Origin of the sequence: Pseudomonas sp. WS 5010, from assembly GCF_012985565.1 — a bacterium.
Lineage (GTDB): Bacteria > Pseudomonadota > Gammaproteobacteria > Pseudomonadales > Pseudomonadaceae > Aquipseudomonas.
Genome location: NZ_JAAQWQ010000005.1, coordinates 1 through 227,715, shown reverse-complemented (window position 1 = coordinate 227,715; position 227,715 = coordinate 1). Strand labels below are relative to the sequence as shown.

The following is a 227,715-nucleotide window of genomic DNA, read 5'->3' as shown; positions in this document are numbered from 1 at the left end:
CTCCATCGCTGCCTTGTTGCCGAGCCAGGCCACATCGACCTTGTTAAAACGCATGCCCTGGATCAGGCCGGCGTAATCGGAGGCGAAGGTGGCGTTGATGGTCAGGCCGGTCTTCTTGTGCATGTCGTCGAGAAACGGCTGCCAGATGCTCTTGAGGTTCTGCGAAGACTCGGTGGACATGATGCCGAAGTTGATGGCCTTGTCGGCGGCCTGGGCATTGCCCATGGCGACGCTGGCCAACAACACGGCAGACAGGAAAACATGACCGATACGGTTCAACATGCAGGCGACTCCTAGGGATCGTGAGTGGGGGTTCAAGCGCGGGCCAGGGCCAGGCGCTGGGGCAGTTCGGAACGGCGCGGCGGTTCGCAAAACATCAGGCTGGTGTCGACGTCGGCACCGTACAGGTCGTTGAGAAACTGGCTGCTCATCTCGCGGCCCTGCCCATCGAAATGAATGCGCCCGCCCTTGAGCGCCACGGCGCGCGGGCAATAACGCATGGCGTAATCGACTTGATGCAGGGTCACCACCACGGTCTTGCCGTCGCGGCGGTTGATATCGGCGAGGATCTCCATGACCTTGCGCGCCGACTCCGGATCCAGGGAGGCGATGGGTTCGTCGGCGAGGATCACGTCGGCACGCTGGGTCAACGCCCGGGCAATCGCCACCCGTTGTTGCTGGCCACCGGACAGGGTCGAGGCGCGCTGCTGGGCCAGGTCCGCCAGGCCGACGCGTGCCAGGGATTCCATGGCAAACTGCTTTTCCTCGGTATTGAACAACCCGAGGTTGCCGCGCCAGCGCGGGACCCGGCCCAGGCAACCGAGCAGCACGTTGTCGATCACACTCAGGCGATTGACCAGGTTGAACTGCTGGAAGATGTAGCCAATATCCGCGCGCAACCGCCGCACCTTGCCATTCAACCGCCCACTGGCCTGCACCTCCCGGCCCAGCACCTTGACGCTGCCGCCGTTGCCCTTGTCGCAACAGGCCAGCCCCGCGAGGTGGCGCAACAACGTGGACTTGCCGGAGCCGGACGCACCGATCAGGGCGACCATCTCGCCGCTGGCGATGGTGAGTTCGAGGTCGACCAACGCGGTTTTCTTCGCAAAGGTCTTGTTCAGGCGATCGACATGGATAGCGGGATTCATGGGCTTCTCTGTCTGGTTTGAACAGCCTTGCGGGGCTGTGTTTGAGTTCAAACGACAGTAGGCGCGGGAGGTGTCAGGGCTATGACTTGCACATGACGGCAGGGGGGCGGTTTGATGAAGGTTTTATGAAAGGTTGGAACAGCCGAAGGACAATTCCCATGCATATGAGGATCGCTCCCATGCTCCGTGTGGGGATGATCAAAACAGGACTTTCCCTACGGCTCATCATTTAACAGGCACACATCATGTTGGGCGAGCTGTACGCAGGAGGGCCCAGCCCTGCCGGGTCTCCATTCCTCGGTCGTCGCCCTTTTTCACGCAGCTATATGGCGGCTGTGCGCGGGGCACCTTCGGGTGCGCCGGGGTCCTGGAGTCCGGTCTTCCACACCTGCGTACAGTCGCCACCCATCATGTGGAAGTGATTGTGGCGGCTCCTTTAACTCCAGGAGCAACCGTATGAAAAAAGTCACGCCTAGCCCGGCCTACTCCCTGAACGACAGCAAACTCCACGAAGCGGCACAACGTGCGTTCAAGCAATACGCACTGCATTCGCAGCCGGTCTCAGCACCGAAGAGGCGTTGAGCAACGCCTGTGAAATGCTCGAGTCGGCGGCGGTCAGTGCGTACGACTGCACCGAGCATCTTGAAGGCTCGAGCCGTAAGCAGGTGATGGCGGTGGTGCAATTGATCGAGATCGCGCAGTTGTTAGTCGAGGCAGCGTTGCACCGGGAATACCCGGCGGCCTGACGGCCAAGTGAATCCCTGTGGGGGCTGGCTTGCTTGCGATGGCCATAGGTATCTACACAACTCTCTTCTCGGTCTGTGTACATATCCATTGCTGCGGTTACGGCCACTTAGGGTTCCGCCCTTACGGCGGGTCACTTTGGAAAAGAGCCGGAGTGCCGGCCCAGCCCAAAGTAACCAAAGGGCTCTTGCCCCACCACTCGGCACCTCGCCTAGGCTCGGTGTGCCTAAGATCAAAATCACAAGCAAAGCGAGGCGGCCTGACAGCCGACCTGATCATCGAGGCGTGCGCGGACTCCTGTGGGAGCTGGCTTGCCTGCGATGGCGGTGTATCAGTCGATAAATGTATTGGCTGATACACCGCCATCGCAGGCAAGCCAGCTCCTACAGGGGAATGTAGCTTCGCGCTCTGGCTTTGCTGTTGCTCTGCTGTTGCACTGCTTTTGATCTGGCTTTTGATCTTAGGCGCCCCGTCAAACCACGCTGGCCGCAGGCAGGTATTGCGCAGTGGGCACCCCGGCATGGATGCCGGGGTAGCCGCGACACGGCCAGGGATGGCCGATCGCGGCGGGCCCACGGAGCAATGCCTGACTGCGGGCATGCCGAGCCTAGGCGAGGCACCGAGTGGTGGGGCAAAAGCGCTTTGGTTACTTTCGCGCTCTTCGAAAGTGACCCGCCGTAAGGGCGGAACCAATAGCCGCCGTAACCGCAGCAACGGATATGTACTCACACCCAATAACCAAAAAGAGCAAGCCGTGTAGATACCTATGCTGCGATGCGGCGACCCGACAAGCCAGCTCCCACATTTGGATTGGATTTCAAGTCATAAAAAAAGGCGACCGTTTGAAGGTCGCCTTAGATCATTTTGCGTACTGCTTGCTCAACCCAGGCGGTACACCCTGCACATTCGTCTCTTCCCAGGGCCCGTTCGGGCTGATGGAGCGGCTCCAGCCGTTGCTCCAGCGGTAATAGGTGCGCTGGCGGTAGAAGGTGTCCGGTTGTTCGTCCAGCACGTACACCTGCATCTTGCCGTCCCAGTGGCTGGCAGCGCCGGGGGGTGGGGCGAAGGTCGGGGACTTGCTCGGCAAGGGCTTGGCGGGGGCGGTGACCGGGCCGGAAGGTTTGGTTACCGGTTGGGTCGAGGGGCCCGACGGTGGAATGGTCGGGCCCGTAGGGGCAGGAGGTGGCCGATGAACCGCGCAAGCGCTCAAGCCCAATACCAGGCTGAGCAGGGTGATACGAGCGATGGCGGTCATGGGGATTTCCTCGAAATTATTTATCCGGACTGTCGATGGTCAACTGCTGGGTCGCGGTGGTGCTGCTGGCCAGGGGTTGACTGCGGCCGATCCACTCGCCGGCAGTCGGTTGACCGGCCCGTGAGATGCGCGCAACCAGTTGGACTTCGGGAAAGTTGGACAGTTTCAACTGCGGCATCATCGCATCGGCATCGCCCAGTTCGACGGTCACCGGCAGGTCGGCCACGGTCACGCGCTTGGCGGCCAGTGGCGCCGGCGGGCCGGAAACGGCGCGGGCGAAGATGAATACGCTGTCAGTCGGCAGGGCGCGGGCTTTGACGTCGGCCGCCAGGTCCACGCGCACTTTCATCACGGCGGTCTTGGCCGTTGGCGCGACGGCAGCGCCGCCCTCTTTCAACTTCTCGGCCGCACGGTCGATGCCGCCTTGCAGTGCTGCGCGGGAGTTGTCTTTCTCCGGCAACAAGGCCAACAGACGATTCCAGTAGTCGATAGCTTCCTGGTAACGCTGCCCTTCAAAGGCGGCGATGCCCAGCAGGCCGAGACTGGTGACTTCTTTCGGATCGAGCTTCAGCGCTTCGTCGGTCAAGGCCTGAAGCTGCGGCGACCATTGTTTGTTGTTGGCAAAGTACTGCGCCTGGGCCCACTGCCCGAGCAATTCCGGCTGGCGGCCAGCCAGGGCCACGGCGCGCTCGAAGACCTTGGCCGCATCCGCCGAGCGGTCCTGGGCCATGTAGGCGCGCCCCAGGAAGTACAGGCCCTCGGCCGAATCCGGTTGCGCTGCCGCCGCCCGTTCCAGGCGCTGGGTCATGTCGGCAAGGGACACCGGCGGCTGGGCGAATTCGCGGGTCAGTTCAACCTTGTCGATGGCCCCGTAATGCAGGTACAGCCCCAGGCCCAACACCGGCACCAGCACCGAGGCCAGCAACGGCAGCGGCTTGCCCAGGCGCGATTCGCGGGGCTTTTCCACGCCTTCGGTATCGGCCAGCAATTCACGGGCGGCTTCGGCGCGGCCGGTATCGAGCTGCGCGGCGTTGAGCACGCCTTCGCTTTGTTGGGTTTGCAGTTCGGCGACACGTTCCTGATACAGCGCGACGTTCAGCGCGGTGCGGTCTTCTTCACGCTGGGCGCGACGTACGCGCAACACCGGGATCAGCAGGAAACTCAAGGCAACCAGGAGCAGCAGGCCAGCTGCGAGCCAGAAATCAATCATCAGTTTTTTTGTCCAGCAGTTGGTCGAGGCGTTGGCGCTCTTGGGCAGATAGCGCATCAGAACCATCGGTAGGCGCCGCACGGCGACGGCGGACGATCACGGCCATGACCACCAGGCCACCCAGCAACAGGGCAGCGGGGCCAAACCAGAGCAAGGCGGTCTTGCCGGTCAGCGCCGGCTTGTAGCGGACAAAATCACCGTAGCGATCGACCATGAAGTCGATGATCTGCTGGTTGTCCTTGCCCTCGCCCAACATGCGGAAGATTTCCTTGCGCAGGTCGGCGGCAATCGGCGCGTTGGAATCGGCGATGTCCTGGTTCTGGCACTTGGGGCAGCGCAGCTCCTTGGTCAGCTCGCGAAAACGCTCGCGGTCGCCATCGCGGGCAAATTCATAGGTGTCGATGGCGGCATGGGCCACGCCCACCAGGCCCAGGGCCAGTACTGCGGCGGTCAACCAGCGCTTCATGGCTTGGCCTCATCCACCAGGGCCTGGTACTTGGCCGCCAGTTGTTCGCGCCAGACCACTTCGTCGATCACCCCGACGAACTTGTCGCGGATCACGCCCTTGGCGTCGATAAAGAAGGTTTCCGGGGCACCGTAGACGCCGAGGTTCAAGCCAAGGTTGCCGTCTTCATCACGCACGTCCAACTGGTACGGGTTGTGGAACTCCGCGAGCCACTTCAGGGCCGCCGCATTGTCGTCCTTGTAGTTGATGCCGTAGATCACCACGCCGTTCTCGGCCAGCTTGTTGAGCACCGGATGTTCCACGCGGCACGAGATGCACCAGGTGGCCCACACGTTGACCAGGGCCGGCTTGCCGATCAGGTCGGCCTGGGTCAGGGTTTTATCGCCCTGCACCGTGGGCAGCGAGAACGCCGGGAACGGCTTGCCGATCATCGCCGACGGCAGCTCGGCCGGGTCCAGGTACAGGCCGCGATACAAAAACACCGCGACCAGCAGAAACAGCGCCAGCGGCAATACCATCAACCAACGCTTCATACCGCTGCTCCCTGCATGCCGAGGGCTTCACGCACCCGGCTCTTGACCTTGACCCGGTAACGCCGGTCCATCGCTGCCAGCAACCCGCCAAAACCGGTCAGCAGGCCGCCGAACCAGATCCAGCGCACAAACGGCTTGACGTGGACCCGCACGGCCCAGGCGCCCTCGCCCAGGGGTTCGCCCAGGGCCACATACAGGTCACGGGTGAACCCGGCGTCGATCCCGGCTTCGGTCATCATCGAGCTTTGTACGGTGTACAGGCGTTTTTCCGGGTGCAGCACGGAAACCTGCTTGCCGTTGCGCAGCACACGCACGGTGCCTTTGTCGGAGGTGAAATTCGGCCCTTCGAAGTGCTTGGCGCCTTCAAAGACGAACTGGTAGCCGGCCAGGTCCATGGACTCGCCAGGGGCCAGGCGCAGGTCGCGCTCGGCGCTGTTCTGGCTGGACAACACCACGCCCAGGGCGCACACGGCGATGCCGATGTGCGCGATCTGCATGCCCCAGTAGCTGCGGGTCAGGGTCGGCAGGCCCTTGATCAGGCCCTTGTGCCGGGTCTTGTCGAAGATATCGCGCACACCGGCCAGCAACACCCAGGCCGCGAGCATGAAGGTGGCGAGCACTGCCCAGTTGAAGTCGCCGTAGGCAATCCCGGCAATCACCGACAAGGCGGCACTGCCCAGCAGCACTGGGATCAACATGCCCAGCAGCCATTTGACCGGGGTGTCTTTCCAGCGCACCAGCACGCCAATGGCCATCACCACCATCAACAGGCCCATCAGCGGGATGAACAATGCGTTGAAGTACGGCGGGCCGACCGACAGCTTGGCGCCGGTCAGGGCATCGAGTACCAGCGGGTACAGGGTACCCAGCAGGATCATCGAGGCAGCAACGATCAACACCAGGTTGTTGCCCAGCAGCAGGGTTTCCCGCGACCACAGGTTGAAGCCCACGTGGCTCTTGACCACCGGTGCGCGCAGGGCGAACAGAGTCAGCGAGCCGCCCACCACGCAGAGCAGGAAGATCAGGATAAACACGCCGCGCTCAGGGTCGGCAGCGAATGCGTGCACCGAGGTCAGCACGCCGGAACGCACGAGGAACGTGCCCAGCAGGCTCAGGGAGAAGGCGGCAATGGCCAGCAACACGGTCCAGCTCTTGAACACGCCGCGTTTTTCGGTGACGGCCAGGGAGTGGATCAGTGCCGTGCCCACCAGCCAGGGCATGAAGGAGGCGTTTTCCACCGGGTCCCAGAACCACCAGCCGCCCCAGCCGAGTTCGTAATAGGCCCACCACGAGCCCAGGGTGATGCCGATGCCGAGGAAGGCCCAGGCGACGATGGTCCAGGGCCGCGACCAGCGCGCCCAGGCCGCGTCGAGGCGCCCGCCGAGCAAGGCGGCGATGGCAAAGGCGAAGGCCACGGAGAAGCCCACATAGCCCATGTAGAGCATCGGCGGGTGGACGATCAGGCCGATATCCTGCAGCAACGGGTTGAGGTCGCGACCGTCCATGGGAATCTGCGGCAGGATCCGCTCGAACGGGTTGGAGGTCATGATCAGGAACAGTAAAAAGCCGATGCTGATCATGCCCATCACCGCCAACACCCGCGCCAGCATGACTTGCGGCAACTGCCGGGAGAACACCGACACGGCAAAGGTCCAGCCGCCGAGGATCAGCGCCCACAGCAGCAGGGAGCCTTCGTGGGCACCCCACACGGCGCTGAACTTGTAGTACCAGGGCAAGGCGCTGTTGGAGTTACTGGCCACATAGGCGACGGAAAAGTCGTCGGTCATGAAGGCATAGGTCAGGCAACCGAAGGCGAACGCCAGGAACGCGAACTGGCCCCAGGCGGCGGGTTGCGCCAGGCTCATCCACAGCCGGTCGCCGCGCCAGGCGCCCAGCAGCGGCACGATGGCCTGGACGATGGCAAAGCACAGGGCGAGGATCATCGCCAACTGGCCCAACTCGGGAATAAACAATGTAGAGGTCATCGCTTAACCCTCCTTGGCTGGGGTTGGCGCGGATTGGCCGCTGTCTTTAAGGGCCTTGGTCACTTCCGGCGGCATGTATTTTTCATCGTGCTTGGCCAGCACTTCATCGGCTACCACCACGCCCTGGGCGTTGATCTTGCCCAGGGCCACGATGCCCTGCCCTTCGCGAAACAGGTCCGGGAGGATGCCGCGGTAGGAGATGGTCACGGATTTGTTGAAGTCGGTAACCACGAAAGTCACGTCCAGGGAGTCGCCGGAGCGCTTCAGGGAGCCGGCCTCGACCATGCCACCGGCGCGGATCCGCGTGTCTTGCGGCGCCTCGCCATTGGCGATCTGGGTCGGGGTATAGAACAGGTTGATGTTCTGCTGCAAGGCGCTCAAGGCCAGGCCCACGGCAATGCCGACGCCCACCAGGATGGCAAGGATGATCAACAGACGCTTTCTACGCAGCGGATTCACTTATCGGTCTCCCGGCGCAGACGACGCGCCTCTTGTTGCAGGTAACGCTTGCGGGCCAGGATCGGCGCAACGACGTTGAGGGCCAGGACGGCCAGGCTGATGCCATAGGCGGTCCAGACGTACAGGCCGTGGTGGCCCATGGCGAGAAAATCACTGAAAGAGGCGAAACTCATCCACGGGCTCCCAGGCTGTTTTGCACTTCGACCTTGACCCAACTGGTACGGGCCTCACGCTTGAGCACTTCGAGGCGCATGCGCATCAGCAGCACCGCGCCGAAGAAGCAGTAGAAGCCCAGGACCATCAGCAGCAGCGGCGCCCACATTTCCACGGGCATCGCCGGCTTTTCGGTGAGGGTGAAGGTGGCGCCCTGGTGCAGGGTGTTCCACCACTCCACCGAATACTTGATGATCGGGATATTGATCACGCCGACAATCGCCAGCACCGCGCAGGCCTTGGCCGCGCTGTCACGATTGCTGATCGCGTTGCCCAGGGCAATCAGCCCGAAGTACAGAAACAGCAGGATCAACATGGACGTTAGTCGCGCATCCCAGACCCACCACGAGCCCCAGGTCGGCTTGCCCCAGATCGCCCCGGTCAGCAGTGCAACCGCCGTCATCCACGCACCGATGGGCGCCGCGCATTGCAGGGCGACGTCGGCCAGCTTCATCTTCCACACCAGCCCGACAATGCCGCACACCGCCAGCATCACGTAGCAGGACTGGGCCAGCAGCGCGGCGGGCACGTGGATATAAATGATGCGAAAGCTGTTGCCCTGCTGGTAGTCGGGCGGAGCGAAGGCCAGGCCCCAGACCAGGCCGATACCGATCAGCAGGAAGGCGGCGACGGCGAGCCAAGGCAGCATTTTGCCGCTGATGCCATAGAACCACTTGGGCGAGCCGAGCTTGTGAAACCAGGTCCAGTTCATTGCTGTTTCCATCACGGTTGCTTCTTGTCGTTGCAAGAAGCTTAGGGTCTTTACTGACGCAGTGAAAACACCGGGTCAGACCTCATTATTCGCCGACGCTGATTTTCAGGCCGGCCGCTATAGCAAAGGGTGTCAGGGTTACCGCCAGGGCGGTCAGGCTGCCAAGCCACAAGAGGTAACCGGTCGCCGGCATTCCCATGAGCGCGGCCTGCAAGGCGCCGCTGCCCAGGATCAACACCGGGATATACAAAGGCAAAATCAGCAAGGCCAGCAACAGCCCCCCACGTTTCAGGCCCACGGTCAGTGCCGCACCCACCGCCCCCAGCAGGCTCAGCACCGGGGTGCCAAGCAACAACGAGGCCAGCAATACGGGCAGGCATTCGGAAGGCAGTCCCAACATCATCGCCAGCAGCGGCGCGAGCAGGACCAGCGCCAGGCCGGAGAAGGCCCAGTGTGCCAGTACCTTGGCCAGTACCAGAAGAGGCAGGGGGTGCGACGAAAGGACCCACTGTTCAAGGGAACCATCTTCGAAATCACTGCGAAACAGCCCGTCCAGCGAGAGCAGGACGGACAAAAGGGCCGCGACCCACACCAGTCCCGGAGACAAGGTTTGCAACAGTTTAGTCTCGGGGCCGACCGCCAAAGGGAACAACGCGATGACAATCGCGAAGAACACCAGCGGGTTGGCCAACTCAGCCGGGCGGCGACACAGCAAACGGGCTTCGCGGGCGACCAACAGGGCAAACACACTCATACCGACCACCGGCCCAGGTCCAGGTCGCGGTAACCGGCAGGCATACGGGTCAAGGTGTGGTGGGTGGTGAGGACCACCATGCCGCCTTGCTCGCAATGCCGGGCCAGGTGTTCTTCGAGTTGCGCTACGCCCTGTTTGTCGAGGGCCGTGAAGGGTTCGTCGAGGATCCACAGCGGCGGGCCCTCCAGGTACAGGCGGGCCAGGGCCACCCGGCGCTGCTGGCCGGCTGACAGGGTATGACAGGGGACGTCTTCGAAGCCCTTGAGGCCCACGGCGGCCAGGGCCTGCCAGATAGATGCGCGCGGGGCCGGATGATGCAGGGCGCTGAGCCAACTGAGGTTTTCTTCGGCCGTCAGCACATCCTTGATCCCGGCGGCGTGGCCGATCCACACCAGGTTGCGCGCCAGCTCCGTGCGTTGTTCGTGCAGCGGCTTGCCGTTGAGGCGCACCTGGCCTGCCGTCGGCTGCATCAACCCGGCCAGCAGGCGCAGCAAACTGGTCTTGCCGCTGCCGTTGGGCCCACTGATCTGCACCATATCGCCGCCCGCCAGACGCAGTTCGAGGTGTTCGAACAGCATCCGCAGGTCTCGCTCACAGGCAAGCGCAACGGCTTCAAGTAGTGGACTGGTCACAAGATCGCGGGCCTTTACGGTTCAAGTCGGCGGCGGAACGGCCGTTAAAGAGATGCACAATAACTGCATTGGCGGCCTGTTTTAGAGAGCTGGATCAATCAGTTGTGATGTTTTTGACACGCTCTTTGCAGACGGGCGGCATTATACATGCGATGCCCTACTCTAAAGAGGGCAATTTCCTTGAGACGGCGGCCACGATGACCGGTGACATCAACCTTCCAACCCTGCCCCCAGCCCCGGCCACCGGGCCCAGGCCTGCGCCTGCGGTGGGTGAACTGCTGAAACTGCTGGAGCCTCAGGCAGGGTTGATCGACGCCGGAAAAACCGTGAACGCCGAGGTGCTGGCGCTCAAGCAAGGCGGTGAAGCCTTTCAGCTATTGCTCAAGCTGACCCTCGAAGGTGGCCGGCAAACCCTGGTGCAGGCCGCCAGCAGCCAGCCGCTACCCCTGGGCAGCAACGTGGCGGTGAGCCAGACGGCGTCGGGCGACCTGGCGATCAGCCTGCAACAGGCGCTCAGCGCCAATGTCGCGGCCCTGACCCGTATCGACACCACTCAATTGCCGGTGGGCAGCTTGCTGCAAGCCAAGGTGCTGACTTCGCAGATGCTGCCTCAGGGGGCCGGGCAGCCGGCGCTGTACCGCTCGCTGGTGTCGGTGCTCAACAGCGCCCTGAGTGGCACCACCCTGACCCTGGAAAGCCCGCAGCCGCTACGCGTCGCCAGCTTGTTGAGTGCCGTGGTGCAAGGCGCGCAGACCCTGGATTTCGTGCCCCTGAGCGGGCTGCGCGATCAACTGGCGGTCAGCCAGCAACTGGCCGCCCAGCAAAGCCGCCAGGGCTCGCTGGAAGGCCTGTTCAATGCCTTGAAGAACCTGCCCGATGACACCTCGGCGCCGTTGCGCGCCGCCGTCGACCGCTTGCAGGCCGGGCTGCCGGATGTGGCGCAGGTCAGCAATCCCAAGGTGCTGGCACAACTGCTGTACAACAGCGGCGTATTCCTCGAAGCCAAGCTGCTGGCCGGGCAAAACCCGCAAGTGCCGCCGCTGGATATGAAGGGCAGCCTGCTGCGCCTGGTCAACGAATTGCTACCCGCCCTGCCCGCCAGCACCAACCTCAATGCAATCCTGGCCGCCAATACCCTGGCGCAGATGCTGCCCAGCTTTGTCCGCAGCCCGCTGGGCACCCTCGGCCAAGTGGGCGCCCGCACCGCGCCGGGCGGCTTCCCATTGCCAGAGCGCCTGCTGCAGCGCCTGGACGGTGAAAACAGCCTGGAAAACCTGTTGCGCCTGGCCGCCGGCGCCATCTCACGCTTGCAGAGCCATCAACTGTCGAGCCTGGAACAAAGCGGCACCACCGCCGATGGCCGCCTGCAAACCACCTGGCAACTGGAAATCCCCATGCGCACCTTGCAAGACATCGTGCCGCTGCAGGTCAAGTTCCAGCGCGAAGAACCGCCGCCGGACAAGGACGAGCCGGAGCGCAAGATCGAACGCGATGCGAAAAAGATGCTGTGGCGCGTGGAGCTGGCCTTCGACATGGAGCCCCTGGGCCCGTTGCAGGTCCAGGCGCAATTGAGCCAGGGCAAACTGTCCAGCCAGTTGTGGGCCACCCGCCCGTTCACCGCCAGCCTGATCGAAAGCCACCTGGGCAGCCTGCGCGAACGCCTGGTGTCATCGGGCCTCAACGTCGGCGACCTCGACTGCCACCTCGGCACCCCACCCCGTGGGCCGAAGACCGGGCTGGAACAACGCTGGGTGGATGAAACCGCATGAAGAACCCCAACCCACCGCGCCAGGCCATCGCCCTCAAATACGACGGCAAAGCCGCCCCCGCCCTGACCGCCAAAGGTGACGACGCCCTGGCCGAAGCCATCCTGAAATTGGCGCGGGAACATGAAGTCCCGATTTATGAAAATGCCGAACTGGTGAAATTACTGGCGCGCATGGAACTGGGCGACAGCATCCCCGAAGAGTTGTACCGCACCATCGCCGAGATTATTGCGTTTGCCTGGACGCTCAAAGGCAAGTTCCCGGCGGGGTATGACCCCAATGCCGAGCCGGTGGAGCGGGATGTGACGGCGCGCGGGGATGATTACTGACGTTTCAGGGATGCACACAGATCAAAAAATGTGGGAGCGGGCTTGCTCGCGAAAGCGGTGGGTTAGTCGGTACATGTATTGGCTGACACACCGCCATCGCGGGCAAGCCCGCTCCTACATGGGAACTGCGCCAGACGCTGGAAGTGGGGGCAACAAAAAACAAGTGTAGGAGCTGGCTTGCCAGCGATGGCGGTGGGTCAGTCGCTACAGCGTTGACTGATCCACCGCTTTCGCGAGCAAGCCCGCTCCCACATTTGAATCGGTACAGGCTCAGCTTTTGTGCAATTTGCTCATCAACTGTGCCTCGGCCTGGGTCAGGCCGCAGGATTGGGTCAGTTCGTCCACCGTGGCGCCCATGCCCACCAGCTTGGCCGCCTGGGCAAAGGATAGGTTGGCCGGGTCGCGCTGTTCCAGCGCCGACAGCTTGTCGGGCAACGGTGCAACGATCGAGCGCAGTTCGTGCACGTCCTCCCCTACCCGCACCGCGCTTTGCTGGTAGTTGTCCACGCGCTTGGCCATCTCGCGCAGGCGCTGGTCGCGCACGGCGTCGCGCTCGGCCTGTTGCAGGGCCGATTCGCGTTGCTGGCGCATATGGCGCAACAACACCACCACGGTCCCGACCCACAGCAGGGCCAGGACGATTACCGCTACCTCAAGCATCAATCAGATGTTCTCCAGGTCCGACCACTCTTCTTCACTCATCATCTTGTCCAGCTCAACCAGAATCAGCAGCTCGCCGTTCTTGTTGCACACGCCCTGGATAAACTTGGCCGACTCCTCGTTGCCGACATTCGGCGCCGTCTCGACTTCCGACTGGCGCAGGTAAACCACCTCGGCCACGCTGTCGACCATGATCCCGACCACTTGCTTGTCGGCCTCGATGATGACGATCCGCGTGTTGTCGTTGACTTCAGTCGGCATCAGGCCAAAGCGCTGGCGGGTGTCGATCACGGTCACGACGTTGCCGCGCAGGTTGATGATGCCCAGCACGTAGCTCGGCGCACCCGGCACTGGCGCGATTTCGGTGTAGCGCAGCACTTCCTGCACGCGCATCACGTTGATGCCGTAGGACTCGTTGTCCAGTTTGAAGGTCACCCATTGCAGAATCGGATCATCCAAACCCTGTGCGGACGCTGACGACTTGTTCATACCCCTGACCCCTTCAAATACCGTTGATAACGGCGTGTGTTCTTCTTTGGCAGCACCGTGGCGCTGCGCCTCTTATCAAGTACGTTTGTTACCTGGCAGATCTTTTACCGCACCGCTGGCAATCAGCTCCGCCAATTCGGCGACATCCAGCAGCGCGCACATGTGTTCGATCACGGTGCCCGCCAGCCATGGCCGCTGGCCACGGTGGCTGCGCCATTTGATTTCGTTGGGGTCCAGGCGCAGCGAACGGCTGACTTGATGCACCGCCAGCCCCCATTCGTAGCCCTGCACCGAGATCACGTATTGCAGGCCCTGGCGAAAATCATCGCGATAGCGGTCGGGCATCACCCAGCGCGCGGTATCCAGCACCTTGAGGTTGCCGGCCTGGCTCGGCAGGATCCCGAGGAACCACTCCGGCTGGCCGAACAACGGCGTCAATTCCTGGCCCTCCAGGGAGTAGATCGACCCCAGGCACACCAGCGGCACCGCCAGCGTCAACCCGGCCACATCGAACAGCAGGCATTCGAACGACTCGGCCGCCCACGCTGGCCGGCCATCGGTTTCCACCGGTGGCGGGGTAATGCTCGGCGGTCGATGCACTTCGGCCACCGGCGGCACCAGCGCCAAGGGTGCAGGCGCTTGCACGACCGGGGCAACGACCGGCACCACCAACGCATCACGGGCCTGCTCTTCGAGGACCGCCAGTTGAAACTCATCCAGGCTGGCTTCAGCCTCGACCACAGGCACCGCCAGCACTTCATCCAGCACCAGGATCGGCTCGGGCAGCAGCTCCTCGGTCGCATCCTGCAGCAGTGCATCCAGGTAGGACTGCAGCGCCAGTTGCGGCCGGGTCTTGATATCGACAGGACGACTCATCTGTATGCCCACGCGCACGCACCGTTGACCGTGTATTCAAAGGTTATCGGCCTGCCCGCACGCGGACTTGAATCAAAAGTCCGTGAGATCAGGCAAAACCCATCGCGGGCAAGGCACGCAATTAGAGAGTTGGTCATTTCATGCCACCTGCGCCACAAGTTGCTGAGCCAGCAGATGCTTGAGCAAGGCGCGGTACGCCAGCACGCCACGGCTCTTGCCATCGAATTGCGAGGGCGCCAAGCCGGCGCGGCTGGCGTCACGCAGGCGCGTGTCCACCGGGATATAGCCTTGCCAGATGGTTTCGGGGTAGGCATCGCGCAGTACGCGCAGGGTGCCGAGGGAGGCCTGGGTGCGACGGTCAAACAGGGTCGGCACGATGCTGAACGGCAACGCCTGTTTGCGCGAACGGTTGATCATGGTCAGGGTGCTGACCATGCGCTCCAGGCCCTTGACCGCCAGGTGCTCGGTTTGCACCGGGATCACCAGTTGCTGGCTGGCCGCCAGGGCATTGACCATCAGCACGCCGAGCAATGGCGGGCTGTCGATGATGGCGTAGTCGAAGTCCTGCCACAGTTGCGCCAGGCTCTTGGCGATCACCAGGCCCAGGCCACTCTGCCCCGGCGACTGGCGCTCGAGGGTGGCCAGGGCGGTGCTGGAGGGCAACAGGGAAATCTTCTCGTTGCTGGTGGGCAACAGCAGTTGCCCGGGCAAGCCTGTGGGGACGCTGCCCTTGTGCAAAAACAGGTCGAAGCAGCTGTGTTCCAGCGCATCCGGGTCGTAGCCGAAATAACTGGTCATCGAGCCGTGGGGATCCAGGTCGACAATGACCACGCGCTTGCCCGCCTCGGCCAGCAGGCCGGCTAAGGCGATGGAGGTGGTGGTCTTGCCGACCCCACCTTTTTGATTGGCAACTGCCCAGACTCTCATTCGGATTGTTCCTCCCGGCAGGCACTGGCTCGACCGAGAAATAGCACGAGGTTATAGAGCCGGTGACGGAGAATTGACGGCACTCCCGCGTTCCGGCGGCTTTACGGGCGTCGGTGCAGTTTGTGTGCCAGCCCGCTTCATTGCTGCATCAGGTTGTGCATTGGCCGCACCGGTGGCGGTCAGGCTGCGCCGCACATCGAGGTTGCGCGACACCACCAACACCACCCGCCGATTGCGCGCGCGGCCTTCGGCCGTCGCATTATTGGCCACCGGCTGGAATTCGCCATAGCCCACCGACGCCAGGCGCCCAGGGTTGACCCCCTGCATGGCCAGCATGCGCACGATGCTCGCCGAGCGTGCCGACGACAACTCCCAATTGGTGGGAAATTGCGCGGTATGGATCGGCTGGTCATCGGTAAAGCCTTCGACGTGGATCGGGTTGTCGAAGGGCTTCAAGATGGCCGCCACCTTGTCGATGATGCTGAAGGCAATATCGCTGGGCAGCGCGTCGGCACTGGCAAACAGCAGGCTGGAATTGAGCTCGATCTCCACCCACAGCTCGTTGCCGCGAATAGTCATCTGGTTGGAGCTGATCAGGTCGCCAAACGCCGCGCTGATATCGTCGGCGATGCTCTTGAGCGGGTCGCTGCCGCCACTGATGCCGGCGTCGGTCTCGTCGCTGTCCTTGACCAACGGTTTGGCCGGGGTGGTGGTCTTGGGCCGCTCGTCGCCAATGGGGATTGGCTTGAGCGCCCGGTCCGAGTCGGTAAATACCCCTACCAGGGCTTCGGAGATGACCTTGTACTTGCCTTCGTTGATCGAGGAAATGGAGTACATCACCACGAAAAAGGCGAACAGCAAGGTGATGAAGTCGGCGTAGGACACCAGCCAGCGTTCATGGTTGACGTGCTCTTCAGGCTCGCGGCGGCGACGGCTCACAGGCAATACCCCCCATCAATCCATGAAGCCCTGAAGCTTCAATTCGATGGACCGCGGGTTCTCGCCCTCGGCAATCGACAGGATGCCTTCGAGCAGCATTTCCCGGTAACGGGACTGGCGCATGGCAATGGATTTGAGCTTGCTGGCAATCGGTAGCAGCAACAGGTTGGCACTGGCCACGCCATAGATGGTGGCGACGAACGCCACAGCGATGCCGCTGCCCAATTGCGAAGGGTCGGCCAGGTTGCCCATCACGTGGATCAAGCCCATGACCGCACCGATGATGCCGATGGTCGGCGCGTAGCCGCCCATGCTTTCAAAGACTTTGGCCGCGTTGATATCACGGCTTTCCTGGGTGTAGAAGTCCACTTCAAGGATGCTGCGGATGGCTTCCGGCTCCGCGCCGTCGACCAGCAGTTGCAGGCCTTTGCGCGCGTAGCTGTCGGGCTCGGCATCGGCCACGCCTTCAAGGCCCAGCAAGCCTTCCTTGCGCGCGGTAAGGCTCCAGTTGACCACGCGGTCGATGCCGCCGGCCAAATCCACGCGCGGCGGGAAAATGATCCACACCAGGATCTGCATCGCCCGCTTGAACGAGCTCAGGGGCGATTGCAACAGCGCCGCGCCGACGGTGCCGCCGATCACGATCAACGCTGCCGGGCCGTTGGCCAGGGCGCCAAGATGGCCGCCTTCCAGGTAGTTGCCGCCAATAATGGCGACAAACGCCAGAAGAATCCCAACCAGGCTCAACACATCCATCAGTGACAGGCCTCCACCAGATGCTTGCCGATGTCATCCAGGCTGTAGACCGCGTCGGCCAGGTCGGCCTTGACGATGGCCATGGGCATGCCATAGATCACGCAGCTGGCTTCATCCTGGGCCCAGATCGAGCTGCCGCCCTGCTTGAGCAGGCGTGCGCCTTCGCGACCGTCGGCGCCCATGCCGGTGAGGACCACCGCCAGAACTTTGTCGCCGTAGGACTTGGCCGCCGAACCGAAGGTGATATCCACGCACGGCTTGTAGTTCAGACGCTCGTCACCCGGCAGGATTTTCACCGCGCCGCGACCGTCGACCATCATTTGCTTGCCACCTGGGGCCAGCAACGCCAGGCCCGGACGCAGGATGTCGCCGTCTTCGGCTTCCTTGACGCTGATGCGACACAGCTTGTCCAGGCGCTCGGCAAAGGCCTTGGTGAATGCGGCGGGCATGTGCTGGATGAGCACGATGGGCGCGGGGAAGTTGGCCGGCAACTGGGTCAAGACCCGCTGCAAGGCCACCGGGCCGCCGGTGGAGGTCCCGATCGCCACCAGTTTGTAGGCCTTGCGCTTGGGCGCAGGCGAGGCCGGACTCGGCGCCGCTGTACGCGCCGGGGCCACGGCAGGCCTTGCCACCGGGGCTGGGGCCGGGCGCCCGAAACTGCTGCTGGTCGGTGCCGGCGCCGCTACCGGGGCGGGAGCCACCGGCGCGCGGAAGCTGCTGCGGTTGCTGCGCGAGATGCTGTGCACCTTCTCGCAGAGCATCTGCTTGACCTTTTCCGGGTTGCGCGAGATGTCTTCGAAATTCTTCGGCAGGAAGTCCACGGCGCCAGCGTCCAGCGCGTCGAGGGTCACCCGGGCGCCTTCGTGGGTCAGCGACGAGAACATCAAGACCGGGGTCGGGCAACGCTGCATGATGTGGCGCACGGCGGTGATGCCATCCATCATCGGCATCTCGTAGTCCATGGTGATCACGTCCGGCTTCAATGCCAGGGCCTGATCAATCGCCTCTTTGCCGTTGGTGGCCGTTCCGACCACCTGGATGTTGGAATCCGCTGAAAGAATTTCCGAGACGCGGCGGCGGAAGAAACCCGAATCGTCCACCACCAGAACCTTGACTACCATAACCACTCCGTTAGGCCGGGCGAGGGACAACCGCCCTGCCCGGGCCGAATCAAATACGCCGTGCGGCGTAACGCTTGAGCATGCTCGGAACATCGAGAATCAGCGCGATCCGACCGTCACCGGTAATGGTCGCACCCGACATGCCTGGCGTTCCTTGCAGCATCTTGCCCAATGGCTTGATGACCACTTCTTCCTGGCCAACCAGTTGATCGACGACAAAGCCGATACGCTGGGTGCCCACGGACAGGATCACCACGTGGCCTTCGCGCTGCTCTTCATGAGCGGCGGACGCCACCAGCCAACGCTTGAGGTAGAACAGCGGCAGGGCCTTGTCCCGCACAATCACCACTTCCTGGCCATCGACCACATTGGTGCGCGACAGGTCGAGGTGGAAGATTTCGTTGACGTTGACCAGCGGGAAGGCGAACGCCTGGTTGCCCAGCATCACCATCAGGGTCGGCATGATCGCCAGGGTCAACGGCACCTTGATGACGATCTTCGAGCCCTGGCCCTTGGTCGAGTAGATATTGATCGAGCCGTTGAGCTGGCTGATCTTGGTCTTCACCACGTCCATGCCCACGCCACGGCCGGACACGTCGGAAATCTCGGTCTTGGTCGAGAAGCCCGGGGCAAAAATCAGGTTGTAGCACTCAGTGTCGGTGAGGCGGTCGGCGGCGTCCTTGTCCATGACGCCGCGCTTGACCGCGATACCGCGCAGGATATTGGAGTCCATGCCTTTGCCGTCATCGGTGATCGACAGCAGGATATGGTCGCCTTCCTGTTCGGCGGCCAGGATCACTTTGCCCAGGCGCGGCTTGCCGCTGGCTTCGCGCTCTTCGGGGGTTTCCACACCGTGGTCGACCGCGTTGCGCACCAAGTGGACCAGCGGGTCGGCCAGGGCCTCGACAAGGTTTTTGTCGAGGTCGGTTTCTTCGCCCACCAGTTCCAGGGCGATCTCTTTCTTCAACTGCCGGGCCAAGTCACGGACCAGGCGCGGGAAGCGCCCGAAAACCTTCTTGATCGGCTGCATGCGCGTCTTCATCACCGCGGTCTGCAGGTCGGCAGTGACCACGTCGAGGTTCGACACGGCCTTTTGCATGGCTTCGTCGCCGCTGTTCAGGCCCAGGCGCACCAGGCGGTTACGCACCAGCACCAGTTCGCCGACCATGTTCATGATGTCGTCCAGGCGCGCGGTATCGACCCGCACGGTGGTTTCGGCTTCACTGGCCGGGGCTTTCTCGGCAGCTGCCGGCGCGCGGGCTGGCGCCGGGGCGGCGGCACGGGCCGCAGCCGGTGCAGCAGCCTTGGCGGCAGCGGGTGCCGGCTTGGCCACCGCTGCGGTGGCGGTCGCGGTGGCTGCGGCGCCAGGCGCTACTTCGGAGAACTTGCCCTTGCCGTGCAATTCGTCGAGCAGGGATTCAAATTCATGGTCGGTGATCAGGCCATCCGCCGCCGGTGCCGCAGCAGCAGGCGTGGCAGCGGCAGGTGCAACCGCCGCAGCGACTGCCGGCAGGGCATCGGCGGCAAACGAGCCTTTGCCGTGCAACTGATCCAGCAGTGCTTCAAATTCGTCGTCGGTAATGTCGGTGCTGGCCGCTGGCGCTGCCGGCTCCACAGGCGCCGGTGTGGCTGCCACGGCGTCCGGGGCGAACTGGCCCTTGCCGTGCAACTGGTCGAGCAATGACTCGAACTCGGCGTCGGTGATGTCTTCGCTGGTCGGCACCATGGCCGGCGCAGCCGCTGCCGGTGCTTGTGCCTCGGCCTTGACGGCATTGAGGGAGTCCAGCAGTTGTTCGAATTCGCTGTCGGTAACGTCGGGTTCAGCCACCGGCTCAGGCGCCGCCTCAACCACCGGGGCGGCAGATACAGCGGCAGGCTCTGCCAGGCGCGCCAGGGCGGCCAGCAGTTCCGGGGTGGCAGCCGTAATCGGTGCGCGTTCGCGCACTTCATTGAACATGCCGTTGACCGCGTCCAAGGCTTCGAGGATCACGTCCATCAATTCCGAATCAACGTGACGCTCACCCTTGCGCAGGATGTCGAACACGTTTTCGGCGATGTGGCAGCACTCCACCAGCTCATGGAGCTGGAGGAAGCCGGCGCCCCCTTTTACAGTGTGAAAACCGCGAAAAATTGCATTGAGCAGGTTCGCATCATCCGGTCGGCTTTCCAGCTCGACCAGTTGCTCGGACAACTGCTCTAGAATTTCGCCGGCCTCTACAAGGAAATCCTGAAGGATTTCTTCATCGGCGCCGAAGCTCATATTGCGTGCTCCTTAGAAGCCTAAACTGGACAGCAAATCGTCTACGTCATCTTGACCTGACATAACGTCTTCACGTTTATCGGCATGAATCTGCGGACCTTCACCCTTGGCGAGGTGTTTTTGTGGATCTTTTTCCGAGAGGATCGCTTCGCGGTCGTGTTCGATGCCGGCAAAACGGTCGACCTGACCGGCCATCAGCACCAGTTTGAGCAGGTTGCTTTCCACTTCGGTGACCAGCAGGGTTACGCGCTTGATCACCTGGCCGGTCAGGTCCTGGTAGTCCTGGGCCAGCAGGATGTCATTGAGGTTGCTGGAAACCGTGCGGTTTTCCTGCTCGCTGCGTGACAGGAAACCCTCGACCCGGCGCGCCAGCTCGCGAAATTCTTCAGCACCCACTTCGCGCCGCATGAAGCGCCCCCAGTCAGCGCTCAACGCCTTGGCCTCATTGGCCATGCCGTTCACCAGGGGCGTGGCGTTTTCCACCAGGTCCATGGTGCGATTGGCTGCCGCCTCAGTCAGCCTGACCACGTAGGACAGGCGTTCGGTGGCATCGGTGATCTGCGAGATTTCCTCGGCCTGGGGCATGTGCGGGTCGATCTGGAAATTGACGATCGCACTGTGCAACTCACGGGTGAGCTTGCCCACTTCCTGATACAGGCCGCGGTCGCGGGTCTGGTTGAGCTCATGGATCAACTGCACTGCGTCGCCGAACTGGCCTTTTTCCAGGCTTTCGACGAGTTGGTGAGCATGTTTTTTCAGGGTCGACTCAAAGTCGGCCTGCGATGATTCTTTATGCTCCATAGCTCCCCCGTGGCAGCATCAATGACCGATGCGTTCGAAGATTTTTTCAATCTTCTCTTTCAAGGCCAGTGCAGTGAATGGCTTGACCACGTAGCCGTTGACCCCGGCCTGGGCGGCTTCGATGATCTGTTCACGCTTGGCTTCAGCGGTCACCATCAGCACAGGCAGGCTGCGCAGCTTTTCATCAGCGCGCACATGGCGCAGCAGATCGATACCGGTCATGCCAGGCATGTTCCAGTCGGTTACCAGAAAGTCGATGCTCCCGCTGTTGAGGATCGGAATCGCCGTAATGCCGTCATCCGCCTCGACCGTGTTAGTGAACCCAAGGTCACGCAACAGGTTTTTTATGATCCGCCGCATCGTTGAGAAGTCATCAACGATGAGGATTTTCATGTTCTTGTCCAATTCGACCTCCAAGCAGTCTTAAACGCGTCCAGCACCTGGGCGCGCCATATCATTCAACAGGCATTACACAAAAAGGACTGCTGGGGCACATCACGGGCCGCTCCCGCCGGGCTTGCGCCGTGGCGGTTATCGTTCGCACTGTCCCCACACTGCCTGTCAGCGCGCTCGCCACTCTCCCAAACGCCCCCGCAAGCGGGCCGCGCATTGGCTATGTAGCTGGCTGACCCGCGATTCGCTGACCCCCAGGACCTCACCGATTTCCTTGAGGTTCAGCTCTTCGTCGTAGTACAGCGCCAACACCAGCCGCTCACGTTCCGGCAGATTGGCAATCGCCTCTGCCAGGGCGCCCTGGAAGCGTTCATCTTCCAGGTCGCGTGAAGGCTCCTGGTGAGCGCTCGCGCCATCCTCGTGCAGCCCTTCATGTTCGCCGTCCTGCAGCAGGTCGTCGAAACTGAACAGGCGGCTGCCCAAGGTATCGTTCAAAATCCCGTAGTAATCGTCGAGACTCAATTGGAGTTCGGCCGCAACTTCGTGATCTTTAGCGTCGCGACCGGTTTTTGCTTCAATTGAGCGAATTGCGTCACTCACCATCCGGGTATTGCGGTGGACCGAACGCGGCGCCCAATCACCTTTACGCACTTCATCGAGCATCGCGCCACGGATACGGATACCCGCATACGTCTCGAAACTCGCACCCTTGCTCGCGTCGTACTTGGTCGACACTTCGAGCAGGCCGATCATCCCCGCCTGGATCAGGTCTTCGACCTGGACACTGGCGGGCAGGCGTGCCAGCAGGTGGTAGGCAATGCGCTTGACCAGGGGCGCATAGCGCTCGATCAATTCGCCCTGGCTGTCACGCGCTGATTTTTTGTAAAGGTTGTAGCCGCTGGCTGTCATAGCACCGGTCCCGCACTCGTCTGATGCACCAATCGCTCGACGAAAAACTCCAGATGCCCCCGGGGATTGGCGGGCAGTGGCCAGGTATCGACCTTCTGAGCAATTGCCTTGAACGCCAACGCGCATTTCGAACGAGGGAACGCTTCATAGACTGCACGCTGCTTTTGCACAGCCTTGCGCACACACTCGTCATAGGGAACTGCGCCGACGTATTGTAAGGCGACATCGAGGAAGCGATCCGTGACCTTGGTCAACTTGGCGAACAGGTTGCGCCCTTCTTGCGGGCTCTGGGCCATGTTGGCAAGCACGCGGAAGCGGTTCATGCCGTAGTCGCGGTTGAGCAGTTTGATCAGGGCGTAGGCGTCGGTGATCGAGGTGGGTTCGTCGCAGACCACCAGCAATACTTCTTGCGCGGCGCGCACGAAGCTGACCACGGACTCGCCGATCCCGGCGGCAGTGTCGATCACCAGCACGTCGAGGTTGTCGCCGATATCACTGAAGGCCTGGATCAGGCCGGCGTGCTGCGCCGGGCTCAGATGCACCATGCTCTGGGTGCCGGAGGCGGCCGGGACGATCCGAATCCCCCCAGGCCCCTGCAACAGCACGTCGCGCAGCTCACAGCGGCCTTCAATGACATCGGCCAGGGTATGTTTGGGCGTCAGTCCCAGCAGAACGTCAACGTTCGCCAGGCCCAGGTCGGCATCCAGCAGCATGACGCGGCGGCCAAGCTCTGCCAGGGCCAGGGACAAATTCACTGACACGTTAGTTTTCCCGACGCCACCTTTGCCGCCGGTCACCGCGATCACCTGTACGGGATGCATGCTGCCCATGTTCTTTCTTTACCTTGTCTTGCTTAGCCGCAGGCTACATAGGGTGGCCGCGGTAGCAGACCATCGATGTAGGTACATTGCACTGTGTTGCATGTTGCCGTTCAGCCGACCCGCTTGGCTGGGTTGTGATAGAGGTCGGCGAACATATCCGCCATCGCCTCTTCACTGGGTTCGTCCTGCATTTGCACACTGACCGCGCGGCTGACCAACTGATGACGGCGCGGCAGATGCAAGTCATCCGGGATCCGCGGCCCGTCGGTCAGGTAGGCGACCGGTAATTCATGGCTGATGGCAAGGCTCAACACTTCGCCCAGGCTTGCGGTTTCATCCAGCTTAGTCAGGATGCAACCGGCCAGCCCACAACGTTTGTAGCTGTGGTACGCAGCAGTCAGAACCTGTTTCTGGCTGGTTGTTGCAAGTACCAGGTAATTTTTCGACTTGATCCCGCGCCCGGCCAGGCTTTCCAGTTGCATGCGCAATGCCGGGTCGCTGGCTTGCAGGCCAGCGGTATCGATCAGCACCACGCGCTTGCGCAGCAGCGGGTCGAGGGCGTTGGCCAGGGACTGGCCCGGGTCGACGTGGGTCACCGGCACATTGAGGATCCGGCCCAGGGTCTTGAGCTGTTCCTGGGCACCGATGCGGTAGCTGTCCATGCTCACCAGCGCAATGTTATGGGCGCCGTACTTGAGGACATAACGGGCGGCCAGCTTGGCCAGGGTGGTGGTCTTGCCCATGCCGGCAGGGCCGACCATGGCAATCACGCCACCTTCTTCAAGGGGTTCGATTTCCGGGGTCTGGATCATGCGCGCCAGGTGCGCCAGCAACATGCGCCAGGCCTGGCGAGGCTCTTCTATGCCGGTGGTCAATTCCAGCAAGTCGCGCGACAACGGGCCGGACAGGCCGATGCGTTGCAGGCGGCGCCAGAGGTTGGCCTGTTGCGGCTTGCTGCCTTGCAACTGGTTCCAGGCCAGCGAGCCCAACTGCACTTCCAGCAGTTCACGCAGGCCATTGAGTTCAAAACGCATCGAGTCGAACACGCGCTGGTCGACCGCAGCGGCCGGTGCTGGCGCGGCGGGACGTGGCGGCTCGACAAAAGTCGGTTCGACGAGTGGCTCGGCCGCCGTCAGCGGCAGGCCGGCAAACAATTGGCGATTGGTGGTCGCATCGCTGTCGCCACGCATGCTCAGCTCGGCCTGGGCCGAGACAATACGCGAGGCGGTCTTGCGCAACTCGTCTTCGAGTTCCATGTTCGGCACGCGCGGCGCCAAGGCCTGGGGTTTGTAATCCAGGGCAGCCGTCAGCTCGACACCGCCGGCAATGCGACGGTTACCGATAATAGCCGCGTCGGCGCCCAGTTCATCACGAACCAGCTTCATGGCCTGACGCATATCGGCGGCGAAAAAACGCTTTACTTGCATAACCCACTACCTCAGCCGTTGGGCCCTACTGTCGCGACGATAGTCACTTGCTTATTGTCAGGAATTTCCTGGTAAGCCAAAACGTGCAAATTCGGTACTGCCAGGCGTCCAAACCGCGACAACATCGCCCGGACGGGGCCTGCCACCAGCAGAATCACCGGTTGGCCCTGCATTTCCTGGCGCTGTGCGGCGTCAATCAACGAACGCTGCAGCTTTTCAGCCATGCTTGGCTCCAGCAGGACGCCCTCTTCCTGGCCCTGCCCTGCCTTCTGGATACTATTGAGCAATATTTGTTCCAACCTTGGTTCCAAGGTGATCACAGGCAGCTCAGAGTCAAGCCCTACAATGCTTTGGACGATAGCGCGCGACAAACCGACGCGCACCGCAGCCACCAGCGCGGCAGTATCTTGACTCTTGGCGGCATTGTTGGCGATAGCCTCGGCAATGCTGCGAATGTCCCGCACCGGCACCTGTTCGGCCAACAGCGCTTGCAGCACCTTGAGCAGTTGCGACAGCGACAACACCCCCGGCACCAGCTCCTCGGCCAGCTTTGGCGAGGCCTTGGCCAGCAATTGCATGAGTTGCTGGACTTCTTCGTGGCCAATCAGCTCGTGGGAGTGCTTGTACAGAATCTGGTTGAGGTGGGTCGCCACCACCGTGCTGGCATCGACCACCGTATAGCCCAGGGACTGCGCCTGGCTGCGCTGGCTGACTTCGATCCACACCGCGTCCAGGCCAAAAGCCGGATCTTTGGCGGTTATGCCGCTGAGGGTGCCGAAGACCTGGCCGGGGTTGATCGCCAGTTCGCGGTCGGGGTAGATCTCGGCTTCGGCCAGGGTCACGCCCATCAGCGTCAGGCGGTAGGCACTGGGGGCCAGGTCGAGGTTGTCGCGGATATGTACGGTGGGCATCAAAAAGCCCAGGTCCTGGGACAGCTTCTTGCGCACGCCCTTGATCCGCGCCAGCAACTGGCCGCCCTGGTTGCGGTCCACCAGGGGGATCAGGCGGTAGCCGACTTCCAGGCCGATCATGTCGATGGGGGTCACGTCATCCCAGCCCAACTCCTTGGTTTCCTGGGCGCGGGCCGGCGACGGCAGCAGGTCTTGCTGGCGCTCCACCTCTTTCAAGGCCTGGACCTTGATGGTGTTCTGCTTTTTCCAGAACAGGTACGCCCCGCCGGCGGCCAGCGCGGCCATGGTCAGGAACGAGAAATGCGGCATGCCCGGCACAATGCCCATGATCGCCATGATGCCGGCCGCCACGGCCAGGGCCTTGGGTGAGGCGAACATCTGGCGGTTGATCTGCTTGCCCATGTCTTCGGAGCCGGACGCACGGGTGACCATGATCGCCGCCGCTGTCGATAACAACAGTGATGGCAATTGCGCCACCAAACCGTCACCAATGGTCAACAGGGCGTAAACCTTGCCCGCATCGCCAAAGGTCATGCCGTGCTGGAAGATACCGACCGCCATGCCGCCGATCAGGTTGATAAACAGGATCAGCAGGCCGGCGATGGCGTCGCCCCGCACGAACTTGCTGGCACCGTCCATGGAGCCATAGAACTCGGCTTCCTGGGCCACTTCCGAGCGGCGGGCCTTGGCCTGGTTCTGGTCGATCAGGCCGGCGTTGAGGTCGGCGTCGATCGCCATTTGCTTGCCGGGCATGGCGTCGAGGGTAAAACGCGCACTGACCTCGGAAATCCGCCCGGCGCCCTTGGTCACCACCACGAAGTTGATGATCATCAGGATCGCAAACACCACGATACCGACCACGTAGTTACCGCCGATCACCACCTCGCCGAAGGCCTGGATCACCTTGCCGGCGGCGGCGTGGCCGTCCTGGCCGTGCAGCATCACCACCCGCGTGGAGGCCACGTTAAGGGCCAGGCGCAGCAGCGTGGCAACCAGCAAAATGGTGGGGAAGACCGCAAAGTCCAAAGGCCGCAGCGCGTACACGCAAACCAGCAGCACGACGATAGACAGGGCAATGTTGAAGGTGAAGAACACGTCCAGCAGGAACGGCGGCATCGGCAACATCATCATTGCCAGCATGACCAACAGCAACAACGGCACACCCAGATTGCCTCGCGAGAGGTCCGTCAGAGTGCCACGGGCTGTGTTGAACATATTAGAGCGATCCACCGGTATTCCTCGTCACCTTGAAGCAAACTTTTGACGCCGAGAGGCGTCCTGAAGGCGGTATTGCAAGAAGCCTTCCAACTTTTGCTTCAGGGACGAGATCGTTCCCACGCAGGAGCGTGGGAACGATCATCAGAGTGGACGCACGTTTGATGCCTGCTTGCCTTTCGGACCCTCTACAACTTCATATTCCACCTTCTGGCCCTCCGCCAGCGACTTGAAGCCGTTGCTTTGAATGCTCGAGAAGTGCACAAACAGGTCCTCTCCTCCGGCGTCTTGCGTGATGAATCCAAAGCCCTTTGAATCGGTAAACCACTTCACCGTACCCGTTGCCATTGCCCTTCTCCCAAATCAGTGCCTGTTCCCGGTCTATCAAAGCGCGCTGCACGGGGGCTGACTACTGTCAAAGTTGACAGGTCGGAAGGGAGTTGGACGAACGGTAAGCACCTGTTCCGACGCCATCGCGGGCCAGCCCGGCTCCCACATTGGAATGCGATCAAATGTGGGAGCCGGGCTGGCCCGCGATGACGTCGAAAGAGGCAGCAGAAGACTCAAGAATCGCGCCGCAAATCCGGCGGAATCGGCAAGTCCTTGAGCGGATCCGGGCGTTTGCCCTTGCCCGCGCGGTATTGGCGAATCTGGTAGACATAGGCCAGCACCTGGGCCACCGCCAGGTACAACCCGGCCGGGATCTCGTGATCGAGATCGGTGGAATAGAAGATCGAACGCGCCAGCGCCGGCGATTCCAACAGCAGGATGTCGTTGGCCTGGGCGATTTCGCGGATTTTCAAGGCAGTGAAGTCGCTACCCTTGGCCAGCAACAGCGGCGCGCCGCCCTTCTCGGCGTCGTATTTGAGCGCCACGGCGTAGTGGGTCGGGTTGGTGATGACCACATCGGCATCCGGCACCGAAGCCATCATCTTGCGCTGGGACATGTCGCGTTGCAGTTGGCGGATACGCTGCTTCACTTCCGGCCGACCTTCCTGGTCCTTGTGCTCGTCGCGTACTTCCTGCTTGGTCATCAGCAGTTTCTTGTGGCTTTCCCACAGCTGGATCGGCGCATCCACTGCGGCAATCAGGATCAGGCCGCAGGCCATCCACAATGCGCTCCAGCCCACCAACTGCACGCTGTGGATGATCGCCAGCTCCAGCGGTTCATGGGCGATGCGCAGCAAGTCGTCGATATCTGACTTCAACACCACCAGCGCCACGAACAGGATGATAAAAAATTTCGCCAGGGCCTTGAGCAGCTCTACCACAGCCTTGGCGGAGAACATGCGCTTGATCCCCGCACCGGGGTTCATCCGACTGAATTTAGGCGCCAGGCTGCCGGCCGCAAACAGCCAGCCACCCAGGGAAATCGGCCCGATGATCGCCGCCAGGAGCAAGGTGATCAGCACCGGCTGCGCAGCGAGGATCGCGATCTTGCCCGAGTGCAGCAGGTAGATGCCCATGGCGCGCGGGTCCAGCAGCACATCCCGGGGCAGGGAGAAGTTGTGCTTCATGATCTCCATCAAGTCCTGGGCCAGCCCGCCGCCGTAAATCAGCAGGCCACCGGCACCGGCGAGCATCACCGCCAGGGTGTTGAGCTCTTTGGAGCGGGCAATCTCGCCCTTTTCCCGGGAGTCCTTTTTACGTTTCTCCGTGGGGTCTTCTGTCTTGTCCTGACCACTCTCGCTCTCGGCCATGGCTTAGCGCGCCCGTGCCAGATCACGTAAGAACTGCAAGGCGTCACTGGCCAGCGGTTGATACTGATTGAGAATGTCGGCCAGGCCGATCCAGAAAATCCCCAGGCCCAACACCAGGGTCAGCGGGAAACCAATGGCGAAGATATTCAACTGCGGCGCGGCGCGGGTCATCACGCCGAAGGCAATGTTGACCACCAGCAACGCGGTGATCGCCGGCAGTACCAGCAGCAACGCCGCGCCCAGCACCCAACTGAGGCGGCCGACCACTTCCCAGAAGTGATTGACGATCAGCCCCTCGCCCACCGGCAAGGTGGTGAAGCTTTCGGTGAGAATCTCAAACGCCACCAGATGGCCGTTCATGGCCAAAAACAGCAAGGTCACCAGCATGGTCAGGAACTGCCCGATCACCGCCACCGACACGCCGTTGGTGGGGTCGACCATGGACGCGAAGCCCATGCCCATCTGGATCGAGACGATTTGCCCGGCAATCACGAAGGCCTGGAAGAACAGGGTCAGGGAGAAGCCCATCAAGGCACCGATCAGGATCTGTTCGGCAATCAGCAGCAGCGCACTGAGGTCCAGGGCGTTGACCGGCGGCATCGCCGGCAGCGTCGGCACGATGACCACGGTAATCGCCACCGTGAAAAACAGCCGTACGCGCTTGGGCACCAGGGTCGTGCCGATCACCGGCATGGTCATCAGCAACGCGCCCACACGAAACAGCGGCAGGATGAACGCGGCCACCCAGGTGCTGATCTGGGTGTCGGTCAATGCCAGCAAGGACTGCATCAGGTCAGCCGATCAACTGCGGAATACTGCCGTACAGCTGCAGGATGTATTCCATGAAGGTCTGCACCAGCCAGGGGCCGGCCACGATCAGCGTGACCAGCATCACCAGCAAGCGCGGGAGGAAGCTCAGGGTCTGTTCGTTGATCTGCGTGGCAGCCTGGAACATCGCCACCAGCAAACCCACCAACAGGCTGGGCACCACCAGCACGGCGACCATCAGGGTGGTCAGCCACAATGCTTCACGAAACAGGTCGACGGCGACTTCCGGGGTCATGGCGCTATACCCCTCCGAAACTGCCGGCCAGGGTGCCGATAATCAGCGCCCAACCGTCCACCAGGACAAACAGCATGATCTTGAACGGCAACGAAATGATCAGCGGCGACAGCATCATCATACCCATGGCCATCAGCACACTGGCCACCACCAGGTCGATGATCAGGAACGGGATAAAGATCATGAACCCGATCTGGAACGCGGTCTTGAGCTCCGAGGTGACGAACGCCGGCACCAGGATCGTCAGCGGCGCCTGGTCCGGGCTGGCGATATCGGTGCGCTTGGACAGGCGTACAAACAGTTCCAGGTCACTGGAACGGGTCTGCGACAGCATAAAATCCTTGATCGGGCCCTGGGCCTTTTCCACCGCATCCTGGGCGGTCATTTTCTCCGCCAGGTAGGGTTGCAGGGCTTGCTGGTTCACCTTGTCGAACACCGGCGCCATGATAAACAGCGTCAGAAACAGCGCCATGCCGGTAAGGATCTGGTTCGACGGGGTCTGCTGCAGGCCCAGGGCCTGGCGCAGAATCGAGAACACGATAATGATCCGGGTGAAGCTGGTCATCAGCATGACGAACGCCGGGATAAAGCTCAGCGCGGTCATGATCAGCAGGATCTGCAGACTGACCGAATACTCCTGGGCCCCGGCCGCGTTAGTGCCCAGGGTGATCGCCGGGATCGACAACGGGTCGGCACCGAACGCCAGGGGCGCGGCCAGCAACAGCATGAGCGCCAATAGAACGCGCATTACTTCTTATCCTTCTGGTCCTTGCCCATCAGCTCCATCAGGCGCTGGGCGAACTCCGGTGTGGCGGCCTCGGTCTGGGCCACGCTCACCGGATGCTTGAGCACGTGCAACGGGGTAATCCGGCCAGGGGTGAGGCCGAGCAGGATCTGTTCCTCGCCCACCTGCACCAGCACCAGGCGATCACGCGGCCCCAGGGCCCGCGACCCCACCAGCTCAATGACCTGGGCATGGCCCGGGCCAATGCGCTGTACCCGGCGCAACAACCAGGCGAGGGCAAAGATCAATCCCACCACCAGCAACAGGCCGAGCACCAACTGAGTCAGCTGCCCAGTTACGCTGCCGCCGCCGGCCGGCGCGGCGACCTGGGCCACCGGTTCAGCCGCGAAGACGCCCAGCGGCAGCGCCCACAACAGTCCCAGCAAGCGGCGACTCATCTCAGCGCAGCTTCTTGATACGTTCGCTGGGGCTGATCACGTCAGTCAGGCGGATGCCGAACTTCTCGTTGACCACCACCACTTCGCCATGGGCGATCAGCGTGCCGTTGACCAGCACATCCAGCGGCTCGCCAGCCAGGCGATCAAGCTCGATCACCGAACCCTGGTTGAGTTGCAACAGGTTGCGGATGTTGATTTCGGTGCTGCCCACTTCCATGGAAATCGACACCGGGATATCGAGGATCACGTCCAGGTTGGGCCCATCGAGCGATACGGGCTCATGGTTCTTCGGCACGCTGCCAAACTCTTCCATGGGCAGGCGGTTACCCACCGGCGCAGTGGCGGCGTCGGCCGCCAGCAAGGCGTCGATATCGTCCTGGCCTGCATCGCCGGTCTCTTCCAGGGCAGCCGCCCATTCGTCAGCCAGGGCCTGGTCTTCGGCGGAAGTGTTTTCGTGTTCGGTAGCCATTACATGTCCTCGGCGCAGCAAAAATCATCAATTAGGGGATGCATCAGCGACGGTTGATCGGCTCAACCACTTGCAACGCCAGGTTCCCTTTGTGGGAGCCGAGCTTGACCTTGAACGACGGCACGCCATTGGCGCGCATGATCAATTCGTCCGGCAGTTCGACGGGAATCACATCCCCCGGCTGCATGTGCAAAATATCGCGCAGGCGCAACTGGCGGCGCGCCACGGTGGCACTCAGCGGCACATCGACATCCAGCAAGTCTTCGCGCAGGGCCTTGACCCAGCGTTCGTCCTGGTCGTCGAGGTCGGACTGGAAGCCGGCGTCGAGCATCTCGCGCACCGGCTCGATCATCGAGTACGGCATGGTCACGTGCAGGTCACCGCCGCCGCCATCGAGTTCGATATGGAAGGTGGAGACCACAATGGCTTCGCTGGGCCCGACGATGTTGGCCATGGCCGGGTTCACTTCCGAGTTGATGTACTCGAAATTGACTTCCATGATCGCCTGCCAGGCTTCCTTCAAGTCGATAAAGGCCTGCTCCAGCACCATGCGCACGACGCGCAACTCGGTGGGGGTGAACTCGCGGCCTTCGATCTTGGCGTGACGGCCGTCGCCGCCGAAGAAGTTGTCCACCAGCTTGAACACCAACTTGGCGTCGAGGATGAACAAGGCGGTGCCGCGCAACGGCTTGATCTTGACCAGGTTCAGGCTGGTAGGCACGTACAGCGAATGCACGTACTCGCCAAACTTCATCACCTGCACGCCGCCCACCGCCACGTCCGCCGAGCGGCGCAGCATGTTGAACATGCTGATCCGGGTGTAGCGGGCAAAACGCTCGTTGATCATCTCCAGGGTCGGCATGCGTCCACGGACGATGCGATCCTGGCTGGTCAGGTCATAACTTTTGACGCTGCCGGGCTCGGCAGCCATTTCGGTCTGTACCAGACCATCGTCGACACCATGCAACAGGGCGTCGATTTCATCCTGGGACAGCAGGTCTTGCACGGCCATGTCGTGATCCTACTGCAATACGAAATTAGTGAAGAGCGCCTGCTCGACCACGACTTTGCCCAGTTCTTTCTGGGCCACTTCCTGCACGCTGGCCGTGACTTTCTGGCGCAGCATTTCCTGGCCCACGGGGGTGGCCAGGCTATCGAAACTCTGCCCGGAGAACAGCATCACCAGGTTGTTGCGGATCACCGGCATATGCACCTTGAGCGCATCGAGGTCCGCCTGGTTGCGCGCCAGCAGGGAAATACTCACCTGCAGGTAGCGCTGGCGACCGTTCTGGTTGTAGTTGGCGACAAAGGCCGGGAGCATCTGCTCGAAAATTGCCGGTTGCTTGACGTTGCTGGCAGTCTCGGCCGCAGGTACCGGCTTGCTCTGGGCACTGTGCATAAAGTACCAGGTAGCCCCCACCGACACGCCGATGGCCAGTAACAAGGCCACGACAATCAGCAGGATCATCTTGAGCTTGCCCTTGCCTGCTGCAGGTGCTGTTGCTGCGTCGTCACTCTTCGCCATGCCAATAATCCGTCACTATTCGGGGTTTCATAGATCCACGGGAAGGCAAGAGCAAGTGTTATGCCAGAGTTGTCTGCGGTGAGGGGGAACGCGTCAATGTAGGAGCTGGCTTGCCTGCGATAGCGGTGTATCAGGCGCGAACTATGTCGCTGACACACCGCTATCGCAGGCAAGCCAGCTCCCACATTTTGATCGGCGCCAGTTTCAGGTCAGGCGTAGTAGTCCACGGCGCTGGAGCCGATGACGGACTGGGCTATCGGTGCCGCCACTTCGGTGACTTCGCCAGCCAGGCCCGTATCATGCCCGTCGCTGTGTCCGCCACTGCCGCTGACACCCCGCGCCTGGTTCTGCTGTTGTTCCTGGCCCTGGCCCTGCCAGCCACGGGACTGGTCGGACACGTTCACGTCGACCTGGCCCATGCCCTGCTGGGCGAACATCTCCCGCAGGCGCCCGGACTGGCTTTCCAGGGCCTCGCGCACGGCGGCATGGCCGCTCATGAAGTTCACCTGGGCCTGCTGATCGGCCGTCATGTTCACGCGGATATCCAGGCGCCCCAGCTCGGCAGGCTGCAATTGGATATCGGCAGACTTGAGGTTGGCGCTGGACAGGTACATGACCCGGTTCACCACTTCCTCGGTCCAGCCGCCCTGGTGCATGGCCAGTGGCTGGTTATTCAGTGGCAAGGCGTTGGCGGTCTTGGGCGTGGCAGCCTGGGTCAGGGCGGCCAGGCGATTGGCGAAGTCATCGACGCGGGTGTCGCTGCTCGCGCCCTTCAAGTCCTTGAGGCCGTCTTCGAGCAGGCCGCTAAAGGCCTTTTCGCCACCCTGGTCGGTGCTGTCCTTGGCCGCCTGCTGGTCGACCATGGCCGCCAGGCCGTTGCTGAAGTTCTGCGCGGCGGTAGGTTCGGCCTGGGTTGGCAGGTTCTTTTGCGTAGCCTGGCTGCTGGCGGACACATGACCGCCCTGCTCCATCGCCAGGCGCACAGCCGGCAATGAGTCCAGCGGGTCGGCTTCCGGGTCGAAGGCAGGTGCAACTTCTTCAGTGACCGGCGGCGTGGTCAGCAGCGGCGTGGCGACTTCCTCCACCACGGCGGTCTGAACCGCTACCGGTGCGGGTGTCACGGCCGCGATCAAGGCCGGATCGACCACCCCATCGACCGCTGGCGGCTGGGCTTGCGCCAGGTCCTTGTCGGTATTTTTATCGTCATCGCTGCTGGCTGGCGCGTCCGCCTTGGCGGGCGGCGTGGCAGGCAAAGTCTTGCCGCTATCGGCAACGGCTGGAGTGCCAGCGGCAGGCTTGTCGTTGCCGACATCCTTCTTCGCGCTGGTGTCGGTCGGCTTGTCGCGGCTGGGCTTGGGCGCCATATCCACAGCCTTGGCGGGTGGCGCCTTGGACTCCTTGGCGAACACCTGTGCAAAGCCTGGCGCTTTGGCCCGCGTGTCCGCGGCCGTTGCCTGCGCATTGGCGGGGGAAGCCTGCGGCTTGACCGCGGGAGCGGCCTGCAGGAGCGAGTTGGGGGCTAGAGGCATAAGTCAGGTCTCCGCTGCGCAGGGTCGAGGGCGCAGGCAGAAGATAGAGAGCAAAAGTCGGGCCAGCTTTTCCAACCAGCCCCGCCAACCCTAGAAGCGCTGGCGCTCCGACTCGTACAGCGGCTTGACCAACGCGAACTCGTGATCAATCTGGTCGACCAGATTGCCCAGGTCGCTAATCTCATTCTTGGCCGACTCGACCTCCAGGCGCTGGCACAGGCGCGCCAGGCGCACCGCACCGAGGTTGCCGCTGCTGCCTTTGAAGCTGTGGGCTATGCGCCCCAGCGCCTTGGCGTCATCGCGGGCCTTGCGCAAGGCTTCGACACGTTTTTGCGAGTCATCGAGGAAGGTGTCGAGCAAATGGGGATAGTCGCCCTCCATCACTTCCTGCAAACCCACCAACACTTCACGGTCCATATGTTTGTGCGTCACTTGTTCGCTCCTTGATCAAGAATCGGCGGATTATGCCAGAGCCACCCAGCAAAACTCCACGCACACACTGCGCCCGCCATCCGCCCAGCGTACATTGCTGCTCAGTTGCCGCACCAGGCTCAGCCCGCGCCCGGACAGGCGGTCGACATCCAGCGGTCGCGCCAGGACTTTTTCCACATCAAAGCCCGGGCCGCTGTCTTCGATACGCAGGCTCAGGCTCCCGCCCGCCTCGGTCGGCACCACGTCCAGGTGCACACGCACGTAGCCACTGCTCAACTGGTCGAGCCGCTCGTTGCGCTGGCGATAATAGCGGGCAAAGCCTTGCACATCGCGCTTGAGCTGGGAGTCCAGGCCCAGCACACCATGTTCCAGGGCATTGGAGTACAGCTCGGCCATCACGCTGTACAGCGCCCCGCTCTGGCCGCGCAGGCCGTGGATTTCCAGGAGTAACTGCAACAGGTACGGCAACGGGTTGTAACGCTTGAGGGTCTCGGCCCGAAACTCGAAACTCACCGACCAGTCCAGCGGGCACGACTGCCCGCTGTCGGTGTACAGCAGGGTCGCCGGGTACAGGGGCTGCTCGGCCAGCAAACGGATCTCGACCATGCTGATATCGTCCCGCACCTGGCCACGGAACGCGGCCAGCGCCTGCTCGATCTCGACAAACAGGCGCTCGGGCTCGCGGTTGGCAGAAAACACCTGCTGCAAACGCTCCACCCCAAACAATTGCTCGTTGGCATCAGCGGTATCGATCACGCCATCAGACAGCAGGAACACCCGGTCGCCCAAGGCCATCGGCCAGACCTCGGTGCGGTCATCAAAGGCCTCGGGGGCCAGCACGCCCAGCGGCAAATGCCGCGACACCAGCGGCGTTCGGCGCCCCGTGGCCACGTCATGCACATAGCCATCGGGCATGCCGCCGTTCCACACCTCCACCACCCGCCGCTGCACACTGAGGCACAGCAGCGTGGCGCAGCAGAACATGTCCACCGGCAGGATGCGCTTAAGCTTGGCGTTCATCTCCCGCAGGGTCTGCGCCAGGCCATAGCCCTTGGCGGTCATGCCATAGAACACCTCGGCCAGGGGCATCGCGCCGACGGCGGCCGGCAAGCCATGGCCGGTGAAATCGCCCAGCAACACATGCATATCGCCCGACGGCGTGTAGGCCGCCAGCAGCAGGTCGCCATTGAACAGCGCATAGGGCGATTGCAGGTAACGGATGTTGCGCGCGGCATTCAGGCAGCCGGAGTGGGCGACCTTGTCGAACACCGCCTTGGCCACCCGCTGCTCATGCAGCAGGTAGTCATGGTGCCGGGCGATCTGGTCGCGCTGCTCAAGTACGGTGGCCTGCAACCGGCGCAGGCGGTCCATGGCATTGATCTTCGCCGCCAGGATGATCCGGTTGTAGGGCTTGGCCAGGAAGTCATCGCCGCCGGCATCCAGGCAGCGTGCCAGGGCTTCACTCTCACGCAGGGACGTGAGGAAGATGATCGGCACCAGCGCCTCGCCGGCCAACTGCTTGATCTGCCGGGCCGCCTCGAAGCCATCCATCACCGGCATCAAGGCATCCATCAACACCAACTGCGGGCGCTCGCGGGCAAATACCTGCACCGCTTGTGCGCCGTCACTGGCGGTGAGCACTTGATGGCCCTGGCCGCGCACGATGGTCGAGAGCAACAAAAGATCGGTAGCGCTGTCTTCAGCGATCAGCACGGTCAGGGTTTCGGGAGCCTGGACGCTCAACTGATAGCAAACAGTTTGTCGAAGTTGGAGATCGCGAGGATCTTGCGCACGTCAGAGTTGCTGTTGATCACACGCACATCTGCCGCGTTACCCGCATGATCGCGCAGCAACAGGAGCATGCCCAGGGCCGAACTGTCGAGATAGGTGGCCTCTTTCAAGTCCACGATGTAGGTCTGGGGGACCTTGTAGAACCGCTCATAGGCATCACGAAAGGCCTGGTGACTGCCGAAATCGAACCGGCCCTTGATTGCGATCGTCAACTCCTTCCCATCCAGGGACACTTCTGACGCGACTGACATACGACTGCTTCCTTGTCGTGGGTAGGTGCAACAAGGTTTAGCAGGTGATCGCAGAGTGGGCAACAAACGCAATCAAATGGGCGGCGCGCTTGGGTGGTGCGGGCTTGGCCTGATGCTGATCAGTCAAGCGAACGCAATGCTCAACGCAGTGAAGATCAAATGTGTGTGGCTTGCCTGCGGTGGCGGTGGATCAGGTGCCAGAAGTAGTGACTGGACTGCCGCTATCGCGGGCAAGCCCGCTCCCACAGGGGATCTCACTGGGGAAGAGAATGTTGGCACCACCACAGATCAAGTGTGGGAGCGGGCTTGACTGACGGGCATTAGGGCAAGCCCTGGATAGCGGTTTATCAGAAACAAATGAGCGACTGATCCACCGCTAGCGCAGCATGAGCCTCTACACAACTCCTTGATGGTTCCTGGGGTTGTGTAAATACTCATAGCTATCGCAATTTTTGCCTGCCGGCGTGGCTAGTATTGATCCTGACGCGGCAGGCGCTGGGACAGTTCATCGAGCAGCTTTTGCTCGCGCTTGTCCTCCAGCGCCCGTGCTTCGTCGATGTAGCGCTGCACCAGCTTGCGCAGGCCTTCGACCCGGGCGTAGGCCTGTTGCCAGCCTTCGCGGGCCTTGTCCAGGTTGTTCTGGTGCCAGGCCAGGCTCTGGCGCTGCTGGCCGACGGCGCTTTCCAGCTGGTTGAGAAAGTGCTGGTAGTTCATCAGCCACTGCCCGGAAACCCCCTTGCTGCCGCGATCGATCCACTGCTGCTGGTATTCGCCCCGAAAGCGCTCCAGGTCGCCCAGCTTGCTCTCGGCCAGGCGTACCTGGCCCTGGAAATGCCCCAGGCGCTGGGCGGCGGTGCGTTCGGCGCTTTCGGCCATCTCCACCACGGGAGCAAGGCGCGCGGCGCGACTGGTTGCCATGGCCGATTAACCGCCAGGCGCAGGCGCGAACACCGAGGCCAGGTGCGCTTCGCTTTCGGCCATGCTGATGTTGTCGTTCAGGCCCTGGCGCAGGTAGGTCACCAACTGCGGTTGCAGGGCAATCGCCAGGTCGGTCTCGCGGTCGCCGCCGGCCACATAGGCGCCGACGCTGATCAGGTCGCGACTCTGCTGGTAGCGCGACCACAACTGCTTGAACTGCTGGGCGCGGGTCATATGCTCGGCGCTGACCACCGACGGCATGACCCGGCTGATGGAGGCCTCGATATCGATGGCCGGGTAATGCCCTTCCTCAGCCAGGCGCCGCGACAGCACGATGTGCCCGTCGAGCACGCCCCGCGCCGAGTCGGCAATCGGGTCCTGCTGGTCATCGCCTTCGGACAACACGGTGTAGAACGCCGTGATCGAGCCGCCACCGGCCTCGGCATTCCCCGCCCGCTCCACCAGCTTGGGCAGCTTGGCGAACACGGACGGCGGATAACCCTTGGTCGCCGGCGGCTCGCCAATGGCCAGGGCGATTTCCCGCTGGGCCTGGGCGAAACGCGTGAGCGAGTCCATCAGCAACAGGACATTCTTGCCCTTGTCGCGAAAATATTCGGCAATCCGCGTGCAGTACATGGCCGCGCGCAGACGCATCAGCGGCGCGTCGTCCGCCGGGGACGCCACCACCACCGAGCGCTTGAGGCCTTCTTCACCGAGGATATGCTCGATGAACTCCTTCACCTCACGGCCCCGCTCGCCGATCAACCCGACCACGATGATGTCGGCCTCGGTAAAGCGCGTCATCATGCCCAGCAGCACACTCTTGCCCACGCCGGTACCGGCGAACAGGCCCAGGCGCTGGCCGCGACCGACCGTCAATAAACCGTTGATACAGCGAATGCCCACGTCCAGCGGCTGGCTGATGGGGTTGCGCTTGAGCGGGTTGATGGTCGGGCCGTCCATCGGCACCCAGTCTTCAGCCTTCATCCCGCCCTTGCCGTCCAGCGCACGGCCGGCGCCGTCGAGCACCCGCCCGAGCATGCTCATGCCCATCGGCAGGCGCCCGGTATCGGCCAGCGGCACGACCCGCGCGCCCGGCGCGATGCCGGCGAGGCTGCCGACGGGCATCAGGAAAATCTTGTTGCCGGAAAAGCCCATGACTTCCGCTTCCACCTGTACCGGGTGGTAACTGTCATCGTTGATCACCAGGCAGCGGCTGCCCATGGCGGCGCGCAGGCCTTCGGCTTCGAGGGTCAGGCCGACCATGCGCAGCAGGCGGCCTTCAAGGATCGGCTGGCCGGGCAACTCGGTGGCTTCGATATAACCGCCCAGGCGCTTGGCGAAGCTGGTGCGGTCAAGGCGCATCAGGCGCGTCCAGGTCGGTGCTCAGGTCGGGCGCCGCTGGGTGCAGGGCCTGTTCGTGCAACTGGTCGAACAGCTTGGCCATGATCTGCGTGATGCGCGTCTCGACCGTAGCATCGATCCGGCTGTGCTCGGTCTCGACCCGGCAACCACCGGGCTGCAACGCGGCATCCTCGACAATCCGCCAGGTTTCCTCATGGCGCTCGCGCAGGGCTTTGACCTGCTCGAAATCCTGCGGGTTGATGTACAGCCGCACGTTGCCGACGCCCAGGGGCAGCAGCTTGAGGGCTTCGCGCATCACGCTTTCAATCTGGCTGGAGTCCAGCGCCAGTTCACGCTGGATAACCTGGCGAGTGATGTGTTCCACCAGGCCCACCATGGCTTTTTCCAATTGCGAGTCCTGCTCGGCAATCGGCGCAAACAGGCTGCCCATCAGGCGCTCCAGGCTGGCCAGTTTCACACTGAGGGCCGCGTCAGCTTCCTGGCGGACCTTGAGGGTGGTGCTGTGGAAACCTTCTTTCTCGCCAGTGGCAAAGCCTTCGTTGTAAGCCTCCTGGCGGATGCTTTCGAGCTCTTCGAGGGTCAGTGGCTGGACTTCGTCCAGGGGCACTTCTTCCATTTCCACCGGCACTTCTTCCACCGGCTCAGGCTCGGGCTCAGGCTTGTGCGGGTCGAAGCTGGGCAGCGACCAGACGTCGAACCCGCCGACGTCCCGGGCGCGAATCAGATCGCTGGGCGTCTCATCATTGTTCGACATGCGCTGGGCCTTAGATCATTTCTTCGCCGCCCTTCCCGCCGAGAACGATTTCTCCGGCTTCGGCCATACGGCGGGCAATGGTGAGGATTTCTTTCTGCGCGGTTTCCACGTCGCTGACGCGCACCGGGCCCTTGGCTTCGAGGTCGTCGCGCAACAGTTCGGAGGCACGCTTGGACATGTTCTTGAAGATCTTTTCCTTGACGCCCTCGTCCGACCCCTTGAGGGCCAGCACCAGCACATCGGAGGACACTTCGCGCAGCAACGCCTGGATGCCACGGTCGTCGACATCGGACAGGTTGTTGAACACAAACATCAGGTCTTCGATCTGCACCGACAGGGTGTCGTCGATCTCGCGGATCGAGTCCATCAACTGGCCTTCCACCGAACTGTCGAGGAAGTTCATGATGTCGGCCGCGCGCTTGATACCACCCAGGGTGGTGCGGGCCGCGTTGGAGTTGCCGGAGAACTGCTTCTCCAGGATCGTGTTCAGTTCTTTCAAGGCCGCCGGTTGCACGGTGTTCAACGACGAGACGCGCAGGATGATGTCCAGGCGCACCTTGTGGTCGAAATGGCCGAGTACTTCGCCGGCCTGGTCCGGGTCCAGGTAAGCCACGACAATCGCCTGGATCTGCGGGTGCTCGTAACGGATCACGTCCGCCACCGCCCGCGGCTCCATCCACTTGAGGCTGTCCAGGCCACTGGTGTTGCCGCCCAGCAAGATGCGGTCGATCAGGCCGTTGGCCTTGTCTTCGCCCAAGGCCGAGGTGAGCATCTTGCGGATATAGCTGTCGGAGCCGACGCCCAGGCTGGTCTGGTCGCCGACGATCTCGACGAACTCGCTCATCACCTGCTCGACTTGCTCGCGGTGCACGTTGCGCATCTGCGCCATGGCTACGCCGACCCGTTGCACTTCCTTGGGGCCCATATGGCGCAGCACTTGGGCCGCGTCGGTCTCACCCAGGGACAGCAACAGCACGGCGGCTTTGTCGACCCGGGTCAGCTTGGCAACAGAGGCTCGATTATCACTCATCTGCGTTGATCCACTCTTTCACGACCTGGGCCACACGACCCGGATCTTCTGCCACCAGACTTTTGATTGCATTCAACTGCGCGTCATACCCTTCGCTCGGGCTTGGCAGCAGAATGCTCTGCGGCCCGCCGAGGCTGACGCGGTCGTTGGCCAGTTCGCCATCCAGGCCGCCCATGCCACCCAACTCGACATCGCCGAACGGCGCCAACTGCTTCTTGCCGTGGCCGGTGATGTTGTTGAGCACAGGGCGCAGCACGCCAAACACCAGCACCAGGATGAACAACACCCCCAGCACTTGCTTGACGATGTCCCAGAACCAGGGTTGAGAGTAGAACGGAATATCGGCGATCACCTCGCCGCGCTCCAGGGAGAACGGCATGTTGATCACGCTGACGCTGTCGCCACGGCTGGCATCGAAGCCCACGGCATCCTGCACCAGGCGGGTGAAGCGCGCCAATTCATCGGCGGTCCACGGCGCGCGGGTAGTTTCGCCGTTGGCGGCGTTGATCTTGACCTGGTCGTCCACCACCACCGACACCGACAGGCGGTTCAAGCGCCCCTGCTGTTGCTTGGTGTGGCTGATGGAGCGGTCCAGCTCGAAGTTCTTGGTGGACTGCTGACGCTTGTCGGCCGGGTATGGCGCGAGCATCGGCTGGCCGGTGGCCGGATCCATGATTTGCTGGCCGTTGGCGTCCAGCAGTGGCTGGCCCGGCTGCACGGCGCTGGCGGTCGCGGCGGCGCCACCGGTGGTTTGCGGGGCACTGGCCGGGGCTGGCGGCTGATTGCTCAGGGCGCCGGGTACTCCTTGCGGCGGACCATTGGCGGCGGTGCGCTGCTCGCTGGTCGATTGCTCGCTGCGCAGGGCCGGCTGGTCAGGGTTGAACTGCTCGGAAGTCGACTCGACGGCGCTGAAGTCCACGTCGGCAGACACTTCAGCCTTGTAGCGGTCGTTGCCCAGCACCGGTTGCAGGATGTTGTGCACACGCTGGGTGAGCATGCTTTCCATGCGGCGGCTGTAGTCGAACTGCTTGCCGGCCATGGTCAGCGCGGAGTTTTCCGCCTGGTCGGAGAGCAGGTTGCCCTTCTGGTCGACCACGGTGATCTGCGACTTGCTCAACTCAGGCACGCTGGTCGCCACCAGATTGACGATGGCCAGGACCTGGCCCGGCTCCAGGGAGCGCCCGGCAAACAGCTCGACCAATACCGAGGCGCTGGGCTTGCGCTCGTCGCGCACGAATACCGAGCTTTTCGGGATGGCCAGGTGCACACGGGCACCCTTGACGTTATTCAGGCTGGCGATGGTGCGCGCCAGTTCGCCTTCCAGGCCGCGACGGTAGCGGGTGGCTTCCATGAACTGGCTGGTACCCAGGCCCTGGTCTTTATCGAGAATCTCAAAGCCGATGTTGCCATCGGTCGGCGCCACACCCGCGCCGGCCAGCTTCAGGCGGGCACGGGCGACGTCGTCGGCCTTGACCAGCAAGGCGCCGGAGTTGGGTTCGATGGTGTAGGCGATATCGGAGGCGGCCAGGGTTTCCATGACCTGCTTGGCATCCATCCCCGCCAGGCTGCCATAAAGCGGCCGGTAATCGGGCTGCTGGGACCACAACACCACGGCAAAACCAATCGCCACGCTGGCAGCCAGGCCGACCATCAGGCCCACCTGACGCAACATGGTCATTTCGGAGAGGTTTTCCAGGAACGACAGGCCAAACAGCGGCGGCTTGCCGTCTGTCTTGGCGGGTACGTTATCCACGACTGCTTCTGCCATGACTTAAATCTCGTCCTTAAACCGGCATCTGCATGATGTCTTGATAAGCCTGAACCAGCTTGTTACGCACCTGGGTCAGAGCCTGGAAGGAAACGCTGGCTTTTTGCGAAGCGATCATCACGTCGGTGAGATCCACGCCGCTCTTGCCGATTTCAAAGGCCGTCGACAATTGAGTGGACGCCTGCTGGGTGTCGCTGACTTTGTTGATGGCTTGGCCGAGCATGTCGGCAAAGCTGCTTTGGCCCAATTCCGGCACTTGCGCGACGGATTTCGGCTGGGACATGGCGTCCATTTGCATGGAACGCATATCCAACATCAACCGATTGAACTCAACACCTTGGCTCATGAACTTCTCTCTCCGACGACCCGCAATTTTTTGACACTACGCAGCGGTTAGTACGGGTAGTAGCAACAAGGGTGCCAGCTCCCTGGCAACTCGTAAGAAAAGCCAACAAACCTTGTCAGCCAATGTGTATCTCAGCTGGCGAAAAGGAACGCTTCCACATCCATCCCGGCATCGCGCATTTGCGCCAGCTTGTAGCGCAGGGTGCGCGGGCTGATGCCCAGGCGCTCGGCCGCCTCTTTGCGCCGGCCACGCTCGGCGCGCAGGGTGTCGATGATCATCTGGAATTCACGGCGCCGCAGGTCGTCGCCCAGGCCACCGGCAGCCTCGGCCGGGGCGCTTTCCAGCGGGGCTGGGGCCAGGCTCGGCATCGGCGCAGAACCGGCGCCGACGGCCAGGCAGAAGTCCTGGGGCTGGATCAGGCCGCCCTGCTGCAAAATCAGCGCGCGCTGGATCGCGTTGTCCAGTTCGCGCACGTTGCCAGGCCATGGGTAACTGATCAGGCAGGCCTGGGCCTCGGCCGACAGGCGCGCCTGGGCGTGCTTCATTTTATTGACGTGCTTGCTCAGCAGGCGCTCGGCCAGTGGCACGATGTCGGCCGGGCGCTCACGCAGCGGGCGCCAGGCCAGCGGGAACACCGAAAGCCGGTAGAACAGATCTTCACGAAAGCGCCCCGCCGCCACTTCGCCGGCAAGGTCGCGGTTGGTGGTGGCGACCACGCGGATATCCAGCTGGATCGGCTTGCGCGCCCCCACCCGCTCCACTTCGCGCTCTTGCAGCACGCGCAGCAGCTTGGCTTGCAGGCCCAGGGGCATTTCGGAGATTTCGTCGAGCAGGATGGTGCCGCCATCGGCCTGCTCGAACTTGCCGGCCTGGGCGGCAATGGCGCCGGTGAACGAGCCTTTTTCATGGCCGAACAAGGTGGCTTCGAGCATGTTGTCGGGGATTGCCGCGCAGTTGATCGCGATAAACGGCTGGCTGGCCCGATGGGATTGCTGGTGGATGTAGCGCGCCAACACTTCCTTGCCGGTACCCGACTCACCAGAGATCAGCACCGTGGAGTCACTGCGGGCGACCTTGGCCGCCAGCTCGAGCAATTGCGCACTGGCCGGCTCGAAGGCGATCGGGCCCTCGCCGTCTGCCGCGCCCACCACGCCAAGCGCATGGCGCGCCACCAGCTCGATCAGCGCCTTGGGCTCGAATGGCTTGACCAGGTAGTCCGCCGCACCCTGGCGCATGGCATCGACCGCGCGCTCTACCGCGCCGTGGGCGGTCATCAACAGCACCGGCAGTTGCGGTTGGCGTGCGCGCAGCAGGCCGAGCAACTGGTGGCCGTCCATGCCGGGCATATTGACGTCGCTGACCACCAGGCTGAAGGACTCTTGCTCCACCGCCGCCAAGGCTTCCTCGGCCGAACCGACCGCCCGATAGTCATGGCCCGCCAACAGCAGCGTGTCAGCCAGTGCTTCACGCAGGGCGCGATCGTCTTCAACCAGTAAAACCTTGATAGCCATTTATCCTTACTCCGCGCTTGCCGCGCCTGAAAACAGCGGCAGCGTTATCAATGCACAGGTGCCGCGCCCCACACGGGAGCGCAACTGCAATTCTCCCTGATGAGCACGGGCCACTGCCTTGACCACGGTCAGCCCCAGGCCGGTCCCGTTGGTCTTGGTGGTAAAGAAAGGTTCGCCCAGGCGTTGCAGCACCGCCGGATCAATCCCGCTGCCGCTGTCGCTGATGCACAGGCGCAGGGTTTGCCCGCGGCTGTACAGGTGCACTTTGAACCGCGCCCCCGGGCCGCTGGCCTGGCTGGCGTTTTCGATCAGGTTGAGCAGCGCGCCTACCAGGGTGTCGCGGTTGCACAGCAACTCGCCCCAATGGCTGTCGCACTGCCAGCGCACCGACGCTTCCTGGACATGGGTGGCGGCGGCGTCTTGCAGCGCCTGCAGCAAGGCGGCGGGCGTGACGCGGTCGGTCAGCGGCAACTCGCCCCGGGCGAAGACCAGCATGTCGCGCACCTGGTGCTCCAACTCATGCAGGCGCTCCTTGAGCCGCCCGGCAAACCGCTGATGGGTGGCGGCTGGCAATTGCTCATCAGTCAAATGACTGGCGTAGATCAAGGCGGCGGACAACGGCGTGCGAATCTGATGCGCCAGAGAAGCGACCATCCGCCCCAGGGACGACAGGCGTTCATGGCGCGCCAATTGGTCCTGCAGGTGCCGGGTTTCTGTCAGGTCGTTGAGCAGCACCAGTTGGCCGGGCTCGGCATCCAGGGAACGGGTGGCGATGGACAGGCGGCGCCCGTCCTTGAGGGAAATTTCGTGGCCGTCGTCTTCACGGGGGGCAAAGCAGCGGGTGATGACATGGCGCCACAGCTCGCCTTCCAGCGGCAGGCCCAGCAGGTCGCAGGCTGCCGGGTTGGCTTCGCGCACGCGGCCCTGGTCATCGATCACGATCACGCCACCGGGCAACAGGTCGAGGAGGTTTTGCAGGCGGTTGGCCAGGCGCTCTTTCTCGGCCAGCTCTTGCATGCGCTGGGCGCTGACCACCGCCAACTCGCCCTTGAGCTCCGAAACCCGGGCTTCCAGTAGGCTGTAGGAGTCCGTCAACTGGCTGGACATCTGGCTGAACAGCGAAAACGCCTGCTCAAGCCCTTGCCGGCTGATCTGCTCTACGGACGGGACAAGTCCCTGGGTGTCAGGGACTGAAGAAAGGTGGGCGGCGTGGGGCATCGTGCTCTCTCGCTTGGCTGACCGTCAGTTAAACGGAACGTTGCGAGTGCTATAGCAATACCCGTGCCTAAAAAAATATCCTTATTTTTCAACAGGTTGAAAAACAGGCGTCAATCATCCGCCTGTTCATCACCTTCACGCCGACTCATACCGTACTTGCGCATCTTCTCCACCAGGGTGGTGCGGCGGATGCGCAGGCGCTCGGCGGCACGGGCAACGATGCCATTGGCGTCGTCCAGGGCCTGCTGGATCAACCCTTGTTCGAGGCTGCCGAGGTAGTCCTTCAGGTCCAGGCCTTCGGGCGGCAACATGGCGGTGGCGCCGAAGTCCGGGGTGTGGCCGTTGATCGCGACGCGTTCTTCGAGGTCGCTGCGCAGGCTGTCCACCAGTTGCTCGTCTTCATCGTCGACGTAGCGGAATTTCTTCGGCAACTCGACCACACCGATCACCCCGTACGGATGCATGATCGCCATGCGCTCCACCAGGTTGGCCAGCTCGCGCACGTTGCCCGGCCAGCCGTGGCGGCACAGGGACATGATCGCGGCAGAGTTGAAACGGATCGAGCCGCGCTTTTCGTGTTCCATGCGCGAGATCAGTTCGTTCATCAGCAACGGGATGTCTTCCACGCGCTCGCGCAGCGGGGCCATCTCGATGGGGAATACGTTGAGGCGGTAGTACAGGTCTTCGCGGAAGCTGCCGACCTCGATCATGCTTTCGAGGTTCTTGTGGGTGGCCGCGATGATGCGCACGTCGACGCTCTGGGTCTTGTTGCTGCCCACACGCTCGAAAGTGCGCTCCTGCAATACGCGCAGCAGCTTGACCTGCATCGGCAGCGGCATATCGCCGATTTCGTCGAGGAATAGGGTGCCGCCGTTGGCCAGCTCAAAACGCCCGGCACGGCTGGTGATCGCCCCGGTGAAGGCGCCCTTCTCGTGGCCGAACAGTTCGCTTTCAAGCAGCTCCGCAGGGATCGCCCCACAGTTGACCGGCACGAAAGGTCCGTCGCGGCGCTTGGAGTGGTAATGCAGGTTACGCGCGACCACTTCCTTGCCGGTGCCGGACTCGCCGAGGATCAGCACGCTGGCATCGGTATCGGCCACTTGCTGCATCATCTGGCGCACGTGCTGGATCGCACGGCTGGTGCCGACGAGGCTGCGGAACAGATTGGGTTCGCGGTGACGTCCACGCTCGCGGGCCTGGTCGTACATCTCGCGATAGACCTGGGCACGGTGCAGGGAGTCGAGCAATTTGCTGTAGCTGGGGGGCATTTCCAGGGTGGAAAGCACACGGCGGCGCTGGTCTTCCGGTAAATCCACGGAAGAAATATCGCCCATCAGCAACACCGGAAGGAACTCATCCCAGGTTGAGAGTGTCTTTAACAGGCCAGGAACTGCGCCAGGAGCGTTTACCGTCCCGATCAGCACACAGATGACTTCACGGCTCGACGACAAAGAGCTGACCGCCTGCTGCCAATCGTGGCTACCGCAGGGCAAATTTTCTTCGCCAAGAAAATTCAAAATCACCGCCAAGTCGCGGCGACGGACGCTATCGTCATCAATCAGCAGAATTTTCGTTTCACGCCACATGCAATAGCAACTTCCCTAGTAAAACTCTAATGCCCTCGAATCGGGGCAATCTAGATAGCTGTAGGCGTTTTCTGCGCTACGGATACCTGACGTCTGAAAATAGCACTAGTTAAGTCAAAATTATGCGAGCAGTCAAATTTATGACGCGCTATGTTCGGATTAACTGAGCCAGATCAGCCGAACAGATGGTAAACCTTTGACGCATTTTTCGCTTGGTTGATCTGCGACATCTCTTCAAATATCGCCTGGCGCTCGCCGGTCGTCACTTCCAGCAACTGCTGGTAGACCGCTAACAGGCTTTCCAGCTTCTCCCGCAGCGCGTCCTCGTCCACCGGCGCCTCGCTGAGCACCTCGTCGATCCAGACACGGCAGCCCATGTCCAACTCGCTGATAGCATCCCAATTGCGCTCTGCCAGTGCGCCAACCAAAGCGTCGCGGGTTTCGTCAATCCGTTGCAGTGCGTGGCTCATGCTGTGTTCCTCAAGGCCGACGGCCTTATTGTGGCGCGATGGCATCCCAGCCTTGTTTCACGGTGATCATCAGGCGGGCAACTTCGTCGATAATTTCGGGATCGTTGCTGGAATTGGCTTGAACCAGACGTGTATTCATATATTCGTACAGACTGTCCAACTGCTGGATCGCGGCAGGATCGTCAGCCTTCTCTTCATCGAGCCCTTGACGCAACCCAGTGATGATGTCGATAGCCTTGGCAATCAGTACGCATTTTTGAGCCACGTCGCCACGGGCCATTGCCCCTTTGGCCTGAGCCATACGATCAAGGCCGCCCTCAAGCAGCATCTGGATCAGGCGGTGAGGGCTGGCCTCGGACACCTGAGCGTGGGAGTTAACCTTCTGATATTGGCGAAGGGCTTTCATCGGGTTCATGTTGCTACCTCGTTACACGCCATGGGCGAATAGGTTTGCTCTAACCAGTTTTTCGACCAGGACGTAAAAAACTTTAATCCAGCACTCGCCCCCCGAAGGAGCTGACGTACCCTTCTTGAGCACGTCAGCCAGCCCGGGATCAGCTCGATGATTTGGGATTATTCAGCGAGTTGAGAGTGGTCATGATGCTGGAGCTGCTGGCATTGATCTTGGCGATCATCGTGTCCATCGCCGTGTATTTGGACATGAGGCTCGTCTGCAAGCTCTCCATGCGCCGATCAAGGTCTGCCTGCTGGGTTGTCAGAGCCGTGAACTTGTTATTGAGATCCGTGACACGAGAGGCCAGCGTCCCAGTGGTACCGACGTAGGAATCGGTGACCTTGGTCATACGCGAAATCAAGCCATTGGTACCCGTGAAGAGCTTGGCAATATCAGCCGCCCCCTTAACCACTGCCTTATCCCACGACTTATCGTCCAGGCTTAACAAGCCGGTTTTCTGATCCGTGGTGATACCCATCTGGGAAAGACTGCTAATAGATCCCCCGCCCGAACCGTTGACCAATTCACTGCGCACGCTGGAAACAAGGTCGCGCATCGACGCATCACCGGTCAAGGCGCCAGCCGTGGTAGTCGCAGCATCGCCGGTGGCGGTAACCTTGGTCTGGGCATTGATACTCGTCATCAGGGCGTTGTACGCCGTGACAAAGGACTGCACCGAGGTCTTCAGCGTAGCCGTGTTGCTTTCAACGTTGATGGTGATTGGCTTGGTTTTGTCAGCCGCTACTAAGTCCAACGTCACACCACTGATAGCAGAAGTCACCTTGTTGCTCGTGGACTCCATGGCAATACCATCGATGGTGTACTTCGCGTTCTGCGCGACTGGCCCCTTGTCGTAACCAACTGCCAGGTCTGCGTTGCCACTCAATGTGATGTCGGTTCCAACGCCGGTATTGCTTGAGCCAATCACCAGGCGTGCGCCGTTGGAGTCACTCAACACGTTGGCACTGATACCTTGGGCAGACAGCTGGGTGTTGATCGACTCACGCACTTGTTGCAGGGTCGCGCCGCCTGGTATCAATACGTCGTAATTCTTGCCCGACTGAGTGATAGTCAGCGTCTGGTTTTCTTCAGTTGGGTTGGCTACTGCTGCCGCACCAGTGAATACCTTAGTGGTTGCCTTGGACGAAGTCGCCAAGTCATTTACCACAACCACGTATTTGCCACTGGAGGCTGCATCACCCAGTGTAACCTTGATGTTTTTATCTTCGGACGAGGTAGCCGCCAGCCCATTGAAGGCTGACACGTTGTTCAACTTGGCGATCGCCGCCCGATAGGCTTCCAGCGCACTCTTTACAGTGCCAACTGCCGACAACTGAGTTGTGGTAATTTTTTGCTGGTTGGTGATTTGGGATTGCTTTGGCGCTTTTTCCGCCCCCACCAACGCCTTGACGATAGCCTGCGTGTCGTAGCCCGAACCCGGGCCGGAAATCGTTGAACTAGCCATTTGCTTTTCTCCTTGTCCTGCGGCTGCCGCTTTATTGGCGGATGAACGCCCAGACAGCAATCAGAAACATGTTTCGTGCCAACTCAAGCCCGTGTATCAAACAACAGACTGCTGGCATCGCTCAGGTTCTGCGCCAGCTTCAGCGCGGTCTCCGATGGAATCTGGCGGATCACTTCGCCACTGTCGGTGGCGATCACCTTGACGACCACTTTACCGGTGGTGTCATCGATGGAAAAGTCCAGGTTACGCTGGGTAGCCTGCACAAACTCGCGAATATCGGTTACAGCTTTTTCTAATGCCACACGCTGCGGGGCCTCGGTGGAAGCCGAGTCATTCTCCGGCGCGGGCTTGACCGGCGTGACGGAAGCGCTAGGGGCCTGGGTTGTCCCAGCCGGGTAAGACGCGTTCAGCTTGATGCTCATGTCCATGTCATCACCTCAAAACTGAAAAAAACGAAAGGGCACGTAGACGCGCCCTTCCGTTAATCAACCGATACCGACTATTACTGAAGCAGCTTCAGAACAGCGGATGGCAGTTGGTTGGCCTGGGACAGGATCGCAGTCGAAGCCTGTTGCAGGGTTTGCTGCTTGGTCAGTTCAGCGGCTTCAGAAGCGAAGTCGGCGTCCTGTACACGGCTACGGGCAGCAGTGGAGTTTTCAGAGATGCTTTGCAGGTTGGCCACGGTGCTGTCGAAACGGTTTTGTACAGCACCCAGTTGCGAACGCTGGCTATCCACTTGCTGAATCGCGCCTTCCAGAGCCTGGATGGTTTGTTGAGCAGAGGTTGCGCTCAGAATGCTCAGGTCAGCAACAGTCGTGTCCATGGTGGTAGCTGCGGTCGGAGTTGCAGACGCTGCGGTCAGACCCAAGGTAGCCAAGCCAGTACCGGCGCTACCGTCAGCAACAGTGATGTCTTTGGTGGAGAACAGGTTCAGGGTGTTGTCAGCGTTTTTACTGGCAGTCACACCGGTACTGGCGCTGTTGATGGACGACACGATGTCAGCCATGGTCGAACCAGCAGTGAACTTCACTTCAGTACCGTTCAAGCTTACCGAAGTAGCGGTGCCCAGCTTGGCTTCAGTAGTACCGGCCGACAGACCCAACTTGGCCAGTGCGCCAGCACCACCATTTGTAGCTACGCCAGTACCGTTGCCCAGCTTGATAGCTTTGCCATCAGCGGAGCTCAGCAGCAAGCGGCCTTCCGAAGAAACAGTGGCGGTAACGCCAGTGCCAGGAACAATCGGCGGGCCAGCTACATCAGCGGCCGCAGTGTTGATCTTGCCAGCGATTGCAGCTAGGTCGTCACCAACAGCAAAGGCAACGTTTTTGCCATTGATATTAATCTCAGCTTTAGCGTCCAGCTTGCCAGGCACAGCCGGGGTAGTGGTAGTAGTACCTGCAACCACAGCTGGAGTAGTCATACCGCTGTTGGCAGTACCACCAGCTACAGTGATTGCCGCAGCAGAGGTCAGTTTCAGCTTGCCGGCATCGTCGCTTGCAACAACACCAATATCTGCGGTGTTGTTGATTGCAGTAATGGCTGCAGTCAACGTCATGCCAGCTGTCAGCGTTACCGCTTTAGAGTTGATGGTCAGTGTTTCACCACCAGCTGGGATGGTGCCCCACGCAGCGTTACCGGTAGAGGTGAACGGAGTAGTGGTAGTGACTGCTGGAGTACCACCTGGCAGCGTTACAGCATTAGCAGTAACGGAAGCCGATAGGGAGGTGGTTGCACCTTTTACATTTGCTTCGCTGTAAGTACCCTTCAGGCCCGCAGCGCTCAGGTCGCTCATACCAAACGAAATAGTCTGGTTGGCATCAGCACCGATCTGGAAGCCAACGTTCTGGAAGGAGCCATCCAGCAGTTTACGACCACCGAAAGTAGTGGTCTGAGCAATACGAGTCAGCTCACCGGATTTAGCCGTAAACTCTTGCTGCAAGGAAGCACGGTCAGCGTCGCTTTTATCACCGTTCGCGGACTGCAGAGCCAGTTCACGCAGACGTTGCAGAATGTTGGTGGATTCTTGCATCGCGCCTTCAGCGGTCTGGGCGATGGAAGTACCGTTGTTGGCGTTGGCGATGGCAACGGTCATGCCTTTGACTTGGGAAGTCAGACGGTTAGCGATCTGCATGCCAGCGGCGTCGTCTTTGGCGCTGTTGATTTTCAGGCCGGAAGACAGACGGGTCATCGAGGTGCCCAGGGCATCGCCGGCTTTGTTCAGGTTCCGCTGAACGGTCAACGATGTAATGTTGGTGTTTACTGATAAAGCCATGACGAAATCCTCGTGGGTTGGATACTGCGGCTTCCGGCCCTGGCAACCGCCGGGTGTGGCCTAGAGAACCTTCGTAATAGTTATCGTCGTGAATGCAGGTTGCTTGAGGATTTTTTTGATTTTTTTTGCTAGCCCTGTGCCACCCCTTGTATTTCAAGGCCTTATAGAGGCGTGAAACGCCAGCAATCACGGGTTACTGGCGCCAAAACTTCGCCTTCAAGACCGCCCCCCCTTGTAGGAGCGAGCTTGCTCGCGAAGGACGTTAACGATGACGCGTGCATTCAGAATGCACGCGGCGCCCTCAGGTTCTTCGCGAGCAAGCTCGCTCCTACAGGGGAGAGGCATAAAAAAACGCCCATGATCTTTCGACCCTGGGCGTTTTTTATCCAGCCTATCAAAGCATCACGGCCGATAGATAATCGCCGAGCCCCACGACAGGCCAACGCCAAACCCACTCAGGGCCACGCGCTTCCACTCGGCGTCCATCACGTGCTTTTCCAGCAGCAGCGGAATGCTCGATGACACGGTGTTACCGGTCTCGACCATATCCTTGATGAATTTCTCCACCGGTGCATCTTCAAAACGGCGGGCCACGGCGTCGACAATCGCCGCACTGCCCTGGTGGATGCAGAACGCGTCGATGTCATCGGCCACAAGGTCCGACTCTTTGAGCAGCTCGTGCAAATGCGCCGGCACTTTGAGCAATGCGAAGTTGAAGACCTGGCGGCCATTCATGAAGAACACCCCATCGCTGACCTTCAAGTGCGGTGCGCCGGAGCCGTCGGTGCCGAACTTGGCCTTGCCCAGCTGCCAGGGAGCGTCTTCGCCCATCCAGGTAGCGGTGGCGGCGTCGCCAAACAGCATGGTGGTGTTGCGATCTTCCGGGTCGACGATCTTCGAGTACGGGTCGGCGGTCACCAGCAGGCCGTTTTTCAGGCCGGCGGCTTCCATGAAGCCTTTCATCGCGTAGATGCCGTAGACGTAGCCGGAGCAGCCCAGGGAAATATCGAAGGCCGCGACGCGGGTTGGCAGGCCCAGCTTGTCCTGGACGATGGCGGCGGTGTGCGGCAGCCCTTCTTCGTCGCCGTTCTGGGTCACGACGATCAGCGCGTCAATCGACTCACGCTTGAGCCCGGGGTTGTTGGCAAACAAGGCATTGACTGCCTCGACGCACAAATCCGAGGTTTCCTGTGCAGCATCCTTGCGCGGCAGGAACGCCGAGCCGATCTTGCCAATGATGAACTCTTCATCCTTGGCGAATTTTGCACCCTGGGCGTAGTTGTCCAGCCCTTCTGCCGGCACGTAGCTGGCGATGCTTTTTATGCCAATCATTGTGGCTTCCCAATACAAAATAGCTGGAGAACACCCCTGAAAACCCTTCAGGAGCGCTGACAATAAAGGGGATAACCCCGCAAAAACCCGCCGAAACTACCGAAGCCAAAGCCTGCAAAGCGGTCTGGCCTTTTCACACGATACAGTGAAGATGCGCTTTATGACTCATAGGTCACTCATTTTTGTGCGCTTTGTTCAAAAGCCTGCGCTAGAAACGACGACGGCCCACCGTGTTTCCACGGTGGGCCGTCGGGGATTGCTCAAGCGTTTACATCTTGCTGAACAGGCTCAGCTGAGAGATTTTCACAAAGGCCAACTGCGAGGCCTCCAACATTGCCTTCTGAAAAGCCAGATCAATCGAGGCTCCAGCCATATCGGTGTCACCAATGACTGCGATGGTCGACTTGTTGGCCAGAACCATGCTGGTGTTCTCCGTTTCCTGAATTGCCAGCGAGTTCATCCGCGCGCCAATGGAGCCGCGCACACTATCGATCTGAACCTGCGAAGCCTTGATATTGGTAATGGCCGCGCTGACCACATCGGTCACCATGGCCTGGGCCAGCGGGTTGCCGTCGGACGGGGTTTCCAGGGCCTGGCGCAACTGGCTGAGGGTATCCAGCGCGTTTTGCGTCTTGTGGGTATTGGAACCCACGGCGAACTGGTCACCGATGTCTGGCGCGCCGGTGAGGTCGAACTTCACGCCCGCAGCGGTGATGCTGTCTGGTGTCGCGGGCACCGGCGGTGGCCCCGGCTGCGCTGGCGTGCCAGGTACCACAGTGCCGTTGGAGACCGGCTTGCTGTCGGCGGTGATCGGCTGGGCGTACACCTCGTAAGCAGTGGCCGAGGTGAATTTGATCACCGCGCCCTTGTTCGGGAACGTGCTGCTGTAGTCAGCCTGGCTGGTGACCGTGCCACCCGCCAACTGCGCCGAGGACTGGTTGCTCGGCGTGCGCGAGACACTGAAGCTGTCCGGCTTGCTTTGCAGGGTGAATTCGCGGTCCTTGTAGATCGCGTCCGCTTCGGCGCCGGGCTTGGCGTCGCCCAGGTTCTGGCCGATATCAAACGTCACGCCGCGCACGGTGACCGACGCACTGCCTTCCTTGGTCGCATCGAACTTGCCGTTGCCCGGGGTTTGCGACGTGATGTCGTTACCCGCCGCATCCGACACGGTGTATTCGGTGCTACTGATAAAGGTCAGCTTGTACGGCTGGCCGCCAGTGAAGCTGCTGTCGTAGGTCGACGGCGAGGTCACGATGCCGCCCGAGACCAGCACCTTGCCATCGTTGACACTACCGATGGCCTGGGTGCGACCAGCATTCACCGTGCCTTCGAGGATCGACTTGCCGGTGTCGTTGACCACCATCGACAAAGTGTCCGAGACCTTCAGGCTCAGGGGCGTTTCGTCACCCTGGTAGCTGTAGGTGCCGTCGCTGTTACGGGCGTAGGGCGGCGTATCGCTCTTGCCGCCGGCAAACAGGTAATGACCGGACGAGTCCTTGCTGTTGAGCAGGCTCAGCACCTGCTTCTCGATTTCACCGATTTCGGCGGCCACGGTCTTGCGCTCGGCATCGCTGATACCGCCACCGCCCTTACCCGCCACTTTCAGCGACAGTTCACTGGCACGCTGCAGCGCAGTGTCGAGAGCGTCAAGCACGCTTTCCTCGCTGTTGAGCGAGTTCTTCATGCTGCCGATATTGCCGGCGTACTGCCCCAACATGTCCTGCTGCTGTTGCAGCAGTAGCAAACGCGCCGCTCCTACAGGATCATCCGCCGCAGTTTGAATACGCACGCCGGAGTCGATCTGCTGCTGCGTCTTGATGACGTTGGAGAAGTTGTTGGTGTAACGCGCAGTCGTGGTATTGAAATACTGTTCGGTCGAGATACGCATCGTCTCAAACTCCCTTAAAGACTGTTGATCAGCGTGCTGAAGGTTTCTTGCGCAGCTTTAATGATCTGCGACGACGCGGTGTAGTACTGCTGGAAACGGATCATGTCGCCGGCCTCCTCGTCCAGGTTGACCTGGGACACAGAGCTGCGATTAGAGGTGGCGGCCGCAAGCATGGCGCTGGTCGCGCTGTTGTCGACGTTGGCCTGGCTGGCCTTGCCGCCCACGGACGAGACCAACTGGCTGTACGCGGTACTCATGCTCACGCCGGCGTTGCCATCGGTGGCGCCCACGGTCTTGCGGGTTTGCAGGTCGAGCAATTGCAGGGCGTTGCGGTTGTCGAGCTTGCCGCTGCTGTTGAACGACACGGTGTAGCTATCATCCGGCTTGGGTTCGCCACGGATCACTGTGTTGACCCCGAACGTCTTCGCATTACCGGCGCCGTCGACGTAGGGCACATTGATCGTCAGCTTGTTGTCCTGACCGGGCACGATGGTACCGGTGCCAATGGGCTGGCCCTGGGCATTATTGATCACATAGCTCTGGGTACCATCGGCGGCACGCTCGCCAAAGGTCATCTTGACCGGCATCGAGCTCTTGATTGCCGCTTCCAACTGCGCCGTGTCGGCACCGCCATGGATATCCAGGGGCAGCGTCAGGGTCGGCGGATCAAACACGCCAGTGCCGCTGTTGTTCTTGTTGCCCTCGGCCAGCAGCGGCGCAGAAAACGCCAGCTTGTTGGGGTCGGTCATCACCACCTTGAGGTCCATGGCGCCACCGGCGGTCGGGCTGACCTTGAACGTATCGCCAGCAGCCACCGGGCCCTTGCCATCCAGGGCCAGGGTGAAGCCGTCGATTTCCGGTGGCGCCTGGGTGATGTCGAAGGTGCCCATGGACTTACCGTCCGAACGCAGCACGGTGTAATTCTTGTCGTCACTGAAGGTCACCTTGTAGTCAAAGGTGCTCAGTTTGCTGGTGTCTTTGATCGTGACGTTCAGGTTGCCGGAGTTCGCACTGTTGCTGGAGCCGCCCACACTGCGCTGGCCGATGGCAAACACACTGTTGATGTCATTGAACAGCGCGGCGCCGAACTGCCCGTTGGCGTCCAGGCCCTGCCCCAGCTGGGTGTTGACCGCTTCACCGACAACCATGGCGGTACGCCCCAGGTCGTTGATGGCCGGCATCAGCACGTCCTGGCGATACCGCAGCAAGCCGCCAATGGAGCCACCGCTGACCACCGAACTGACGTCCATCGGTTGCCCACCGGTGGTCAACACCACCGAGTACTGGCTCTTGTCATCCTTGCTCGGCACCGCCGACAGCTTGTTCGACACGCCGTCCGCGACCAGGGTTTGCCCGGTGCCCAGGGAGACATTGAAGTGGCCGTCCGCCTCAGTGACCTTGACCCCCACCAGTTCGTTGAGCGAGCGCACCGCTTCGTTGCGCGCATCCAGCAGGTTCGCCGGCTCGCCGTTGCCCTGGCCCTTGGCCTGGGAAATCTGCTGGTTGAGGGCGGCAATCGAGGAGGTCAACTGGTTGACCTGGCCGGTGATGGTTTCCAGTTGGCTGTTGATGCCTTCTTTCTGTTTATTCAGTTCGGTCGCAATCGAGTTGAAGCGGTTGCCCAGGGTCTGGGCAATGGTCAAGACCAACTGGCGCGCGGAGTTGTCGCTAGGGTTTGCCGAGGACGTCTGCAACGCGGCGAAGAAACTGTTCAAGGCCGCACCGACCCCGGTGGACTTGTCGGACAGCAGCTTGTCCACCGAACCGATCTGGTCCAGGTAGGCCTTGGCGTCGAAGTTCAGCGATGTGGTGGTCTGCAACTGGGTGTCGAGGAACTGGTTATACACCCGGCGCACATCCGACAGCGTCGTGCCAGTGCCGACAAAGACCCCGCCGACCCCGGACATGCCATTGGCCGTCTGCATGGTCTGCTGACGCGAGTATCCAGGGGTCTTGGCGTTGGCAATGTTGTTACTCAAGGTCGCAAGCGATCCCTGAGCCGCATTGAGTCCTGACATCCCGATATTGAGCAAACCCATGGTTCAAACCTTATAAATGAGTGGATGCGCCAGCGGCAGCGTAGTTTTGGTAGCTGTTCATGGTTTTGGCGATCTGCGAAATCTTGCTGGCGTAGTCCGGATCCGTTGCATAACCGGCTTTTTGCAACTCGCGTACAAACTGTTCCGGGTTATCGGCCGACTTCAGAACTTCTTGATATCTATCATTGCTTTGCAACAGGGTCACGAGGTCGTGAAAGCTGTCCTGGTACGAGTCGTAGGAACGGAACTGCGCCGTTTCCTTGACCATCTCGCCATTGCGAAACTCGCTGGTGATCGCGCGCGCCTGGGCGCCCTGCCAGCTCTGCCCGGCCTTGATGCCAAACAGGTTGTGGCTGCTGCTGCCGTCTTGCTGGCGCATCACCGATTTGCCCCAACCGGTTTCCAGGGCGGCCTGGGCCACCAGGTAGCGTGGGTCGATGCCAATGCGCTCGGCCGCCTGCTTGGCCATGGGCAGCATGGTGGCGACAAATTCATCTTGGGAAGTGAAGGCTTTTTTCGCCGGGGCCAGCGGTGGCTGGGCCACGGCGCGGCCGTAGACCTGCATGCGCGAATCGCGGGCGGCAAAGGTGCGCGCGGCACCGTTGATCACACCATCTTCGGCCGCGCTGTTGCGCAGTGGCGCCGCCTTGGCAGCAGCCGGCGCCTCGACACCCGGCACGATACCGGCCAGCAGGCGATCAGTGAGCTTGCTCGGCAAGGCGATGCGCCGCTGATTCATCAGCGCCATGTCATTGCGCAGCGTGCCTTCATCGGCCCGTGGCGCCACTTCGACCCGCGCCGCCCACAGCGCGCGCTGGCCATTGGAACGGCCCAGCGGGCCATCCGCCAGGGTGCCGGCGGCAATCGGTGTGGGTACGTCGACTTTCTTCTCGATCGCGTCCGGGCCCTGCAAGGTCGAGGCCTGCCCTTCCACCGGCTTGTTCTTTTGCATCTGGCGCAGCAAAACGTCCGCCAGGCCGATACCGCCGCCCTCGCGGGACAGCGAGACCGCCAGTTGCTGGTCGTACATTTCCTGATACTGCTTGGCCGCCGGCGTGTTCAGCGGGTTGTCCTTGCCCAGGGCATCGGTGGCCGAGCGCATGGATTTGAGCATCTCGTTGAGAAACAGCGACTCGAATTCCTGCGCCACTTTGCGCATGTTGCCGTCGCTGTTCTTGTCGCCGAACTTGAGCTGGTTAAGCCGGTTCAGGTCGGAGTAAGACCCCGAGTCTGCCGTGCTGGCGATACCGCTCTTGCGCATGTCCATGGCCATGACCTCAAATCACGATCAGGTCGGCTTGCAAGGCGCCGGCCTGTTTCAGGGCTTCGAGGATCGCCATCAAGTCGCCGGGCGCCGCACCCACCTGGTTCACCGCACGTACGATTTCATCCAGGGTGGTACCGGGGCCGAACTTGAACATCGGCTTGGCTTCTTGCTGGGCATTGACCCGCGAACGCGGGACCACAGCAGTCTGGCCACCGGACAACGGCCCGGGCTGGCTGACAATCGGGTCTTCGGTGATGGTCACGGTCAGGCTGCCGTGGGTTACGGCCGCCGGCGACACCTTGACGTTCTGGCCGATCACGATGGTACCGGTGCGCGAGTTGATGATGACCTTGGCCACCGCCTGGCCCGGATCGACCTCAAGGTTTTCCAGGATCGACAGGTAGTCCACACGCTGGCTTGGGTCCAGCGGCGCGGTCACGCGGATCGAGCCGCCGTCGATGGCCTGGGCCACGCCAGGGCCGAGCATGTCGTTGATCTTGTCCACCACGCGCTTGGCGGTGGTGAAGTCTGAACGGTTGAGGTTCAGGGTCAGGCTGTTGCCCTGGTTGAAACCACTGGGCACGGTGCGCTCCACCGTGGCACCGCCAGGAATCCGCCCGGCCGACGGCACGTTGACGGTGATCTTCGAGCCGTCGCGGCCTTCTGCATCAAACCCGCCCACCACCAGGTTGCCCTGGGCGATGGCATAGACGTTGCCGTCGATACCTTTGAGCGGCGTCATCAGCAAGGTGCCGCCGCGCAGGCTTTTGGAGTTACCGATGGACGATACGGTGATGTCCACCACCTGCCCCGGCTTGGAGAACGCCGGCAGATCGGCACTGATCGACACCGCCGCGACGTTTTTCAACTGCACGTTGCCCGACCCTGGCGGCACCTTGATCCCGAACTGCGAGAGCATGTTGTTGAAGGTCTGCAGGGTGAACGGGGTCTGGGTGGTCTGGTCACCCGTGCCGTTGAGCCCCACCACCAGGCCATAGCCGATCAACTGGTTGGTGCGCACCCCGGAAATACTGGCGATGTCCTTCAGGCGTTCGGCCTGGGCAGCAACGCTCAGGGAGAGCAACAACACCGCTGCCATCAGCTGTTTGAGATTCAAAGTGATCACCTAGAAAGGGAACAGCGGGCTAAGGAAGAAACGGTCGAACCAACCCGGCTGACTGGCGTCGGCAAACGAACCCGTACCCGAATAGGTAATGCGCGCATCGGCAATCCGTGTGGACGGCACGGTGTTGTCGGTGGCGATATCGTCCGCGCGCACCATGCCGGCGATGCGCACCAGTTCGTCACCGGTGTTGAGGGTCATCCACTTCTCGCCGCGCACGGCAATGATGCCGTTGGGCAGCACATCGGCCACGGTCACCGTGATCGAGCCCACCAGGCTGTTGCCCTGCCCGGCCTTGCTGCTGCCGTTAGTGGCACGGTCGCCGCTGTAGCCCACGTCCAGGCTCAAGTCACCGCTGCCCAGGGGGTTGTTGGTGTTCAAGCCACCGCCAAACAGCGAGGTCAGGCCGATGCCGGTCTTGCTGTTCTTGGCCACCTGGGAGTTGGCGTTCTTGCTCGCCGTGGTGCGCTCGTTCAGGGTGATGGTGATGATGTCGCCCACACGGAACGCCTTGCGGTCGCTGTACAGGTTCTGTTCGAAACCGGCCTGGTAGATCGAGCCATTGTTGGCGGCAGCTGGCAGCGGCGTGCGCGGCAACACCGGCGCGTAGTACGGGTCATTGGGTTTTGGCGTCGGGGCGACACAGCCCGCGAGCACGGCAATCCCACTCAATGCCAGAACAGAAACAAAGCGACTCATGACCCTTCCCTCACGGTGTTGCAGGCGCCTTATGAGCGCCCCATAGACTGGATTACAGATTCTGCGTAACGAACGAAAGCATCTGGTCGGCGGTGGAGATCACCTTGGAGTTCATCTCGTAGGCACGCTGGGTGGTGATCATGTTGACCATCTCTTCCACGGTGCTGACGTTGGAGGTTTCCAGGGTGCTTTGCAGGGTGGTGCCAAACCCGTTGAGGCCCGGGGTGCCGACTTGCGGCGCGCCGCTGGCGGCGGTTTCCAGGAACAGGTTGTTACCGGTGGCTTGCAGGCCGGCCGGGTTGATGAAGTCGGCGGTCTGCAGGTTGCCGATCACTTGCGACGCCGGGTTGCCGGCAATGGTGACGGACACGGTGCCGTCGGCGCCGACCGTGAAGGTCTGGGCATCGTTGGGCACGACAATCGCCGGCTCCAGGGCAAAACCGTTGGCGGTCACGACCTGGCCGTTAGAGTCCAGGTGGAAAGTACCGTCACGGGTGTAGGACGTAGTGCCATCCGGTTGCAGGATCTGGAAGAAGCCACGGCCATTGATCGCCATGTCCAGCGGCTGCCCGGTCTGTTGCAGGTTGCCGGCGGTGAAGTTCTTCTGGGTGCCGACGATGGACACACCGGTACCCACTTGCAGGCCCGACGGCAATTCGCTGTCCTGGGTCGACTGTGCACCCGGCTGGCGCTTGATTTGATAGAGCAGGTCCTGGAACTCGGCGCGATCACGTTTAAAGCCCGTGGTCGAAACGTTCGCCAGGTTGTTGGAAATAACGGTCAGGTTGGTGTCCTGGGCGGACAGACCGGTTTTGGCAACCCATAGAGCCGGAAGCATGCTGTTCTCCTTCGTGCGCCTGTTTGTTGGCGCCGCGTTACAAAATTAGTAGTCAGTGGCGCTGCAATCAGCTCATCTGCATGACGCGAGTCATGGCCTGGTCGTCTTCTTTGGCGCTGTTCATCATTTTCACGTGCAATTCGAACTGCTTGGACAGGGCCAGCACCGCCGTCATTTCTTCGACGGCATTGACGTTGCTCGACTGCAGGAAGCCCGAGTTCACCTTGACGCTGGCATCGGCCACCGCCGGCTGGCCGTCCTTGGTATGGATCGCGCCATCCAGGCCCTTGGTCATGTTGGCCAGGTCCGGCTTGACCAGCTTGATGCGGTCCACTTCAGCCATCACCCGCGGGCCTTCGCCCATGGCGCGGATGCTGATGGTGCCGTCTTCGCCGACTTCGACCTTTTGCTCGGGCGGCACCGAAATCGGCCCGCCATTGCCCATGATCGGCATACCGTTGCCGGCCCGCAGCACGCCCAGTGCGTCGATATTCATGCTCGCGGTGCGCACGTAGGCTTCGCCGCCATCGGGGGTTTGCACGGCGATCCAGCCGTCACCGCCGACGGCAACGTCCAGGTCACGGCCGGTCTCGACCATCGAGCCAGGGGAAAAATCGGTGCCGGGGCGCTCGGTCAGGGCAAACGCCCGCGCCGGAAAGCTGTCACCAAACACCGGCATCGAGCGGGCCTGTTCCAGGTCACGCTGAAAACCGTTGGTGGAAATGTTCGCCAGGTTGTTGGCATGGGCCTTTTGCGCCAGTGCATTCTGGCTGGCGCCGGTCATTGCCACATAAAGGTACTTGTCCACGCTCATTCCTCTTACTGACGGACGTTTGCCGCCCACCGATGTACTGAGGAGTCTTTAGCAATTTGCGCACCAACTTTTTAAAAGTCAGGGAAAGGCAGGTGGGGCAAGGGGTTGGGGCGTATCAAGGATTATTGCAGGGGCAGGACGAGTCGGAAAAACGGCGGAGTTCTGCCGGTTGCGGCAAACACCGGTCTTGGCAGTGACACAGGTCCATTGTGGGAGCGGCGGTGCGACGATTCGACTTGCTCGCGAAGGCGGTGGATCAGTCGGTACCTGTATTGACTGATCCACCGCCTTCGCGAGCAAGTCGAATCGTCGCACCGCCGCTCCCACATTTTTATCCCGTTGTGTCAGGGGTTTATTTGTCGGCCTTGAGCACTGCGTAATCGCGCAATTTGTTGGCGATGGTGGTGTGGGACACGCCCAGGCGCTTACCCAGCAAGCGACTGCTGGGGTGCTCTGCATACAGGCTTTCCAACACCGCCTTTTCAAACCGCCCGACAATCTCTTCCAGGCCGCCCTCCAGGGAGAAATCGCCAAGCGGCTGGCGCACGCCGTAGTCCGGCAAGCGAATATGCTCAGCCTTGATCGTGCCGCCCTCGCACAACGACACCGCCTGGAACAGCACGTTTTCCAACTGCCGCACATTGCCCGGCCAATGGTAGTGACTGAGCCGCTCCATAGCCGCCAGCGCCAGCCTGGGCAGCGGGCAGCCGATCAGGCGGCTGGCCTGGTCGATAAAGTGCTCGACCAGCGGCGGCAGCCCGTCGAGGCATTCGCGCAGCGGCGGGATATGCAGCGACAACACATTGAGCCGGTGATACAGGTCCTGGCGAAACTCCCCTCGGGCACACAATTCCGACAAATCCACCTGGGTCGCGCAGATCACCCGCACATCCAGATAAACCTCTTCGTCACTGCCTACGCGCCGGAAGCAACCGTCCTGCAGAAAGCGCAGTAACTTCACCTGCAACCGCGCGCTCATTTCGCCCACGCCATCCAGAAACAACGTACCGCCCGCCGTCAACTCCAGCAGCCCCAGCTTGCCCTCCGCCCGCGCCCCTTCAAACGCACCAGGGCCGTAGCCGAACAGCTCGGTCTCGGCCATCGACTCCGGCAACCCCGCGCAATTGAGCGCCATCAACGGTGACTGCCCGCGCGGGCTGGCCAGGTGACAGGCGCGCGCCAGCAACTCCTTGCCGGTGCCGGTTTCGCCTTCTATTAATAGGGGGGCGTCGAGGGGCGCCATGCGCCGGGCTTCACGCACCACCGCAGCCATGACTTTGGAGCTCTGGAAAATACTGTCAAAGCCCCGCAGCTCCTGCTTGCGCACATTGTAGATACGCTCGCCGACGCGGTCGGCGCGGTGCAAGGTCAGCACGGCGCCGGCCATGGCTTCGCTGTCGTCATGCTCGGACGATTGCAGCGGGGCGATGTCGGCGAGGAACACGTCGCCCTTGACCTTGACCCGCAGGCCATTGATCCGCGACTTGCTCGCACGCACCAGCTCCGGCAGGTCGAAGTCCTCGGCGTAGCGCGACAAGGGAATGCCCGGCACCTCATCCACGCGCACCCCGAGCAGCTGCGCCGCCGCGCGGTTGGCCGCGACAATCGAGCCGCCCATGTCGATGGACAGCACCGGGAATTCCAACGCCCCCAGCAAGGCGTTGAGCTCCATATGCCGACGCTCGCTGGGCATCAGCCCTACCCGCTTGACGCCAAACACCCCGGCAATCGCCTCGAACTGCGGGCGCAGGGCCTGGAATTGCATATTCACCAGATTCGGGCAGTACAGGTAGATGGCATTGCCATGTTCGCCGCCGACCTCGCCCTTGGCCACGTTGACCCCGTACTCCACCAGCAGGTTGAGGATGTCCCGCAGGATGCCAATGCGGTTCTGGCAATGCACTTTGATACGCATGTAAAGGCCCGGTTTGTTGTAGGAGGGCTGATCGGGCTGCGTCTTTTTGTCGCCGGACGCAGATAGTCGTCAAGATTATGTGACAGACAGTGACCTTTTCAAACCCGAAAATCCCAATGCCGGGTGCATAACCACCCAACCGTAACGAATACTTTACGAAAACCGGTGAATTTTCCTACAGCCTTAACCTAGTGGCAGGTGGAATCCACCGCCAGGCGGAGTATCAATAAGCCCATAGCAGGACATAACAAGAACGAATGCCTAGCAGGAGAGCCGTATGAAGCAGACGCACTACGTGGCCCGCGAGCCCGATGCGCAAGGTTTTATCCACTACCCGCCCGAAGAACACGCGGTGTGGAACACCCTGATCACTCGCCAATTGAAAGTGATCGAGGGTCGCGCCTGCCAGGAATACCTGGACGGCATCGACAAGCTCGGCCTGCCCCATGACCGTATTCCGCAACTCGCCGAAATCAACAAAGTGCTGGCCGAAACCACTGGCTGGCAAGTGGCGCGGGTCCCGGCGCTGATCCCCTTCCAGACCTTCTTTGAATTGCTCGCCAACAAGCAGTTTCCGGTGGCGACCTTTATTCGTACCCGCGAAGAGCTGGATTACCTGCAAGAGCCGGATATTTTCCACGAGATTTTCGGACACTGTCCGCTGCTGACCAACCCCTGGTTCGCCGAATTCACCCACACCTACGGCAAGCTCGGCCTCGCGGCCACCAAGGAGCAACGGGTGTACCTGGCGCGCCTGTACTGGATGACCATCGAGTTCGGCCTGGTGGACACCCCCGAAGGCCGGCGCATCTATGGTGGCGGCATCCTGTCGTCGCCCAAGGAGACGGTGTACTGCCTCTCGGATGAGCCCAAGCACCAAGCCTTCGACCCCCTGGAAGCCATGCGCACGCCCTATCGCATCGACATCCTGCAGCCGCTGTATTTCGCCCTGCCCAACCTCAAGCGCCTGTTCGAAGTGGCGCAGGAAGACATCATGGGCATGGTCGAGCGCGGCATGCAGCTGGGTCTGCACGCGCCGCTGTTCCCACCCAAGCCCAAGGCGGCTTGAACTGATGCTTTAAAGGCCAGGTGAGCCTGTTCCCTGGCCGCGCGTTGCTTTAGGGTGACGCGACTGGCAACCGAATTCCACATACTCGATTTCAGGAACACCTTTATGACCACCTTGAACCAAGCCCATTGCGAAGCCTGCCGCGCCGACGCCCCGCAAGTCAGCGACGAAGAACTGCCGGTGCTGATCAAGCAGATCCCCGACTGGAACATCGAAGTGCGCGACGGCGTGATGCAGCTGGAAAAAGTATTCCTGTTCAAGAACTTCAAATTCGCCCTGGCCTTTACCAACGCCATGGGCGAAATCTCCGAGGCTGAAGGCCATCACCCAGGCCTGCTGACCGAATGGGGCAAAGTCACCGTGACCTGGTGGAGCCACTCGATCAAGGGCTTGCACCGCAATGACTTCATCATGGCCGCACGCACCGACGAAGTGGCCAAGGACGCCGAGGGCCGCAAGTGATGCATTTCGCCGCGATTGGCCGGGTGCCTGGTGATCCGATCCTGGGGCTGATGGAGTCCTATGCCAAGGACGCCAACCCGCAAAAATTCGACCTGGGCGTGGGCGTGTATAAGGATGCCCAGGGCCTGACTCCGATCCTGCAGGCGGTAAAACGCGCCGAGCAGCGCCTGGTCGAGCAGCAAACCACCAAGACGTACATCGGCGGGCATGGCGACCCGGCTTTCGGCCGCCTGATCAGCGAATTAGTGCTGGGCGCAGGTTCCGCGCTGCTCAAGGCACAACGCGCCGGCGCCACGCAAACCCCGGGTGGCACCGGCGCCCTGCGCCTGAGCGCCGACTTCATCGCCCACAGCCTGCCAGGCCGTGGCGTGTGGTTGAGCAACCCGACGTGGCCGATCCACGATACCATCTTCGCCAAGGCCGGGCTCAAGGTCAGCCACTACCCCTATGTGGGCAGTGATAACCGCCTGGACGTGCCGGCCATGCTCGCCACCCTGGCCACCGTGCCCGAGGGCGACGTGGTGCTGCTGCACGCCTGCTGCCACAACCCCACCGGTTTCGACCTGTCCCAGGACGACTGGCGCCAGGTGCTGCAGATCGTGCGCGAGCGCCAGTTGCTGCCGCTGATCGACTTCGCCTACCAGGGCTTTGGCGATGGTCTGGAGCAGGACGCATGGGCGGTACGCCTGTTTGCCGATGAACTGCCTGAGGTGCTGATCACCAGCTCCTGCTCGAAGAATTTCGGCTTGTACAGCGACCGCGTCGGCGCGCTGATCGTGTGTGCCAACGATGCCGAGAAACTGTTGGATGTGCGCAGCCAACTGGCGTTTATCGCGCGCAACCTGTGGTCGACACCACCGGATCACGGGGCCGCCGTGGTCGCGACTATCCTCGGTGACAGTGCGCTCAAGCAGCTGTGGAGCAGCGAAGTCGAAGGCATGCGCTCGCGTATCGCGCAATTGCGTTCGGGCCTAGTCGAAGCGCTGGCGCCCCACGGGCTGTCTGAGCGCTTTGCCCATGTCGGCGTGCAGCGCGGGATGTTTTCCTACACCGGCCTGAGTGCCGAGCAGGTGAAACAGCTGCGGGAAAAACACAGCGTGTACATGGTCAGTTCCGGGCGCGCCAACGTGGCCGGGATTGATGAAACGCGGCTGGGGTTGCTGGCCGAGGCCATTGCAGACGTGTGCCGCAACTGACGAAACCGAATCAAATGTGGGAGCGGGCTTGCTCGCGAATGCGGTGGGTCAGTGATGGATATGTTGACTGATACACCGCATTCGCGAGCAAGCCCGCTCCCACATTTTTGACCGAGGCGATCTTCAGCCCGCAACCATCTCGGCCTTGACCTGCGCCTCCCTGGCCTGGGCATCCGCCAACCGATACAACTCGATATGCCCATCCCAGTGCTCGATCAATGCCGTGCACGACTCCACCCAATCCCCGCAATTGAGGTAGTCCACCTCGCCCACCTTGCGAATCTCCGCATGGTGGATATGCCCGCACACTACGCCGTGCAACTCGCGCTTGGTCACTTCGTGGGCGATGGCTTCCTCGAAATCGCTGATAAAGCTCACCGCGGTCTTCACCTTGTGCTTGAGGTACGCCGACAGCGACCAGTAGCCATATCCATAACGCGCCCGCCAGTGGTTCAACCAGCGGTTGAGGGTCAGGGTGAATTCGTAGGCCGAATCGCCAAGAAACGCCAGCCAGCGGTGGTAGCGGGTGATCACGTCGAACTGGTCGCCGTGGATCACCAGCAAATGCCGGCCATCGGCGGTCACATGCACCGCTTCGTCCACCAGTTGGATATTGCCCAGGATCAGCTTTGAATAGCGGCGCAGGAACTCGTCGTGGTTGCCAGTGACGTAGATCACCTCGGTGCCGCGCTTGCTCATGGTCAGCAGGCGGCGGATCACGTTCGTATGGGCCTGGGGCCAATACATGCCGCCGCGCATTTTCCAGCCGTCGATGATATCGCCCACCAGGTACACCTTGTCGGCATGGTAGCCCTTGAGGAACTGCGACAGATGTTCGGCCTGGCAGTCCCGGGTGCCTAGGTGCACGTCGGAGATCCACAGGGTACGAACCCGTTGCTTGCGGCTGGGTTTGGCGATCTCGGCGCTGGTCATGGCATACCTCGAGGGTGTTTTCGCCAGCTTGCTCCCGGGCAATTAATAGCCCATGACAGTCTTGCGTCAGTCAGATGACAGCGCCCGCCGCCCGTCGGGCGGTGTAAACTGCCGGCCTGCCCGGGAGATTGCGATGAGACCGACCCTCACGCTGCGCCATTACACCCATGACCTGATTGCCCATAGCCATGACCACGCGCAACTGGTGTTCGGCCTGGCCGGCCGCCTGGATTTCGAGGTCGAAGGCATGGGCGGCGAGATTTGCCCACAAGGGGTGATGGTGCTGCCCTTCTCCACCCACCACAGCTGTGGCAGCCCCCGGGGCAGCCAATGCCTGGTGCTGGATGTGCCCGACGAACAGTGGATGGTGCAATCTTTGGGCGAGCACGCGGATGCCAGTCGCCGCCTGCTCGACCAACCGGCCCGGGTGACCCTGGATGCCCGCCAGGGCCAATTGGTCAACTGGCTGGCGAGCGGCGCCCTGGATGACCCACTGATCGCCCAGCAAGGCGCGGTGCTGTTATTGGCTACGCTCAATGGCCAGCCGCAGGCTCAAGCCGGCGCGCGACGCCTGCCCTATGGCGTATTCAACGCCCATATCGACCAGCATGCGGCCTACCCGCTGCAGGTCGCGGATCTGGCGCGGCTGGCGGATATGTCCGTCGCCCGCCTGCACGCACGCTTTATCGCCGAATGCGGGCTGACCCCCATGGACTACATCCGCAACCGCCGCCTGCACATGGCCCGTGGCTTGCTGCGCGACAGCCACCTGCCGATTGGCGAGATCGCCGCGCGGGTTGGCTACGGTTCGCAAAGTGCGTTTGCCGCAGCGATGTTGCGCGCGTTCGGCAGCTCGCCCGGGGCCCTGCGCCGGTTCGACAACGGGCGCTAGTCCTGCGATAAAACCGGCGATTCCCACGACAGACACCCAGGCGCCAGGCGCTCTAGACTGGATGCCTGCCTGCCCACTGCTTTAAGGATTGTCATGACCCCGCGCACTGCCCTCGGCGCCCTGCACATCGGTGCACTGATGTTTGGCCTTACTGGCGTCTTCGGCAAACTCGCCGCCGCCTCGCCGAGCATTATTGTGTTTGGCCGTGCCGCTTTCGCGGTGCTGGCCCTGGTGCTGTTCGCGCGTTTTGCCAGCAGCACACCGTGGCAAAAACTCTACAGCGCTGACCTGCGGCGCCTGCTGCTCAGCGGCCTGCTGCTGGCCGGGCACTGGGTGAGTTTCTTCATCGCGGTAAAAGTGGCGGGGGTGGCGATTGCGACGCTGGGATTCGCCACGTTCCCGGCGTTCACGGTGATCCTTGAAGGCCTGATCTTCCGCGAGCGGATCCGCGCCAATGAAATGGTACTGGTGGTGCTGGTCAGCGTCGGCCTGGTGCTGGTCACCCCGGACTTCGACCTGGCCAGCCAAGCTACCAGCGGCCTGGTCTGGGCCGTGGTCTCGGGCCTGCTGTTCTCGCTGCTCTCGTTGAACAACCGCGCCAGCGCCAGCATTCCCCCGGTGCAGGCAGCCCTGTGCCAAAACGTAGTGGTCGCCGTGTGCCTGCTGCCCGTCGCCGCTCCAGGCCTTGGCGAGGTACGTGCCCTGGACTGGTTGTGGATCGGTCTGCTGGGGGTGTTTTGTACCGGGCTGGCCCACAGTTTGTTTGTCGCCAGCCTCAAGGTGCTCAAGGCGCGCACCGCCGCGGTGGTGTTCGCCATGGAGCCGGTGTATGGCATCACCGTAGCCTGGCTGCTGTTCAGCGAAACCCCGACCCTGCGCATGTTGCTGGGCGGCGCGCTGATCATTGCCGCCATCGTCGTCTCGGGCTTGATGAGCCGCCCGGCCAAGGCCAAACAGCCGCCGGCCATGGCCTGATCTATACTTTTCCTATCCGCAACAGTCAGCTGTCGTTCAACGGATACAGACTCCTCGACGACAGCCGTGGTCCTTGAAGTTGCTGCATGCGAGTGGTCGCTCCCTTAATGCTATGCAGGAGTTTCACCATGGACATGTTCATCCCCCTGATCATTCAGATCATCAGTGGCGCAGTCGGCGGCAACATTGCCGGCCTGAGCAAGCAAGGCCTGGGCTCCGGGCTCAATACGGTGGTCGGTGGCGTCGGCGGCCTGGTGCTGGGGCAGATCGTCGCGGCGATCACTGGCATGCCAGCGGGTGGCGCGCTGGATGTTGCCGCCGTGGGCAGCAATATCGTCGGCGGCGGTGTCGGCGGCCTGGTGCTGACGTTTGTCGTCGGCTGGATCAAGAATAAAATGGCCGCCAAATAAACCACCCCACACTGCCGGCCATGCGCCGGCAGTGTGGCCTACGAAGTCCGGTCGTTGTGCCCCAGGTCCCGTTCTGGGGCGATCTGGTCGCGCACCCGCTGCTTGAGCACCTTGGCCTCGGGGAAACCGCCATCGGCCTTGCGCTCCCAGATCTGTACGCCGTCGCAGGTGATGCGAAACGCCCCGCCGGTCGCCGGCTCCAGGGCGACTTTGCCGAGGTCGTCGGCAAAGGTGCTCAGCAGTTCCTGGGCCAGCCACGCGGCGCGCAGCAGCCACTGACATTGGGTGCAATAGGTGATGACAATCTCGGGCTTGGATGCGGACATAAAATGAAGAACTCCTGAGATGACGAGACAGGTGGATCGGATGGCTATAATACCGGCCTTTGCCGCCCAGCCCCGAGATTGATGATGCGCCGCCTGTTGTCCTGCCTGTTGCTGTGCCTGCTCCCTGTCCTTGCCCAAGCCGTTGAAGCCCCACGCCCGAAAATCGGCCTGGTGCTTTCCGGCGGCGCCGCCCGTGGCCTGGCGCACATCGGCGTGCTCAAGGCCCTCGAAGAGCAAGGCATCCACATCGATGCGATTGCCGGCACCAGCATGGGCGCGGTGATTGGCGGGCTGTACGCGTCGGGCTACAAGATCGACGAACTGGAAAAACTGGCACTGAGCATCGACTGGCAATTAGCGCTGTCCGACGCCCCACCCAGGGAAGACGTGCCGTTCCGGCGCAAGCAGGATGACCGGGACTTCCTGATCAAGCAGAAACTGAGCTTTCGCGACGACGGCAGCCTGGGCCTGCCCCTGGGCGTGATCCAAGGCCAGAACCTGGCGCTGCTGCTGGAGAGCATGTTCGCCCACAGCAGCAATACCCGCGACTTCGACAAGCTGCCGATTCCCTTTCGCGCGGTGGCCACCGACATCACCAGCGGCGAGAAAGTGGTGTTTCGCAAGGGCCATCTGCCTCAGGTGATTCGCGCCAGCATGTCGATCCCCGCAGTGTTCGCCCCGGTAGAACTGGACGGCCGGCTGCTGGTGGATGGCGGCATGACCGATAACATCCCCCTGGATGTGGCGCGGGAGATGGGAGTCGATATCGCCATCGTGGTGGATATCGGCACGCCGTTGCGCAACCGCAAGCAACTGGCGACGGTGGTGGATGTGCTCAACCAGTCCATCACCCTGATGACCCGCCGCAACTCCGAGGAGCAACTCAAGGCCCTGCACCCAGGCGACGTGCTGATCCAGCCACCCTTGGCCGCATATGGCGTGACCGATTTTGGCCGCGCCAAGGACATGATCGACGCTGGCTACCGCGCCACCAGGGCCCTGGATACCCGCCTGGCACGCCTGCGCCCAACCGGGTCGGTGGACGCCGAACTGACCGCCGCCCGCACCCCAGGCCAGCGCAACCCGACAATTACCGCGATCAAGGTGGAGAACGACTCGAAAGTCGGCGACGACGTGATCCGCTACTACATCCGCCAACCCATTGGCGAGCCGCTGAACCTGGCCCGCCTGCAATCGGACATGGGCACCCTGTACGGCCTGGACTACTTCGAGCAGGTGCAATACCGCGTGGTGAAAAAAGGCCCGGACAACACCCTGGTCATCAGCGCGCGCGGCAAACGCAGCGGCACCGACTACCTGCGCCTGGGGCTCAACCTGTCCGATGACATGCGCGGCGACAGCGCGTTCAACCTCGGCGCCAGCTACCGCGTCAACGGCATCAACCGCCTTGGCGCCGAATGGCTCACCAGGGTGCAGATCGGCGATCGGCAGGAGCTGTACAGTGAGTTCTACCAGCCGATGGATACCGGCTCGCGTTACTTCGTCGCACCCTATATCAGCGCGCAGGCGCAGAACGTCGAACTGATCCTGGATAACGACCCGATCTCCGAATACCGTCTGGAGCGCTACGGGTTTGGCCTGAACGTTGGCCGGCAGATCGGCAACAGCGGCGAAATCCGCTTCGGCGTCGGCGAAGCCTGGGGCAAGGCCGATGTGCGCATCGGCGACCGCGACTTGCCCAGCGTGAGCTTCAACGAGGGTTTCTATGAACTGAAGTACTCCTTCGACTCCCTGGACAACGTGTACTTCCCCCATACCGGTGAAGATATTGGCCTGGCCTACCGCGAATTCGAACCGGGCCTGGGCTCCGACCAGCGCTACCGGCAATGGGAGTTCAAGCTGGACAAGGCCATGAGCCACGGCCCGGACACCCTGGTACTGGGCGGGCGCTACGGGCGCACCCTGGATGATTCCGACGTGGTGATTTCCAGCTTCCTGCTGGGCGGTGCGCGGCAGCTGTCAGGGTTCCGCCAGGATGCGATTTCCGGGCAGAACGTCAGCCTGATGCGCGCGGTCTACTACCGCCGCCTGACCCCACGCTCCTACTTGCCGTTGGACTTCCCGCTGTACCTGGGCGCCTCCCTGGAACGCGGGCGGGCGTGGAACAACGACAATGAGTTCGACAGTGGCTATATCAATGCCGCGAGCATCTTCCTCGGGTTTGATACACCGCTGGGGCCGTTGAACTTCAGCTATGGGTTTAATGATGACAATCAGAAGGCGGTGTATCTGAATCTTGGGCAGACGTTCTAACAACGACGCTGAACCAACATGAGGGGCAGGCTCGGGCTTGCTCGCGAAAGCAGTGGTTCAGTCACCGGATACATTGACTGACACACCTCTTTCGCGAGCAAGCCCGCTCCCACATTTTGATCAGCGGCGTAATCGGATCAGGTCTTTTCCAGGTTCGCCAGAATATGCCCATGCACACGCATGCACACCCGCATCTCTTCTTCATCGACCCCCACAAACAGCTCCTGGCGCAAAGCCGTGGCAATGGTCTCGATTTGATCGATCAACGGCCTTGCTGGATCACACAACACAATGCGCTTGGCACGCCGGTCTTCCAGCACAGCCTGGCGTTGCACCAGGCCCTGGCTCTCCAGGCTGTCGAGCAGGCGCGCCAATGTAGGCCCTTCCACCCCGACACTCTGGGCCAGCTCACGCTGGGTCGGTGCTTCTTCAAAGCGGGCCAGATGCAGCAGCACCAGCCAGCGCGCCTGGGACAACCCCAGCCCAGCCAGGCGGCGATCCAGTTCGGCGCGCCAGCCACGGGACATTTGCGCCAACTGCATGCCAAAACGGTGTTGATCGGTTAACGGCATAAAAAACTCATGGATTAGACTGAAAATAAAGTGTGGCTAATTATTAGTCAGCTAAGCATGACCTATGACAGTAGGCAAGGCTTGCAATGTACTGATTCGTTACATTGTCGTAATTGGCGCATCAAATCTCGAATTCCGACTGCAAAGCGGCCCGCACACAGTACAAAACACCCTCCGGCACTCGCCCGGTGAACAGCGGCCCGATGTCGGACACCGGTGGCAACTCGCCCTCGCCGTCGAGAAACGCATCCTGGATTTCACCCAGCAAATCTTCCGGCAGATCCAGGGCCTGCTCCAGGGACAATTGCTGTTTTCCAATGGACTCGGCCAGCAAGGTGTAGACGTTTTTTTCCGAACACTGCAACTGCCCGGCGATCTGGATCGGGGTCATGCCGGCGCGGGCCAGGCTGATCAGTTCGTGGCGGATATCGGCGATTTCCTTGGGTGCCTCGGCCTGGCCACCAAGGACTTCCAGGAAGGCCTGGCCATAACGCTCAAGCTTGCGCGCGCCGACGCCACTGACCCGGGCCATTTCGGCCATGGTGGTCGGTTGCTCGCGCAACATCTCCAGCAACGTGGAGTCGGGGAAGATGACGTAGGGCGGCACGCTGTGCTCTTGCGCCAGCTTGCGGCGCAAGGCACGCAGGGCTTCCCACTGTTCGCGCTCTTCGCCCCGCACCAGTTGGCTGGCCTGGCTGGTACTGCTGGATTTGGCAGTGGTCTGCGGCTTGAGGTCGCGGCGCAGCTCCAGGCTGACCTCGCCCTTGAGCAGTGGCCGGCAACTGTCGTTCAGGCGCAGGCCGCCGTAGCCTTCCAGGTCGATATCCACCAGGCCGCGTGCCACCATCTGGCGGAACAGCGAGCGCCATTCGCCTTCAGCCCGCGCCTTGCCTACGCCGTACACCGATAGGTGCTGATGGCCAAAGCTGCGGATTTTTTCGTTGTCCTTGCCCAGCAGTACATCCACCAGATGGCCGACGCCATAACGCTGGCCGGTCCGGAAGATCGCCGACAAGCCTTGGCGCGCCGGCTCGGTAGCATCCCAGGTCTGCACGCCGTCCACACAGTTGTCGCAATGCCCACAAGGCTGGGGCATGTCTTCGTCGAAATAGGCGAGCAAGGTCTGGCGACGGCAGCGGGTTTCTTCGCACAGCGACAGCATGGCGTCGAGCTTGTGCTGCTCCAGGCGCTTGTGGCGCTCATCGCCTTCGGAGTTCTGCAGCATCTGCTTGAGCATCACCACATCCTGCAGGCCGTAGACCATCCAGGCATCCGCCGGCAGGCCATCGCGACCGGCACGCCCGGTTTCCTGGTAGTACGCCTCAAGGGACTTTGGCAGGTCCATATGGGCCACGAAACGCACGTTGGATTTGTCGATGCCCATGCCAAACGCAATGGTCGCCACCATGATCAGGCCTTCCTCGTTAAGGAAGCGCTTCTGGTGATAGGCCCGCAACTCGTTGGGCAGGCCGGCATGGTAAGGCAGCGCGGGATAGCCCTGCTCACACAGGAACGCCGCCACTTCATCGACCTTCTTGCGCGACAGGCAGTAGACGATCCCGGCATCGCTGCGCCGCTCGGAGAGGAACGCCAGCAACTGCTTGCGTGGCTGTTCCTTGGGCACGATGCGGTAAAAGATGTTGGGACGGTCGAAGCTGGAGAGAAAACGCTCGGCGTTCTGCAGGTGCAGGCGCTCGACGATTTCCTCGCGGGTGCGCTTGTCGGCCGTGGCGGTCAGGGCGATGCGCGGCACATTGGGGAACAGTTCGGCCAGTTGCCCCAATTGCAGGTATTCACGGCGGAAATCGTGGCCCCACTGGGATACACAGTGGGCCTCATCGATGGCGAACAGGGAGATTTCCAGGCTCTGCAGGAATGCCAGCATCCGTGGCTGGACCAGACGCTCGGGCGCCAGGTAGAGCATCTTCACTTCGCCACGGCGGATCCGCGCCGCCAGGTCGCGTTGCTGTTCGGCACTCAGGGTAGAGTTCAACGCGGCGGCGGCGACGCCCAACTCTTCCAGGGTGGCCACTTGATCGTCCATCAGCGCGATCAACGGCGAGACCACTACCGCCAGCCCTTCACGCAACAATGCCGGCACCTGGAAGCACAACGACTTGCCGCCACCGGTAGGCATCAGGACCAGCGCATCACCGCCGCTGGCCACGCGCTCAATGATCGCACCCTGGCGGCCACGAAAGCTGTCGTAGCCGAAGATGTCCTTGAGGACGCGTTGAGCCTGTTCAAGCATGAAAAACTCCAAATTCCACCGAAATCCCTCTGTACAGGCTGGCTGAAAAAGCACGCCTGGCCGGGAAATAATCCGTAAGCGAACTTTTCCCGCAACCGCATCCGGCCTGCAGGGGCATCACAAAACGCGGCAGTATACCCGAGCGCTCCCCGGCAAAGGGCGCCACTGACGAATAGCGGCCCATCTGAAAACCTTGCAAATATGCCGTGCGGCTGGCCTGCACGCTCAAGAAGGCCTAGAATTCAGCATCGTTTATTCCCAAGGTAGTCTTTCAATGTCCTTCGCTGAGCAACTAAACCGCCTGCAAGCCTTCCTCGATGCCGATGAGCTGCATGACGAGGCGCTGGACTACGTGGCCGCCCACGGCTACCTGACTGCGCTGTCGATCTGCTCCGAACCTGTGCCTGATCGTGAATGGATCGACGCCCTGTTCGCCGAAGAGCCGCACTACAAGGATGAGGCCCAGCGCACCGAGATCGAAGAAACCCTGCTCCAGCTCAAGGCCCACATCTCACGCCAATTGGCGTCCGATGAGGAGTTCGAGCTGCCCTGCGACCTCGACCTCGGCGAAGAGCCCGACGACTCCGACCTGCGCGGCTGGTGCATTGGCTTCATGGAAGGTGTGTTCCTGCGTGAAGCGGCCTGGTTCGAAACCGCCGAGGAAGAAGTCAGCGAAATGCTGCTGCCGATCATGGTCGGTTCCGGTCTGTTCGACGACCAGCCTGAGTTCGCCGATATCGCCAGCGACGCCAACCTGATGGACGACATGATCGTACAGATCCCGGAAGCACTGACCGCCCTGTACCTGCTGTGCAACGCCCCCGACGAAAAACCGGCGATCCTCAAGCCTCGCCACCACTGAGTACCCCGCCCGTGGCGCCCATGGGCAACCGCTCCCCGATTGTGCGCTACGTGCTGCTGGCCATTGGCTGGTTGAGCGTCGCACTCGGGGTGATCGGGATCTTCCTGCCGGTCTTGCCGACCACCCCCTTCCTGCTCCTGGCTGCCGGCTGCTTTGCCCGCAGCTCCCCGCGTTTCTATGACTGGCTGGTGAATCACCCGCGCCTTGGCCCGTGGATTCGTGACTACCTGGACGGCAACGGCATTCCATTAAAAGGCAAGGTGTACGCCATCGGCCTGATGTGGCTGAGCATCGGCCTGTCCTGCTACCTGGTGCCATTGCCCTGGGCACGCGGGTTCATGTTGACCAGTGCGGTGCTGGTGACGATCTACATCCTGCGTCAGAAGACCCTACCTCCACGTTCGTAGGAACCGCCCCTACACGACCTTCGTCGACACTGACTAACCCCGGCCATCATGCGAGACTGTCGCCCCGGGCCTGGAATGCCCGGGTGTTCTTATGTCCGGAGTACTCATGACGCTGTCCAGCGGGCTGATCGCCGCCGTTGCCCTGGCCTACATGGCCATTATGTTTGCCATCGCCTTCTACGGTGACCGCCGCCGCGCGCCGCTGCCGCCACGGGTGCGCGCGTGGGTGTATAGCCTGTCGCTGGCGGTGTACTGCACCAGTTGGACCTTCTTCGGCGCTGTGGGCCAGGCTGCTGAACAGCTGTGGGCATTTTTACCGATCTACCTGGGCCCCGTCCTGCTTCTGGTGCTGGCGCCCTGGGTCCTGCAAAAGATGATTCTGATCAGCAAGCAGGAAAACATTACCTCCATCGCTGACTTTATCGCTGCGCGCTATGGCAAATCCCAGTCCCTGGCGGTGGTCGTGGCGCTGATCTGCCTGGTCGGCGTGCTGCCTTATATTGCCCTGCAACTCAAAGGCATCGTGCTGGGGGTCAACCTGCTGATTGGCGCCGGTGCCGATGCCACCGGCACGCGGGCCCAGGACACCGCCCTGATCGTGTCCCTGGTGCTGGCACTGTTCACCATCGTATTCGGTACCCGCAACCTCGACGCCACGGAGCACCACCGTGGCATGGTGCTGGCGATTGCCTTCGAATCCCTGGTCAAGCTGTTCGCATTTCTCGCCGTCGGTGCGTTTGTTACCTACGGCCTGTACGACGGTTTCAACGATCTGTTCAGCCAGGCCATGCTCGCGCCGAGGCTGGAGGAGTACTGGAAAGAGACCGTCAACTGGCCGTCGATGGTGGTGCAGACTGGCGTGGCGATGATGGCGATCATCTGCCTGCCCCGCCAGTTCCACGTCACCGTGGTGGAGAACATCGAGCCCCAGGACCTGCGCCTGGCCAAGTGGGTGTTCCCCGCGTACCTGGTGCTGGCTGCGCTGTTTGTGGTGCCGATTGCCCTGGGCGGCAAAATGCTGCTGCCCGGCTCGGTGCTGCCGGACTCCTACGTGATCAGCCTGCCCCTGGCCGAAGCCCATCCGGCCCTGGCGCTGCTGGCGTTTATTGGCGGCGCTTCGGCGGCGACCGGCATGGTCATCGTCGCGAGCGTGGCGCTGTCGACCATGGTTTCCAACGATATGTTGCTGCCCTGGCTGCTGCGCCGCACCAACGCCGAGCGCCCGTTCGAAGTCTTCCGCCACTGGATGCTCTCGGTACGCCGGGTCAGCATCGTGATTATCCTGCTGCTGGCCTATGTCAGTTATCGCCTGCTCGGTTCCACCGCCAGCCTGGCGACCATCGGCCAGATCGCCTTTGCTGCGGTGACCCAACTGGCACCGGCGATGCTCGGCGCACTGTACTGGAAGCAAGCCAACCGACGCGGCGTGTTTGCCGGCCTGGCGGCAGGCACCTTCCTGTGGTTCTACACCCTGGTGTTGCCGATTGCCGCCCATAGCCTGGGCTGGTCGCTGAATATCTTCCCGGGCCTGGCCTGGCTGCACGGTAACCCGCTGGGGCTGCCGATCACGCCACTGACCCAGGGTGTGGTGCTGTCTTTGGCCGGTAACTTCACCCTGTTTGCCTGGGTCTCGGTGCTGTCGCGTACACGGGTGTCGGAGCATTGGCAGGCCGGGCGCTTTATCGGCCAGGAAACCAGCCAGCGCGCCAGCGCCCGCTCCATGCTGTCGGTGCAGATCAATGACCTGTTGAGCCTGGCCGCGCGGTTTGTTGGCGAGGAACGCGCGCAGCAGAGCTTCATCCGCTTCGCCTATCGCCAAGGCAAAGGCTTTAACCCCAACCAGAACGCCGACAACGACTGGATTGCCCACACCGAACGACTGCTGGCTGGCGTGCTCGGCGCCTCATCCACACGGGCGGTGGTGAAAGCGGCCATTGAAGGCCGCGAAATGCAGCTAGAGGACGTAGTCCGTATCGCAGACGAAGCCTCCGAAGTGCTGCAGTTCAACCGGGCGCTGTTGCAAGGCGCCATCGAGAACATCACCCAGGGCATCAGTGTGGTGGATCAGTCCCTCAAGCTGGTGGCCTGGAACCGTCGCTATCTGGAACTGTTCAACTATCCCGACGGCCTGATCAGCGTCGGCCGGCCGATTGCCGACATTATTCGCTACAACGCCGAGCGCGGGCTGTGCGGCCCGGGTGAGGCCGAAGTCCACGTGGCGCGGCGCCTGCACTGGATGCGCCAGGGCCGGGCACATACGTCGGAACGGCTGTTTCCCAACGGCCGGGTGATCGAGTTGATCGGCAACCCGATGCCGGGCGGTGGGTTTGTCATGAGTTTTACTGACATTACTGCGTTCCGCGAGGCCGAGCAGGCTCTGACCGAGGCCAATGAAGGCCTGGAACAGCGGGTCACCGAGCGCACTCATGAGCTGTCGCAACTGAATGTGGCCCTGACCGATGCCAAGGGTGTGGCCGAGTCGGCCAACCAGTCGAAAACCCGCTTCCTCGCCGCCGTCAGTCACGACCTGATGCAACCGTTGAACGCGGCGCGACTGTTCTCGGCCGCCCTCTCCCACCAGAGCGAAGGCTTATCCGGTGAGGCCCGGCAACTGGTGCAGCACTTGGACAGTTCGCTGCGCTCGGCCGAAGACCTGATCAGCGACTTGCTGGATATCTCCCGCCTGGAAAACGGCAAGATCAACCCTCAGCGCCAGCCGTTTGCCTTGAGTGAACTGTTCGACGCCCTGGGCGCGGAGTTCAAGGTGCTGGCCCAGGAGCAAGGCTTGAGTTTCCGCCTGCGCGGCAGCCGCTTGCGCATCGACAGTGATATCAAGCTGCTGCGGCGAATCCTGCAGAATTTCCTGACCAACGCTTTTCGCTATGCCCACGGCCCGGTACTGCTGGGTGTACGACGGCGTCGCGGCGAACTGCGCTTGGAGGTGTGGGATCGTGGCCCAGGCATCCCGCTGGATAAACAGAAAGTCATCTTCGAAGAGTTCAAGCGCCTGGACAGCCACCAGACCCGTGCCGAAAAGGGCCTGGGGCTTGGCCTGGCCATTGCCGACGGGCTGTGCCGCGTGCTCGGTCACCGCTTGCGCGTGCGCTCATGGCCAGGCAAAGGCAGCGTGTTCAGCGTCAGTGTGCCGCTGGCCAAGGCACAGACCAGCTTGCAGGTGCAGGCCACACCGGACAAGGGCCTGCCACTGAGCGGCGCCCAGGTGCTGTGCGTGGACAACGAAGACAGCATCCTGATTGGCATGCGCAGCCTGTTGAGTCGTTGGGGCTGCCAGGTCTGGACCGCACGCGACCAGGCGCAATGCGCGGCGTTGCTGGCCGAGGGCATGCGCCCGCAATTGGCATTGGTGGATTACCACCTGGACCACGGCGAGACCGGCACGGAGTTGATGGGCTGGCTGCGCGCGCAACTGGCGGAGCCGATTCCTGGGGTGGTGATCAGCGCCGATGGCCGTCCGGAGATGGTGGCCGAGGTACATGCAGCGGGGTTGGATTACCTGGCCAAGCCGGTAAAACCGGCGGCATTGCGCGCACTGCTGAACCGGCATTTGCCGTTGTAACGTTCGGGTGCTGGCTTGCCGTAATACCGCTCAGTTAAGTGAACGAGCCCCCCTGTGGGAGCGGGCTTGTCGGATCGCCGCATCGCCGCGAAGACGTCGGCCCAGCAAACATTGATGTTGACTGACCCACTGCTTTCGCGAGCAAGCCCGCTCCCACATAGAGTTCTGTGTCTAGTCAGGTAGCTGGGCGACGCCATCTTCGTCAGTCATCGCTTTTTCCAGCAGATCGGCAGGCAAGCCTTTACTGGCCCGCGCGCCCAACAGCTTGAGTTGCTCCACCCGGCTGACCAGATTGCCGCGACCATCTGTGAGCTTGTTGCGCGCAGCACTGTAAGCCTTATCCAACTGCTGTAATCGATTGCCGACTTCATCCAGGTCCTGGATAAACAGCACGAACTTGTCGTACAGCCAGCCGGCGCGTTCGGCGATTTCCCGGGCGTTCTGGCTTTGCCGCTCCTGCTTCCACAGGCTGTCGATCACCCGCAGGGTCGCCAGCAAGGTGGTCGGGCTGACGATCACGATATGGCGATCGAAGGCCTCCTGGAACAGGTTCGGCTCGGCCTGCAAGGCGGCCGAAAACGCCGCCTCGATGGGTACGAACAACAACACGAAATCCAGGCTGTGCAGGCCTTCCAGGCGCTTATAGTCCTTGCCGGCCAAGCCTTTGACATGATTGCGCAACGACAGCACATGCTGCTTGAGGGCGGCCTGGCCGATCACCTCGTCATCGGCCGCCACGTACTGCTGATAGGCGGTCAGGCTGACCTTGGAGTCCACCACCACCTGCTTGTCGCCCGGCAACATGATTAGCACGTCCGGCTGGAAACGCTCGCCATCCGGGCCCTTGAGGCTGACCTGGGTCTGGTACTCACGGCCTTTCTCCAGGCCGGCATGTTCCAGCACGCGCTCCAGAATCAGTTCGCCCCAGTTGCCCTGGGTCTTCTGTCCCTTGAGGGCGCGGGTCAGGTTGGTGGCTTCGTCCGACAGGCGCAGGTTCAATTGCTGCAGGCGCTCCAGCTCCTTGCCCAGGGAAAAACGCTCGCGCGCTTCATTCTGATAGCTTTCTTCCACGCGCTTTTCGAACGACTGGATGCGTTCCTTCAACGGGTCAAGCAATTGCCCCAGACGCTGCTGGCTGGTTTCGGCAAACCGCTGCTCACGCTCATCGAAGATTTTCCCGGCCAGCTCGGCGAACTGCGCACGCAGTTCATCCCGCGAGCCTTGCAGATCGTTGAGGCGTTGTTGATGGCTGTCCTGCTGCTCGCGCAGTTCGGCGCGCAGGGAGGCCGACAAGGCATCCAGGCGGCGTAGCTCGCCTTCCTTGGCGGAGCGCTCGATGTTCCAGGCGTGGGCCGCATCCCGCGCGTTATCGCGATCGATTTGCAGCAACTCGACTTCCCGGCGTACCGCTGCCAGATCCGCCTGCTTGGCCGCATTGGCCTGGCTCAGGTCGCTGATCTCGTCGCGGCTGGCGTCCAGTTGCGCGGCCAGGCCTTCCTGGGCCAGTTGCGCAGTGGCCAGGCGCTCTTCCAGCAGCTCCCAACCGGTGCGGCGTGCGTTCAGGCGGCGCTGGATCTGCCAGCACAGGACCGATAGAGGCAACGCCGCAGCGGCGAGGCCCAGTGCCACACTGGTCCAGTCAAAAGCCATAGCCATTCCTGCCATTACGGTAAAAGAGGAAGGTTAACCAAGCAGGCGCTTCGTGGACAGCTCAGTCTTTGAGCTGACCCAATTCACGCTGGGCGCCCACGTCGCCGGCACGGGCGGCCTGGCGCAGGAGGTCATGGCCGATGCGGCGGTCCCGGGCATTGCCGCACTCGCGACACATCAACAGGCCCAGGCGGCTCTGTGCCACGACCACACCTTCACGAGCCGGCTGCTTGAGCAAACGTCCGGCGAAATGCTTGATATTGGGGTTATCGCCGATGCGCGGGCTATCCAGCAGCCACAAGGCGACCTTCAAGGAGAAACGCTTGGGCGGGGTAACACTAGCAGGGTTGTCGGTAACAGAAGGTGATACTGAGCGAAACTTCATAAAGCACTGTAGGGCAGAACGGAAGGCGCGCCACTCTACTCCTTTTTTCGTACGGGTAAAGCTGAAAAAACCCTGCACGCCCGTTCTAGAGCAAGCGCTCGGGACAATCCACAGAAGCTGTGGATAACTCAGTGGACAACCGTGCTTTAACTCGCGCAAAGGCCCATGGAATGGGGGCCGCGCTTAAACTGACGATTTTTTCACCAATAAAAAAAAGCCAGGTTTTTCATTGACTTAAATTTTCGATGCAGGCATTCGTGGGTCAATCGGGCCGCGCACCATCCTGGTGACACACTGCGCAACCAATGTGCACAACTACCTGCCTGGCGGTTATATCCCCACCCTCACACGGCGCAAAACGTTACGCCGGTGACACACTAGCCCGGACCGAGGCCTGGCCCCCAATAAAGTATTTTGGCTAACACACTTGCTTTACCTGTTTCAAGCCATTACTATCTGCGGCGTTAGTACCAAGCTGAAAGTCAATTCTGGTCGAACAAATCCCCGCGATGTAGCTTCCCTAAAGAGAAGTTCTGTCAATCTTGATGGGATCGACCACCTCGATGGTTTCCAGGTATCACTTGCGACGACACTGCCTTTGAACAATGCAAAGGGTGTCGCGAAGTTTCCATACTCTGACCGAACCAACCTGCAAATTGATCAGGATCTTCACCCTGGGCCCAGAACCTTTGCCCCTGTTGTGTTGCCTGCCCTCCTAAGTACCTACCTGCCAGCCCAAGCGCGCCAAACTATTTAGCGCTTCAAACTGGCTGCTTTGTTCCAGTCGGGTTCTTCGCATGATCAATGGTGATCAGCGTCACTGGAACGTTTTAACGTTGCACGGATCTTATCCGTGTCATTTGTAGGAACACCAATAATATGTCCACTCAAATCCATACTCAGGATGCCATTCGCACCCTCACCAATGCTTTTGCCCCAATGAACTGCCTGATCATGGCCGCTCGCAAAGGCTGCTTCAGCTTCACCCTGGTCAACGAACACGGTATCGCTCGTCACAGCGAACGCCTGTACCCCGATCAATACTCCAGCGCAGAACCGCTGCAGGCCGTGATCGAGCGTACCCGTCAGGCCCTGGTTGCCTGATTGACCCGACGCTGAACATCGAAAACCCTGCCCGCAAGGCAGGGTTTTTTATTGCCCTCGATTCGGTTTTTCAGCAGTTCCTTTTAGGCCAAACAGATATAACGCTTATAACCACCGGCCGGAAATATTTTAAAAACAGTCCTTTACGTCGTGAATCTGACACTACACTTCAACTCAGGCGGCATGATCCGCCTCCGGCGAGCCTGAGATCCGATTCACCGCTGCCAAGCCCCCCTTCTCAGGCCTCGTCGACCACTTTCAAGGTTTCGAGGGTTTTATGGGCATTGCCGCCGGCGAATTGTGTCGTTATGTGATCCGACCCACGCTGATTTACCTCGGTCGCCACAGCCAGACAGCAGAAACCCTGCTGCTGGGAGTTGCCGCCAGCCAATCGGAACTGGGTTCTGCCTTGCACGACCGGCGCGGCCACGGCCTGTATCGCATCACCGAACCGCGTCACAGAGCCCTGTGGGACAACTACCTGGCCCTGGACCCCGAGCGTGCAAGCCTGGTGCGCGGCCTCGCCAGCCAGCATGCCTTCCTCAGCGGGCCGCAGCTGGAGCTGGCGGTCAACCTGCGTTACGCCACCGCCATCGCCTGGTCGCTGGTGGAACAACATCGCCCCGAGCTGCCCCAACCCGACGACCTGCTGGCCATGGCGCGTATCTGGAAAGAAATATTTCACCCCCAGGGTCGGCTGCGCGATTACACCCAGGCCTGGCAAACCTGTGTAAACCCAATGAATCAGGTCGCCTGCTGATCGGGCACTTTGCAAGATTCGGCAAAAAGCGGCAATTTTGGTCGGATTGTCCTACAAAACCGCTCTATCTCCTATATTACAGCCTATAGCGCTAAGTTAATTTTATTGATACTTTCCGCAGCGGTGATCACCACGGAGTTCTAATAATGAAAAAAGTAATGCTCAAGACCACACTTAGCCTCGCCGTTGCCATGGCCTCTTCCCAACTGTTCGCAAGCGGCTTTGCCCTCAACGAACAGAGTGTTAGCGGGATGGGTACCGGTTTCGCAGGCCGTTCTTCTTCTGCCGATGATGCAAGCACTGTTTTTGGCAACCCTGCCGGTATGGCTCGCCTTGAAGGCCAGCAAGTCACAGGCGGTGTTGCAGCGATTGATGCCACGACCAATATCAGCCAGGTCAGCGGCAACACCAACACTTCCGGTAGCAACAAAGGCGATATGGTGCCTTTCACTGCCGTGCCGTTCGGCTTTTACACCAACAAACTCAACGAGCAGTGGGCAGTCGGTTTCGGCGTCTATGCACCGTTCGGCCTGGTCACTGACTACGAACGTGGCTTCCAGGGTCGCGGCTTTGGCAGCAAGAGCGAAGTGAAGGTCATTACCTTCCAGCCAACTGTCAGCTATGCCTTCAACGACCGGGTGTCCGTAGGTTTCGGTCCGACCTTCAACCGCATCGCCGGTACGCTGGAGTCGGATGTTTCGCTGCCGCAAGTGCCTAACGCCGTCAACAACATCAAGATCAAGGGTGACGATACCGCCCTGGGCTTTAACGTTGGCGTGCTGGTACAAGCCACCGACACCACTCGCGTGGGCCTGACCTACCACTCGAAAGTGAAGTACAAGCTCGAAGGCCACACCGAAGTGTCCCCAGGCACCGGCGTTCCAGGCCAGTTGCTGCGCGGCAACCGCTACGACGCTTCGCTGAAGATCGACACCCCTGAATCCTGGGACCTGTCGGTGACCCAGGACATGAGCGATGCCTGGAAGCTGTATGCCGGTGCGACCTGGACACGCTGGAGCCGCCTGAAAGACATCACCGTCAACAACGAAGGTGTCACTGCGGGCAACGGCGGCGGTGCAGCACCACAGCTGGTGGGCACCATCACGGAAGAACAGAACTGGCACGACACCTGGGCTTACGCAGTCGGTACCTCGTACCAGCTGACCAAGCAAGTGGTCCTGCGGACCGGCCTGACCTTCGACCAGTCGCCTACCAACAACACTAATCGTTCGCCACGTATCCCTACCGGCGACCGGACAATCTTCAGTGTTGGCCTGGGCTACGCGGTCATGGATAACATGACCATCGACCTGGCTTACTCGTACCTCCAGGAAGAAGACATCAAGGTCAACAGCCACAACAAGCTGGGCCAGACGTACAACGCCAAATATGAAAACAGCGCCAACGGTTTTGGCCTGGGCATGACGTACAAGTTCTGATCCAACGCTGCATAAAAAAGCCCCGCTCTCCTGCACAGGAGGCGGGGCTTTTTAGTGGCCGATAATCAGGGCTTGGATGCCAGCGCCTGCTCCACAGCCTCAATCAGCTCCGGGCTGTCCGGCTTGGTCAGGCTGGAGAAGCTGGCGATCACCTTGCCCTGGCGATCTACCACGTACTTGTAAAAATTCCATTTCGGCGCATTGCTTTGTTCGGCCAGGACCTTGAACAGGTGTACCGCATCAGGGCCCCTGACCTTCTGTGGCTCGGTCATGGTGAAGGTCACGCCGTAATTCACGTAGCAGACCTTGGCCGTCTCCTCGCCCGTCTTGGCTTCCTGCTTGAAGTCATCGGAAGGCACGCCAATCACTTCCAGGCCATCGCCCTTGTAGCGCTGATACAACGCCTCCAGGCCCTTGAACTGCGGGGCGAACCCACAAAAGCTGGCGGTATTGACGATCACCAGGGGCTTGCCGGCAAAGCGCTGGCACAGATCGATGGATTCCTTGGCGCGCAACTTCGGCAATTGGCCTTCAAGCAACGTCGGGCAATCGGCGGCCATGGCGACACCACCAAAGGCCATCATCAGGGCGGGTACTGCAAGCCAACGCATTAACATGTGGGGTGTCCTTGGACAAAGTCAGGCAAGCAACTTAACAGATCGACATACCCAGTTGCATCAACGCCAGCCCGCTGCGCTGCCAGCCCCACCAGGCCAGCAGCAACAACGTCAGCAGGCCGGCTGCGCCAACCCAGTACCCGATCGAGTTCATGCAACCCCCATCTGCGCTTGCAACCTGGCCACAGGTCGCTCACGCACAGGCCAGTTAAGGGCGGCCGCGACCAGGCTCAAGACGATCGCCACCTGCCAGATCAAATCGTAGCTACCGGTTCGATCATAGACCACGCCCCCCAGCCAGCCGCCGAGGAACGAGCCCAACTGATGGAACAGGAACACGATCCCACCCAGCATCGACAGGTTTCTTACGCCAAACAAGGTCGCCACGGTGCCGTTGGTCAGCGGCACGGTCGACAGCCACAAAAAGCCCATGGCCATGCCGAACAGGTAGGCACTCATTTGCGTCACCGGCGCCCACAGGAACAACACGATCACTACCGCCCGCAGCAGGTACAACGCGGTAAGCAAACGTGGCTTGGACATCCGCCCGCCGAGCCAGCCTGCGGTGTAGGTGCCGAAGATGTTGAACAGGCCGATCAGCGCCAGCACCGTGGTGCCGACGGTCGCCGGCAGATGCTGGTCCACCAGGTAGGCCGGCAAGTGCACACCGATAAACACCACCTGGAATCCGCAGACAAAAAAGCCAAAGGCCAGCAACCAGAAACCGGAATGGGAACAGGCTTCGTGCAGGGCCTCGCGCAGGGTTTGCTGGCCTGCCACCACCGGCAGCGGGCGGTCCTTGATCATCGTCACCAGCGGCACGATCAGCGCCACCAGCAGGCCCAGCACCAGTAAGGCGGCGGACCAGCCCAGCCAGCCAATCAGGCCCAGGGTGCCGGGCAACATGGCGAACTGGCCAAAAGACCCGGCGGCGCTGGCAATGCCCATGGCCATGCTGCGTTTTTCCGGGGCCACGGCACGCCCGACCACGCCGAGGATCACCGAGAACGAGGTACCGGACAGGCCGATCCCGATCAACAAGCCGGCACTCAACGACAGCGACCACGCCGAATCGGACAACCCCATGAACACCAGGCCCAAGGCATACAGCACGCCACCGATCATCACCACTTTGGCCGCGCCAAAGCGGTCGGCCAGGGCCCCGGTAAACGGCTGCGCCAGGCCCCAGATCAGGTTCTGCAGGGCGATGGCAAAGGCAAAGGTTTCACGGCCCCAGCCGAACTCGGCGCTCATGGGCGCCAGGAACAGGCCAAAGCCATGTCGCACGCCCAGGGAAAGGGCCAGGATCAGCGCACTCCCGACAAGAATCCAGCCACTGGTACGCCACATCGAGGTCATTATTATTCTCCGCTACGGGTATATACCCGCTTGTATTCGAACAAGCCCGCTTTTAAGCGAGTTCATCCAGCAAGGCCAACAGGGTTTCGCGTTTTTGCACGCCTAACTTATCAATCAGTTTCTGCTGCGCCGCTTCCCAGGCCGGCAACGCGGCCGCCAGGCGCTGTTTGCCTTCCTCCGTGAGCACGACCAAACGGTTGCGCAGGTCATCGCCCTCCACCAACCGCACCAGGCCTTCACCCTCCAACACCCGCAGGTTACGCCCCAGGGTGCTGCGATCCAGGCCCATGGCATCGGCCAGGGTAGAAATACTCGGCTGGTTCAGGCGCTGCAGGTTACACAGCAAGGAATACTGGGCGACGTTGATCCCGAAGCCATCGAGGGCGCCGTCATAGTGCCTGCTGACGCCACGGGCGGCACGACGCAGGTTGGTGCATAAACATTGGGAGGCAAGCATGGAACGTGTATATACCCGCGATTAAGGAAATGCAAGAAAGTGTTACAGAGCCAGACCGATCAGCACCGCTACCTCAAGCAGCTCCAGCAAGGCGCCGGCCGTATCACCGGTGGTGCCGCCCAGCCGATTGATCATCAGTTGCCGCAAGCCCACAAAGCAGATGGCCGCCAGCAACACCGCAATCCCGCCACTGAAACCGCCGATCAACACACACGCCAGGCCGCTGAGGATCAATACCTGCTGCCCGACAATCCGTGGCAAGTGGTCAGCCAGCGCCTGGCCCAGGCCCCCGGCGCGCACATAGCGGGTGGTGAGAAACAGTGCCAGCAGCGAGCTGCGCCCGATCAACGGCGCGAGGATCAACGCGGCGCCATTGTGTTGCTCGATCAGCGCCACCAGCGCGGTGAATTTGAGCAGCAGCACCAACCCCAGGGTCACCACCGCAATCGGGCCGCTGCGCGGGTCTTTCATGATGCTCAAGGTGCGTTCGCGGTCGCCAAAACCGCCCAGCCAGGCGTCAGCGCTGTCCGCCAGGCCATCCAGGTGCAGGCCGCCACTGAGCAACACCCAGGCCGTCAGCAGCAGGGCCGCATGCAACAGCAAAGGCGCGCCCATCAACAGCGTGTTCAAGCCCCACAGCAGCAGCCCGAACAACAGCCCCACCAGCGGATAAAACAGCAGCGAGCGCCCCAGCTCCTGGGGTTGCGGCATGCCCGGCAGGCGGATCGGCAGACTGCTGAGAAACTGCAAGGCAATCCAGAATGGCAACATTCAGGCGCCCTCGCTCAACATGCCATCGGCTTCGACCCGCAGGCTGAACAGGCCGCCGTGGCCGACCTCGACATTCAGCAACTGTTCACGGGGCAAGCCACGGGCCTGGGCCAGCAGTAAACGCATGACACCACCATGGCTGACCAGCAGCACCCGTTGTCCGGCATACAGCTGATGCAGACGTAGGACGGCGCCGTGCACGCGCTGGGAAAACGCCTCGACAGGCTCGCCATCCGGCGGCGTAAAGCTATAGGGATCCGCCCAGAACAGGCCCAGCGCCTCGGCGTCGGTCGCCATCAACTGCGCCGCGCTCTGCCCTTCCCAAGCGCCGAAATGCAGCTCCTGTAGATCCTGTTCCAGGCTCACCGGCAGGTTCAGGCGTGCGCCCAACTCTTCAGCGAAACGCGCGCAGCGCTGCAGCGGCGAGCTGACCAGTCGATCCCACGGCCCGCGCGCCAGCACCGCCTCACGCATCTGCGCCCAACCCTTGGCGGTCAGCGCATCATCCAGGCTGCCGCGCAAACCACCGCCCAGTTCGGTTTCACCATGGCGCAGCAGGTCCAGGTGCAAGGTCATGCCGGGCGATCCGCCACGGCGGCTTCTGCGAACGTCGCCATCTGCCCGTGCAACGCACAGGCCAGGCGCAACAGGGGCACCGCCAGCGCCGCACCGCTGCCCTCGCCCAGGCGCAGGCCCAGTTCCAGCAACGGCTGGGCTTCAAGGCTTTGCAACACATGGCGATGGCCCGGCTCGGCGCCCCGATGGCCGAACAACAGCCATGGCCGGCAAGACGGGTTCAGGCGCGTGGCGACCAGCGCCGCGACGGTGCAGATAAACCCGTCGACCAGCACCACCACCCCCGCCTGGGCGCAGGCCAGATAGGCCCCCACCAACCCCGCGATCTCCAGGCCACCGAGGTTGAACAGGGTCTGCAACGGGTCGCCCCGCTGCCCGGCATGCAACGCCAGGGCGCGCTCGATCACCGCCACTTTATGGCTTACGCCCTGGGCATTCAGGCCGGTGCCGGGGCCGGTCAGGTCGCTGACCTGGCAATCGAGCAAGGCGCAGGCCAGTGCACTGGCGGCAGTGGTGTTGCCGATGCCCATCTCGCCGCCAATAAACAGCTGCGCACCCGCGTTGATCGCCCGCTGCACGCTGTCACGCCCCGCCGCCAGGGCCAACTGGCCTTGGGCCTCGGTCATGGCCGCGCCCAGCACAAAATTGGCCGTGCCCGGGGCGATATTCAGGTGACGCACGCCCGGCAGGTCGAGCGATGGCGTCACGGTGCCCAGGTCCACCACTTCCAGCTGTGCATCCAGTTGCCGTGCCAGCACGCTGATCGCCGCACCGCCGCTGACAAAGTTGTGCAGCATCTGCCCGGTGACTTCCTGGGGATAGGCCGAGACGCCTTCGGCGACCACACCGTGATCGCCAGCAAAGATCGCGATCCATACCTGCTCGACCGTTGGCTTGACCCGGCCTTGCAACCCGGCCAGTTGCACTGCCAGCGCCTCCAGTTGCCCCAGCGACCCGGCGGGCTTGGTCAGTTGCTGCTGGCGGGCCAGGGCTTGTTCATAGGCCGTGGCGTCCAGCGCCTTGCAGGGTTGCAGCCACCAGGATTGGCTCATAACGCAGTACCTTTCAAAGTCAGGGGCAGGCCCGCAACGGTCAGCACTACACGCTGACACCGCTCGGCCAAGGCTTGATGCAGCCAACCGGCTTCATCCACATAGCGGCGAGTCAATTCGCCCAGCGGTACGACACCTAGACCGGTCTCGTTGCTGACAAAAATGATTTCCCCCGGCAGCGACGCCAGGCAGTCCAGCAGGGATTCACGCTCGACACCCAGGCGCCGTGGGTCGTCCAGCAGCAACAGGTTGGTGAGCCACAGGGTCAGGCAATCGACCAGCAGGCAACGGCCCGGGGCAGCGTTTTCACGCAGCACCCGCGCCAATTCCAGCGGTTCCTCGATCAGCCCCCAATGGCTGGGACGACGCTGGCGATGCAGGGCCACGCGCGCGTTCATTTCACCGTCCAGGGGCTGGCTGGTAGCGATATAGGTGACGGGCATGGCGCTGTCGCTGGCGAGTTGTTCGGCCAGGCGGCTTTTACCGGAGCGGGCGCCGCCGAGGATCAGTTGCAACATGGTCAAGCCCTCAAATGCCACATAACTGGCGCAGCAATCGGGTATCCAGATGCTGCTCCACCAAATCCGCCAGGCGCTCGATATCGCGCTCGCGCAGGCCGTGGTAATCGACTTCCTGCACATCCTGCAAACCGGCCCAGCGCAGCAAGGCGCTGCATGCGGCGGGCGTCTCGAACAGACCGTGCAGATAAGTGCCAAGGATCTGCCCATCATCGCTACAAGCACCGTCGCTGCGGCCATCATCCAGGCGCACCGCCGCCTGCTCCAGGGCAGGCCCTCGGGTCACGCCCGCATGGATCTCATAACCACTGACCGGCGCCTCTTCCAGCACCAGCCGGCCGCGCACATTGCGCAATTGTTTCTCGGCTTCCAGGGTGGTGCTGAACGCCAGCAGGCCCAGGCCAGCGCTGGAACCCGCCGCGCCTTCCAGGCCCAGCGGATCGTGGACCTGCTCACCCAGCATTTGCAGGCCACCGCAGATGCCCAGGACTTTGCCGCCATAGCGCAAGTGCCGGGCAATCGCGCGGTCCCAGCCATTGGCGCGCAGATAGGCCAGGTCGCTGCGCACGCTTTTCGAGCCGGGCAGGATGATCAGGTCGGCGGCGGGGATTGCCTGGCCCGGCCCGACAAACTGCAGATCCACCTGGGGATGCAGGCGCAACGGGTCGAAGTCGGTGTGGTTGCTGATGCGCGGCAATACCGGCACCACCACCTTGAGCACCTGCGCCGCCTTGTCGATCTGGCGCTGGTCGATGCCATCCTCGGCTTCCAGGTGCAGGTCCATCACGTACGGCAGCACGCCCACCACCGGTTTGCCGGTGCGTGCCTCAAGCCAGTCGAGGCCCGGTTGCAGCAGGGCGATATCGCCACGGAAGCGGTTGATGATAAAGCCCTTGACCCGCGCCTGCTCCGACGGCGACAGCAACTCCAGCGTGCCCACCAGATGAGCAAACACCCCGCCGCGATTGATGTCGGCGATCAGCAGCACCGGGCAATCCACCGCTTCAGCAAACCCCATATTGGCAATGTCGTTGGCCCGCAGGTTGATCTCGGCTGGCGAGCCAGCGCCTTCGACCATCACCACCGGGTACGCCGCGCTCAGGCGCGCATGGGAGGCTAGTACCGCCTGCATGGCGATGGCTTTGTAATCGTGATAGGCCACTGCATTCATGCTGGTCACGGCATGGCCATGGATGATCACCTGGGAGCCGGTGTCACTATTGGGCTTGAGCAGCACCGGGTTCATGTCGGTGTGCGGCGCCAGGTTGGCGGCCTGGGCCTGCACGGCCTGGGCGCGGCCGATCTCGCCCCCTTCTGCCGTGACCGCACTGTTGAGCGCCATGTTCTGCGGCTTGAAGGGCACCACCGGCACGCCCTGGCGCACGACCCAGCGGCACAGCGCGGTCACCAGGGTGCTTTTGCCCGCGTCGGAGGTGGTGCCTTGCACCATCAGCGTGGTCATGAAGTTTGCTTCCAGGCAGTCAGGGCGTGTTCGAGGCGCAGCCAATCGGCGTCAGTCCCGGGCAGGCCAAAACGCAGGCTGCTGTCGTGGACAAACAGGCGCAGCAGGATGCCGCGCTGGGCCATGAACTCATGTAGCAGCTCGGCGCGGTCGGTGATCAGCCACTGGAACAGCGCGCAGCCGCCTTGTGGGCGCAGGCCATACTGCTCCAGCAGGCGAAACAGGCGCTGGCTGGCGTCTTCGCAGCGCTGGCGCTGGTAGGTGTGGCCGGCACTGTCGCGCAGGCACACCTGGCCCAACTCCCGCGTCGGCCCGCTCACCGCCCACGGCCCGACCTGCTCGGCCAGCAGCTTGAGCAGCTTGCGCTCGGCCAATACAAAGCCCAGGCGCACCCCGGCCAGGCCGAAAAACTTGCCGAACGAGCGCAACACAATCAACCCCACTTGATTGGCCTGGCTCGCCAGGCTCAAGTGCGGGGTGTTGTCCATAAAGGCTTCATCCACCACCAACCAACCACCGCGCTGGGCCAGGCGTGCATGCCAATCCAGCAGGCGCTGGGGCGTAAGGCTCAGGCCGGTGGGGTTGTTGGGATTGACCACCACCAGCACGTCGAGGCTATCGAGGAAGAAGTCGACTTCCTGCTCCAGCACCTCGCGCACGATGTAACCGGCGCGGCGCCAGGCTTGGGCATGCTCGGCGTAGCACGGCGACAACACGCCGACCTTGCCCGCCCGGCGCAGGCGCGGCAGCAGCTGGATCGCCGCCTGGGAACCCGCCACCGGCAGCACCTGGGCTGCGCCGTAGTAGTCGCAGGCGGCCTGCTCCAGGCCGTCATCGGTCTCTGGCAGGCGGGCCCAGGCCCGCAACGGGATGGGCGGGATTGGCCAGGGCCACGGCGCGAGGCCACTGGACAGGTCCAGCCAGTCTTCCTGGGCGATGCCGTACTGCAACGCCGCCTTGCGCAGCCGTCCACCGTGTTCAAGCATAGAATTGCGCCCCCGCACACAGGATCAACACCCACAGCCACACGCCGCGCTGCACCAGTTGCCAGCCACGCTCGATGGAATCGGCATCGGCCGGCGGCCCTTCGCCAAGGGTCGGACGCTGGTGCAACTCGCCGTGATAAATCGCCGCCCCGCCCAACTCGACACCCAGGGCGCCCGCGCCCGCAGCCATCACCGGCCCGGCATTCGGGCTGTCCCAGGTCGGGCCCTGGCGGCGCCAGCATGTGAGCGCCAGGCGGGTCTTGCCGAGCACGGCGTAGGTCAACGCAACCAAGCGTGCCGGAATGTAATTGAGCACATCGTCAATCTTCGCCGCCGCCCAGCCAAAGCGCTCAAAGCGTTCGTTGCGATAGCCCCACATGGCATCCAGGGTATTGCTCAGGCGGTACAGCACCACGCCCGGCACCCCGGCCACGACAAACCAGAACAGTGCGGCGAACACCGCATCGCTGCCGTTTTCCAGCACCGACTCGGTGGCCGCGCGCGCCACTTCAGTGCTGTCCAATTCGCTGGTCTGACGGCTGACCAGGTAACTGACACGCGTGCGCGCCTCGTCCAGGTTGCCGCTGCGCAGGGCCTGGGCCACCGGTAGCACGTGCTCACCCAGGCTGCGCATGCCCAGGGCCAGGTACAACGCGAGGATCTCGATCACCCAGCCGAAGTAAGGCGCCCAGGACAAGGCCGTGGCCAGCAAGGTCAGCGGTATCACCGTGATAAACCACGCGGTCACACCATGGCTGCGCCAGCCGCGCCCTGCGGAGTTAAAACGTTGCTCGATGCGCCCGGCAAAATTGCCGAACGCCACCAGCGGATGCCAGCGCCTGGGCTCGCCCAGCAGCGCATCCAGCGCCACTGCGGCGACGCTCAGCAAGGCCACACTCATTGACTCACTCCCCAATAATTCTCATACAGCATGTCACTCAGCGGACGCGGTTCGGTCCAGCCCTCAAGTTGCAACATCGGTGCCGGGTAGAACTCCGTCACCGGGCCCAGGCACAGCACGGCCAGCGGCTTGGCGCCGGGCGGCAGGCCGAGCAGGTCGGCCAGGTCCTGGGGTTCGAACAGCGACACCCAGCCCATGCCCAGGCCTTCGGCGCGGGAGGCCAGCCATAGATTCTGGATCGCGCAGGACAGCGACGCCAGGTCCATTTCCGGCAAGGTCCGGCGCCCGAAAATATGCCGCTCGCGATCATCCATCAACGCCGCCACCAGCACCTCGGCGCAGTCGTGGATGCCTTCGACCTTGAGCTTCATGAAATCGTCCGAACGCTCGCCCAGGGCTTGCGCGGTACGGATGCGTTCGGCTTCCACCAACTGCTGGATCTGCCCGCGCAGGTTGCGGTCGCTGATGCGGATAAAGCGCCAGGGCTGCATCAGGCCGACGCTGGGGGCCTGGTGCGCGGCCTGCAGCAGGCGCTGCAGCAGCTCGGGGGCGACGGTGCCGCCGCTGAAGTGGCGCATGTCGCGACGTTCGGCGATGGCGCGGTAGATCGCGTCGCGCTCGGCCTGGGGGTAGGCGTGGTCGGTCATGGCCCTATCGCGGGCAAGCCCGCTCCCACATTTGAACCGTGGTCGCCTGCCATAACGGCTTGCCGGTCTGGCGCAAACAACGCGGCCACCGCAGCCGGGTTCGACGGGAAGTAAAAGTGCACATAGGAGGCCGTCATCCGCCCCTGGCGATACACCGCCTCGGCGCCGCGCCCGCCGTTGGGGCTCAGGCCACGGGCAATCGGCTGCCACTGCGTGCTGGTCAGGGAATGATGATAGGTATGCCCGCGCAGCACGCCTTCCGGCAGCTCGACCGTTTGCAGGGCCAGGGCCGCCAGGCGTTTTTGCATGACCGCATCGCCTTGCAGCAAGCCCAGCAGTTCGGCGCGCGTGCCCTCGACATCGGTCAAGGAATCGAGCAGGTAGAGCATCCCGCCGCATTCGGCCAGCAACGGTTTGCCGGCAGCGTGATGGGCACGGATCGCCTGCAGCATCGCGCTATTTTGCGACAGCACCTGATGATGCAGTTCCGGGTAGCCACCGGGCAGATAGAGGCTGTCGGCGTCGGGCAGCACGCGGTCATGGATCGGCGAGAAGAAGTGCAACTGCGCGCCCATCGCTAGCAGCAAATCCAGGCTGGCGCCGTAGGTGAAAGCAAAGGCTTCGTCACGGGCCACGGCAATCCGCACCCCGGCCAGTAGCGGCTGGGCTTCGATCAGCTCGGGCGCGGCGAATTCCACCGGCGGTGGCAGCGCTACCTCGCAACTGCTGGCCAGGGCGGCGGCGGCAGCATCCAGGCGCAGGTCCAGGTCATTCAGCTCGCTGGCCTGCACCAGGCCCAGGTGACGGCTGGGCAGCTCAATGCCGGTTTCCCGGGACAGTGCGCCGTACCAGCGCAGGCCTTCGGTCAAGCTGCCTTCGAGCAGTTGGGCGTGGCGCACGGTGCCGACACGGTTGGCCAGGACCCCGGCGAACGGCAGGTCTGCCTGGTAACGCGCCAGCCCCAGCGCCAGGGCGCCAAAGGTCTGGGCCATGGCGGTGCCATCGATCACTGCCAGTACCGGCACGCCAAAATGGCGTGCCAGGTCGGCGCTGGAAGGCGTGCCGTCGAACAGGCCCATCACGCCCTCGATCAGGATCAGGTCCGCCTCCCCCGCTGCTTCCCACAGCAGGCGGCGACTTTCCTGCTCGCCGACCATCCACATGTCCAATTGATAGACCGGCGCACCACTGGCGCGCTCATGGATCATCGGGTCGAGAAAGTCCGGGCCGCACTTGAACACCCGGACCTTGCGCCCCAGGTTGCGGTGCAAACGGGCCAGGGCGGCGGTGACGGTGGTCTTGCCCTGGCCTGACGCCGGCGCGGCGATCAGCACGGCAGGGCAATGGCGCGGCTGGTTCAAAGTTCGATGCCCTTCTGTGCCTTGATACCGGCCTGGAACGCATGCTTGAGCATGCCCATTTCGGTGACAGTGTCGGCCATTTCAATCAGTTCTGGCTTGGCGCCACGCCCAGTGACCAGCACATGCTGCATGGGTGGGCGAGCTTGCAGATCGCCAAGCACCTGGTCGAGGTCGAGATAGCCGTGCTTGAGCGCGATATTCAGCTCATCCAGCACCACCAGGCCGATGGACGGGTCCTGCAACATTTCCCGGGAGACTTTCCAGGCTGCTTCGGCGGCGGCGATATCACGCTGGCGGTCCTGGGTCTCCCAGGTAAAGCCCTCGCCCATCACATGGAAACGCACCTGCTCGGGGAAGCGGCGGAAGAACAGCTCTTCCCCGGTGCTGTTGCGGCCCTTGATGAACTGCACCACGCCGCATTGCAGATCGTGGCCCATGGCCCGGGCGAGCATGCCAAAGGCCGAGCTGCTCTTGCCTTTGCCGTTGCCGGTCAATACCAGCAGCAAACCGCATTCGTTCGGTGAATTGGCAATGCGCTCGTCAATCACCGCTTTTTTGCGCAGCATGCGCGCCAGGTGGCGTTCGTCACGATCGGGGGAATCAGTCATGGCAGCTCTCCGTTGGGGCTGGACAAAAACGGCGGGCAGGAAAAGACCACTTAAATGAAGCCAAGCATCGCCCACCGTGATGCTGTTGGATGGATCAGGCCGGTCTCCGGGCTCATGAGTGGCGCCCTGTTGAGCAGGGCGAGCCGACGATGCGCCTTCCCATATCGCAGGCGATACAGTGGCAAAAGCAGCGTCTTGACTCATTTACCGTTGCGGGGGCAGCGCCGGGATCGTGGCCGCACTGTAGAAAAGTGCGCGCACTCACCGGCTTCCCTGTTTCACTCGGTCGACGGGTACGTCACAGAGCACCTGAAACAAGCGGCGAAGGTTAGTGGGTTGGGGGTACAGCGTCAATTAAAGCCGGCCATGCACTTGAACCATCGCCGCGCACCGTACCTCTATGACTACAAGCATTGAGGAGAAAAACATGCACAAGACCCGACTCGCCGTACTGATCATGGCCGCAGGCGCACTCGCTGCCTGTGGCGAAAGCTCAACCTTGCAAGTCTCCGATGGCACCGGGCCGTCGCCCAAGCTGCCGGAACCGAACAAAACCCTGATCCCCACCGTCAACATCGCCCCGGCCATTGGCTGGCCCGATGGCGCCAAGCCGACCGCGGCTGCGGGCACCCAGGTCGGCGCCTTCGCCGAAGGCCTGGACCACCCGCGCTGGTTGTATGTATTGCCCAACGGCGACGTGCTGGTGGCCGAGACCAACGCGCCGCCCAAGCCGGATGACTCCAAGGGCATTCGCGGCTGGGTCATGGAAAAGGTCATGGGCCGTGCCGGGGCCGGCGTACCCAGCCCGAACCGCATCACCCTGCTGCGCGATGCCGACCATGACGGCGTGGCAGAAACCCGCACGGTGTTCCTGGAAAACCTCAACTCGCCGTTTGGCATGACCCTGGTGGGCAACGACCTGTACGTGGCCGACTCGGACAAGCTGCTGCGCTTTCCCTATCAACCGGGGGAAACCGCGATCAAGGCCCAGGGCACCAAGGTCATCGACCTGCCGGGCGGCCCGCTCAACCACCACTGGACGAAAAACGTGGTGGCCAGCAAGGACGGCAGCAAGTTGTATGTGAGCGTGGGTTCCAACAGCAACGTCGGTGAAAACGGCCTGGAAGCCGAACAGGGCCGCGCGGCGATCTGGGAAGTCGACCGGGCCAGCGCCAAGCAGCGGATTTTTGCTTCCGGGCTGCGCAACCCCAATGGCATGGCGTGGGAGCCACAAAGCGGCAAGCTATGGACGGCGGTCAACGAGCGCGATGAAATCGGCAGCGACCTGGTGCCGGACTACATCACCTCGGTCCAGGACGGTGGCTTTTACGGCTGGCCGTTCAGCTACTACGGCCAACATGTGGATGTACGGGTCACGCCGCAGGATCCGGACCTGGTGGCCAAGGCCATTGCCCCGGACTATGCCGTCGGGCCACACACCGCATCGTTGGGCCTGACCTTTGCTGAAGGCAACACGCTGCCGGCACAATTTGCCCATGGCGCGTTTATTGGCCAGCACGGCTCGTGGAATCGCAAGCCGCACAGTGGTTACAAGGTAATCTTTGTGCCATTTGCGGGGGGCAAGCCCAACGGCGCACCGGTGGATGTGCTGACCGGGTTCCTCAACAGTGATGAGAAAGCCATGGGCCGGCCGGTGGGCGTGGTGATCGACCAGCAAGGCGGCTTGCTGGTAGCCGATGATGTGGGGAATAAGGTGTGGCGGGTGTCAGCCGCTAAATAGCACCTGATGCCGGTTTGCCGACGATGAGGATCATTCTGGGCTCATCGCCGGCAAGGGGGTGCGGGGTTATTGCTGCTGCACCAGGATCACCGGGCTCGGCGCCACAAATACCCTGGCATGCATCTGCTCGTGCCCGCCACCACGGCGCATGCCGCGCACCGGGCACGCATCGAGGTAATCCAGGCCCACCGCCAGTTTCAGATGCCGCTCCGGGCGGGCCAGTTGGTTGGTCACATCGAAGCTGTACCAGGCGTCATCCAGCCAGGCTTCGGCCCAGGCATGGCTGGCCAAGTGCTCGCTGTCCTCGCTATACAAATACCCCGACACATACCGCGTGGCGATCCCCAGGCTGCGCGCGCAGGCCAGGAATGCATGGGCGTGATCCTGGCAAACCCCGGCACGCCCGGCGAACGCCTCGGCCGCGCAGGTTTCCACTTGCGTGGCCCCCGGCACGTAGGCGATATGCTGGTTGAGAGCGTGCATCAGATCGATCAAGGCATTGCGATCCCGGCGTTTACCGCAGTGCTGCTGGGCAAAGGCGCGCAGGGCCTCGTCCGGCTCAGTCAGGCGCGTGCAACGCTGGAAAGGAAATGGCGACTGGCTGTCGTGCTCGGCCTCGCGCCACTCGTCAATGTCCACTTGGCCTCGGGCGCCGATGACGATCGATTCGTGGGGCTCATCCAGGGTCAGCACATGCAGGATATTGCCGAATGGGTCCAACTGGGCCCGCACCGGACGCGGCAGATCCAGCTGCCAACTGAGCACATGCTGACGCTCGCTGTCGTGAGGGGTCAGGCGCAGGTATTGGATGCTGGCACGCACCTGGTCTTCATAGCGGTAGGTAGTTTCGTGGCTGATGGAAAGTCTCATGCCGCCTCCAGGTAGGAATGATGAATAGCGTTACCCAACTGGCGTACCAGCGGGATGAAGTCGGTCAGCCAGGCGTGCAGGCCTTCTTCAAGGATTTCGTCAATGGCGGTAAAGCGCAGGCGCGCGTCCATTTCGGCGGCCAGGCGCTGGGCCGGGCGGCCGTTGATGCCAGGCAGACTGGCGAGGATCTGGTCGATTTCTTCGCTGCACGCGCGCAGGGAACGCGGCACATCGGCACGCAGCAGCAACAGTTCGGCCACCTGCCGGGCGCCGGGCGCATCACGATAGATCTCGGTGTAGGCCTCGAAGGACGACAAGGCCCGCAATAGCGCACTCCATTGGTAATAGGCGTGGGCGGTGCCATCAATCACCACGTCGGCCTGGTCGCCGGCCATCTCGTAGCGGGCGTCCAACAGGCGCAGGGTGTTGTCGGCCCTTTCGATAAAGGTACCCAGGCGAATAAAGCGAAAAGCGTCGTTGCGCATGATGGTGCCGTAGGTGGCGCCACGAAACAGGTGGGAACGTTCCTTGACCCATTCGCAGAAACGGCTCATGCCATAGCGGCTCAGGCCCTCCTGGGCGATGACGCGAATATCCAGCCAGGTGGCGTTGATGTTTTCCCACATGTCCGCAGTAATTCGCCCACGCACGGCATGGGCACTGGCGCGCGCGGCGCCCAGGCAACTGTAGATGCTCGCCGGGTTGGCGGCATCCAGGGCAAAGAAGTGCAACAAACGCTCGGCATGCAACTCGCCGTGACGCGCGTGATAGTCGTCCAGGGTGCCGGTGATCAGCAGGGGCATGGCCAGTTCGTGCAGGCCATCGCCGCGCCCATCCTGGGGCATCAGCGACAGCGAATAACTGACATCCAGCATGCGCGCGAGGTTTTCCGCGCGCTCCAGGTAGCGCGACATCCAATATAAATCCGAGGCAGTTCTGCTCAGCATGGTTTCATTCCTCGACCACCCAGGTGTCTTTAGTGCCGCCACCCTGGGATGAGTTGACCACCAACGAACCCTCCCGCAGCGCCACACGGGTCAGCCCGCCGGGCACCACACGGGTTTCCTTGCCGGACAGGACGAACGGCCGCAGGTCGATATGCCGGGGCGCTATACCGTTTTCGACAAAGGTCGGGCACGTCGACAGACACAGGGTCGGCTGGGCGATGTAGGCATGGGGCTTGGCCTTGATCCGCGCACGAAAGGCTTCGATCTCCGCAGCCGTGGCAGCCGGGCCGACCAACATGCCGTAGCCACCGGAGCCCTGGGTCTCCTTGACCACCAACTCCGGTAGGTTCGCCAGCACGTGAGACAGTTCGTCAGGCTTACGGCACTGGAACGTCGGAACATTCTTCAGGATCGGCTCTTCATCCAAGTAAAAACGGATCATGTCGGTGACGAAGGGATACACCGACTTGTCATCCGCCACCCCGGTGCCAATGGCATTGGCCAGCACCACATTGCCCGAGCGATAGGCGGCCAGCAGGCCGGGCACACCAAGCATCGATTCCGGGTTGAAGGCCAGCGGGTCGAGGTAGGCATCGTCGAGGCGCCGGTAGATCACGTCCACAGCCTTGGGCCCGTCGGTGGTGCGCATGAATACGCGGTCGTCGCGCACAAACAGGTCAGCGCCTTCCACCAACTCCACACCCATTTCCCGGGCGAGGAACGCGTGCTCGAAGAACGCGCTGTTGAAGCGCCCCGGCGTCAGCACCACCACGCTGGGGTTATCCAGTGGGCTGGAGCTTTTCAGGGTATCGAGCAGCAGGTTGGGGTAATGATCGATCGGCGCGATGCGCTGGGCGGCGAACAGTTCGGGGAACAGGCGCATCATCATCTTGCGGTCTTCGAGCATATAGCTCACGCCGCTGGGGGTGCGCAGGTTGTCTTCCAGCACGTAGTACGTGCCGTCGCCATCCCGTACGAGGTCGACACCCGAGACGTGGGAATAAATATCGCGGTGCAGGTCCAAGCCCTGCATCGCCAACTGGTATTGCTCATTGGCCAGCACTTGCTCGGCAGGAATGATCCCGGCCTTGATAATTCGTTGGTCGTGATAAAGGTCGGCAAGGAACAGGTTCAATGCCTTGACCCGTTGAATGCAGCCTCGTTCGACAATTCGCCATTCGCTGGCGGGAATGCTGCGCGGGATGGTATCGAAGGGGATCAGGCGCTCGGTGCCCTGCTCGTCGCCGTACAGGGTGAAGGTGATACCCGCGCGGTGGAACAGCAAATCGGCTTCACGCCGACGCTGGGCCAGCAGCTCGGCAGGGGTTTGATCCAGCCAGCGGGCAAACTCGCGATAGTGAGGGCGGACCTGGCCAGCCTCATCGTACATTTCATCGTAATAAGTGCGGATCATGCCGAACTCCTTGTCACCCGGACGCAACGGACTGTCGCAAGGCCCGTGCCAGCGGCATAAACACTTAAGTATCAATTAGTTGGATATAGCCAAAGGCAGCACCGCACCGTCCTGGTGCAACAACCGCCCGGGCCTTGCCACTCGCGCTTCAAAGCGACGCAGTCATTGCCTATCACCAGCATAGCCAGAGTTGATTTCACTGCCCGGGAAAGCTTGCGGATAATCACGCTCATCCGCTGAACAGGATTCGTCCTACAGCATCACCTCGTCACCGCCGGTAATTTGCTTGTGCAAGTACCGACCGGTTCCCCTTCTTTCCGGTCTTCCCTTTTAGCCACCCTGCTCGGGTGGCTTTTTTTTGTGGAGGAATTTTCGCAATAAGTTCCAAGTACTTTGCCGCGCCACAAACAAAATCGGCCGACCCGAGGGTCAGCCGATACGCTGCTTTATTGATCATGTGTCTACATGGGTAACCGACGAACCTCGTGCTTCACGCCCCATCCCTCGATAATCCCGCCCAAGGGCTCGACTACCGCCTCAAAGTCCTGCTCGAAATCACCAATACCGTCGTAGGTGGCGAACATGACTTTGCTCAATTCCAAGAACCAGGCACCGTCATCCCGTGCACTGACCTGGGCATTGATCGACTCCCCACGAAACCGACCCGCAGCCCGGCGCGCACGTTCCTCATCCGGGAAAATGGCGTAGAACTCAATGGGGTGGAAGCGCGAGAAGTCAAAGCCGCCCTCTTTCATGCGGCGTAACACGTGGGTGCTGATGTCTTCTTGATAGGCTGTGCTCATGAAACGTCCTCCTAAACCGATGGATAGACTTTCCGTGCTTCCCAGAGCCTGCGCGCGAACGGCGCAGGTTGACGGCAATGACATCGCCGCAGGAAAACAAGCATGTAGCTGACAAGACCAGACCTTAGCGATTCATTCGCTGATCTCCCTTGCAGAGTAGCGCGAAGCTATCACCTCCACCAGCAGCGCTTTAAAGACGTACAGGGAATATTCAGGCGGCGGGAGAAATGTCGAGGATCTGGATACTGTTCTGGTCCTTCAAGCTCTTGACCGTCGGTTCGGCGATCCGGCCATCCAGGTCATTGAGGTCCAGTTTGGCGGGGATGGGCAGCAATTTGGCGCGAATCATCTGCGCCGCATCTTCGAGGCTGGGCTTTTGCGCACAGGCGAACAGCTCTACCGATTGCACGCCGTGATCGTCAACGAAGGTAACTTGCCAGTTTTGCATCAGTGCCTCCTCGATAAAGCCCATGGATGGGCTTACACATATCTGGACCTTGAGGGCACGGTGATCGTTCCACTCAAGGCAGGAGGCATATGATCGGTTGGGCTTACGGCTTCTCGGCCGCTGCCTTGAGGGCTTTCAAGGTGTTGAAAGGCGCTTCAACCACAAACTTGTTGGCCAACCAGGAAGGCACGCTGCCACCTGGCTCGGTGTGAACCTGGTAGGTCACTTCGGTCTGGTCGGCGCCTTTGGGCACCAATTTCCAGAAGCCTTCGACCTGGGCCACGCGCACATAGCCTTTCTCTTCCGGCAGATAGGTCGGCACTTCCAGCAGTTTGCGGGTCACGCTGCCATCGGCGGCCTGGGTGGTGGTGATCTCCAGGATCGAGTCACGATCGGTCACCGGGAACGGGGCCTTGAACTGGGTGTAGGTCCAGCTCTTGTCACCTTCCTTCTTGAGCAGCTTCTGCGACTTGCATTCGTGAATCCACTTACAGGCGCCGACGACATCGTCCTGTAGGGCCTGGATCTTGGCCAATGGCGCCTTGATCACGGTAACGCCGCGATACGCCTTGTATTTGGAGCCGGCCACTTCACTCAAGGCAACCTTGATACCTTCCTCATCCTTGGCAACCTGCCACTCTTCTGCCTGTGCAGTAGCTGCAAACAACACCGTAAAACCGCACAACACAGCCATTCGTTTCAGCGAACCCATTGTTGTATTCCTTATTGTTGAAGTTCTGACATTAAAGCCCACTAAGCCGCCGTCATCTGCTCCCACCAGCCGATCAACCTGATCGCTTCTTCCTGGCTACTACCACAGACCTCAAGATCCGCCGCAAAGGCACCGCACACCGCGGGCCGCTCAGGCTGGCCAAACAGTTGGCACAGCTGTTCGACCGACAGATGCAGGCAGCGTTCGCCCGCGGGTTTGCCATTGGGCATACCGGGCAGCGGCGAACTGATGGAAGGGGCGATACAGCAGGCGCCACAGCCTTCACGGCATTTCATGACCAGCAGGTCCTCGACGACAAAGTGTTGATGGCCGGGCTAGAGTACGCCCTAAAACATCCGTTTTAAAATGGTCTAACAGAGGTTTTTCAAAGAAAACAAAAGTGACCGACCAGTCTGCGACAGAAGGTCAGTGGCTCAGGTCACTTTGGCGGGAAAGATTAATTCTTGAATTCAAAATCCAGGGCTGCGCCTTCTACATCGCGCCGCTCCTCATTGCGCATTTGCAACTGCATTTCGTTGCTCAGCAGGCGTCCGTTAATCTGGAATGCGCTGTTATCGACCGGTTTCTCGCCAAACATCGGCGGCAACAACGGCACGTTCTTGGGCTGCGGCATAGTGCCAAGGGGCTGCAGATGTCGGACCATTTCCTGGGGCAGGCTGAGGTCCAGTTTCGCCGGTGGTAGCTTGGTCTGGGCCACTTCACGGGCTGACTTGGACTTGCTGGCGATAGGTGCGCGCTTTTTTTCCTTGGCGGATTTTTTAACCGGGGCGGCTTTTTTCGCCTGGACTGTTTTTTTCGCCGGCGCCGGCTTTTGTTCGGCAGCTGCCAGCACAACTGGCGCACTGGCAGGCGCTGCCACTACAGAAGTGGCGTTGCACAGGCTCGCCAGACAGATCAACAGCGCGGCAGGAAAAATAGAGGTCATATCGCCAACAGCATTAACGGCAGAAGGCCATATGCTCGCTTGTTGAGCGCGGCATGACAAGCGCGGTGATTAGCCAGCTACCGTTCAGGCCCCGTTTTGGCGCTTCAAAAACCGCCCGCTGCCTCCTGGCACAACTGGTTGGCCAGCATCCCCAGGGTCATCAAGGCGCGCTCGGCTTCACGATTCCAGGGTGTGCCGCAATTGAGCCGAATACAGTGGTTGAACTGTTCCGTATTGCTGAAGATCAGCCCCGGCGCAATGCTGATGCCCTGTTGCAGGGCGCGCACGTGCAGCTCCTGGGTATTGACCCGACCCGGCAGGCTGACCCACAGGATAAAACCACCGGTCGGCCGGCTCATCTGCGTGCCCTCCGGGAAATACTGCTGCACCGCCAATTGGAAGGCGCTGAGGTTCTTGCGGTACTCCTGGCGAATGTAACGCAGGTGCCGGTCGTAGCCGCCATTCTCCAGGTACGCCGCCACGCCCATCTGCGTCACGCTGCACGCCGAATGCGTGCTGAACATCTGCAGGCGCTGGAGCTCTTGCTGGTACTTGCCGGCAATCATCCAGCCGATACGCACGCCGGGGGACAGGGTCTTGGAGAAGCTGGAGCAATAAATCACCCGGTCCAGGCGGTCATAGGCCTTGAGGGCCTTGGTGCGGCCCAGCTCGAACATCAATTCGCCGTAGATATCGTCTTCGACGATCTGGATATCGAAATCCGAGGCCAGGCGCAGCAACTGTTTCTGCCGTTCTTCCGGCATGGTGCCGCCCAGGGGATTGCTCAGGCGCGTGGTCAGCACCAGGGCCTTGATCGACCATTGGTTGGCCGCCAGTTGCAGGGCTTCCAGGCTCATGCCGGTGGCGGGGTCGCTGGGGATTTCGATGACCTTGAGGCCGAGCAGATCCGCCAGTTGCAACAGGCCGTAATAGGTGGGGGACTCAGCGGCGATCAGGTCGCCGGGACGGGTCAGCACCCGCAGGGACATCTGCAATGCGTCAACACACCCGTGGGTGATCACCACCTCGGACGGGTCGACCACCACGCCGGCATCGCGCATGCGGATCGCGACCTGGCGTCGCAGCGGCTCAAAGCCTGGGCTGAACATATAGCTGAACGCCCGCGGGCTCTGGAAGCGCGTGACCTTGGCCAGTTGCTGGTGCAGTGCGCGCACCGGCAGGTAGTCGACACTGGGCACGGCGGCGCCGAGCGGGAACACCCCTTCGCGCCGGGACTCGACCAATACCTGTTGAATGATACTGCTGCGGGTGACCAGGCCCGGGCGCTCGACCCGCGCGATATCCGGCGTTGGTGCGGTCAGGGCCGGGGTCTGGTGCACGTAATACCCGGACTGCGGGCGCGCGCGGATCAACCCCTGGTCCTCGAGATTGGCGTAGGCCTGCAACACCGTGGCATGACTGACATTGAGCTGGGAGCTCATCTTGCGCACCGAAGGCACGCGCTCACCCGGCTGATAGACACCGCGCCGGATATCCTCAGCCAATTGCTGGGCGATACGTTGGTAAAGCAAGAGATTGGTCATGACGCAGCACTCGATTTCACGGGTATTTTATTTTTGTGTGAAACATACCGGCACAGTTTAGAAGTGTACGGGGACAGTTGCCACAATAGTCGAGGATGGGCGCCAGTGATAGAAAAAACTGTATGGGTTGAGAAGGCAATTGCAGGCATGAAAAACCCGATCGAGGATCGGGTTGCGGGGCGAGACACACGGCATATTCCCTGGGGGAGCTGGCTTGCCAGCTCCCACAAGAACTGAGATTCAGCGCGCAGCGCCGAGCTGGCCCTTGTCGTCGGAAAAGACGATTTCCACACGTCGGTTCTGCGCACGCCCCCGTTCGGAAGCATTCACTTCCACCGGATACTGATCGCCATAACCTTCTACCTGGATGCGTTTGTCATCAATGCCCAGGTCAACCAGTACATCCGCCACGGCCTGCGCCCGGTCGCGGGACAGTTTGAGGTTTTCCTGCTCGCCGCCGGTACTGTCGGTGTAGCCCTCGATCCGCACTACCCGCTTGGGGTTCAGTTGCAGGAATTGCACGATCTTCAGCACTGTACGGTTAGCCGAGTTTTTCAGTTCGGCCTGGCCGGTATCGAACAACACGTCGCCCAGGGTCATCACCAGGCCGCGATCGGTCTGGGTGGTGGTCAGGCTGGCAATTTGCTCTTCGAGCCACTTGCCCTGTTGCTGCACGCTCAACAACTTGGCCTCGCGCAGCGCCAATTGCAGACGTTGGCGCTCCAGTTCGAGCTTGGCCGCACGCTCTTCGTTGAGCACCAACTCGGTATGCTCGCGGGCAATCGCGCTGTAGCGCTGGCTCAGGTAGGCGTAATGCACCACGTCGCCACCGCTGCCCCAGTAGCTGGACAGGCGATCGGCGCGGGCCAGGGATTCACCGGCGCGGATCACGTCCTTGGGCGCGATGCGCAGCACGTTGGAGTCTTCCTTGACCTTCTGGAAGTCGCTGCCAGCCTGCTGCAACGCGATATCGCTATTGGGGTGGCTGGCACAGCCGGCGAGCACCACGCTGCTCAACAGCAGCCCACATGTCAGACGGATCATTGGGCATCTCCCAGCTGTTTGCGCAGGCGGGTGATACGGGTCTCGAGGACATTCAACTGTTCCTGACTCTTTTGCGTCAGCACCCGCGCCTCCGCCAGGCGGGCATCCAGTTCGGCCTGTTCAGCCTGCATGCGGGCATCCTTGTAGGATTGGTCAGCCATGTCGGCCTTGGCCTGGGCCAGCTTCGTCTCGGCGAGTTTCAACTCGGGCACGTCGTCAGCCACGGCCCCCACGGCGGCGGCTTGCTCCAAGGCTTGCTGGGTCAGGCGCATTTGCTCATTCGGCGCAGGATCTGCGGCACAGCCCGCCAGCGTTACTACGGCGAGGGCGGCGAAAAGAGGTCGAATAGTCACTAAAAATCCCTACTTTGTTGGGGTACCGACGGGTTGCTGCAACTGCGTCTTCCAGCGTTCGATATTGCGCTGCAACGCGGCTTCCGTCAGACCGGACGCGGCCAATTCTGTCATCTTTTTGGCGAGCTGTCCGCGCAACCACGGATCATTGCAGGCCGAGTTGTGGGAAATCGCCAGGAACAGCCCCGGCTGGTCAATCGGCAGTTCCCGGGCCAGCAGGTCTTTGCTCATGCCCAGGGTCTGGGCCATGGCCATGCCGGAGTAACGTCCGGCCAGCACGTAGTCCACTTCGCCCAGCAGCAGTTTCTGCAAGGCCGGGGTCACGGTTGGCAGGCGTTCCAGGGTCAGGTGTTCGCTGGCAAAGGCTTCAAATTCAGGGGACAGGCGCGCCCGCTCCGAGACTGCGCCCTTGTGGCCATGCAGGTCGGCTGCGCTGGTATAGACCAGGGGCGAGTCAACGCGGGTCCACACCCGATAATCGGCCTGCATCAGCGCCGGGTGGATGTAGTCCAGGGTCTCCAGTTCGCTGACACTCAAAGGCGCATCGACCAACATGTCCATGCGCCCGCTGCGCACTTCTTCAAGGGCCAGGGAACGCTTGCCGCCGTATAGCAGGTCGATTTTCAGTCCCAGGTCCTTGGCCACTTGCTGCAACACATCGGCGTTGGCGCCGATCAGGTGGGTGGGGGCTTGCGGGTCGCGCCACAGATAGGGCGGCGCATCCGGGCTGCCGGTCACGACCAGGCGCTCGCATTTGCCGGCCGCGATAGACAAGGTCGGCAGCAGTGACAGGCCCAGCAGTACAGTCCAGCGGCGCAGTTCCATGGCGTGGTTTCCCGATCAAATAGTTGCGTGCAAAAAAAAGCCCGGTCATAAGACCGGGCTCTTTATAAGTGAAGCGGCTGGTTTAGACCAGCTTCTCCAACTCAGGTACAGCTTCGAACAAGTCCGCAACCAGGCCGTAATCAGCCACCTGGAAGATCGGTGCTTCTTCGTCCTTGTTGATCGCAACGATCACTTTGGAGTCTTTCATACCGGCCAAGTGCTGGATCGCGCCGGAGATACCGACCGCGATGTACAGCTGTGGCGCAACAATTTTGCCGGTCTGGCCGACCTGCATGTCGTTGGGTACAAAACCTGCATCGACGGCCGCGCGGGAGGCGCCGACCGCAGCGCCCAGCTTGTCGGCCAGGGCATACAGGTGCTTGAAGTTGTCACCGTTCTGCATGCCACGCCCGCCGGAAACGACGATCTTGGCAGCGGTCAGCTCAGGACGATCCGACTTGGCCAGCTCTTCGCCAACAAAGCTGGAAGTGCCAGCGTTGTGGACAGCAGCCACCGCTTCAACGGCAGCCGAACCACCTTCAGCTGCAACCGGGTCGAAACCGGTGGCGCGCACGGTGATCACTTTGATGGCGGCGGTCGATTGCACGGTGGCAATGGCGTTACCGGCGTAGATCGGGCGCTTGAAGGTGTCGGCGCTTTCGACCGAAACGATCTCGGAGATCTGGTCAACGTCCAACTGCGCAGCAACGCGCGGCAGGATGTTTTTGCCGTTAGAGGTAGCGGCAGCCAGGATGTGGCTGTAGCCAGCGCCCAGTTCTGCAACCAGTGGCGCAACGTTTTCCGGCAACTGATGCGCGTAGGCAGCGTTGTCGGCGGCCAGTACTTTGCTCACGCCAGCAATTTTCGCGGCGGCTTCAGCCACGGCACCCACGTTCTGGCCGGCGACCAGGACGTGGATATCACCACCGATTTTCGCAGCAGCGGCAACGGTGTTCAGGGTGGCCGGGGCCAGCACCTTGTTATCGTGTTCGGCGATTACGAGGATAGTCATGATCAGATCACCTTCGCTTCGTTTTTCAGTTTCTCGACCAGTTCAGCCACCGACTTGACCTTGATACCCGCGCTGCGTGCAGCTGGCGCTTCAACTTTGACGGTCTTGTTGGTGGAGGCGGTGGAAACGCCCAAAGCATCCGGAGTCAGCACTTCAAGCGGCTTCTTCTTGGCTTTCATGATGTTTGGCAGGGACGCATAACGCGGCTCGTTCAAACGCAGGTCGGTGGTGACGATGGCCGGCAGTTTCAGAGAAACGGTCTGCGCGCCGCCATCGATCTCACGGGTCACGGCAACGCTGTCGCCAGACACTTCGACTTTCGAGGCGAAGGTGCCCTGGCCGTAACCGGTCAGTGCAGCCAGCATCTGGCCAGTCTGGTTGTTGTCGCTGTCGATGGCTTGTTTGCCGAGGATCACCAGCTGCGGCTGTTCCTTGTCGACAACGGCCTTGAGCAGCTTGGCAACGGCCAGCGAGGTCAGGTCTTCAGCGGATTCGACGAGAACGGCGCGATCGGCACCCAGCGCCAGGGCGGTACGCAGCTGCTCTTGAGCAGTGGTCGGACCGATGGAAACGACGACGATTTCAGTCGCAACACCTTTTTCTTTCAGGCGTACGGCTTCTTCCACGGCGATTTCGCAGAAGGGGTTCATCGACATTTTGACGTTAGCCAGATCGACGCCGGAATTGTCCGCCTTGACGCGAACTTTCACGTTGTAATCGACAACGCGTTTGACAGCTACAAGAACCTTCATGGATTCCTCGTTACTCTCCGGTGAAAAGGAAGCCGCCCGGATAAACCTGGCGGTAGATGCTCAACGGCGCACAAGGGCACCTCTAAAAACGCAGGCCGTCATGACAGGTGACGTTGCACGTACTCAATAATAAAGACCGTTCGTCAGCGGTGACTGACAAGTCATTCATCGTCGCAACGTGTAAACTGCGCGCCAGCATTACGTGCGCGTCAACCTGTAAGAGCATTGCCTTGTCTTTGGACGTGGCCTTGAAACCGGCAGTCCGCCTACGAGAAGCGCAAAACCGACCGTATATTGACCGGAACACCTTTTCCGGTCAATACAGCAAAATGGTCAGATATAAGCCGCGTTGCTTTGATTTACCTAGCTCGCGGGCAATTCAAACAAACGTTTGTATTGGACGCTGAGAGTGGTGTAGATATAATGCGCCACCTAGAGAGAAAGGTGGGTCGTCCCCTGCCCCTTTGTAAGAAATTGGCGCAGAAGACGACAGATAAAACACCGAACCTCCACCCATTAGAAAAAAAACTGTTGAGCCTTGAGTAGGAGATAGCCTGTGGAACGCGAATACATGGAATTCGACGTGGTCATCGTCGGCGCAGGGCCGTCGGGCCTGTCTGCCGCCTGCCGACTGAAGCAGAAGGCCGCCGAAGCCGGTAAGGAAATCAGCGTCTGCGTGGTCGAAAAAGGCTCCGAAGTCGGTGCACATATCCTGTCCGGTGCCGTGTTTGAACCGCGCGCCCTGAATGAATTGTTCCCGGACTGGAAAGAACTGGGCGCCCCGCTCAACACCCCGGTGGTGCGCGACGACATCTATGTACTGCGCAGCAGCGACAGCTCCACCAAGGTTCCAGACTTCTTTGTGCCCAAGACCATGCACAACGAAGGCAACTACATCATCTCCCTGGGCAACTTGTGCCGCTGGCTGGCCCAGCAGGCAGAGAACCTGGGCGTGGAAATTTACCCGGGCTTCGCGGCCCAGGAAGTACTGTTCGACGAAAACGGCGTAGTGCGCGGGATCATCACCGGCGACCTCGGCGTCGACCGTGAAGGCCACCCAAAGGAAGGCCTGTACACCCCCGGCATGGAACTGCGCGGCAAATACACACTGTTCGCCGAAGGCTGCCGTGGGCACTTGGGCAAGCAACTGATCCAGCGCTTCAACCTGGACAGCGACGCCGACGTGCAGCACTACGGCATCGGTCTCAAGGAAATCTGGGAAATCGACCCGGCCAAGCATCAACCAGGCCTGGTGGTCCACACCGCCGGCTGGCCGCTGGACATCATGAGCAACGAGAACACCGGTGGCTCGTTCCTCTATCACCTGGAAAACAACCAGGTGGTGGTAGGCCTGATCGTCGACCTGTCCTACAGCAACACCTTCCTGTCGCCGTTCGATGAGTTCCAGCGCCTCAAGCATCACCCGGTGCTGGCCCAGTACCTGGAAGGCGGCAAGCGCATCAGCTACGGCGCGCGCGCCCTGGCCAAGGGCGGCATCAACTCGCTGCCGAAGATGGTATTCAAGGGCGGCGCCCTGATCGGTTGCGACCTGGGCACGATGAACGTGGCCAAGATCAAGGGCAGCCACACCGCGATGAAGTCCGGCATGCTCGCTGCAGATGCGGTGGCTGATCGCCTGTTCGCCGAGTCCGAAGGCGGCGATGAACTGACCGCCTACGTCGACAGCTTCAAAGCCAGCTGGCTCTACGAAGAACTGTTTGCCACCCGTAACTTCGGCCCGGCGATGCACAAGTTCGGCCCGATCATCGGTGCCGGCTTCAACTGGTTCGACCAGAACATCCTCGGCGGCAAAATGCCGTTCACCCTGCACGACACCAAGCCGGACTACGCTTGCCTCAAGCTGGCCAAGGACAGCCAGAAGATCGATTACCCCAAGCCCGACGGCAAGCTGAGCTTCGACAAGCTGAGCTCGGTGTTCCTCTCCAGCACCAACCATGAAGAAGAGCAGCCGTGCCACTTGAAGCTCAAGGACCCGAGCATCCCCATCGGCACCAACCTGCCGCTCTACGATGAGCCGGCGCAACGCTACTGCCCGGCTGGCGTGTACGAAGTGATCACCCAGGAAGACGGTGAGAAACGCTTCCAGATCAACGCCCAGAACTGCGTGCACTGCAAGACCTGCGACATCAAGGACCCTTCGCAGAACATCACGTGGGTTACGCCGGAAGGCGCGGGTGGGCCGACTTACCCGAATATGTAAGCCATCTGCTTGAACGTGAGGCTCTCCACTGGAGAGCCTTTTTTATGGCCGACACAAATCTAATGTGGGAGCGGGCTTGCTCGCTCCCACATTTGGATAGAGGTATCTCCGGGATTTATGCCGCTCGTTCTTCACCAGGGTTGCGCAGGAAATAGCGCTTATATTCCCGACTGAACTGCGACGTACTCTGATACCCCACGTTATGCGCCGCCTGCGCTACCCCCATGCCTTGTGCCAGCAACAACTGCTGGGCCTTGAGCAGGCGCAAGCGCTTGAGGTACTGCACCGGCGACAACAAGGTGCAGCGCTTGAAGTGTTCATGGAATGTCGACGCACTCATATGCGCATAACCGGCCAGGGTCTCGATGTTCAGCGGTTCGGCGTAATGGGCATGCAGGTGATTCAATGAGGTGGCAATCCGCGAGAACTGCCCCTGCTGTTCCACCAGCGCCCGCAGCACATCGGCCTGTGGCCCGCGCAAGGCGCTGAACAATAATTCCCGCACTCGTGCCGGCCCCATGATCCGGGCTTCCAGTGGATCGTGCAGACACTGCAACAGTCGCTCGACGCAACCACGCATCGCATCATCGAGCACCACCGAGCTCATCGACTCCAGGGTCTGCGCCGCCGGCGGCGGGCCGGCCTGCATGCCCATGGCCATCACCAATTCACCCAGCACCACCCGATCAATACCTACGGTAACGCCATACAGCGGGGCGTCGGCGGCCATGGCAAACGTCTCGCACTCGAACGGCACCGGCATCGCCTGGATCAGGTAATGCCCGGCGCCGTATTCCAGGGTACGCGGCCCCAGGTAGGCGAGCTTGCTGCCCTGGGCCACGAACATCAGGCTCGGCTCATAGATCTGCGGCCCGCGCGCCACGTCGCAACTGGCGCGCAGCACCTTCACGCCCGCCAGATGGGTCGGGGAGAAACCGTCGCAGGGCGTAAGCCCCTCAATCAAGGAAACCAGCGCAGCGTTGGCATCGAGATGGCGGGTCAACAACATGGCAAAAAACTTCGCGAAAAAGGGATAGGAACATCATCGCAGGTCTGGCGGCCAATGAATCCAATCCACGGGCACTCCCGGACGAATAGGCATGAGACTCGGAGCATTTGCCATGTTCGCCCACAGGGTCCACGCGCAGAATTCGCCACCTCTCCCGCCCAAGCTTTTGCGAGGTTTTCACCATGTACACCGCCATCGGCTACGCCGCCCAGTCGGCCACCACTCCCCTCGCCCCCATGTCCTTCGAGCGTCGCAGCCCGCGCGCCGATGACGTGGCAATCGAAATCCTGTACTGCGGCGTCTGCCACTCCGACATCCACCAGGCGCGCAACGAATGGGGTATCGCCGTGTACCCATTGATGCCGGGCCACGAGATTGTCGGCAAGGTCACTGCTGTCGGCGCCAGCGTCACCGCCCATAAGGTTGGCGACCTGGTCGGCGTGGGCTGCATGGTGGATTCGTGCCGCCACTGCCAAGCGTGCAAATCAGACCTGGAGCAATACTGCCTCGAAGGCCCGACCATGACCTACGCCACCCCGGATCGCGTGGACGGCAGCAACACCATGGGCGGCTACTCCGACAGCATCGTGGTCAGCGAACACTTCGTGGTGAAGATTCCGGCCAAGCTCGACCTGGCCAGCGCCGCACCGCTCCTCTGCGCGGGCATCACCACCTACTCGCCGCTCAAGCACTACGGGGTCAAGGCCGGCGACAAAGTCGGGATTCTCGGCATGGGTGGCCTGGGCCATATGGGCATCAAGTTTGCCAAGGCCATGGGCGCCGAAGTCACGCTGTTCACCCGCTCGGCGAGCAAGGCCGAGGAAGGCCGTCGCCAAGGCGCTGATCATGTGATCGTGTCCACCGATGCCGAGCAGATGAAGGCCGCAGCCGGCAGTTTCGACTTCCTGCTGGACACCATCCCGGTGCAGCACGATCTGAACCCCTACCTCGATGTCCTGCGTTTTGATGGCGTGCATATCCTGGTGGGCCTGATCGAACCGGTCGACCCGCCGGTCAATGCCGCCAAGCTGGTCTTGGGTCGTAAAGTCCTGGCCGGCTCGCTGATCGGCGGCATTGCCGAAACCCAGGAAGTCCTGGATTTCTGCGCCGAGCACGGCATTACCTGCGACATCGAAATGCTCGATATCCGTCAGATCAACGAAGCCTTTGCGCGCATGATTGCCGGCGACGTGAAATACCGTTTCGTGATCGACATGGCCACCTTGAAGGCCTGATCAGGCCTTGGCCCCCAACTCCGCTGACAGCCGGGCCGCGACCTGTTTGACCACAGGAATCAGCTCGGCCATTTTTTCCAGCGGCATGTAGGGCACCGTACTGGCGATGCTGATGCCGGCGATAATCCGTCGGCTGGCATCGCGCACGGGTGCGGCCACGCAGCGGATCGACGGCTCGTTGTCTTCCAGGTCGAAGGCATAGCCACCCGCCACATACTCTTTCATGCGCTGCTCGAACTGCTCCCAGGATTGCTCCGGGTGCTGCGGCCAGTGCAGGTTTTTCCCGCCTATCGGCAAGCTGGCCTGATACAGGCGCTGCCATTCTTCTGGCGTGTCATCGAGCAGCAAGGCCTTGCCGATCCCGGTGCGCGCCAGGGGCATGCGGTGACCGACGCGGGAACGCATTTCCGGGCCATTGCGCCCAGGATTCTTGTGCAGGTACAGCACCTCGTCGTACTCACGGATCGCCAGGTGGATGGTGTCGCCGGTCAGCGCCGACAGTTCATCCAGATAGGGTATCGCCAGCGTCACCAGCGGCAGTTCTTCCCGCGCCTGGAACCCCAACTCGATCAGCTTGGGCCCCAACAGGTAACCGACTTGCGGCACCACCCGCAGGTAACGCTCGTCCACCAGGCAACTAGCCAGGCGATGCGTGGTGCTGCGGGTGGTCCCGATGCGCCGGGCAATCTCCTTAAGATCCCGCGCACCCGCCGCCACCGCCTGCACCACGCCCAGGCCGCGCAGCAAGGTCTGGGTGCCGGTGGGCGCGGGGTCTTTGGCGGGGATCGCTGGGTTTTCCTGCATGTTTGGGCCTATCTAGAAATGCGAAAGCGGCGGCCATTATGGCAAATGCCGGGCCGCAAGACAGGGCCGATCTCAGCCCTGGGCAAACTCACGCAACGCATCGCCTTCCATGCGGTAGCGCACCCATTCTTCCTGGGGTTGGGCGCCGATGGATTTGTAGAAGGCAATGGCCGGCTCGTTCCAGTCCAGAACGCTCCATTCGAAGCGCCCACAGCCATTGTCGTAGGCGATCTTTGCCAGGTGGCGCAGCAACTTCTTGCCCGCCCCGCCGCCGCGCTGTTCCGGGTTGATGTACAGGTCTTCCAGGTACAGGCAGTTGCTGCCCAGCCAGGTGGAATAGCTGAAGAAGAACACCGCAAACCCGATCGGCAAGCCGTCACGCAGGCAGATCAGGCCATGGGCGGTAGCGCCTTCGCTGAACAGGCTGCGTTCGATGTCCACCACGCCGGCGATCACTTCGTGGCGAGCTTTTTCGTATTCGGCCAGCTCGGTGATGAAGGTCAGGATCTGCGCAGCATCGCTGGGCACGGCGGGACGAATCTCGATGGTCATGAACAGGCCTGCGGCTAAAAATAAAGGACACATACTAAGGCCCTTTGATAACCGTTTGCAGGGTTTTATGCACGCAGTTACTCCATAACTGCAGCAATGTTGGCACCCGTAACCGCAGAACAAATGGTGCAGTCGCGCGTGGTAAAAAGTCCGCCATAAATCCAACAGACGCCCAGGTTTGCCCATGCCCCCCCACTGCTCCCGTTGGCGGAAAACTCTGCATCGCGTTGCTCAATTGGCTGATTACGCTGGCGCGCCTGATCTGGCGCCGGGCTTCGAAACACAAAATCTTACAGGTGAGCTGACACCGTTCGTCGTGATCCAGGCACCAACAATATGAGCGGGCGGACCAACCTAAGGTAAGGACTTTATTTCTATGGAGGCTCCACCATGAATACTTCCAAAGTGACTGCCCTCGCCCTCGCCGGTTTGCTGTCTGCGGTTTCCCTGGGCAGCTTCGCCGCGTCCGACCCTTCCACCGGCAAGACCGACCCGATTGGCAGCCCGCCCAACCCTGCCACCCAAGAGAGCAAAGACTCCATGGGCACCGGCCTGGATACCAATGGCGGAGCCATCATCCAGAACGGTGCCGATCCACGCACCCAAGGCAATGACGGCAACCGCCAGGGCCTGGGTACCGATGTGGAGAACGGCAAGATCGGCCCCGGCAAGAATGCCGCCCCAAGCGGCAACGATGACAACCTGCCCGGCGCGCCGAAACAACCTTGACCCCTTGGCCGACAGACGAACACTACCCCACCACTGACCCTGAGAGGTATGCATGAACGTCGATAAAAACCTGGAGAAAGAAGTCCTCACCCGCCTGCTGCACGCGCACCCGAATGGTTTGGGTAAGGAGGTGCTGGATAACTACCGGGGCGAAAAAGTCGTGGCCAGCACCCTGGCCACCCTTCAGGACCGTGGACTGATCAAGGAAGGCCATGTGACCTGCAACGAGGCCGGCGAACACGCGCTGCACCTGCCGATCAAACTGACGGCCTCTGGTGTGGACGCCGCCCGCAAGCTGGAAAGCCAACCGTAGCGGCTGTCGAGCCCTGGCGAGGCTGCGTCGCCCCTCGCCAGGCATTGCCTACAGCGTTGGGCGTTGCGCAGCCACCAGCAACATCATCGGCCGCTCCAGCTCCTCCGCCAACTCAGGCCGGGCCACAAGGTCCGCGGCACTCGGGCCCCATTCTTCAATATGGCCCAGGCTCAAGCCTGCCTTGATCAATAGGTTGAGCAGAGTGCCCAGGGTACGGTGCTGCTTGATCACGCCCTTGGCCAGCCAGTCGGTGACCCGCGGACCTTCCAATTGATAACTGTCCAGCGGCCAGCTTCTGCGGCCTTGCTCATCGACCTGCCAGCCCGGCTGGCGGGGTGCCATGAAGATCGGGTGCTCGATGGAAAAAACCAGCCACACTCCCGGTTTCAAGGCCCTATGAATGCGGGCAAACAGCCCGGGCAGGTCGGCGATGTAGTGAAAGGCCAGTGAGCTGTAGGCCAAGTCGTAAGCAGCACCGGGCAGATCAAGTTGCTCGAGGTCGGCAATGGCATAAGTAATGGCCGAGGATGACGTCATTTCCTTCGCCCGCGCCAGCATCTTCTGTGAGACGTCCAGCCCCAGCACCTGTTCGGCGCCCTGCTCCTGGGCCCAGCGGCTGAACCAGCCATAACCACAGCCCAGGTCCACCACCTGCAAGCCCCGCATCGGCGGTAACAACGCCTGCAACGCGGGCCATTCCGGCGCGCCTGCCAACCCTTGCAGGGAGCGGCCCATTTGACTGTAGCCAGCGAAAAAGGCCGGGGTATCGTAGATATTCTGCGTCATGCCAGTATCAATCCCTGGGCTCCAGGCCTATCGAAAAGAACACCCCGCCACTCCAGATGCCCAGCCAACTCTCGCCTTCGATCTGGCGCGTCACCGCCAAGTCCACCAATTGGTAGAACACGTTGCGATGGACCAGTGCCTCAAGGTTGTTGCGCACCAGCACGTAGGGCGAAGGTTCCTGGGTGTGGGGATCGATCACCACCCGTAGCGGGTGCGCCGGGCCGGCTTCGATCAGGTCTTCGACATTGGAGGTAAACCGCAGGAGCTGGCTTTCGCCCTGCCCCTCGACCTCCAGCGACACCGCCACAAAAGGCGCGTCATCCACCTTGATCCCAACCTTTTCCACCGGTGTGATCAGAAAGTAATCATCGCCATCGCGGCGGATGATATTGGAGAACAGCTTGACCATCGGTTTGCGCCCGATGGGCGTGCCCAGGTAATACCAGGTGCCATCACGGGCAATACGCATGTCGATATCGCCACAGAAATCCGGGTTCCACAGGTGAACCGGTGCCGGTCCCTTGCCCTTGGGCAACTGTGCCAACAAATCATTGGCCTTGGCCGAACCCGTCATGCTGTTCTCCTTTGAATTATTGGTCGCTCATGCCCAGCAGGCTGCGGGCGTACTGGCGCAGCGGTGGGCCAAGCAAATCTTCGGGTTTGTTGTCGTGGAACGTCAGTAAACCGCCACGACTGCGGATCCGTGCAGTATCGATCAAATACTGGGTGCTGGTCTCGATCAACATGATCTGGATCACACCGCTGTCGACACCCAGCCGGTCGAGGGCTTCCTGGTCGGCCCACTCATCCGCATTGCCGATGCGATCATCGGCCTTGGCGAACCGCGTATACAACAGGTAATGGGCGCCTACCTCGCGGGCTTCGGCCATGGCCTGCTCCAGGCCTTCCGGGGCGCGGGCGCGGAGGACCATGGGGAAGTATTCGATGAAACCGTTGAAGGCTTCTTCGGCCACCACATTGGGCCGCGGATAGGCACTGCCCGGCGGCGTGAACGCGCCCTGGGCGATAAACACAAAGGAATCGGGCTGAATGCGAACCGAGTTGGAACGGCGAGTATCGCTGTGGTCCAGCAAGCCGGCATCGCTCATCTGATAGCGAGTGCCTTCGGCCATATCGCTGACTGTCATGCAGCCACCCAGCGCGAACGACGCCAGCAACAAAACCAGACTACGCATCCTATCCTCCAGAGGCCGGTGACGGAAAACCGGCGAATGGGCACAAGATGCAGATTTTGCGCCAGCTTGCCTGGCTAGCCGCCAATGATCTTCATCACCGTCGCCCCGCCCGAAAACGCCACTTCCTGCTTATCGCCCAAGGCCTTGACCAGCAAGCCCTGTAACGCCGGCAGGGCCTGGTGGCGCGGCTTGTCCAACAGGTCGCCGACATAGTGCCGGTTGCTCGACGAAAGGCAGCCGTGCAGCCACCCCGTGGAAGACAGCCGCAGGCGCGAACAGGTTCGGCAAAACGGCACGCTTTCATTGGCGATCACGCCGAAGAAGCCCTGGCCGGGAATTTCATAACGCACGGCGGTGGCGTCCACGGGGGCGTCGGCCTGCAGATATTCGTGATGCTCGCCAATCAGGCTCAGCAGTTGTTGCAGGCTGACGAATTGCTGCAGGAAGGCGTTGGAGTCGCTGGCCAGATGGCCCATGCGCATCAACTCGATAAAACGCAGTTCATAACCGCGCGCCAGGCAATATTCCAGCAGCGGCATGACCTGGTCGAGGTTCTGCCCGCGCAGCGGCACCATATTGACCTTGATCTTGATCCCCGCCGCACGAGCCTGGCCCATGCCATCAAGGACGGTGGCCAGGTCGCCACCCCGGGCGATCCCGCGAAAGGCATCGGCATCCAGGGTGTCAAGGGACACATTGATACGGCGAATGCCGGCATCGACCAGCAATGGCAACTTGCGCGCCAGTAACTGGCCATTGGTGGTCAGGCTGATATCGCTCAAGCCCATCTGCCCGACGGCCCGCATGAACGTTTCGAGCTTGGGGCTGACCAGTGGCTCGCCGCCGGTAATGCGCAGGCGATCGATGCCCGCCGCCTCGATCAGGTAGGCCACGCCACGCGCCATGGCTTCGGCCGAGAGTTCGTCCTGCGCAGCCACCAGCCGCTTGCCGTTGGGCACGCAGTAGGTACAGGCGTAATTGCAGGCTGAGGTCAGGCTGATCCGCAAATTGCGAAAACGCCTGCCTTGACGATCAACGATCATGGATCACTCCGGCAGCGGATAATTCGGGCGCGCTAAAACCTGACTCATAAATCAGATTTTAGCAAGGTCCTTGCCTGAGTATATTCCTGGGTTACTACATAGGGCAGTAAATCAGCCGGCCATTGTCCGGGTGAATGCCTTATGTGGCAGGCGTCTCGGGGTTCGGCAGCTCGGTGCTGTGCTTGCGCTTGTTGCCCATGCGCACGCCGATGTCCATCAAGAACTGGAAGAAGCCTTCCTGATCTTCCAGCACGTTGCTCCAGAATGGCGAGTGGTACAGCGCCACCGCGCCATGCACCAGGGCCCAGGCGGCGCAGTAGTGGAAATAAGGCGGCACATCTTCCAGCTTGCCTTCGCTGATGCGGCCCTTGATCAGCAGGGTCAGGCGCTCGAAGTTCGAGGCACGGATCTTGTGCAACTCCTCGACCATTTCCGGCACCTGGTGGCCCTTGACCACTTTTTCTTCCAGGCGGTCGAACAGGCGGTAGCGCTGCGGGTCGCGCATGCGGAACTCAAAGTACGCCCGGGACAGCGCTTCCTTATCCTTGTCGACGTCGGCCGAGTGCAGCAACTCGTTCAAATCGCGCTCGTAGTCGAGCATCAGGCGCAAGTAGATCTCGGCCTTGGACTTGAAGTGTTTATAGATGGTGCCTTTGCCGATACCCACGGCATCCGCAATCATCTCGACGGTGACGCTGTCTTCACCCTGTTCGAGGAACAATTTGAGCGCGGTGTCGAGAATTTCCTGCTCACGGCGGCGAAACTCACGGACCTTACGGGGTTCTTTGTGCATAGAAAGAGGTCTGCAGAGGTCAGTATTGGAAGGGTTCGATGCCCCGATGACGGAACGTTTTACCCGGTGCGAGGGATTATCCCGACTGAACGGTCGTTGGGCAACGTCTATATGAACAACCCATACACTAAACTTACAGCGCGCCAACGAATCAGGCGATGCGGGTCAGAAATTAAACGTCGATTCGCGCAATGTATTGCCGCTCAATGAGAACTCAAGCGAAGCGCACGTATTCCAAATCTGTTTAAAAAACGATCAGATGCGGCTGGACTGCACGGGATACTGATCAATACTTCATCTGTCGGTGTGACATCTCCCCCAAGTGAAACACCGATATGGGTACCAACGGACCGCGTACCCTTGTTTACTCCTAATGGTCTTAACCCGGATTCCCCCCCCAGAACCCGGGTTTTTTTTGCCTGCAATTCAGCGAACGTGCGCCAGGGGGAACAGACGCTTGAAGTTCTCGGTGGTCTGCTCGGCAAAACGCTCCACCGACTCGCCGCGTAACATCGCCAGGTAATCCGCCACATCCCGCACATATTCCGGCAGGTTCGGCTTGCCGCGATGAGGGATCGGCGCCAGGTATGGCGAGTCGGTCTCCACCAGCAGACGGTCGGCGGGCACCTGGCGCGCCACATCACGCAGGGCCTCGGCGTTGCGGAAGGTGACGATGCCCGACAGGGAAATATAGAACCCCAGGTCCAGGGCCGCCTTGGCCATCTCCCAGTCTTCGGTAAAACAGTGCAACACACCCGCCTGGGGTAGCGCCGCTTCGCGCAGCAGGGCCAGGGTGTCGGCGCGGGCGCCACGGGTATGCACGATCACAGGCTTGCCGGTCTGCTGCGCCGCTTGCAGGTGCAGGCGGAACGAAGCCTGCTGCAGGTCGGCGGCCTCCGGCTCGTAGTGGTAATCCAGGCCTGTCTCGCCGATGGCCACCACTCGCGGGTGATTGAGTTCGTCCAGCAGCCACTCCAGGGCCGGGGCTTCGCCAGGCTTGAGATCCAGAGGATGGATGCCCACCGAGCAATCTACATCGGCATAGCGCTCGGCCAGGGCCTTGACGTCGGCGGCGTTCTCGGCGCTGACACCGATACACAGGAAGTGCCCGACCCCACGCTGGCGCGCAGCCTCGAGGGCAGCATCCAGGGAGCCGTTGTGGGCGGCGAGGTCGAGGCGATCAAGGTGGCAATGGGAATCTACGAGCATAAGAAGTTACAACTTGCGTCACAGGAAGTGTCTGGCCGACGAAACATCCGTCGACCCCGAGAATATCAACGTCGGCCGAGCAACCCGACCCACTGCACCAGCAGGGCCTCGAGCAACAGCACGCGGTTCAGGTTGGCCTTGCCCAGGACTTTCTGGCGCTGGGCGAGGATCCAGTCCTGGATGTTCAACACCTTGTCTTGGGCGCTCTTCTGCGCCAGGTATTGCACGACCTTGCGCATGTCCATCAGGCCCAGGCCGTTTTCGTCCTGGGTCAGTTGATAGCGCAGGATCAGGCTGGACCAGTCGCAAAACCAGTCAAACAACAACAACAGCGGCACATCTTTCCAGCCTTCGGCCAGTTGTGTGGCGGACTGCTCTTGCTTGAGCAGCTTCTTCACCCCGTCGACCACCAGCGCGCGCTGCTCGCGCACGCCCTGGGCCTGCAAGCTGACCGCAGCCAGGGGCGAGCCGGCCGCCAGGGTCAGCAACTCGACCCGCTCCTGCTCGCTGCACTCGGGCAAGGCCTGGCCCAGCCACTGCAAGCTCATGGCCTCGCTCGGCAACGGGCAGGCCTGCTGCACGCAACGACTGCGGATAGTCGGCAGCAGGCGGCTGGATTGGTGGCTGACCAGCAGCAGCACCGTATCGCCGGAAGGTTCCTCAAGGCTCTTGAGCAAGGCGTTGGCGGCGTTGATGTTCATCGACTCCACCGGCTCGATCAGCACCACCTTGCGCCCGCCCATCTGCGCGGTCTGTACCACGAAGCTCACCAAGTCGCGCACCTGGTCGACCTTGATCGCCTTGTCGGCCTCCTCCGGTTCCAGCACGTAGTTGTCCGGATGGCTGCCGGCCTTGAGCAGCAGGCATGACTTGCAGTGCCCGCACGCCTCCAGCCCAGCCGGATTCTGGCACAGCAAGCGTGCCATCAAGCGCTCGGCCAGGGCGCGCTTGCCGATGCCTGCCGGCCCATGGAGCAAATAGGCATGGGCGTGCTGGGCACGCCCGGCCAATTGCTGCCACAGGCTGTCCTGCCACGGATAGGCTTCAGCCACGGTAAAGCTCCAACAGTTTGGGTAGCAGCGCATCGATGGCCTGCTGCACCTGCTCCAGCGGCTGCGCGGCATCCAGCAGGCAGTAGCGCGACGGCGCAGCTTGGGCACGCTGTAGGTAAGCCGCGCGCACCGCTTCGAAAAACCCTCGGCCTTCCAGCTCGAAGCGGTCCAGGCGCCCACGGGCGCTGGCCCGGGCTAAGCCGACGTCTACCGGCAGGTCGAAAACCAGGGTCAAGTGCGGGCGCAGGTCACCCTGGACGAAGGTCTCCAGGGTCGCGATGCGTTCCAGGGACAGGCCGCGGCCAGCGCCCTGATAGGCGTAGGTGGAGTCGGTGAAACGGTCGCAGATCACCACCGCGCCACGGGCCAGGGCCGGGCGGATCACCTCGGCCAGGTGCTGGGCACGTGCGGCAAACACCAGCAACAGCTCGGTGTCGGGGTTCATGACCTCGTCGCCAGTGGCCAGCAGCACCTCGCGGATTTTTTCCGCCAGGGGCGTGCCGCCAGGCTCGCGGGTCAGCAGCACCTCGATCCCTTCGGCCCGCAAGCGTTCGGCCAGGTATTCACGGTTGGTACTCTTGCCGGCGCCTTCCGGGCCTTCCAGGGTAATAAACAAGCCAGTCACAGGCAGTCCTTAGTCAGAGTCATTGCGGGCTTTGCGTGGGCGCAGCGTCGGGCGCGGCAGGCTCAACGGTCGCGGGTGCAGCCGGCGCAGGGCTGGAGCGATAATCGGCGCGACGCTTGAGTTGGTACTCGCGCACGGCGGCATTATGGGCATCCAGGCTGTCGGAAAAAACATGGCTGCCATCGCCTCGGGCCACGAAATACAGGCTGCTGCCCGGCACCGGATTCAACGCGGCATGGATCGCCTCGCGGCCGACCATGGCAATTGGCGTCGGCGGCAGGCCGCTGATCATGTAGGTGTTATAGGGCGTGGCTTCCTTGAGGTGCGCGCGCGTCAATTTGCCGTTATAGCGCTCGCCCATGCCGTAGATCACGGTGGGGTCGGTTTGCAGCAGCATGCCGATCTTCAGGCGCCGCACAAACACCCCGGCAATCTGCCCACGCTCCTCGGGCACACCGGTTTCCTTCTCGACCAGCGACGCCATGATCAGCGCCTGGTAGGGATCGGTATAGGGCGCGTCCGGGGCGCGTCGCTGCCATTCCTGGGCCAGCACCTCGTCCAGGCGGTTGTAGGCTTTCTTCAGGAACTCGACATCGGTCATGCCGCGCACAAAACGGTAGGTGTCGGGGAAGAACCGCCCTTCGGGGAATTCGTCGAGATGGCCGATTTTTTCCATCACCTCAGTGTCACTCAAGCCCGCCAGGGTCTGTTCGATTTTTTCATGCTTGGCCAAGGCACTGCGCACCTGGCGGAAGTTCCAGCCTTCCACCAGGGTCAGGCTGTACTGCACCACGTCGCCGCGCTGCCACAGGCCGATCAGGCCCTGGGCCGTCAGGCCGGGCGTCATGCGGTACTCGCCACTGTGCAGGGGCTGGCCATCAAGATTGAAGCGCCAGTAGAGGCGTAGCCAGAAGGCATCCTCAAGCACGCCGTCGTTTTCCAGGCGATTGAAAGTACCCGTAGGGGTCGCGCCAGCGGCTACATCCAGCAATTGCTCCTGGGACAGATTCAGCGGCTGCTTCAAGGCCGAGTCCAGCTTCCAGGCCGAAAAGCCCAGGAGCAAACCCGCCAGGACCAGGCCGATCTCCAGCAGCAATACAATTTTACGTATCAAATCAAACACCCAATAGCGCGCGAACAATGCCCTGCAGTTTACGGGTGAGTGGCCCGGCCGACCAGCTCATTGGCCCACATCCAAGCACCGGCCAAATGCCATACACGCTGTTGCAGACGAACACTTCATCAGCCTGTTGCAGTTGCGCAAGGCTGATATCGGCAACCGTGGTGACAATGCCCAGCGCCTCGGCACTGGCCAGCAACTCGGCACGCATGACGCCGGCCACGCCACAGCGGCTCAGGTCGGCCGTCAGCAGTTGGCCGGCATGCACCAGGAACAGGTTGCTGAACACACCTTCGATGACGCGCCCGGACATATCCAGCATCAATCCTTCCGCGTGATCGGCAGCTTGCCACTCGGCGCGGGCCAGGACCTGTTCGAGACGATTGAGGTGCTTGAGACCTGCGAGCAAGGGTTGCTCGGACAAACGGGTGGCACAGGGAAACAGGCGTATGCCGGATGAACCATGAGCCTGGGGATAGGCGGCAGGCGGGCTGCCTTGCAGGATACGCCGCGCTGGGGCGCCTGCATTGATGCCATAACCGCGCAGGCTATCGCCACGGGTGAGGATCAACTTGAGAACGCCGTCACCGAGGGCTGCCGCGTAAGCCAGCACCTCGCTGCGGATCAGATCCGGGGTCACCGCAAGCGCCAGGCGCCTGCAGCCCTCGTCGAGGCGTTGCAGGTGACGATCCAGCAGCACGGGCTGCCCGGCCTTGACCGCGATGGTTTCAAACAAACCATCGCCGTAGGCCAGGCCGCGATCTTTCAGCGACACTGCGTCCGCTGGCTGACCGTCGACCCAGCAGTGCATCACTCGGCGAACCGGCGGAACACCAGGGAACCGTTGGTACCACCAAAACCGAACGAGTTGGACAGCACCACGTCGATCGGCATTTTCTGCGGCTCGTGAGGCACGAAGTTCAGGTCGCAGCCTTCATCCGGCTCATCAAGGTTGATGGTCGGCGGCGCGACCTGGTCCTTGATCGCCAGCACACTGAAAATCGCTTCAACCGCGCCAGCCGCACCCAGCAGGTGACCGGTCATGGACTTGGTGGAGCTGACCGCCAGCTTGTAGGCGTGCTCGCCGAACACCGACCTGATGGCCTGGGCTTCCGCCAGGTCGCCGGTTGGCGTCGAGGTGCCGTGGGCGTTGATGTACTGTACCTGGTCGACGTTGATCTTCGCATCGCGCAGGGCATTGCTGATGCAACGCGCAGCGCCCGCGCCATCGGCGGGTGGCGAGGTCATGTGGTACGCATCGCCACTCATGCCAAAACCGATCAGCTCGGCGTAGATCGTCGCGCCACGGGCCTTGGCGTGCTCCAACTCTTCGAGGACCAGGGCACCGGCACCGTCGGACAGTACAAAGCCATCACGGCCCTTGTCCCACGGACGGCTGGCACGGGTCGGCTCGTCATTGCGCGTCGACAGCGCACGGGACGCGCCGAAGCCGCCCATGCCCAGGCCGCAGGCGGCCATTTCGGCACCACCTGCGATCATCACGTCAGCCTCGTCATAGGCGATATTGCGCGCCGCCATGCCGATGCAGTGAGTGCCCGTGGTGCACGCTGTGGAAATGGCGTAGTTAGGCCCCTGGGCACCCAGATGGATGGACAGGAAGCCGGAAATCATATTGATGATCGAGCCCGGGACGAAGAACGGTGAGATTCGACGAGGGCCGGAGTCGTGCAGCGTGCGGCTGGTTTCTTCGATATTGGTCAGACCGCCAATACCCGAACCCATGGCCACGCCGATGCGTTCACGGTTGGCATCGGTGACTTCCAGGCCAGCATTACGCACTGCCTGAAAACCGGCTGCCAGGCCGTATTGAATGAACAGGTCGAGTTTGCGGGATTCCTTGATCGAGAGATATTCCTCGACATTGAAGCCCTTTACCGAGCCGCCAAAACGGGTGGAATAGGCAGAAAGGTCCGTATGCTCAATCAGACCGATACCACTGTGGCCAGCCAGAATGCCCTGCCAACTGCTCGGCACATCCGTACCCAGTGGCGACAACATACCCATACCGGTGACTACGACGCGTCTACGCGACACAGCACTCTCCTTTTTCTAATGACGACACTTTGTTTCAAAGCTCATTTTTCATCAGAGCTAAAGAAAAAACCGCACGCCGTTATAGCAGTGCGGTTTTTCCATGACAGCAAGCGACGATTACAAACTATTACGCCTGGTGGCTAGTAACGTAGTCGATAGCAGCTTGAACAGTAGTGATTTTTTCAGCTTCTTCGTCCGGGATTTCGGTCTCGAATTCCTCTTCCAGAGCCATCACCAGCTCAACGGTGTCAAGGGAGTCGGCACCCAGGTCTTCAACGAAGGAAGAAGTGTTTTTCACTTCGTCTTCTTTAACGCCCAGTTGCTCGGCAACGATTTTCTTGACGCGCTCTTCGATGGTGCTCATACCTTGTTTTCACTCCTAATGGACAAATTCAGGCAGCTGGCCAGTGGGTAAGTGTATAGAAAGGCTTTTCAGCTTTTCAACTGAAAGCTTCACCCTCGTACCCTACCGACCACCTGTCTATAAATAGATTGCAGCTTTATAACGGATTTTAGACAGCTCGTATGACATTTTTTTGAAGCGATCCGTCACAATTTAACTCATGTACATCCCGCCGTTCACCGGGATTGTAGCCCCAGTCACGTATGCCGCACCGTCAGATGCCAGGAAAGAGACCACATTGGCGATCTCTTGGGCCTGGCCCAGACGGCCCAGCGGAATTTGCGTCAGCAACGCATCACGTTGCGCTTCAGGCAATTCGCGGGTCATATCGGTATCGATAAACCCTGGAGCCACCGAGTTGACCGTAATCGACCGCGAGCCGACTTCACGCGCCAGGGCACGGCTGAAACCTTCCAGGCCGGCCTTGGCAGAGGCGTAGTTTACTTGGCCTGCGTTGCCCATGGCACCCACTACGGAGCCAATATTGATAATTCGGCCCCAGCGCGCCTTGGTCATACCGCGCAAAACACCCTTGGACAGGCGAAACAGACTGTTCAGGTTGGTATCGACCACGTCGTACCACTCGTCGTCTTTCATGCGCATCATCAGGTTGTCGCGGGTAATTCCGGCGTTGTTCACCAGAATGGCCGGTGTTCCGAACTGTGCAGTGATCTGGGCCAAAACAGCAGCCACGGACTCATCACTGGTCACGTTGAGCTCCAGGCCGGTACCCTGCACGCCGTTTTCCTTGAGGGTCGCGGCGATACGCTCGGCGCCCGAGGCGGACGTGGCAGTTCCGATCACTACCGCGCCCTGACGGCCCAGTTCCAGGGCAATCGCCTGGCCAATGCCACGGCTTGCGCCGGTAACCAGTGCAACTTTACCTTGCAGACTCATGCAGGCTTCTCCTTAGTTCAGGCCAGTGCGGTGCGGGCAGCTGCAAAGCCATCCGGGGTATTGAGATTGGAAGTCGACACGCCCTCGGCGCAGCGCTTGTTGAGGCCGGCCAGGACTTTACCCGGACCACACTCAACTAGTTGGGTAGCGCCCTTGGCGGCCAGGGTCTGGACTGATTCAACCCAGCGTACCGGCTTGTACAGTTGCTCCAGCAGGTCGCGCTTGAGGGTTTCCAGGTCCGGCGCCACGTCGGCGCTGACGTTTTGCACCAACGGGATCTGCGGTGCCTGCCAGTTGATGGCTGCGATGGACTCGGCAAAACGCTCGGCCGCCGGGCGCATCAACTCGCAATGGGACGGCACGCTGACCGGCAGTGGCAACGCACGCTTGGCGCCGCGGGCCTTGCAGCCTTCGATGGCACGCTCAACCGCAGCCTTGGCACCGGCGATCACCACCTGGCCTGGGGAATTGAAATTCACCGCGCTGACCACTTCGCCCTGGGCCGCTTCGGCGCAGGCTTCGATCACCACGGCGTCGTCCAGGCCCAGGATCGCGGCCATGCCGCCCTGCCCGGCTGGAACCGCTTCTTGCATCAGTTGGCCACGGCGCTCTACCAGCTTGACCGCCTCAGCGAGGGTCAGACTGCCTGCCGCGACCAGGGCGCTATATTCGCCCAGGCTATGACCGGCAACAAAAGCCGGACGTGCGCCGCCTTCGGCCAGCCAAACGCGCCACAGCGCGACGGAAGCCGTCAGGATGGCCGGCTGGGTTTTATCGGTTTGATTGAGCAGTTCTTCCGGCCCGTCCTGGGTCAATGCCCAAAGGTCGTAGCCCAAGGCAGCAGACGCTTCCTTGAATGTCTCCAGGACTAGCGGGTATTGCGCGCCCAGCTCGGCCAACATGCCGAGGGACTGCGAACCCTGCCCTGGAAAGACGAATGCGAGGGATGTAGACATGTAACAAGCCCCTAATGATCTGGTCGTCGGTGAATTGACGCCCCACAGCTGGGAGCGCAAGAAACTGACAGATTGGATGGTCAATTGAACTGGCCGGTCACATTTAAGCATTCCCGGCCCGATTCGCCTAAGGCAACAGATCCTCAAGACGGCCATGCAAGCGCTGCGGAAGGTTCTCCTGGATCTCGATCAGCGCACGCGCAATGGCACTCTGAAAACCCTGGACTCCCGCCGAACCGTGGCTTTTTACCACAATACCCTGCAGACCGAGGAAGCTTGCGCCGTTATGCCGCGCCGGGGCCAGGTCCGCCTGCAAGCGCCGCATCAACGGCAACGCCAGGGCACCCACCAGCCGCGAAGCCAGATTGCGCTTGAACAACGCCTCGATCCGCGCAGCAATCATCGTAGCCAGGCCTTCGCTGGACTTAAGCAGGATATTTCCGACAAACCCGTCACAAACCACCACATCGGCCTCGCCACGATATAACCCATCGCCTTCGACAAACCCGATGTAGTTCAAGCCCCGCGCCTGTTGCAACAGGCTGGCGGCCAACTTGACCTGCTGGTTGCCCTTGATGTCCTCGGTGCCGATGTTCAGCAAGGCCACCCTTGGCCGCACCACACCCAGCGCCTCGGCCGCGACCGAGCCCATCAGGGCAAAGTGCAGCAGGTGCTCGGCGCTGCAATCGACATTCGCCCCCAGGTCCAGCAACTGGCAATAGCCACGCTGCGTCGGGATCGCCGCGACCATCGCCGGCCGGTCAATGCCCGGCAGGGTTTTCAGCACATGTCGCGACAACGCCATCAAGGCGCCAGTATTGCCAGCGCTGACACAGGCCTGGACCTTGCCATCGCGCAGCAGCTCAAGGGCCACGCGCATGGAGGAGTCAGGCTTGCCACGCAGGGCCTGGGCCGGCTTTTCATCCATACCGATGGTTTCGCTGGCCGGCGTTATCGTCAGGCGCGCGCGATCCACAGCCGCATGGCTGGCAATCAGTTCTTCAAGTAGGGAGGGTTGACCGACGAGGGTCAGGTGCAGCGAGGGCGTAGCAGACAGGCTGGCAATGCATGCCTGGACAATGCTGCGGGGACCGAAGTCCCCGCCCATTGCGTCAATCGCGATGACTTGAGCAGACAAGTGATTACTCGTCAGCGCCCTTGTCGATCACTTTACGGCCACGGTATACGCCTTCTGGCGATACGTGGTGACGCAGGTGAATTTCACCGGTGGTTTTTTCTACAGACAGAGTGCTTGCCGTCAGGGCATCGTGCGAACGACGCATGTCACGGGCAGAGCGGGATTTTTTGTTCTGCTGAACAGCCATAATTGATTAACTCCTAAACGTTTGGGTCACGCTTTAACTGCGCCAATACACTGAACGGGTTGGACCGCGTTACCTCGTCCTCGCTCGGTTCGGACTCGTCATCGAGCCCCGCCGGCTGCTGGCATTCTTCCGGATGATGAGCAGGCACAATGGGCAAGGCGAGCAGAAGCTCCTCCTCGATCAGTGCATGCAGATCCAAAGGATCTTCGCCCAGTTCCAGCACGTCATAACCTTTCGGCAACGACTGGGTATTCGCACCCTCTTTCACCACAGCATAACTGCATTCGCTGTGGATCGGCAGGGTGACCAGCTCAAGACAACGCTGGCAAACCATTTTGACCTCGGTGTCGATAAAGCTGTGGATTACCACAGATTTACGTTCATCTCGCTCAAAAACGAATTTAGCCTGCACCGTACCGACATTGTCGGAAAGCGGGTCGCAGAGTCTCTCCAAATCGGCCAGCAACACTTCACCTTGGAGGGTGGTGCCACGATCAGCCAATTTGCGCGGGTCAACGTGAGGTGGAATCGGGTCATTCAACATAGGCGCAGCATTATAGGGATGCACCCGCCCATGTCAAAGGAAATTCAGCCCTGTGCGCCACACTGTCCGCTCGCTAGAATCCGCGACTGCCTTGAGGAGAGCCACATGTTGCCTTTATTACTCGCTTCCAGCTCGGTTTATCGCCGGGAACTGCTGAACCGCCTGCACCTGCCGTTCATCTGCAGCTCGCCGGATATCGACGAAAGCCATCACGCCAACGAGCCAGCAGCCGACCTGGTCAAGCGCCTGGCCGAGCAGAAAGCCCGCGCCCTCGCCGGCAGCCACCCTGGGCATCTGATCATCGGCTCGGACCAGGTCGCAGCGCTGGATGGCCAGATCATCGGCAAGCCCCACACCTTTGAAAAGGCCCGAGCGCAATTACTGGCCGCCAGCGGCCGGCAGGTCAGCTTCCTGACCGGCCTGGCGCTGCTCAATAGCGACACCGGGCATTGCCAGGTGGACTGCATCCCCTTCACCGTCACGATGCGCCAGTTGGACCCGGCACAGATCGAACGCTACCTGCGGATCGAGCAACCCTACGACTGCGCTGGCAGCTTCAAGGCCGAAGGTTTAGGGGTGAGCTTGTTTCAAAGCACCGAAGGGCCGGATGCGACAAGCCTTGTCGGCCTGCCGCTGATTCGCCTGGTGGACATGCTGCTGGCCGAAGGCGTGCAGATCCCCTGAAAGCACCACAAAACCCAATGTGGGAGCGGGCTTGCCCGCGATGACGGCCTGTCAGCAACCCATTGGCTGGCTGACCCACCGCAATCGCGGGCAAGCCCGCTCCCACATTTTGGGCTACGCCAATCGCGAGCTCAGCGTAAGGTCGGCCCCTGGAAGCCCATATACAGCGCCAATTTCTCCGCCACACTGGCACCCAGTCGCTTGGAGAAGCGATCGAACGGCGACTCCTGGACGGTAAAATCCACCAGTTCCTTCTCGCCAATCACATCCCGCGCCACCGAACTGGCACTGCCCAGGCCATCGATCAAGCCCAGCGGCAACGCCTGCTCACCGGACCAGATCAGGCCGGAGAACAACTCCGGATGCTCTTTATCCTTGAGCCGCTCACCGCGCCCCTGCTTGACGCTGGCAATGAACTGGCGATGAGTGGTATCGAGCACGCTCTGCCAGAACTGGGTTTCATCAGCCTTTTGCGGCTGGAACGGATCAAGGAAAGACTTGTGCTCGCCCGAGGTGTAGGTACGCCGCTCAACCCCCAGCTTCTCCATGGCCCCGACAAACCCGTAGCCGGCCGCCGTCACGCCAATGGAGCCCACCAGGCTGGCCTTGTCGGCGTAGATCTGGTCGGCGGCGCTGGCAATGTAATAGGCACCCGAGGCACCCAGGTCAGAGATGACCGCGTACAGTTTGGTCTCTGGATGCAGCGCGCGTAGGCGACGGATCTCGTCATAGACATAGCCCGACTGCACCGGACTGCCACCCGGACTGTTGATGCGTAGCACCACACCCTTGACCTTGGGATCCTCGAAGGCCGTGCGCAGGCTGCTGACGATATTGTCGGCACTGGCGGACTCCTTGTCGGCAATCACCCCACGCACCTCGATCAGCGCGGTGTAGCTACCACTGCGGGCGGCGCTTTTTTCCATATCCACCAAAGGGCTGAACAACACCAGCATGCCAATCAGGTAGGTAAAGGTCAGGAGCTTGAAGAAGATCCCCCAGCGCCGGGCGCGACGCTGCTCCTGGACGCCCGCCAGCAGGGTTTTTTCCAGCAGTTTCCAGCTTTTATCATCGCCATTGTCGGCACCGGCCTTGGTCGGTGCTTTCCACTCATCGGTCATGCCATCTACCCCAGCAAAAACTTAACGGGCCTGGTTGAGCCAGGCGTGCAATTGCGAAAACCGGTCAATCGTCAGTCGCGGCTCGTAAGCCTGCAAGGCTTCGGGGGACTGTGCGCCATAGCTGACAGCAACGCTGTCCATGCCGGCATTGCGCGCCATCAGCAGGTCGAACGAAGCATCGCCCACCATCAACGACTCACGGGCAGACACGCCGCAATGGGCCATGATCTGCTCCAACATCAATGGGTGAGGCTTGCTTGCGGTTTCATCGGCGGCGCGGGTGATATCAAAATAATCTTCCCAGCCATTGGCCTTGAGCACCCGATCCAGGCCGCGCCGGGCCTTGCCGGTAGCCACCGCCAGGTGATAGCCCTGCTCACGCAATGCGGCCAGGGACTGCACTACCCCTTCAAACAAGGGTGACGGCTCGGCTTCCAGGGCAATGTAGTGATCGGCGTAATGCTCGCGAAACGCCACCAGCTCACTGTCAGCGATCTGCGGATACAAGGTGCGAATGGCTTCGGGCAAGCCCAGGCCGATGATGCCCTTGACCGCCAGGTCACTGCACAGCTCAAAGCCGGAACGGGTCGCGGCCATGTGCATGGACTCGACAATCCGACCAATGGAATCGCACAGGGTGCCATCCCAGTCAAAGATCAGCAGCTTGTAGTCAGGGCGCGACACTCAGGCGCTCCACAGTCTTGGCCCACATCTCGTCCACAGGCGCCTGCAACTTCAATTCGCCACCATCGGGCAACGGCACCGTCAGCATGTACGCATGCAGGAACAGGCGCTTGCCGCCAAGGTCACGAATCTCCTTGGAGAAACCCTCGTCGCCGTACTTGGTATCGCCAGCAATGCAGTGGCCCGCATGCAGGGTATGCACGCGGATCTGGTGGGTGCGCCCGGTCACCGGCTTGGCCTCGACCATGGTCGCGAAATCACCGAAGCGCCGCAGCACCTTGAACAGGGTCAGCGCCTCCTTGCCCTCCTCGTCCACCTCGACCATGCGCTCGCCGGAGCGCAGGTTGCTCTTCTGCAACGGCGCCCGCACGCTCTTGATCGAGGACGCCCAATTGCCGCGGACCAGCGCCATATAACGCTTGTCCACGCCATCGCCGCGCAGGGCGGTATGCAGGTGGCGCAACATGCTGCGCTTCTTGGCGATCATCAACAGGCCGGAGGTGTCGCGATCCAGGCGATGGACCAGCTCCAGTTCCTTGGCATCCGGACGCAACTGACGAAAGGCTTCGATCACCCCGAAATTCAGGCCGCTGCCGCCGTGCACCGCAATGCCGCACGGCTTGTTGATCACGATCAGCTTGTTGTCTTCGAAGACAATCGACGCCTCAAGGCGCTGCAACAGGCCCTGGGCCAGCGGCACGGGCTCGTCGCGCTCAGGCACGCGAACAGGCGGCACTCGGACGATATCGCCCGCCTGCAGCTTGTACTCCGGCTTGATCCGGCCCTTGTTCACCCGCACTTCGCCTTTGCGCAAGATGCGATAAATCAAGGTCTTGGGCACGCCCTTGAGCCTGGCCAGAAGAAAATTGTCGATGCGTTGGCCGGCATATTCCGGCGAGACCTCAAGCAGCTGGACGCTGGGGGTCGGGGGGGTGGTAGTCGTCATGTCGGGAATGATAACAATTTTTTATGGAATTGAAGCACTTAATCATTGCTGCTATAGTCGCGAACGCCGCCAAAAGCGGCCTGGACAGAGGACTCGCGGCAAACTGCCGCCCCTGACCATCGCAATTCATCAGGACGCGAGGCCGTCCTACGGGGCTCTTGCCATACTGGAAGGCTCAAGATTGTAACAAGCGCAGGTGACATGAGGCCTGAAGCGAGTGCAGGAAGCAGAGTGATTACTCGCCTCTTGCGCCGATATTTACGGCCAGTTCACAAAGTGCAGTCAGTCTTGTACCAGACCACGGCGAATGCTTCGGAAACAACGCCTGTTATTAGCCATGAGCGTGAACTCCCCATTGGAGAACACGGTAAATGCCAACCCGCTGCGGATTCTGCGCGCGGCAGCACCCGAATTATCAGGGATACGTGTAGGGTGGAGATGCACAACCGTCGGACTGTGTAGCACTAGGCTTATATTTAGACGCTTCATCTCGTCCACAGTCGCCGGTTGATTCCTCCTCCTGACTGAGTGCTTATTAAGTCACCACAGCAAGCAGGACGCGTAAGTCGCGATACCAGCCCAATTGGCCAGTATTGCTGGACACTGGAGTGGCCAACCACTCTTGACGCACCTGACACCGACCGTGAGAAGTCGTGTGTGCCGAACGCCGTTTCCGGCAGCCCGGAAACCGACGGTACAACATGAAAAGAATGCTGATTAACGCAACTCAACCCGAAGAGTTGCGTGTTGCACTGGTAGATGGCCAACGCCTCTACGACCTGGACATCGAGTCCGGTGCACGCGAGCAGAAGAAGGCCAACATCTATAAAGGCCGGATTACTCGTATCGAGCCAAGCCTTGAGGCTGCCTTTGTCGATTTTGGCTCTGAGCGCCATGGCTTCCTGCCCCTCAAAGAAATCTCCCGCGAGTACTTCAAGAAAGCCCCTGAAGGCCGCGTGAACATCAAGGACGTCCTGAGCGAAGGCCAGGAAGTCATCGTCCAGGTCGAAAAAGAAGAACGTGGCAACAAGGGCGCAGCCCTGACCACCTTCATCAGCCTGGCTGGCCGTTACCTGGTCCTGATGCCGAACAACCCGCGTGCTGGCGGCATCTCCCGTCGCATCGAAGGCGAAGAGCGCAACGAACTGCGTGAAGCGCTGAACGGCCTGATCGCCCCGGCCGACATGGGCCTGATCGTGCGCACTGCCGGCCTTGGCCGCAGCAGCGAAGAAATGCAGTGGGACCTCGATTACCTGCTGCAACTGTGGACCGCTATTAAAGAAGCGTCCCTGGACCGCTCCGCGCCATTCCTGATCTATCAGGAAAGCAACGTGATCATCCGCGCCATCCGCGACTACCTGCGCCAGGACATCGGCGAAGTACTGATCGACAGCGTTGAAGCCCAGGACGAAGCCCTGACCTTCATCCGCCAGGTGATGCCGCAGTACGCCAGCAAGATCAAGCTGTACGAAGACAGCGTGCCGCTGTTCAACCGTTTCCAGATCGAAAGCCAGATCGAAACTGCCTTCCAGCGCGTGGTCGAACTGCCTTCCGGCGGCTCCATCGTGATCGATCCGACCGAAGCCCTGGTGTCCATCGACATCAACTCGGCGCGCGCCACCAAAGGCAGCGACATCGAAGAAACCGCCCTGCAGACCAACCTGGAAGCAGCCGAAGAAATCGCTCGCCAACTGCGCCTGCGTGATATCGGCGGCCTGATCGTGATCGACTTCATCGACATGACCCCAGCCAAGAACCAGCGCGCCGTGGAAGAAAAAGTCCGCGAATGCCTGGAAGCCGACCGTGCCCGCGTACAAGTTGGCCGCATCTCGCGCTTCGGCCTGCTGGAAATGTCCCGTCAGCGCCTGCGTCCATCCCTGGGCGAAAGCAGCGGCATCGTCTGCCCGCGTTGCAACGGCACCGGCATCATCCGTGACGTTGAATCGCTGTCCCTGGCGATCCTGCGCCTGATCGAAGAAGAAGCCCTGAAAGACCGCACCGCCGAAGTCCGCGCGCAAGTGCCGATCCCGGTTGCAGCCTTCCTGCTCAACGAAAAACGCAACTCGATCACCAAGATTGAACTGCGCACCCGTGCCCGTATCGTCATCCTGCCGAACGATCACCTCGAGACGCCGCACTTCGAAGTCCAGCGCCTGCGTGACGACAGCCCGGAAGCCCACAGCGGCCAGTCCAGCTACGAAATCGCCGCCGCCGCTGCCGAAGTCGAAGAAGTCCAGCCAGCTGCCGCGACCCGCACCCTGGTTCGCCAGGAAGCCGCCGTCAAGACCGCGCCGGCCCGTGCCAACGCACCGGTGCCGACTGAAGCCGCTGCCCCGGTGGCCGCGCCTGCCGTCCTGCCGGAGCCAAGCCTGTTCAAGGGCCTGGTGAAGTCGCTGGTCAGCCTGTTCGCCACCAAGGAAGAGCCGGTAGCTCCTGCCGTGGTCGAGAAGCCAGCCGCTGAACGCCCTGCACGCAACGAAGAGCGTCGCAACGGTCGCCAGCAGAGCCGTAACCGCAACGGTCGCCGCGACGAAGAACGCAAGCCTCGCGAAGAACGTGCACCGCGTGAAGAGCGCGCACCCCGTGAAGAGCGCCAGCCGCGCGAAGCCCGTGAAGAAACCCCAGCCGTAGCCCGTGAAGAACGTGCTCCGCGCGAAGAGCGTGCGCCACGTGAAGAACGCGCACCGCGTGCCCCTCGCGCCCCGCGTGAAGATCGCAAGCCACGTGGCGAGCGTGAAGAACGTGTACGTGAACTGCGTGAACCGTTGGACGCTGCCCCAGCTGTTGCCGCCGTAGCAACTGATGTCGCGACTGAAGAACGCCCGGCCCGCCAACCCCGTGAAGAGCGCGCCCCACGCCCGCCGCGTGAAGAGCGTCAACCACGTGCCGAGCAGGCTGCCGCAGCCAGCGAAGAAGAACTGCTGAACAATGACGAACAGCCACAGGAAGATGGCCAGGACAACGCCGAAGGCGATCGTCCACGCCGCCGCTCCCGTGGCCAGCGTCGCCGCAGCAACCGTCGTGAGCGTCAACGTGACGCCAACGGCAATGTGATCGAAGGCTCGGAAGAGACCGGCGAAGCCAGCGAAGACAACGCCAACAACGAACCCACCAGCACCGAACTGGCTGCTGGCCTGGCCGTTACCGCTGCGGTTGCCAGCTCGGTCATCAGCGCACCTGCCGAAGCCGAAGCCAACCAGCAGGCCGAACGTGCCACCGCTGCCGTGCAGGAAACTGCCGCAGTTGAAGCACCGGTTGTCGAAGCCACCACCGTGGTTGAAGCACCAGCGGCTGTAGAAGTGGAAGTTGCACCGGTTCGTGAAGCCCAGCCTGAAGCCGAAGTCGTGGCTGCACCCGCAATCGTGGTTGAGCCACAGCCTGTGGTCGAAGCAGTTGTTGAAGCGCCAGCCGCTGAAGCAACGCCGCAAGTGCGTGAAGTTCGCGAAGAACAGACCGCCTTCCAGTGGACTGCCGAGCCAGCCGTCGTCACCGAAGCCCCTGCCCCAGCACCGGTAGAAGAAGCTCCAGCACCGGCTGCTGAAGTGGTTATCGCCGAACCTGCGGTGGTTGCAGAACCGGTTGTGATTGCCGAGCCTGCTCCGGTGGTCGTGGAAACCCCAGTGGTTGCCGAAGTGGCCGCCCCAGTGGTTGAAGCCCCTGCCAGCGCCCTCACCGAAAACGGCCGTGCGCCTAACGACCCACGTGAAGTACGTCGTCGCAAGCGTGAAGCCGAGCGTCTGCAGAAAGAAGCCGAAGAAGCAGCGGCAGCGGCCCCGGCCGTAGTCGAAGCGGTTGCGCAAGCACCGGCCATCGAAGCAGAAGTTGAGCACACTGCCCCAACCATCGACGAGAACCTGCGTTCCGTTGAAGAAGTGGTAGAGCACAACCCCAAAGCCCTGGAAGAAGAGCACGAGCCTAAACCCCTCGCCTGATTCCAACGGCAACTAAAAAGCCCCGCCTGATCACTCAGGCGGGGCTTTTTTATGCGACATGTGGGAGCTGGCTTGCCTGCGATGGTCGTTAACGATGACGGATAAATACCTGACACCCCGAGCAGCTCTTCCAGCCCCTACCTGAATTCCAGTGATTGCGGCACATCCACATCCCATAACACCCCAGGATCATCCACCGGCACTTCCCGCACCTCAGCCTGAGCAAACAGCGCCTTGGCCCCACGGTCCCCAGTCAACCCCATCAACACCGGCCCCAGTGCCCGGCCAAACGCCACAGGATGGCCTTGCCGGCCAGCATGCACCGGCACACTGACCCCCTCCACCCGCTCTATCACCCGCTCAATACTCGCCACCTGGATAAACGGCATATCCCCCAACACCACCAGCCAATCCGTCGCGGGGCCACTGGCGGCCACCGCTGCCGCAATGCTGTCGCCCATGCCCGCCGAATCCAGGAGCAGCACTTCGCACCCATAATGGCGCGCCAGGCGTACAACCTCGCTGCGCCTCGGCGATGTGACCACCCAACGCCGGGTGACACTGGCGGGCAAATTGACCAGCACCTGCTCCAAGACCGGCCGCCTCACCCCATCACGCCCCACACAAGGCGCCAGCAGTTTGTCCTGACCGCTTAACGCGCGGAACCGGCTGCCCTGCCCCGCCGCCAGGACAATGGCGGTGATGGCGCTCGTCAACTGACCGCCTCCCGCACGGGTTTCGCTTGCAACAGCTCTACGCCGTTCTTGATCGCGACGATGTGCGCCATCAACGACAAGGCAATCTCTGCCGGCGTATGACTGCCAATATCAAGACCGATCGGACCATGCAGCCGCGCAATCGCCTCGGCTCCCAGCCCCAGCACGGCCAGGTTCTCGCGACGCTTACGGCTATTGGCCCGTGACCCCAGGGCACCGATGTAGAACGCCCGGGAATTGAGCGCGGTCAACAGCGCCATATCATCCAGGCGCGGATCGTGGGTCAGGGCCACAATGGCCGTGCGCTCGTCCGTCTGGATATTGAGCACCGCCTCATCGGGCATTCCCGGCACAAAGCGCCCGTGTTGTTCTTCCCAGCCATGCACGAACTCCGTGCGTGGGTCGCAGATCAGTACTTCAAAATCCAACAGCCGCGCGATTTCCGCCACATAGCGCGACAACTGGCCTGCACCGATCAGCAACAGGCGCCAGCGCGGGCCATAGATAGCCCGCAAGCGTCCACCGTCAAAACTGACAATGTCGTACTTGCTCGCCGCGCTCAAACGCACGGTGCCCGTCGCCAAGTCCAACTCCCGGGCCACTATTTCATGAGCCTCACAACGCGCCAGCAACTCGGCGACCCACGCAGGATCACCCACCCGCTCCTCCGTCAGGCGCAAGGTGCCGCCGCATGGCAGGCCAAAGCGCGCCGCTTCATCGCGGGTGACGCCATAGGTCACCAGTTGCACCGGCGGCCCCTCATCTGGCAAGCGGCCATCATGCAGTCGGGCGATCAGGTCATCTTCGATGCAGCCACCGGACACCGAGCCGATCACCACCCCGTCGCCGCGCAGGGCCAGCATCGCCCCCGGCGGCCGTGGCGCGCTGCCCCAGGTCTGGACCACGCTGTACAGCACCACCCGCTGCCCGGCGCGGCGCCATTCGAGCACGCTGCGCAGGACATTCAGATCCACGCTGTCCATCAGGCCTTCGCCTCCTGCTGCCAGCCCTGTAGCTGATAACGCACAGGCAAGTTGCGGATACGCTTGCCGGTGGCGGCAAATATCGCATTGCACAGCGCCGGCGCAATCGGCGGCACACCCGGTTCACCGACACCGCCCAAGGGCACCTCACCTGTTGGGGTGACCAAATGTATGGCGATTTCCCGGGGCGCCAGGGACATGCGCGCCACTTCATACATATGGAAGTTGTCCTGCTGGACCTTGCCATCCTTAAAGCTGATTTCCCCCAGGACCGCATTGCCCAAGCCCATGACGCACGCGCCCTCGAACTGCGAGCGGATGCGCTCCGGGTTGATCTGCGGGCCGCAATCCACGGCGATGTCGGCCTTGTGCACAATCAGTGTGCCATCATCCTTGACCTCGACCTCGATCACCGCCGCCACATAGGTCACGAAGCTGTAGTGCACCGCCAGCCCCAGGCCACGCCCCTTGGGCAGCGCACGGCCCCAACCGGCAGCCTTGGCCGCGGTTTCCAGCACGCCACGCATGCGCGCGGTATCAATCGGATAACGCTCGGGGGACTCGCCGTAGTTCCATTCTTCGCTCAAGGTTCGCGGATCGATCTGACGATCCGGGCCCAGCAGCTTGAGCTGATACTTCAGCGGATCCTGGCCGGCCTTGTGCGCCAGTTCATCGACAAAACTCTGAATGGCAAACCCGTGGGGGATGTTCGACACCGAACGGTACCAGCCCACGCGGGTGTGGGCAGCAGCCTCGGGGTTTTCCAGGCGCACATTGGGAATGGCATAGGCCATGTTGGTAAAACCCATGCCCAGCTCGAACGCCGCCTCGTGGTTCATGCCCGGCGCAAACAACGCGGTGATGCTGGGTGCCACGGTGCGGTGCAGCCAGGCGGCAGGCATGCCGTCCTTGTTCAGGCCGGCCTTGAGGTACTCGGCGGAGACGGTATGGAAGTAGGAGTTATGGATATCGTCTTCGCGTGTCCACTGCACGCGCACAGCCTTGCCGGGAAACTCCTTGGCCAGCACCGCAGCTTCGATGATGAAGTCCGGTTTCGACTTGCGCCCGAAACCGCCGCCCAACAGGGTGACGTGGATCGTGACGTTATCGAACGGCAGGCCAAGGCGCTCGGCCACCCGTTCGCGGGTGACCTGTGGCGCCTGGCTCGGGGCCCAGGCCTCGCATTGCCCGTCTTGATAGCGGGCCACGGCAACCATCGGTTCCATCGGCGACTGCGCCAGGTGTGGCAAGTAATACGCGGCTTCGAGGGTGCTGTCGGCATCGCTCAGGGCCTGGTCGATGCTGCCGGTATTGCGCACCACTTTGCCGGGCTTGAGGGCCGCCGCTTCCAGGGTCTTGCGATAATCGATGGAGTTGTAGCCGGCATTGGTGCCGTCCTCCCAGACAATCTGCAACGCTTCGCGCCCCTTGATCGCCGCCCAGGTGTTGCTGGCCACCACCGCCACGCCGCCCAATGGCTGGAACTCGGAGGGCAAGGGCCGGCTTTCGATTTGCAGGACCTTGATCACCCCCGGGACTTTCAACGCCGCGCTGGCATCGAACGACTTGACCTTGCCGCCATACACCTTGGGCCGCGCAATGGTCGCGAACAGCATGCCGTCAAAATGCACATCGGCGCCGTACACCGCCCGGCCGTTGACGATATCGGCACCGTCGATGGCCTTGGTGGCTTCCTTGCCGATATAGCGAAATTCCGAGGGTTGCTTGAGCCGCAGGCTGTCGCGCGCCGGCACCGCCAGCGCACCGGCGGCTGCGGCCAGGGCGCCATAGCCCAGTTCGCGGCCGCTGGGCTGGTGAATCACTTTATGCAACTGCGCCCGGCATTCGCCCAGCGGGACTTGCCACTGCTCGGCAGCGGCCTGTTCCAGCATGGTTCGCACGGCGGCGCCGCACCGGCGCATCGGCTCGAACCAATGGCGCATGCTGCGCGAACCGTCGGTATCCTGGTTGCCAAAACGCGCTTCATCGCCCGGCGCCTGCGCAACCTTCACCAGCGCCCAATCGGCCTCCAGTTCATCGGCCACCACCATGGTCAGGCTGGTGCGCACGCCCTGGCCCATTTCCGAGCGGTTGCAAATCACGGTGACGGTGCCGTCGATGGCGATGCTGACATAGACCTTGGGATCATCGACCACCCCATGGGGCATCGCGGCCCCGCCGTATTGCTTGGCCTCGGCGGCAAAGGCCTGGGGCAAGCCCCAACTGGCAGCCACCACCAGCGCACCGGTCGCGCCGACCCCCTTGAGGAACCCACGGCGACTGAGGTTGTTCAGGGCGAAATTGCTCGGCAACTGGCTCATGCCTTGGCCTCCTGCAAGTGGGTCGCGGCCTGGCGGATCGCCGTCTTGATGCGGTTATAGGTGCCGCAACGGCAGATATTGCCGACCATCGCCTCTTCAATCTGCGCATCGCTGGGGTTGGGGTTGGTTTTGAGCAAGGCCGTGGCCGACATGATCTGCCCGCCCTGGCAGTAACCGCATTGCGCCACTGCGGTGTCCAACCACGCCTGCTGCACCACCTGGCCAATCGGGTCGTTATGCAGGTTGTCGATAGTGCTGACGTTCTGCCCTTTGACCGAGCCGATGGGCGTGATGCAACTGCGCGCCGGCGAGCCGTCGATATGAATGGTGCAGGCACCGCACAGGCCCATGCCGCAACCGAACTTGGTGCCGTTGTAACCCGCCACGTCGCGGATCGCCCACAGCAGGGGCATGTCCTCGGTGACATCCAGTGGATGATCTTGACCGTTGAGTTTGAGAGTAATCATGGGCACGCCCGCATAGTGATTGGATTATGGGGTCGAGCTATCTGCCGCTTTCAAAGGAGCGGAGTCGGTTCACGCAGATGGCTCAGGCTAATCGGGCTCTCTTGTGAAGACAGGTCTTCACCGGGCCTTTGATAAACAGCGTCTATCGAACAATAAACAGGCATCGTTAGCCTGCTAAGTTAACCCAGCATTAACAAAAAAGCCCTGCAATGCAGGGCTTGGTTCAACAGGCTAGAAGCGTAGCTCAATAACGATTGGGCTCCATTTCCAACTCGACCTTGAAGCGCTCGGCGATATCGCGCTGGATGCGCTGGGCCAGGCTGGCAATATCCAGCCCGGTGGCCGCGCCATAATTGACCAGCACCAGCGCCTGCAAGCGATGCACGCCGGCATCACCGTCGCGAAAGCCTTTCCAGCCGGCCTTTTCAATCAACCAGCCAGCCGCCAGTTTCACTTGGCCATCAGCCTGGGGATAAGCCACCAGATCGGGATATTGCAGCTTTAATTGCGCCGCCAGCACCTGGGGCACCAAGGGGTTCTTGAAGAAACTGCCAGCGTTGCCCAGGACCGCAGGGTCGGGCAGTTTTTCACTGCGAATGCTGCAAATGGCCCGGCTGACATCGCTGGGGGTCGCCTGGGTAATGCCCTGCTCGGCCAGGCGTTGTTGCACCGGGCCATAGCCGAGCTTCAGGTGCGCGACGCGGCTCAAGGCAAAGCGCACCCGCAGGATCAGCCAGCGCCCCACTTCGTGTTTGAACAGGCTGTCGCGGTAGGCGAAGTTGCACTCTGCCAGGCTGAAATCGCGCAACTCGCCGGTCTGGCGGTCGAGGGCGGTCAGGCCGGCGAACACATCCTTGATCTCGACACCGTAGGCGCCGATGTTCTGCATCGGCGCGGCGCCGACAGTGCCGGGGATCAGGCTGAGGTTTTCCAGGCCAGAGAACCCTTGCTCAAGGGTCCACAGCACAAAAGGATGCCAGGCCTCACCCGCCTCGGCTTCCACCACAACCTGCTGGGTGTCCTCGTGCAGGACGCGGATACCCTGGGTCGCCATGCGCAATACCAGCGCCGGGATATCCTGGGTCAGCAGCAGGTTGCTGCCGCCACCGATCACCAGCAATGGCAACTGTTGCGCGGCCGCATAGGCCAGGGCCTCGCGCACATCGGCGTCGCTATGGGCCTCGGCGAACAACTGCGCACGCACATCGATGCCAAAACTGTTGAAGGCCTTCAGGGAAACCTGGGGCTGCACATCCAGACTCATAACCGCCCCTTCAACTCGATCACCAGCAAGTCGCACGCGGCCTCGATCAGGTCCAGGACCTGCTCGAAACCCTGTTCGCCGTCGTAATACGGATCCGGCACTTCATCCACCGCCGAGTCGTAGCGGCGCAGGAACAGATCCACCTCCGCCTTGCCTTGGGCCGGCTGCATAGCCTTGAGATTGCGCAGGTTACTCTGGTCCATGGCCAGGATCAGGTCGTAGCGCGCAAAGTCGGCACGCGACACTTGCTGCGCACGCTGGGCCGACAAGTCGTAGCCACGGCGCAGCGCTGCTTGCTGGCTGCGCTTGTCCGGCGCCTTGCCGATATGCCATTCACCGGTACCGGCAGAGGCCACCTCGACCCGGTCCGCCAGCCCGGCGGCCCGCAGTTTGTGGCGCAGCACGCCTTCGGCGGTGGGCGAGCGGCAGATATTGCCCAGGCAGACAAACAGGACTTCCATCACGCCCCCAGCAACCGACGCACGCGCTCAAGGTCTTCCTGCGTATCGACGCCGGCTGGCGGGGCTTGCAGCGCATCATCGACATGAATGCGCACGCCGTGCCACAGGGCTCGCAGTTGTTCCAGTGCCTCGGTGTTTTCCAGCCAGCACGGGCCCCAGCTGACGAAGTCATGCAGGAAGCCCGCGCGGTAGGCGTAAATGCCGATATGGCGACGATAAGGTACGCCAGCCGGTAATACGTCACGCTGCTTGGCGAACTCATCGCGCGCCCAGGGCAGGGTCGAACGGCTGAAGGTCAGGGCCAGGCCATTGATGTCGCTGACCACCTTGACCACGTTCGGGTTGAGCAGGGTCTGGATGTCTTCGATAGGTTCGGCCAGGGTCGCCATGCGCGCTTCGGCATGGGCGGCCAGGTTGGCGGCGACCTGGTCGATGACACACGGCGGGATCAGCGGTTCGTCACCCTGCACGTTGACCACGATGGCGTCCGGCGCCAGGCCCAGGTGCGTGGCGACTTCGGCCAGGCGGTCGGTGCCGGAGTTGTGGTCTTCACGGGTCAGCACTGCTTCGGCGCCAAACCCCTTGCAGGCCTCGATGATCCGCAGGTCGTCAGTGGCCACCACCACGCGCTGGGCGCTGCTTTTGCAGGCCTGCTCCCAGACCAGCTGGATCATCGGCTTGGCGCCGATCATCTGCAGCGGCTTGCCGGGCAGGCGGGTAGAGGCATAGCGCGCGGGGATGACAACAGTGAAGGCAGTGGTCATTTATCCAGGCGCTCGTCGGTCGTCAGGGTACGGGCTTCGCTTTCCAGCATCACCGGGATGCCATCGCGGATCGGGTATGCCAGGCCAGCGCCTTTGCTGATCAGCTCGGTCTTGTCGGCGCTGAGCTTGAGCGGGCCTTTGCAGATCGGGCAAGCGAGGATATCGAGCAGTTTGGTGTCCATGGGGGTTTCCTGGATAAAAGCGTTTTAAGGCAAAAGTCGAGCGGGCAGCAGACGCATCAGTTGCGTGTCGAACCAGGCGATAAACGCCGGTGACGGTGCCGCATCAACTGCAAGGTACCACCAGTGTGCCTGGGCAAAGGCGCGGCACTTCACCGCGTCCTTTTCAGTCATGACCAGCGGCAGTGACGGCGTAAAATTCAGGACCTCGGCGCTGTAGGGCGCATGGTCGGCAAACGCATGGGGTATCGGCCGCCAGTGTAGCGTTTCAAGGGTATTGAAGAAACGTTGCGGGTTGCCGATACCGGCGACCGCATGCACCTGCTGCCCCACGGGAAAATGGTCCAGCGGCCGGCGCTCGCCGGTCAGCAGGTTGACCAGCGTGGTCGGCAGCAGACGGAAAGCAAAGCCGTCCTCGCGATCAGCCCCGGCGCCGTTATAGAGCAGGGCATCGACGCTGTGCAGGCGCTCGACCGGCTCGCGCAACGGCCCGGCAGGCAGGCAGCGGCGATTGCCCAGGCCACGGGCGTTGTCGATCAGCACCAGTTCCAGGTCACGGGCCAGGCGGTAATGCTGCAGGCCATCGTCGGAGAGGATCAGGTCCAGGGTCTCGCTGGCCAGCAGGGCTTGCACCGCACGGCTGCGATCGGGGTCGATCATCAGCGGGACGCCGCTGCGCTGCACGATCAACAACGGCTCGTCGCCGGCCACTTGAGCGCTGTCGCTAGCCTGCACCCGCCATGGCAACTGCGCAGGCTTGGCCCCGTAGCCACGGCTGACCACGCCGACCCGCAGGCCACTGCGCTGGCAATGCTCGATCAACCACAGGATCAACGGCGTCTTGCCCGTGCCGCCTACGGTGATATTGCCAACCACCACGATGGGCACCGGCGATTGATAGATCGTGCCCTCGCCCGCCAGGAACCGTTCGCGCTTGCGCTTGACCACAAGGCGATAGAGCGCCTCCAGAGGTTGCAGGAGCTTGAGCGCCGGGTGGCCGTCGTACCAGGCCTTGAGCAAACGATCGGACAAGGCCATCAGGGCTGCCCCGCCGCCTCGACGGTGGTCATGCGCAAATGGCTGAAACCGAGCTTGCCGGCAGCATCCATCGCGGTGATCACGGCCTGGTGTGGGGTCTTGCCATCGGCGCTGATGGACAGCGGCATTTGTGTATCACCGCCGGACTCCTTCTGCAGCGCATCCATCACGCTGGCCACGTCGTTTTTCTCAAGCAACTGGTTGTTCACCGAAAACACCCCTTCGGCGCTGATGGTGATCTCCAGTTGCTTGAGCTGCTGGTCTTCAGCCGGCGAGCCGCTGACGGCTTCCGGCAGCTCGACCCGCAGTTGGGTTTCCCGGGTAAAGGTGGTGGTGACGACAAAAAACAGCAGCAGGATAAACACCACATCGATCAACGAGGCCAGGTTGATATCGACGGTTTCCCGGGGCTTGCGGCGAAATTTCACGCTTTGCCCTCGACCAGGTCGACATCGCGGTCGCCCTGGACCACTTCCACCAGCTTGATGGCTTCCTGTTCCATGCCCACCACCAGTTCATCGATGCGCCGTTGCAGGAAACGGTGGAAAAACACCGCCGGGATACCGACCATCAGGCCCGCCGCCGTGGTGATCAAGGCCTTGGAAATCCCCCCGGCCAATACCGAGGCGTTGGTGGTCATGCCCGAACCGGTAAAGGCGCTGAAGATATCGATCATGCCCAGCACCGTGCCGAGCAAGCCGAGCAGTGGCGCCATTGCGGCGATGGTGCCCAGGGCATTGATATAGCGCTCCAACTCGTGGATTACCCGGGCGGCGGCTTCTTCAATGCACTCCTTCATGATCTCGCGGCCGTGCTTGGAGTTGGCCAGGCCAGCGGCGAGGATCTCGCCCAGGGGGGAATTGGCCCGCAGTTCCTTGAGCTTTTCCTTGTCCAGTTGCTTGTCCTTGATCCAGCGCCAGACCTGCCCCAGCAGATGATCAGGGGTTACACGGCTGGCGCGCAGGGTCCACAGGCGTTCGGCAACGATGCCGAGTGCGGCGATGGAGCTCAGAATGATCGGCAACATCATCCAGCCGCCGGATTTGACCAATTCCCACACAGTGAATGTCCCCTCGAAAAAGTGCGCCACTTTAGCATACAGGCTGACGAGGAAGGACCTGCCTGCCGACAGCCATCATGTCGCAGGTACCGGCCTTTGGTAACTGTCAGTGACAGGCGCACGCCAGAAACGACGCTGGCTGCGTGCCATGATCGGCGCCTCGAAAGCCCCCAAGCGCAGACGCACGGCGCCCTGCTCGGCGCTGTCATAAATGGCGCTGTGAAAATGCTGGTAGCGTGCCAGCACTTGCGGGTGCGGATGGCCAAAGCTATTGCCGCGCCCCCGGGAGATCAGCACCGCCTTGGGGGCCAATTGCTGGACAAACGGCCATGACGAAGAACTGCGGCTGCCATGATGGGGCACTTGCAACCAATCCGTGGCGACCGCCAAGGGTGTGGCCAACAAGGCGCGCTCGGCCTCGCGGTCGATATCGCCGGTCAGCAGCAACCGTTCGCCATTGGCCTGGACCTGCAGCACGCACGACTTCGCGTTGCCGTTGCTGGCATCCGCCCATTGCCACAGCTCAAACGCCACGCCGTCCCACTCCCATTGCTCACCGCTGACACAGGCCTGGGTATCGAGAAATGCCGGCAGGCCCTGGGTTTCCCCGCCCACCACGCGCTTGACCGGCAACCCGCGCGCGATCGCCGCAGCGCCTCCGGCATGATCGGCGTCGGCATGGCTGAGTAGCATCAAGTCCAGCTGGCCAACCCCCAGCTTGCGCAGAGCCGGCAGAACCACCCGCTCACCGAGATCGAAGTCCCCCACCCGTGGCCCGGCGTCATACAACAGCACGTGGTTGCGGGTGCGCAACACGATCGACAAGCCCTGGCCGACATCCAGTTGCTCCACCGCCACCTGGCCCAACGGGATCGACTCACGGGGCGGGAACACCGCCAGCAGCAACAAAGGCCACCCCAGCAGGCGAAAGGGAATGCCCTTGGGCATCAATAACAGCACGGCGCCCAGCACACTGAGCAACCAGTAGCCCACGGGCACCTCGGCCGGCAGCCACGCCGGTATGTGCCCGGCCAGCAAGGTCAGGGCGCTGAACAGCCAATCCAGCGCGCCACCCGCCAACCACAGCAGGCCACTGCCCAGCCACGGCACTGCCAGCAACAACGTGCCCGCCAGCGCCAACGGCAGCACCAGCAGGCTGATCCACGGCACGGCAAACAGATTGGCCAGCGGCGCACTCAAGCTGATCGGCAAGCCGAGTATCAATAGCAGCGGAAACAGCCCGATAGCGATCAGCCACTGGGCACGGCTCCAGGCCTGCCACGCCCGCCAGGGCCCCAGACGGCCGCTGAAGGCCAGCAGCAACACGGCCACGGCGGCAAATGACAACCAGAAACCCGGTTGCAGGCTGGCCAGGGGTTCAAGGATCAATACTGCATTGAGTGCCAGCAGCAGGGGCCACCAGATCCCCAGATGGCGAAACCGCAGGCGCCACAGCAACACCAGCCCCACCATCACACAGGCCCGCTGCACCGGCACGGCAAAACCGGCGAGCACGCCATAGGCCAGCGCCGCGGCGAATGCCAGGCCACAGGCCCAGGGTAGCCAGGGCAAGCGCCTGGACCAGCAACCGTAACGGGCCAGGCCGGCCACCAGCGCATAGATCAGCCCCGACAACAGGCCGATATGTTGGCCAGAGATGACCAACAGATGCACGGTGCCGGTGTCCTGCAAGATGCGCCAGTCCTCGGCGGCCAAACCGGAGCCGTCGCCCAGTACCAAGGCGGCCAGTCCGGCTGCGCGTCCCTGGGCATCCACCGCCAATAACTGCTGGCGGATCCCATCGCGCCAGGCATGTCGGGCAGGCGCCAGGCGCTGGCCATCCTTGACCGACCCGGTCGCCCCCACACGCTGGGCCAATAGCCAGGCCTCCTGGTCGAAACCATGGAAATTCAGCAGGCCGGACGGGCGTTTGAGAGTGACAGCCAAACGCCAGCGCTCCCCGCTGCGCACTGGCGGGCCGCCCTGCCAACTCAGCCGGATGCGCTGGGGCAGCCGGTCCTGGCGTGACCGGCTGTCGCTCAGCTCGAAGCGCACCAGCCCATTGGCCTGCTGCGGTAGCCCACTGACGCGCCCTTCCAGCCAACGGGTCTGGCCGTCCAGGGCGGGCACGAGCCGCTCGTCCAGTGCTCGTTGCGCGCTGAAACAAGCCCACGCCAGGCCCAACAGGAAAAGCGCCAGCGGATAAGTACGAAACGGCAGCAGCATCAACGCCACCACCAACATGACCAGCAACCAACCGACCGGCGGCAAGGCAGGCAGCAGGCGCAACGCCAGCAGCCCCAACGCCAGCGCAAACGTCCCTGTGCGCATGGATCATTCCTTTAAAGTGACCCATCGAGTGTTAGCCGAGTGGTTCAAGGCGAACTATGATTTTTTGTCACAAAGTCTGAATTTCCCGTTCATAGAATACGGGCATACTTGCCCCTCGAACTGACCTGGACCCCTTATGCCACGGCGCTTATTCAAACGGTACATGCCCGATCCGACCAGCATTCGGGAACACAAGTCCTTACGCTTTCTCGGCACGCTGCTCCATGACCCCAACCTGTGGCACCTCAATCGGCACTCGGTTGCCCGGGCCATGGCTGTCGGTCTGTTTGCCGCATTCATTCCCATTCCCTTGCAGATGCTGTTGGCCGCCGTCCTCGCCATCTCCGTGCGCGGCAATATGCCCATCGCCGTGAGCCTGGTGTGGCTGACCAACCCGATTACCATGCCCGTGGTGTTTTTCTGCACCTATATGACCGGCACCTGGCTGATGAACATCCCGCCGCGCACCCTGCCCGATGAACTGACCTGGGAATGGATCAGCGGGCAACTGTCGACTATGTGGCAGCCGTTCCTGCTGGGCTCGGTGGTGATGGGCCTGGTATTGGGCGCGCTGGCGTACTGCCTGACCATGGTGTACTGGCGGTGGTGGGTGGGTCATCAGTGGAAAAAGCGCCAGCAGCGTAATCGGTAGTAGCCAAGGGGCCTTGCTGGCGCCAGCGCAGCGATGCAGCAACCCGACAAGCCGGCGCCTTGCCCCCTCAAGCATCTTTTGCAAGATTCCAAGCCCCTCATATGGCTACACTGCGCAGGTGGCGCAGGCCGGATGCCTGCGTAGAATCTCGACATCAGTGTGGTAGCAGGAGAGTGGCGTGCTAAGAAGAATGGGGATAAAAGGCCGCGTACTGTTGCTGACCTTGTTGCCTACCAGCCTGATGGCATTGCTTTTGGGCGGTTATTTCACCTGGATGCAGCTCTCGGACCTGCAAACCCAATTGCTCAATCGCGGCGAGATGATCGCCGAACAGCTGGCGCCGCTGGTGGCACCGGCACTGGGCAACAAGAACACCGATCTGCTGGAACGCATCGCCACCCAGTCCCTGGAACAAGTCGATGTACGGGCCGTGTCCTTCCTGGCGCCCGACCGCACGCCCCTGGCCCATGCCGGCCCGACCATGCTCAACCAACCGCCCATCGGCAACAGCTCGCACCTGTTGCAACGCACCGGTAATGACGCCACCCGCTACCTGCTGCCCGTGTTCGGCCGTCATCGCAACCTCGCTGGCGAGCTGATCCCCGACGAAGCCGATCGCCTGCTGGGCTGGGTCGAGCTGGAACTGTCCCATAACGGCATGCTGCTGCGCGGCTATCGCAGCCTGTTCGCCAGCCTGATGTTGATCGCCATCGGCCTGATCTGCACCGCCGCCCTGGCCTTGCGCATCAGCCGCACGATCAACTCGCCCATCGGCCAGATCAAACAAGCGGTGGCGCAGCTCAAGGATGGCAACCTGGAAACCCGCTTGCCGCCCCTGGGCAGCCAGGAGCTGGATCAGTTGGCGTCCGGCATCAACCGCATGGCCGAAACCCTGCAAAATGCCCAGGAAGAACTGCAACACAGCATCGACCAGGCCACCGAAGACGTGCGCCAGAACCTGGAAACCATCGAGATCCAGAACATCGAGCTGGACCTGGCCCGCAAGGAAGCCCTGGAGGCCAGCCGCATCAAGTCGGAGTTCCTGGCCAACATGAGCCATGAAATCCGCACGCCGCTCAATGGCATCCTCGGTTTCACCCACCTGTTGCAGAAAAGCGAGCTGTCGCCCCGCCAGCTGGATTACCTGGGCACCATCGAAAAGTCCGCCGACAACCTGCTGGGCATCATCAACGAAATTCTCGACTTCTCGAAAATCGAAGCCGGCAAGCTGGTGCTCGACAATATCCCGTTCAACCTGCGCGACCTGCTGCAAGACACCCTGACCATCCTCGCCCCGGCCGCCCACGCCAAACAGCTGGAGCTGGTGAGCCTGGTCTACCGCGATACGCCGCTATCGCTGGTGGGCGACCCGCTGCGTCTCAAGCAGATCCTCACCAACCTGGTCAGCAACGCCATCAAGTTCACCCGCGAAGGCACCATCGTCGCCCGGGCCATGCTCGAAGACGAACAGGAAGACAGCGTGCAACTGCGCATCAGCGTGCAGGACACCGGCATCGGCCTGTCGAACCAGGATGTGCGCGCCCTGTTCCAGGCCTTCAGCCAGGCCGATAACTCGCTGTCGCGCCAACCCGGTGGCACTGGGTTGGGCCTGGTGATCTCCAAGCGCCTGATCGAGCAGATGGGCGGTGAAATCGGCGTCGACAGCACGCCGGGCCAGGGTTCGGAGTTCTGGATCAGCCTCAACCTGCCCAAGACCCGCGACGATATCGAAGACCTGCCCGCCCCGCCGCTGCTGGGCCGGCGCGTGGCGGTGCTGGAGAATCACGAACTGGCGCGCCAGGCCCTGCAACACCAGCTGGAAGACTGCGGCCTGGAGGTCACGCCGTTCAACAGCCTGGAGAACCTGACCAACGGCATTACCAGCGCACACCAGACCGAACAGGCGATCGACCTGGCCGTACTGGGCATCACCGCCAACGACATTCCGCCGGAGCGCCTCAACCAACACCTGTGGGACCTCGAACACCTGGGCTGCAAAGTGCTGGTGTTGTGCCCGACCACCGAGCAGATGCTCTTCAACCTGTCGGTGCCCAACCCCAATAGTCAGTTGCAGGCCAAGCCGGCCTGCACCCGCAAATTGCGCCGGGCGCTGTCCGACCTGATCAGCCCGCGGCCGTTGCGCAGCGAACCGGGCGAGCCGCTGTCCAGCCGCGCGCCACGGGTACTGTGTGTCGACGACAACCCGGCCAACCTGTTGCTGGTACAAACCCTGCTCGAAGACATGGGCGCCAAGGTGCAGGCCGTGGAAAGCGGCTATACCGCCATCGAGGCGGTGAAAAAAGAAGCCTTCGACCTGGTGCTGATGGACGTGCAGATGCCCGGTATGGACGGGCGCCAGAGTACCGAGGCGATTCGCCAGTGGGAAAGCGAGCGCCACGGCACGCCGCTGCCTATCGTCGCGCTGACAGCCCACGCCATGGCCAATGAAAAGCGCGCCCTGCTGCAAAGCGGCATGGATGACTACCTGACCAAACCCATCAGCGAACGGCAACTGGCCCAGGTGGTGCTCAAATGGACCGGCCTGGCCCTGCGCAACCAGGGCCCGGAGCGCGCCGTCGAAGGCCACGGCCCCGCCGCGCAACTGCCGGTGCTGGACCATGAGGAAGGCCTGCGCCTGGCGGCCGGCAAGGCTGACTTGGCCGCCGATATGCTGGCCATGCTGCTGGCGTCCCTGGAGGCCGACCGTGAGGCGGTCTGCGTTGCCCGCGAAGCCAACGACAATAACGCGCTGATCGAACGGGTCCACCGCCTGCACGGCGCCACCCGCTACTGCGGCGTGCCGCAATTGCGTGCAGCCTGCCAACGCGCCGAAACCCTGCTCAAGCAGGATGACGCCAAAGCCATGGCCGCCCTCGATGAGCTGGACCTGGCCATTGCCCGCCTGGCCAGCGAGGCCCGCGTCAACGCCTGATGCAGAGCAACACGCCCAACGCCAATCACGGGCAACATCTCCTGTAGGCGCCGGTACGCCGGTGTCTACAGGATTTGTGTCACCACACGCTATTTTGCAGGGAGCCTTTTGATGCGCATCATCCTCTTCAGCAGCCAGACCTACGACCGCGACAGCTTTCTCGCCCAACCCTTGCCCGCAGGCATGGAGCTGCAATTCCAACCAGCGCGCCTGAACCTCGACACCGTGGCCCTGGCCGACAAGCACGAAGTGGTCTGTGCGTTTATCAACGACGACCTCAGCGCCCCGGTGCTCGAACACCTGGCCGCCGGCGGCACGCGGCTGATCGCCCTGCGCTCGGCCGGCTACAACCATGTAGACCTGGCCGCCGCCAAGCGCCTGGGCCTGACCATCGTGCGCGTGCCGGCGTACTCGCCCCACGCGGTGGCCGAACATGCCGTGGCCCTGGTGCTGGCCCTCAACCGCCGCCTGCACCGCGCCTACAACCGCACCCGCGACGGCGACTTCAGCCTGCACGGCCTGACCGGCTTCGACCTGGTGGGCAAGACCGTGGGCGTGGTGGGCACCGGGCAGATCGGCGCGACCTTTGCCAAGATCATGGCTGGCTTTGGCTGCACCTTGCTGGCGTACGACCCCTATCCCAATCCGCAGGTCGAAGCCCTTGGCGCGTGCTATGTCAGCCTGCCCCAACTGCTGGCCGAGGCGCAGATCATCAGCCTGCACTGCCCGCTGACCGCCGACAGCAAGCACCTGATCAATGCGCAATCCCTGGCCCATATGCAGCCGGGGGCGATGTTGATCAATACCGGGCGTGGTGGCCTGGTGGATACCCCGGCGCTGATCGAGGCGCTCAAGGACGGGCAATTGGGCTACCTGGGCCTGGATGTGTACGAAGAAGAAGCCCAGCTGTTTTTTGAGGACCGCTCGGACCTGCCCTTGCAGGACGACGTACTGGCGCGCCTGCTGACTTTCCCCAACGTGATCATCACCGCGCACCAGGCATTCCTCACGCGCGAGGCGCTGGCGGCGATTGCCGGGACCACCCTGGCCAATATCCAGGCCTGGGCCAACGGCCAGCCACAAAACCTGGTGCACGGATGATCAACGGTCACATACCGCGCGCATGGTAAACAGACGAGCGTGATAGGATGCCGCGCCTATTTGGAGGATCCATGGCCGAACACGATTTCCGCTTCAGTTTGCTGAGCCCACAACACACCCTGATCGAATGCCGCGCCCTGGTGCCGGGTCGTTACCAAGTCACCGGCAATGGTGGCTCGATCAAGCATGGCGATGTGCTGATCGTCACCTTGCGCGGCAGCAAGACCCTGTCGATGCGCCTGACCGTCGAAGGCGATGCGCGCTACTCCATCCGCCCGGCCGGGCAATGGGTGGCCATGGCGCAGGGGCCGAAGTTCGGCGAACTGGAGATTCACACCTGGAAGGTCAATTGCGACAGCTGCGACGCCGTGCTGGAGTTTGAGTTCTCGGTAGAAACCAAACTGACCAAGGAACCGCTGCAACCGGCCGCCACTGCGCGCATTGCCGAGTTGGGCTGGGCCACCGTCGGCGACAAGCACCGTTGCCCGAAATGCCAGCAGGCCGCGCCATGAAGAGCCTGCTGATGGTCGCAGCGCTGGGCGCAGGCCTTGCCGGCTGCGCCAGCGATGAGGTCAAGCTCAAGCAGGATCACAGCTACATCGTCGAATGGATCGGCGAACGGCCCCTGATGGACTACGCCCACCTGACCGTGACCCTCGGCGCCGATGGCCGGGCCTATGGCAATGGCGGCTGCAACCACTGGTTCGCACCGTACAGCCTGGACGGTGACAAACTCAGCTTCGGCAAGATCGGCAGCACCCGCAAACTGTGTGCCGAAGCCCTGATGGAGCAGGAGCAGCGCTTCTTCAAGGCCCTGCAAACCGTGCAACGCTGGGACATCTCGCCCATCGAGCAGACCCGCTTCTGGCCTGCCGAAGGCAAGCCACTGCGCTTGTGGCTGGAAGAAGGCTGATCCGTTGACGATTGCGGTGTGCCGGGCATACCGCAATCGCCAGCGAGCAACCGTTTAGCCGCGCAGCTCCTTGAGTTTGGCCAATACCCCCGCCGCCGTCTGCTCGCCCAACATCTGTGCCCGCACCTTGCCCTTGTCATCGATGATGTAGGTCACCGGCAACGCTTCGCTGCGCGGGATATCAAAAATCGCCTCGGGGTTCTGCGCCAGTACCGTGAACTTGATGCCCAGCTTCTCGCTGGCGCTCTTGAGCTCTTCACCCTGCACATTGTCGAAGTTGACGCCGAACACACTGACCGGCTGGCCCTTGAGTTGCTCGGCCAGGGCGTTGAGTTCGGGGATCTCGATGCGGCACGGGCCACACCATTCGGCCCAGTAATTGATCACCAACCATTGTTTGTCGACGCGCTCGGACGCGACTTTCTGGCCGTATTGGTCAACGCCATAATCATTGCCGCAGCCGCTGAGCAGGAGTGTGGTGATAACTGCCAGTGCGCCTATCAGTCGCCGTGTCATGGGGTAATCCTTAGCAAAAATGAACGTGGGCTGCGGCCGATCGCCTCTTACGGTTTAAGGACACGCCGCAGCGCGGGTAGAATACCCGCCACCTTACGCAAGATGCGACCCGCACATGACCGATCTGACGCTTTATCACAACCCGCGCTGCTCGAAATCCCGCGGTGCGCTCGAACTGCTGCAAGCCCGTGGCCTCACGCCCAACGTGGTGCGTTACCTGGAAACCCCGCTGGACGCCGCGCAGCTTGAAGCCCTGCTCGGCAAGCTGGGGATCGGCGCCCGGCAATTGCTGCGCACCGGCGAAGACGAATACAAGACCCTCAACCTGGCCGACGCCAGCCTCAGCGAGGCGCAGTTGATTGCCGCCATCGCCGCCCATCCCAAGTTGATGGAACGGCCGATCCTGGCCACCGCCGACAAGGCCGTGATTGGCCGTCCGCCGGAAAACATCCTGGAGCTTCTGCCGTGAGCGCGCCCTACATCCTGGTGCTGTATTACAGCCGCAACGGCTCGGTCAGCGAAATGGCCCGGCAAATTGCCCGGGGCATCGAGCAAGGCGGCCTGGAAGCGCGCCTGCGCACTGTGCCGGCGATTTCCAGCGAATGCGAGGCCGTCGCCCCGAGCATCCCCGCCGAAGGCGCACTCTACGCCAGCCTCGACGACCTGAAGAACTGCGCGGGCCTGGCCCTTGGCAGCCCGACGCGTTTTGGCAACATGGCCGCACCGCTGAAGTACTTTCTCGACGGCACCAGCAACCTGTGGCTGACCGGCGCCCTCGTCGGCAAGCCAGCCGGGGTCTTCACCTCGACCGCCAGCCTGCACGGCGGCCAGGAAACCACCTTGATGTCCATGCTGCTGCCGTTGCTGCACCACGGCATGCTGATCACCGGCCTGCCCTACAGCGAACAGGCCTTGCTCGACACCCAGGGCGGCGGCACGCCCTACGGCGCCAGCCACCATTCCGGCGCTGACGGCAAACGCGCCCTGGACCCCCATGAAATCGCGTTGTGCCGCGCCCTGGGCCTGCGCCTGGCGAAAACTGCGGCGAAACTGGAGAGTGGCCGTGGCCAAGAAGCCTAAAGTCCTGCCGGCCCAGGCCTGGCTGGAACCCCGGGTCAAAGTGGCACGGGCCTTGAGCCTGCTGGCGTTTCTGGGCCTGGTGGGGTTGCTCTGCGTGTACTACCTGCTGGTCGCCGACCTGCATGGCGCGCGGCCCTGGGTGATATTGCTGATCGAACTGGTGCCGTTACTGATCCTCGCGCCGGGCATGCTCATGGGCAGTGCGCGCGGGCATTCGTGGATGTGCTTTGTGGTGAATCTGTATTTCATCAAGGGCGCACTGGCGGCCTATGACCCGAACCGCCAGTGGTTTGGCGTGCTGGAGATGCTGGCGAGCCTGGCGGTGTTCTGCACGGCGCTGCTGTATGTGCGCTGGCGGTTCCAGTTGAATCGACGGTTGGCGGGGGAAGGTCAGCCAGCCTGAGGGGTATGTGGGGCCAGTCAGGCCCCCATCGCAGGCAAGCCAGCTCCCACAGGGGAATGCATTCCAAATGTGGGAGCTACGGTGGTGCGACGATTCGACTTGCCTGCGATGGCAGCACCGCGGTCTCAATGGTTGACGGTAAACGCCAGCATCATCGACAACTGGCACATCGGCCGCCCGCTCTCGGCGTGCCATTGGTTGAACGCCGCCTGCACCGTCGCCAGGTCCCGCAGGCTGGTGGGGGCCTTGTCGACAATCTCCTGCGCATTCAGCGCCGCGACCACGTCGTAGCTCGGCACAAACGTGTCCTTGCCCACCATGCGCAAAAAGCGCGGCGCCGACAGCCCGCCCAACTGGTGGCCGTGCTTGCTCAGGTATTTCCACAAGCCGACGATATCGGTCACCGGCCAGTCGGCGATCAACGCCGCGAAGCTGCCCTTCTCCTGCTCGACATCGAGGATCATCTGCGCATTGCGCGGCACGCTCTTGAGCTTGCCCAGGTGGCGGATGATCCGCGTGTCCTGCATCAGCCGCTCAAGGTGCTCGGCGCCCATCAACACGACCTTCTCGGGATCGAAGCTGAAGAACACTTGCTCGAACGCCGGCCACTTGGCGTCCACCACACTGTGCTTGAGCCCGGCGCGAAACACCCGCAGCGACAGGGTCGACAGGTAGCGGTCATCGCTGATCTGGCGCAATTGCGCCGGCGTCTTGGGCACAGGCAGGTGGGCTTCGAGCTCGGCCGCCGAACCAAAGCGGTTCAGACAGTATTCGTGCAGCCATTTGTAATCGCGCATGCCCTCTCCTACGGGTTGAAATGAAAACGGCGCCTATGAGCGCCGTCTGTCAGAGCCTGGAAAAGACTCAGAGGTTCACAATGTTGACGAAGCGCGAAGCGGCGGTCTCGTCGATGCGCAGGCTAGTGAAGTCGAACAGGTTGCGGTCGGCCAGCTGCGACGGGATCACGTTCTGCAAGCTGCGGAAGATGCTTTCGGTGCGCCCCGGCGTCTTGCGCTCCCACTCCTGGAGCATGTCCTTGACCACCTGGCGCTGCAGGTTCTCCTGGGAGCCACAGAGGTTGCAGGGGATGATCGGGAATTGCTTGAAGTCGGAGTAGGCCTGGATGTCCTTCTCGTTGCAATACGCCAGCGGGCGGATCACCACGTTGCGGCCGTCGTCGGCGCGCAGCTTGGGCGGCATGGCCTTGAGGGAGCCGTTGAAGAACATGTTGAGAAAGAACGTCTCGACGATGTCGTCGCGGTGATGACCCAGGGCCATCTTGGTTGCGCCAATTTCATCGGCAAAGGTGTACAGGGTGCCACGGCGCAGGCGCGAACACAGCGAGCAGGTGGTCTTGCCCTCCGGGATCAGTTCCTTGACCACCGAATAGGTGTCTTTCTCGACGATGTGGTACTCGATGCCCAGGGTCTTGAGGTAGGCCGGCAGCACGTCCTCGGGGAACCCGGGCTGCTTCTGGTCCATGTTGACGGCAACGATGTCGAACTTGATCGGCGCGACCTTCTGCAGGTGCATCAGCACGTCCAGCATGGTGTAGCTGTCCTTGCCGCCGGACAGGCAGACCATGACCTTGTCGCCCTCCTCGATCATGTTGAAGTCAGCGACAGCCTCACCGGCCAGGCGCCGCAGGCGTTTTTGCAGTTTGTTCTGATTGACGGTAAGGGTGCCCATGGCGCTTGGATCCGCGAAAAAGGTGTGTGACGAAAAGCCGGGCATTTTAGCGGTATGGAGCACCGAGTTCCAATGTGGGACGGGCTTGCTCCCGATAGCGGCAGTCCAGCCACTGTTTCTGGTAACTGACCCACCGCCATCGCAGGCAAGCCAGCTCCTACACTTGATCTGTGGTGGGGCCAAAATTCTCTGCCCCAGTGAGATCCCCTGTGGGAGCGGGCTTGCCCGCGATAGCGGCAGTCCAGCCACTGTTTCTGGCAACTGACCCACCGCCATCGCAGGCAAGCCAGCTCCCACAGGGGACTGCATTCCACGTCACAGACCCAGGCGCGATTAAGCCCAGTGTTTACAGCGCAATTTGCTCTAAAGCCCCACACTTTTTCCGGTCATCACTTCCTATACTGCGACATAAGGTCGCACATGTATCCAGACCTTTCAGGCCACTTGGCCGGCGGGCGCTCCGCTTGGGGGGCGATGGTAATAACGACAGGAGTGACTGGCATGATCCATCACGTCGTGGGGCTTTTCACCCATCCCGACCAGGAATGGCGGGAAATTCGTGGCGATAAAGAAGAAAGCATCGGCCACATGTACCTCACTCACACGCTGATTCTTGCGGCGATCCCCGCCGTATCAGCCTTTATCGGCACCACCCAGGTCGGCTGGGTCATCGGCAATCGCTCCCCGGTCATGCTGACCCAGGAAAGTGCATTGTGGATGACTATCATGTCGTACCTGGCGATGCTCGGCGGCGTTGCGGTGATGGGCGCCTTCATTCACTGGATGGCGCGCACCTACGACGCCAATCCGAGCATGGCGCGCTGCGTCGCGTTCGCCACCTATACCGCGACGCCACTGTTTATCGGCGGGCTGGCGGCGCTGTATCCGCATATGTGGCTGGGCATGGTCGTGGGCACGGCCGCCATCTGCTACACGGTGTACCTGCTGTATGTGGGATTGCCGACCTTCATGAGCATCGACCCGGACGAAGGCTTCCTGTTTTCCAGCTCGGTACTGGCCGTAGGCCTGGTGGTACTGGTGGCGATCATGGCGTTTACCGTGATTGTCTGGGGCCTGGGCGTGGGGCCGATCTACACCAACTAGCCGTCTTACCAGCGCAGGAACAGCCACCGCAAGGTGGCTTTGTGCGTTATGCATGACCATTCGGCGCCTGACAGATTCGGAAACACCCGTGGATGCGGCATACTGGGCGTCTCTGGAGATATGTACAGCATGCCCGAGCAACTCAATACCCGCGTCGAAGATTGTTTCCTACAAGCCGAATCCTTTTTCAAACGAAGTTTCAAACGCCCCCAGGTCAGCCTCAAGCTGCGTGGGCAGAAAGCCGGTGTCGCGCATTTGCACGAGAACCTGCTGCGCTTCAACCCCCAGTTGTACCGAGAAAACAGCCAACACTTCCTCAAACAGACGGTGGCCCACGAAGTGGCGCACTTGATCGCCCACCAGTTGTTTGGCGAGCGCATCCAGCCCCATGGCGAGGAATGGCAACTGATCATGCGCGGGGTCTACGAACTGCCGCCTGATCGCTGCCATACCTATGAGATTCAGCGCCGGCGGGTGACCCGCTATATCTACCGGTGCCCGTGTGCCGACAGTGACTTCCCGTTCTCGGCCCAGCGCCATGGGCTGGTGAACCAGGGCCGGCGGTATTTGTGCCGGCGCTGTCGGGAGACGTTGGTGTTTACTGGGGAGACGCGGGTGGAGTGAGGTTTTTGGGGGCCTGTTTGGGCCCCTTCGCGGGCAAGCCCGCTCCCACATTTTGATTTGTGAATACATTCAGAATGTGGGAGCGGGCTTGCCCGCGATGGGGCCCGAACAGCCACTACCCCACCACCCTGGCACCCCGCAGCTCGGCTATCCGCTGAGTACTGAAACCCAACTCCCCCAGCACCTCATCACTGTGCGCCCCCACCGCCGCGCCAATATGCCTCGGCTGCGGCACGCCCTCGGAAAACTTCAGCGGGCATGCCATCTGAGCCTGGAACGAGCCATCCCCGCGGGGCACCAGGCTCACCAGCTCCCGAGCCTGCAACTGCGGATGCTCCAGGGCTTCGCCAAGGCTGAGCACCGGCTCCACGCAAGCATCGACCCCGGCAAACAACGCACACAGTTCTTCAAAACTGTGTCGCTCAAACTCAATCTGCAATGCCTGCTTGAGTGCCTTCTGCTGCTCGGGCTTGGGTGACAGGCCCTGGGCCGCCAATTCCGGGCGCCCCAGCGCGCCACACAGTTGCTGCATAAACCCCGGCTCCAGGCTGCCCACCGACAGCCAGCGCCCGTCCCGCGAGCGGTAGTAATCGTAGAAGCTGCCGCCATTGAGTACCTGGTCTTCGCGCCCAGGCTCCACGCCACAGGCCAGGTAGGCCGCGCCGGCCATGGCGTTGAGGCTGAAGGCGCAGTCGGTCATGCTCACGTCCAGGTACTGGCCCAGCCCGCTGTGCTGGCGCGCAATCACCGCCGCCAGCAGGCCGACCACGGCATGCAACGAGCCGCCGCCCACATCCGCCAATTGCACGCCCAGGGGCACTGGCCCGCTGTCCTGGCGCCCGGTGTAGCTGGCGACGCCAGACAGGGCCAGGTAGTTGATGTCATGGCCGGCGCGGTCCTTGTAGGGGCCGGTCTGACCATAGCCGGTGATGGACACATAGATCAGCTTCGGGTTGAGCGCCTTCAACGCCTCATACCCCAAGCCCAGGCGCTCCATGACTCCGGGGCGGAACTGCTCCAGCACAATGTCGTACTCCGCCACCAATTGCCGCACGATCTCCAGCGCCTCGGGCTGCTTGAGGTCCAGGGCCAGGCTGCGCTTGTTGCGGTTGAGGTAGGCATGACTGGCCGACACGCCACGGTCGTGGGGCGGCAACACCCGCAGCAGGTCCATGCGCGTGGGGGATTCGATGCGCAGCACCTCGGCGCCCATGTCCGCCAACAGCAGCGAGGCAAAAGGCCCCGGCAGCAAGGTCGAGAAATCCAGCACTTTAAGGGACGCCAAGGGGCCTGACATGGGAGCTCCGATTCCAGTTCGATGGGGCACAGAGTAGTCAGCCTTGGGCAACAGCGGCAATTACCGTAAGCATCATCGACAGTGACCGTTGTGCTCGTGCGCCCATAAAAAAACCCATCCGAAGATGGGTTTTTCAGGACTGCGCCAGCGTTTACTTGATCGCTGGTGCCGGGCCTTCGGCCACGCCCAGGTCATCCAGTTCGCGGGTTTCGGAGATACCGGTACCGCCGGAATCCAGCTCGCTTTGCAGCTTGTCGGTGTCCAGTTCCTTGACCCACTTGGCGACGACGATGGTCGCCACGGCGTTACCGACCAGGTTGGTCAGGGCACGGGCCTCGGACATGAAGCGGTCGATACCGAGGATCAGCGCCAGGCCGGCAACCGGCAGGTGGCCAACCGCCGACAGGGTTGCGGCCAGGACGATAAAGCCACTACCGGTCACACCCGCAGCGCCTTTGGAGGACAGCAGCAGCACCAGCAGCAGGGTGATCTGGTGGGTGATGTCCATGTGGGTGTCAGTCGCCTGGGCGATGAACACGGCAGCCATGGTCAGGTAGATCGAAGTACCGTCGAGGTTGAAGGAGTAGCCCGTCGGGATCACCAGGCCTACAACCGACTTCTTGGCACCCAGGCGTTCCATCTTGATCAGCATGCGCGGCAGTGCGGATTCGGAGGAGGAAGTACCGAGGACGATCAGCAGCTCTTCACGGATGTAGCGCACCAGTTTCAGGACGCTGAAGCCGTGGGCGCGGCAGATGCCACCCAGGACCACCAGCACGAACAGCACGCAGGTGATGTAGAAGCAGATCATCAACTGGCCCAGTTGCACCAGCGAGCCGACACCGTAGGCACCGATGGTGAACGCCATGGCGCCCAGGGCACCGATTGGCGCAAGCTTCATGATCATGTTGATGATGTTGAACATCACGTGGGCGAAGCGATCGATGAAGTCCAGCACCGGCTTGCCGTAGGCACCCAGGCGGTGCAGGGCGAAACCGAAGATCACCGAGAACATCAGCACTTGCAGGATATCGCCGTTGGCGAAGGCGCCGACGATGGTGTTGGGGATCACGTTGAGGATAAAGCCGACGATGCTCTGGTCTTTACCGGCAGTGACGTAGGCCGCGACTTTCGAAGCGTCCAGGGTCGCAACGTCGATGTGCATGCCAGCGCCTGGCTGCACCACGTTGACCACGACCAGGCCGATCAGCAGGGCGATGGTGGAGACGATTTCGAAGTACAGCAGCGCGTAGCCGCCGGTCTTGCCCACCGACTTCATGTTCTGCATGCCGGCGATGCCGCTAACCACGGTACAGAAGATGATCGGGGCGATGACCATTTTGATCAGCTTGATAAAGCCGTCACCCAATGGCTTGAGGGCCACACCGGTTTGCGGGTAGAAGTGACCGAGCAGGATACCGATAACGATGGCAACGATTACCTGGAAATACAGGGTTTTGTAGAACGGCTGACGAGTCGTCATTGCAAAGTTTCCTCAAGAGTCCCGTGGGGCAAATATCCGCCATTGCCCACGACACTTGAATTGCGAACCCTCCTGCACTGGAGGGATTTGTTTTGGCGAGCTGCTGGCTGGCAGATCTGTAATCCCTATCGCAAACGGCGTGCCACTTTCCCCAAAAGCCCTGGAGCCCGCAAAAAATGGGGGTTGATGGCTATCAGCGGTGGTTTTGCAGATGACGACAGGTGGCGGATATCCGCCCAGCGATCCGATCTCGTCCTACAATTTGGCGGATATCCGCCTTGTCCACCCACAGCACGATGGCTACCATCGGCCACTCAATGGACGAGGCCCCTGCATGCGCGAACGCACCATCGCCAGTCATTACGCCCGCGCCGCCCTGGGCGGCGCGCGCCGGGCCGGCTACGACTGCTCGACGCTGTTGCAGCAACTGGGGATTACCCCGGAACTGCTGGCAGAACCCCGCGCGCGCATCGCGCCGGAGCAGTTCACGCAACTGTTGCAGCGGTTGTGGCTGGCCCTGGATGACGAATACCTGGGCTTCGCCGATGGGCCGAGCAAGCGCGGCACCTTTGCCATGATGTGCCACGCACTGATTCACTGCCGCACCCTGGAGAAGGCCCTGGAGCGTGGGCTGCTGTTCTACAGCCTGTTCCTCCAGGGGCCACGCTGGCGCCTGAGCCGTGAAGGCGATATGGCGCGCCTGAGCCTGGATGACTCGCAACTGTGGGACCCGGATCATTTCTTGAGCGAAAGCCTGCTGGTGATCTGGCATCGCCTCGGCAGTTGGCTGATTGGCCAGCGTATCCGCCTGGAGCAGGCAACCTTCAGCTACCCGATGCCGGCCCATGCCAGCGAATACGACCTGCTGTTCCCCTGCCCTCTGGTGTTCAGCGCGTCCAGCAGCAGCCTGCTGTTCCACTGCCGCTACCTGAACCTGCCTCTGCTACAGGATGAGCGCACCCTCAAGCTCTTCCTCGAACGCTCACCCGCCGACCTGCTGTCCCGGCCAGACGAAGGCGACAGCCTGCGCAGCCAGTTACGCCGCCTGCTGAGCCGCGACCGCACGCCCTGGCCAGACCTGGAGGCCGTGGCGCAGCACCTGCACATCAGCCCCCAGACCCTGCGCCGGCATTTGCGTGACGAAGGCACCAGCTTCCAGGCACTCAAGGACGAATTGCGCCGCGATATTGCGATTTTTCATCTGGGGCGGGCGGATCTGTCGTTGCAGGAGATTGCCGAGCAGTTGGGGTTTTCCGAGCCGTCGGCGTTTCATCGGGCGTTCAAGAAGTGGACGGGGGTGACGCCGGGGGCTTATCGGGCGCAGGAGAGTTGAGGTCGGGCCCCATCGCAGGCAAGCCAGCTCCCACATTTTGATGTGTAAACACAATTAAATGTGGGAGCTGGCTTGCCTGCGATGCGCCCGGCGAATCAACAAAGATCACAGCGCCGGGAAATGAATCCTGAATGCCGCGCCTCCTAAAGGCGAATCCCCCAGGGTCAACCGCGCGCCGTAGCTCTCAATAATATCCTTGACCACCGCCAACCCGATCCCCTGCCCCGGATGCTGGCGATCCAGGCGCTCGCCGCGCTGCAGGATCCGCGCACGCTGGTCGGGAGGCACGCCGGGGCCGTCGTCTTCGATGCACAAGCGCACGCCATCGGCACCTTCATCCAAGGTCACGCGCACTTCGCTCAGGCACAGGCGGTAGGCGTTTTCCAGCAGGTTGCCGAGCAATTCCAGCAAGGCGCCCTGCTCGATGGGCACGTCGCATTGCTCCGGCAACGCGAAAGACACCCGCACGCGTTTGTCGCGGTAGACCTTGTCCAGGGTCTCGCACAGGCTTTGCAGCACCGGCCGCAAGCGCACCTGGTGGCGCACCAGGCCGCTTTTGCGCAGGCTGGCGCGCTGCAACTGGTAGCTGATCTGCTGGCTCATGCGCTCGATCTGCGACTGCAGGACTCGCGCCTGCTCAAGGTCCTGGGGGCGCTGGGCCATGTCTTCACTCACGCCCTGCAACACCGCCAGTGGGGTTTTCAGGCTGTGGGCCAGGTCGTCCAGGGAGTCACGGTAACGGGTGCGCTGCTCGCGCTCGCTGTGCAGCAGGCGGTTGAGGGAGCCGGTCAGGCGCAGCAGCTCCCGTGGGTGTTGCTCACTGAGGCTTTCGCGGGTGCCGCCTTCGATTTCATCCAACTCCTGACTCAGCCGGCGCAAGGCCTGCAAGCCCCAGGTCAGGCCGATCCACAGCAGGCTCAACAGCACCAGCAAGGCGGCGCCGAAGCCCAGGTAGAGGTTTTCCCGCAGGCCTTCCAGGGTCACCTGGTATTCGCGCACCGGTTGCAGGGCGACGATACTGAACGCCGCGCTCTTGCCCCCCAGTAGCTTGACCTCGACGTCATACACGAAGAATTCCTGGCCGTTGGCCTCGCGAATCTTCGCAAACTCATTGCCGCGCCCGTCGTAGCGCGGGCGGTAGTTGATGTTTTCTTCGCGGGTCGCCCGCGAACGCCAGACCAGGTGGCCTTCGCGGTCATAGATGTAGCCCAGCAGGCGGCTGTCGGTCAGGTTGAAGCGCTCGTCCGGCAACTGCGCCGGCATCAGCAAGCGGTTGTTATCAACCCGCGCGGCAGAGATCAGTGTGGTCACATCCGACGCCAGGCGCTGCTCGATGGAATCCTGCAACGCCAGGCTGAACGCGCCCTGCATCGCCGGCAACAACGCCAGCATGAACAACACGGCCAGGGTGGTGGCCGCCAGCATCAGGCGCACACGGAGCGAACGGATCAACGGCAGCGCTCGTTAAACAGGTAGCCCAGGCCGCGCACGGTATCGATGGGCTTGAACCCGGCCGGGCCTTCGAGCTTGCGACGCAGGCGGCCGACCAGCACCTCGATCACGTTCGGGTCGCGCTCATCGTCATCGGGATAGAGTTGTTCCATCAACCGGTCCTTGGCCACCACTTGCTGGTGATGGCGCATCAGGTATTCGAGGATCCGGTACTCATAGGCCGTCAGCGCCAGGGGCTGTTCGTCGAGGGACGCCTGCTTGCGGTTGAGGTCCAGCAGCAGCGGGCCGGCGACGATGGTCGATTGGGTAAAACCGCTGGAGCGGCGCAGCAGTGCGTTCATCCGCGCCTCCAGTTCCTCGAACTGGAAGGGCTTGACCACATAGTCGTCGGCCCCGGCGGCCAGGCCTTCGACCTTGTCCTGCCAGTTGCCACGCGCGGTCAGGATCAGGATCGGGAAGGTCTTGGCCTGGGCCCGCAGTTGGCGGATCAGGTCCAGGCCGCCCATGCCGGGCAGGCCCAGGTCGATGATCGCCAGGTCGTGATTGAATTGCCCAGTCTGGTACAGCGCCTCTTCGGCGTTGGCCACGGCTTCGACCACGTGGCCGCTGTCGCCAAGACGGGTCAACAGGTGATGGCGCAACAACGCCTCATCTTCGACAACCAGCAATTTCATAACGCTCTCCAAGGCCAATCCACTGTCCCGCAGGGAAACATCATAGCGGCCCTGAAGGTATGCTTGTGCAGTTTACGGCCGTTGAACTGAACACAGTCTGAACCGGCGGGCTACCCAGGTGTGTGCCGCCCCGTGCAGAATAGCCGCCATGAACCTGATACCCGCCTGCTGCACCCCACTTGATGATCATTGGCCGCTGCCCGTCGCCTTGCCCGGCACGGTGTTCCTGAGCACCCGTTTCGAACCCAAACTGCTCGAGGCCGGTGACTTCCAGCGCTGCGCCGTGCCGCCACCGGCCAGTATCCAGCGTTCGGTGGCCAAGCGGCAGGCGGAATTTCTGGCCGGACGGCTGTGCGCCCGCAGTGCCTTGCAACGGCTCGAAGGCCTGGACTGCATCCCCGCCATCGGTGAGGACCGCGCGCCGGTCTGGCCCGCTCATATCAGCGGCTCGATCACCCATAGCACGGGGCATGCAGCGGCTATCGTCGGGCACAAGGCGCAATGGCGCGGGCTGGGCATGGACCTGGAAAACCTGCTGCCCCTGGAACGGGCCGAGCGCCTGGCCGGGGAAATCCTGACCGCCGATGAGATGCAACGCATGGCCGCCGGGCCACGGGAGCAGATTGCGCAGTGCGTGACCCTGACGTTTTCGGCCAAGGAGAGCCTGTTCAAGGCGCTCTACCCGATTGTGCACAAGCGCTTCTATTTTGAGCATGCCGAGGTGCTGGAGTGGTCTGAGACAGGCTCGCTGCGCCTGCGGTTGCTGACGGAGTTGTCCAGTGAGTGGTGTTATGGCAAGGAGTTGGAGGCGCAGTTTGTGGTGCATGAGGGGCAGTTGTTGAGTGTGGTGGCTATCGGCGCCTGATAGATAGCTATCGCGGGCAAGCCCGCTCCCACATTTGACGGTGTTTACCCATCAAAATGTGGGGCTTGCCTGGGATGTCGGTCTCAAGGTTTGTCCTGATCCCGAGGCCAACTCAGGCTGAAACACGCGCCACCCAGGTTGTTGCTCTTGCTGATCAACGCCCGCCCGCCGTGCCAGTAGATAATCCGCCGCACAATCGACAAGCCCAGGCCATGCCCGCCCGAGGCCCGGGTGCGGCTGTCATCCAGGCGCAGGAAGGGGGTAAAGATCCGCTCCCAGGCACTTTCCGGAACCCCTGGGCCATCGTCTTCGACATCGATACGGCAACGCACCTGGCCCACCTGGTAGCTGATCAGCACCCGCGACTGGGCATGGCGCATGGCATTGCTCACCAGGTTTTGCAGGGCGCGGTGCAGATAGCGCGGCTCGGCATCGACCCAGGCCCCGTCCAGGTGCGCCGATGACAGGCACACCCCCCGCGCCACGTCGATCCCCGGCCGCAGGGGCGCCAACTCGCCGATCACCTGGTCGAGCAAGGCACTCAGGTCGACCCGCTGGAAACTCAAGGCCGGCGACCCCTGCTCCAGGCGGGCATAGGTCAGCATCTCGTCCACCAGGCCGTCGAGGTCCTGGATATCGCTGTCCATGCCTTCCATATATTTACGCCGGGCTTCGGGGGTGGCGGCTTCGCCGATCATCTCCAGGCCAAAACGCAGGCGCGCCACCGGCGTGCGCAGTTCGTGGGACACCGCGCGCACCAGTTCGCGCTGGATCGCCAGCAGGCGCTGCAAGTGCTCGGCCATGCCGTTGAAGGCCGATGCCAGGCGCCCTACCGAGTCGGCACCGCGCGCCGGCACCCGGGCTTCCAGGTTGCCTTTGGCGATGCGCGTGGCGGCCGCTTCCAGCCCGCGCAGGCGGCGTTCCAGCTGGCGCACCAGCAAATACACGATCAGGCCGATCAGGGTCAGGCCGATCAAAGCGATCAGCACCAGCCATTGCGCCGGGTAAGGGTTCATCTGGTACAGCGGACCGATTTCCAGGACCCACGGCGTGCCGACCATGCCGGCAAATACGCGGATCGAGTCGCCGCCCTTGCCCAGGGCCATCACCGTGTCGCCTTCAGCCACGCGCCGCCGCTGGTCCTCGTCCATGTCGGCTTCGTTCAGTTTCAGCAGGTGCATTTCAAAGCCGAAACCCTTGGCCTCCTTCAGGTCTGCCAACCGTTGCGGCTGCTCGGCCACCGGAAACCGCACGAGTTCGTCGGCCAGCAAATAAATGGTGGCCCGGGCCAGTTGCTCGCTGATCTGCTGCACTTCGCCGGTGAGCAGCAGTTGCTCTTTTTCACTGACCAGGCGCAACACCCGGGCCGCATGGGGCCCGGTCTGCTCCACCAGGACCTGGCCACGCTGCAGGCGATTGCGCTGGCTCAGGTCCAGGCGGGCATCCGCCACCGCCTGCAATTGCAAGGGAATCCCCAACAAACGCTCCCACACCGCCAGGGCGCGCTGGCGCTCGATGCTGCTCATGGGTTGCAGGTTGTCGCCCATCAGGGCAAACGTGCCGTGGGCCAGGCGCTCGCGGTACTGGCCGCTGCGCACCTCATTGAGCAGATGCAGGGCCAGGACGCCGAGCAGGGCCACCAGGATCAGCGCCGCACACATGCCGCCATAGATGCGCAGGAAGATCGAGTTCACGACAGCATATCGGCGCAAGCTTCGGGGACGAACAGGTAGCCTTTGCTGCGAATGGTCTTGATCAGGCGTGGGTGGATCGGGTCGTCGCCGATTTTCGGGCGGATCCGCGAGATGCGTACGTCAATGGAGCGGTCCTGGCCGTCGTAGCCGATCCCGCGCAGGGCGGTGAAGATCTCTTCCCGGGACAGGATGCGCCCGGCATTGGCCACCAATAGCCACAACAGGTCGAATTCGGCGCTGGTCAGCTCGATACCGCCGTCGTGCAGCCAGGCTTCGCGCAAGGCGTTGTCCACCACCAACGGGCCGAATTGCAGGCGCCGCTGTTTTTCCGCGGCAGCGGGCTCGGCGCTTTCGCTGCGCCGCAGCAAGGCCTGGATCCGCGCCAGCAGCAGGCGCGGGCGCACGGGTTTGCATACATAGTCATCGGCGCCCATGTCCAGGCCCAGGACCTGGTCCATGTCGTCGGTACGCGCGGTGAGCATCAGGATCACCCCGTCGTAGCGCTCGCGCACCTTGCGGCAGATGCTCAGGCCGTCTTCGCCGGGCAGCATCAGGTCGAGGATCACCAGGTCCGGCTGCTCGGCAATGATCCGCGCCACCGCCAGGGCGCCGTTGCCCTCTATGGCGACCCGCAGGCCGTTGCTTTCCAGGTAGTCACGGGTCAACTCAGCCAGACGCTGGTCATCCTCGACAATCAGTACCTGCCAGGCTTCTTGCTCCACGGGTGGTCCTCGTTTTTATAAGGGATTTGTCCGGACTGCGCAGTTCCAAATGTGGGAGCGGGCTTGCCCGCGACAACGGTGGATCAGTAGTAGATATGTTGCCTGACACACTGCTATCGCGGGCAAGCCCGCTCCCACATTTGGATCTTCGCCAGCCATACCTAATTTGTCATGCACAACGGGCATAACCGTGTAGGAATAAAAGGCCGATTGTAGCCATGGCCCAACCCTCAAACACAAGCCAGGAAATGCATTCGGTGATCGCGTTTTTTTGTGATAGGGTTCGCGCCCGCAAAAATCCAACCGGGTGTTTTCAGCTTGGAATATTCGGTGACAAACGGTGCGATGCAGCAGTACTGCGGCCTACACGGTGGTTCTACCTTTCATACACATTTTACCCACAGCGTTATCCACAGGTAGTGCGTTGCTAAGCCCCCCAAAACGCATTATCTTGTACCTCGTTGCCAAAAAAACCCTACATGTAGGGTTTCAAGCGAAAAGACCAAACACAAATCAGACAAGAAACTCAAGTGCTTTCTTGCTCCTGTTTGGTGGAACTTAAACCTTTTTCGAAAGCCCAAACCGCGCACGCGGATGGCTGCTGTTTTCAAGCCCGAAGGGGAGAAAGCGGTACGGGTGTTGCAATACAAACCACACCCACTCAGGAATACGGCAAAGAGCCCAAGGCTCGGCGCCGAAGACTTCGGCATGGAAGCGGCGCGAACAGCTCCCTTCCTCCTGTCCCGAGGTTGTTATGCCAGGCCAAGGCCTGTTGTAAGTGCTTCAGGACGGAACGGTGGGCACCGTGATGGTGCCCAAATAAATATAGAATGTGGAGACAACCCCCCATGCAAACCGACACAACTCGCGAGAACCCGCAAGGCTCCGTGCCGCAGGGCGCTGATTCGAATATGGATCTGTCCGCCACCGCGCCCGGCCAATTGCGCGTGATCAAGCGTAACGGCGCTGTCGTTCCTTACACCGATGACAAAATCACCGTCGCCATCACCAAAGCGTTTCTTGCAGTTGAAGGCGGCACCGCTGCCGCTTCGTCGCGTATCCACGACACCGTTGCCCGCCTGACCGAACAAGTCACCGCGACCTTCAAGCGTCGCATGCCCTCGGGCGGCACCATTCACATCGAAGAAATCCAGGACCAGGTCGAACTGGCCCTGATGCGTGCCGGCGAGCAGAAAGTGGCCCGCGACTACGTGATCTACCGTGATTCGCGTGCCAAGGAACGTGCCGTACACGCACCGTCCGCCGAAGCCGTGCAAGCTCACCCGTCGATCCGCATCACCCTGGCTGATGGTTCGTTCGCGCCCCTGGACCTGGGCCGCCTGAACACCATCATCACCGAAGCCTGCGAAGGCCTGGAAGAAGTCGACGGCGACCTGATCCAGCGTGAAACCCTGAAGAACCTGTACGATGGCGTGGCCCTGACCGACGTCAACACCGCCCTGGTGATGACCGCCCGTACCCTGGTTGAGCGTGAGCCGAACTACTCGTTCGTCACCGCCCGCCTGTTGATGGACACCCTGCGTGCCGAAGGCCTGGGTTTCCTGAAAGTCGCCGAGAGCGCTACCCACCACGAAATGGCCGACCTGTACGCCAAGGCCCTGCCTGCCTACATCGCCAAGGGTATCGAGTTCGAATTGCTGAACCCGATCCTGGCCACCTTCGACCTGGAAAAACTCGGCAAGGCCATCAACCACGAGCGTGACCAACAGTTCACCTACCTGGGCCTGCAAACCCTGTACGACCGTTACTTCATCCACAAGGACGGGATCCGCTTCGAACTGCCGCAGGTGTTCTTCATGCGCGTGGCCATGGGCCTGGCGATCGAAGAGAAGAACAAAGAAGACCGTGCCATCGAGTTCTACAACCTGTTGTCGTCCTTCGACTACATGTCGTCGACCCCGACCCTGTTCAACGCCGGCACCCTGCGTCCACAGCTGTCGAGCTGCTACCTGACTACCGTGCCGGATGACCTGTCGGGCATCTACCACGCGATCCACGACAACGCCATGCTGTCCAAATTCGCCGGCGGCCTGGGCAATGACTGGACTCCGGTGCGTGCACTGGGTTCGTACATCAAGGGCACCAACGGCAAGTCCCAGGGCGTCGTGCCGTTCCTCAAAGTAGTGAACGACACCGCCGTCGCGGTAAACCAGGGCGGCAAGCGCAAAGGCGCAGTGTGTGCGTACCTGGAAACCTGGCACATGGACATTGAAGAGTTCATCGAGCTGCGCAAGAACACCGGTGATGATCGTCGTCGTACCCACGACATGAACACCGCCAACTGGATCCCTGACCTGTTCATGAAGCGCGTCTTCGATGACGGCCCGTGGACCCTGTTCTCGCCGTCCGAAGTACCAGACCTGCACGACCTGACCGGCAAGGCCTTTGAAGAGCGCTACGAGTACTACGAAGCCCTGTCCCAGTACCCAGGCAAGATCAAGCTGTTCAAGACCATCCAGGCCAAAGACCTGTGGCGCAAGATGCTGTCGATGCTGTTCGAAACCGGCCACCCATGGTTGACCTTCAAAGACCCGTGCAACCTGCGCAGCCCACAGCAGCACGTCGGCGTGGTCCACAGCTCGAACCTGTGCACCGAGATCACCTTGAACACCAACAAGGACGAGATCGCCGTTTGCAACCTGGGCTCGATCAACCTGCCGAACCACATCGTGGGCGGCAAGCTGGACACCGCCAAGCTGGAACGCACCGTCAACACCGCCGTACGCATGCTCGATAACGTTATCGACATCAACTACTACTCGGTGCCACAGGCGCAGAATTCCAACTTCAAGCACCGTCCGGTCGGCCTGGGGATCATGGGCTTCCAGGATGCTTTGTACCTGCAGCACATTCCCTACGGTTCGGACGCTGCGGTCGAATTCGCCGACAAGTCCATGGAAGCGGTCAGCTACTACGCGATCCAGGCTTCCTGCGACCTGGCCGACGAGCGCGGCGCCTACGAGACGTTCCAGGGTTCGCTGTGGTCCAAGGGCATCCTGCCGCTGGACTCGCAACAGATCCTGATCGAGCAGCGTGGCCAGAAGTACATCGACGTTGACCTCAACGAATCCCTGGACTGGGCGCCGGTACGTGCCCGTGTGCAGAAAGGTATTCGTAACTCCAACATCATGGCCATCGCACCGACCGCAACCATCGCCAACATCACTGGCGTATCGCAGTCGATCGAACCGACCTACCAGAACCTGTATGTGAAATCGAACCTGTCGGGCGAATTCACCGTGATCAACCCGTACCTGGTCCGCGACCTGAAAGCCCGCGGCCTGTGGGACTCGGTCATGATCAACGACCTGAAGTACTACGACGGTTCGGTGCAGCAGATCGAGCGCATCCCGCAAGAACTCAAGGAGCTCTACGCGACGGCCTTCGAAGTGGACACCAAGTGGATCGTTGACGCCGCCAGCCGTCGTCAGAAGTGGATCGACCAGGCCCAGTCCCTGAACCTGTACATCGCCGGCGCTTCGGGCAAGAAGCTCGACGTGACCTACCGCATGGCTTGGTACCGTGGCCTGAAAACCACCTACTACCTCCGTGCCCTGGCCGCGACCAGCACCGAGAAGTCGACCATCAACACCGGCAAGCTGAACGCTGTATCCAGCGGCAACCACGGTGATGATTCGGTGCTGGCTGCTCCAGCCGGTCCGGCGCCAGTGCCAAAGGCCTGCGCGATTGACGAGCCGGATTGCGAAGCTTGCCAATAAGCTGAGCCCGCCCTGGGGCTAACCCTCCAAGGCTGAAAAGCCCCCGATACACCCAAAGTGTATCGGGGGCTTTCTTTTGCCCGGAAAAACCCTCGTACGAGACTAGATCAACACGGTGGCTATACCCGATGCAGGCACACCGCCTCGCTGCCCCCACAGCTCAATGCGGCCGTTAATCACCGCCATCGAATGGCCGCCGTACTCCACCGTCCCGACCTTGCTGTTCCTCAAGTCGGCATCGGTCGCCTGCCTGTAAAGCCCCTTGAGCCCTATGCGGTCCAAACCCTCTCGCGAATACTCTCCATCGTTAAGGGTCTTGATGGCATCCTTGAAACTGCGCGCAGCCTTACCATCGTTGTTTTCCATCTGGGCCCGCTTGGCGCTCGCGGCAAATATGAAGTTGGCGGACGTTATCATCGAAGGATCATCTCCCTCGAATCGGGCCTCCTTTGCGGCCTCCTTGAATTCTTCCTTGGAAAAATGAACCTTGTATCCATCGCGCATCGTCACGTCATAGCCATCGCCCGCCCCTTTAACCTCCTTGAACACATCCGTAGGCTCCTTGCCATACCGCATCATGGCGGCCTTTATTGCGGAAACCGTCACACAATTGCCGTCAGGCCCTTGCTTGAAACCACTCCAGATATTGCCCGATTCTTTACCGGTTCCCGGCTTTTGACCGGGGTTGCTGTTATCAGGCTTGTAGTTGAAATAATTCCTCCCGTTGGTATAAGGCTTATCGGACATTTTTTCGGCAGGGCCAAACCCCGCAGGGTTCACTCTACCGCCGCCGCCACCGCCACCTCTTGGCGATGGCGGGCTGGGTGGCGCTACGTCATCACTGGGAAACCATTCGTCCAGCATCCGCTTGAGAAACTCGAGAAACTTGCTATCCGCGCTCTCGCCCAGCTTGTTTAGCGCCTCCTTGAATTTTTCGTCACCCATTTTCTGGCGCAGATCATTCAACTTGTCGCGCAGATCCTGCACCGTCTGAGTCTTGCCGGCTTGCTCGGCATCGAACAGTTGGCTGAGCAACGTCTTGACCGTCGACGCTTCGCCAGCAGGCCCAACGGCAGGCAACACCGTCGGTGCCGCAGCCGGTGTGAACATCACGCGCCCCGTACCTGGTGCAGACCACCCTAGACTCTCCATGCTCCGCCCTCCCAAGATTGGTGAGCCAACAGGGCTCTGGCCCCATCAGTGGCGAAGCAGGAGCGGAGTGTTCCTTCCCATGCATTTCAACGCGTTACCTGATGCTCTGCGCTGGGTTTTCCTACGCCCACAAAAAAGCCCCTCCTAGGAGGGGCTTCTTGTGCAGCACTAGCGCATCAGGTCATCTGAATGATGGTCTGCATGATGGTGCTCTGGGTGGAAATGGTCTTGGCGTTCGCCTGGTAGTTGCTCTGGGCCTTGATCAGGTCCACCAGCTCATTGGTCAGGTTGACGTTGGAGTTCTCCAGGGAGTTGGCCACGATCGAGCCCAGGGTCCCGGCTTCTGGTGCATCGTAGCCAGGCTGGCCAGAGGCGAAGGTTTCTTTCCAGGTGGTGCCACCTGCGGGCTGCAGGCCTTGCTCATTATTGAAGCTGGCCAGGGAGATCTGGCCGATGGCCTTGCTCTGCTGGTTGCTGAAGGTGGCGAACAGCACACCGCTGCCGTCGATTTTCAGCCCGGTGATTTCGCCGGTGGCATAGCCATCAGTGATCGGCGGGTTGCGGTAGCTGGCCGAGTTGTACTGAGTGATATCGGACATGTTGATCGCAATACCGCCCGGGTTGGCAGCAGCCCCGTTGTCAGGGTTCCACACGCCATTATCCATGACGCCCGGCTTCCAGTTGCTGATGGTCAGGGTGGTGTTGGATACGGTGCTTGGCGGAGTGACGATCCCCTTGAGCGTGCCTGATGTATCAAATGTCACCGTGGAGGCCACCGGCGCAACCGCACCTGTGCCCTTGACCGGCGTACCGTCAGGATTGCGTCCGTCGATCAGGGTGTAGGACTTCCAGGTATTGGAGCCGGTTTTCACCATGTACTGCACCATCTCATGGGCATTGCCTTGAGTGTCATACAAAGTGGTGCCGTACTGCTCGGTAAACGTGCTCGCTTCAGTCGGATCAAACGGGCTGGTCGTCTGGTCGATCACCGGCTTGGAGGAGTTCAGGTTGCTGCTGGAGTCAACCTTGGTCGACGCTTTGGGCGGCAAGTTGGACAGGTTGATCCGCAGGTCGGTCAGGCCGCTCTTGGAGATTTTGCCATCTTCATCGGCAGCGTAGCCCTGCAGGCGCGAGGTGCCGGTGTTGTTGGTGATGTAGCCGTCCTTGTTCGCCTGGAACGAGCCATTACGGGTGTACTCCAGCGAGCCGTCGCTGCCCTTCTGCACGAAGAAGCCGCCGCCCTGGATACCCATGTCCAACACGCCACCGCTGCCGTTGACTTCACCCTGGGTGAATTGTTGGGAGACCGCCGCCAGGTTAACGCCCGTGCCGATGGTTTTATTGCCAGTGCCCAAGCGGGACGCCGCATAAATGTCGCCGAACTCTGCGCGGGACGACTTGAAGCCAGTGGTCGCGACGTTGGCGATGTTGTTGCCGGTCACGTCCAGTTGTTTGTTGGCCGCATAGAGGCCGCTAAGGCCGATATTAAAAGACATGTTTCTCTCCTCTTGCCGTATCTAGCCGGCTCTATGTACCGATAGTCTGAATTTGCGACAGCTTGATGCTGCCCATGCCGCCAGAAAGATTGAGCAGCATTTCGCCGCCAGTCTGGCTCAAGGTCACGCTGGTGACCGTGGCCGGCAGCGAGGTTTTCAGGGCAACCGAATCACCAGCGTCATTCTTGGTGCTGGCCGCGAAGGTGTAGGTGCCGGAATCCAGCTGCTCGCCCGCCTCGTTCTTGCCGTCCCAGATAAAGTCCGACTTGCCGGCGCTCTGGGCGCCCAGATCGATGGTCTTGACCAGCTTGCCGTCCTTGTCGGTGACCTTGACGGTGACGTTGCCCACCGACGAACCCACGGCGACCGAGCCGGTGAAGCTCTTGCTGGTGTCGACCATGGCCTTGTTGGTTTCGATAATCACCGAACGCCCGACCAGCGACGAGGCTTGCAGCGCCTGCGACGATTTGTAGTTGCCGGTGATGGTGTTCACCGAGTCGTTCAGGGTGTTGATGCCTTCCAGGCTGCTGAACTGCGCCAGTTGCGCGACGAACGCGCCGTTGTCCTGGGGCGACAGCGGGTTCTGGTTCTTGAGCTGGGTAACCAGCAGTTGCAGAAACGCATCCTTGCCCAGGGACTGGTTGCCCGAGGCCGCCTTGGCCGTGTCGGCCAGGTTGCCCTGGGTGGACTTGGCATCCTTGACCTTGGAGTCGAACAGACTCTGGATCGTCGACTGATTCGACACATCGTTAGTGACAGACATGCTTTAGCGCCCCTTATCACTGACCGAGGGTCAGGACCTTCTGCATCATGGCTTTGGCGGTGTTCATCATTTCCGCGTTGGTCTGGAACGAGCGACTGGCGGAAATCATGTCAGCCATTTCCTCGACCACGTTGACGTTGGGGTAGTACACGTAGCCCTTTTCGTTCGCGGCAGGATGATTGGGCTCGTAGCGCGCTTCGAGGTTGCTCTGGTCTTCGACCACCCCCAGCACCTGGACGCCCTGGCCGGCAGCATCCTGGCTCTGGAACAACGAATCGCTGCCGCCGTTCTGACCGGCCTGGAACATGGTGGCGAACACCGGGTGCCGGGCGCGGTAGGTCTGGTCGATGCTCGACGACACTGTCTCGGCGTTGGCAATGTTACTGGCGACCGTGTTCAGACGCGTGGTCTGGGCGCTCATGCCACTACCGGCAATATTGAAAACACTGGATAGAGACATGGCTTACTCTCCGCGCAGGGCTGACATCAGCCCTTTGAATTTGCTGTTGAGCAGGGTGAAGCTGGCCTGGAAGTTCACCGAGTTCTCGGCGTAGTTCGATTGCTCCAGCTGCGCATCGACGGTGTTCTGGTCGATCGACGGCTGCATCGGCGTGCGATACATCAGCGACTCATCGCCACTGCTCAGGCCCTGGGCTTCGATATGACGGTTATTGGTCATGTTCAAGGCGAAGGAGCCGTTCTTGGTCTTGTCGCTCTGTGCGGCGAGCACGGCGGCAAAGTCCAGGTCCCGAGCCTTGTAGTTCGGGGTATCGGCGTTGGCGATGTTGTTAGCCAGGACTTCGGCACGCTGGGCGCGGAAGCCCAGGGCTTGTTCGTGGATACCGAGCGCTTTATCGAAGCTGATGCTCATGGCGGAAACCTTTAGGGGCTGACCTGCTTTTCGTAACAGGGTTATAGCAAGCCCCATGCCAGGTTTATCAACCCCAATAAATCAAGGGGTTAGGCAGGCATTGCCGGCGGCAATGGCGCAAAAGCGGCAACGCTTTTCCGCGAAACGTCAGGAAAGCGGCAATGGGCATTGCCGTTTAAAGAAAGCGGCAGGAGCCGGATTGCCGGTTCCTGCGGAGGTGGCCTGGAGGAGTGCCATCAAGTCAGAACCAATACGTTCTCTTTCCATTCGTGCCCCCTGCCATCGGAAATCTTGCCCGCCGTGGCTCGCTGTCCCACTTTGCCCCAGCGCTCCTCCATTCCCCCAATTACCGCCATCGAGTGCGCGGTACCGGCACCGCCCACATCCTTGTCTATCGTACCCACCATGCCACTTTGCAAGTCGCGCAAAGTCCCCTGCCTGACATGATCCTTCAGGCCCAACCGGACAAACACATCCTTGGTGTACTCACCGTTTTTAAGGGAGTCCAAGGCCTTGGCATAGCTGTGCCCTGATCCTTCGTGGTTTTCGTTCTGCGCCCGCTTGGCACTGACGGCGTATATAAAGCTGGCGTCCTTGATCATCGCGGGATCACTTCCTTTGAGCCCGGCGTGCTGGGTGGCCTGTTGCAGTTCCTGCCGGGTCAAATCCACGGTTTTCCCATCCCGCATGGTGACATGGTAGCCATTGGCGGTTTTCTTCACGTCCTTGAAGATATCGGTCGGTTTCTGGCCAAAACGCTGCATTGAGGCCTTGATGGCTGAAATAGTGGCGCAGTTGCCGTTTTCACTCTGGAAAAAACCGCCAAAAATATCCGCGGTTTTTCTCCCCGGCGTCGCGCTATTGGAAGGAAAAAAATTGTTGTGAGCCAGGGCAGAGTTACCGCCGGATGGATAAGCGCCATAATTGAAAGGCTGGCTCGAAGCCCTGGGATTACCCGAGACAAAATTCATACCCGGCGGCCTGGGGCCATGGGCGCCAAATACAGGCCTTGAACCTGCCTGCCCTCTTCCCGCCAAGGGATCATCGATACGCTGCTGTTCAACTGAAGAATCGAATGCAAACCGTGCGCCTTGCGGACCGTACCCTGATGAAACGTTTCCCATACACCCTCCTTCTGGTGAGCGCGACGAAGAGTCAATCCCACCGTCGCAAACACGACTTTTCGTATTGGGCGGGCTGAATTTGCCCACCCAATGCTGGGTGGTGAGTAAGGAAACATCAGTTCCAGCAGGGTACGCCCCAGGATCGCCGGACAAAAAAAAGGAGCCCCTGGGGGCTCCCTTTTGCGTCGGCTCGGCTCAAGCCATCACTTGGCCTGGTAGATAATGCCTGGGCTGCACTGCACCATCTGATAATGATCCGGCAAACCGTTCAGCGCCTCGGACGCGCCGAGGAATAAATAGCCACCGCGCTTGAGCGTACCGTGGATGCGCAGCAGGATGTCCTTCTTCACTTCAGCCGAGAAGTAGATCAAGACGTTGCGGCAAAACACGATGTCGAACTTGCCAAGGCTGGCGTAGCTGTCCAGCAGGTTGAACGAGCGGAACTCCACCCGGCTCTTGATCGGCGCCTTGACCGCCCAGCGCCCGGCGCCCTTGGGGTCGAAGTAACGCTGCAGGCGCTCCGGGGACAGGCCGCGGCCCAGGGCCAGGCTGTCGTATTCGCCGGTCTTGCAGTTGGTCAGCATGGTGCCGGACAGGTCAGTGGCAACAATTTGCACCCCGGCCTTCAACTGGCCCATGTTGGTCCGTTCGAACTCATCGATGGACATCGACAGCGAATAGGGTTCCTGCCCAGACGAACACGCCGCCGACCAGATGCGCAAGCGCTGGCCAGGGCTAGCCTTGATGGCCTCGGGCAATACCTTGTTCTTGAGCACCTCGAAGGGGTAGGTGTCACGAAACCACAGGGTTTCGTTGGTAGTCATGGCATCGACCACCATCTCCTTGAGCCCGCTGCGCGGTTGGCCCTGGATGCGCTGTACCAACTCGCCCAGGGACTTGATGCCCTGCTGCTCCATCAATTTGTTGAGACGGCTTGATACCAGGTATTGCTTGTTTTCACCGAGCAATATGCCACAGGCTTTTTCCAGGAAGACCCGGAACTGTTCGAAATCCAAATTACCCGTAGACAATGAAACCGCCTCTTAACTCGTGTGACCGCCAGGGAGAAAGCCCCTAGCCGTGATCTGCAGATTTGATCCGTTCAACGACCCGGGATGCCAGGTCATCAGGACGGAATTTGGCCAGGAAGTCATCGGCACCGACCTTCTTGACCATTGCCTGGTTGAATACACCGGACAATGAAGTATGCAGGATGATATGCAATTTTTGCATGCGTGGGTCGTTGCGTATCTCGGCCGTGAGGGTGTAGCCGTCCATTTCCGGCATCTCGATGTCGGAAATCATCATCAGGAATTCTTCTTCCGGCTTCTTGCCTTCATCCACCAGCTTGCGCAGGTAGTCCAGCGCCTGGCGGCCGTCATTGAGCGCCACCACTTCGACACCGACGGTCTGCAGGCACCGGGACACCTGCTTGCGCGCCACCGACGAGTCATCCACCGTCAACACCCGCAGGGACACGGCCTTCTGCTGGGTCTGCTCATCCACTACACCCACCGAAATATGCTCCGACGTCGGCGCCACTTCCGCGAGGATCTTCTCCACGTCGATGATTTCCACCAACTGGTTATCGACCCGCGTCACTGCCGTGAGGTAGTGGTCGCGCCCGGTGCCCTTGGGTGGTGGATGGATCTCTTCCCAGTTCATGTTGACGATACGTTCCACCGAGCGCACCAGGAAACCCTGGGTCTTGGTGTTGTACTCGGTGATGATCACAAACGGGTTCTCGCGATCCTGCAAACCGGCAGAACCGGTGGCCATCGCCAGGTCAAGAATCGGAATCGTCGAGCCACGGATGTTGGCCACGCCACACACCACCGGGTTGGACTTGGGCATTATGGTGAGCTTGGGGCATTGCAGCACCTCCCGCACCTTGAAGACGTTGATGCCATATAGCTGCTTGCCATCGAGTCGAAACAGCAACAACTCCAGGCGATTCTGCCCTACCAGCTGTGTGCGCTGGTTCACTGAATCCATTACACCCGCCATGCCCAGACTCCTACGCTACAAAACTTACGGGTACGACGCGCCCCCAACACGAAACGGCACGCGCTTTGCTTTTTATTGGCCATGGACATCAAAACGACAGTTTCCCGACGCCTTCGCTCGCCACAGTACCGCAGATTACTCTGCGCCTGGATGGCGTTGCTTGCCTTGGGCGCAGGCCACCAGGCCCACGCCGACAACGTCACCTTGCCTGATCTGCTTATCGGCGTCACTCAAGGCTTTCTTGAGTTCACTGTAGAAGATTATCTGGCGAGCACCCAGACACCGGGCCGTTATGAAATCCAGGTCAACCAACTGGACCCGCGTTTGCGCATGCCCATGTGCGACAAGGAATTGACAGGCTCCCTGGAAAGCCCAGCCCAGCCCATTGGTCGCGTGACCGTGCGCGTGCGCTGCGACGGCAGTTCGCCCTGGACCGTGTTCGTGCCGGCCCAGGTCCGGTTGTTTCGTGACGTAGTGACCGTTACTCGCCCGCTCAAGCGTACCGGCATCATCGGCTTTGAAGACGTGGCCCTGCGCGAGCGGGACATCAGCCAGATCAGCCAGGGCTACCTCACCTCCGTGGACCAGGCGGTCGGGCAGAAACTGACCCGACCAATGGTAACCGACCAGGTCATCACCCTGGTTCACCTGGAACAGGCAGAAGTGGTGCGCAAAGGTGACCAGGTGGTGATATCCGCCAGCAGTGGCGGCCTGAACGTGAAAATGCCGGGAGAAGCCCTGGCCAATGGCGGGATGAGCGAACAGATTCGCGTGAAGAACCTCAACTCCAAGCGCGTGATCAAGGCCCGGGTAACAGCGCCTGGCCAGGTGGAGGTCGCACTATAGATCACTGGCGTGGGACGCTGGCTTTTCCTACACTGTGCCGAGATCACGCTGTGCACAGGTTTATTGTCGATCGAGCCTAAAGTTTGTCCGGGTATGGCCGAAAACATGGCAAGCGTCCAAATACCCAGAGGTTTTTTAACATGGTCATTGATTTCAGCCGATTGAACAGCGCCCAGGCAACGCCCGGCGGCACGCGTACCAACGCGGCCAAGGACAGCGTTGAAGCCAAGGCCCCGGCACTGCCCGCCAAGGCAGAACAAACCGCTTCGACCCAAAGTGGCGAATCGGTGCATTTGAGCAACGAGGCTCAACAGTTGCAGAAGATCACGGACTCGCTGCGCGATCAGCCAGTTGTCAATAAAGCCCGCGTGGCCGAGTTGAAACAGGCGATTGCCGATGGCAGCTATCAGATCGACAACGACCGTTTAGCCGGCAAAATCATCAAAGCCGAGCGCTAGGCCAAGGCCTGCGCCAGGCTTTTGGACGCTTAAAACCCAAGGCCAGCCATGCACGACGAAAATTTGCTGCACCTGATCACTGAAGACCTGGCTCCCGCGCAACACCTGCTGGAGCTGCTTCAAGACGAATTCGTGGCCCTGTGCGGCCGCGATATGCGCCTGCTGGAAGATATACTGGCACGCAAGCAATCGTTGATCATCCTGCTTGAACAACACGGCCAGAAACGCAGCCAGATCCTGCTCAGCCTGGGCCTGCCCGCTGATCACAGCGGCCTGGAGCAGTTGGCCAGCCACTCGTCGGTCGGCGACCAGTTGCTGGCCAAGAGCGCAGCGCTCAATGAGTTGTTGATCAACTGCCAGCAAGCCAATGTGCTCAATGGCCAGTCGATCCAACTGCAGCAAGCCACCACCGCCAACCAGCTGCGCATCCTCCATGGCGGCGAACCTCCAGCACTGTATAACGCCCAGGGCTCCACCTCACGGCTGGTCAAGCCCAGCACCCTCAGCCAAGCCTGACGCCGGTTTATTGCGCGCCCTATCAAGGCGTGCCACATGCTGGCAAAATGCCGGTTCTTGCGTGTAGTCGTATTTTGTCTGGAGATGGAAGAACCGTGTTCAACACCCTTAGCGCGGAAGATGCTCCGCAGCCCCCCAAGGTCCTCACCACCCCTCTGGAAATTGCCAGCACCCTGCGGCTGCTGCAAGAGAGCCACGACCCGCTGATCATCACCTTCCACGAACGCAACCAGCGCTTCCAAAGCTACCTGGTGGATGTCGACAAGGACAGCAAGACCCTGAGCCTGGACGAAATGATCCCGCCCGAAGGTGAACGCTATCTGGAGAATGGCGAAGCATTTCGTATCGAAGGCTTTCACGAAGGCGTGCGCGTGGCCTGGGACAGCAATGGCCCGCTGACCATCGGTGCAAAGGACGGCCACCGCATCTATAAAGGCAGCCTGCCAGAAGAAGTGGTCTACCATCAGCGCCGCAATGCCTTTCGCGCGGCATTGAAACTGGCGCAACTGGTGAATATCGAACTGGGTGGCGAGAAACTCAAGGCGCCTATCAGTGGCAAGCTGCTGGATATCTCCGCCACCGGCTGCAAGCTGCGCTTTGAAGGTGATATCTCCGAGCGCCTGCAACTAGGCCAGGTCTACGACCGTTTTATCGCCGCCCTGCCCTTCGGCAGCATGACCACGGCGGTGGAGCTGCGCTACCTGCACTTCGAAGAAAGGATCAACACCACCTTTGCCGGTGTGCGCTTTCACAACATGAGCGGCCTGGTGCAGCGCCAGGTTGAGCGGTTTGTCTACCAACTGCAGCGCGAGGCGCGACGGTTCGATAAAGACGACGACATGTAAGCGCCAAACCACAGGCACAAAAAAACGGGCAGCTCCTTTGGGAACTGCCCGTTTTTTGTTTCAGGGACGGGCCCGGCTCAGGTCATGCGGGTGTTCATCCGGGTCAGGATGCTCCGGCGGCTCGGGCTCGGGCTGCGGCTCCATCTCCGGCTCTGCGTCGGGCGCAGGCTCTGGCGCGGCGGTTTGCATCTGGTCCTGGACCACCTGCTCATCCACCCGCGGGTCGAGGGCTGCCACCAATGGCGAACTGGACATGCTGTCGGGCATGGCCACGTGGTGCAACGGCGCGTCGTCCACCTGATGCAGGTTGGTCACAGCCTTGGGGCGAATACGCCAGACCAGGATCAATGCGCACAGGCTGAAGAAGGCATAGAGCATCTGGTTGCCAAACAGCTTCATCACCACGCCGGCCAGCAACGGCCCGATACTCGCGCCCACCCCGTAGGTCACCAGCAACATCGCGGTGAGCGACACTCGGCGATCACCTTCGACATGGTCATTGGAAAATGCCACGGCCAGCGGATAGAGGCAGAACTGCACCAACGAACACAGGAACCCGGCGATAAACAGCACTTCCAGCGGCACCTGGGTCATGATCGCCAGCGGCAATGCCGCCACCGCCAGGCACAGGGCGAAACAGCGAATCAACAAGGCGCGGTCATAGCGATCGGACAGCCAGCCCAGCGGCCACTGCACCAACAGGCCGGCAAAAATGCAGCTACCCATGAACAGGCCGACCTGTTCGGTGCTCAAGCCCTGTTGGGCCGCGTACAGCGGCGCCAGGCCGTAGAAGGACCCGACGATCAGGCCCGCCCCCAGCACCGTACTCAAAGACTGCGGCACACGCTTGATAAAAAAGCGCGGCTCCATCGGCGCCGGATGCAAGGGCGCGGGGTGAATACGCCGGGTCATGGCGACCGGCACCAGGCACAGGGCAAAACACAGCGCCACCAGCATCAGCAACTCAAGCCCCAATTGGGGGTGCATGACCAGAATCAGTTGGCCCAGCACCAGGCCCAGGTACGACGCGATCATATAGCCGCTGAACACCACGCCACGCTGCTTGGCATCCGCCTGCTCGTTGAGCCAGCTCTCGATCACCATGTACTGGCACATCATGCCGAGGCCGACGATTATCCGTAGCACGATCCAGGCCGGCAGCCAGTCCACCAGGCCATGGCCCAGCACCGCCGCACCGACAATCCCGGCACAGGTGGCATAGGCCCGAATATGACCAACGCGGGCGATCAGGCGATGCCCGATCTTGCCACCCAGCACCAGGCCAAAATAGTTGGCCGCCATCAGCGCACCGACCCATAGGCTGTCGACGTTATCCGCCGCCAGGCGCAAGGCCAGGTAAGTACTGAGCAGGCCGGAGCCGATCAGCATCATCAAGGAGGCGAAATAAAGGGCTCGAAAAGATTTCCAGATCTGGCGCATCGGCGTTCCGAGCGGCTCCTTGCAGTGGGTGTCAGGCAATTCGCACTAGCCTGAGGGCGAAGCGTCGTTAAGCCCAGGCACCCAACTACACAGGCACCCAGGGGCATTTTGATCCAGCAAGCGGCACAACCTCGGGATCACCGAAGCATGCAGCCTTCGATGAACTTGGCACCCAACAGTTCCTTCGCTGTTCAGCTACGTGTCAGACGCATCCAGACCGGGGGCGAGGTACAAGGTTTTAACAATATATCTCGCCAGCCAGCCCAAAGGCACTGGCCAAGCGGCCAAGAAAACAGCCGCCCATAAAAAAAACCCGCCAGCAAAATCTGATCGGGGTTTTTCAGCGTCTCGGCCAGGGTGGAGGCGAGACTGCAAATGGTGTCCCAGGGCCGGTTCGAACGGCCAACCTTCCCCTTAGGAGGGTCAAAAATACCACTTACAAATCATACACTTACCAGTTAAATCAAGGACTTAGCGTATGGTTGTGTCCGGCTGTTCTGGCTGATATTGTGCTTTCTGCTGGTACATTGCTGGTACGGACATGAAAGCCAAGATCACCCAGAAGCTAATCAACAGCCTCAAGCCTGAGGAAAAGCACTATCGGGTGTTCGATACCGATCAGCCTGGTTTCTTCATCAGGGTACAGCCAACCGGCCATATGGCCTACATGGTTTCGTGGGCGCGCAACCGGGAGCGCTCTCTGGGCCGTGTCGGCACCCTCACGCTCGCCCAGGCAAGAACCGAGGCTGCCCGATACCTCGCGGACGCTCATGAGCATGGCGAGCCCCTGGCGGTCACCCGCGATAGACGGGGTTCATCCACCCCCAGCCTGCGCGAGTTCGTAGACGATACCTATTTGCCCTGGTTCAAGGCGCATAACAAGGGGTATGCAAAAACATTGCACACCCTGGATAACAATTTCGAATCGATCATGAGCCAGCGCCTGGACGCCATCACCGGCCGCGATCTGGAGTCGCTGCGCACCGCCTGGCTCACCGCCGGCAACAAGCCCTCGACCGTCAATCGCAAGATGGGCACCATAAGCGGCGTGCTCTCCCGGGCGGTTGACTGGGAGTACCTACCCTCCTCACCCCTGGATAAGATCAAGCCGCTGAAAGTCGACACCAAGGGCCAGGTGCGTTACTTGTCGAAAGATGAAACCCGCAACTTGAGAAACGCCCTTGAAGTCCGGGAACATCGCGCCTGCCTTGAGCGCGACAGTGCAAACAAATGGCGCACCGATCGCAATAGAGTCCTTTTCTCGGACCTGAAAGAACTTGCATTCACCGACCACTTAAAGCCAATGGTTTTGGTATCGCTCAATACTGGAATGAGGCGTGGCGAACTGTTCGGCCTTACTTGGTCAATGGTCAACTTCCATAACAAGACAATCACCGTGGGCGGTGACACAGCGAAGACTTCCGAAACTCGCCATATACCGATGAACGCCGAAACCTTCAACACGTTGAAGGCATGGAAAGATCAAATCGGAGAAACAGCCTTTGTATTCCCTGGCCTGGAGGGCAGCCGGATGGAGGACGTTAAAAGCGCTTGGCTCAAGCTACTGAAAGAGGCGTGCATCAAGGGCTTCCGCTGGCATGACATGCGTCACGACTTCGCTTCACGCCTGGTGATGGCTGGGGTTCCGCTCAACACCGTCCGGGACCTGCTGGGGCACACCGACATCAAGATGACGCTACGCTATGCCCACTTGGCGCCTGACGTTAAAGCGGCGGCTGTAGATCTTCTTCTTTGAACTTCGCAGTCTTAGGGTCTATTTTCATCAGTATGGTTTTCAAGCTGTCAGTGAGAGCCCTTAACGCCTGATTTTCATTACGAAGGGATTCATTCTCCCGCTCAACATCCTGATAGTAACCGCCCTCCTCAATCGCCTGCGCCTTGCGCTCTTCAAGCTCCTTGGGAGTTGGAAGCCCAACATCCTCCCAGGTCACTTGCACTATTTTTCCTGATTCGCTAACTCGCCGCGTGAGTTCTGGCCAATATTTAGTGATCACTTCAAGGCGTGCGTTTTTCCACGGACTGGCATCGACTACAACCAGAGGAGTGAACCGCCAAAATGGAGGAGACAAGCGGAGAGATTCCCACAACAGGCTTTCTTCAAATGTTAGGAGGCTGGGGAACTCAAACGCCAGCCGAACAAGGCGAATCGCATCATCTGGTGACCACAACCTATCCTTAACCGCCTCAATTACGCTTTCTGGCTTTGGAAGTTCGGGGGCGCTCCGGCCGGCCACCATGAAGTCAGTAGGCATATGAACCTCTGCCAATGACTTCTCGACAGACCACTCAACCACACCTGTGACTGTGCGCTTTTGTATGCGAGCCGCAATATCGATCGCATATTTTATAGCCGGATCTACCCGAAGCGAAACGCTCACCGTGGAGCTCTGATCGGTTGTTTTTCTTGGCCTAGCCACTGACACACTCCTCCTAGATTTCCGCAAATACTCTACGCGAACGCAAACGCTGTCAATCGTCCGGTTTTGTGCAGCTTTTGCTTGCACGCTATCAAATTGCGTTTTAAAGTCGCTTTGCCTGGACAAATCAATCACCAGCCAGGCGGAGAAAACCCATGACCCAATCCCAAACAGTGGCGCCGCTTTCCGTAGGCCCCGAAACCGCTGCAAACATGACCGGTCACACCCGATCCGGCATCTACACCGCCATCGCCGCCGGCGAATTGAAGGCGTTCAAGCTCGGCAAGCGCCGCCTGATTCTCGTCAAAGAATTGGAGTGCTGGATCAACAGAATGGCGAAAGAAGGTGCCCGATGAGCAAGCAGGATCGCGCCCTTGAGGCGCAAGCCCGTGAGGTGGCAGTGCGGCACGGCTGCATTGCCGTCCGCTCTACCAAACGGCTGCCGGTGAACGGTGGTGGCGGGTTTCAGGTTGTAGACGCGGAGACGTGTTTCGTCAAAGCAGGTCAGCGCTTCGATCTGAGCGCTGAGCAGGTAATCCAATTTTTCGAGGGTAATCCAGCATGAACAGAAACATTGCAAGAGCCGTCGCGAGAGGTGACGCCGATCTGATGAACAGCGCAGGCATATTCGCAAAAGTCCTCAGCGACCTGTTCCAGGAAAACTGGATGGCAAAACACGCCGATGAGCCAGAGTTCCTCAATGAGTTTCGAATGGATGGCTTGATGATGGGCCTGAAGATCGTGGCCGGCGAGCTGTGCTCACGCAGCGAGTGGCTGAATGAGAAAGTCGATAAGGAGGAAGCCGAGGAAGAGAAGTTGGCCCAGGCAGCGTTGGCGCGCCGCCAGGGTCGTGACGATCACCGGGAAAGCAATGTCGGGACAGAGTGTGGCACGCAGCGCGCAGCCTGACAATCCTCTGACCTCAAGCAAGGGGGTAACGAAACGCTACCCCCTTTGCGCCTGACTGTGAGCCGCTGAATGGAATGCCTAGCCACAAAACTACTGAGCCGTGGAGACACGATGAGCATTGAGCTTGGGCAGCTCGCCATTCAACCGGCGAGCGGCAAGCCCGTACCGCCGGAGTGGATCAGTACCAACCGGGCCAGAATTTGCCGTGAAGTGCTTATGTCGGTGGGCCTGGATGCTTTCGAGTACGTCGGCTATTCGACTGGGCACTACGGAAAAACCCGAAGTTCTGGAATCACACTTCAGTTTGTCTCGATGCTGTCCGGCCAATCTGTCTATGCCGTGTTCAACGCCGACCTGACACGTCAGCGGAACACCGCTACGGCAAAGGCTGGCGCCCTGCTACCAAAGGGGCAATTCCGCATCGGCAAGCGCAGCAGCTTTTACAAGTTCTGGATTGCGACCGGCCTGCCTTTTCCTCGGCGGCTGGCGGCAATGCACGATTACATGGGGAAGCTGCGTAGCGTCCTGGTCACTGGATCAGCAACTGATGACCGTTTCAAAGTCGGCAGCCTGGTGCCTGTAAGTCTGACTGCAGAGCAATTCAGAGCAGCCGTTTTCCCGGACAACATCCGGACAATTTCCGGACAAGCGCCGGACAACTCCCGGACAAAAGTTCCGGACAAGGAAATGCCTACAGACCACGAGCCACAAGGGTTACAGCCGATTTCAACTACGGGCGCTTCAAACTACGGAAACAAGGTAATAAGGGAGGAAGGTTACAAGACCTTTCCTTACACCCCTATAGATACCCATAAGCCTCCTCAAGATCAAAGTGTCGATGAGTGGCTTGAGGCGTACAGCTCGACCTGAGATGTCACGAAAACCCGTTGCATCTGAGACGCCCCCACTTTTGGGGACATCTCCTGAAAACTCAGGGCATCTAGATACCCGTAAATCCGGGTATCTACCCCGTCGAAATGGCGGGTCAGGTAATACGGGATTTTCCCGTATCTAGATCGGAAAGGCCCGGGTGATGGGGTCGTGAAGTGCTACCCCGTCCTGGGCACTTCTGGATTTGAGATCCGGAAGGGGTCTCCTCAGTTTTGAGGACACCCCAGCTTGGTCAGATTTGAAACGCGGGCAAGTCGATCACTACGAAAGTTTCGTAGTACCCCACTACCCGAAAAGTGTAGTGCGTCCGAAATTCGGACGCGCTCAAAAGAACGCGAAACGTCTTTTTGGCTGTGTCGACGAAATTCGTCGGAACAAACCTCCACATGGATTCGAGATCCAGATGGCTCAGATCGGGATCATCCCCCGCTGGGGTAACACCCTTCGGCGCAGGAAGTTAACTCCCTCAATTTGAGGAAGTCCCAGAGGTCGGATTTGAAATCGCACCCCTGACCAATCTCCTCAAGTTGAGGAAATTAACTCCCACCATTGGTGGAAGACCCAAACCCCCAATGGGGGCTGAACAATGCTCATCGGAGTTTTTATGAATATGCGAAACAGCTACCCATACACCCACAGACCGGCATTCCCGACCGACCTTGCCGTAAAGATCGCCCGCAAGGCTTCGATCATGGCCAGTAGGCTTGAGGAGCAGGCGACCAGGGCCATGGTGCGTGATGCGCAGCGCGCCCTGGATCGCGGCGTGCCGGCGGACACCATCGCCCGAGAGATGGGACTGCCCGCCGGCCCTGCCACCCAGGGGGAGGATCAAAACTCGGGGGACTCTGAGAGCTAGACCGTCCCCTTGGCCTTTTTCACACGCCCGCGTAATTAAAAGTTCAGGAGTGGATCGCCCGCCTCTCCGGTGACCGAGATAATGAGCGGAGATTTAGCGATAATTACTCGATAATTTAATATTGCCCTCTCTGGATCGGTGTGCTTTGATGCACACACCGACGAAGGAATCCAAACCCATGAAAGACAAACTGACCGCAGGGCGTGAAGGCAAAAACCTGATGCCATCCAAAGCCGACCAACGTGCCTATCTGAAAACGATCCGTGACGCTGCTGACGGCGGCGACATCCTGGCCATGGCTGCAATCCTTGGCCTGGCTCGCCTTGATGACTTGCTGAAAGCCGAACGCCCGCAATCTGTGAGCGGTTGGGTTGGCGATGCTACCGACCCTGGCGAACAGATCCGCGCCACCATCCGGGCAAATGCCCCCGACTCCAAACAACTCCCGGAAAACCAGTAATGAGCAGCCCCCGTGAGGCCATCAAATCGGTGCGCGACTACGAGAAGTTTTTGCGCTCCAGGGGGTTCAGCTTGAGCGAGGCCAAGCGCCTTGCCGGGGCTTACAAGGCGATTGAAAACAACGGTGGTGCGGGAGGGAATGCAGGGCGCTAAGGCCGTCCGAAAGCTGTTTGCTGGCCCGCACCGGGTGATTACCAGCACGCAGCAAGCCTAGGAATAACGACATTGGTTCGAGTCGCCGAAGAACAATCGATCCAGGCCACTGGGGTGTCAGCGAGACGTTGTGGCCTAAACCCCTTTTCGACGGATGTGCAGCGGCGAGAGGTCGCGAATCACCGGCCCGCTGGCGGCGAGATGCCAACACCAGCACCGGTACGTCAAGCACCCACTAATTTCGAAAAGGGATACAACCATGGCTGTTGAAGTCAAAGACGTACAAGAAGTCGCCGAAGCGCTGGGCAAGAAGTTCGACGACTTCAAAGAGAAAAACACCGACCGCCTCGACCTCATCGAAAAAGAGGTTGAGGGTATGGCGCTTGCGCACAAGCGCCCGAGCGGTGGGGGCGCCAACGCCACCGACGCCAAGGGTAAGGCTGCCTTGGGGGAGTACATCAAAAGCGGCGACGACAGTGGGCTTATCGAGCTGCAAGGTAAGTCCATGTCTGTCGGTTCCGACCCTGATGGTGGCTTTGCCGTACCTGAATACCTCGACCGTGAAGTCGAGACCCTGGAGCTGGAAGCATCGGCCATCTTGCGCCTGGCCCGCACCGTGACCACCACCGGCCCAAGCTACAAGAAGATCACCAACCTGCGCGGCACCACCTCGGGCTGGGTTGGTGAGACCGATGAACGTCCAGAGACCGGTACGCCTAAGCTGGCAAGCATTGAGATTCATGTGGGTGAGTTGTATGCCAACCCCAAGCTGACCCAGGGCATGATCGATGACGCCATGTTCGACGCCGAGGGGTTCATCACCACTGAGGTGGGCGAGGAGTTCTCTGATCAGTTGGCCACCGCCCTGTTCACTGGCAACGGCGTCAACAAGCCCAAAGGCATCCTGTCCAAGACCATCACTGCCGAGCCAGACAGTGAGCGCGCATTCGGCAGCCTCCAGTTCGTGGAGACCGGTGCCGCCGCCATCACCTTCGACGATCTGAAGAACCTGAAAGCATCACTGCGTGCCAAGTACCGCACTGGTGCCGCCTGGATCATGAACGACACCACCGCCCTGGTGCTGAGCAAGATCAAGGATGCTGACGGGCGATACATCTGGCGTGATGCCGTGACCGAAGGCGACCCTGACACACTGCTGGGCTACCGAGTGGAGATCGACGAGAACGCCCCGGACATCTCCCCAGGTGCTTACCCTGTCCTGTTCGGTAACTTCATGCGCGGTTACTACATCGTCCGCCGCACTGCTCGCCGGCTGTTGCGTGATCCGTACACCAGCAAGCCTTACGTCAACTTCTACACGACTGAACGTGTCGGCGGTGACGTGGTGAACAGCCAGTGCATCAAGCTGCTGAAGGTCAAGGCGGCGTAACAGGAAGGCAAACCGACAAGCCCCGAGCCGAGCAATCAGCCGGGGCTTTTTGTTGGATCGGAGACGAGTGCCAGGGGGGAGGTCGAAAGTCAGGGAATCGTCCAAGTAGGACCGCCCTCGACCCTCTTTACGCATAAAGCCAGAATTGAAACCTTTTTTTCGGCGGTAAATAGCGATGGCAGATACTGACATCCAGGGAATGCTGGTTCGCATTGAAGCGACGACACAACAGCTACGCATGGAACTGAACCGCGCAGATAGCGCAGTCGCCGGCGCAAGCAAGAAGATTGATGGCAACCTGGGTGTGGTTGATCGCGCCTTTAACAGAATGGGCATATCGGCGGAGCAGGCGGGCAAGATCGCGGGTACAGCGGTCGCCAGCCTAGTAACTGGTGCCGCCGCTGCCGGTGCCGCCTCCCTTGCAATGCTCAAGCAGACAGCAGAAGCCACAGCGGAGACGCAGCGCTGGGCCAAGTCGCTGGGCATGAACACTCGATCACTCCAGGAATGGCAGTACGCCGCCGAGCGTGCGGGCCTATCCGGCGACAACATGGCCGATATCTTCAAGGACATTGGAGACAAGATCGGGGACGTGCTGATCACCAACGGCGGCGAGGCGGTGGACGCGCTGAACAAGCTGGGCCTGTCGGCCAAGGCCCTGGCCCAGCTCACGCCAGACCAGCAACTGCTGGCTATCGCCAAGGGATTGGAGAGCGTCGGCACCCAGGCGGAAAAGATCAACATCCTGGAGAGCCTCGGCAACGATCTGTCGCGGATGCTGCCACTGCTGGACAACAACGCCGAAGGGTTCCGCAAGCTGGCCAAGCAGGCCGGCGACTACGGCATTGCGATGGATCAGAAGCAGATCGATGCGCTGACCAAGACCTATGACCTGTTGAAGGACATGGAAGACCAAGCCAGGGGCCTTAAAAACGAGTTTGCCGCGGGCCTGGCCAGCGTTGATATCAGCCCGTTGCAAGACTCGATGGACTCGCTACACGCCATCGTCACCGACCCCGAGTTTCAGCAGGGCATGACCGACCTGGCGGCAATGGTGCTCAAGATAACGGGGGCCGCCGCCCAGGGCATAGCCCGCCTGCCGGCGGATGTACAGAGCCTGATCAACCAGTACCAGGTGCTCAAGGCTTCGGCGTTCGGATCCGACAAGGACCGCCACCTGGCCGGCGTTGCCAAGCAACAGGAGCTGGTCGACAACCTGGCCGCGTACAACAACGCCTCTGGACCAATGGGCAAGTTTGCTACCGACCCGTCGCTGTACATTGGTGACGCGCTGCTGAACAAGGACTGGAAGGCCGCCCAGCGTGACGCCGAGGCGAAGCTGGATCAGTACAAGCGCTACACCAAGCAAATGGGGTGGGATGACGGCAAGTCGGACACTCCAGAGACGCCGGCGACCACACTGCCGACCACCAGCATCACCGGCCTACTCGGCAAGAACGGCCCGGATAAAGCCGCCGAGGCAGCACAGAAGACGCTGGACAACGCATTCAAGACGACTGAGGAAGGCTATAAGCGTCAGATTGCACTGATCAACACCACGGGCGACAAGCAGAAAGACGCCACCGAGGTCATGAAGCTGTCGTTTGAGCTGCAGGAGGGGAAACTCGGCAACCTGAGCGAAGCACGCAAAAAAGAGCTCATGGGGATGGCCGCCGAGCTGGACAAGCTCAAAGAGATTCAGAAAGCCAATGAGGACGCCCTCAAGCTGTCGGCTTTCAAGAGCGCCCAGGACGTTGGCACCCAGACGATCAAGGACGGTTTCAACCAAGAGCTGTCCGGGATCGGTATGGGCGACAAGGCCCGCGACCGGATGCGCGCCGACCTGGCACTGCAACAGAAATACGCGGCGGACGTGGCCAACCTCAACGAGCAGGTCCAGGCCAACAACATCAGCGAAGAGATGGCCAAGAAACAGACGGCGATTCTCAAGGCCGCCCTCGATGAGCGCATTGGCTACCAGCACCAGTATTACGCGATGGTCGATGAGGCCCAGGTCAACTGGATGAACGGGGTGAACGAAGCCTGGGCGAACTACGCCGATGCGGCGCGGGATTACTCGACGCAGGCCGCAGACCTCACCAACACCGCGCTGGGCGGTGCAACCAGCGGGCTTGGCACGTTCTTCTCGGACGTTGCCAGCGGCGCCGAGGACGCGGGAGACGCCTTTGGCGATATGGTGGGCAACTTCGCCAAGTCGATGCTCAACGCACTCAGTGACATGGCCGCCCAGTGGCTGATCTACCAGGGCGTGCAACTGCTGGTGGGCAAGACCACCCAGGCCAGCGCCGCCGGCACCCTCGGCGCGAACGCTCAGGCCATGTCCCTGACAGCGGGGCTAAATGCCTACGCCGCTACTGCCGGCATTCCCATCATTGGCCCGGCAGCAGCTCCAGCGGCAATGGCCACTGCAATGGCTGTCACCGGGCCGCTTGCCTCGGCGGTGGGTATGACTGCGCTGGCGGGCATGGCCCACGATGGTATCGACTCGGTACCCAAGGACGGCACCTGGTTCCTGCAAGAGGGCGAGCGCGTGACGACTGCCCAGACCAGCGCCAAGCTCGACGCCATGCTATCCAGGATCGATAACGGCCTGAACAATGCCCAGCCCTATGCGCAGATCGGCCCGGGGAGCCTGGAGGCCAGCAGCGACGGCAGACCGGCAATGATTGGCGCGGCCCAGGGTTCGGGCGGGTCAACTTCGGTCAGCATCCCTGTCGTGGTCAACGTCCAGGCCCAACCCGGGGCGACGAAGGAAGACACCCAAATGACGGGCTCTGTGATCGCCGATATGGTCGAAAGCAAGGTGCGCCAGGGAATACAGCGCGAGATGGGCCAGGGCGGACTGTTGTGGAGGCGTGGTTGATGGATCAGGACATGAGAGGCGAGCTTGCCAAGGCACTGGCGGCACAGATCAGCAAGACCCTATCAGGCCAGCTTTGTACGGGCACTGGTAAGCAAATGCGGGAGCGAAACGCGGAGATGACTCGCATCCTGGCCCGCGTCACCGCCGTGGTGCTGCACGAAGGCCCGGCAGATACCGATCTGCTGTTTCGGATACGGAGGTATGAGGCAGAGATGGGCCAGTGGGCGGAGGATATCCCGGCGCCGCTGCTGGCGGTGAAGTAATCCGCGCCACGTTTTGCGAATCACGAAAACGTGGCGCGGAATTCAAATTTGTCAGCCGGACAGAATTAAAAAGGCCCCGCCTGTTCTGTCAGTGCGGGGCCTTTCTTTGTGCTGGTGCTGGTACGCTGCTGGTACGACAGACCGGATCTGGTAGGTAAACCCGGCGAAACCCTTGATTTATATGGTGTCCCAGGGCCGGTTCGAACGGCCAACCTTCCCCTTAGGAGGGGGATGCTCTATCCAATTGAGCTACTGGGACTTATGACAGGCGCAAGGCCAAATGGCGTCGCGACAGACGGCGTGCATGTTAACGGCCAAGGTGAGTTTTGTCATGTCGTCCGCAAGCTTTTTAGGCGTAAGCCGTTAACGCGCCCACCTCCTGCCTACAGGGCTGCCAAGACCCATCGTGCAAAATGCACTAGCACGAAAGGCCATCATTGCATCTTGCAACGAGCCATACTTTTGAGATCAATCTAACATACTGTTTTTTAAGGATTTTTATCAAAATAGCAGCTGGCACGATGACTGCACTCTTTACCCTTAACAATCTGTCCTGCACATGAACACGGGGAAACACCCATGAACAGCACCCTCCTGCTTCTGAATGCCCTGGCCCTGGCGGTACTGGTGATGTTCCAGTTCCAGACCAGTGGCGATAGCGATGCAGCGCAGATCAGCCACACAGGCAGCCACCAGACCCAGCAACGCGCGCAACTGGCAGTGATGACAGCCAATGGGCAACCCTCTGTTCAGTTGGCACAAGGCGCGCAGGCCGCCGGCACTTCTGAGCACTGGATTTTCTAAGCGAGCCGATCATGACCAAGACCACCTGGCTGTTTTTCATTCTGACCCTCATCACCGGCGTCATGGGGCTCAGCGCCACGTCGAATGATTGGCACACCCTTTCCCTAGGCGCCTGCGCCGTGTTCGCCAGCGCGTGGGTGATTGCCGCAATTGTCGGGCGTCGCTTCAAGTTCGACCCGGTTCTGCGCTGAACAACCGATTCACCCCCCCGCCCTCCTCACCTCACCTGTCGCCCGACCTTATGTCGCCTGGGCGCGCAAATCGGCCATTTGCCACTAGTCTTAAAAATAAGGGCAAAAGGCCACATTGCTATAGGATGTGCGCCGCAAGACCCTCGGGCATCGAGAGCCTGCGCTGCGAATACTGCGCAGAAAAGTTTTCTAACCAGTCCGCAAATTTGATAATGAGTACTGGCATAAAGCCTGTAGTCAGTTCAATATTTGTCACAGAATTGACGCCAAGGAACCGGCAAATCTGAGGCATGATGCGGCCTCTTTGCAATTCAGGTTGAACATTTGTCCGCAAACCTTGTCCTAACACACATGTTGCGGCCAATTCCAAAAACCGCTCCCCTGAACTAACCGGTTAAATATATGCGCCCATTGAAACAGGCAATTTATTCCAGCCGTACGGCTGACAAGTTCGTCGTACGTCTGCCAGACGGAATGCGGGAACGCATTGCCGAGGTGGCTCGCAATCATCACCGCAGCATGAACTCTGAAATCATCGCGCGCATGGAGCAAAGCCTTATTCAGGAAGGCGCTCTGGGTGATGAGCTGAGCATGCGTATGGACAGCCCGGAGCTGTCACTGCACGAACGCGAGCTGCTACAGCGGTTTCGCCAACTGTCCCACCGTCAGCAAAATGCGCTTGTGTCGCTGATTGCCCATGACGTTGAGGCAGCCGCAGAAGCCGAATAACCGGCAACTGAAAGCTGAAGCCAGCCTTGCGCTGGCTTTTTTTTGCGTGTTTTTTTTACTTTGGATGCAGGAGCCGGCTTGCCGGCCCCTATTGGGTTCAAAGCAGGAAGATCGTCGCCAAGCCCAGGAAGATGAAGAAGCCACCACTGTCAGTCATGGCCGTGATCATCACACTGGCGCCCATCGCCGGATCGCGCCCAAGGCGCGCAAGGGTCATGGGGATCAACACCCCCATCAAGGCCGCCAGTAGCAGGTTGAGGGTCATGGCCGCAGTCATGACCACGCCCAGGGACCAGCTGCCATACAGCAGATAGGCCACCACCCCAATAACGCCCCCCCACACCAAGCCATTGATCAGGCCCACCGCCAATTCCTTGCGCATCAGGCGCGAGGTATTACCCGTGCTCACCTGGTCCAGGGCCATTGCCCGCACGATCATGGTGATGGTCTGGTTACCCGAGTTACCACCAATACCGGCCACGATCGGCATCAGCGCCGCCAACGCCACCAGCTTCTCGATAGAGCCTTCAAACAGGCCGATCACCCGCGAGGCAATGAACGCAGTAATCAGGTTGACCGCCAGCCAAGCCCAACGGTTGCTCAGGGATCGCCAGACTGACGCAAAAATATCTTCCTCTTCACGCAGACCCGCCATGTTGAGGACTTCGTTTTCGCTTTCCTCACGGATCAGGTCGACCATCTCATCGATGGTCAAACGGCCGATCAGCTTGCCGTTCTTGTCGACCACCGGGGCCGAAATCAAGTCATAACGCTCGAATGCCTGGGCGGCATCGTAGGCGTCTTCATCGGGATGAAAGCTCACCGGATCGCTGGCCATGACCTCGGCCACTTGTTTGTCCGGGTCGTTGACCAGCAGGCGCTTGATCGGCAGCACGCCCTTGAGGATGCCCTCGTAGTCGACCACAAACAGCTTGTCGGTGTGCCCCGGCAGTTCCTTGAGGCGCCGCAGGTAGCGCAAGACCACTTCCAGGCTGACATCCTCACGGATAGTCACCATCTCGAAGTCCATCAATGCGCCGACTTGCTCCTCGTCATAGGACAACGCGGAGCGCACGCGCTCACGCTGCTGACCGTCGAGGGTCTCCATCAGCTCATGGACAACATCACGGGGCAGCTCAGGGGCGAGGTCGGCCAGTTCGTCGGCGTCCATCTCCTTGGCCGCAGCCAGGAGCTCGTGATCGTCCATGTCGGCGATCAGGGTCTCACGCACCGAGTCGGATACTTCGAGGAGGATGTCGCCATCGCGATCAGCCTTGACCAACTGCCAAAGCGTCAGACGGTCGTCCAGCGGCAGGGCTTCAAGGATGTAGGCAACGTCGGCAGAGTGCAGGTCATCGAGCTTGCGCTGCAATTCGACGAGATTCTGCCGATGGACCAGGTTCTCGACCCGGTCTTGATGAGGACCTTCCTGGCGATGGGTCAGATCTTCGACCACACGCTGGCGCTGCAGCAGCTCGACGACTTGAGCCAGGCGATCCTGCAGGCTTTCTTGTGTTTTCTTTACTTCTACTTCGGTCATAGGCGAACTCCACTCCCAGCAGCGGGGCACGCCGGAAGGATCAATCAGTCAATTCATGATTGGTAAAACGGGGTACTGAGTAACTACTGGGTAAGTCCATGGAGGTATTCCACAAGCCCCGGCGGGGCTGACGGGCGCAATGATACACCGTGCGCCCGCTTTAAACGTTAAAAAACTGGAAAGAACAAGCGCTTGCACAACAAAGCTGAGTGTTGGCCACACGTATGAAACTGCGACGACAGCCATAGAAAAGAAAACACATGGGCGAGAGAAAAACCTGCGTGGCCGAGACTATTCCTACGCAGGCCGCCGGGAAAGTAAAAACCCCAGACGGCAAAAAGCCCGCACTAGGCGGGCTTTTTGTTTGTATGGTGCACTCGACAGGATTCGAACCTGTGACCGCTCGGTTCGTAGCCGAGTACTCTATCCAGCTGAGCTACGAGTGCAGATTGTGGTTTTATACCAGATCACAACTGGTTGGAGCCAAGTTACCTGCATTGCTGCAACTAACTCTTAAATGGTGCACTCGACAGGATTCGAACCTGTGACCGCTCGGTTCGTAGCCGAGTACTCTATCCAGCTGAGCTACGAGTGCATTTGTTGCCGCGCATTATAGGCCGTTCAATCTCTATGTAAAGCTATTTTTTCGTTTAATTTCAACAACTTAGCGAAAAAACCAGATTGCAACGTACTAAGCAAATAATGGCGGAGAACGGGGGATTCGAACCCCCGACACCCTTTTGAGGTGTACTCCCTTAGCAGGGGAGCGCCTTCGGCCACTCGGCCAGCTCTCCGCAACACGGGGCGTATATTAACCAGCTTCATCCCCGTTTGCAAACATAAAAAACGATAAAAATTAATGGCTTGGTTCGTCGTCCTTCTCTTTCTTGATCCGCAGGTAGATTTCCTCACGGTGGACGGCCACCTCTTTGGGGGCATTGACCCCAATCCGCACTTGATTGCCTTTGACGCCGAGCACGGTCACGGTGATTTCGCCATCACCAATAATCAGGCTTTCTGCGCATCGACGAGTCAGAATCAGCATACCTTTCTCCTCACGCATTTCATTTCGGGAACAACAGTCTGCAAAAAAAGGCCTTGGGCCTATAACCCATCGGCCATGGCCCTGCATGCCTAAGTATTGTCGAGCACGGGCAAAAGAACAGGCCTGGGCCATCACCCGGCAAAAAAGAAAGGCGCGGATCAACCGCGCCTTCCTGGCAACGCGTTACTCGCCCTGTCGGGCCGGCGCGTCCAGTTCGAAAGCGGTGTGCAGTGCACGCACAGCCAGCTCCAGGTACTTCTCTTCAATCACCACCGACACCTTGATCTCCGATGTGGAGATCATCTGGATATTGATGGTTTCCTTGGCCAGGGACTCGAACATGCGGCTGGCAACGCCCGCATGGGAGCGCATACCCACACCAACGATCGACACCTTGGCGATCTTGGTGTCGCCGACCACTTCACGCGCCCCGATTTCCTGGGCAGTGTTCTGCAGGATACGCTCGGCCGCATCGTACTCGTTGCGGTGCACGGTGAAGGTGAAGTCGGTGGTGTTATCGTGCGCAACGTTCTGCACGATCATGTCGACTTCAATGTTCGCCGCACTGATCGGCCCAAGGATCTTGAAGGCCACGCCCGGGGTGTCTGGCACGCCACGGATGGTCAGCTTGGCTTCATCGCGGTTAAAGGCGATGCCGGAAATGATCGGCTGTTCCATGGATTCCTCTTCATCAATAGTAATGAGGGTGCCCGGACCCTCTTTAAAGCTGTGCAATACGCGCAGCGGTACGTTGTACTTGCCGGCAAACTCCACCGCACGGATCTGCAACACCTTGGACCCGAGGCTGGCCATTTCCAGCATCTCTTCGAAGGTGATCTTGTCCAGGCGCTGGGCCACGGACACTACGCGCGGGTCAGTGGTGTAGACGCCGTCCACATCGGTGTAGATCTGGCATTCGTCAGCCTTCAGGGCTGCCGCCAGCGCCACGCCGGTGGTGTCGGAACCGCCACGGCCCAGGGTCGTGATATTGCCGTGCTCGTCAACGCCCTGGAAACCGGCGACAACCACCACGCGACCGGCCTTCAGGTCACCACGAATCTTCTGGTCGTCGATCTGCAGGATGCGCGCCTTGGTGTGCGCGCTGTCCGTGAGGATCCGTACCTGGGTGCCAGTGTAGGACACCGCCGGCACGCCACGCTTGTTCAGCGCCATGGCCAACAAAGCAATGGTCACCTGCTCACCGGTGGACACGATCACATCCAGCTCACGCGCCAGCGGAGCCTGATCACCACTGATTTGCTTGGCCAGGTCGATCAGGCGATTGGTCTCGCCGCTCATGGCCGACAGCACCACCACCAGGTCGTCGCCGGCATCGCGGAATTTCTTAACCTTGTCGGCGACCTGCTCGATTCGTTCGACAGAGCCGACCGAGGTGCCTCCAAATTTCTGTACGATCAAAGCCATTTCTAAGCCGCCTCAGCCCGTAAAGGGGCGCCCAATAAACAAATCTTCCAGCAGCTAAGCGAGCCCATGACTAGACCATGGACTCATTAACAGCGCCTTAAATACCGGCCTCGACAAATGGCACGGTCAGGGCCAGGGCCGCGTCCAGGGCACCAGCGTCTACACCACCGCCTTGCGCCATGTCCGGACGACCACCGCCCTTCCCGCCCACTGCCGCAGCGGCTTGTTTCATCAAATCACCAGCCTTGAGTTGGCCAGTCAGGTCCTTGGTTACACCGGCAACCAGTACGACCTTTTCCTCATGGACACTGCCGAGCAGGATCACTGCGCGGCCGAGCTTGTTCTTCAACTGATCGACCAAGGCCAACAGCGCCTTGCCGTCCTGACCGTCCAGGCGCGCGGCCAGAACCTTCACGCCCTTGATGTCCAGTGCCGAGGCTGACAGGTCGTCACCCGCTGCGCTGGCCGCCTTGGCTTGCAACTGCTCCAGCTGTTTTTCCAGCTGGCGGTTGCGCTCCAGTACGGCAGAGAGCTTGTCGATCAGGTTGTCACGGCTGCCCTTGACCAGGGTCGCCGCTTCCTTGAGTTGTTCTTCGGCCGCATTGAGGTAGGCCAGGGCCGCAGTGCCGGTCACCGCCTCGATACGCCGTACACCGGAAGCCACGCCGCCTTCGCTGATGATTTTCAGCAGGCCGATGTCACCGGTGCGCTTGGCATGGATACCGCCGCACAGTTCCACGGAGAAGCTGCCGCCCATGCTCAGCACGCGTACGTTGTCGCCGTATTTCTCGCCGAACAGCGCCATGGCGCCTTTTTTCTTGGCGGTTTCAATATCGGTTTCTTCAGTTTCTACCGCAGTGTTCTTGCGAATTTCGGCGTTGACGATGTCTTCCAATGCCTTCAATTGCTCAGGCTTGATCGCTTCAAAATGGCTGAAGTCAAAGCGCAGGCGCTGACTGTCGACCAACGACCCCTTCTGCTGGACGTGCTCGCCCAATACCTGGCGCAGCGCCGCGTGCAGCAAGTGGGTAGCCGAGTGGTTCAAGGCGGTTGCATGCCGCACATCAGCATCAACCTGAGTCTCTACCGGAGCGCCGACCGTCAGGTTACCCAGCACCAACACACCGTGATGCAGGAAAGCACCGCCGGTCTTGGTGGTGTCGCGCACGTCGAAACGACCGGATGTCGAGCGCAAGAAACCACAGTCACCGACCTGGCCGCCAGATTCGGCGTAGAACGGCGTCTGATCGAGCACCACGACCGCCTCTTCGCCTTCGCTCAAGACATCGACCGACTGGCCATCTTTATAAATAGCCACGATCTTGGCCGAGCCGACGGTGGCCTGATAACCCGTGAACTCGGTCGCCACGTCAACCTTGACCAAGGTGTTGTAATCCAGGCCAAAAGAGCTTGCGGAACGCGCGCGTACACGCTGGGCTTCCATCTCACGCTCGAAACCAACCTCATCGACCGTCAGTTCACGCTCGCGGGCGATGTCGGCCGTCAGGTCCATCGGGAAGCCATAGGTGTCATACAGCTTGAACACCACATCACCGGGCACCACGGTGCCTTTGAGCTCAGCCAGGTCCTGTTCCAGGATCTTCAGGCCGTGCTCTAGGGTCTTGGAGAACTGCTCTTCTTCAGCCTTGAGCACGCGCTCGATGTTGGCTTGCTGCTGCTTGAGTTCCGGAAAGGCTTCGCCCATCTCGGCCACCAGCGCGGCAACGATTTTGTAGAAGAAGCTACCCGTGGCGCCCAACTTGTTACCGTGGCGGCAGGCGCGACGGATGATGCGGCGCAGCACGTAGCCACGGCCTTCGTTGGAGGGCAGCACGCCGTCGGCAATCAGGAAGCCGCAGGAACGGATATGGTCCGATACCACTTTGAGCGAAGACTGGTTGTCGTTGGCGCAGCCAATGGCCGCGGCCGACGCGCTCAGCAGGTTCTTGAACAGGTCGATTTCGTAGTTGGAGTGAACGTGCTGCATCACCGCGCTGATCCGCTCCAGGCCCATACCCGTATCTACCGACGGCGCAGGCAGCGGATGCAACACGCCATCGGCGGTGCGGTTGAACTGCATGAACACGTTGTTCCAGATCTCGATGTAACGGTCACCGTCTTCTTCCGGCGAACCCGGCGGGCCACCCCAGATGTCGGCGCCATGATCGTAGAAAATCTCGGTGCACGGGCCGCACGGGCCGGTATCGCCCATGGTCCAGAAGTTGTCGGAGGCGTAAGGCGCGCCCTTGTTGTCGCCGATGCGGATCATGCGCTCGACCGGCACACCGATCTGCTGGGTCCAGATGTCGTAGGCTTCGTCATCGGTGGCGTAGACGGTGACCCAGAGTTTTTCCTTCGGCAGCTTCAGCACGCCAGTGAGGAAGGTCCAGGCGAAGTTGATCGCGTCTTGCTTGAAATAATCGCCAAAGCTGAAGTTGCCGAGCATTTCGAAAAAGGTGTGGTGACGGGCGGTGTAGCCGACGTTCTCCAGGTCGCTGTTCTTGCCGCCGGCGCGCACGCACTTCTGGCTGCTGGTGGCGCGGGTGTAGGCGCGTTTTTCCTGGCCCAGGAAGCAGTCCTTGAACTGGTTCATCCCCGCGTTAGTGAACAGCAGGGTTGGGTCATTGCCTGGGATCAAAGAGCTGGAGGAGACACGGGTGTGACCTTGCTCTTCGAAGAAGCGAAGGAAGGCTTCACGGATTTCTGCGCTTTTCATTAGGTTCTTCCACGGAGGCTGCGGCCAAAGGCCAGTGCTAAACGTCATCAGACGGAGCGACGGCAAAGGGCCGCATTATATCGGCCCTTTGCCCGTGGTACAGCGTGTTTATACGATAGAAACAGTCAATTAGACGGCCTGCACTGTCATTTCCGGGAAAACTCGACAAATGTCGCCAGCACTTGCTCCATCTGTGCCCGGCTGACGTCCAGGTGCGTGACCATGCGCAAGCGCGGGGCGGCACTCAACGTGATCCCACGCGCTTCGGCAAAGGCCTTCAGCGCCTGGGCCTGCTCGCCGATCTGCACGTAGACCATATTGGTCTGCACCGGCTCCACGCTATAGCCGGCCTTGCGCAGCTCATCGCCGAGCCACTGGGCATTGGCGTGGTCTTCGGCCAGGCGCGCTACCTGATGGTCCAGGGCGTACAGCCCCGCCGCCGCCAAAGAACCCGCCTGGCGCATACCGCCACCGACCATCTTGCGCAAACGGCGGGCCTTGGCGATCAACGCACTGGAGCCGCACAGCACCGAGCCAACCGGCGCGCCAAGGCCCTTGGACAGGCACACCGAAACCGAATCGAAATACCCGGCAATCTCCCGCGCATCCACCCCCAGCTTGACCGCCGCGTTGTACAGGCGCGCGCCGTCCAGGTGCAGGGCCAGGCCATGTTCGCGGGTAAATGCGCGTGCAGCGGCCAGGTAGCTCATGGGCAACACTTTGCCTTGCATGGTGTTTTCCAACGCCAACAGCCGGGTGCGGGCGAAGTGGAAGTCATCCGGCTTGATCGCTTCTGCGACCTGGGCCAGGTCCAGCGAACCGTCCGCCTGGACTTCCAGGGGCTGCGGCTGGATCGAACCCAGCACCGCCGCGCCGCCGCCCTCATATTTGTAGGTGTGGGCCTGTTGCCCGACGATGTATTCCTCGCCCCGCTCGCAGTGGGCCATCAGTGCCAACAGGTTGCTCATGGTGCCGGTCGGCACGAACAGCGCGGCGGCAAAGCCCAGGCGCTTGGCCAGTTCGGCTTCCAGCAGGTTGACGCTGGGGTCTTCACCGTAGACATCATCGCCGCTCGGTGCGCTGGCCATGGCATCGCGCATGCCCGGCGTGGGTTGGGTCACGGTGTCACTACGAAGATCAATAACGGACATCAAGCGGGCCTCTGCGAGTGGGGAATGACCTGTTGTAACCGATTACTGCGGGCATCGCCCACAGATATCAACCGCCTACACGGCTGATCGGCAAACCTTTCGATAGTCGATATTAACAAGCACCCTATGCAGTTTTTCGAAATGTATGGTAAAAACTCTCCGCCGCCAGGGTTCTGGCGGCAACGTTCTCAGGGCGGGGTGCAATTCCCCACCGGCGGTAATTGCGCGCAATGCGCATAGCCCGCGAGCGCTTGGCGCCTCGAACTGCTCACGCAGGACGGCGGCAAGGTCAGCAGACCCGGTGTGATCCCGGGGCCGACGGTCATAGTCCGGATGAAGAGAGAACGGGATTGGCGCCTAAGGGCCGTGTGCTGATTTCATGCCTGCATGACACAGCTGCTCGTACCCTTAAATCCCATTCGATTCATAACGCCCTGTTTTTTTCATAAACAGGAGTCAGAACATGCAACCCACCGCAATCGACAGCAAGAGCAAAAACCACCACGGTGAGCGCGTCGCGTTTATCCAGGCTTGCTGGCACAAAGATATTGTTGATCAGAGCCGTAAAGGCTTCCTCGCCGAAATGCTCGTCCAGGGCTACCAAGAATCGGACATCGATTTCTTTGAAGTCGGCGGCGCCTTTGAAATGCCCCTGCACGCCAAGCTACTGGCCAAGTCCGGCCGCTACGCCGGCATCGTCGCCGCCGCCCTGGTGGTGGACGGTGGGATCTATCGCCACGAGTTCGTCGCACAATCGGTAGTCAGCGGCCTGATGCAGGTGCAGTTGGAAACCGAAGTGCCAGTGTTCTCGGTGTCCCTGACGCCGCATCACTTCCACGCGGGCAGCGAGCACCACAACTTCTTCTTTGAGCACTTTGTGCACAAGGGCAAGGAAGCTGCGCAGACCTGCGCCGATACCCTGCACAAGATCCGCGCGATCCGCCGCAATGAGCCGCGTGCCTTAGCAGTCTAAGCAACCCTACCCAACCCAGTGTAAAAACTGGGTCTGGGTGGGAGCTGGCTTGCCTGCGATAGCATCGCCTCGAGGTAACTGACAGACCGAGTTGATGCTATCGCAGGCAAGCCAGCTCCTACAGTTGACCGCGCTGAACCCAAGGCTCAGGCCAGGCCAACATCTGTGGTCGGCACAATCAGGATGCCCGCCCGCAAGCCATTCTTGACCTTCGGGTTGGGGAAGATGATGCGCGCGCCCTCCTCCTCGATCACCCAGCGGGTCTTGGCGATGTCCTCGGCCAGCAGGTAGCCCTTCTCCAGTTCCGAAAAGTTCTCCACATCCGCCGGCAAATGCAGGGTGAAGGCGTCACTGTGCTTGATGATTTCCCGGGCCACGCTGAACAACTTCAGGCCGTCCAGGCCCTCGGCGGCCGGCTCGTTGCCTTCGATGATTTGCTTGAGGCGGGTTTCCAGGCGCGATACATCCACCCCCTGGTTCTGCCCGAATGGACGGGCCTTGCCCAGTTCCAGGGTGAACGACTCGGCGCCCAGTTGCTCGTAGGTAAACGCGGTGAAAGTGATGGAGGTCTTGTTCTGCAACAGCACCGCTTCCATGCCGGCCGCGCGCAAGCGGGCCAGTTCGGTGCGGGAGTGTTGGCGCCCTTCCTTGAAGGGGTACAGGGCGAACTGCTCGATCTTCGAACCGCGAATCGCCGTGTGCAGGTCGTAGTGCAGGCGCGAACGGCCGGGCACACCGAAGAAGGTACGGGCCAACTGCTCAAGCTCGGCGGCGCGCATGGCTTCGGGGCCGATGCTTTGTTCGTGGCGGCCGTTGAACAGCCGGTTGACGTCCTGCTCGAGGTAACGCTCGCCGCGACGCATGGCCTCGGGGTTGCCGAACAGGAACAGAATACGGGTACGGGGCTTGATCTCCCCGCGGGCGATGCCATGCAACAGGCGGTCGGCCAATTCGATCGGCGCGGTTTCGTTGCCATGGATGCCGGATGACAGCAGCACATCGGCGCCGTTGTCCCGTGCCTCAGGAGGCCGCACCTCGAGTGCGCCCTCACTGAGCCAGCGCATTTGCACGCCGTCGACAGTCAGTTGAATTTTTTGCGCCGGTTCACGACCGGCGAGGGTCAGTTCAAGCAGTTTGCCGAGGGCGAGCATAGAGCAGCTTCCTTAGTGGTTGCAGCCTGGGCCGTGGACGTGATCGTCGTCATCACCTTCAACGTCGGCCGGTTCCATTTCCAGTTGCAGGCTCATCAGGTTGGTGGCCAGCGGGCGCATCAGCAGGTTGGCGTACTCGGCGTCGCCTTCTTCCACGTCCACGCCGATCAGCAGTTGGCCACGGCCATCGTGCTGGATCCAGATTTCCTTGCCCTGCCACACCACGGCCAGGCGGGTGCAAGAGGTTTCCAGCTGGGTGCCGTCGGTGTCTTCAAGGATCAGCTTCAGGGTATCGGTGGTCATAAATAAGTCTCAGCCGTGTGGCTTTAATTGATCTGGAAAGGATAAACCGAGCCCAGTTTAAGGATTTGCGTCAGTTCATCCAATGCCGTGCGACATTCGAGCAGCAACTGCGGGTCAGCCAGATCGGTTTCACGCAGGCTGTCGCGGTAGTGCTTGCCGACCCATTGGGTCAACGTTTCGTACAGCGGTGCAGTCATGATAACCCCTGGATTGACCGCCGCCAGTTCAGCCTCCTTCAACGCCACGCGCAAACGCAGGCAGGCCGGGCCGCCGCCATTCTGCATGCTTTGCTTGAGGTCGAAGACTTTCACTTCGCCGACCGGCCCACCGGCACTGGTCAGGCTTTGCAGGTAGTGCCAGACACGCTCGTTGTTGCGGCACTCTTCGGGCACGATCAGCAGCATCGAACCGTCGGCGCGGCTCAGCAACTGGCTGTTGAACAGGTAGGAGCGCACGGCGTCTTCGACGCTGACCAGGGCGCGGGGTACGCAGATTGCCTGGAAATTGCCGCCGACCTTGCCCAGCTTGGCCTGCAGTTCAGCGAGCATCTGCTCGGTATTGAGGAACGCATCCTCGTGATAGAACAACACTTCGCCGTTACCCACTGCGATCACGTCGTTGTGGAACACCCCGGCATCGATCACGGCCGGGTTCTGCTGGCCGTAGACCACACCGTCATCCTGCAGGCCATGCAAACGCGCAACCGCCTGGGACGCTTCGAGGGTCTGGCGCGCCGGGTACTTTTGCGGCGCTGGGTAGCGGGTGTCGAACGCACTGCGGCCGAACACGAAAAACTCCACGCCCGCCTCGCCATATTCGCGGCAGAAGCGGGTGTGGTTGGCGGCGCCTTCGTCACCGAACTGCGCCACGGCCGGCAACGCGGCGTGGTGGGCGAAGTGCTGCTGATCGGCAAACATCGCCCCCAGCACGCGGCTGGTGGTCGGGTGTTCGATGCTGCGGTGGTATTTGCAGTTGAGGTTGGCGGCGGTGAAATGCACGCGGCCGTCAAACGTGTCGGCGCTCGGGCTGACCGTCGCGGCGTTGGCCACCCACATGCTCGAGGCCGAACAACTGGCCACCAGCAACGGCATGGCGTGCTTGGCCGCCTGCTGGATCACCTGGGCGTCTGTGCCGGCAAAGCCAAGGCTGCGCAGCGCGGCGACATCCGGACGTTCCTGGGGAGCAAGCACACCTTGCACAAAGCCCATGTCCATCAGGGCTTTCATTTTCGCCAGGCCCTGCAGCGCCGCTTCCCTGGGGTTGGAAGATTGCTGGCTGTTGCTCTGGGACGCGACGTTGCCGTAGGACAAACCGCCGTAGTTATGGGTCGGCCCCACGAGACCGTCAAAATTGACTTCACAGGATTTCATCGGCGAGGCTCCACGAACATCTGTTTTTATAGGCATCAAAGGTCTTCAACACACCACAAACCTGTCTTTGCAAACCCGATCAACTGCAGGTGCTGGCTTGTGTAGGAGCTGGCTTGCCTGCGATGGCATCCCCTCGGTCTGGCTGAAAGACCGAGGTGCCCGCATCGCAGGCAAGCCAGCTCCCACACAAGCCCGCTCCCACATTTAGTTCAGCGTTACACCCGGCGTCAGCGCGGCTGGCAAGACCAGGCTCGGTGTCTCCAGGGATGCCACCGGGTACGCGCAGTAATCTGCCGCGTAATAGGCACTGGCGCGATGATTGCCCGACGCCCCTACCCCACCAAATGGCGCGGTGCTGGCGGCGCCGGTCAGTTGCTTGTTCCAGTTAACGATACCGGCGCGGCTCTCCAGCCAGAACTGCTGGTAACGCGCCTCGGAGTCCGACAACAGACCTGCGGCCAGGCCGTACTGAGTGTTGTTGGCTTCACTGATCGCCGCTTCGAAATCCGTGTAGCGAACCACTTGCAGCAACGGGCCGAACAGCTCTTCGTCCTCGCGCTCGGTCACGGCGGTCACGTCGATGATGCCAGGTGTCAGCAAGGCCGCCTGCGCCTGGGGCTGGGTCATTTCCAGCAGCGCCACGGCGCCGTTGGCCAGCATCAGTTCCTGGGCCGCCATCAAGGCCTTGGCCGCGCCCAGGGAAATCACCGAGCCCATGAATGGCGGAGGTTGTTGGTCGAACGCCCCCACGGCAATGGTCGCACTGACGGCAACCAGGCGCGCCAGCAGTGCGTCGCCCCAGGCGCCTTCCGGCACCAGCAGCCGCCGGGCACAGGTGCAGCGCTGGCCAGCAGAAATAAAGGCCGACTGGATGATGGTGTAGACCGCTGCATCCACATCGGCCACCTGGTCCACCACCAGCGGGTTGTTGCCGCCCATTTCCAGCGCGAGGATCTTGTCCGGGCGCCCGGCGAACTGCTGGTGCAGGTGATTGCCGGTGCGGCTGGAACCGGTGAAGAACAGGCCGTCGATACCTGGATTGGAGGCCAGGGCGATCCCGGTCTCCCGCGCGCCTTGCAGCAGGTTCAACACGCCCGCCGGCAGGCCGGCTTCGATCCAGCACTGTACCGTCAGCTCGGCCACTTTAGGGGTCAGCTCGCTCGGCTTGAACAACACGGTATTGCCCGCGAGCAAGGCCGGGACGATATGCCCGTTGGGCAAGTGGCCGGGGAAGTTGTAAGGACCGAACACTGCGACCACGCCGTGAGGCTTGTGGCGCAACACCGCCGTGGCGTCGCCCAGGGGGCCGCTCTTCTCGCCGGTACGTTCGCGGTAGCTCTGCACCGAGATCGCGATTTTGTTGGCCATGCTGGTAACTTCGGTGGCCGACTCCCACAGCGGCTTGCCGGTTTCTTCGCCAATGCAGCGGGCGATTTCATCGGCGCGGCTCTTCAAGGTGGCGGCAAAGGTTTCCAGCACGCTGATGCGCTCTTCCAGGGGGCGCTTGGCCCAGGCAGGGAATGCCTGGCGCGCAGCCTGCACGGCGGACTCGACCTGCTCGACACTGGCGCCATTGCCGGCCCAGATCACCTGCTGGGTCACCGGGTTCAGCGACTCAAAGCGTTCACCCTGGCCAGCCAGCCAGCTCCCTGCGATATACAACGAATTCATTATTTCGACTCCCGGGCAGCAGACAACGGTACGGCACGCACTTGATCACCGGCCACCAGTTGCAGGCGCTTGGCGGTCAGCGGATCGACCACCAGGGTGCCCGCAGCCAGGCGCGCCGGTGCGGCGGTGATGCGGCACTCTTCACGTTTACGGTTATGCATCAGGAACGGCGTGGCGTCGTCCCCCGGCGTGCCGATGGCCAGCACCAGCGCCTGGCTGTCACGCACCGCGCGGATCTTGCTGGTCTCACACTCCACCGCAGGGCCCGCGTCGAAGATATCGACGTAGCCCTGGTAGCTGAAGCCTTCGCTCTTGAGCATGCTCAGGGCCGGCTCGGTGTCGGGATGGACCTTGCCGATCACGTTGCGCGCGTCCTCGGACAAAAAGCAGGTGTACAGCGGGAACTTGGGCATCAGCTCGGCAATAAACGCCTTGTTGCCCACGCCGGTGAGGTAGTCGGCCTGGCTGAACTCCATCTTGAAGAAGTGCCGGCCCAGGCTTTCCCAGAACGGCGAACGCCCGGCGTCGTTGGACACCCCGCGCATCTCGGCAATGATCTTGTTGCCAAACAGCTGCGGGAATTCAGCAATGAACAGCATCCGTGCCTTGGCCAGCATGCGGCCATTGAGGCCGTTGCGGTAATCGGCATGCAGGAACAACGAGCACAGCTCGGAGTTGCCCGTCAGGTCGTTGGCCAGGAACAGCGTAGGAATCTCGCGATAGATGTTCAGTTCCTGGGAGGCGCTGACCGTCAGGCCGACCCGGAAGTTGTACCACGGCTCACGCAGGCCGACGGCGCCAGCGATGGCGGAAATCCCCACCACCCGGCCTTCGTCGTTTTCCAGCACGAACAGGTAGTCGGCATCACCACGCCCGGCTTCGCCGCGAAAGGTCTTTTCAGCCCAGCCAACCCGGTGGGTCAGGCGCTCTTCATTGGCCGGCAAGGTGGTAAGGCCGGTGCCGGTGCTGCGCGCCAGATCAATCAGGGCCGGTAAATCGCTGCTGCGTACGGGACGAACGATCATGCTATCTCCTCAGACGGGCCGCTTTGCAGCCACCCGCGAAACTCTGCTTTTTAAACCGCTACCAGGCGCACGCTGGCGCCTTCGCCGACGCCCAGGGCTTCGGCCGCTTCCAGGTCCAGGGTCACCGGCTTGCCTGGCGCGTAGTCCAGTTCCAGCATCACTGCGCGGTAATCCTGCAACTGCGCGTTGCTCACCAGGTACTGGCGGCCGACGCCCTTGACCATCTCGCCGATCTTCACCGGCACCACGCGGCTCTGGGCGATCGAACGGATGCCCGAGACCCGCGCATGCAGGGTCGGGCCACCGTCGAAGATGTCGATGTAATGATCGGTTTCAAAACCTTCGCGCATCAGGATGTCGAAGGTGATCTGCGCACGCGGGTGCACCTGGCCCATGGCTTCCTGGGCTTCGTCGGGCAACAGCGGCACGTAGATCGGGTAGTGGGGCATCAGCTCGGCGAGGAAGGTGCGGCTCTTCAACCCGCACAGGCGCTCGGCGGCGGCGTAGTTGAGGTCGAAGAAGTTGCGGCCGATGGCATCCCAGAACGGCGAATCACCGTTCTCGTCGCTGTAGCCGACAATCTCGGTCACCACCGAGTCGGCAAAGCGCTCGGGGTGGCTTGCGACAAACAGCAGGCGGCCACGGGAGTTGAGCTCCGACCAGGCCGAACCCACCAGTTCCGGCACCACGTAGAAGCTGGTCAGCAAGCTGTTGCCGGTCAGGTCGTGGCACTGGGACAGGACGTGAATCTTGTTGTGGATCTTCAGTTCGCGGGACGCGTGGACGAAGGTCTCGTTGCGAAAGCTGTAGAACGGCTCGGAATAACCGGCCGAGGCAACGATGGCCGAACAGCCCACCAGCTTGCCGGCGACGGTGTCTTCGAGGACAAAGAAATAGCTTTCTTCACCGTTGAAACTCACTTCGGCGGCGAAGGACGCTTCGCTGGCGGCGATTTTGTCGCTCAGGCGTTCAACGTCATCCGGCAGGGAGGTGACACCAATCGGGCTGTCCGCAGCCAGACGCTGTACCTCGCCCAGATCAGCCATTTGCGCGGGGCGCATCACCAGCATGGTGTCACTCCTTAACTCGAAAACTTCATAAAAAAATGCCGGACACTGAACCTGGAATCACCCAGGTTCCAATGTGGGAGCGGGCTTGCCCGCGATTGCGGTGGGCCAGTCACAACAACGTCGACTGACAGATCGCTATCGCGGGCAAGCCCGCTCGCACATTTGATCCGGTTCGTTAGATAAATGTGTATCTATCAGGCTTGCGTCAGCGTTTTTACAGCACGTTCAAAGCGGTCCAGGCCTTCATTGATGTCCGCCTCTTCCACCACCAGGCTTGGCGCAAAACGCACCACGTCCGGGCCGGCCTGCAGGATCATCAGGTTTTCTTTCTCGGCCGCGTTGAACACGTCCTTGGCCTTGCCCTTGAACGCGTCGCTCAATACGCAACCGAGCAGCAGGCCCATGCCACGTACTTGGGTGAAGATCCCGTATTGCTGGCCGATCTGCTCCAGGCGGGCCTTGAACAGCTCGTGCTTGGCATTGACGCCGGCCAGCACCTGGGGGGTGTTGATCACGTCGATCACCGCTTCGGCCACCGCGCATGCCAGCGGGTTGCCGCCGTAGGTGGTGCCGTGGGTGCCGACCACCAGGTGCTTGGCCAGGTCTTCGCGCGTCAGCATCGCGGCAATCGGGAAGCCGCCGCCCAGGCTCTTGGCGCTGGTGAGGATGTCGGGTACCACGCCGTAGTGCTGGTAGGCAAACAGATGGCCGCTGCGGCCCATGCCAGTCTGCACTTCGTCGAACACCAGCAGCGCGTTGTTGGCGTCACACAGGTCGCGGGCACCTTGCAGGTACGCAAGCTCAGCCGGCAACACGCCGCCTTCGCCCTGGATCGGTTCCAGCACCACGGCGCAGGTCTTGTCCGACACCGCGGCTTTCAGCGCGTCCAGGTCGTTATAAGGAACGTGGGTGATGCCGGTGATTTTAGGACCGAAACCATCGGAGTACTTCGACTGGCCACCGACGTTGACCGTAAACAGGGTGCGGCCGTGGAAGCTGTTCAGGGCGGCGATGATCTCGTATTTCTCGCTGCCGAAACGGTCGAACGCCACGCGACGGGCCAGCTTGAAGGCGGCCTCGTTGGCTTCGGCGCCCGAGTTGCAGAAGAACACACGCTCGGCAAAGGTGGCGTCGATCAGCTTATGGGCCAGGCGCAGGGCCGGCTCGTTGGTGAAGACGTTGGAGACGTGCCACAGCTTGTTGGCCTGGGCGGTCAGTGCACCGACCAGCGCCGGGTGGGCATGGCCCAGCACGTTCACTGCGATGCCGCCGGCAAAATCGATCAGCTCGCGACCCGACTGGTCCCACACGCGGGAACCTTCGCCACGCACAGGGATAAAGGCGGCAGGGGCATAGTTGGGCACCATGACCTGGTCGAAATCGGCACGTTGCACCGGGGCTTGCTCAACGGACATCGGAGTCTCCTGAAGAGGAACGCCTGCCTGGAACTGGCGGGCGATGCAGGGATTGTAAGGACAGTTTTCAGCGCGGCCTTGCCGCCAAGCGACAACTTCTTATAGCGCCAACCCCCGTTTTACGCGGGTTTACGCCAATGCGACAAATAGCTTCGCAATGGCGCAGTTTAAACAGAAGACAGGCGGTTGCGGCAGTGCCGTGGGAATTTTGCTCAGCTGCATCCGCAGGGCAAGGCCCTGCTCAGCCGCGCTCGGATGGCACCGACGACAACTCGAACGGGCTGCTGCTGCGCCGCTGGTTGCGATCTTCACGGGGGGTGGCGCCGAAGAAGTTGCGGTAGGCGCTGGAAAAGTGCGGCCCCGAGGAGAAGCCGCAGGACAGGCCGATCTGGATGATCGATTTGCTGGTTTGCATCAGCATCTGGCGCGCCTTGTTCAGGCGCAGCTCCAGGTAGTACTGGCTGGGAACGCGGTTGAGGTACTGCTTGAAGATGCGCTCCAGTTGTCGTCGCGACACGCACACATGCTGGGCGATTTCGTCGGTGGTCAGCGGCTCTTCGATATTGGCTTCCATCAGCAACACTGCCTGGGTCAGCTTCGGATGGCTGGACCCCAGGCGGTTCTGCAATGGAATGCGCTGGCGTTCGCCACCTTCGCGGATGCGCTCTACCACCAATTCTTCGGAGACCGCACCGGCCAGTTCGGCACCGTGATCACGGGCCAACACCGCCAGCAGCAGGTCGAGCACCGACATGCCACCGCAGGCGGTCAGGCGATCACGGTCCCAGTCGAACAAATGGCTGGTGGCGATGACCTTGGGGAAACGCTCAGCAAAGTCATCCTGCCAGCGCCAGTGCACGGCGGCGCGATAGCCGTCGAGCAAACCCAGTTGCGCCAACGGATACACGCCCGCCGACAAGCCGCCGATCACGCAGCCGGCACGCACCAGTTGCTTGAGCGCGGTGCCCAACTGGGACGCGATCACGGTGGGCGGCTCGTCGGCCAGCAGGAACAGCTTCTGGAAGCCTTCCAACTTGCCGGCCCAGGGTTCGCCGGGCAGCTTCCAGTCACCCTCGACCGGCGGCTCGGCCTGCAGGAATGACACCTCGTAGACCACGTCTGGATGCACCCGCTGGGCCACACGCAAGGCCTCCTCAGCCAGCGCAAGCGTCAGGGCTTTAGTGCTGGGCCAAATCAGGAAACCGATGCGATGGGCTGTCATGGAGGGCTATCCGAAACGAAAACGGTAATGAAGACAAGGGCCAATGCTAGCCCGTAAACCAACACAAATCTCAAAACAAACAGAGATCTAATGTGGGAGTTGGCTTGCCGGCGATAGCGGTGGGACTGGCTTACCGCTATCGCCGGCAAGCCGGCTCCTACAAGGAATCGAGGCCAACCTCAAGGCTGCGAAGCATGCACTATTTCAGTGCATAAACGCAGCCTTGTTTACTTCAAGCTACCGGACAAGAACTGCTGCAACCGCTCGGACTGCGGGTTGACCAGCACTTCACGCGGGTTGCCGCGCTCTTCGACAATGCCTTTGTGCAGGAACACCAACTGGTTGGACACTTCACGGGCAAAGCCCATTTCGTGGGTCACCACCACCATCGTCCGGCCTTCCAGGGCCAGGTCCTGCATGACCTTCAACACTTCGCCGACCAGCTCCGGGTCAAGGGCCGAGGTCGGCTCGTCAAACAGCATCACCTCAGGCTCCATCGCCAGCGCCCGGGCAATCGCCACGCGCTGCTGCTCGCCACCGGACATATGGCCGGGGAAGGCATCCTTGCGATGAGCCACGCCGACTTTGGCCAGGTAGTGCTCGGCCTTTTCACGGGCGTCTTTTTTCGACATGCCCAGCACATGCACCGGGGCTTCCATGACGTTTTCCAGCGCGGTCATGTGCGACCACAGGTTGAAATGCTGGAACACCATCGACAGACGCGAACGCATACGCTGCAACTGCTTGGGGTCGGCGGCTTTCATCGCGCCGTCCTTGTTGGCCACCAGCTTCAGCTCTTCGTTATTGAGCAGGATCTTGCCGGCGTGAGGCTGCTCCAGCAGGTTGATGCAGCGCAAAAAGGTGCTTTTGCCCGAGCCACTGGAACCGATGATGCTGATCACATCACCGGCCGCGGCGGCCAGGGACACGCCTTTGAGCACTTCATGACTGCCATAGCGTTTATGCAGGTCTTGGACTTCAAGTTTGTACATGCGGTCGGTTCTCACAAAAACAGTTGGTCAGTCGTTGAGCAAGCGCCCGTGACGCAGCGCCTCGCGCCCCGCCACCTTGGCCAGCCAGAAACCCGCTTGGGCATAACGCAGCCGTTCAACGGCAAACAACACCCCTGACGTGCCCGCGCAAACAATGCTGACGCGGTCGGCCAAAGGATCAATCACTTCAAAAATCGGCTCGCCGGTTTCCACCCAGTCACCGGCTTTACGCAAGTAACTGATCACCCCGGCGTGGGGTGCAAACAGCAATTCAGTACCTTCGAAGGGCACGCCTTCACAGGGTTGATGTTGCGGCGCCGGCCACTCTCCCTTGATCAGGCCCTGCTCGGCGAGGAACGCGAGGATACCTTCGGCGTGGAAGATCGCCTCATCCCGACCGGTATCGGCCTGACCGCCCAGCTCCAGGGTCGTCGCCAGGCATGCCAGGGGGATCTGCGCCTCGGGGAACGCCCGTGACAAACGCAGCCACGGCAACGAGCAGGCCTCATCGAACGAGCTGCCGCCGGAATCTTCCGCCAACAGGCCGACCTTCACATTCAAATGCGCCGACAACGAACGCCACTGCGGCCAGTGCTGGGGCAGCGCGTACATGTGCAGCGCGGCTTCAGCGTCGCAGTGCAGGTCGAGGACCACATCGGCAGTACAGGCATGGCTCAGCAAAACCCGCTGCATACCTTGCAACTGGCTGCTCGGCTCGGGCAGTGCATTGAGCGCATCGCTCATTGCCTGGCGGATCATGCGCACGTTGGCGTGGGGATCATCCCCCAGCCTGCCTTCCAGCAAGGCAGCAACCGGCTCGCTCAACTCGACGAAATCACGGTTGAAGTTCTTCCCGGTGCCGACCTCGAAACGCCCCTGGTGGCTGCCTTGCAGCAGTTGACCCAGGCCCATCGGGTTGGCCACCGGCACCAGCTCGATCACACCGTTGAGGGCGCCCTGCGCTTCGAGTTCGGCCAGGCGCTTTTTCAGCTCCCAGGCCGCGCGCATCCCCGGCAACTCATCGGCGTGCAGGCTGGCCTGGATATACGCCTTGCGCTCGCCATGGCCGAAACGGAACACCGTCAACTGGCGCTCGCAACCCAGGTGCCCCCAGGGCAGTACGTGCTCGATGCGTTCCATATCAGTGCTTCCGGGGAGCCAGGTAGCTCAACCAGCGGCGCTCGGCCAGCTTGAACAGGCGCACCAGGATGAACGTCAGGCACAGATAGAACAGGCCCGCTGTGATGTAGGCTTCGAACGGCAGGTAGTACTGGGCGTTCACCGTGCGCGCGGCACCGGTGATGTCGATCAGGGTGACGATGGAGGCCAGGCTGGTGGTCTGCAACATCATGATCACTTCGTTGCTGTACTGCGGCAGCGCCCGGCGCAGGGCCGAGGGCAGCAGGATGCGGCGGTAGAGCTTGTAGCGCGACATGCCCATGGCCTTGGCCGCTTCGATCTCGCCATGGGGCGTGGCCTTGAGGCTACCGGCGATGATCTCGGCGGTGTAGGCGCTGGTATTGATGGCAAAGGCCAGGCACGCACAGAAGGTCGCGCTGGACAGCCACGGCCAGAGGAAACTCTCGCGCACCGCTTCGAACTGGGCCAGGCCGTAGTAGATCAAAAACAGCTGCACCAGCATCGGCGTACCGCGGATCACATAGGTGTAGAGCCAGGCCGCGCCATTGACCAGCGGTTGTTTGGACACTCGCATCAGGCCCAGGGGCACGGCGGCAAGCAGGCCGAAGAACAGCGAGATCAACAGCAATTTCAGGGTGGTCAGCAAGCCGCCAAGGTACAGCGGCATGGCCTCCCAGATGACGTTGTAGTCGAAGATCATAGATCAGCCGCCTTTACGCCTACCGAGTAGCGCTTCTCAAGATAACGCAGGGCCAGCAACGAGACGCTGGTGATCACCAGGTACATCGCCGCCACCGCGAGGAAGAAGGTAAAAGGTTCGCGGGTGGCATCTGCCGCCTGCTTGGCCTTGAACATCATGTCTTGCAGGCCCACCACCGAAATCAGCGCGGTGGCCTTGGTCAGTACCAGCCAGTTGTTGGTAAAGCCGGGGATTGCCAGCCGGATCATCTGCGGCACCATCACCCGGAAAAACACCTGGAACGGGCTCATGCCATAGGCCATGCCCGCTTCGGCCTGGCCCTTGGGGATGGCCATGAACGCACCGCGGAAAGTTTCCGACAGATAGGCGCCAAAGATGAAACCCAGGGTGCCGATACCGGCGGCCAAGGGGTTCAAGTCAATATAGTCGTCGTAGCCCAGTAGCGGCGCGACGCGGTTGAGCAGGTCCTGGCCGCCGTAGAAAATCAGCAGGATCAGCACCAGGTCGGGGATCCCGCGGATCACCGTGGAGTACAGGTCACCCAGCCAAGCCAGCCAGCGTACCGGCGACAGGCGCAATGCGACCCCAATCAGACCCAGAACAATGGCCAAGGCCATGGACGACAAGGCGAGCTGAAGCGTCAACCATGCGCCATCGAGGATAACGGCCCCGTAGCCTTTCAACATGATTCAGGTCCTCGAAAAGGCGGATGAAAAAATGGCGCAAACTTCAGAGACCCTGGTGCTTGCGCCATTCTGGACAGACAACTGCGAAGGTTTACTTGGCGTCAGCGCCGTAAATATCGAAGTTGAAATACTTTTTCTCGATTTCTTTGTACTTGCCATTGGCGCGGATCGCGGCGATGGCTGCGTTGATGCGGTCCAGGTTGGCCTTGTCGCCTTTACGTACCGCGATACCAATGCCATCGCCGAAGTATTTGGCGTCGGTGAACGCAGGGCCTACGAACGCGTAGCCTTTGCCTGAGTCGGTCTTCAGGAAACCGTCTTCAAGCAGGGTCGCATCAGCCACGGTGCCATCAAGGCGACCGGCCGCCACGTCCAGGTAGATTTCGTTCTGGGTGCTGTAGGGAACGATGGTCGCACCTTTAGGCGCCAGGACTTCCTTGGCGAAACGGTCATGGATCGAACCGCGCTGTACGCCGATCTTCTTGTCCTTGAGCTCAACCAGGCTGTCGCTGACGGTAACGCTGTCCTTCATCACCAGGCGTGCCGGGGTCAGGTAGTAGCGGTTGGTGAAATCCACGGACTTCTTGCGGTCGTCAGTGATGGACATGGACGACAGGATTGCGTCGATCTTGCGCACTTTGAGCGCCGGGATCAGGCCGTCGAACTCTTGCTCGACCCAGGTGCACTTGACCTTCATCTCTTCGCACAGGGCGTTGCCGATGTCGTAGTCAAAACCGACGATGCTGCCGTCCGGCGCCTTCGAGGCAAACGGAGGGTAGGCTGCTTCGATACCAATTTTCAGCGGTTTCTCTTCAGCGAAGGCCTGCATGGACAGCACGGACAGCGCCAGGGCGCCCAACAGCACGAGTTTCTTCATCTTGGGACTCCATCGGTATAGGACAAAAACAGCAGTATGAGCCATGGCCCACGATGCGACTGAGTGAAACCGAATAGCGGTGCTGCGTCCTACACCAGTTCAACACGGCGACGACGAGCGAGTGATCGGCATTCTAACGACAGGCCGGAAGCCGATATTTCCTCAATGCGACAACAATTTACAGAAGCACCGAGAAAGCGACCCCAACCCATTGACAACCCCTGATTTTTATGCAGAGGCAAAAGATATTAAACCTATTATCGCTGCAAATTGCGGGCCTATTATTCGCAAACCCTTCTATTCCGGCAAGTGTAGCGTTTGATCTAATTTTTAAGGGTGTCTAAAACGGGCGTTTTCGGGGCGTGGATGTAGCACTTTGCCTCATGTTTGGGCGCAAGGTTACACATTTGCACCACTGGGTAACATTCAGAAACGTCCTACTAGATAAACCGATATTTATTGGCTTGGTGCTGAGGACGGTCTGTCATCCCCCACCATCCAATGTAGGAGCTGGCTTGCCAGCGATAGCAGTGGGCCTGTATCAAATGGGCTGACTGACCCACCGTTATCGCTACATTGATGGTATTTCATAGTGAGGCCCCACAAAAAAGCCCCATCCGGCCTACACCGGATGGGGCTTGGTCCCATAAACCCGCTTACGCGACGTTCATGGTCTTGTGGGTATCGATCAGATGCTGCACCACACTTGGATCAGCCAGGGTGGAGATATCCCCCAGCCCGTCATACTCGGCCGTGGCAATTTTGCGCAGGATACGGCGCATGATTTTCCCCGACCGGGTCTTAGGCAAGCCTGGTGCCCACTGGATCACGTCCGGCGATGCAATCGGGCCGATCTCCTTGCGCACCCAGTTCTTCAGTTCCAGGCGCAGCGCTTCGGTCGGCTCCTCACCGTTTTTCAAGGTGACATACACATAGATGCCCTGGCCCTTGATGTCGTGAGGCACGCCGACCACGGCCGCCTCGGTGACTTTGGGGTGGGCGACCATGGCGCTTTCGATCTCGGCGGTGCCCATGCGGTGCCCGGAAACGTTGAGCACGTCATCCACGCGACCGGTGATCCACCAGTAGCCGTCTTCATCGCGACGCGCGCCGTCGCCGGTGAAGTACATGCCACGGAAGGTCTTGAAGTAAGTGTCGACAAAACGGTCATGGTCGCCGTACAGGGTACGCGCCTGGCCCGGCCACGAATCGAGGATCACCAGGTTGCCTTCGGCAGCGCCCTCGATGATGTTGCCCAGGTTGTCCACCAACGCTGGCACCACGCCAAAGAACGGACGTGCCGCCGACCCCGGCTTGAGCGCGTGAGCGCCCGGCAACGGGCTCATCAGGGTCGCGCCAGTTTCGGTCTGCCACCAGGTGTCGACAATCGGGCAACGGGATTGGCCGACGTTCTTGTAGTACCAGTCCCACGCTTCCGGGTTAATCGGCTCACCCACCGAACCCAGCAGGCGCAAGCTGCTGCCATCGATACCTTCGCAGGCGGCGGTGCCGGAAGCCATCATCGCGCGGATCGCGGTCGGCGCGGTGTAGAGGATATTGACCTTGTGCTTGTCGACGATTTTCCCGACCCGCGTGATATCCGGGTAGTTCGGCACGCCTTCGAACAGCAGCGTGGTCGCGCCATTGGCCAGCGGGCCATAGACGATGTAGGTGTGGCCAGTGACCCAGCCGACGTCGGCGGTGCACCAGTAGACTTCGCCCGGGCGGTAGTCGAACACGCGCTCGTGGGTCAGGGCGGCGTACAACAGGTAGCCGCCGGTGGTGTGCTGCACGCCCTTGGGCTTGCCGGTGGAACCGGAGGTGTAAAGGATGAACAGCGCTTCTTCGGCGCCCATCTCTTTTGGCGCGCAGACCGTGCCCGCCACTTTCATCAGGTCTTCGTACCAGATGTCGCGATGCTGGTTCCACTTGATCTGGCCATTGGTGCGCTTGCACACGATGACTTTCTGGATACTGCTGGTTTCCGGGTTGGTCAGCGCGTCGTCGACGTTGGCCTTGAGCGGTACCTTCTTGCCGGCACGAATGCCTTCGTCGGCGGTGATCACCACCTTGGATTTGCAGTCGATGATGCGACCGGCCAGGGCTTCAGGGGAGAAACCGCCGAACACCACCGAGTGGATCGCGCCGATGCGGGTACAGGCCAGCATGGCGACCACAGCTTCAGGGATCATCGGCATATAGATGGTCACCACGTCGCCACGGTGCACATCCTGACCGCGCAGGGCGTTGGCGAACTTGCAGACTTGTTCGTGCAGCTCGCGGTAGGTGATGGTGCGGCTTTCGGAAGGATCGTCGCCCTCCCAGATGATCGCCGCCTGGTCGCCGCGCTCGGCGAGGTGACGGTCCAGGCAGTTGTAGGAAACGTTGAGGGTGCCGTCAGCAAACCACTTGATATCGACATGGTGGTCGTCGAACGAGGTCTGCTTGACCGTGGTGAAAGGCTTGATCCAGTCAAGACGCTTGGCTTGCTCGCGCCAGAAGCCGTCGGGGTTGACCACCGACTGCTGGTACATGGCCTTGTAGGTCGCCTCGTCAGTCAGCGTGTTGGCTGCTACTTCGGGGCGAACGGGGTACAGGGAAGCCGCACTCATCTTTCTTACCTCGGTGACTATAGTTGTTGTTGTATGGCCCTGTTGTAGCCGGGGCAGGCCTATAGAACCATTCGACGATGGTAGTAACAAGCCCCTACAAATTGCCCTGATATGTGCGTGCACCGCTCTGGTCCGGGGCCTGTAGCGCGTTTTGCGCTACCGGAAAAAACCTCTGTCGTGGATTGTTACGAAAACCACCAAAAGTGTTTATCAAAAGTACGGGTATATGAATGCAACCCAGGCGCCTAAAATCAACCTCGCCAACAAGGCACTGTGATTAACCAAGTTGCAGCCCCCACGAAGGCACGTTAATCCGAACTCTCTACTTAAGTTACACACGTGGCCTCACAAGGGCCCCGTGACCCCCTTCGACTGTAAAAAGGTAAATTGGAAATGAAAGCTTTATTAGTTATGGCCCTTGCCAGCTTGTGCGCCACCGCCGCCCTGGCCGACGAGATCCCGACTGACGTAGCCAGCCAGCACACCGCTATTGTTGAGGAATACACCTACGCCACTGATCTGGATATTGCCAAGGTGGTGTCCATGAGTTCCATTCCGAATGTCTGCGAAGTTGTTCCAGCACGCATGGAATATGAAGATCACCAAGGCCAGCTTCATATCCTTAATTACAAAGTCATGGGTAACGGTTGCTCTAACGGTTAATAACTTAGTTAGTTAGAACCTAACCTGGCAATGTTCGCCGCAAGGAATCGTTCTTGCGGCAAAGAGACTTGTTCACGGCACCTTCCCCTTCTCGCTTGAACCGAATGCTACGATTGTGGCGTTGCTATTCCCTCTGCACAGCAGGATGGGTTCATGAGAGCCAGTTTCGAGAAAATCCCCACCGAGGCCAACACCTCCTGGACCCTGCTCAACAGGCGCCTGCCACAGGCGATCCCGTTTGAGTGGCATCACCACCCTGAGTACGAGCTGACCCTCACCCTCAACAGTCGTGGGCACCGTTACATCAGCAACGATGTGGCACGCTACGATGATGGCGACCTGGTGCTGGTGGGCCCGAATGTTCCCCATAGCTGGTCGTCGGCCGAGACTATCGACCCGACCCAACCGCACATCGCCCTGGTCATCTGGTTTTCTGAAGCCTGGGCCGATTCGCTGGTCAAATTGTTTCCGGAAATGGCCTCGACCCGCGCCCTGCTGGCGGCCGCGCGGCATGCACTGAGTTTCAGCGACGCCACCTCGCGCGCCCTGCGCCCGGTGATCGAGGCGATGGTCGAGCAAGACGCCTCCCAGCGCCTGATTTCCCTGCTGACGGTACTCAATACCCTGTCACGGGATGTCGCGGCGCAGCGCATCGCTGTGCAACAAACCCCTCACATCATTGAAGATGCGCGCATCCGCCGGGTCCTGGACTACCTGCACGGCCACTATGCGCAACCCCTGAGCATCCCTGAGCTGGCACAAATGGCCTGCGTCAGCGTTTCCGCCTTCCACCGCATGTTCCGCAAACACACACGCTGCACAGCATTGGACTACATCGTGCGGCTGCGCATCGGACACGCCTGCGCCCTGTTGATGCAAGGCAACCTGGCCGTCAGCACCATCGCCGAACAGGTCGGGTACGCGTCCCAGGCCCTGTTCAACCGTCAGTTCAAGGCGCAAAAGGGCATGACGCCTTCAGACTTCCGTGGTCAGCATGGGCATCACTTCCAGCCAGGCACGGCTAAGCCGATTCTTCTGTAGGCACATGATCAAACGCCACAATCGTATTGCTCAACGCGCCAAATGAGGCTGCCGTCCAGGCCGTCCGGAGTGATTCCATACCTGCATGAATAATAAAAATGCAGGCCACCCCATGAACAATTCCCCATCCTTCGCAAGTGCCGAGCTACCTGACGACTACAAACGCAGCATCGTCGCCATGAAAAAGGCACTGCGCGCACAGATCGGCGACGTGCCCGCGCTGTTTGCCGAAGTCAGCGCCTTTATCGCCACGGAAATCGCCGCGATCAAGGCCCAGCAAGCCCTGACCGGCTCGGCCTGGCCCGAACTGGACTTTGCCACCCTCGCCAACGGCCAGGTCACAGAACAACAACGCGCGCTGATCAAGCGCCGAGGCTGCCTGGTGATCCGCAACCACTTTCCCAGGCAGCAGGTGCTGGAGTGGGACAAGAGCCTGCTGGACTACCTGGACCACAACCAGTTCGACGCGGTTTACCGGGGCCCTGCCGACAACTTCTTCGGCAACCTGGAAGCCTCGCGCCCGGAAATCTTCCCGATCTACTGGTCCAAGGCCCAGATGCAACTGCGCCAGCATGAGCGCATGGGCTGCGCCCAATCGTTCTTGAACCGCCTGTGGACCATCGACTCCCACGGCCAGCAGTGGTTCGACCCCGACACCAACGCCCTGTACCCGGACCGCGTACGGCGGCGCCCGCCCGGCACCACGTCCAAAGGCCTCGGCCCGCACACCGACTCCGGGGCGCTGGAGCGCTGGCTGCACCCGGCCTACCTGAAGGTGTTCGAGAAGATTTACTGCAATGACTTCAAATCCTACGACCCGTGGGACGCCGCCCATCGTACCGAAGTCGATGAATATGCCTACCCAGGTACCAAATGCTCGGCCTTTCGCACCTTCCAGGGTTGGACCGCGCTGTGCGACATGAATGCCGACCAGGGCGTGCTGCATACCTTGCCGATCCCCAAGGCCATGGCCTACCTGCTGCTGCGCCCGCTGCTCGATGACGTGCCCGAGGATGAGCTGTGTGGCGTTGCGCCAGGCAAGGTGCTGCCGATCCTGGAGAAGTGGCACCCGCTGCTGGTCCAGGGCATGTCACCGATTCCGGACGTGCAGGCTGGCGATTCGGTGTGGTGGCACTGCGATGTAGTCCATAGCGTCGCCCCCGTCGAAAACCAGCAGGGCTGGGGCAATGTGATGTACGTACCAGCCGCCCCCATGTGTCCGAAAAATCTGCGTTATGCCAGGGATGTTTTACGGGCCTTCGAACAAGGCGCCTCGCCGGATGACTTCCCCCGCGAAGACTACGAAAAGCACTGGAGCGACCGCTTCATGACCTCGCAACTGAACGCCCTCGGCCGCAAAGGGCTGGGGCTGGAATAAGTACCCTCCTCTCACCACAAAAACAAAAAAGGGCCACTCCCTATGAAAATCGTCAATCGCCTTGCCGTTGCCATCTCCCTCGCCAGCCTTTGCACAGTCAGCGCCCATGGGGCCCAGAGCAAGGGCAGCGTGGAAGTCGTGCATTACTGGACCTCGGGCGGGGAAGCCAAGTCTGCGGACGTGCTCAAGCAACTGATCGAAAAAGACGGCTACACCTGGCAAAACAGCGCCGTAGCCGGTGGCGGGGGCGCAGCGGCCATGACGGTGCTCAAGACTCGCGCCGTGTCCGGCAACCCGCCCTCCGCCGCTCAGATCAAGGGCCCGGATATCCAGGAATGGGGCAATTTGGGCTTGCTGACCAGTATCGACGACGTGGCCAAGGCCAATCACTGGGACAAGCTGTTGCCCCAGAGCATTGCCCAACTGATGAAATATGATGGCCACTATGTCGCCGTGCCGCTGAATATCCACCGTATCAACTGGCTCTGGACCAACCCCACGGTACTCAAGCAGGCCGGCGTGTCCCACGTACCGAAAACCCTCGAAGAACTGTATGCCGCCGGTGACAAACTCAAGGCCGCCGGTTTTATTGCGCTCGCCCACGGCGGCCAACCCTGGCAGGACACCACGGTATTTGAAGGCCTGGTGCTGAGCATCCTCGGCGCGGATGGCTTCAAGAAAGCCTTTATCGATCACGACGAAGCCACCTTCACCGGCCCGAAAATGACCGAAGTGTTTATAGCACTGCGCAAACTCAAGACCTACATGGACCCCGACGGCACGGGCCAGGACTGGAACATGGAGACCGCCAAGGTCATCAAGGGCCAGGCCGGCATGCAGATCATGGGCGACTGGGCCAAGAGCGAATGGAGCGCCGCCGGCAAGAAGGCCGGTCTCGATTATGAATGCGCGCCCTTCCCGGGCTCCCAAGGCATCTATAGCTACACCATCGACTCCCTGGCGATGTTCAAGCTGTCCAGCAAAAATGACACACCGGGCAACAATGCCGCGCGCGACGACCTGGCCAAGATCGCCCTGGAGCCACAATTTCAAACGGTATTCAATCAGAACAAAGGCTCCATCCCGGTGATCACGGGCCTGGACATGAGCCAGTTCGACAGTTGCGCCCAGGCCTCCGCCAAGGATTTCGCCGAAGCCGAAAAAACCGGCACCCTGGCCCCGAGCATGGCGTTCAACATGTCGACTTCCCAGGCAGTGCAAGGGGCGGTGTTTGATGTGGTCAGCCACTTTATGAGCGATAAAAACGCGGATCCGGCCAAGGCCGGGAAACAGATGTTTGCGAGCATTCAGGCGGCGGCACAGTAAGGCCCTGCGGCCAGTTCTTGCGCCAAGGGGCGCAAGAACTGCGATGCCAAATCTACCTGCGGCTGGCGCATTAAAAGCAGCGCCTACCGCCCGTCAAAAAAATCCGCAGCTGGCAAACCCTTGCAAACCCGCACTCTGGCCGCAAACACCGTCAATTTGGCGGCCCACCGAGACCATCCGCCGCAACACAAAGGCAAATTTTTCCCTATAATGCGCGGGTAAATCGGGCCTGTAATATCCCTTTACATGGGGTAACGAGCCAGACCTGAGACCCCGCAGGAGTAAGACACAGTCGCTCCGCCCCTCAGACCTCATGCAGAGCACCCGTAGCCCTATTCCGTTTAATGCCTGCGCTAGCTGTTGCAACAAACGATTCCTTAAAGATCCACCGCGGCCCCTGGGCCGTGTGAACACCCAACCATCCGGTTTCACACGGGCACCATTGGCCCTCACGCAGGAGACGACACGTCATGCTGAGCTGGGACGAATTCGACAAAGAAGAAGAAGGCGAAGTAGCCGCTAAAGGCGCCAACGCCGGCCACGCCACCGAAGCCAACATGGACCGCCTCGACGGTGCCGGTGCCGCCGCCGCCATCGAGGCCCGCGCCGTCACCGCCAATGACTCCGCCGCCATCGTGCGCGCCAAGGCCG

At 61.3% G+C, this 227,715-nt stretch carries 228 protein-coding genes, 4 tRNA genes, 1 pseudogene and 2 riboswitches (1 of these 235 only partly in view); of the genes and pseudogenes, 61 read left to right on the top strand and 172 right to left on the bottom strand.

Translation table 11 applies throughout. The annotated features are described in order from the left end of the window. Together phnD and phnC are read right to left on the bottom strand one after the other, a co-directional pair. Positions 1-282, bottom strand: the 5' portion of a protein-coding gene (phnD, locus tag HBO11_RS17900; protein ID WP_169956413.1) for a phosphonate ABC transporter substrate-binding protein. The gene continues 720 nt to the left of window position 1, outside the view; 282 of the gene's 1,002 nt are visible here — the first part of the coding sequence; the start codon lies at positions 280-282; its stop codon lies beyond the left edge, outside the window. 32 nt (positions 283-314) lie between these two features. After that, positions 315-1,148 (bottom strand): phosphonate ABC transporter ATP-binding protein, encoded by an 834-nt coding sequence (phnC, locus tag HBO11_RS17895; RefSeq protein WP_169956411.1) that lies wholly within the window; start codon positions 1,146-1,148, stop codon positions 315-317. 456 nt (positions 1,149-1,604) lie between these two features. On the opposite strand from phnC, the gene HBO11_RS28710 reads away from it, so the two are divergent. Further along, positions 1,605-1,730, top strand: a complete 126-nt coding sequence (locus HBO11_RS28710) for a hypothetical protein (protein ID WP_262381071.1) — start codon at positions 1,605-1,607, stop codon at positions 1,728-1,730. Then, complete coding sequence (locus tag HBO11_RS17890; protein WP_169956409.1) at positions 1,727-1,894, top strand: hypothetical protein; 168 nt, start codon at positions 1,727-1,729, stop codon at positions 1,892-1,894. Before HBO11_RS28710 ends, HBO11_RS17890 begins: the two co-directional genes overlap by 4 nt. 857 nt (positions 1,895-2,751) lie before the next feature. On the opposite strand, the gene HBO11_RS17885 is transcribed toward HBO11_RS17890, so the two are convergent. The 10 genes from HBO11_RS17885 to ccmA form a co-directional block, all read right to left on the bottom strand. Continuing rightward, entirely contained in the window at positions 2,752-3,147 is a 396-nt protein-coding gene (locus HBO11_RS17885) for a hypothetical protein (protein ID WP_115127676.1), read from the bottom strand. Between the two features lie 16 nt (positions 3,148-3,163). Then, the gene (ccmI, locus tag HBO11_RS17880; RefSeq protein ID WP_169955966.1) at positions 3,164-4,357 is read right to left on the bottom strand and encodes a c-type cytochrome biogenesis protein CcmI; all 1,194 of its coding nucleotides are present in this window, start codon (positions 4,355-4,357) and stop codon (positions 3,164-3,166) included. After that, positions 4,350-4,823 carry a cytochrome c-type biogenesis protein gene (locus tag HBO11_RS17875; RefSeq protein WP_169955964.1) on the bottom strand — a complete coding sequence of 158 codons (474 nt, stop codon included), beginning with the start codon at positions 4,821-4,823 and terminating at the stop codon, positions 4,350-4,352. Before HBO11_RS17875 ends, ccmI begins: the two co-directional genes overlap by 8 nt. Continuing rightward, positions 4,820-5,356, bottom strand: a complete 537-nt coding sequence (locus HBO11_RS17870) for a DsbE family thiol:disulfide interchange protein (protein WP_169955962.1) — start codon at positions 5,354-5,356, stop codon at positions 4,820-4,822. Before HBO11_RS17870 ends, HBO11_RS17875 begins: the two co-directional genes overlap by 4 nt. Continuing rightward, entirely contained in the window at positions 5,353-7,341 is a 1,989-nt protein-coding gene (locus HBO11_RS17865; protein ID WP_169955961.1) for a heme lyase CcmF/NrfE family subunit, read from the bottom strand. Before HBO11_RS17865 ends, HBO11_RS17870 begins: the two co-directional genes overlap by 4 nt. A 3-nt stretch (positions 7,342-7,344) precedes the next feature. Then, the gene (ccmE, locus tag HBO11_RS17860) at positions 7,345-7,800 is read right to left on the bottom strand and encodes a cytochrome c maturation protein CcmE (RefSeq protein ID WP_169955959.1); all 456 of its coding nucleotides are present in this window, start codon (positions 7,798-7,800) and stop codon (positions 7,345-7,347) included. Beyond that, positions 7,797-7,973 carry a heme exporter protein CcmD gene (gene ccmD, locus HBO11_RS17855; protein ID WP_029292593.1) on the bottom strand — a complete coding sequence of 59 codons (177 nt, stop codon included), beginning with the start codon at positions 7,971-7,973 and terminating at the stop codon, positions 7,797-7,799. The genes ccmE and ccmD overlap by 4 nt, the downstream gene beginning before the upstream one ends. Beyond that, a complete protein-coding gene (locus HBO11_RS17850) occupies positions 7,970-8,725 on the bottom strand; it encodes a heme ABC transporter permease (protein ID WP_057438825.1) in 756 nt (251 codons plus the stop codon). Before HBO11_RS17850 ends, ccmD begins: the two co-directional genes overlap by 4 nt. Before the next feature lie 85 nt (positions 8,726-8,810). Beyond that, positions 8,811-9,479, bottom strand: coding sequence for a heme exporter protein CcmB (gene ccmB, locus HBO11_RS17845; protein WP_029292588.1), 669 nt, complete (start codon positions 9,477-9,479; stop codon positions 8,811-8,813). Continuing rightward, on the bottom strand, positions 9,476-10,111 hold the full coding sequence (gene ccmA / locus HBO11_RS17840; protein WP_169955957.1) for a cytochrome c biogenesis heme-transporting ATPase CcmA: 636 nt from the start codon (positions 10,109-10,111) through the stop codon (positions 9,476-9,478). The genes ccmB and ccmA overlap by 4 nt, the downstream gene beginning before the upstream one ends. A 197-nt stretch (positions 10,112-10,308) precedes the next feature. Here ccmA and HBO11_RS17835 point away from each other — a divergent pair, with 197 nt between their 5' ends. Together HBO11_RS17835 and HBO11_RS17830 are read left to right on the top strand one after the other, a co-directional pair. Further along, positions 10,309-11,880 (top strand): flagellar hook-length control protein FliK, encoded by a 1,572-nt coding sequence (locus tag HBO11_RS17835; protein WP_169955955.1) that lies wholly within the window; start codon positions 10,309-10,311, stop codon positions 11,878-11,880. Continuing rightward, the gene (locus HBO11_RS17830; RefSeq protein WP_057958955.1) at positions 11,877-12,206 is read left to right on the top strand and encodes an EscU/YscU/HrcU family type III secretion system export apparatus switch protein; all 330 of its coding nucleotides are present in this window, start codon (positions 11,877-11,879) and stop codon (positions 12,204-12,206) included. The genes HBO11_RS17835 and HBO11_RS17830 overlap by 4 nt, the downstream gene beginning before the upstream one ends. A gap of 270 nt (positions 12,207-12,476) precedes the next feature. Here HBO11_RS17830 and HBO11_RS17825 read toward each other — a convergent pair whose 3' ends face one another. From HBO11_RS17825 to HBO11_RS17580, 50 genes are all read right to left on the bottom strand, one after another. Next, complete coding sequence (locus HBO11_RS17825) at positions 12,477-12,869, bottom strand: DUF2802 domain-containing protein (protein ID WP_169955954.1); 393 nt, start codon at positions 12,867-12,869, stop codon at positions 12,477-12,479. Beyond that, positions 12,870-13,355 (bottom strand): chemotaxis protein CheW, encoded by a 486-nt coding sequence (locus HBO11_RS17820; protein WP_029292578.1) that lies wholly within the window; start codon positions 13,353-13,355, stop codon positions 12,870-12,872. 75 nt (positions 13,356-13,430) lie between these two features. Continuing rightward, the gene (locus HBO11_RS17815; protein ID WP_169955952.1) at positions 13,431-14,231 is read right to left on the bottom strand and encodes a CheW domain-containing protein; all 801 of its coding nucleotides are present in this window, start codon (positions 14,229-14,231) and stop codon (positions 13,431-13,433) included. A 138-nt stretch (positions 14,232-14,369) separates the two neighbouring features. After that, positions 14,370-15,158, bottom strand: a complete 789-nt coding sequence (locus HBO11_RS17810) for a ParA family protein (RefSeq protein WP_133714231.1) — start codon at positions 15,156-15,158, stop codon at positions 14,370-14,372. Positions 15,159-15,209: 51 nt separating this feature from the next. Further along, positions 15,210-16,097, bottom strand: a complete 888-nt coding sequence (motD, locus tag HBO11_RS17805) for a flagellar motor protein MotD (protein WP_169955950.1) — start codon at positions 16,095-16,097, stop codon at positions 15,210-15,212. Between the two features lie 15 nt (positions 16,098-16,112). Then, the gene (locus HBO11_RS17800) at positions 16,113-16,853 is read right to left on the bottom strand and encodes a flagellar motor protein (protein ID WP_029292570.1); all 741 of its coding nucleotides are present in this window, start codon (positions 16,851-16,853) and stop codon (positions 16,113-16,115) included. After that, positions 16,853-17,974: a chemotaxis response regulator protein-glutamate methylesterase gene (locus tag HBO11_RS17795; protein ID WP_169955948.1), complete on the bottom strand. Its 1,122-nt coding sequence runs from the start codon at positions 17,972-17,974 to the stop codon at positions 16,853-16,855. Before HBO11_RS17795 ends, HBO11_RS17800 begins: the two co-directional genes overlap by 1 nt. Positions 17,975-18,023: 49 nt before the next feature. After that, positions 18,024-20,234 carry a chemotaxis protein CheA gene (locus HBO11_RS17790; RefSeq protein ID WP_169955947.1) on the bottom strand — a complete coding sequence of 737 codons (2,211 nt, stop codon included), beginning with the start codon at positions 20,232-20,234 and terminating at the stop codon, positions 18,024-18,026. Positions 20,235-20,246: 12 nt separating this feature from the next. Beyond that, positions 20,247-21,035: a protein phosphatase CheZ gene (locus tag HBO11_RS17785; RefSeq protein ID WP_169955945.1), complete on the bottom strand. Its 789-nt coding sequence runs from the start codon at positions 21,033-21,035 to the stop codon at positions 20,247-20,249. An 18-nt stretch (positions 21,036-21,053) separates the two neighbouring features. Then, on the bottom strand, positions 21,054-21,428 hold the full coding sequence (locus HBO11_RS17780) for a chemotaxis response regulator CheY (protein WP_005790040.1): 375 nt from the start codon (positions 21,426-21,428) through the stop codon (positions 21,054-21,056). A gap of 168 nt (positions 21,429-21,596) precedes the next feature. Then, positions 21,597-22,337 (bottom strand): RNA polymerase sigma factor FliA, encoded by a 741-nt coding sequence (fliA, locus tag HBO11_RS17775; protein WP_029292560.1) that lies wholly within the window; start codon positions 22,335-22,337, stop codon positions 21,597-21,599. Continuing rightward, positions 22,334-23,167, bottom strand: coding sequence for a flagellar synthesis regulator FleN (gene fleN / locus HBO11_RS17770; protein WP_003192912.1), 834 nt, complete (start codon positions 23,165-23,167; stop codon positions 22,334-22,336). Before fleN ends, fliA begins: the two co-directional genes overlap by 4 nt. A gap of 101 nt (positions 23,168-23,268) precedes the next feature. Then, complete coding sequence (flhF, locus tag HBO11_RS17765) at positions 23,269-24,585, bottom strand: flagellar biosynthesis protein FlhF (RefSeq protein WP_029292553.1); 1,317 nt, start codon at positions 24,583-24,585, stop codon at positions 23,269-23,271. A gap of 11 nt (positions 24,586-24,596) precedes the next feature. Next, on the bottom strand, positions 24,597-26,711 hold the full coding sequence (gene flhA, locus HBO11_RS17760; RefSeq protein ID WP_169955943.1) for a flagellar biosynthesis protein FlhA: 2,115 nt from the start codon (positions 26,709-26,711) through the stop codon (positions 24,597-24,599). A 144-nt stretch (positions 26,712-26,855) separates the two neighbouring features. Next, the gene (locus HBO11_RS17755; protein ID WP_169955942.1) at positions 26,856-27,059 is read right to left on the bottom strand and encodes a cold-shock protein; all 204 of its coding nucleotides are present in this window, start codon (positions 27,057-27,059) and stop codon (positions 26,856-26,858) included. A gap of 215 nt (positions 27,060-27,274) precedes the next feature. Further along, positions 27,275-28,411, bottom strand: a complete 1,137-nt coding sequence (gene flhB, locus HBO11_RS17750; RefSeq protein WP_169955940.1) for a flagellar biosynthesis protein FlhB — start codon at positions 28,409-28,411, stop codon at positions 27,275-27,277. A 3-nt stretch (positions 28,412-28,414) separates the two neighbouring features. Next, positions 28,415-29,200: a flagellar biosynthetic protein FliR gene (gene fliR, locus HBO11_RS17745; protein ID WP_038446990.1), complete on the bottom strand. Its 786-nt coding sequence runs from the start codon at positions 29,198-29,200 to the stop codon at positions 28,415-28,417. Positions 29,201-29,204: 4 nt separating this feature from the next. After that, complete coding sequence (gene fliQ / locus HBO11_RS17740) at positions 29,205-29,474, bottom strand: flagellar biosynthesis protein FliQ (protein ID WP_003192936.1); 270 nt, start codon at positions 29,472-29,474, stop codon at positions 29,205-29,207. Between the two features lie 4 nt (positions 29,475-29,478). Continuing rightward, complete coding sequence (fliP, locus tag HBO11_RS17735) at positions 29,479-30,222, bottom strand: flagellar type III secretion system pore protein FliP (RefSeq protein ID WP_057438812.1); 744 nt, start codon at positions 30,220-30,222, stop codon at positions 29,479-29,481. Further along, positions 30,222-30,656, bottom strand: coding sequence for a flagellar biosynthetic protein FliO (gene fliO / locus HBO11_RS17730; RefSeq protein ID WP_169955938.1), 435 nt, complete (start codon positions 30,654-30,656; stop codon positions 30,222-30,224). The genes fliP and fliO overlap by 1 nt, the downstream gene beginning before the upstream one ends. Position 30,657: 1 nt before the next feature. Further along, the gene (fliN, locus tag HBO11_RS17725) at positions 30,658-31,125 is read right to left on the bottom strand and encodes a flagellar motor switch protein FliN (protein WP_029292534.1); all 468 of its coding nucleotides are present in this window, start codon (positions 31,123-31,125) and stop codon (positions 30,658-30,660) included. Between the two features lie 43 nt (positions 31,126-31,168). Then, positions 31,169-32,137 (bottom strand): flagellar motor switch protein FliM, encoded by a 969-nt coding sequence (fliM, locus tag HBO11_RS17720; protein ID WP_029292532.1) that lies wholly within the window; start codon positions 32,135-32,137, stop codon positions 31,169-31,171. A gap of 9 nt (positions 32,138-32,146) precedes the next feature. Beyond that, positions 32,147-32,650, bottom strand: a complete 504-nt coding sequence (gene fliL, locus HBO11_RS17715; RefSeq protein ID WP_169955936.1) for a flagellar basal body-associated protein FliL — start codon at positions 32,648-32,650, stop codon at positions 32,147-32,149. Between the two features lie 209 nt (positions 32,651-32,859). After that, positions 32,860-34,179 carry a flagellar hook-length control protein FliK gene (locus HBO11_RS17710; RefSeq protein ID WP_169955934.1) on the bottom strand — a complete coding sequence of 440 codons (1,320 nt, stop codon included), beginning with the start codon at positions 34,177-34,179 and terminating at the stop codon, positions 32,860-32,862. 90 nt (positions 34,180-34,269) lie between these two features. Then, positions 34,270-34,611, bottom strand: coding sequence for an Hpt domain-containing protein (locus HBO11_RS17705; protein WP_169955932.1), 342 nt, complete (start codon positions 34,609-34,611; stop codon positions 34,270-34,272). A 30-nt stretch (positions 34,612-34,641) separates the two neighbouring features. After that, the gene (locus tag HBO11_RS17700) at positions 34,642-36,354 is read right to left on the bottom strand and encodes a fused response regulator/phosphatase (RefSeq protein ID WP_169955930.1); all 1,713 of its coding nucleotides are present in this window, start codon (positions 36,352-36,354) and stop codon (positions 34,642-34,644) included. Beyond that, on the bottom strand, positions 36,351-36,653 hold the full coding sequence (locus tag HBO11_RS17695) for an STAS domain-containing protein (protein WP_169955928.1): 303 nt from the start codon (positions 36,651-36,653) through the stop codon (positions 36,351-36,353). Before HBO11_RS17695 ends, HBO11_RS17700 begins: the two co-directional genes overlap by 4 nt. Positions 36,654-37,121: 468 nt before the next feature. Beyond that, positions 37,122-37,571 carry a flagellar export protein FliJ gene (fliJ, locus tag HBO11_RS17690; RefSeq protein ID WP_057444567.1) on the bottom strand — a complete coding sequence of 150 codons (450 nt, stop codon included), beginning with the start codon at positions 37,569-37,571 and terminating at the stop codon, positions 37,122-37,124. Positions 37,572-37,577: 6 nt separating this feature from the next. Further along, positions 37,578-38,936, bottom strand: coding sequence for a flagellar protein export ATPase FliI (gene fliI, locus HBO11_RS17685; protein ID WP_169955926.1), 1,359 nt, complete (start codon positions 38,934-38,936; stop codon positions 37,578-37,580). Continuing rightward, the gene (gene fliH, locus HBO11_RS17680) at positions 38,926-39,690 is read right to left on the bottom strand and encodes a flagellar assembly protein FliH (RefSeq protein ID WP_169955925.1); all 765 of its coding nucleotides are present in this window, start codon (positions 39,688-39,690) and stop codon (positions 38,926-38,928) included. Before fliH ends, fliI begins: the two co-directional genes overlap by 11 nt. 10 nt (positions 39,691-39,700) lie before the next feature. Further along, a complete protein-coding gene (fliG, locus tag HBO11_RS17675) occupies positions 39,701-40,720 on the bottom strand; it encodes a flagellar motor switch protein FliG (RefSeq protein ID WP_029292514.1) in 1,020 nt (339 codons plus the stop codon). Further along, positions 40,713-42,488 (bottom strand): flagellar basal-body MS-ring/collar protein FliF, encoded by a 1,776-nt coding sequence (gene fliF, locus HBO11_RS17670; protein WP_170042618.1) that lies wholly within the window; start codon positions 42,486-42,488, stop codon positions 40,713-40,715. The genes fliG and fliF overlap by 8 nt, the downstream gene beginning before the upstream one ends. Positions 42,489-42,504: 16 nt before the next feature. After that, positions 42,505-42,834, bottom strand: coding sequence for a flagellar hook-basal body complex protein FliE (gene fliE, locus HBO11_RS17665; protein ID WP_169955921.1), 330 nt, complete (start codon positions 42,832-42,834; stop codon positions 42,505-42,507). A gap of 131 nt (positions 42,835-42,965) precedes the next feature. Then, positions 42,966-44,345 (bottom strand): sigma-54 dependent transcriptional regulator, encoded by a 1,380-nt coding sequence (locus HBO11_RS17660; protein ID WP_169955920.1) that lies wholly within the window; start codon positions 44,343-44,345, stop codon positions 42,966-42,968. Positions 44,346-44,351: 6 nt separating this feature from the next. Further along, complete coding sequence (locus HBO11_RS17655; protein ID WP_187699304.1) at positions 44,352-45,563, bottom strand: ATP-binding protein; 1,212 nt, start codon at positions 45,561-45,563, stop codon at positions 44,352-44,354. Between the two features lie 110 nt (positions 45,564-45,673). Next, complete coding sequence (locus HBO11_RS17650) at positions 45,674-47,149, bottom strand: sigma-54 dependent transcriptional regulator (protein ID WP_169955919.1); 1,476 nt, start codon at positions 47,147-47,149, stop codon at positions 45,674-45,676. Positions 47,150-47,322: 173 nt separating this feature from the next. Beyond that, the gene (locus HBO11_RS17645) at positions 47,323-47,619 is read right to left on the bottom strand and encodes a flagellar assembly protein FliT (RefSeq protein WP_057438799.1); all 297 of its coding nucleotides are present in this window, start codon (positions 47,617-47,619) and stop codon (positions 47,323-47,325) included. 25 nt (positions 47,620-47,644) lie between these two features. Next, complete coding sequence (gene fliS / locus HBO11_RS17640) at positions 47,645-48,034, bottom strand: flagellar export chaperone FliS (RefSeq protein ID WP_169955918.1); 390 nt, start codon at positions 48,032-48,034, stop codon at positions 47,645-47,647. A gap of 139 nt (positions 48,035-48,173) precedes the next feature. Then, the gene (gene fliD / locus HBO11_RS17635; protein ID WP_169955917.1) at positions 48,174-49,538 is read right to left on the bottom strand and encodes a flagellar filament capping protein FliD; all 1,365 of its coding nucleotides are present in this window, start codon (positions 49,536-49,538) and stop codon (positions 48,174-48,176) included. Between the two features lie 83 nt (positions 49,539-49,621). After that, entirely contained in the window at positions 49,622-49,966 is a 345-nt protein-coding gene (locus HBO11_RS17630; RefSeq protein WP_170042616.1) for a flagellar protein FlaG, read from the bottom strand. A gap of 74 nt (positions 49,967-50,040) precedes the next feature. Continuing rightward, a complete protein-coding gene (locus tag HBO11_RS17625; protein ID WP_169955915.1) occupies positions 50,041-51,810 on the bottom strand; it encodes a flagellin in 1,770 nt (589 codons plus the stop codon). A 402-nt stretch (positions 51,811-52,212) separates the two neighbouring features. After that, entirely contained in the window at positions 52,213-53,142 is a 930-nt protein-coding gene (locus HBO11_RS17620) for a ketoacyl-ACP synthase III (protein ID WP_169955914.1), read from the bottom strand. A gap of 268 nt (positions 53,143-53,410) precedes the next feature. Then, positions 53,411-55,030 (bottom strand): flagellar hook-associated protein 3, encoded by a 1,620-nt coding sequence (locus tag HBO11_RS17615; protein ID WP_169955913.1) that lies wholly within the window; start codon positions 55,028-55,030, stop codon positions 53,411-53,413. Between the two features lie 14 nt (positions 55,031-55,044). Further along, the gene (gene flgK / locus HBO11_RS17610; RefSeq protein ID WP_169955912.1) at positions 55,045-57,069 is read right to left on the bottom strand and encodes a flagellar hook-associated protein FlgK; all 2,025 of its coding nucleotides are present in this window, start codon (positions 57,067-57,069) and stop codon (positions 55,045-55,047) included. 10 nt (positions 57,070-57,079) lie between these two features. After that, positions 57,080-58,342, bottom strand: coding sequence for a flagellar assembly peptidoglycan hydrolase FlgJ (flgJ, locus tag HBO11_RS17605; protein WP_169955911.1), 1,263 nt, complete (start codon positions 58,340-58,342; stop codon positions 57,080-57,082). A 4-nt stretch (positions 58,343-58,346) separates the two neighbouring features. Further along, positions 58,347-59,435, bottom strand: coding sequence for a flagellar basal body P-ring protein FlgI (locus HBO11_RS17600; protein WP_169955967.1), 1,089 nt, complete (start codon positions 59,433-59,435; stop codon positions 58,347-58,349). A gap of 27 nt (positions 59,436-59,462) precedes the next feature. Further along, positions 59,463-60,158 (bottom strand): flagellar basal body L-ring protein FlgH, encoded by a 696-nt coding sequence (gene flgH, locus HBO11_RS17595; protein WP_032859002.1) that lies wholly within the window; start codon positions 60,156-60,158, stop codon positions 59,463-59,465. A 52-nt stretch (positions 60,159-60,210) separates the two neighbouring features. After that, the gene (gene flgG, locus HBO11_RS17590; protein WP_057958870.1) at positions 60,211-60,996 is read right to left on the bottom strand and encodes a flagellar basal-body rod protein FlgG; all 786 of its coding nucleotides are present in this window, start codon (positions 60,994-60,996) and stop codon (positions 60,211-60,213) included. A 67-nt stretch (positions 60,997-61,063) separates the two neighbouring features. After that, positions 61,064-61,804: a flagellar basal body rod protein FlgF gene (locus tag HBO11_RS17585; protein WP_057438904.1), complete on the bottom strand. Its 741-nt coding sequence runs from the start codon at positions 61,802-61,804 to the stop codon at positions 61,064-61,066. A gap of 358 nt (positions 61,805-62,162) precedes the next feature. Beyond that, entirely contained in the window at positions 62,163-63,725 is a 1,563-nt protein-coding gene (locus tag HBO11_RS17580) for a sigma-54-dependent transcriptional regulator (RefSeq protein ID WP_169955909.1), read from the bottom strand. A 277-nt stretch (positions 63,726-64,002) separates the two neighbouring features. Here HBO11_RS17580 and phhA point away from each other — a divergent pair, with 277 nt between their 5' ends. From phhA to HBO11_RS17565, 3 genes are all read left to right on the top strand, one after another. Then, positions 64,003-64,794, top strand: a complete 792-nt coding sequence (phhA, locus tag HBO11_RS17575; RefSeq protein ID WP_099168095.1) for a phenylalanine 4-monooxygenase — start codon at positions 64,003-64,005, stop codon at positions 64,792-64,794. Positions 64,795-64,899: 105 nt separating this feature from the next. Further along, the gene (locus tag HBO11_RS17570) at positions 64,900-65,256 is read left to right on the top strand and encodes a 4a-hydroxytetrahydrobiopterin dehydratase (protein ID WP_017134918.1); all 357 of its coding nucleotides are present in this window, start codon (positions 64,900-64,902) and stop codon (positions 65,254-65,256) included. Then, positions 65,253-66,452: an amino acid aminotransferase gene (locus HBO11_RS17565; RefSeq protein ID WP_169955907.1), complete on the top strand. Its 1,200-nt coding sequence runs from the start codon at positions 65,253-65,255 to the stop codon at positions 66,450-66,452. The genes HBO11_RS17570 and HBO11_RS17565 overlap by 4 nt, the downstream gene beginning before the upstream one ends. A 123-nt stretch (positions 66,453-66,575) precedes the next feature. On the opposite strand, the gene HBO11_RS17560 is transcribed toward HBO11_RS17565, so the two are convergent. Beyond that, positions 66,576-67,385, bottom strand: a complete 810-nt coding sequence (locus HBO11_RS17560) for a UDP-2,3-diacylglucosamine diphosphatase (protein ID WP_169955905.1) — start codon at positions 67,383-67,385, stop codon at positions 66,576-66,578. Between the two features lie 133 nt (positions 67,386-67,518). Here HBO11_RS17560 and HBO11_RS17555 point away from each other — a divergent pair, with 133 nt between their 5' ends. From HBO11_RS17555 to HBO11_RS17545, 3 genes are all read left to right on the top strand, one after another. Next, positions 67,519-68,277 carry an AraC family transcriptional regulator gene (locus HBO11_RS17555; protein ID WP_169955903.1) on the top strand — a complete coding sequence of 253 codons (759 nt, stop codon included), beginning with the start codon at positions 67,519-67,521 and terminating at the stop codon, positions 68,275-68,277. Positions 68,278-68,370: 93 nt separating this feature from the next. Beyond that, positions 68,371-69,252 carry a DMT family transporter gene (locus HBO11_RS17550; protein WP_169955901.1) on the top strand — a complete coding sequence of 294 codons (882 nt, stop codon included), beginning with the start codon at positions 68,371-68,373 and terminating at the stop codon, positions 69,250-69,252. Between the two features lie 128 nt (positions 69,253-69,380). After that, positions 69,381-69,662, top strand: a complete 282-nt coding sequence (locus HBO11_RS17545; RefSeq protein WP_169955899.1) for a hypothetical protein — start codon at positions 69,381-69,383, stop codon at positions 69,660-69,662. Positions 69,663-69,700: 38 nt separating this feature from the next. On the opposite strand, the gene HBO11_RS17540 is transcribed toward HBO11_RS17545, so the two are convergent. Next, positions 69,701-69,988, bottom strand: coding sequence for a SelT/SelW/SelH family protein (locus HBO11_RS17540; protein ID WP_169955898.1), 288 nt, complete (start codon positions 69,986-69,988; stop codon positions 69,701-69,703). A gap of 84 nt (positions 69,989-70,072) precedes the next feature. Here HBO11_RS17540 and HBO11_RS17535 point away from each other — a divergent pair, with 84 nt between their 5' ends. Then, positions 70,073-72,262, top strand: coding sequence for a patatin-like phospholipase family protein (locus tag HBO11_RS17535; RefSeq protein WP_169955896.1), 2,190 nt, complete (start codon positions 70,073-70,075; stop codon positions 72,260-72,262). A 137-nt stretch (positions 72,263-72,399) separates the two neighbouring features. On the opposite strand, the gene HBO11_RS17530 is transcribed toward HBO11_RS17535, so the two are convergent. Together HBO11_RS17530 and recQ are read right to left on the bottom strand one after the other, a co-directional pair. Continuing rightward, the gene (locus tag HBO11_RS17530) at positions 72,400-72,834 is read right to left on the bottom strand and encodes a MarR family transcriptional regulator (protein WP_169955894.1); all 435 of its coding nucleotides are present in this window, start codon (positions 72,832-72,834) and stop codon (positions 72,400-72,402) included. A gap of 121 nt (positions 72,835-72,955) precedes the next feature. Next, a complete protein-coding gene (recQ, locus tag HBO11_RS17525; protein ID WP_169955892.1) occupies positions 72,956-75,085 on the bottom strand; it encodes a DNA helicase RecQ in 2,130 nt (709 codons plus the stop codon). A gap of 274 nt (positions 75,086-75,359) precedes the next feature. Here recQ and HBO11_RS17520 point away from each other — a divergent pair, with 274 nt between their 5' ends. From HBO11_RS17520 to HBO11_RS17510, 3 genes are all read left to right on the top strand, one after another. Then, the gene (locus HBO11_RS17520) at positions 75,360-75,947 is read left to right on the top strand and encodes a YecA family protein (RefSeq protein ID WP_169955890.1); all 588 of its coding nucleotides are present in this window, start codon (positions 75,360-75,362) and stop codon (positions 75,945-75,947) included. A 20-nt stretch (positions 75,948-75,967) separates the two neighbouring features. Further along, a complete protein-coding gene (locus HBO11_RS17515) occupies positions 75,968-76,354 on the top strand; it encodes a YbaN family protein (protein ID WP_169955888.1) in 387 nt (128 codons plus the stop codon). Positions 76,355-76,460: 106 nt separating this feature from the next. Further along, positions 76,461-79,931, top strand: coding sequence for a PAS domain-containing hybrid sensor histidine kinase/response regulator (locus tag HBO11_RS17510; RefSeq protein ID WP_169955886.1), 3,471 nt, complete (start codon positions 76,461-76,463; stop codon positions 79,929-79,931). Positions 79,932-80,102: 171 nt separating this feature from the next. On the opposite strand, the gene rmuC is transcribed toward HBO11_RS17510, so the two are convergent. After that, a complete protein-coding gene (rmuC, locus tag HBO11_RS17505; protein WP_169955265.1) occupies positions 80,103-81,467 on the bottom strand; it encodes a DNA recombination protein RmuC in 1,365 nt (454 codons plus the stop codon). 175 nt (positions 81,468-81,642) lie between these two features. Then, on the bottom strand, positions 81,643-81,966 hold the full coding sequence (locus HBO11_RS17500) for a sel1 repeat family protein (RefSeq protein WP_169955257.1): 324 nt from the start codon (positions 81,964-81,966) through the stop codon (positions 81,643-81,645). A gap of 879 nt (positions 81,967-82,845) precedes the next feature. Between HBO11_RS17500 and HBO11_RS17495 the strand changes: the two genes are divergently transcribed. From HBO11_RS17495 to HBO11_RS17485, 3 genes are all read left to right on the top strand, one after another. After that, on the top strand, positions 82,846-83,070 hold the full coding sequence (locus HBO11_RS17495; RefSeq protein WP_007898912.1) for a hypothetical protein: 225 nt from the start codon (positions 82,846-82,848) through the stop codon (positions 83,068-83,070). Positions 83,071-83,347: 277 nt separating this feature from the next. Further along, positions 83,348-83,830: a hypothetical protein gene (locus HBO11_RS17490; protein WP_169955256.1), complete on the top strand. Its 483-nt coding sequence runs from the start codon at positions 83,348-83,350 to the stop codon at positions 83,828-83,830. A 146-nt stretch (positions 83,831-83,976) separates the two neighbouring features. Continuing rightward, complete coding sequence (locus tag HBO11_RS17485; protein WP_169955255.1) at positions 83,977-85,269, top strand: outer membrane protein transport protein; 1,293 nt, start codon at positions 83,977-83,979, stop codon at positions 85,267-85,269. Between the two features lie 65 nt (positions 85,270-85,334). On the opposite strand, the gene HBO11_RS17480 is transcribed toward HBO11_RS17485, so the two are convergent. The 13 genes from HBO11_RS17480 to cobO form a co-directional block, all read right to left on the bottom strand. Further along, on the bottom strand, positions 85,335-85,886 hold the full coding sequence (locus HBO11_RS17480) for a redoxin domain-containing protein (protein WP_169955254.1): 552 nt from the start codon (positions 85,884-85,886) through the stop codon (positions 85,335-85,337). A gap of 150 nt (positions 85,887-86,036) precedes the next feature. Then, complete coding sequence (locus HBO11_RS17475) at positions 86,037-87,236, bottom strand: MFS transporter (protein ID WP_169955264.1); 1,200 nt, start codon at positions 87,234-87,236, stop codon at positions 86,037-86,039. Between the two features lie 61 nt (positions 87,237-87,297). Continuing rightward, positions 87,298-87,702, bottom strand: a complete 405-nt coding sequence (locus HBO11_RS17470) for a MarR family transcriptional regulator (RefSeq protein WP_169955253.1) — start codon at positions 87,700-87,702, stop codon at positions 87,298-87,300. Between the two features lie 42 nt (positions 87,703-87,744). Then, positions 87,745-88,473 carry an adenosylcobinamide-GDP ribazoletransferase gene (locus tag HBO11_RS17465; RefSeq protein ID WP_169955252.1) on the bottom strand — a complete coding sequence of 243 codons (729 nt, stop codon included), beginning with the start codon at positions 88,471-88,473 and terminating at the stop codon, positions 87,745-87,747. Continuing rightward, positions 88,474-89,049 carry an alpha-ribazole phosphatase family protein gene (gene cobC / locus HBO11_RS17460; protein ID WP_169955251.1) on the bottom strand — a complete coding sequence of 192 codons (576 nt, stop codon included), beginning with the start codon at positions 89,047-89,049 and terminating at the stop codon, positions 88,474-88,476. Further along, the gene (cobT, locus tag HBO11_RS17455; RefSeq protein ID WP_169955250.1) at positions 89,046-90,101 is read right to left on the bottom strand and encodes a nicotinate-nucleotide--dimethylbenzimidazole phosphoribosyltransferase; all 1,056 of its coding nucleotides are present in this window, start codon (positions 90,099-90,101) and stop codon (positions 89,046-89,048) included. The genes cobC and cobT overlap by 4 nt, the downstream gene beginning before the upstream one ends. Beyond that, on the bottom strand, positions 90,098-90,619 hold the full coding sequence (gene cobU, locus HBO11_RS17450) for a bifunctional adenosylcobinamide kinase/adenosylcobinamide-phosphate guanylyltransferase (RefSeq protein WP_169955249.1): 522 nt from the start codon (positions 90,617-90,619) through the stop codon (positions 90,098-90,100). The genes cobT and cobU overlap by 4 nt, the downstream gene beginning before the upstream one ends. A 10-nt stretch (positions 90,620-90,629) precedes the next feature. Continuing rightward, a complete protein-coding gene (locus HBO11_RS17445; RefSeq protein WP_169955248.1) occupies positions 90,630-92,081 on the bottom strand; it encodes a cobyric acid synthase in 1,452 nt (483 codons plus the stop codon). Further along, positions 92,078-93,067, bottom strand: coding sequence for a threonine-phosphate decarboxylase CobD (cobD, locus tag HBO11_RS17440; protein ID WP_169955247.1), 990 nt, complete (start codon positions 93,065-93,067; stop codon positions 92,078-92,080). The genes HBO11_RS17445 and cobD overlap by 4 nt, the downstream gene beginning before the upstream one ends. Next, a complete protein-coding gene (gene cbiB, locus HBO11_RS17435) occupies positions 93,060-93,968 on the bottom strand; it encodes an adenosylcobinamide-phosphate synthase CbiB (protein ID WP_169955246.1) in 909 nt (302 codons plus the stop codon). The genes cobD and cbiB overlap by 8 nt, the downstream gene beginning before the upstream one ends. Next, positions 93,965-94,615: a 5,6-dimethylbenzimidazole synthase gene (gene bluB, locus HBO11_RS17430; protein WP_169955245.1), complete on the bottom strand. Its 651-nt coding sequence runs from the start codon at positions 94,613-94,615 to the stop codon at positions 93,965-93,967. The genes cbiB and bluB overlap by 4 nt, the downstream gene beginning before the upstream one ends. Next, positions 94,612-95,976, bottom strand: a complete 1,365-nt coding sequence (locus tag HBO11_RS17425) for a cobyrinate a,c-diamide synthase (RefSeq protein ID WP_170058936.1) — start codon at positions 95,974-95,976, stop codon at positions 94,612-94,614. Before HBO11_RS17425 ends, bluB begins: the two co-directional genes overlap by 4 nt. Next, complete coding sequence (gene cobO / locus HBO11_RS17420; protein WP_169955243.1) at positions 95,973-96,584, bottom strand: cob(I)yrinic acid a,c-diamide adenosyltransferase; 612 nt, start codon at positions 96,582-96,584, stop codon at positions 95,973-95,975. Before cobO ends, HBO11_RS17425 begins: the two co-directional genes overlap by 4 nt. A 79-nt stretch (positions 96,585-96,663) precedes the next feature. Continuing rightward, a riboswitch (cobalamin riboswitch) is annotated at positions 96,664-96,912 on the bottom strand. Between the two features lie 99 nt (positions 96,913-97,011). On the opposite strand from cobO, the gene HBO11_RS17415 reads away from it, so the two are divergent. Then, complete coding sequence (locus HBO11_RS17415; protein ID WP_169955242.1) at positions 97,012-98,325, top strand: sorbosone dehydrogenase family protein; 1,314 nt, start codon at positions 97,012-97,014, stop codon at positions 98,323-98,325. Positions 98,326-98,391: 66 nt separating this feature from the next. Here HBO11_RS17415 and HBO11_RS17410 read toward each other — a convergent pair whose 3' ends face one another. The 14 genes from HBO11_RS17410 to HBO11_RS17345 form a co-directional block, all read right to left on the bottom strand. Continuing rightward, the gene (locus tag HBO11_RS17410) at positions 98,392-99,195 is read right to left on the bottom strand and encodes a transglutaminase family protein (protein WP_169955241.1); all 804 of its coding nucleotides are present in this window, start codon (positions 99,193-99,195) and stop codon (positions 98,392-98,394) included. Beyond that, positions 99,192-100,142: an alpha-E domain-containing protein gene (locus HBO11_RS17405; RefSeq protein ID WP_169955240.1), complete on the bottom strand. Its 951-nt coding sequence runs from the start codon at positions 100,140-100,142 to the stop codon at positions 99,192-99,194. Before HBO11_RS17405 ends, HBO11_RS17410 begins: the two co-directional genes overlap by 4 nt. A 4-nt stretch (positions 100,143-100,146) precedes the next feature. After that, complete coding sequence (locus HBO11_RS17400) at positions 100,147-101,556, bottom strand: circularly permuted type 2 ATP-grasp protein (protein ID WP_169955239.1); 1,410 nt, start codon at positions 101,554-101,556, stop codon at positions 100,147-100,149. A 461-nt stretch (positions 101,557-102,017) separates the two neighbouring features. Further along, on the bottom strand, positions 102,018-102,359 hold the full coding sequence (locus HBO11_RS17395; protein ID WP_169955238.1) for a ribonuclease E inhibitor RraB: 342 nt from the start codon (positions 102,357-102,359) through the stop codon (positions 102,018-102,020). 211 nt (positions 102,360-102,570) lie between these two features. Continuing rightward, a complete protein-coding gene (locus HBO11_RS17390; protein ID WP_262377002.1) occupies positions 102,571-102,807 on the bottom strand; it encodes a hypothetical protein in 237 nt (78 codons plus the stop codon). 103 nt (positions 102,808-102,910) lie between these two features. Continuing rightward, positions 102,911-103,519, bottom strand: a complete 609-nt coding sequence (locus HBO11_RS17385; RefSeq protein WP_169955236.1) for an START domain-containing protein — start codon at positions 103,517-103,519, stop codon at positions 102,911-102,913. A gap of 41 nt (positions 103,520-103,560) precedes the next feature. After that, on the bottom strand, positions 103,561-103,815 hold the full coding sequence (locus HBO11_RS17380; protein ID WP_076961156.1) for a YkgJ family cysteine cluster protein: 255 nt from the start codon (positions 103,813-103,815) through the stop codon (positions 103,561-103,563). 161 nt (positions 103,816-103,976) lie between these two features. After that, positions 103,977-104,465 carry a translation initiation factor 2 gene (locus tag HBO11_RS17375; RefSeq protein WP_169955235.1) on the bottom strand — a complete coding sequence of 163 codons (489 nt, stop codon included), beginning with the start codon at positions 104,463-104,465 and terminating at the stop codon, positions 103,977-103,979. Positions 104,466-104,569: 104 nt separating this feature from the next. Next, positions 104,570-106,009 (bottom strand): PLP-dependent aminotransferase family protein, encoded by a 1,440-nt coding sequence (locus HBO11_RS17370; RefSeq protein ID WP_169955234.1) that lies wholly within the window; start codon positions 106,007-106,009, stop codon positions 104,570-104,572. 240 nt (positions 106,010-106,249) lie between these two features. Then, the gene (locus HBO11_RS17365; protein ID WP_169955233.1) at positions 106,250-107,053 is read right to left on the bottom strand and encodes an OmpA family protein; all 804 of its coding nucleotides are present in this window, start codon (positions 107,051-107,053) and stop codon (positions 106,250-106,252) included. Further along, positions 107,050-107,406 (bottom strand): DUF4398 domain-containing protein, encoded by a 357-nt coding sequence (locus tag HBO11_RS17360; RefSeq protein WP_169955232.1) that lies wholly within the window; start codon positions 107,404-107,406, stop codon positions 107,050-107,052. Before HBO11_RS17360 ends, HBO11_RS17365 begins: the two co-directional genes overlap by 4 nt. A gap of 9 nt (positions 107,407-107,415) precedes the next feature. Next, positions 107,416-108,231 carry a transporter substrate-binding domain-containing protein gene (locus HBO11_RS17355; RefSeq protein WP_169955231.1) on the bottom strand — a complete coding sequence of 272 codons (816 nt, stop codon included), beginning with the start codon at positions 108,229-108,231 and terminating at the stop codon, positions 107,416-107,418. An 82-nt stretch (positions 108,232-108,313) separates the two neighbouring features. After that, a complete protein-coding gene (locus tag HBO11_RS17350) occupies positions 108,314-109,243 on the bottom strand; it encodes an FAD-binding protein (RefSeq protein ID WP_169955230.1) in 930 nt (309 codons plus the stop codon). 2 nt (positions 109,244-109,245) lie between these two features. Beyond that, positions 109,246-109,995: an electron transfer flavoprotein subunit beta/FixA family protein gene (locus tag HBO11_RS17345; protein ID WP_169955229.1), complete on the bottom strand. Its 750-nt coding sequence runs from the start codon at positions 109,993-109,995 to the stop codon at positions 109,246-109,248. Positions 109,996-110,551: 556 nt separating this feature from the next. Here HBO11_RS17345 and HBO11_RS17340 point away from each other — a divergent pair. Continuing rightward, positions 110,552-112,216: an electron transfer flavoprotein-ubiquinone oxidoreductase gene (locus tag HBO11_RS17340; protein ID WP_169955228.1), complete on the top strand. Its 1,665-nt coding sequence runs from the start codon at positions 110,552-110,554 to the stop codon at positions 112,214-112,216. A gap of 115 nt (positions 112,217-112,331) precedes the next feature. Here HBO11_RS17340 and HBO11_RS17335 read toward each other — a convergent pair whose 3' ends face one another. Then, entirely contained in the window at positions 112,332-113,225 is an 894-nt protein-coding gene (locus HBO11_RS17335; RefSeq protein ID WP_169955227.1) for an AraC family transcriptional regulator, read from the bottom strand. Positions 113,226-113,407: 182 nt separating this feature from the next. Here HBO11_RS17335 and HBO11_RS17330 point away from each other — a divergent pair, with 182 nt between their 5' ends. Further along, on the top strand, positions 113,408-114,460 hold the full coding sequence (locus HBO11_RS17330) for an NAD(P)-dependent alcohol dehydrogenase (RefSeq protein WP_169955226.1): 1,053 nt from the start codon (positions 113,408-113,410) through the stop codon (positions 114,458-114,460). Here HBO11_RS17330 and HBO11_RS17325 read toward each other — a convergent pair whose 3' ends face one another. Further along, the gene (locus HBO11_RS17325) at positions 114,461-115,264 is read right to left on the bottom strand and encodes an IclR family transcriptional regulator (protein WP_169955225.1); all 804 of its coding nucleotides are present in this window, start codon (positions 115,262-115,264) and stop codon (positions 114,461-114,463) included. Positions 115,265-115,336: 72 nt separating this feature from the next. Then, positions 115,337-115,816 (bottom strand): GNAT family N-acetyltransferase, encoded by a 480-nt coding sequence (locus HBO11_RS17320; RefSeq protein ID WP_169955224.1) that lies wholly within the window; start codon positions 115,814-115,816, stop codon positions 115,337-115,339. 390 nt (positions 115,817-116,206) lie between these two features. On the opposite strand from HBO11_RS17320, the gene HBO11_RS17315 reads away from it, so the two are divergent. Continuing rightward, entirely contained in the window at positions 116,207-116,545 is a 339-nt protein-coding gene (locus HBO11_RS17315) for a hypothetical protein (RefSeq protein ID WP_057439593.1), read from the top strand. 52 nt (positions 116,546-116,597) lie between these two features. After that, on the top strand, positions 116,598-116,858 hold the full coding sequence (locus HBO11_RS17310) for a hypothetical protein (protein ID WP_169955223.1): 261 nt from the start codon (positions 116,598-116,600) through the stop codon (positions 116,856-116,858). A 48-nt stretch (positions 116,859-116,906) separates the two neighbouring features. Here HBO11_RS17310 and HBO11_RS17305 read toward each other — a convergent pair whose 3' ends face one another. The 17 genes from HBO11_RS17305 to HBO11_RS17225 form a co-directional block, all read right to left on the bottom strand. After that, on the bottom strand, positions 116,907-117,644 hold the full coding sequence (locus HBO11_RS17305) for a class I SAM-dependent methyltransferase (RefSeq protein WP_169955222.1): 738 nt from the start codon (positions 117,642-117,644) through the stop codon (positions 116,907-116,909). Between the two features lie 7 nt (positions 117,645-117,651). Beyond that, on the bottom strand, positions 117,652-118,218 hold the full coding sequence (locus HBO11_RS17300) for a DUF1285 domain-containing protein (RefSeq protein ID WP_169955221.1): 567 nt from the start codon (positions 118,216-118,218) through the stop codon (positions 117,652-117,654). A 16-nt stretch (positions 118,219-118,234) separates the two neighbouring features. Then, positions 118,235-118,840 (bottom strand): DUF4823 domain-containing protein, encoded by a 606-nt coding sequence (locus HBO11_RS17295; protein WP_169955220.1) that lies wholly within the window; start codon positions 118,838-118,840, stop codon positions 118,235-118,237. A 74-nt stretch (positions 118,841-118,914) separates the two neighbouring features. Next, positions 118,915-119,883 carry a radical SAM protein gene (locus HBO11_RS17290; RefSeq protein WP_169955219.1) on the bottom strand — a complete coding sequence of 323 codons (969 nt, stop codon included), beginning with the start codon at positions 119,881-119,883 and terminating at the stop codon, positions 118,915-118,917. Between the two features lie 139 nt (positions 119,884-120,022). Continuing rightward, positions 120,023-120,676 (bottom strand): TetR/AcrR family transcriptional regulator, encoded by a 654-nt coding sequence (locus HBO11_RS17285; protein WP_169955218.1) that lies wholly within the window; start codon positions 120,674-120,676, stop codon positions 120,023-120,025. A 426-nt stretch (positions 120,677-121,102) separates the two neighbouring features. Further along, positions 121,103-121,885 carry a TatD family hydrolase gene (locus HBO11_RS17280; protein WP_169955217.1) on the bottom strand — a complete coding sequence of 261 codons (783 nt, stop codon included), beginning with the start codon at positions 121,883-121,885 and terminating at the stop codon, positions 121,103-121,105. Between the two features lie 65 nt (positions 121,886-121,950). Next, complete coding sequence (locus HBO11_RS17275; protein WP_169955216.1) at positions 121,951-122,937, bottom strand: DNA polymerase III subunit delta'; 987 nt, start codon at positions 122,935-122,937, stop codon at positions 121,951-121,953. Beyond that, positions 122,930-123,562: a dTMP kinase gene (gene tmk, locus HBO11_RS17270; protein ID WP_169955215.1), complete on the bottom strand. Its 633-nt coding sequence runs from the start codon at positions 123,560-123,562 to the stop codon at positions 122,930-122,932. The genes HBO11_RS17275 and tmk overlap by 8 nt, the downstream gene beginning before the upstream one ends. Before the next feature lie 19 nt (positions 123,563-123,581). Further along, positions 123,582-124,676, bottom strand: a complete 1,095-nt coding sequence (gene mltG / locus HBO11_RS17265) for an endolytic transglycosylase MltG (protein ID WP_169955214.1) — start codon at positions 124,674-124,676, stop codon at positions 123,582-123,584. Between the two features lies 1 nt (position 124,677). Further along, positions 124,678-125,493 (bottom strand): aminodeoxychorismate lyase, encoded by an 816-nt coding sequence (gene pabC / locus HBO11_RS17260; protein ID WP_169955263.1) that lies wholly within the window; start codon positions 125,491-125,493, stop codon positions 124,678-124,680. Continuing rightward, a complete protein-coding gene (gene fabF / locus HBO11_RS17255; RefSeq protein WP_169955213.1) occupies positions 125,493-126,737 on the bottom strand; it encodes a beta-ketoacyl-ACP synthase II in 1,245 nt (414 codons plus the stop codon). Before fabF ends, pabC begins: the two co-directional genes overlap by 1 nt. 127 nt (positions 126,738-126,864) lie before the next feature. Next, entirely contained in the window at positions 126,865-127,101 is a 237-nt protein-coding gene (gene acpP / locus HBO11_RS17250) for an acyl carrier protein (protein ID WP_076964148.1), read from the bottom strand. A gap of 192 nt (positions 127,102-127,293) precedes the next feature. Beyond that, a complete protein-coding gene (gene fabG, locus HBO11_RS17245; RefSeq protein ID WP_169955212.1) occupies positions 127,294-128,037 on the bottom strand; it encodes a 3-oxoacyl-ACP reductase FabG in 744 nt (247 codons plus the stop codon). A gap of 17 nt (positions 128,038-128,054) precedes the next feature. After that, positions 128,055-128,993 carry an ACP S-malonyltransferase gene (gene fabD, locus HBO11_RS17240; RefSeq protein WP_169955211.1) on the bottom strand — a complete coding sequence of 313 codons (939 nt, stop codon included), beginning with the start codon at positions 128,991-128,993 and terminating at the stop codon, positions 128,055-128,057. Between the two features lie 127 nt (positions 128,994-129,120). Further along, positions 129,121-130,131 (bottom strand): phosphate acyltransferase PlsX, encoded by a 1,011-nt coding sequence (gene plsX / locus HBO11_RS17235; protein WP_169955210.1) that lies wholly within the window; start codon positions 130,129-130,131, stop codon positions 129,121-129,123. A gap of 4 nt (positions 130,132-130,135) precedes the next feature. Further along, positions 130,136-130,318 (bottom strand): 50S ribosomal protein L32, encoded by a 183-nt coding sequence (gene rpmF / locus HBO11_RS17230; RefSeq protein ID WP_008152339.1) that lies wholly within the window; start codon positions 130,316-130,318, stop codon positions 130,136-130,138. A gap of 13 nt (positions 130,319-130,331) precedes the next feature. Then, positions 130,332-130,862 (bottom strand): YceD family protein, encoded by a 531-nt coding sequence (locus HBO11_RS17225; RefSeq protein ID WP_029299696.1) that lies wholly within the window; start codon positions 130,860-130,862, stop codon positions 130,332-130,334. A gap of 105 nt (positions 130,863-130,967) precedes the next feature. Between HBO11_RS17225 and HBO11_RS17220 the strand changes: the two genes are divergently transcribed. Continuing rightward, on the top strand, positions 130,968-131,546 hold the full coding sequence (locus tag HBO11_RS17220) for a nucleoside triphosphate pyrophosphatase (RefSeq protein ID WP_169955209.1): 579 nt from the start codon (positions 130,968-130,970) through the stop codon (positions 131,544-131,546). Between the two features lie 131 nt (positions 131,547-131,677). Here the strand turns inward: HBO11_RS17220 and HBO11_RS17215 are convergent, their stop codons facing one another. Genes HBO11_RS17215 through rluC form a run of 3 tightly spaced genes read right to left on the bottom strand, consistent with a single transcriptional unit; the run spans position 131,678 to position 134,297 of the window. Beyond that, complete coding sequence (locus HBO11_RS17215; RefSeq protein ID WP_169955208.1) at positions 131,678-132,667, bottom strand: S49 family peptidase; 990 nt, start codon at positions 132,665-132,667, stop codon at positions 131,678-131,680. Between the two features lie 21 nt (positions 132,668-132,688). Further along, on the bottom strand, positions 132,689-133,351 hold the full coding sequence (locus HBO11_RS17210; RefSeq protein WP_169955207.1) for an HAD-IIIA family hydrolase: 663 nt from the start codon (positions 133,349-133,351) through the stop codon (positions 132,689-132,691). Next, positions 133,338-134,297, bottom strand: coding sequence for a 23S rRNA pseudouridine(955/2504/2580) synthase RluC (gene rluC, locus HBO11_RS17205; RefSeq protein ID WP_005790558.1), 960 nt, complete (start codon positions 134,295-134,297; stop codon positions 133,338-133,340). The genes HBO11_RS17210 and rluC overlap by 14 nt, the downstream gene beginning before the upstream one ends. 701 nt (positions 134,298-134,998) lie before the next feature. Between rluC and rne the strand changes: the two genes are divergently transcribed. Then, positions 134,999-138,229: a ribonuclease E gene (rne, locus tag HBO11_RS17200; protein WP_169955206.1), complete on the top strand. Its 3,231-nt coding sequence runs from the start codon at positions 134,999-135,001 to the stop codon at positions 138,227-138,229. 137 nt (positions 138,230-138,366) lie between these two features. On the opposite strand, the gene HBO11_RS17195 is transcribed toward rne, so the two are convergent. The 12 genes from HBO11_RS17195 to HBO11_RS17140 all read right to left on the bottom strand — a co-directional run bounded on the left by HBO11_RS17195 (position 138,367) and on the right by HBO11_RS17140 (position 149,813). Then, on the bottom strand, positions 138,367-138,945 hold the full coding sequence (locus tag HBO11_RS17195; protein ID WP_187699290.1) for a nucleotidyltransferase family protein: 579 nt from the start codon (positions 138,943-138,945) through the stop codon (positions 138,367-138,369). Beyond that, positions 138,942-139,928, bottom strand: coding sequence for an XdhC family protein (locus HBO11_RS17190; RefSeq protein ID WP_169955205.1), 987 nt, complete (start codon positions 139,926-139,928; stop codon positions 138,942-138,944). Before HBO11_RS17190 ends, HBO11_RS17195 begins: the two co-directional genes overlap by 4 nt. Continuing rightward, the gene (locus HBO11_RS17185; protein ID WP_169955204.1) at positions 139,928-142,249 is read right to left on the bottom strand and encodes a xanthine dehydrogenase family protein molybdopterin-binding subunit; all 2,322 of its coding nucleotides are present in this window, start codon (positions 142,247-142,249) and stop codon (positions 139,928-139,930) included. Before HBO11_RS17185 ends, HBO11_RS17190 begins: the two co-directional genes overlap by 1 nt. Next, on the bottom strand, positions 142,246-142,716 hold the full coding sequence (locus HBO11_RS17180; protein WP_076964157.1) for a (2Fe-2S)-binding protein: 471 nt from the start codon (positions 142,714-142,716) through the stop codon (positions 142,246-142,248). Before HBO11_RS17180 ends, HBO11_RS17185 begins: the two co-directional genes overlap by 4 nt. A 244-nt stretch (positions 142,717-142,960) precedes the next feature. After that, complete coding sequence (gene murB, locus HBO11_RS17175; protein WP_169955203.1) at positions 142,961-143,980, bottom strand: UDP-N-acetylmuramate dehydrogenase; 1,020 nt, start codon at positions 143,978-143,980, stop codon at positions 142,961-142,963. Then, the gene (locus HBO11_RS17170) at positions 143,977-144,441 is read right to left on the bottom strand and encodes a low molecular weight protein-tyrosine-phosphatase (protein WP_169955202.1); all 465 of its coding nucleotides are present in this window, start codon (positions 144,439-144,441) and stop codon (positions 143,977-143,979) included. Before HBO11_RS17170 ends, murB begins: the two co-directional genes overlap by 4 nt. After that, positions 144,441-145,205, bottom strand: a complete 765-nt coding sequence (kdsB, locus tag HBO11_RS17165; protein ID WP_169955201.1) for a 3-deoxy-manno-octulosonate cytidylyltransferase — start codon at positions 145,203-145,205, stop codon at positions 144,441-144,443. The genes HBO11_RS17170 and kdsB overlap by 1 nt, the downstream gene beginning before the upstream one ends. Next, the gene (locus HBO11_RS17160; RefSeq protein ID WP_003174668.1) at positions 145,202-145,387 is read right to left on the bottom strand and encodes a Trm112 family protein; all 186 of its coding nucleotides are present in this window, start codon (positions 145,385-145,387) and stop codon (positions 145,202-145,204) included. The genes kdsB and HBO11_RS17160 overlap by 4 nt, the downstream gene beginning before the upstream one ends. A gap of 24 nt (positions 145,388-145,411) precedes the next feature. After that, on the bottom strand, positions 145,412-146,422 hold the full coding sequence (gene lpxK, locus HBO11_RS17155; protein WP_169955200.1) for a tetraacyldisaccharide 4'-kinase: 1,011 nt from the start codon (positions 146,420-146,422) through the stop codon (positions 145,412-145,414). Beyond that, entirely contained in the window at positions 146,422-146,850 is a 429-nt protein-coding gene (locus HBO11_RS17150) for a biopolymer transporter ExbD (RefSeq protein ID WP_029299722.1), read from the bottom strand. The genes lpxK and HBO11_RS17150 overlap by 1 nt, the downstream gene beginning before the upstream one ends. Further along, complete coding sequence (locus tag HBO11_RS17145; protein WP_029299724.1) at positions 146,847-147,482, bottom strand: MotA/TolQ/ExbB proton channel family protein; 636 nt, start codon at positions 147,480-147,482, stop codon at positions 146,847-146,849. Before HBO11_RS17145 ends, HBO11_RS17150 begins: the two co-directional genes overlap by 4 nt. 75 nt (positions 147,483-147,557) lie before the next feature. After that, entirely contained in the window at positions 147,558-149,813 is a 2,256-nt protein-coding gene (locus HBO11_RS17140; protein WP_169955199.1) for a DNA internalization-related competence protein ComEC/Rec2, read from the bottom strand. 136 nt (positions 149,814-149,949) lie between these two features. On the opposite strand from HBO11_RS17140, the gene HBO11_RS17135 reads away from it, so the two are divergent. The 5 genes from HBO11_RS17135 to HBO11_RS17115 all read left to right on the top strand — a co-directional run bounded on the left by HBO11_RS17135 (position 149,950) and on the right by HBO11_RS17115 (position 155,411). Then, positions 149,950-150,465 carry a DUF2062 domain-containing protein gene (locus HBO11_RS17135; RefSeq protein ID WP_169955198.1) on the top strand — a complete coding sequence of 172 codons (516 nt, stop codon included), beginning with the start codon at positions 149,950-149,952 and terminating at the stop codon, positions 150,463-150,465. Positions 150,466-150,643: 178 nt separating this feature from the next. Beyond that, positions 150,644-153,397, top strand: coding sequence for a response regulator (locus HBO11_RS17130; protein ID WP_169955197.1), 2,754 nt, complete (start codon positions 150,644-150,646; stop codon positions 153,395-153,397). A 111-nt stretch (positions 153,398-153,508) separates the two neighbouring features. Next, positions 153,509-154,498 (top strand): 2-hydroxyacid dehydrogenase, encoded by a 990-nt coding sequence (locus HBO11_RS17125; RefSeq protein ID WP_169955196.1) that lies wholly within the window; start codon positions 153,509-153,511, stop codon positions 154,496-154,498. A 71-nt stretch (positions 154,499-154,569) separates the two neighbouring features. Further along, on the top strand, positions 154,570-155,010 hold the full coding sequence (locus HBO11_RS17120; protein ID WP_169955195.1) for a hypothetical protein: 441 nt from the start codon (positions 154,570-154,572) through the stop codon (positions 155,008-155,010). Next, positions 155,007-155,411, top strand: a complete 405-nt coding sequence (locus tag HBO11_RS17115; protein WP_169955194.1) for an META domain-containing protein — start codon at positions 155,007-155,009, stop codon at positions 155,409-155,411. Before HBO11_RS17120 ends, HBO11_RS17115 begins: the two co-directional genes overlap by 4 nt. A gap of 54 nt (positions 155,412-155,465) precedes the next feature. Here HBO11_RS17115 and HBO11_RS17110 read toward each other — a convergent pair whose 3' ends face one another. Next, positions 155,466-155,927, bottom strand: coding sequence for a TlpA disulfide reductase family protein (locus HBO11_RS17110; RefSeq protein WP_057439622.1), 462 nt, complete (start codon positions 155,925-155,927; stop codon positions 155,466-155,468). 115 nt (positions 155,928-156,042) lie between these two features. Between HBO11_RS17110 and arsC the strand changes: the two genes are divergently transcribed. The 3 genes from arsC to HBO11_RS17095 are packed head-to-tail and all read left to right on the top strand — an operon-like array spanning position 156,043 to position 157,410. Next, positions 156,043-156,396, top strand: coding sequence for an arsenate reductase (glutaredoxin) (arsC, locus tag HBO11_RS17105; protein ID WP_169955193.1), 354 nt, complete (start codon positions 156,043-156,045; stop codon positions 156,394-156,396). Beyond that, positions 156,393-157,007, top strand: coding sequence for an NAD(P)H:quinone oxidoreductase (gene wrbA, locus HBO11_RS17100; RefSeq protein WP_169955192.1), 615 nt, complete (start codon positions 156,393-156,395; stop codon positions 157,005-157,007). Before arsC ends, wrbA begins: the two co-directional genes overlap by 4 nt. Continuing rightward, the gene (locus HBO11_RS17095) at positions 156,991-157,410 is read left to right on the top strand and encodes a DUF2069 domain-containing protein (protein WP_038442506.1); all 420 of its coding nucleotides are present in this window, start codon (positions 156,991-156,993) and stop codon (positions 157,408-157,410) included. Before wrbA ends, HBO11_RS17095 begins: the two co-directional genes overlap by 17 nt. Before the next feature lie 125 nt (positions 157,411-157,535). Here HBO11_RS17095 and HBO11_RS17090 read toward each other — a convergent pair whose 3' ends face one another. Both HBO11_RS17090 and ttcA read right to left on the bottom strand, forming a co-directional pair. Beyond that, entirely contained in the window at positions 157,536-158,207 is a 672-nt protein-coding gene (locus HBO11_RS17090) for a DNA-3-methyladenine glycosylase I (RefSeq protein ID WP_169955191.1), read from the bottom strand. 67 nt (positions 158,208-158,274) lie between these two features. Further along, positions 158,275-159,099, bottom strand: coding sequence for a tRNA 2-thiocytidine(32) synthetase TtcA (ttcA, locus tag HBO11_RS17085; protein WP_029299748.1), 825 nt, complete (start codon positions 159,097-159,099; stop codon positions 158,275-158,277). A gap of 501 nt (positions 159,100-159,600) precedes the next feature. Here ttcA and HBO11_RS17080 point away from each other — a divergent pair. After that, positions 159,601-160,203 carry a Yip1 family protein gene (locus HBO11_RS17080; protein WP_057439628.1) on the top strand — a complete coding sequence of 201 codons (603 nt, stop codon included), beginning with the start codon at positions 159,601-159,603 and terminating at the stop codon, positions 160,201-160,203. A 129-nt stretch (positions 160,204-160,332) separates the two neighbouring features. Then, the gene (locus HBO11_RS17075) at positions 160,333-160,827 is read left to right on the top strand and encodes a SprT family zinc-dependent metalloprotease (protein ID WP_169955190.1); all 495 of its coding nucleotides are present in this window, start codon (positions 160,333-160,335) and stop codon (positions 160,825-160,827) included. Positions 160,828-160,942: 115 nt separating this feature from the next. Here HBO11_RS17075 and HBO11_RS17070 read toward each other — a convergent pair whose 3' ends face one another. Then, the gene (locus HBO11_RS17070) at positions 160,943-162,124 is read right to left on the bottom strand and encodes a CaiB/BaiF CoA-transferase family protein (protein ID WP_169955189.1); all 1,182 of its coding nucleotides are present in this window, start codon (positions 162,122-162,124) and stop codon (positions 160,943-160,945) included. A 151-nt stretch (positions 162,125-162,275) separates the two neighbouring features. Then, the gene (locus HBO11_RS17065) at positions 162,276-163,607 is read right to left on the bottom strand and encodes a dicarboxylate/amino acid:cation symporter (protein ID WP_169955188.1); all 1,332 of its coding nucleotides are present in this window, start codon (positions 163,605-163,607) and stop codon (positions 162,276-162,278) included. Between the two features lie 334 nt (positions 163,608-163,941). On the opposite strand from HBO11_RS17065, the gene HBO11_RS17060 reads away from it, so the two are divergent. Further along, a complete protein-coding gene (locus tag HBO11_RS17060) occupies positions 163,942-164,940 on the top strand; it encodes an AraC family transcriptional regulator (protein ID WP_169955187.1) in 999 nt (332 codons plus the stop codon). A 105-nt stretch (positions 164,941-165,045) separates the two neighbouring features. On the opposite strand, the gene HBO11_RS17055 is transcribed toward HBO11_RS17060, so the two are convergent. Both HBO11_RS17055 and HBO11_RS17050 read right to left on the bottom strand, forming a co-directional pair. Next, a complete protein-coding gene (locus tag HBO11_RS17055) occupies positions 165,046-166,392 on the bottom strand; it encodes an ATP-binding protein (RefSeq protein ID WP_169955186.1) in 1,347 nt (448 codons plus the stop codon). Further along, complete coding sequence (locus HBO11_RS17050) at positions 166,389-167,066, bottom strand: response regulator transcription factor (protein ID WP_169955185.1); 678 nt, start codon at positions 167,064-167,066, stop codon at positions 166,389-166,391. Before HBO11_RS17050 ends, HBO11_RS17055 begins: the two co-directional genes overlap by 4 nt. A gap of 148 nt (positions 167,067-167,214) precedes the next feature. Here HBO11_RS17050 and HBO11_RS17045 point away from each other — a divergent pair, with 148 nt between their 5' ends. Continuing rightward, entirely contained in the window at positions 167,215-167,931 is a 717-nt protein-coding gene (locus HBO11_RS17045; protein ID WP_169955184.1) for a 4'-phosphopantetheinyl transferase superfamily protein, read from the top strand. Between the two features lie 83 nt (positions 167,932-168,014). Here the strand turns inward: HBO11_RS17045 and HBO11_RS17040 are convergent, their stop codons facing one another. Both HBO11_RS17040 and HBO11_RS17035 read right to left on the bottom strand, forming a co-directional pair. Beyond that, positions 168,015-169,625 carry an ATP-binding protein gene (locus HBO11_RS17040; RefSeq protein WP_169955183.1) on the bottom strand — a complete coding sequence of 537 codons (1,611 nt, stop codon included), beginning with the start codon at positions 169,623-169,625 and terminating at the stop codon, positions 168,015-168,017. Further along, complete coding sequence (locus HBO11_RS17035; protein ID WP_169955182.1) at positions 169,622-170,347, bottom strand: response regulator; 726 nt, start codon at positions 170,345-170,347, stop codon at positions 169,622-169,624. The genes HBO11_RS17040 and HBO11_RS17035 overlap by 4 nt, the downstream gene beginning before the upstream one ends. Positions 170,348-171,195: 848 nt before the next feature. On the opposite strand from HBO11_RS17035, the gene HBO11_RS17030 reads away from it, so the two are divergent. Continuing rightward, positions 171,196-174,087, top strand: coding sequence for a ribonucleoside-diphosphate reductase subunit alpha (locus tag HBO11_RS17030; protein ID WP_169955181.1), 2,892 nt, complete (start codon positions 171,196-171,198; stop codon positions 174,085-174,087). Between the two features lie 102 nt (positions 174,088-174,189). Here the strand turns inward: HBO11_RS17030 and HBO11_RS17025 are convergent, their stop codons facing one another. The 8 genes from HBO11_RS17025 to HBO11_RS16990 form a co-directional block, all read right to left on the bottom strand. Next, a complete protein-coding gene (locus tag HBO11_RS17025; protein WP_169955261.1) occupies positions 174,190-175,197 on the bottom strand; it encodes a hypothetical protein in 1,008 nt (335 codons plus the stop codon). 218 nt (positions 175,198-175,415) lie between these two features. Further along, complete coding sequence (flgE, locus tag HBO11_RS17020) at positions 175,416-176,735, bottom strand: flagellar hook protein FlgE (protein WP_169955180.1); 1,320 nt, start codon at positions 176,733-176,735, stop codon at positions 175,416-175,418. A 31-nt stretch (positions 176,736-176,766) separates the two neighbouring features. Then, positions 176,767-177,498, bottom strand: a complete 732-nt coding sequence (gene flgD / locus HBO11_RS17015) for a flagellar hook assembly protein FlgD (RefSeq protein ID WP_169955179.1) — start codon at positions 177,496-177,498, stop codon at positions 176,767-176,769. Positions 177,499-177,514: 16 nt separating this feature from the next. Continuing rightward, on the bottom strand, positions 177,515-177,958 hold the full coding sequence (gene flgC, locus HBO11_RS17010) for a flagellar basal body rod protein FlgC (RefSeq protein ID WP_169955178.1): 444 nt from the start codon (positions 177,956-177,958) through the stop codon (positions 177,515-177,517). A 3-nt stretch (positions 177,959-177,961) separates the two neighbouring features. After that, on the bottom strand, positions 177,962-178,369 hold the full coding sequence (gene flgB / locus HBO11_RS17005) for a flagellar basal body rod protein FlgB (RefSeq protein ID WP_057439685.1): 408 nt from the start codon (positions 178,367-178,369) through the stop codon (positions 177,962-177,964). 236 nt (positions 178,370-178,605) lie between these two features. Further along, positions 178,606-179,493: a hypothetical protein gene (locus HBO11_RS17000; protein WP_169955177.1), complete on the bottom strand. Its 888-nt coding sequence runs from the start codon at positions 179,491-179,493 to the stop codon at positions 178,606-178,608. Between the two features lie 203 nt (positions 179,494-179,696). After that, positions 179,697-180,524, bottom strand: a complete 828-nt coding sequence (gene cheR, locus HBO11_RS16995; protein WP_057439687.1) for a protein-glutamate O-methyltransferase CheR — start codon at positions 180,522-180,524, stop codon at positions 179,697-179,699. A gap of 43 nt (positions 180,525-180,567) precedes the next feature. After that, entirely contained in the window at positions 180,568-181,500 is a 933-nt protein-coding gene (locus tag HBO11_RS16990) for a chemotaxis protein CheV (RefSeq protein ID WP_169955176.1), read from the bottom strand. Positions 181,501-181,581: 81 nt separating this feature from the next. Between HBO11_RS16990 and flgA the strand changes: the two genes are divergently transcribed. The 4 genes from flgA (at position 181,582) to HBO11_RS16970 (ending at position 184,165) form a co-directional block, all read left to right on the top strand. Then, positions 181,582-182,346, top strand: a complete 765-nt coding sequence (gene flgA, locus HBO11_RS16985) for a flagellar basal body P-ring formation chaperone FlgA (RefSeq protein WP_169955175.1) — start codon at positions 181,582-181,584, stop codon at positions 182,344-182,346. 140 nt (positions 182,347-182,486) lie between these two features. Continuing rightward, positions 182,487-182,804, top strand: a complete 318-nt coding sequence (flgM, locus tag HBO11_RS16980) for a flagellar biosynthesis anti-sigma factor FlgM (protein ID WP_057960432.1) — start codon at positions 182,487-182,489, stop codon at positions 182,802-182,804. 48 nt (positions 182,805-182,852) lie between these two features. After that, entirely contained in the window at positions 182,853-183,320 is a 468-nt protein-coding gene (locus HBO11_RS16975) for a flagellar protein FlgN (RefSeq protein WP_169955174.1), read from the top strand. Between the two features lie 95 nt (positions 183,321-183,415). Next, positions 183,416-184,165 (top strand): flagellar brake protein, encoded by a 750-nt coding sequence (locus HBO11_RS16970; RefSeq protein WP_169955173.1) that lies wholly within the window; start codon positions 183,416-183,418, stop codon positions 184,163-184,165. A 60-nt stretch (positions 184,166-184,225) separates the two neighbouring features. Here the strand turns inward: HBO11_RS16970 and HBO11_RS16965 are convergent, their stop codons facing one another. After that, the gene (locus HBO11_RS16965) at positions 184,226-185,605 is read right to left on the bottom strand and encodes an MFS transporter (protein ID WP_169955172.1); all 1,380 of its coding nucleotides are present in this window, start codon (positions 185,603-185,605) and stop codon (positions 184,226-184,228) included. 541 nt (positions 185,606-186,146) lie between these two features. Between HBO11_RS16965 and HBO11_RS16960 the strand changes: the two genes are divergently transcribed. Beyond that, complete coding sequence (locus tag HBO11_RS16960) at positions 186,147-187,361, top strand: tyrosine-type recombinase/integrase (RefSeq protein WP_170058935.1); 1,215 nt, start codon at positions 186,147-186,149, stop codon at positions 187,359-187,361. Here HBO11_RS16960 and HBO11_RS16955 read toward each other — a convergent pair. Next, positions 187,330-188,004, bottom strand: a complete 675-nt coding sequence (locus HBO11_RS16955) for a hypothetical protein (protein ID WP_346266877.1) — start codon at positions 188,002-188,004, stop codon at positions 187,330-187,332. The genes HBO11_RS16960 and HBO11_RS16955 overlap by 32 nt on opposite strands. Positions 188,005-188,198: 194 nt before the next feature. On the opposite strand from HBO11_RS16955, the gene HBO11_RS16950 reads away from it, so the two are divergent. The 10 genes from HBO11_RS16950 to HBO11_RS16905 all read left to right on the top strand — a co-directional run bounded on the left by HBO11_RS16950 (position 188,199) and on the right by HBO11_RS16905 (position 195,848). After that, positions 188,199-188,399, top strand: a complete 201-nt coding sequence (locus HBO11_RS16950; RefSeq protein ID WP_170058934.1) for a helix-turn-helix domain-containing protein — start codon at positions 188,199-188,201, stop codon at positions 188,397-188,399. Continuing rightward, positions 188,396-188,608, top strand: a complete 213-nt coding sequence (locus HBO11_RS16945) for a hypothetical protein (protein WP_060772693.1) — start codon at positions 188,396-188,398, stop codon at positions 188,606-188,608. The genes HBO11_RS16950 and HBO11_RS16945 overlap by 4 nt, the downstream gene beginning before the upstream one ends. Before the next feature lie 44 nt (positions 188,609-188,652). After that, entirely contained in the window at positions 188,653-188,952 is a 300-nt protein-coding gene (locus HBO11_RS16940; RefSeq protein ID WP_262381067.1) for a hypothetical protein, read from the top strand. Positions 188,953-189,063: 111 nt separating this feature from the next. Continuing rightward, positions 189,064-189,822 carry a hypothetical protein gene (locus tag HBO11_RS16935; protein WP_262381066.1) on the top strand — a complete coding sequence of 253 codons (759 nt, stop codon included), beginning with the start codon at positions 189,064-189,066 and terminating at the stop codon, positions 189,820-189,822. A gap of 625 nt (positions 189,823-190,447) precedes the next feature. Continuing rightward, positions 190,448-190,699 (top strand): hypothetical protein, encoded by a 252-nt coding sequence (locus HBO11_RS16930; RefSeq protein WP_262381065.1) that lies wholly within the window; start codon positions 190,448-190,450, stop codon positions 190,697-190,699. Between the two features lie 178 nt (positions 190,700-190,877). Then, positions 190,878-191,159 carry a hypothetical protein gene (locus tag HBO11_RS16925; protein WP_170058931.1) on the top strand — a complete coding sequence of 94 codons (282 nt, stop codon included), beginning with the start codon at positions 190,878-190,880 and terminating at the stop codon, positions 191,157-191,159. Next, the gene (locus tag HBO11_RS16920; protein WP_157717963.1) at positions 191,159-191,311 is read left to right on the top strand and encodes a hypothetical protein; all 153 of its coding nucleotides are present in this window, start codon (positions 191,159-191,161) and stop codon (positions 191,309-191,311) included. Before HBO11_RS16925 ends, HBO11_RS16920 begins: the two co-directional genes overlap by 1 nt. A 259-nt stretch (positions 191,312-191,570) precedes the next feature. After that, the gene (locus HBO11_RS16915; RefSeq protein WP_060772697.1) at positions 191,571-192,701 is read left to right on the top strand and encodes a phage major capsid protein; all 1,131 of its coding nucleotides are present in this window, start codon (positions 191,571-191,573) and stop codon (positions 192,699-192,701) included. A gap of 175 nt (positions 192,702-192,876) precedes the next feature. Beyond that, complete coding sequence (locus HBO11_RS16910) at positions 192,877-195,585, top strand: phage tail tape measure C-terminal domain-containing protein (RefSeq protein WP_222936234.1); 2,709 nt, start codon at positions 192,877-192,879, stop codon at positions 195,583-195,585. Continuing rightward, positions 195,585-195,848, top strand: coding sequence for a hypothetical protein (locus tag HBO11_RS16905; protein ID WP_170058930.1), 264 nt, complete (start codon positions 195,585-195,587; stop codon positions 195,846-195,848). The genes HBO11_RS16910 and HBO11_RS16905 overlap by 1 nt, the downstream gene beginning before the upstream one ends. Positions 195,849-196,030: 182 nt before the next feature. On the opposite strand, the gene HBO11_RS16900 is transcribed toward HBO11_RS16905, so the two are convergent. Continuing rightward, positions 196,031-196,107 (bottom strand) — tRNA-Arg (locus HBO11_RS16900). A gap of 320 nt (positions 196,108-196,427) precedes the next feature. Here HBO11_RS16900 and HBO11_RS16895 point away from each other — a divergent pair. The 3 genes from HBO11_RS16895 (at position 196,428) to HBO11_RS16885 (ending at position 197,572) form a co-directional block, all read left to right on the top strand. Further along, positions 196,428-196,652 carry a hypothetical protein gene (locus HBO11_RS16895; RefSeq protein WP_169955166.1) on the top strand — a complete coding sequence of 75 codons (225 nt, stop codon included), beginning with the start codon at positions 196,428-196,430 and terminating at the stop codon, positions 196,650-196,652. Positions 196,653-196,663: 11 nt separating this feature from the next. Beyond that, the gene (locus tag HBO11_RS16890; RefSeq protein WP_169955165.1) at positions 196,664-196,843 is read left to right on the top strand and encodes a PA3371 family protein; all 180 of its coding nucleotides are present in this window, start codon (positions 196,664-196,666) and stop codon (positions 196,841-196,843) included. Positions 196,844-197,245: 402 nt separating this feature from the next. After that, complete coding sequence (locus HBO11_RS16885; protein WP_029294475.1) at positions 197,246-197,572, top strand: Arc family DNA-binding protein; 327 nt, start codon at positions 197,246-197,248, stop codon at positions 197,570-197,572. A gap of 97 nt (positions 197,573-197,669) precedes the next feature. Here HBO11_RS16885 and mgtE read toward each other — a convergent pair whose 3' ends face one another. The 8 genes from mgtE to ltaE form a co-directional block, all read right to left on the bottom strand. Beyond that, positions 197,670-199,112, bottom strand: a complete 1,443-nt coding sequence (gene mgtE / locus HBO11_RS16880) for a magnesium transporter (protein ID WP_169955164.1) — start codon at positions 199,110-199,112, stop codon at positions 197,670-197,672. A 369-nt stretch (positions 199,113-199,481) separates the two neighbouring features. Continuing rightward, positions 199,482-199,558 (bottom strand) — tRNA-Arg (locus HBO11_RS16875). A 72-nt stretch (positions 199,559-199,630) separates the two neighbouring features. After that, positions 199,631-199,707 (bottom strand) — tRNA-Arg (locus tag HBO11_RS16870). A gap of 108 nt (positions 199,708-199,815) precedes the next feature. Beyond that, positions 199,816-199,906, bottom strand: a tRNA-Ser gene (locus HBO11_RS16865). Between the two features lie 62 nt (positions 199,907-199,968). Further along, positions 199,969-200,157, bottom strand: coding sequence for a carbon storage regulator CsrA (gene csrA / locus HBO11_RS16860; protein ID WP_003178872.1), 189 nt, complete (start codon positions 200,155-200,157; stop codon positions 199,969-199,971). Between the two features lie 183 nt (positions 200,158-200,340). Then, positions 200,341-201,582 (bottom strand): aspartate kinase, encoded by a 1,242-nt coding sequence (locus HBO11_RS16855; RefSeq protein ID WP_038442619.1) that lies wholly within the window; start codon positions 201,580-201,582, stop codon positions 200,341-200,343. 97 nt (positions 201,583-201,679) lie between these two features. Further along, the gene (gene alaS, locus HBO11_RS16850; RefSeq protein WP_169955163.1) at positions 201,680-204,298 is read right to left on the bottom strand and encodes an alanine--tRNA ligase; all 2,619 of its coding nucleotides are present in this window, start codon (positions 204,296-204,298) and stop codon (positions 201,680-201,682) included. Positions 204,299-204,444: 146 nt separating this feature from the next. Beyond that, complete coding sequence (ltaE, locus tag HBO11_RS16845) at positions 204,445-205,449, bottom strand: low-specificity L-threonine aldolase (protein WP_169955162.1); 1,005 nt, start codon at positions 205,447-205,449, stop codon at positions 204,445-204,447. Between the two features lie 180 nt (positions 205,450-205,629). Next, positions 205,630-205,799, top strand: a riboswitch (FMN riboswitch). A gap of 113 nt (positions 205,800-205,912) precedes the next feature. Between ltaE and HBO11_RS16840 the strand changes: the two genes are divergently transcribed. Next, positions 205,913-206,422 (top strand): 6,7-dimethyl-8-ribityllumazine synthase, encoded by a 510-nt coding sequence (locus HBO11_RS16840; RefSeq protein ID WP_169955161.1) that lies wholly within the window; start codon positions 205,913-205,915, stop codon positions 206,420-206,422. 146 nt (positions 206,423-206,568) lie between these two features. Here the strand turns inward: HBO11_RS16840 and astE are convergent, their stop codons facing one another. The 14 genes from astE to acs all read right to left on the bottom strand — a co-directional run bounded on the left by astE (position 206,569) and on the right by acs (position 222,656). Beyond that, positions 206,569-207,573, bottom strand: coding sequence for a succinylglutamate desuccinylase (gene astE / locus HBO11_RS16835; protein WP_169955160.1), 1,005 nt, complete (start codon positions 207,571-207,573; stop codon positions 206,569-206,571). Positions 207,574-207,585: 12 nt separating this feature from the next. Beyond that, entirely contained in the window at positions 207,586-207,876 is a 291-nt protein-coding gene (locus tag HBO11_RS16830) for a hypothetical protein (protein ID WP_029294458.1), read from the bottom strand. A 23-nt stretch (positions 207,877-207,899) separates the two neighbouring features. Continuing rightward, positions 207,900-209,246, bottom strand: a complete 1,347-nt coding sequence (astB, locus tag HBO11_RS16825; RefSeq protein WP_169955159.1) for an N-succinylarginine dihydrolase — start codon at positions 209,244-209,246, stop codon at positions 207,900-207,902. Positions 209,247-209,450: 204 nt separating this feature from the next. After that, on the bottom strand, positions 209,451-210,920 hold the full coding sequence (gene astD, locus HBO11_RS16820; RefSeq protein WP_169955258.1) for a succinylglutamate-semialdehyde dehydrogenase: 1,470 nt from the start codon (positions 210,918-210,920) through the stop codon (positions 209,451-209,453). Continuing rightward, positions 210,917-211,942, bottom strand: coding sequence for an arginine N-succinyltransferase (gene astA, locus HBO11_RS16815; protein ID WP_169955158.1), 1,026 nt, complete (start codon positions 211,940-211,942; stop codon positions 210,917-210,919). Before astA ends, astD begins: the two co-directional genes overlap by 4 nt. Positions 211,943-211,992: 50 nt before the next feature. Then, entirely contained in the window at positions 211,993-213,012 is a 1,020-nt protein-coding gene (gene aruF / locus HBO11_RS16810; protein ID WP_032861580.1) for an arginine/ornithine succinyltransferase subunit alpha, read from the bottom strand. Between the two features lie 194 nt (positions 213,013-213,206). Further along, on the bottom strand, positions 213,207-214,427 hold the full coding sequence (locus tag HBO11_RS16805; protein WP_169955157.1) for an aspartate aminotransferase family protein: 1,221 nt from the start codon (positions 214,425-214,427) through the stop codon (positions 213,207-213,209). 241 nt (positions 214,428-214,668) lie between these two features. Then, entirely contained in the window at positions 214,669-215,649 is a 981-nt protein-coding gene (argR, locus tag HBO11_RS16800; protein ID WP_169955156.1) for a transcriptional regulator ArgR, read from the bottom strand. A 227-nt stretch (positions 215,650-215,876) separates the two neighbouring features. Further along, positions 215,877-216,641, bottom strand: coding sequence for an ATP-binding cassette domain-containing protein (locus tag HBO11_RS16795; protein ID WP_029294441.1), 765 nt, complete (start codon positions 216,639-216,641; stop codon positions 215,877-215,879). 27 nt (positions 216,642-216,668) lie between these two features. Beyond that, positions 216,669-217,781, bottom strand: a complete 1,113-nt coding sequence (locus tag HBO11_RS16790) for a succinylglutamate desuccinylase/aspartoacylase family protein (protein ID WP_169955155.1) — start codon at positions 217,779-217,781, stop codon at positions 216,669-216,671. 1 nt (position 217,782) lies between these two features. After that, the gene (locus HBO11_RS16785; RefSeq protein WP_029294436.1) at positions 217,783-218,481 is read right to left on the bottom strand and encodes an ABC transporter permease; all 699 of its coding nucleotides are present in this window, start codon (positions 218,479-218,481) and stop codon (positions 217,783-217,785) included. Then, a complete protein-coding gene (locus HBO11_RS16780) occupies positions 218,478-219,167 on the bottom strand; it encodes an ABC transporter permease (protein ID WP_029294434.1) in 690 nt (229 codons plus the stop codon). Before HBO11_RS16780 ends, HBO11_RS16785 begins: the two co-directional genes overlap by 4 nt. A 91-nt stretch (positions 219,168-219,258) precedes the next feature. After that, positions 219,259-220,044 (bottom strand): ABC transporter substrate-binding protein, encoded by a 786-nt coding sequence (locus tag HBO11_RS16775; RefSeq protein WP_070994684.1) that lies wholly within the window; start codon positions 220,042-220,044, stop codon positions 219,259-219,261. Positions 220,045-220,700: 656 nt separating this feature from the next. Beyond that, positions 220,701-222,656: an acetate--CoA ligase gene (acs, locus tag HBO11_RS16770; protein ID WP_169955154.1), complete on the bottom strand. Its 1,956-nt coding sequence runs from the start codon at positions 222,654-222,656 to the stop codon at positions 220,701-220,703. 393 nt (positions 222,657-223,049) lie between these two features. Between acs and HBO11_RS16765 the strand changes: the two genes are divergently transcribed. The 5 genes and pseudogenes from HBO11_RS16765 to HBO11_RS16745 all read left to right on the top strand — a co-directional run. Then, a complete protein-coding gene (locus HBO11_RS16765; protein ID WP_169955153.1) occupies positions 223,050-223,319 on the top strand; it encodes a DUF2790 domain-containing protein in 270 nt (89 codons plus the stop codon). 153 nt (positions 223,320-223,472) lie between these two features. Continuing rightward, positions 223,473-224,360 carry an AraC family transcriptional regulator gene (locus tag HBO11_RS16760; protein ID WP_169955152.1) on the top strand — a complete coding sequence of 296 codons (888 nt, stop codon included), beginning with the start codon at positions 223,473-223,475 and terminating at the stop codon, positions 224,358-224,360. A gap of 112 nt (positions 224,361-224,472) precedes the next feature. Further along, positions 224,473-225,738, top strand: coding sequence for a DUF1479 domain-containing protein (locus tag HBO11_RS16755; protein WP_169955151.1), 1,266 nt, complete (start codon positions 224,473-224,475; stop codon positions 225,736-225,738). A gap of 42 nt (positions 225,739-225,780) precedes the next feature. Then, complete coding sequence (locus HBO11_RS16750; RefSeq protein WP_169955150.1) at positions 225,781-227,064, top strand: ABC transporter substrate-binding protein; 1,284 nt, start codon at positions 225,781-225,783, stop codon at positions 227,062-227,064. Positions 227,065-227,534: 470 nt separating this feature from the next. After that, positions 227,535-227,715 (top strand): annotated as a pseudogene (locus HBO11_RS16745) (ribonucleotide-diphosphate reductase subunit beta); the annotation flags it as partial.

Coding starts and splice junctions, on each gene's coding strand:
- HBO11_RS17215 (WP_169955208.1), bottom strand. CDS start 132,667: ATGACCGATGAGTGGAAAGCACCGACCAAGGCCGGTGCCGACAATGGC.
- astB (WP_169955159.1), bottom strand. CDS start 209,246: ATGAAATCCTGTGAAGTCAATTTTGACGGTCTCGTGGGGCCGACCCAT.
- HBO11_RS17395 (WP_169955238.1), bottom strand. CDS start 102,359: ATGAGCACAGCCTATCAAGAAGACATCAGCACCCACGTGTTACGCCGC.
- HBO11_RS16960 (WP_170058935.1), top strand. CDS start 186,147: ATGAAAGCCAAGATCACCCAGAAGCTAATCAACAGCCTCAAGCCTGAG.
- flgA (WP_169955175.1), top strand. CDS start 181,582: ATGGACATCAAAACGACAGTTTCCCGACGCCTTCGCTCGCCACAGTAC.
- HBO11_RS17810 (WP_133714231.1), bottom strand. CDS start 15,158: ATGAGAGTCTGGGCAGTTGCCAATCAAAAAGGTGGGGTCGGCAAGACC.
- HBO11_RS17510 (WP_169955886.1), top strand. CDS start 76,461: ATGACGCTGTCCAGCGGGCTGATCGCCGCCGTTGCCCTGGCCTACATG.
- HBO11_RS17755 (WP_169955942.1), bottom strand. CDS start 27,059: ATGGCAACGGGTACGGTGAAGTGGTTTACCGATTCAAAGGGCTTTGGA.
- flgM (WP_057960432.1), top strand. CDS start 182,487: ATGGTCATTGATTTCAGCCGATTGAACAGCGCCCAGGCAACGCCCGGC.
- phnC (WP_169956411.1), bottom strand. CDS start 1,148: ATGAATCCCGCTATCCATGTCGATCGCCTGAACAAGACCTTTGCGAAG.
- HBO11_RS17225 (WP_029299696.1), bottom strand. CDS start 130,862: ATGTTGAATGACCCGATTCCACCTCACGTTGACCCGCGCAAATTGGCT.
- fliO (WP_169955938.1), bottom strand. CDS start 30,656: ATGAGTCGCCGCTTGCTGGGACTGTTGTGGGCGCTGCCGCTGGGCGTC.
- cobC (WP_169955251.1), bottom strand. CDS start 89,049: ATGACCTTGCACCTGGACCTGCTGCGCCATGGTGAAACCGAACTGGGC.
- HBO11_RS17350 (WP_169955230.1), bottom strand. CDS start 109,243: ATGACTATCCTCGTAATCGCCGAACACGATAACAAGGTGCTGGCCCCG.
- fliP (WP_057438812.1), bottom strand. CDS start 30,222: ATGCGCGTTCTATTGGCGCTCATGCTGTTGCTGGCCGCGCCCCTGGCG.
- flgH (WP_032859002.1), bottom strand. CDS start 60,158: ATGAGTCGCTTTGTTTCTGTTCTGGCATTGAGTGGGATTGCCGTGCTC.
- HBO11_RS17530 (WP_169955894.1), bottom strand. CDS start 72,834: ATGCCGTTAACCGATCAACACCGTTTTGGCATGCAGTTGGCGCAAATG.
- flgK (WP_169955912.1), bottom strand. CDS start 57,069: ATGGGTTTGCTCAATATCGGGATGTCAGGACTCAATGCGGCTCAGGGA.
- HBO11_RS17870 (WP_169955962.1), bottom strand. CDS start 5,356: ATGAAGCGTTGGTTGATGGTATTGCCGCTGGCGCTGTTTCTGCTGGTC.
- HBO11_RS17345 (WP_169955229.1), bottom strand. CDS start 109,995: ATGAAGGTTCTTGTAGCTGTCAAACGCGTTGTCGATTACAACGTGAAA.
- HBO11_RS17050 (WP_169955185.1), bottom strand. CDS start 167,066: ATGAAATTGCTGGTTGTCGAAGATGAGGCGTTGTTGCGCCATCACCTG.
- HBO11_RS17320 (WP_169955224.1), bottom strand. CDS start 115,816: ATGACCATCGAGATTCGTCCCGCCGTGCCCAGCGATGCTGCGCAGATC.
- HBO11_RS16975 (WP_169955174.1), top strand. CDS start 182,853: ATGCACGACGAAAATTTGCTGCACCTGATCACTGAAGACCTGGCTCCC.
- lpxK (WP_169955200.1), bottom strand. CDS start 146,422: ATGGCCTTGTCCGATCGTTTGCTCAAGGCCTGGTACGACGGCCACCCG.
- HBO11_RS16855 (WP_038442619.1), bottom strand. CDS start 201,582: ATGGCTTTGATCGTACAGAAATTTGGAGGCACCTCGGTCGGCTCTGTC.
- HBO11_RS17710 (WP_169955934.1), bottom strand. CDS start 34,179: ATGCCTCTAGCCCCCAACTCGCTCCTGCAGGCCGCTCCCGCGGTCAAG.
- HBO11_RS17555 (WP_169955903.1), top strand. CDS start 67,519: ATGAGACCGACCCTCACGCTGCGCCATTACACCCATGACCTGATTGCC.
- HBO11_RS17355 (WP_169955231.1), bottom strand. CDS start 108,231: ATGGAACTGCGCCGCTGGACTGTACTGCTGGGCCTGTCACTGCTGCCG.
- HBO11_RS16775 (WP_070994684.1), bottom strand. CDS start 220,044: ATGAAGAAACTCGTGCTGTTGGGCGCCCTGGCGCTGTCCGTGCTGTCC.
- HBO11_RS17185 (WP_169955204.1), bottom strand. CDS start 142,249: ATGAGCCAGTTGCCGAGCAATTTCGCCCTGAACAACCTCAGTCGCCGT.
- HBO11_RS17535 (WP_169955896.1), top strand. CDS start 70,073: ATGCGCCGCCTGTTGTCCTGCCTGTTGCTGTGCCTGCTCCCTGTCCTT.
- HBO11_RS17495 (WP_007898912.1), top strand. CDS start 82,846: ATGTCCACTCAAATCCATACTCAGGATGCCATTCGCACCCTCACCAAT.
- HBO11_RS17170 (WP_169955202.1), bottom strand. CDS start 144,441: ATGGAAGTCCTGTTTGTCTGCCTGGGCAATATCTGCCGCTCGCCCACC.
- fliF (WP_170042618.1), bottom strand. CDS start 42,488: ATGGCAGAAGCAGTCGTGGATAACGTACCCGCCAAGACAGACGGCAAG.
- HBO11_RS17445 (WP_169955248.1), bottom strand. CDS start 92,081: ATGACCACGCTGATGGTGCAAGGCACCACCTCCGACGCGGGCAAAAGC.
- fliI (WP_169955926.1), bottom strand. CDS start 38,936: ATGCGCCTTGACCGCACCAGCTTCGCCAAGCGCCTGGGCGGTTATATC.
- cbiB (WP_169955246.1), bottom strand. CDS start 93,968: ATGAGTGTGGCCTTGCTGAGCGTCGCCGCAGTGGCGCTGGATGCGCTG.
- HBO11_RS17330 (WP_169955226.1), top strand. CDS start 113,408: ATGTACACCGCCATCGGCTACGCCGCCCAGTCGGCCACCACTCCCCTC.
- HBO11_RS17650 (WP_169955919.1), bottom strand. CDS start 47,149: ATGTGGCGTGAAACGAAAATTCTGCTGATTGATGACGATAGCGTCCGT.
- fabG (WP_169955212.1), bottom strand. CDS start 128,037: ATGAGTCTGCAAGGTAAAGTTGCACTGGTTACCGGCGCAAGCCGTGGC.
- HBO11_RS17135 (WP_169955198.1), top strand. CDS start 149,950: ATGCCACGGCGCTTATTCAAACGGTACATGCCCGATCCGACCAGCATT.
- HBO11_RS17620 (WP_169955914.1), bottom strand. CDS start 53,142: ATGATTGGCATAAAAAGCATCGCCAGCTACGTGCCGGCAGAAGGGCTG.
- HBO11_RS17025 (WP_169955261.1), bottom strand. CDS start 175,197: ATGTTCACACCGGCTGCGGCACCGACGGTGTTGCCTGCCGTTGGGCCT.
- HBO11_RS17800 (WP_029292570.1), bottom strand. CDS start 16,853: ATGGATGTGTTGAGCCTGGTTGGGATTCTTCTGGCGTTTGTCGCCATT.
- HBO11_RS17540 (WP_169955898.1), bottom strand. CDS start 69,988: ATGTCCGCATCCAAGCCCGAGATTGTCATCACCTATTGCACCCAATGT.
- HBO11_RS16750 (WP_169955150.1), top strand. CDS start 225,781: ATGAAAATCGTCAATCGCCTTGCCGTTGCCATCTCCCTCGCCAGCCTT.
- HBO11_RS17080 (WP_057439628.1), top strand. CDS start 159,601: ATGATCCATCACGTCGTGGGGCTTTTCACCCATCCCGACCAGGAATGG.
- HBO11_RS17545 (WP_169955899.1), top strand. CDS start 69,381: ATGGACATGTTCATCCCCCTGATCATTCAGATCATCAGTGGCGCAGTC.
- flgC (WP_169955178.1), bottom strand. CDS start 177,958: ATGTCTCTATCCAGTGTTTTCAATATTGCCGGTAGTGGCATGAGCGCC.
- HBO11_RS17570 (WP_017134918.1), top strand. CDS start 64,900: ATGACCACCTTGAACCAAGCCCATTGCGAAGCCTGCCGCGCCGACGCC.
- fabD (WP_169955211.1), bottom strand. CDS start 128,993: ATGTCTACATCCCTCGCATTCGTCTTTCCAGGGCAGGGTTCGCAGTCC.
- HBO11_RS17180 (WP_076964157.1), bottom strand. CDS start 142,716: ATGATTACTCTCAAACTCAACGGTCAAGATCATCCACTGGATGTCACC.
- ccmD (WP_029292593.1), bottom strand. CDS start 7,973: ATGAGTTTCGCCTCTTTCAGTGATTTTCTCGCCATGGGCCACCACGGC.
- HBO11_RS17000 (WP_169955177.1), bottom strand. CDS start 179,493: ATGGGAAACGTTTCATCAGGGTACGGTCCGCAAGGCGCACGGTTTGCA.
- arsC (WP_169955193.1), top strand. CDS start 156,043: ATGACCGATCTGACGCTTTATCACAACCCGCGCTGCTCGAAATCCCGC.
- HBO11_RS16805 (WP_169955157.1), bottom strand. CDS start 214,427: ATGTCCGTTGAGCAAGCCCCGGTGCAACGTGCCGATTTCGACCAGGTC.
- HBO11_RS17305 (WP_169955222.1), bottom strand. CDS start 117,644: ATGACGCAGAATATCTACGATACCCCGGCCTTTTTCGCTGGCTACAGT.
- HBO11_RS17645 (WP_057438799.1), bottom strand. CDS start 47,619: ATGAGCCACGCACTGCAACGGATTGACGAAACCCGCGACGCTTTGGTT.
- HBO11_RS17380 (WP_076961156.1), bottom strand. CDS start 103,815: ATGAAATGCCGTGAAGGCTGTGGCGCCTGCTGTATCGCCCCTTCCATC.
- HBO11_RS16935 (WP_262381066.1), top strand. CDS start 189,064: ATGAGCATTGAGCTTGGGCAGCTCGCCATTCAACCGGCGAGCGGCAAG.
- HBO11_RS16765 (WP_169955153.1), top strand. CDS start 223,050: ATGAAAGCTTTATTAGTTATGGCCCTTGCCAGCTTGTGCGCCACCGCC.
- flhB (WP_169955940.1), bottom strand. CDS start 28,411: ATGGCCGAGAGCGAGAGTGGTCAGGACAAGACAGAAGACCCCACGGAG.
- HBO11_RS17335 (WP_169955227.1), bottom strand. CDS start 113,225: ATGTTGTTGACCCGCCATCTCGATGCCAACGCTGCGCTGGTTTCCTTG.
- HBO11_RS17090 (WP_169955191.1), bottom strand. CDS start 158,207: ATGCGCGATTACAAATGGCTGCACGAATACTGTCTGAACCGCTTTGGT.
- HBO11_RS16925 (WP_170058931.1), top strand. CDS start 190,878: ATGAAAGACAAACTGACCGCAGGGCGTGAAGGCAAAAACCTGATGCCA.
- phhA (WP_099168095.1), top strand. CDS start 64,003: ATGAAGCAGACGCACTACGTGGCCCGCGAGCCCGATGCGCAAGGTTTT.
- fliR (WP_038446990.1), bottom strand. CDS start 29,200: ATGCAGTCCTTGCTGGCATTGACCGACACCCAGATCAGCACCTGGGTG.
- HBO11_RS17830 (WP_057958955.1), top strand. CDS start 11,877: ATGAAGAACCCCAACCCACCGCGCCAGGCCATCGCCCTCAAATACGAC.
- HBO11_RS16915 (WP_060772697.1), top strand. CDS start 191,571: ATGGCTGTTGAAGTCAAAGACGTACAAGAAGTCGCCGAAGCGCTGGGC.
- fliN (WP_029292534.1), bottom strand. CDS start 31,125: ATGGCTACCGAACACGAAAACACTTCCGCCGAAGACCAGGCCCTGGCT.
- HBO11_RS17140 (WP_169955199.1), bottom strand. CDS start 149,813: ATGCGCACAGGGACGTTTGCGCTGGCGTTGGGGCTGCTGGCGTTGCGC.
- cobT (WP_169955250.1), bottom strand. CDS start 90,101: ATGAGCCAATCCTGGTGGCTGCAACCCTGCAAGGCGCTGGACGCCACG.
- fliD (WP_169955917.1), bottom strand. CDS start 49,538: ATGGCTAGTTCAACGATTTCCGGCCCGGGTTCGGGCTACGACACGCAG.
- flgD (WP_169955179.1), bottom strand. CDS start 177,498: ATGTCTGTCACTAACGATGTGTCGAATCAGTCGACGATCCAGAGTCTG.
- HBO11_RS17475 (WP_169955264.1), bottom strand. CDS start 87,236: ATGTGGCGTACCAGTGGCTGGATTCTTGTCGGGAGTGCGCTGATCCTG.
- ttcA (WP_029299748.1), bottom strand. CDS start 159,099: ATGGGCACCCTTACCGTCAATCAGAACAAACTGCAAAAACGCCTGCGG.
- flhF (WP_029292553.1), bottom strand. CDS start 24,585: ATGCAAGTAAAGCGTTTTTTCGCCGCCGATATGCGTCAGGCCATGAAG.
- mgtE (WP_169955164.1), bottom strand. CDS start 199,112: ATGACCGAAGTAGAAGTAAAGAAAACACAAGAAAGCCTGCAGGATCGC.
- HBO11_RS17300 (WP_169955221.1), bottom strand. CDS start 118,218: ATGACGGGTTCGGCCAAGGCCAATGATTTGTTGGCACAGTTGCCCAAG.
- HBO11_RS17075 (WP_169955190.1), top strand. CDS start 160,333: ATGCCCGAGCAACTCAATACCCGCGTCGAAGATTGTTTCCTACAAGCC.
- HBO11_RS17315 (WP_057439593.1), top strand. CDS start 116,207: ATGAATACTTCCAAAGTGACTGCCCTCGCCCTCGCCGGTTTGCTGTCT.
- HBO11_RS17875 (WP_169955964.1), bottom strand. CDS start 4,823: ATGAAGCGCTGGTTGACCGCCGCAGTACTGGCCCTGGGCCTGGTGGGC.
- HBO11_RS17790 (WP_169955947.1), bottom strand. CDS start 20,234: ATGAGCTTCGGCGCCGATGAAGAAATCCTTCAGGATTTCCTTGTAGAG.
- HBO11_RS17030 (WP_169955181.1), top strand. CDS start 171,196: ATGCAAACCGACACAACTCGCGAGAACCCGCAAGGCTCCGTGCCGCAG.
- HBO11_RS17220 (WP_169955209.1), top strand. CDS start 130,968: ATGTTGCCTTTATTACTCGCTTCCAGCTCGGTTTATCGCCGGGAACTG.
- HBO11_RS17500 (WP_169955257.1), bottom strand. CDS start 81,966: ATGAAGTTTCGCTCAGTATCACCTTCTGTTACCGACAACCCTGCTAGT.
- cobU (WP_169955249.1), bottom strand. CDS start 90,619: ATGTTGCAACTGATCCTCGGCGGCGCCCGCTCCGGTAAAAGCCGCCTG.
- HBO11_RS16905 (WP_170058930.1), top strand. CDS start 195,585: ATGGATCAGGACATGAGAGGCGAGCTTGCCAAGGCACTGGCGGCACAG.
- HBO11_RS17600 (WP_169955967.1), bottom strand. CDS start 59,435: ATGGCAGCGGTGTTGTTGCTCTCCCTGAGCGTTGCTGCCCAGGCCGAA.
- HBO11_RS17820 (WP_029292578.1), bottom strand. CDS start 13,355: ATGAACAAGTCGTCAGCGTCCGCACAGGGTTTGGATGATCCGATTCTG.
- HBO11_RS17385 (WP_169955236.1), bottom strand. CDS start 103,519: ATGGGTTCGCTGAAACGAATGGCTGTGTTGTGCGGTTTTACGGTGTTG.
- HBO11_RS17785 (WP_169955945.1), bottom strand. CDS start 21,035: ATGGAGCATAAAGAATCATCGCAGGCCGACTTTGAGTCGACCCTGAAA.
- HBO11_RS17485 (WP_169955255.1), top strand. CDS start 83,977: ATGAAAAAAGTAATGCTCAAGACCACACTTAGCCTCGCCGTTGCCATG.
- HBO11_RS16910 (WP_222936234.1), top strand. CDS start 192,877: ATGGCAGATACTGACATCCAGGGAATGCTGGTTCGCATTGAAGCGACG.
- HBO11_RS17655 (WP_187699304.1), bottom strand. CDS start 45,563: ATGCCCCACGCCGCCCACCTTTCTTCAGTCCCTGACACCCAGGGACTT.
- acs (WP_169955154.1), bottom strand. CDS start 222,656: ATGAGTGCGGCTTCCCTGTACCCCGTTCGCCCCGAAGTAGCAGCCAAC.
- murB (WP_169955203.1), bottom strand. CDS start 143,980: ATGAGTCTGGATGTGCAGCCCCAGGTTTCCCTGAAGGCCTTCAACAGT.
- HBO11_RS17885 (WP_115127676.1), bottom strand. CDS start 3,147: ATGACCGCCATCGCTCGTATCACCCTGCTCAGCCTGGTATTGGGCTTG.
- HBO11_RS17310 (WP_169955223.1), top strand. CDS start 116,598: ATGAACGTCGATAAAAACCTGGAGAAAGAAGTCCTCACCCGCCTGCTG.
- HBO11_RS17295 (WP_169955220.1), bottom strand. CDS start 118,840: ATGCGTAGTCTGGTTTTGTTGCTGGCGTCGTTCGCGCTGGGTGGCTGC.
- HBO11_RS17580 (WP_169955909.1), bottom strand. CDS start 63,725: ATGCGTATCAAAGTGCATTGCCAGAACCGCATTGGCATCCTGCGGGAC.
- cobD (WP_169955247.1), bottom strand. CDS start 93,067: ATGCTTGAACACGGTGGACGGCTGCGCAAGGCGGCGTTGCAGTACGGC.
- astE (WP_169955160.1), bottom strand. CDS start 207,573: ATGCTCGCCCTCGGCAAACTGCTTGAACTGACCCTCGCCGGTCGTGAA.
- HBO11_RS17190 (WP_169955205.1), bottom strand. CDS start 139,928: ATGGACAGCGTGGATCTGAATGTCCTGCGCAGCGTGCTCGAATGGCGC.
- HBO11_RS16950 (WP_170058934.1), top strand. CDS start 188,199: ATGACCCAATCCCAAACAGTGGCGCCGCTTTCCGTAGGCCCCGAAACC.
- HBO11_RS17365 (WP_169955233.1), bottom strand. CDS start 107,053: ATGATCCGTCTGACATGTGGGCTGCTGTTGAGCAGCGTGGTGCTCGCC.
- HBO11_RS17795 (WP_169955948.1), bottom strand. CDS start 17,974: ATGGTAGTCAAGGTTCTGGTGGTGGACGATTCGGGTTTCTTCCGCCGC.
- HBO11_RS17070 (WP_169955189.1), bottom strand. CDS start 162,124: ATGTCAGGCCCCTTGGCGTCCCTTAAAGTGCTGGATTTCTCGACCTTG.
- flgB (WP_057439685.1), bottom strand. CDS start 178,369: ATGAGCATCAGCTTCGATAAAGCGCTCGGTATCCACGAACAAGCCCTG.
- ccmI (WP_169955966.1), bottom strand. CDS start 4,357: ATGATTGATTTCTGGCTCGCAGCTGGCCTGCTGCTCCTGGTTGCCTTG.
- HBO11_RS28710 (WP_262381071.1), top strand. CDS start 1,605: ATGAAAAAAGTCACGCCTAGCCCGGCCTACTCCCTGAACGACAGCAAA.
- HBO11_RS17850 (WP_057438825.1), bottom strand. CDS start 8,725: ATGAACTGGACCTGGTTTCACAAGCTCGGCTCGCCCAAGTGGTTCTAT.
- HBO11_RS16945 (WP_060772693.1), top strand. CDS start 188,396: ATGAGCAAGCAGGATCGCGCCCTTGAGGCGCAAGCCCGTGAGGTGGCA.
- recQ (WP_169955892.1), bottom strand. CDS start 75,085: ATGCTTGAACAGGCTCAACGCGTCCTCAAGGACATCTTCGGCTACGAC.
- HBO11_RS16780 (WP_029294434.1), bottom strand. CDS start 219,167: ATGTTGAAAGGCTACGGGGCCGTTATCCTCGATGGCGCATGGTTGACG.
- ccmB (WP_029292588.1), bottom strand. CDS start 9,479: ATGAGTGTGTTTGCCCTGTTGGTCGCCCGCGAAGCCCGTTTGCTGTGT.
- argR (WP_169955156.1), bottom strand. CDS start 215,649: ATGACAGCCCATCGCATCGGTTTCCTGATTTGGCCCAGCACTAAAGCC.
- fleN (WP_003192912.1), bottom strand. CDS start 23,167: ATGGGCAGCATGCATCCCGTACAGGTGATCGCGGTGACCGGCGGCAAA.
- HBO11_RS16840 (WP_169955161.1), top strand. CDS start 205,913: ATGCAACCCACCGCAATCGACAGCAAGAGCAAAAACCACCACGGTGAG.
- flhA (WP_169955943.1), bottom strand. CDS start 26,711: ATGTTCAACACAGCCCGTGGCACTCTGACGGACCTCTCGCGAGGCAAT.
- aruF (WP_032861580.1), bottom strand. CDS start 213,012: ATGCTGGTGATGCGCCCCGCGCAAATGGCTGATCTGGGCGAGGTACAG.
- HBO11_RS16755 (WP_169955151.1), top strand. CDS start 224,473: ATGAACAATTCCCCATCCTTCGCAAGTGCCGAGCTACCTGACGACTAC.
- rpmF (WP_008152339.1), bottom strand. CDS start 130,318: ATGGCTGTTCAGCAGAACAAAAAATCCCGCTCTGCCCGTGACATGCGT.
- HBO11_RS17110 (WP_057439622.1), bottom strand. CDS start 155,927: ATGACACGGCGACTGATAGGCGCACTGGCAGTTATCACCACACTCCTG.
- HBO11_RS17375 (WP_169955235.1), bottom strand. CDS start 104,465: ATGACCTCTATTTTTCCTGCCGCGCTGTTGATCTGTCTGGCGAGCCTG.
- alaS (WP_169955163.1), bottom strand. CDS start 204,298: ATGAAAAGCGCAGAAATCCGTGAAGCCTTCCTTCGCTTCTTCGAAGAG.
- HBO11_RS17285 (WP_169955218.1), bottom strand. CDS start 120,676: ATGCACAAAGAACCCCGTAAGGTCCGTGAGTTTCGCCGCCGTGAGCAG.
- HBO11_RS16830 (WP_029294458.1), bottom strand. CDS start 207,876: ATGACCACCGATACCCTGAAGCTGATCCTTGAAGACACCGACGGCACC.
- flgJ (WP_169955911.1), bottom strand. CDS start 58,342: ATGGCCATGGACATGCGCAAGAGCGGTATCGCCAGCACGGCAGACTCG.
- HBO11_RS16790 (WP_169955155.1), bottom strand. CDS start 217,781: ATGGAACGCATCGAGCACGTACTGCCCTGGGGGCACCTGGGTTGCGAG.
- flgG (WP_057958870.1), bottom strand. CDS start 60,996: ATGCTTCCGGCTCTATGGGTTGCCAAAACCGGTCTGTCCGCCCAGGAC.
- fliG (WP_029292514.1), bottom strand. CDS start 40,720: ATGAGTGATAATCGAGCCTCTGTTGCCAAGCTGACCCGGGTCGACAAA.
- fliE (WP_169955921.1), bottom strand. CDS start 42,834: ATGAGCCAAGGTGTTGAGTTCAATCGGTTGATGTTGGATATGCGTTCC.
- HBO11_RS16785 (WP_029294436.1), bottom strand. CDS start 218,481: ATGATCTTCGACTACAACGTCATCTGGGAGGCCATGCCGCTGTACCTT.
- HBO11_RS17615 (WP_169955913.1), bottom strand. CDS start 55,030: ATGCGTATCTCGACCGAACAGTATTTCAATACCACGACTGCGCGTTAC.
- rluC (WP_005790558.1), bottom strand. CDS start 134,297: ATGACGACTACCACCCCCCCGACCCCCAGCGTCCAGCTGCTTGAGGTC.
- HBO11_RS16890 (WP_169955165.1), top strand. CDS start 196,664: ATGACCAAGACCACCTGGCTGTTTTTCATTCTGACCCTCATCACCGGC.
- HBO11_RS17290 (WP_169955219.1), bottom strand. CDS start 119,883: ATGATCGTTGATCGTCAAGGCAGGCGTTTTCGCAATTTGCGGATCAGC.
- HBO11_RS17815 (WP_169955952.1), bottom strand. CDS start 14,231: ATGAGTCGTCCTGTCGATATCAAGACCCGGCCGCAACTGGCGCTGCAG.
- ltaE (WP_169955162.1), bottom strand. CDS start 205,449: ATGTCCGTTATTGATCTTCGTAGTGACACCGTGACCCAACCCACGCCG.
- HBO11_RS16760 (WP_169955152.1), top strand. CDS start 223,473: ATGAGAGCCAGTTTCGAGAAAATCCCCACCGAGGCCAACACCTCCTGG.
- HBO11_RS17045 (WP_169955184.1), top strand. CDS start 167,215: ATGAACCTGATACCCGCCTGCTGCACCCCACTTGATGATCATTGGCCG.
- HBO11_RS17695 (WP_169955928.1), bottom strand. CDS start 36,653: ATGTCAGTCGCGTCAGAAGTGTCCCTGGATGGGAAGGAGTTGACGATC.
- HBO11_RS17490 (WP_169955256.1), top strand. CDS start 83,348: ATGGGCATTGCCGCCGGCGAATTGTGTCGTTATGTGATCCGACCCACG.
- HBO11_RS17630 (WP_170042616.1), bottom strand. CDS start 49,966: ATGGACATGAGCATCAAGCTGAACGCGTCTTACCCGGCTGGGACAACC.
- HBO11_RS17480 (WP_169955254.1), bottom strand. CDS start 85,886: ATGTTAATGCGTTGGCTTGCAGTACCCGCCCTGATGATGGCCTTTGGT.
- HBO11_RS17390 (WP_262377002.1), bottom strand. CDS start 102,807: ATGCAAAACTGGCAAGTTACCTTCGTTGACGATCACGGCGTGCAATCG.
- fliQ (WP_003192936.1), bottom strand. CDS start 29,474: ATGACCCCGGAAGTCGCCGTCGACCTGTTTCGTGAAGCATTGTGGCTG.
- HBO11_RS16990 (WP_169955176.1), bottom strand. CDS start 181,500: ATGGCGGGTGTAATGGATTCAGTGAACCAGCGCACACAGCTGGTAGGG.
- csrA (WP_003178872.1), bottom strand. CDS start 200,157: ATGCTGATTCTGACTCGTCGATGCGCAGAAAGCCTGATTATTGGTGAT.
- HBO11_RS17280 (WP_169955217.1), bottom strand. CDS start 121,885: ATGCTCGTAGATTCCCATTGCCACCTTGATCGCCTCGACCTCGCCGCC.
- pabC (WP_169955263.1), bottom strand. CDS start 125,493: ATGCACTGCTGGGTCGACGGTCAGCCAGCGGACGCAGTGTCGCTGAAA.
- fliH (WP_169955925.1), bottom strand. CDS start 39,690: ATGTCGAACAATGATGAGACGCCCAGCGATCTGATTCGCGCCCGGGAC.
- HBO11_RS17325 (WP_169955225.1), bottom strand. CDS start 115,264: ATGCAGGAAAACCCAGCGATCCCCGCCAAAGACCCCGCGCCCACCGGC.
- HBO11_RS17465 (WP_169955252.1), bottom strand. CDS start 88,473: ATGTTGCCATTCTGGATTGCCTTGCAGTTTCTCAGCAGTCTGCCGATC.
- HBO11_RS16895 (WP_169955166.1), top strand. CDS start 196,428: ATGAACAGCACCCTCCTGCTTCTGAATGCCCTGGCCCTGGCGGTACTG.
- fliJ (WP_057444567.1), bottom strand. CDS start 37,571: ATGGCAACCAGTCGCGCCGCGCGCCTTGCTCCCGTGGTGGAGATGGCC.
- rne (WP_169955206.1), top strand. CDS start 134,999: ATGAAAAGAATGCTGATTAACGCAACTCAACCCGAAGAGTTGCGTGTT.
- kdsB (WP_169955201.1), bottom strand. CDS start 145,205: ATGACCACTGCCTTCACTGTTGTCATCCCCGCGCGCTATGCCTCTACC.
- HBO11_RS17065 (WP_169955188.1), bottom strand. CDS start 163,607: ATGACGACTCGTCAGCCGTTCTACAAAACCCTGTATTTCCAGGTAATC.
- HBO11_RS17660 (WP_169955920.1), bottom strand. CDS start 44,345: ATGGCTATCAAGGTTTTACTGGTTGAAGACGATCGCGCCCTGCGTGAA.
- HBO11_RS17835 (WP_169955955.1), top strand. CDS start 10,309: ATGACCGGTGACATCAACCTTCCAACCCTGCCCCCAGCCCCGGCCACC.
- HBO11_RS16920 (WP_157717963.1), top strand. CDS start 191,159: ATGAGCAGCCCCCGTGAGGCCATCAAATCGGTGCGCGACTACGAGAAG.
- HBO11_RS17865 (WP_169955961.1), bottom strand. CDS start 7,341: ATGACCTCTACATTGTTTATTCCCGAGTTGGGCCAGTTGGCGATGATC.
- HBO11_RS17550 (WP_169955901.1), top strand. CDS start 68,371: ATGACCCCGCGCACTGCCCTCGGCGCCCTGCACATCGGTGCACTGATG.
- HBO11_RS17405 (WP_169955240.1), bottom strand. CDS start 100,142: ATGCTGAGCAGAACTGCCTCGGATTTATATTGGATGTCGCGCTACCTG.
- HBO11_RS16940 (WP_262381067.1), top strand. CDS start 188,653: ATGAACAGCGCAGGCATATTCGCAAAAGTCCTCAGCGACCTGTTCCAG.
- fliA (WP_029292560.1), bottom strand. CDS start 22,337: ATGACAGCCAGCGGCTACAACCTTTACAAAAAATCAGCGCGTGACAGC.
- HBO11_RS17160 (WP_003174668.1), bottom strand. CDS start 145,387: ATGGACACCAAACTGCTCGATATCCTCGCTTGCCCGATCTGCAAAGGC.
- HBO11_RS16930 (WP_262381065.1), top strand. CDS start 190,448: ATGAATATGCGAAACAGCTACCCATACACCCACAGACCGGCATTCCCG.
- HBO11_RS17780 (WP_005790040.1), bottom strand. CDS start 21,428: ATGAAAATCCTCATCGTTGATGACTTCTCAACGATGCGGCGGATCATA.
- HBO11_RS17520 (WP_169955890.1), top strand. CDS start 75,360: ATGTCCTTCGCTGAGCAACTAAACCGCCTGCAAGCCTTCCTCGATGCC.
- fliM (WP_029292532.1), bottom strand. CDS start 32,137: ATGGCCGTGCAAGACCTGCTGTCCCAGGATGAAATCGACGCCCTGTTG.
- HBO11_RS17470 (WP_169955253.1), bottom strand. CDS start 87,702: ATGCTTGCCTCCCAATGTTTATGCACCAACCTGCGTCGTGCCGCCCGT.
- HBO11_RS17400 (WP_169955239.1), bottom strand. CDS start 101,556: ATGATCCGCACTTATTACGATGAAATGTACGATGAGGCTGGCCAGGTC.
- fliS (WP_169955918.1), bottom strand. CDS start 48,034: ATGAACCCGATGAAAGCCCTTCGCCAATATCAGAAGGTTAACTCCCAC.
- HBO11_RS17370 (WP_169955234.1), bottom strand. CDS start 106,009: ATGACCAATCTCTTGCTTTACCAACGTATCGCCCAGCAATTGGCTGAG.
- acpP (WP_076964148.1), bottom strand. CDS start 127,101: ATGAGCACCATCGAAGAGCGCGTCAAGAAAATCGTTGCCGAGCAACTG.
- flgE (WP_169955180.1), bottom strand. CDS start 176,735: ATGTCTTTTAATATCGGCCTTAGCGGCCTCTATGCGGCCAACAAACAA.
- HBO11_RS17515 (WP_169955888.1), top strand. CDS start 75,968: ATGGGCAACCGCTCCCCGATTGTGCGCTACGTGCTGCTGGCCATTGGC.
- HBO11_RS17060 (WP_169955187.1), top strand. CDS start 163,942: ATGCGCGAACGCACCATCGCCAGTCATTACGCCCGCGCCGCCCTGGGC.
- astA (WP_169955158.1), bottom strand. CDS start 211,942: ATGATCGTTCGTCCCGTACGCAGCAGCGATTTACCGGCCCTGATTGAT.
- HBO11_RS17120 (WP_169955195.1), top strand. CDS start 154,570: ATGGCCGAACACGATTTCCGCTTCAGTTTGCTGAGCCCACAACACACC.
- bluB (WP_169955245.1), bottom strand. CDS start 94,615: ATGACCGACCACGCCTACCCCCAGGCCGAGCGCGACGCGATCTACCGC.
- HBO11_RS16795 (WP_029294441.1), bottom strand. CDS start 216,641: ATGTACAAACTTGAAGTCCAAGACCTGCATAAACGCTATGGCAGTCAT.
- HBO11_RS17125 (WP_169955196.1), top strand. CDS start 153,509: ATGCGCATCATCCTCTTCAGCAGCCAGACCTACGACCGCGACAGCTTT.
- HBO11_RS17625 (WP_169955915.1), bottom strand. CDS start 51,810: ATGGCTTTATCAGTAAACACCAACATTACATCGTTGACCGTTCAGCGG.
- HBO11_RS17415 (WP_169955242.1), top strand. CDS start 97,012: ATGCACAAGACCCGACTCGCCGTACTGATCATGGCCGCAGGCGCACTC.
- HBO11_RS17410 (WP_169955241.1), bottom strand. CDS start 99,195: ATGAGACTTTCCATCAGCCACGAAACTACCTACCGCTATGAAGACCAG.
- HBO11_RS17115 (WP_169955194.1), top strand. CDS start 155,007: ATGAAGAGCCTGCTGATGGTCGCAGCGCTGGGCGCAGGCCTTGCCGGC.
- cobO (WP_169955243.1), bottom strand. CDS start 96,584: ATGACTGATTCCCCCGATCGTGACGAACGCCACCTGGCGCGCATGCTG.
- fliL (WP_169955936.1), bottom strand. CDS start 32,650: ATGGCGAAGAGTGACGACGCAGCAACAGCACCTGCAGCAGGCAAGGGC.
- HBO11_RS17560 (WP_169955905.1), bottom strand. CDS start 67,385: ATGACCAGCGCCGAGATCGCCAAACCCAGCCGCAAGCAACGGGTTCGT.
- HBO11_RS16965 (WP_169955172.1), bottom strand. CDS start 185,605: ATGCGCCAGATCTGGAAATCTTTTCGAGCCCTTTATTTCGCCTCCTTG.
- HBO11_RS16885 (WP_029294475.1), top strand. CDS start 197,246: ATGCGCCCATTGAAACAGGCAATTTATTCCAGCCGTACGGCTGACAAG.